We start from the raw sequence: 181,228 nt of genomic DNA, 5'->3' as shown, positions 1-181,228 counted from the left end.
GTGGATGACTCTGGCAAAAAGAATGGCCCCCGGTATCTAACCAAGAAAGGCGATCCAGAGATAAGGCGCTTAGCTCACATCGCTGCGATGACGGCCTCTCGCTCGCCTAGATGGAAACCCTTCTACGAGTCATACCTGGCAAGAGGCTTTTCAAAAACTCAGGCATTGGTGGTGCTTGCCCGTAAGCTCTGCCGAGTTGCATTCGCTCTGATGAAAAATCAGAGCGAATACCAGCCGAAGCCGATGTTGCAGGGTTGCCCTGCAACATAGAATCTCCCACAATTGGAATCGCAGCACAGCCAGCAGAGATGGGGCGGCGATAAGGCCAAATCCCCCCAAACCACTCCAATCTCCCTGTAAACTCCGGCCTTTGCCCCCACACACAGGAAGTTGGCATGCCGGCCTCGATCCTCTACATCCACGGCTTCAACAGCGCCCCCGCCTCGACCAAGGCCCGCCAGCTCATCGACGTGATGACCCGCCTGGGCCTGGCCGACCGACTGCAAGTGCCGGCACTGCATCACCACCCCCGCGAAGCCATGGCCCAACTGGAACAGGCGATTGCACAACTGGGCCGTCCACTGCTGGTCGGCAGCTCGCTCGGCGGCTACTATGCGACTCACTTGGCCGAGCGCCACGGCCTCAAAGCCCTGTTGATCAACCCAGCCGTCAGCCCTCATCGGATGTTCGATGGCTACCTGGGCCCGCAGAAGAATTTGTACACCGACGAAACCTGGGAGTTGACCCATGACCACGTCACGGCCCTGGCCGAGCTGGAAGTGCCGGCGCCCCGGGATCCGCAGCGGTTTCAGGTATGGTTGCAAACCGGTGACGAAACGCTGGATTATCGCCACGCCCAGCAGTACTACCGCGCCTGTGCCCTGCGCATCCAGGCCGGTGGCGATCACAGTTTCCAGGGATTTGCCCAACGATTGCCGGCGTTGTTGAGTTTTGCCGGTATTGGCGCCGATCTGTACCAGGCGATCGACTTCACATCGCTGTGAGCCATCGCCCCTTTTTATTTGAACACTGACGACGAGACCCCATGGCCACTCCCAGCGCTAGCTCCTATAACGCAGACGCCATCGAAGTCCTCTCGGGCCTCGACCCGGTGCGCAAGCGCCCCGGCATGTACACCGACACCAGTCGGCCGAACCACCTCGCCCAGGAAGTCATCGACAACAGCGTCGACGAAGCCTTGGCCGGGCACGCCAAATCGGTGCAGGTCATCCTGCACGCCGATCATTCGCTGGAAGTCAGCGACGACGGTCGTGGCATGCCGGTGGATATCCACCCCGAAGAAGGCGTGTCGGGCGTCGAGCTGATCCTCACCAAGCTCCACGCCGGCGGCAAGTTTTCCAACAAGAATTACCAGTTCTCCGGCGGTCTGCACGGGGTGGGTATTTCCGTGGTCAACGCCCTCTCGACCCAGGTCCGGGTGCGGGTCAAGCGCGATGGCAACGAGTACCAGATGACGTTTGCCGATGGCTACAAGGCCACCGAGCTGGAAGTGGTCGGCACCGTCGGCAAGCGCAACACCGGGACCAGCGTGTATTTCGCGCCGGATCCCAAGTATTTCGATTCGCCCAAGTTCTCCGTCACTCGCCTCAAGCACGTCCTCAAGGCCAAGGCTGTGTTGTGTCCGGGATTGCTGGTCAGCTTCGAGGACAAGGCCACGGGCGAAAAGGTCGAGTGGCATTACGAGGACGGCCTGCGCTCCTATCTGGTGGACGCGGTCAGCGGCTTCGAGCGCCTGCCCAACGAGCCGTTCTGCGGTAGCCTGGCCGGCAACAAGGAAGCCGTGGATTGGGCGCTGCTGTGGTTGCCCGAAGGCGGCGAAAGCGTCCAGGAAAGCTACGTCAACCTGATCCCGACGGCCCAGGGCGGCACTCACGTCAACGGGTTGCGCCAGGGGTTGCTGGATGCCATGCGCGAGTTCTGCGAGTTCCGCAACCTGCTGCCCCGTGGCGTGAAGCTGGCGCCGGAAGACGTCTGGGAACGCATCGCCTTCGTGCTGTCGATGAAGATGCAGGAGCCGCAGTTCTCCGGCCAGACCAAGGAACGTCTGTCGTCCCGTGAGGCGGCGGCGTTCGTGTCCGGCGTGGTCAAGGACGCCTTCAGCCTGTGGCTCAATGCCAACCCGGAAACCGGCCTGGCACTGGCGGAGCTGGCGATCAGCAACGCCGGTCGTCGGCTCAAGGCCAGCAAGAAGGTCGAGCGCAAACGCATCACCCAGGGGCCGGCATTGCCGGGCAAGCTCGCCGATTGCGCCGGGCAGGATCCGATGCGTTCCGAGCTGTTCCTGGTGGAAGGTGATTCCGCCGGTGGCTCGGCCAAGCAGGCACGGGACAAGGAATTCCAGGCAATCCTGCCGCTGCGGGGCAAGATCCTCAATACCTGGGAAGTGGACGGCAGCGAAGTGCTGGCGAGCCAGGAAGTGCACAACATTGCCGTCGCCATTGGCGTCGATCCCGGCGCGGAGGACATGAGCCAGCTGCGTTACGGCAAGATCTGCATCCTCGCCGACGCCGACTCCGACGGCCTGCACATCGCAACCTTGCTGTGCGCCTTGTTCGTCCAGCATTTCCGCCCATTGGTGGATGCCGGTCACGTCTACGTCGCGATGCCACCGCTGTACCGTATCGACCTGGGCAAGGACATCTACTACGCCCTGGACGAAGCCGAGCGTGACGGGATTCTCGACCGCCTGGTGGCCGAGAAGAAACGTGGCAAGCCGCAGGTCACCCGATTCAAAGGCCTGGGCGAGATGAACCCGCCGCAACTGCGCGAAACCACCATGGACCCGAACACCCGCCGGCTGGTGCAGCTGACCCTGGATGATTTCGCTGCCACCACGGAGATCATGGACATGCTGCTGGCGAAAAAACGCGCCGGTGACCGCAAGTCCTGGTTGGAGTCCAAGGGTGATCTGGCCGAGGTGCTGGCCTGATGCGCAAGGGGTTCGCCCTGGCGTTGTGGCTGTGGGCGGGGTGGGTTGTCGCCGCGCCAGCGCCTGAGCTGAAGTTGTTGTCCGAGCATGCCGTCGAAGGCATGCTCGGCGGCAATTTGTCTGGATTGACCTTGTGTGGCGACGAGATGTGGACCGTGTCGGATCGCGACGATGACCGCATTTATCGGCTGGACATATCCGATGCAAAGGTCTGGCAGGCCCAGGCGCTGATTCTCGACGTGCCGCCAGTGCCGGACAGCAGCCTGCCCTGGGGGTTGCGTTCGCGGACTTGGGCGGCGTCGTTCCTGCGCGGTGGCGAGCTGGACTTCGAGGGCATCAGTTGCGACAGCGCCGGCAATCGCTATGTGGTCAGCGAGTCTCATGCCGTGGTGCTGCAAGTGCCACCGTCGGGCGACGTCTCCTGGTTGAAGATCGCACCGGCAATGATCCGAGAGGCACGGGCCAGTGGCATGCTGTTGCATTTCAATGCACTGTTCGAAGGCCTGGCGGTCAATCCCGCCGGCGACCGGCTATGGCTGGCCGCAGAGCGCGAGCGCCGCGGCCTTTTACAGATCAAGCGTCAGCAAACGGTGTGGGACTGTGACGGCAATTGCGTGTTGCTGAGTGAGGCGGGGCAGGAAATGCAGCCAACACAATTCCCTGACGCCAAACCGGTTTCGCGGGATTTTGCCGATCTGTCATTGTTTGAGGGCAAGCTCTTTACCTTGGAGCGCAACGCCTACCAGATCTGCCGGCGTAACCCGCAGACCGCCAATGTGGAGCGCTGCTGGTCGTTCGCCGCCGAGGCGTTGCAGGACCATCGTCGTTACGCTCAAGCCTACGGTCTGGCCGAAGCGCTGGTGGTGGACGCCGAAGGCGCCTGGATCGGCCTGGATAATAACGACGGGGCACGGGCCGACGGCGAAGAACGACCGATCGTCTGGCGTTTTGCCGCACCCGAGGGTGGCTGGAGTGCCTCGCCATGAACCGGCACATCCCCTACACATTTGAATTTACCCTGCGCGGCGGCATTCCCGCCGCGCCAGACAATGAACTGATGAGGCCCGCATGAGCGACATTCTTGCAGACAGCTTGGACGGCGTAGAGCGCCGATCGCTGGCTGACTTCACCGAAAATGCCTACCTCAATTACTCCATGTACGTGATCATGGACCGCGCCCTGCCGCACATCGGCGACGGCTTGAAGCCGGTTCAGCGGCGGATCGTCTATGCTATGAGCGAGTTGGGGCTGGACGCCGACGCCAAGCACAAGAAGTCGGCGCGGACTGTCGGCGACGTGCTCGGCAAGTTTCACCCCCATGGCGACTCGGCGTGCTACGAGGCCATGGTGCTGATGGCCCAGCCGTTCAGCTACCGCTACACACTGGTGGACGGCCAGGGTAACTGGGGTGCGCCGGACGATCCGAAGTCCTTCGCCGCGATGCGTTACACCGAGGCGCGGCTGTCGCGTTATTCCGAAGTGCTGCTCAGCGAACTGGGGCAGGGCACGGCGGACTGGGGGCCGAACTTCGACGGTACCCTCGATGAACCCCTGGTGTTACCGGCGCGTTTGCCGAATATCCTGCTCAATGGCACCACGGGCATTGCCGTGGGCATGGCCACTGACGTGCCGCCCCACAACCTGCGGGAAGTCGCCACCGCCTGCGTGCGCCTGCTGGACGAGCCGAAAGCCACGGTGGAGCAGCTGTGCGAGCATATCCAAGGGCCGGACTACCCGACCGAGGCGGAAATCATCACGCCTCGGGCCGATTTGTTGAAAATCTATGAAACCGGTCGTGGTTCGGTGCGTATGCGCGCCGTGTACCACATCGAGGACGGCGACATCATCGTCACCGCGCTGCCGCATCAGGTGTCCGGGGCCAAGGTTCTGGAACAAATTGCCGCGATGATGCAGGCAAAACCGTCCAAAGCGCCGCAAGTGGCCGACTTGCGCGACGAGTCCGACCATGAAAATCCGTGCCGCATCGTGATCATTCCGGTCAACAGCCGGGTCGATCATGAGGCGTTGATGCAACATCTCTTCGCCAGTACCGATCTGGAGTCCAGCTACCGGGTCAACATCAACATCATTGGCCTGGACGGCAAGCCGCAACTGAAGAATCTGCGGGCGCTGCTGGTGGAGTGGCTGGAGTTTCGCGTTAAAACAGTGCGCCGCCGCCTGCAATTCCGCCTGGACAAGGTCGAGCGCCGTCTGCATCTGTTGGACGGCTTGCTGATCGCCTATCTCAACCTGGACGAAGTGATCCACATCATTCGTACCGAGGATCAGCCCAAGGCCAGGCTCATCGAGCGTTTTGCCCTGAGCGAAGTCCAGGCCGACTACATCCTGGACACCCGCTTGCGGCAATTGGCACGGCTGGAAGAGATGAAGTTGCGCGCCGAGCAGGATGAGTTGCTCAAGGAGCAGGCCAAGCTGCTCGCCCTGCTGGGCAGCGAAGCCAAGCTCAAGAAGCTGGTGCGCAGCGAGTTGCTCAAGGATGCCGAAACCTACGGTGACGACCGTCGCTCGCCTATCGTCGAGCGCGCCGAAGCCAAGGCGTTGAGCGAACATGACCTGTTGCCAAATGAGAAAGTGACCGTCGTACTGTCGGAGAAAGGCTGGGTGCGCTCCGCCAAGGGTCACGATATTGACGCTGCGGGGCTTTCCTATAAGGCCGGGGATGGTTTCAAGGCCCTGGCGCCTGGGCGCTCGAACCAGTTTGCGGTGTTCATCGACTCGACGGGGCGCAGCTATTCGGTCGCCGCCCATACCCTGCCGTCGGCTCGGGGCCAGGGCGAACCGCTGACCGGTCGATTAACTCCGCCAGCGGGTGCAACTTTTGAATGCGTGCTGATGCCTGATGATAACGGGTTGTACGTTATCGCGTCGGACGCCGGCTACGGTTTCGTGGTCAAGGGCGAGGATCTGCAAGCCAAGAACAAGGCGGGCAAGGCCCTGTTGAGCCTGCCGAACAACGCCAGGGTCATTGCACCGCGATCGGTCGCCGACCGGGATAACGACTGGCTGGCTTCGGTGACGACCGAAGGCCGTTTGCTGGTCTTCAAGATCAGCGACCTGCCACAGCTGGGGAAAGGTAAAGGCAACAAAATAATCGGCATTTCCGGCGAACGGGTTGCGAGCCGTGAGGAATTTGTCACGGATATTGCAGTATTACCGGAGGGTGCCACGCTTGTGCTGCAGGCTGGAAAGCGTACGCTTTCATTGAAAGCGGACGATCTTGAGCATTACAAGGGTGAACGCGGTCGCCGGGGCAACAAGCTTCCGAGGGGTTTCCAGCGAGTGGATGCGCTGCTCGTCGAAAACCTGAATCAGGCGTAACAGAGGCCTCGGTCTGCGATTAAAAGCCGCAGATCGGTGCTTTCGCGCTGGAGTCGGAACGCATATTCACGGATGATAGGCCCTTTCAAGCGCCGGCGTGGCCGAGCGTTCTTCATAATGACCGAGTATTTTTTCACTGTGGTAAGCCTTGTGGCCGCCACCTGGACGGAACGATGACTGCTCTGCGCCTCCCTATTCTCTGGCTCGCCGGTCTGCTTGGCCTGGCGGGCTGCAGCGTCAATCAACCGGTGTCGCTGTATCAACTCGACAGTGGGACCCCGGCCCAGCCTGCGCAAAGCACAGGTATGGCTGTGTTGCTGGGTCCTGTGTTGATCGCTGATTACCTGCAACGCGAAACCTTGCTGCAACGCCAACCCGATGGCAGCCTGCAGGCCGCCACCGACGGTCGCTGGGCCGGAAGTCTTTCCTCGGACATCGACCAGTTGCTGCTGCGTCAGGTAGCCGGGCATCTGGACAGTCAGCGCGTCGTTCTGGCACCGGCTACCCAGGGCTTCACCCCGGATGTCCAGGTGCTGCTGTCAATTACCCGCCTGGACTCAGGCAAGTCGCAACCGGCAGTGCTCGACGCTCAATGGCGGTTGATCGACCGTCGCGGCAAGGTCCGCGAGAACCGTATCGTTCATTTGCAGGAGCAGCATGCCGGTACGACCGCTGCCCAGGTCCAGGCTCAAGGCGTTCTGGTACAACGCCTGGCCGAGCAGCTATCGACGGCGCTCAAGCCCTTGGCCAACCAGCCTCCGATCGTCGAAGCGCCAACGCGCAAGCCAGCTCCGACCCAGGCCAAGCCTGTCGAACCGGAGAAGTCCCCGAAGATTCCGATGGCCTTGCCGATTCGTACGGATATGGAAGTGTTCAGGTTCTGAGGATTGGACTGGATACATGACAAAGCCCGTGTTGAAGCGGGCTTTGTTGTTTCTGGGTGGTGGATTTCTGGTGTCTGTGCCGGCTCTTCGCGAGCAAGCCCGCTCCCACAGAGATCTCCAGTGGACGCGGATTCTGTAACCCCCTTGGATCCCTTGTGGGAGCGAGCCTGCTCGCGATTGGGACACCGCAGACAACAAAAAAGCCCGCAGGCAATCACTCATCTGCGGGCTTCGTCGTATCCGCTACTGGATCAGGCCTGGCGCTCGTGCATCCGCGCCAGTTGCCGCTCCAGCAAGGACGGATAGGGTTCCATCAGCCGTTCCACGCAGCAGGCGCCTTCAGGGCTAGCGATAGGACGGATACGGGTGCGCTGGCGGATCAGGGCGTCGTCGTTGATCTTGCGCTCCACCAGCAGCAGGTTGCGGCTGTGCTGTGACAAGGCCAGGGCATCCTGGGCCGTTTCGGTCAGCAACAGATCAATCTGGCTCAGACCGAACAGCCCCTCGCCCAAGGTCAGGCCCAATTGCAGTTGCAGGGTGATACCACTGTCGGCCACTTCGATCTGCAACTGATGACCCAGCGCCCGCAGCAGTTCTCCGCAGCAGATGGCGTTGGTCAGATAGTCGTCGCCGCTGTCTTCGGTGTGGAACAGCATCAGGGTGCTGCCATCGTTCAGGGTGTGCAACTCACCCTGGTAAAGCGAGGCGGCCTGGTCGAGGCAATCGCGATAGCGTTCGAGCAGTTCTTTCAGGCGCGCCTGGGGCAGGCGGCGCAACTGGTCCTGGGCGCCCAATTGCACGGCCAGTACGGCGCTGTGCTGTGGCTGGTTCGAGGCCACGGCCCGGGCGGCCGGTCGCGGTTCCCCGGCAATCGATTCGTCCCGCAAATCGGCGAAGGCGTCGTCGTCCTCGTCGTCCTCAACCGTGCGCACCACGTGGCGTGGGGCAGCCTTGGCCGCAGGCATTGGCGGGCTTTCGTCGAAGCCGGGATCGCGCAGGTTGCGTACTTCGAAACCGGGCTCGTCATCGTCGAGGTCGATCTCTTCAGGCTCCGGTACGGGCTCGGGCTCCGGTGCGAAGCTGGCGTGCAGCTGTCGGGCGAGGTCGCCGATTTCGTCCTGGCGTTGGGTGGCCGGCGTATGTTCGTCGATGTCCCGCAGCCAGAGGCGCAATTGCAATAACGGCGTGGAAAGGTGCCGTCCCAGGCGCAGGCTCAAGGCCAAGGCCAGGGCCAACAGTATCGCGCTGAGAATGCCCATGCTTTGGAGACTGATGGTCATCGGTTGCTGGAACTGGTCCATGTCCAGGCTGATGCGCAGTTGCCCGGCGGTCACGTCCTGGAAGGTGATCTTGCTCTGGTACATGCCACCGGACTCGCCCAGCAGGCCCGGCTTGGGACGCTGGCCGGCTTCGGCGAGGATGCGGTTGTCCACGCTGTAGATGGCGGCGTGGGCCACCAATTTGTTCTTGGTCAGGTTGTTGAGCAGCACATTGAGGCTGAGGATGTCATTGGACACCAGCAACTCGGTAGCGGACGTGGCGGTCTGGGTGGTCAGGCTCTCACCCAGGGCGTCGGCCTGTTCGTGCATCGCCTGCTTGAACTGCAAGCCCATCACGCAGGCATAGATGACCAGGGCCAGGGCGACCAGGATCACGTTATGGCTGGCGATGCGCAATGCGATCGGCACGCGACGGTGGCGCAGTGCACGGAAGATCAGCAGGAAGAAATTGTCGGTCTTGACTGGCGTGGGCCGGTTCACTGAGCTCGGCTCTTTGTCCGTGAAATTGACGCGCAGTATAGCGACAGGCCCATGACCGGCAAAGCACTGGCGGTGCCCGATGGTCACCGAAAGTGGGTAGAATGCGGTTTTTTTCCACCTGCGGGGGTGCGCCTTGCGCGAAATCGTCCTGATAAACATCACTGGCAGCGACCGTCCGGGTCTGACTGCGGCCATTACCGGCGTCCTGGCCCAAGGTGGTGTAAACATTCTCGACATCGGCCAGGCGGTGATTCACGACACGCTATCTTTTGGCATCCTGGTTGAAATCCCGGACGCCGAACAGGGCAAGTCGGTGCTCAAGGACATCCTGTTCACCGCTTACAAACTCGACCAACAGGTGCGTTTCACGCCGGTATCCGAAGCGGATTACCAGCATTGGGTCGCGGGCCAGGGCAAACAGCGTCACATCGTCACCTTGCTGACTCGCAAGGTCACCGCCGAGCAATTGCAACGTGTCAGTGCGATCACCGCCAAATATGGCCTGAACATCGACCACATCGACCGACTGTCCGGGCGTATGCCGCTGGATACCCCGGCCGACAGGGGCAAGGGCTGCATCGAGTTTTCCGTGCGCGGCGAGCCGGCCGATCCCCAGGCGCTGCGTGCCGAGTTCCTCAGCGTTGCTCAGGAGCTGAACGTCGATATCGCCTTCCAGGAAGATTCGCTGTTCCGTCGCAATCGCCGCCTGGCGGTGTTCGACATGGATTCGACCTTGATCGAGGCCGAGGTCATCGATGAACTGGCGAAAGCGGCCGGCGTGGGCGACAAGGTGTCGGCTATCACCGAGCGAGCCATGGCCGGTGAGCTGGATTTCCGTGCCAGCTTCAAGGAGCGCCTGGCGTTGCTGCAAGGTCTGGACGTCAGCGTGTTGGACTCCATCGGTGCGTCACTGCGCTTGACCGAAGGCGCCGAGACCCTGTTCGCCGAGCTCAAGCGCCTGGGCTACAAGACAGCGATTCTGTCCGGTGGCTTCACCTATTTCGCCAGGCAGTTGCAGGCCAAGCTTGGCATCGACTACGTGTTCGCCAACGAGCTTGAAGTGGTGGACGGCAAGGTGACCGGCGTGGCTGTGGAGCCGATCGTCGATGCCCAGCGCAAGGCGGACCTGCTGCGCGAACTGGCTGAGAAAGAAGGTCTGCGCCTTGAGCAGACCATCGCCGTGGGCGACGGTGCCAACGATTTGCCGATGCTGGCGATTGCGGGCCTGGGTGTGGCGTTCCGCGCCAAGCCGCTGGTCAAGCAGTCGGCCCGGCAGGCGATCTCGACCCTGGGGCTGGATGGGGTGTTGTATCTGCTGGGCTTCAGGGATCGCGACGGGCAGCTCTAACCGCCCTGCGCATTCCCGTGGGCGAGGGAACAAACTCCCTCGCCACGGGGTATGTGTTCAAGCCTAAAGCGATTTCCACAACGAATCGAAATCCCCCTCGGAGTCACCCTTCCCGGTGGGCTCCGAATCCTCCTGGTGATAGGCGAACTGGTTGAAGCTATGGGTGCTGGTTACCCGGCGGTCCAGTCCGGCCCGGTGTTCCTGGCCATTGGTATTGATCACCACCTTTTGCCCTTCCTGGAAGGGCAGGCGTGGGGCGATCATGGTGGGTGGCAGGTCGATGGCGCTGATCTCCGGCAGCAGCAGGCCCCGTAAATAATGACCTTGCTCATCCGGCTCCCGAACCAGCTGCAAGCCGCAAGGCTGGGCATAGGGGGCGACCAATTCGATGCCCATTTGCATGGCGCCGTTGCGCACCTGGCGGATCCAGCGCACCACGGCAATGCTCCAGGCCTGATCGTTGGCGTCCCGGATGCCGACCATTTCCCCGGCTTGCAATTGTTCCGGTACTTCCTTCGGCCAACCGAGGCAGTAACCCCCGGGGCTATGGTTGATGATCGGCAGCTCGTAGGTTGGGAAATGGTGCCGGTGGTCCGAGCCGCTGCCATCTTCGTCGGACGGGTTGGCCGGATACTCGATTTCTTCGTAGGGCAACAGGTCGCTGTCCCCGGCGGGCGCGGCGTCGAAGGCCTGTTTCCAGGTGTCGTTGGTCTTGCTTGTGGACGCTTCGAATCGGGCCTTGCGTGTGGTGGGGCTCTTTAGAATTTCGCTGAAAGAGCGTTCGCCGCCGAGGTAGTAATGCAGCGCGCTCATGCCCACGCACAATGTCAGCGTGCCATTGCCCTCGGTACGCTGGAAGCTGCGCTCGACGGCCTCGCCCCAGGCCGCCTGCAGGTGTTGCAAGGTATCGGCACTCATTCCGCCAGGTACCGGCAAGGTGTGGTCGGCAGGTTGCTGCAGATGGAGGGCGATGGCGCGTACCAGCGGTTGAGGATCGAACCCCAGCAGGCCTGGCTGTTGCTCGGCCCTGAATTTGGAGCGGTAGCGAGGCCCGACATCGAGTTCCGGTGCGACGGCAAACAAACTGGAGGCCGAGTTGGCCGGGTCCAGCTTGATCGACTGGCTCCACGTTTCAAGCACTTCGGCCAATCGGGCTATCTGACCCTGGCGCAGCTGATTGCTGCGTGATGCGCCCAAAAGCAGGGCAACAACATAACTTTGCTCCGGACTCAGTTGCTGGACCTGACTGGCCAGCTCGTCGCTGACGCCCTGATGCTGCAACCGATGCTGGCAGGCGATCCGGTACAACTGGTGCAAGTCGAGCCATAACCCTTCAGGCACCGGGCTGTACAGCTCGGTGGCGCGCATCAGCGGGCCGTTAAGGGCATGTATCGCACGTTGCAGTGCGGTGCTCAGCAGGCGGGCGCGGTCCTTGGTGAATTTCGGTGCGATGCGCGCCACGATCTGTTTGTAGCCCATCGCCAGATGACTTTGCAGGGCCTGGCACAGGTTGACGATTTTGCGCGAACGGTCGTCCAGCACGATAGCTTGCTGCAGGAAGTGCCGCTCCAGGTGCTTGCAGACGTAATACACCTCGGGGCGCAGCAATTCGAGCAACTGCAGGCGGTTTTCGCTGGGTGTGAGCATCAGGTTGAGTTCGCCGATGGCCTGGTATAGCAGGCGGGCCGTTTCGCCGATATTGGCCTTGGGCAGGTTGGCGATCCAGCGTTTGAGGTCGCGCGGTGTGGCATCGCAGAACGACAGGCGTGATTGCGTCGGGGTCAAGAGGCGCAATAGCTGGAGAGGGCGGGTCTCATTCATGCCGTGGACGGGCTCCGGCTGAAAACGAAAAGGATGCCTTCAACTCTAGCAGGTGTGGCCGAAAGAGGTGCTCGATCTGTACTGGATAGACCTGTGGGAGCGATCAGGCTCGCCCCCCACAGGGTGGTCGGTGACTCAGGCCTTGGGCAAAGCCAGGCCTTGGCCCATCCGCACCGGCGAACCGGCCACCAGCTCCTCGGCCCATTTCACCTGGCCCGGTCCGAACAGGACGATGGCAGTGGAACCCAGCTTGAAGCGGCCCAGTTCGGCACCTTTTTCCAGATGGATCGGCGCACGGGCGGCTTCGTCGTAGCGGAAGGTCTTGAGCTCGCGCTTGGGGGGCGTGACCAGACCGGCCCAGACGGTTTCGATGGACGCCACGATCATCGCGCCCACCAGCACCACGGCCATGGGGCCGCGCTCGGTGTCGAAGATGCAGGCTACGCGTTCGTTACGGGCGAACAGTTCCGGAACGTTTTCGGCGGTGGTCTGGTTGACCGAAAAGATCCGCCCCGGAATGTAGACCATCTCCCGCAGCGTGCCGGCCAGCGGCATGTGCACGCGGTGATAATCCTTGGGTGACAGGTAGATAGTGGCGAAATCGCCGCCCATGAATGGCGCTGCATTGGCCGAGTCGCCGCCCAGCAGTTCCAGCACGCTGAAGCTGTGGCCCTTGGCCTGGAACACCCGACCGTGCTCGATCGGGCCGAGCTGGCTGACGGCGCCGTCGGCGGGGCTGAGGATCGCGCCAGGCGTTTCGTCCTGCGGGCGGGCGCCGTCCTTCAGGGCGCGGGTGAAGAAGGCGTTGAAATGCTCGTACGCAGTCAGGTCCTCCACCAGGGCTTGGGACATGTCCACTTGATAGCGCTTGGCGAACCACGCGGTGAATGCGTTCTTGAACCAGCGCACGCGGCATTCGGCGATGCAGCCGGCCAGCCGCGACAGCAGGTGGTGAGGCAGCAGGTACTGGGTGAGGATAAACAAGCGGTTTTTCATTAATCGTCCTTTTTGGGAACCTTCAAAGCTCGATAGGGGTATCGGGGTGGTTGCCCCATTCGCCCCAGGAGCCGGCATAGCCTTTGACCCGTGGGTAGCCGAGCGCCTTGGCCACCAGATAGGTGAAGCCGGAGCGGTGGTGAGTCTGGCAATGGGTGATGATTTCTTTGTCCGGTGTGATACCCAGGCGCTCGAGGATCTGGGGCATGTCCCGGCGGATACGCAGGTTGCGTGCCGAGTCCATGCCGGCGGTCCATTCGAAATTGATCGCGCCCGGGATGTGTCCGCCTCTGGCCGCCACGACTTTTTCCCCGGTGTATTCCAGCGGGCCGCGTGCGTCCCAGATCGCCAGGTCGGCGGCGCCGAGACGGCTCTGCAAATATTCGCGGGTGGCGGTGGGCTCGTCGTGCAGCGTGAGCGCCACCGGGCCGCCAGCGCTGGCCGGTACTTCGGTGGTCACCGGCAGGCCTTCGTCCAGCCACGACAGCAGGCCGCCGTCGAGGTAGTGATAGTTCGAGTGGCCGATGACATCCAGCAGCCAGATAAAACGCCCGGCCCAGCCGCCGCCTTCGTCGTCATAGACCACGTAGACCGCATCCGGGTTGTGCCCGAGCTCGCCAAACAGCGTTTCGAGATCGGCCTTTGCCGGCAACAGGCCTGGCGCCGGGGGCTGGCCCAGTTGCGTACGCTTGGGATCGACAAAGCGCGCGCCGGGAATGTGGCCGGTGCTGTAGCGGGCGACGCTGGTCAGGTCCACCAGAATCAGTTCGCGGGCGTCGAGGCGCGCAAGCAGGTCGCTCGGTTCGATCACCAGCGGCAAGCCAGAGAAGTCAGGCATGTGAGGTCTCCTGGGGCGCAAAGGGAAAGGATTGTACCAAGTTCAACGGCCGCGGTTGGTAAAGGTATGCAGGGCCCGCTCGATACATTGCACGGTTTTGCCGAAGGCCTGGACTGTCACGTCCGAAAACGGTCCGCCGCCCTGGTCCACGACCACCAGCATGATGACCCGGCCATTGCAGGTCAGTGAGCGCAACAGCAGGTGCTCGCCCTTGAACAGGCCGCGCAGGACCGGCGGCAACAGTGCCGAAAACTGGGCGTTGTTTTCAGGGTTCAGGCGAACCTGTGCCTGTTGTGCCAGCAGCCGCTGCAAGACCTTGCTCTGGCCGATGGGAAAACTCATGGACGTTGCCTCGCTGGGCAGGCCGGCGGTCTGGTGTACCCGCACATTGGTCTGGCTGCGGTCGGCCATCAGGATCATCACCCGGCGCATGCCGCACGCCGCCAGGGCGTCGCGGGCGGCGGTGGTCAGGTGCATGGCGTTGCTGAAGGGGCTCGGTTCCACCAGCAAGGCGGTGCATTGTTGACGCCACCGGGCCAGGTCGACGGTGCTGGAGGGGGAAGTCGACGATCGTCCGGAGGGGATGCGGCGGCTGCCAGGGGGCCAGATCAGGGCCGCCGCCGGGTGCCAGAGGTCTGGCATGCTGTGCTGACGGGCGCTGATGGCTGCTTGTTGGTGCAGTTGCTGCTGGATCTCCTCAACAGGAATTTGCAGGTACAAGCCTGTGAGGTATTGCCAGCGTGCGCTGTGGGCGTCGTCCCAGGCATGGTGCGCCGAAAGCGCCAGGCCATTAGCCAGCAGCACGGTGTTGGCCGGTTGATTGAGCCAGCGCCGCAGGGTCGGGTCATCGTCCAGGCGATTTTGCTGACGCAGTGGATGTTCGCTGTCCCGGGCGATGCGCAAGACTTTCACCAGCTCGTGACGTTCGTTGAGCAGCAACCGATAACCCTGTGCTACCCAGATTGGCAGGCGCCAGGCTTCTACCATCGCCAGGCAGATGTTCAACAGGCCGACGCCGAACAGCTCGCGCTCTACCTCGCGGGCCTGCTGGCCCTGATGGAGAACCCGCTGCTCCCATTCCCCCAGCAGGCGCGGATGCGTCAGCGCCATGGGCCAGAGTGGCGAGAGGAACAACAGGCTGCCCCAGTGAATGTCCTGCCACAGCCGCGCCAGGCGACTGGCGAAAAAACCATTGGCTTGTTGGGTGGCGTGTTGGCTTATCAATTGCAGTTGGCGCAGCGCGACGGGAATTTCTCTCTCAGGCAGCGAGGGCAGGCGTACCAGCAGCTCCTCGGTGCGCTTGAGGCCGAGACGGTTGATGGCCACTTCCAGATTTTCCGCGGGCTCGGCGAGGTTGCCATGGGTGTGATGGTTGGCTTCGCGGATGACGCTCAGGGCGAGGGCGGGGCTGTCCTGCATCAGCTCGGCGATATCGCGCAACGAGCGGTTGCTGTCGGCGACGGCCTTGCAGACCAGGTCGTGACTGGCCTGCGGCACCGGCAGATGGACGCCCGCGAGCAGCTTTACCCAGCCTTCGAGCGTGGTCGGTCGCGGAGTTGGAACTTTCGTTTCGTTAGCCATGGCTGGACGTGATCATCCCATGCTGCAACAGGGCAAAATTGGCTTTTCGCCAGAACTGGCTATAGTCTGGCGCAGTTTTGCCGATAAGGAGAAGAAGAGATTTTCCAGCTTCCGAATATGACCTTGAACCCGACTTAAATAAGTACTTTCTATCTATGGCTAAAATTATCGGCATCATTGTCGTGTTCGCGAGCGTGCTCGGCGGATACGTGCTCTCCCATGGCAAGATTGCCGCCCTGATCCAGCCCTTCGAGGTGCTGATCATCGGTGGTGCGGCCCTTGGCGCATTTTTGCAGGCCAACCCCGGCTACATGACCATGCACGTGCTCAAGAAATCCCTGAGCATGTTCGGTTCGCGCTTCAGTCACACTTTCTATCTGGAAGTGCTGGGCCTGATCTACGAGATCCTCAACAAGAGCCGCCGCGAAGGCATGATGGCGATCGAAGGCGACATCGAAGACGCCGCCGCCAGCCCGATCTTCGCCAAGTATCCCTCCGTGCTCAAGGACGCCCGGATGACGGCGTTCATCTGTGACTACCTGCGCATCATGTCGTCCGGCAACATGGCTCCCCATGAGCTGGAAGGCCTGTTCGACATGGAACTGTACAGTCTCAAGGAAGACCTGGAGCACCCGTCCCACGCCGTCAACGGTATCGCCGACGGTATGCCCGGCTTCGGTATCGTCGCTGCGGTATTGGGCATCGTGGTGACCATGGCCTCCCTGGGCGATGGCGACCAGAAGTCCATCGGCCTGCACGTGGGTGCGGCGCTGGTCGGTACCTTCTTCGGTATCCTGGCTGCCTACGGGTTCTTCGGCCCGTTGGCTCATTCCCTGGCCCACGATGCCAAGGAAGAGCTCAACGTCTATGAAGCCATCAAGGCGTCCCTGGTGGCCTCGGCCTCGGGCATGCCGCCATCGTTGGCGGTGGAGTTCGGTCGCAAGGTCCTGTATCCGGCGCACCGTCCAAGCTTCGCCGAGCTGGAACAAGCGGTTCGCGGTCGTTAAGTTATGGAAAATAACCAGCCGATCATCGTAAAACGCGTCAAGCGCATCGCCGGGGGGCATCACGGCGGCGCCTGGAAAATCGCGTTCGCCGACTTCGCGACGGCGATGATGGCGTTCTTCCTGGTGCTGTGGCTGCTGTCCACCGCGACTCCGGAACAGAAGATCGCCATCGCCGGCTACTTCAAGGACCCGGTCGGTTTTTCCGAAAGCGGCACGCCGTACATCATTGACCTGGGCGGTTCTCCGGTCCTGGCGCCGGAAAACACCCTCAACCCCGAAGTCAAATCCCAGCCTCAGCCCGACAAGGCAACGGTCGATGCCAATGAGGCCGAAGGCATGGCCGAGCAGGTCGAGCGCGAGCGTTTGGAGCTGCTTCTCCAGGAATTGCAGAACAAGGTCGAGGAGAACCCCCAGCTACAGAAGTTCAAGGACCAGATCCTGTTCGAGATCACGCCGAACGGCTTGCGCATCCAGATCATGGACGCCGAGAACCGGCCGATGTTCGACTCCGGCAGCGCGCGCCTGAAGCCTTATTTCGAGGACATCCTGCTGGCCATGGCCGACACCATCAAGGCGGTGCCGAACAAGATCAGCATCAGCGGCCATACCGATGCCACGCCTTATATCGGCAAGGGCGACTTCGGTAACTGGGAGTTATCTGCCAACCGCGCCAACGCGGCCCGTCGTGCGCTGGTGGCTGGCAGTTATCCGGACGAGCAGGTGGCGCGGGTGGTCGGTTATGCCTCGTCGGCGTTGTTCGACCGCAAGGACCCCTTCAACCCGGTGAACCGGCGTATCGACATCGTGGTGCTCACCAAGAAGGCCCAGCAGGCCATCGAAGGTTCTCAGACCGATGAACCGTCGTCAGATCCTGCCCAGGGGCAGGGCGCACCAGGCGAGGCGCCACCGGCCGCGACGCCGGGTGCGGCGGTTGATCCGAACGCCTTGCCGGCAGATCAGCAGCCGGTGCCGGCCCATGAACTGCGCGAGCGTCTGAACCTGTTCGAGGATGCCGCGCCGAAGCCGGCCGCAGCGCCCGCGCAGTGAACCCAAATAAAAAAACCGCGATTATTCGCGGTTTTTTTATGGGTGCTCGCCACAGAAAAGCATCCTGCCGGGTCAGTAACTGCTTTCAGGCAAACTGGCAATGATCGAGCGATAGCTGTTCATCCGCTGCTGCTGCACCCGACCTTCTTCCAATGCCTTGAGCAGGGCGCAACCCGGCTCGCGGTCGTGTTTGCAGTCGCGGAATCGGCAAGTGCCGATCAGGTCGTTGAACTCTATGAACCCGGCTTCTACGTCAGCCCGGCTGACATGACCCAGGCCGAATTCGCGAATGCCCGGCGAGTCGATCAGCTCACCACCGCCTGGGAAGTGGAACAGGCGCGCGGTGGTGGTGGTGTGGGTGCCCTGGCCGGACAGTTCGGACAACGGCCCGACACGGGTTTCAACATCTGGCAGCAGGCTGTTGACCAATGAAGACTTGCCGACACCCGACTGGCCGACGAACACGCTGATGCGCCCGTCCAGTTGCCGTTGCAATTGTTCCATGCCGTTGCCGTGGTGGGCCGAGACCTCCAGTACCGGGTAGCCCAATTGGCGATAGACCGCCAGCAAGGCGTTCAATGCCGGGGCGTTGTGCTCATCGATCAGGTCGAATTTATTGAGCAGCAACAGCGGGCGGATGCCAGCGTGTTCGGCCGCTACCAGGTAACGGTCGATCAGGTTGGCATGGGGTTCGGGCATTGGGGCGAACACGATCACAATCATGTCGACGTTGGCTGCCACCGGCTTGAGCTGGCCGCGGCTGTCGGGACGGCACAGTTCGGTATGGCGCGGCAATTGGGCGACGATCACACCGATACCCTGGTTGCCGGCCCGCCAGACCACCTGATCGCCCGTCACCAGGGCCGGCAGGTTGGCTCGCAGGTGGCAGCGGAACACTTGTCCGGCCAGTTCGCCTTCCTGGGCCTCGACCTCGACTTGTACACCGAAGTGGGCGATCACCAGCCCGGTCTGTTCCGGGCCCAGATCGCCGCCTTCCAGCGCCTGCACCGCGCTGGATTCACGTTTGGCGGCGCGGGCTGCGCGCTCGCCCTGGATCTTTTCGATGCGCCAGTTCTGGCGGCGATTGAGTTGGCGTTTGGCCATGGGTGTTCCGTATCGAAGAATGCAGCTATTGGATAAAACGGCGGCGAGTTTAGCACGCCCAATGGCCTGCCTAGGCTAAACTGCGCAGCTACGCCGAGGAGCCCCCCATGCAAAATCCGCAAAACCTGATCTGGATCGACCTGGAAATGACGGGTCTGAATCCTGATACCGACGTCATTATCGAAATGGCCACTATTGTCACCGACAGTGATCTCAACACCCTGGCCGAAGGTCCGGTGATCGCGATCCACCACAGCGATGAAGTCCTGGCCCGCATGGATGAATGGAACACTCGCCAGCACGGTGGTTCGGGCCTGACCCAACGGGTGCGCGACAGCAAGATCAGCATGGCCGAGGCTGAAGCCCAGACCATCGCCTTCCTTGAGCAGTGGGTGCCCAGAGGCAAGTCGCCGATCTGCGGCAACAGCATCTGCCAGGACCGTCGCTTCCTCTATACCCATATGAAGTCCCTGGAAAGCTACTTCCATTACCGCAATCTGGACGTTTCCACCCTCAAGGAACTGGCCGCCCGCTGGGCGCCACAGGTGCGCGACAGCTTCCAGAAAGGCGGCAGTCACCTGGCACTGGACGACATCCGTGAGTCCATCGCCGAGTTGCAGCATTACCGCAAGCATTTCATCAAGTTCTAAACAGCACCCCAGTGACTGGCGAGATTGCTTTTGTGGCGAGGGAGCTGTCTGGATCAAGGACAGGGGGTTCAGGTAGAGGCCGTTGCCTTGCCCTCTTTTGGTGCTGGCGCTAAATGGCTAGACTGCGCGCCTTCCTGCCAGGACCGCCGCCATGTTGCTGATGCTTTATCTGATCGCCATCACCGCCGAAGCCATGACCGGCGCCCTGTCCGCCGGGCGGCGTGGCATGGACTGGTTTGGCGTGGTGTTGATCGCTTGTATCACGGCCCTGGGTGGCGGCTCGGTGCGCGACGTTTTGCTGGGCCATTACCCGCTCACCTGGGTCAAGCATCCGGAATACCTGGTGCTGACCACCGCGGCGGCGATGCTGACGGTGTTCCTGGCGCGCTGGATGCGTCATCTGCGCTCGATGTTCCTGGTGCTCGACGCCGCGGGCCTGGTGGCGTTCACACTGATCGGTTGCATGACCGCCCTGGAAATGGGCCATGGCATGCTGGTGGCGTCTGTCAGCGGTGTGATCACTGGTGTATTCGGTGGCATCCTGCGGGACATTTTCTGTAACGATATTCCACTGATCTTTCGTCGCGAACTGTATGCCAGCGTTTCGTTTGCCGCGGCATGGTGCTACTTGCTGTGCGTGTACCTGCAATTGCCGAGCGAGCAGGCAATTCTCATCACGCTGTTCGGCGGGTTCCTGCTGCGGCTCCTGGCGATCCGCTTCCACTGGGAAATGCCGAAGTTCGTCTACAACGACGAGGTTTGATGCCCGTTGTGTTGACGCAGCGCCCATTCCACATGTTCACGTACCAGTGGCGAAGGATGATCGCGCCGCGCTTGCAGCGCCTGCAGTACCGGAATCGTTGAGGGTGCATTGCCCAGGCCCACCGCCAGATTGCGCAGCCAGCGCTCATAGCCTGCCCGGCGCAGCGGCGAGCCTTCGGTGCTCTTGAGGAAGGTGTCCTCGTCCCACAGGAACAGTTCGGCCAGCCCGGCGTTGTCCAGGTTGTGACGGGGCTTGAAGTCGCTCTCCCCGGACGGTCGGGCAAAGCGATTCCATGGACAAACGATCTGGCAGTCATCACAGCCAAACACCCGGTTGCCGATCAACGGACGCAGTTCTTCCGGGATAGCGTTCTTCAACTCGATCGTCAGGTAGGAAATGCAGCGGCGGGCATCCAGCTGGTAGGGGCCGACAAAGGCGTTCGTGGGGCAGATATCCAGACAGGCGGTGCATTTCCCGCAGTGTTCGGTGGCGTGCGGTGGATCGACCGGCAACGGCAGGTCGACGAACAACTCGCTCAGGAAGAAATAACTGCCAGCCTTGCGGTTCAGCACGAGGGTGTTCTTGCCGATCCAGCCGAGGCCGGCCTGTTCGGCGATGGCTTTTTCCAATACAGGGGCGCTGTCGACAAAGGCGCGGTAACCGAAAGGGCCGATGACCGCCTGGATTTTTTCTGCCAATTGTTGCACGCGTTTACGGATCAATTTGTGGTAATCGCGGCCCAACGCATAACGCGAGACGTAGGCTTTTTCCGGTTGGCCGAGCATATGCGCCATTTGCGTATCGCCCGGCAGGTAGTCCATGCGCAGGGATACTACGCGCAACGTGCCCGGCACCAGCTCCTCGGGGTGCGAGCGTTTGCTGCCATGGGCGCCCATATAGTCCATTTCGCCGTGGTAGCCGGCCTCGAGCCAGCGTTGCAAATGTTGCTCGTGCTCGGCGAGGTCCAGGCCGCTGATGCCGACCTGCTGGAAGCCCAGCTCGCGGCCCCAGTCCTTGATGGATTGGGCGAGGACGGAGAGATCTGTGGAAGTGGCAGGCATGTGGCGAGAGAAACCGGAGCTGAGATGCGTATAATTCTGCCAGACATCGGAGCCCGAAGACGCATGCCGCACATTAAAGATGATTTTCCCGACGCGCTGTACAGTGCCGCGCAGATCCGGGCCCTCGACGCACAGTTGATCGCGGCAGGTACCACCGGCTTCGAATTGATGCAGCGCGCCGCCCGTGCCACCTGGCGGGCGATCGTCCGGCGCTGGCCAAAGGCCGCTGAGCTGACCGTGATGACAGGCCATGGCAATAACGCCGGCGATGGATTTCTGGTGGCGACCCTGGCCCGCCGTGCCGGCTGGTCGGTGCGAGTGCTGACGGTAGGCGAGCCCCGTCGCCTGCAGGGCGACGCTGCCATTGCCCATGCCGAGGCCGTGGCGGTGGGCGTGCCGCTTGAGGCATGGACCGACGAATCCGAATTGCGTGGCGTGCTGCTGGACGCCTTGCTCGGCACGGGCTTGAGTGGCGATGTGCGTGAGCCCTATGTGCGAGCAATCGACACGATCAACGTCAGTGGGCTGCCAGTCACCGCGGTCGATATCCCTTCCGGTCTGTGCAGCGACACCGGACGTGTGCTGGGTACGGCGGTCACGGCTGACCTGACGGTAACGTTCATTGGCCTGAAGCAGGGCCTGTTTACCGGCGATGCGGCGGACCGAGTCGGTGAGCTGGTCTTCGACGACCTGCACGCCGATCCGGATCTCGTTGAGTCGGCACCGTTCAGTGCACGATTGCTCTCACAAAAAAATCTCCCCCGTCTGACGCCTCGCGCACCCACTTCCCATAAAGGCTCGTTCGGTCACGTCCTGTTGATCGGCGGCGATCGAGGATTTGGCGGAGCGATCCTGATGAGCGCCGAAAGCGCCCTGCGTTGTGGCGCAGGGATGGTTTCCATGGCAACCCGCAGCGAGCATGTCTCGGCGGCGCTGACGCGTTTGCCGGAGGTCATGGCGCAGGGTACTCATTCGGCGAATCAGTTGATGGGCCTGTTGGAGCAGGCTGACGTGCTGGTGGTCGGACCTGGATTGGGACAAGCCGCCTGGGGGCGCAGTCTGTTGTCGGCGGTGGCCAATGCACCATTGCCGCAAGTGTGGGACGCCGACGCGCTGAACCTGCTGAGCACCGGTGCTGTCCGCTTGCCCGAGCACTGCGTGATCACTCCGCATCCGGGGGAGGCGGCACGGCTGCTGGCGATTTCCACGGCCCAGGTGCAGGCCGACCGGCCGGCAGCGGCCCTGGCGTTGAGCAAGAAATACACCGCCACGGTGATCCTCAAGGGCGCCGGCAGCCTGATTGCCAGCCCGGACGGTCGCCTGGCCGTTTGCAGTCAGGGCCATCCGGCCATGGCCACCGCCGGCCTGGGGGACGTGCTGGCTGGCGTGGTCGGCGCCTTGCTGGCCCAAGGCATGGAAGGCTTCGAGGCCGCGTGCCTGGCGGTCTGGCTGCATGCCAATGCCGGTGCGCAAGCCGGCCGGTCGGGCCGAGGCCTGGCGGCGACCGATCTGATCCCGGCCATTCGTCAGTTGTTGGAGGAGCAATCACCTTGCCTGAAGTAACCCTGTATGTGGCTGACGAGCAAGCCATGGCGCAATTCGGTGCCCGCATTGCGCGTACTACGGCAGGCCACGGCCTGATTTTTCTCGAAGGCGACCTTGGCGCGGGCAAGACCACTCTGTCACGGGGCATCATTCGAGGCCTCGGGCATGTTGGCGCGGTAAAAAGTCCTACGTTCACACTGGTAGAGCCCTACGAAATCGGTGATATCCGCGCCTTCCATTTCGATTTGTATCGGTTGGTGGACCCTGAGGAGCTTGAGTTTCTCGGCATCCGTGATTATTTCGAAGACGATGCCTTGTGCCTGATCGAATGGCCCTGCAAGGGTGCAGGCTTTTTGCCAAAGCCTGACCTGACCATTACCATTGGCGCGCAGAATGGCGGGCGTTCGGTGAAACTGACCCCGCAAGGCTCGCGTGGCGAGTCGTGGTGTGCCGAGTTGGCACTGGAAACTAATTGATGATGGGGTTTGGTATGCGCTTTCGCGCGGTGGTTGCTGTCGTAGGACTGTTGCTTACGGCACTGGCCGTCGATGCTGTGGCTGAGACGAAGGTCAACAGCGTTCGCCTCTGGCGAGCGCCGGACAATACTCGGCTGGTGTTCGACCTGACGGGCCCGGTACAGCACAGCGTATTCACCCTGACCGCCCCGGATCGCCTGGTGATCGACATCAATGGCGCGTCCCTGGGCGCGCCGCTGAACGTGGCCACCGCCAACACACCGATTACCGCGATGCGTTCGGCGCAGCGCACGCCGACCGACCTGCGGGTGGTCATCGACCTGAAAAAAGCCGTGACCCCGAAAAGCTTTACCCTGGCCCCCAATGCCCAGTACGGCAACCGACTGGTGGTGGATCTGTTCGACAACCCGGCCGATGCTGCACCGCCGCCACCGCCCCCCACCAATGTCGCCACGGTTCCAGCGGTACCGGTGACGCCTGCCGAACCGGCTATCAAGCTGCCACCGGCCCCGGCCGGAAAGCGTGACATCATTGTGGTAATCGACGCCGGCCACGGTGGCGAAGACCCGGGAGCCTCGGGCTCGCGTGGGCAGCGGGAAAAAGATGTGGTGCTGTCCATCGCTCGCGAACTGCAACGCCAGGTCAACGGCATGAAAGGCTTCCGCGCCGAATTGACCCGTACCGGCGACTACTTCATTCCATTGCGCGGCCGTACCGAGATCGCCCGCAAGAAGGGGGCCGACCTGTTCGTCTCCATTCATGCCGACGCTGCCCCTTCGGCGGCGGCGTTCGGGGCCTCGGTGTTCGCGCTGTCCGACCGTGGCGCCACCTCCGAGACTGCCCGCTGGCTGGCCGACAGCGAAAACCGTTCCGACCTGATTGGCGGTGCCGGCAACGTCAGCCTCGACGACAAGGACCGGATGCTTGCCGGCGTGTTGCTCGACCTGTCGATGACAGCCTCGCTGACGTCCAGCCTGAACGTCGGCCAGAAGGTCCTGAGCAACATCGGTCGTGTCACGCCGTTGCACAAGCAGCGCGTCGAGCAGGCTGGGTTCATGGTGCTCAAATCGCCGGACATCCCGTCGATCCTGGTGGAAACCGGTTTCATCTCCAACGCCAACGAAGCCTCCAAACTGACGTCTTCCAGTCATCAGCAGGCGCTGGCCCGGTCCATCAGCAGTGGCGTGCGGCAATTCTTCCAGCAGAATCCGCCGCCGGGCACCTACATCGCCTGGTTGCGTGATTCCGGCAAGATCGCCCAGGGCCCACGGGACCACCGGGTCACCCCTGGCGAAACCCTGGCGATGATCGCCGTTCGCTACCAGGTGTCGCCCGCGCTCTTGCGCAGCGCCAACAACCTCAAGAGCGACGAGCTCAAGATCGGCCAGACCCTGACCATCCCCGGCAATGAAGTGGCGGCCCAGCAATGAGTGATGAAGTGATTGGCGGCAACGCCCGCATCGAGCTGCTCAGCCCCCGGCTGGCGAACCAGATCGCCGCTGGCGAGGTCGTCGAGCGCCCGGCGTCGGTCATCAAGGAACTGCTGGAAAACAGCCTCGATTCCGGTGCCCGGCGTATCGATGTGGATGTCGAGCAGGGCGGCGTCAAGCTGCTGCGGGTGCGCGACGACGGCGGCGGTATTCCCGCCGATGACCTGCCGCTGGCACTGGCGCGTCACGCCACCAGCAAGATCCGCGACCTGGAAGACCTCGAACGCGTCATGAGCCTGGGGTTCCGTGGCGAGGCGCTGGCATCCATCAGTTCGGTGTCGCGCCTGACCCTCACCTCGCGCACCCGTGACGCCGACCAGGCATGGCAAGTCGAGACTGAAGGCCGGGACATGGCTTCCCGGGTCCAGCCCGCCGCCCACCCGGTGGGCACCTCTGTGGAAGTGCGCGACCTGTTCTTCAATACCCCGGCCCGACGCAAGTTCCTGAAGGCCGAGAAAACCGAATTCGATCACCTGCAAGAAGTCATCAAGCGCCTGGCCCTGGCGCGTTTCGACGTGGCCTTTCATCTGCGCCACAACGGCAAGACCATCCTCAGTCTGCATGAGGCCCGTGACGATGCAGCCCGCGCCCGGCGCGTGGCGGCGGTGTGCGGCTCGGGTTTCCTGGAGCAGGCATTGCCCATCGAGGTGGAGCGCAATGGCTTGCACCTGTGGGGCTGGGTCGGGTTGCCGACCTTCTCCCGCAGCCAGGCGGATTTGCAGTACTTCTATGTGAACGGCCGGGCCGTGCGCGACAAGCTGGTGGCTCACGCGGTACGCCAGGCTTATCGCGATGTGCTGTTCAATGGTCGGCATCCGACCTTCGTATTGTTCTTCGAGGTCGATCCGTCGGTGGTGGACGTCAACGTGCACCCGACCAAGCATGAAGTGCGCTTTCGCGATGGGCGCATGGTGCACGATTTCCTTTACGGCACCCTGCACCGTGCCTTGGGCGATGTGCGCCCGGAAGACCAGTTGGCTGCGCCGGCTGCGGTGGCGGGCATGGTTCGCCCGACCGGCCTGGAAGCTGGCGAGTTCGGTCCCCAGGGCGAGATGCGCCTGGCAGCCAATACCTTGCTGGAGCAACCTCAATCCCAACCGAACTACAGCTCGGCGGGTAGCGGCGCAGGCAGCGGCTATCAGTATCAATACACCCCGCGTCCCCAATCGAACGTGCCGGTCGCCGAAGCCCAGGCGGCCTATCGGGAGTTTTTCAAACCCCTGCCTGAAACCGGCGCCGCGACGCTGCCCGATGGGCAGGGCGATGTTCCACCGCTGGGCTATGCCCTGGCGCAGCTCAAGGGTATCTATATTCTCTCGGAAAACGCTCAGGGCCTGGTCCTGGTGGACATGCACGCGGCCCACGAGCGGATCATGTATGAGCGGCTGAAGGTCGCCATGGCCAGCGAAGGCCTCAGCGGCCAGCCGTTGCTGGTGCCTGAATCCCTGGCCGTGAGCCAGCGCGAAGCCGATTGCGCCGAAGAGCATGTGAGCTGGTTCCAGCGCCTTGGCTTCGAATTGCAGCGCCTGGGCCCGGAAACCCTGGCGATCAGACAGATCCCTGCGTTGCTCAAGCAGGCCGAGGCCAATCGCCTGGTCAGCGATGTGCTGGCGGACTTGATGGAGTACGGCACCAGCGACCGGATCCAGGCGCACCTGAACGAACTGCTCGGCACCATGGCCTGCCACGGCGCAATTCGCGCCAACCGGCGCCTGGCCCTGCCGGAAATGAACGGCCTGCTGCGGGACATGGAAAACACCGAGCGCAGCGGTCAATGCAACCATGGCCGGCCGACCTGGACCCAACTGGGCCTGGACGACCTGGACAAACTGTTTCTGCGCGGTCGTTGATGAGCCAGTTGCCACCCGCCATATTCCTGATGGGGCCGACCGCCGCCGGCAAGACCGACCTGGCCATCGAACTGACCAAGGTCTTGCCTTGCGAGTTGATCAGTGTCGATTCGGCGCTGGTCTACCGGGGCATGGACATCGGCACCGCCAAGCCATCGAAAGAACTGCTGGCCGAGTTCCCCCATCGGTTGATCGACATCCTCGACCCGGCCGAAGCCTACTCGGCCGCCGATTTCCGTCGCGACGCCCTCCAGGCCATGGCCGAGATCACCGCGCGGGGCAAGATCCCGTTGCTGGTGGGCGGCACGATGCTGTATTACAAAGCGCTGGTCGACGGGCTGGCCGACATGCCAGCGGCGGACCCCGAGGTGCGCGCACAGATCGAAGAAGAGGCTGAACGCCTTGGCTGGCAGGCGTTGCATGAGCAATTGGCGGCCATTGACCCGGTGTCGGCAGCCCGTATTCACCCCAACGATCCGCAGCGGCTCAGCCGGGCCTTGGAAGTTTATCGGGTCAGCGGCCAGAGCATGACCGCCCTGCGCCAGCGACAATCTGCGCAAAGTACTGAAGCAGCCGCTTCGGGACTGCAACAATTGCCCTATACTGTCGCGAGTCTGGCCATCGCTCCGGCGAACCGGCAAGTGCTGCATCGGCGAATTGAACAAAGATTCACATTAATGTTGGAACAGGGATTCATCGACGAGGTCGTAGCCCTGCGTGAGCGAAGTGACCTGCATGCCGGGTTGCCGTCTATACGTGCGGTGGGTTATCGACAAGTCTGGGATTACCTGGACGGCAAGCTGACGTCAGCCGAGATGCGGGAGCGTGGAATCATTGCCACGCGCCAGCTGGCCAAGCGCCAGTTCACCTGGTTGCGCAGTTGGACTGACCTGCATTGGCTCGACAGCCTCGATTGCGACAATCTGCCACGCGCCTTGAAATACCTCGGGACCATCTCCATATTGGGCTGAGTCCTTGCAATTGCCGTCTATCCTTGGGGGTGTGACGGCCCAAGCCATCTGATTCCGTTTTTTATTATTGATCCTTAAAGGAGTGCGGCACATGTCAAAAGGGCATTCGCTACAAGACCCTTACTTGAACACTTTACGTAAAGAGAAAGTTGGGGTGTCCATCTATCTGGTCAACGGGATCAAGCTGCAAGGGACGATCGAGTCTTTCGACCAGTTCGTTATCCTGCTGAAGAACACCGTCAGCCAAATGGTCTACAAACACGCTATCTCGACAGTCGTGCCGGTTCGTGCAATTCGTCTGCCAAGCGCAACCGAATCCGATGGCGGTGACGCTGAGCCGGGTAACGCCTGATAGGAGTCTCCTTTGTTCTTTGAGCGCCACGGTGGTGGTGAGCGGACTATTCTCGTTCACTTGGAAGGACAGGACCCTGAGGCGCGCGAAGATCCGCAGGAGTTTCAGGAATTGGCACTTTCGGCCGGCGCCGAGACCGTCGCGTTTTTCAACGTGCCGCGTCATCGGCCAACCGCCAAGTTCCTGATCGGCAGTGGCAAGGTCGAGGAGTTGCGCGACCTGGTCAAGGCCGAACAGGTCGATCTGGTGATTTTCAATCACATCCTCACGCCCAGTCAGGAACGCAACCTCGAACGTGTCTTCGAGTGCCGCGTGATTGATCGAACCGGGCTGATCCTCGATATTTTCGCCCAACGCGCCCGTACCCATGAAGGCAAGCTCCAGGTCGAACTGGCCCAGCTCGAGCACATGAGCACCCGGCTGGTCCGTGGCTGGACTCACCTTGAGCGGCAAAAGGGCGGTATCGGCCTGCGTGGCCCGGGTGAAACCCAGCTGGAAACCGACCGGCGTCTGCTGCGGGTCCGCCTGCGCCAGATCAAAGGGCGCCTGGAAAAGGTCCGCAGCCAGCGCGAGCAGTCGCGCCGTGGCCGCAAGCGCGCAGACATCCCGACGGTTTCGCTGGTGGGCTATACCAACGCCGGCAAATCCACGTTGTTCAATAATGTGACCGAATCGGACGTCTACGCCGCCGACCAGTTGTTCGCCACCCTCGACCCGACCTTGCGCCGGCTTGACCTGGACGACCTCGGGCCGATCGTGCTGGCCGACACCGTAGGCTTCATCCGGCACCTGCCGCACAAGCTGGTCGAAGCTTTCCGGGCTACGCTCGAAGAGTCGAGCAACTCCGACCTGCTGCTGCATGTGATCGACGCCGCCGAGCCGGATCGTATGTTGCAGATCGAACAGGTCATGGTGGTGCTGGGCGAGATCGGAGCCCAGGACTTGCCGATCCTCGAGGTATACAACAAACTCGATTTGCTCGAAGGCGTGGAGCCGCAGATCCAGCGCGATGCCGATGGCAAGCCGCAGCGGGTCTGGTTGTCGGCCCGGGACGGTACCGGCCTCGATCTGCTCAAACAGGCCGTGGCCGAGCTGCTGGGCGACGACCTGTTTGTCGGCACCTTGAAGCTGTCGCAGCGTTTCGCCCGGCTGCGTGCCCAGTTCTTCGAGTTGGGGGCGGTGCAAAAAGAAGAACACGACGAAGAAGGCACCTGCCTGCTGGCGGTACGCCTGCCTCGATCGGAGCTGAACCGTCTGGTCAGTCGCGAAGGGCTGCAACCGATGGAGTTCATCGAGCAACACACTTTGCAATAAAAGCCTGAGAACGCTGTGTCAGGCATTCTGTAGCATTGGTCGGCGCGCCGTGGGTGCGTCTTTGCTTTATCAGATGGAGAGCGCTATGGCTTGGAATGAGCCGGGTGGCAACTCGAATAATCAGGATCCCTGGGGTGGCAAGCGTCGAAACAATGGCGATCGCAAGGGGCCTCCGGATCTCGACGAGGCCTTCCGCAAGCTGCAGGAAAGCCTGAACGGTTTGTTCGGTGGTGGTAAGAAACGCGGTGACGACGGCGGTCGGCCAGGCAAGGGCGGCGGTTTTGGCCTGCTCGGCATCGGCCTGGTCGTGCTCGCGGCTGTCTGGCTGTACAGTGCGGTCTATGTCGTGGACGAGCAGGAGCAAGCCGTGGTGCTGCGCTTCGGCAAGTACTACGAAACCGTCGGCCCGGGCCTGAACATCTATTTCCCGCCGATCGATCAGAAATACATGGAGAACGTCACGCGTGAGCGTGCCTACACCAAGCAGGGCCAGATGCTGACCGAAGATGAAAACATCGTCGAGGTTCCACTGACCGTGCAGTACAAGATCACCAACCTGCAGGACTTCGTGCTGAACGTCGACCAGCCGGAAGTCAGTCTGCAACATGCGACCGAAAGTGCCTTGCGCCATGTGGTGGGTTCCACCGCCATGGACCAGGTGTTGACCGAGGGTCGTGAGTTGATGGCCAGCGAAATCAAGGAGCGCCTGCAGCGGTTCCTCGACACCTATCGCACCGGCATTACCGTCACCCAGGTCAACGTGCAGAGCGCCGCGGCGCCACGCGAGGTCCAGGAAGCGTTCGACGATGTGATCCGTGCCCGAGAGGACGAACAGCGTTCGCGCAACCAGGCCGAGACCTACGCCAACGGCGTCGTGCCCGAAGCTCGTGGTCAGGCCCAGCGCATCATCGAAGATGCCAACGGCTATCGCGACGAAGTGGTTTCCCGTGCCAAGGGTGAGGCTGACCGCTTCACCAAGTTGGTGGCCGAGTACCGCAAGGCGCCTGAAGTGACCCGCCAGCGTCTGTACCTGGACACCATGCAGGAAGTCTTCAGTAACACCAGCAAAGTCCTCGTGACCGGCAACAAGAACGGCCAAAGCAACCTGCTGTACCTGCCGCTGGACAAGATGATCGAGAGCGGTCGTACCACCAGTGTGCCGCCGGCCGGCATGGCGCCCGCCAACAATGAAGCGAATACCCGCCCGGCGGTTGAGCAACAGCAAGCACGTACCAGGGAGAGTCGCTGATGAGCAATAAATCGCTGATCGCCCTTATTGTCGGCGTCGTCGTGGCGATCGCTGCCTGGAACTGCTTCTACATCGTGTCCCAGACCGAGCGTGCGGTGTTGCTGCAATTCGGTCGCGTGGTGGAGACGGATGTCCAACCAGGTCTGCATGTGAAGGTGCCGTACGTCAACAAGGTGCGCAAGTTCGACGCCCGCCTGATGACACTGGATGCGCCGACGCAACGTTTCCTGACGTTGGAAAAGAAAGCGGTCATGGTCGATGCCTACGCCAAATGGCGCGTGAAGGATGCAGAGCGCTTCTACACTGCGACGTCCGGCCTCAAGCAGATCGCTGACGAACGCCTGTCCCGTCGCCTGGAGTCGGGCCTGCGTGACCAGTTCGGCAAGCGCACGCTGCATGAAGTGGTATCCGGTGAGCGTGATGCGCTCATGGCCGACATCACCCGTTCGCTGAACGCGATGGCGGAGAAGGAGCTGGGTATCGAAGTGGTCGATGTCCGCGTCAAGGCCATCGACCTGCCGAAGGAAGTGAACCGCAGCGTGTTCGAACGGATGAGCACCGAGCGCGAGCGTGAAGCCCGCGAACACCGCGCCAAGGGTAACGAGCTGGCCGAGGGCATCCGTGCCGACGCCGATCGTCAACGTCGCGTGCTGCTGGCTGAAGCCTATCGTGAATCGGAGGAGGTTCGCGGTGATGGTGATGCCCAGGCCGCTGCGATCTACGCCAAGGCCTACGGTCAGGATCAGGAGTTCTACGCGTTCTACCGTAGCCTGAACGCTTACCGTGAAAGCTTCGGACGTAAATCCGATGTGCTGGTTCTGGACCCGAGCAGCGACTTTTTCCGCTACCTGGAAAAGACCAAGCCTTGATGCAGCGTTGACTCGAGACACTCCGCCTGGCGGCTAAAGCGTCGGGCGGGGTGATCCTTTGGGAAAACGAGTGTATGATGCGGCAGCCGGGAAATTCCCGGCTTTTTTGCGTCTGCACGTTCGATTGCGGTTATCGGTGGCAGGCGTCGGGTTGAACGACTCGACAGGTTTTTCGAGGAAAGTGCTGGACGAGGCCGATTCCGGGTCATTCGTCACGTCGCTCTTGCGCGTTGTTTGTGCATGGGCCGAGCATTTTCTGCTTCACTCAAGGCTTGCCCGAAGGCTGGCCGCCCGGACCATAGGGGAATGGCGTAATGGCAACGGTAGACCGCTGGCTGCTGCCAGATGGCATCGAAGAAGTACTGCCACCGGAAGCTGCGCGTATCGAAGTAGCGCGTCGGCAGGTGTTGGATCTGTTCCAGAGCTGGGGTTACGAATTCGTCGTCACCCCTCATATCGAGTACCTGGAATCCCTGCTGACCGGCGCGGGCCAGGACCTGGACTTGCGTACCTTCAAGGTCGTTGACCCGCAGTCGGGCCGGCAGATGGGCTTTCGGGCCGACATCACGCCGCAAGTGGCACGTATCGACGCTCACACCTTGCGCCGGGAAGGGCCGAGTCGCCTGTGCTATGCCGGTAGTGTGTTGCATGCCCAGCCCCGTGCCTTGTCATCTTCCCGTAGCCCGATCCAGTTGGGTGCCGAGTTGTACGGTGATGCCAGCCCGAGCAGTGACGTGGAAGTCATCAGTCTGATGCTGGCCATGCTGCAACTGGCCGACGTACCGGATGTCCATATGGACCTCGGCCATGTTGGTATCTATCGCGGCCTGGCCCGTGCGGCCGGTCTGTCCGGTGAAGTGGAACAGCAGTTGTTCGACGCTTTGCAGCGCAAAGCCATCGACGAAGTCATCAGCCTGACCGAAGGACTCCCCGCTGATCTGTCCGACATGCTGCGAGCACTGGTGGACCTGTGCGGTGGTCGTGAGGTGCTGACCGCTGCCCGCGAGCGCCTGGCCCACGCGTCAGCGGCCGTCCTGGCAGCCCTGGATGACCTGCTGGCGATTGCCGAGCGTCTGTCGGTACGTTTCCCGGAGCTGCCCTTGTACTTCGACCTGGGCGAGTTGCGCGGTTATCACTATCACACCGGCGTGGTGTTCGCAGTATTCGTACCGGGCGTGGGCCAATCCATCGCCCAGGGCGGTCGTTACGACGACATCGGCGCCGACTTCGGCCGCGCCCGTCCGGCGACCGGCTTTTCTACCGATTTGAAAACCCTGGTGACCCTGGGGCGTGCTGAAGTCGAGTTACCGTCCGGCGGTATCTGGATGCCTGACAGTACGGATGCGGCTCTTTGGCAGGCGGTCTGCCAGTTGCGCAGTGAGGGTCAGCGTGTCGTCCAGGCGTTGCCTGGGCAGCCTTTGGCCGCCGCCCGTGAAGCGGACTGCGACCGACAATTGATTCAGCACAACGGGCTTTGGCAGGTACTGCCGCTGGCTTCTTGAGTTTTCCTGCCGGCCGCGGCCGGCACCAAGTTTGCGCGAATGAGGACAAGTGTTATGGGTAAGAATGTCGTAGTCCTGGGCACCCAGTGGGGTGATGAGGGCAAAGGCAAGATCGTCGATCTGCTGACCGAACATGCTGCCGCCGTAGTGCGCTACCAGGGTGGCCACAACGCAGGTCACACCCTGGTGATCGACGGTGAGAAAACCGTCCTGCACCTGATTCCATCGGGCGTGCTGCGTGAAGGCGTACAGTGCCTGATCGGCAACGGTGTCGTAGTGGCTCCCGACGCGTTGCTGCGGGAAATCGTCAAGCTGGAAGAGAAAGGCGTACCGGTGCGCGAGCGTCTGCGTATCAGCCCATCCTGCCCGCTGATCCTGTCCTACCACGTTGCGCTGGACCAGGCCCGTGAAAAGGCCCGTGGCGAGATGAAAATCGGTACTACCGGGCGCGGTATCGGCCCTGCCTACGAAGACAAAGTGGCTCGCCGCGGCCTGCGCATCGGCGACCTGTTCCACCGCGAGCGTTTCGCCGCCAAGCTGGGCGAGTTGCTGGACTACCACAACTTTGTCCTGGTCAATTACTACAAAGAGCCGGCCATCGACTTCCAGAAGACCCTGGACGAGTGCATGGAGTACGCCGAGCTGCTCAAGCCAATGATGCTCGACGTCACGGCCGAGCTGCATGAGCTGCGTCGCGCCGGCAAGGACATCATGTTCGAAGGCGCACAGGGTTCGCTGCTGGACATCGACCACGGTACCTACCCGTACGTCACCAGTTCGAACACCACCGCAGGCGGTATCGCCACCGGTTCGGGCTTCGGTCCGATGTATGTGGATTACATCCTGGGCATCACCAAGGCCTACACCACGCGCGTGGGTTCGGGTCCGTTTCCGACCGAGCTGTTCGATGACGTCGGTGCCTTCCTGGCCAAGCGCGGTCATGAGTTCGGTGCCACCACCGGGCGTGCCCGTCGTTGCGGCTGGTTCGATGCCGTCATCCTGCGCCGCGCCATCGATGTCAACAGCATCTCGGGCCTGTGCCTGACCAAGCTGGACGTATTGGACGGCCTGGAAACCATCAATATCTGCGTGGGCTACAAGAACCAGGACGGCGCTGTCATCGACGCACCGACCGACGCTGACAGCTACATCGGCCTGGAGCCGGTGTACGAACAGATGCCGGGCTGGACCGAGTCCACCGTGGGTGCCAAGACCCTGGACGAGTTGCCAGTGGCGGCTCGCAACTATATCCAGCGTCTCGAAGAGCTGGTCGGCGCGCCGATCGACATTATTTCGACAGGGCCGGATCGCAACGAAACCATCGTTCTGCGTCACCCGTTCGGTTGATAAGTCGTTGATGTAAAAAACAAAGGACCCTTGATTGGGTCCTTTGTCATTTCTGGCTGCCGCGCGGCACGACACTTGCTATGAATCTCCATTATTGGCGCTTCTTTGGACGTGTCATCAATTTAATGGCGTTGGTAGAGGGATTTCACGTGTCGGCCGTTCTCTCACTGTTACAAAGCCGTTTGCTACGGCCTGTGTTCGTTACGCTTGGTATCGCCCTTTTGGTGCAAGTGCTGGTGGCCGTGGCGCTGACCCGGAGCACGGTCACGGCGCTGGAGGCTGACCTGAGTTCGCGCCTGGGGGCCGATAGCCAGAAGCTTTCCAGTGAGCTGGAGCAGGCTGGGCGCGAGGTGACCTCAAGCCTGGACAGCCTGTCCGCCAGTACGCGTCAGCGCCTGAATGCCGGCTTGTCTGTGCGCTTGAAGGAAGAGCAGGCGCAGTTGCGTGGCACTCTGGAAAAAGATCTGCGAGAGTCCGCCAATGATATGGCGCAGCTCCTTGCCTCCGTCGCTCCTCGGGCCATGTGGGACAGCGACATTCCGACGCTCTCCGAATTCGCCCGCCGGGCGCAGCGCAATCCCAACGTATTGTTCGTCATCTATGACGATGCCAATGGCGAGCACCTGACCCGTTATCTGAACCGGGAGAACGCGATCAACAAGGCTTTGCTGGAAAAGGGCAAGGGCGAGCGGGCATTGGACAAAGTGCTGGATGCGGCGAAAAACGATCCCTCTGTCTATTACATCGAGGCGCCGATCAACCCCAATGGCGTGGAAATCGGCAAGGTGTTGATGGGGGTTTCCACTGCATCGGTGGAAACCGACCTGAAGGCGCTGGACCAGCGTTTCTCGGCGTTGATTGCCAGCAGTGATCAGTTGGTCGGCGACAGCCTCAAGGGGGCGGCGGCCGACAGTGCCAGCGCCATGCGTGGCCGGTTGCAGTCGGCGCAGGCCACTGCCACCGAAATGCAGACTAATACCGCCAGCACCGTGCAAGAGGCCGCGAATACCTTGCGCTGGCGCATCGGCCTTGGCCTGGCGCTGGTAGGCTTTGGCGTGCTGGTACTGTTGGCCGTGGTCCTGGGGCGTCGGGTTGTCAATCGCTTGCGGTTGTTGATCGCGGCAATGAACGATCTGGCGGCGGGCGAGGGGGATCTGACCAAGCGCGTGCAAATCAACAGCAAGGACGAGATTGGCGACATGGCCTCGGCGGTCAATCGCTTTGTGGACAAGTTGCAGCCCATCGTACGGGAGGCGGGTGAGGTGGCCCAGCGCACGGGGCTTGAGATCGGCGCGATGACGCTGCGCAATTCCGGCGCCGACGCGGCGGCCGGGATGCAACGCGATGAAGTCGCCGAGAGCCTGCAAGCCTTGTCGCAGATGGCCGACGAGGCTCAATCGGAAAGCCAGGCAATGCAGGCAGCCTTGCAGCAAGTGGTGGAGATTCGCCAGGCCACCGATGAGAACACTCGGACATCGGCCAAGGTCGGCAGCCTGATCGAGGCGCTGGCCGGGCAGGTGGACACCGGAGCCAAAGTCATTGAGCGACTGGCTCAGCAGAGCGAGCAGATTGAAGTGGTGCTGACCGTGATCCACGGCATCGCCGAGCAGACCAACCTGTTGGCCTTGAACGCGGCTATCGAAGCGGCGCGGGCCGGGGAGACCGGGCGGGGGTTTGCGGTGGTGGCGGACGAGGTGCGGGCGCTGGCAAGCAAGACCCAGAGTTCGACTGGCGATATCCAGGCCCATATCGTGGCGTTGCAACAAGGTGCCCGCGAAGCGGTGGCTGCGATTGGCCAGGCCGGGCGCCAGGCCAATGAAGGGTTGTTGGTCTTGCGAGACAGTGCTCGCTTGCAGCAGTCGGTGCAAGCCTCCGTGGAGCAGGTGCACGCGGCCATCGGTCTGGCGACCCAGGCGGCAGCTCATCAGGCCCAGGGTGCACAAGCCGTGCGCGGACGGGTGGAAACCATTCATGCCCAGGCCGAGAAAGCCGCCCAGGCCGTGGTCGAGACAACGGCCAGCGGTAAGGTGCTGGACAGCCTGGCGGCACAGTTGAAGGCGAGCCTGGGGCAGTTCCGGGCCTGATTGCTGGCCGGGCAGACCTCATCGCGAGCTGGCTCGCTCCCACATTGGTCCGATTAACATTGGGGATCAGCTGTGGAAGCGTGCCTGCTCGCGATAGCGGTTCTGACCGTGAATCACAGAACCCTGAAACGCAAAAAACCCGCTTTCGCGGGTTTCTGTCAGGTTCAAGGCTTGGTGCCTTGAAGCTTGAATTGGTGCCCAGAAGAAGACTCGAACTTCCACGACCTTGCGGTCACCAGCACCTGAAGCTGGCGTGTCTACCAATTTCACCATCTGGGCAGCATCTTCAGCGTTGCCGCTGTTGATGTGGCGCACTATACGGAGCGCCTTTTGATCTGTAAACCCCTGTTTTTGTTTTAGTAATTGCGAAATCGGATTTTCAGGAGGGGTAAAACGAAAAAACCCGCTTTCGCGGGTTTTTGGTAGCTGGCAGACCGAGGGTCTGTCGCTGAAAATGGTGCCCAGAAGAAGACTCGAACTTCCACGACCTTGCGGTCACCAGCACCTGAAGCTGGCGTGTCTACCAATTTCACCATCTGGGCAGCATCGGCAACGTGTGTGCGTCGTCGATGGCGCGCACTATACGGAGCGTGTTTTTAACTGTAAACCCCTCTTGATAAAAAAAACGGGAAATTTCGCGAGCGGTGCGATCTCAGGCACCAAAGGCGGGTCAAAAAAATTCTGAAAGGCCGCCGAATGCCTGAAATTTCCCGTTTCATTACGCCTATGCCAAACTAACCCGCATATAGACAAGGTGAAAACTCTCTAATGGCCGATTGGCAATCCCTCGATCCCGAGGCCGCTCGTGAAGCGGAAAAATACGAAAACCCTATTCCCAGCCGCGAACTGATCCTGGCGCATCTCGCCGACAGGGGGTCGCCCGCCAGCCGCGAACAGTTGGTCGAAGAGTTCGGTCTGACCACCGAAGACCAGCTCGAAGCCCTGCGCCGCCGTCTGCGCGCCATGGAGCGCGACGCTCAACTGATCTACACCCGACGTGGCACTTACGCACCGGTGGACAAGCTCGACCTGATCCTGGGGCGTATTGCCGGGCACCGCGACGGTTTCGGCTTCCTGATTCCGGACGATGGCAGCGACGACCTGTTCATGAGCCCGGCTCAGATGCGCCTGGTGTTCGACGGTGACCGTGCGCTGGCCCGTGTGTCCGGCCTGGACCGCCGCGGTCGCCGTGAAGGTGTGATCGTCGAGGTGGTGTCCCGCGCCCATGAGAGCATCGTTGGTCGCTACTTCGAAGAAGGCGGCATCGGCTTCGTCGTCGCCGACAATCCCAAGATTCAGCAGGAAGTGCTGGTCACTCCGGGCCGCAACGCCAACGCCAAGATCGGTCAGTTCGTCGAAGTGAAGATCACCCACTGGCCAACCCCGCGCTTCCAGCCCCAGGGCGATGTGATCGAGGTGGTCGGTAACTACATGGCGCCGGGCATGGAGATCGACGTTGCCCTGCGTACCTATGACATCCCTCACGTCTGGCCTGAAGCGGTCCTGAAGGAAGCCGGCAAGCTCAAGCCGGAAGTCGAAGAGAAAGACAAAGAGAAACGCATCGACCTGCGCCACCTGCCGTTCGTCACCATCGACGGCGAGGACGCGCGGGACTTCGACGATGCGGTCTACTGCGAAGCCCGGCCGGGCAAACTGCGCCTGTTCTCCGGTGGCTGGAAGCTGTACGTCGCCATCGCCGATGTGTCCAGCTACGTGAAGCTCGGTTCGGCGCTGGATGCCGAGGCCCAGGTGCGTGGCAACTCGGTGTACTTCCCTGAGCGCGTCGTACCGATGCTGCCTGAGCAACTGTCCAACGGGCTGTGCTCGCTCAACCCCCACGTTGATCGCCTGGCCATGGTCTGCGAGATGACCATCTCCAAGACCGGCGAAATGACCGACTACTGCTTCTACGAAGCGGTCATCCATTCTCACGCCCGTCTGACCTACAACAAGGTCAGTGCAATGCTGGAAACGCCGAAACTGGCCGAGGCGCGCAAGTTGCGTGGCGAATACACCGACGTGCTGCCGCACCTCAAGCAGCTTTATGCGCTGTACAAGGTGCTGCTGGCGGCTCGGCATGTACGCGGTGCGATTGATTTCGAAACCCAGGAAACCCGGATCATCTTCGGCTCCGAGCGCAAGATTGCCGAGATTCGTCCGACCGTGCGCAATGACGCCCACAAGCTGATCGAGGAATGCATGCTGGCGGCCAACGTGGCTACCGCACAATTTCTGCAAAAGCATGAGATCCCGGCGTTGTATCGGGTCCACGACGGCCCGCCGCCGGAGCGCCTGGAAAAGCTGCGGGCGTTTCTCGGTGAACTCGGTTTGTCCCTGCACAAGGGCAAGGAAGGTCCGACGCCCAAGGATTACCAGGCGTTGCTGGCCGGTATCAAGGATCGCCCGGATTTCCATCTGATCCAGACCGTCATGCTGCGCTCGTTGAGCCAGGCGGTATACACCGCCGACAACCAGGGTCACTTCGGTCTCAATTACGAAGCCTACACCCACTTCACTTCGCCGATCCGCCGTTATCCCGACCTGCTTACGCACCGGGCGATCCGCAGCGTGATCCACTCGAAGATGAATACCCCGCACGTCAAGCGTGCCGGCGCGATGACGATTCCGAAAGCACGTATCTACCCGTACGACGAGGCGGCCCTGGAGCAACTCGGCGAACAGTGCTCGATGAGCGAGCGGCGCGCCGACGAAGCCACTCGCGACGTGGTGAACTGGCTCAAATGCGAATACATGAAGGATCGCGTGGGCGAGTCGTTCCCGGGCGTGATTACCGCCGTGACCGGTTTCGGCTTGTTCGTCGAGCTGACCGATATCTATGTCGAAGGCCTGGTACATGTCACCGCGCTGCCGGCCGATTACTACCACTTCGACCCTGTGCATCACCGTCTGGCGGGGGAACGTACCGGTCGCAGCTTCCGTCTGGGCGATACCGTCGAGGTGCGGGTGATGCGCGTCGATCTCGACGAGCGCAAGATCGATTTCGAGATGGCGGAAAATACCCTCAAGGCGCCGATTGGTCGCAAGAAGCGCGGTGCCGAGACCGTTGCGCCTGCGGGTAAGGCCACGGCTGAACCTGCGTCGTCCAAGCCTGCTCGGCGTGGCGCGAAGGAAAAAGCTGTCGAAGCGTATCGCCCGAGCGATGCCGCGGCGAAAAACGCCGAGGTTCGCAAGAGCCGTGAGATGAAGAAGGCGTTGCTGGCCGAAGCCAAGACCGGTGGCAAGGCGTCGTCTGGAGCGAAATCTGGACGGTCCACTGCGGACAAGGCAGCCAGCAAGCCGAGCAAACACCGTAAGGGCCCGTCGAAAGCGGGCTCGGCCCCAGCCAAAAGTGGCGGGGCGCGTAAACCCAAGGCCAAATCATGAGTCAGTTGGAAAAAATCTACGGCGTGCATGCCGTGGAAGCGTTGCTGCGTCATCATCCCAAGCGGGTCAAGCAGATCTGGCTGGCCGAAGGCCGTAGCGAGCCACGGGTCCAGACCCTGGTTGAACTGGCCAACGAAAATCGCGTGGCGATCGGCCAGGCCGAGCGGCGCGAGATGGATGCCTGGGTCGAAGGCGTGCACCAAGGGGTGGTGGCGGAAGTCAGCCCGAGCCAGGTCTGGGGAGAGGCGATGCTCGACGAGCTGCTCGACCGTACCGAGGGTGCCCCTCTGCTGCTGGTCCTGGATGGCGTGACCGATCCTCACAATCTGGGTGCTTGCCTGCGTTCGGCGGATGCCGCCGGGGCGCTGGCGGTGATTGTGCCCAAGGACAAGTCGGCGACATTGACGCCGGTGGTGCGCAAGGTCGCCTGCGGGGCCGCGGAAGTCATCCCGCTGGTGGCCGTGACCAACCTGGCGCGTACCCTGGAAAAACTCCAGCAGCGCGGCTTGTGGGTGGTAGGCACGGCGGGGGAGGCCGAGGTCAGCCTATATGACCAGGATCTGACCGGCCCGACGATCCTGATCATGGGCGCCGAAGGCAAGGGCATGCGCCGCCTGACCCGTGAACATTGCGACTACCTGGTCAAGCTGCCGATGGCCGGTAGCGTCAGCAGCCTCAACGTTTCGGTCGCGACGGGTGTGTGCCTGTTCGAGGCGATGCGCCAGCGTGGGGCCAAGGCGGCTGCCAAGAAGCCTTGAGGTCAGGCCCAATCAAACTGTGGGAGCGGGCAGATACAGTGACTGTTCAAATAATCACCAATTACCTTGCGCCTCCCTCGCCCCTTCTCTACAATTGCGCCCCTTGCTGTGATGGCAGGCACTTATGTGTCTAGCGTCCACAAGTCCATAAGTGTCATTCACTCCTTGTCTGACCGTTTTTGAGCGGCAGGCTACAACCCGTAAGGAGCATTCATGCGTCATTACGAAATCATCTTTTTGGTCCACCCGGATCAAAGCGAGCAAGTCGGCGGCATGGTTGAGCGTTACACCAAGCTGATCGAAGAAGACGGCGGCAAGATCCACCGTCTGGAAGACTGGGGCCGTCGTCAACTGGCCTACGCAATCAACAATGTTCACAAGGCTCACTACGTGATGCTGAACGTTGAGTGCACCGGCAAGGCCCTGGCCGAGCTGGAAGACAACTTCCGCTACAACGATGCAGTGATCCGTAACCTGGTCATCCGTCGCGAAGAAGCCATCACTGGCCAATCCGAGATGCTCAAGGCTGAAGAAAACCGCAGTGAGCGCCGTGAGCGTCGCGACCGTCCTGAGCATGCTGACAGCGCCGAAGGCGATGACAGCGATAGCGACAGCGACAACAGCGACAACGCTGACGAGTAATCCACGGACCTTCTAAGGAGCCAATCACATGGCACGTTTCTTCCGTCGTCGTAAATTCTGCCGCTTCACCGCTGAAGACGTGAAAGAGATCGACTACAAAGATCTCAACACCCTGAAAGCCTACGTATCCGAGACCGGCAAAATCGTTCCAAGCCGCATCACCGGTACCAAAGCTCGTTATCAGCGTCAGCTGGCCACCGCTATCAAGCGCGCCCGCTTCCTGGCCCTGCTGGCCTACACCGACAGCCACGGCCGCTGAGACCGGGCAGTCGACACGTAGCAAAGGATTGAATGCATGCGCGCCATAGCTGAGTTCATCATGCGCGGCCGTATGCAGGCCACTCTGGTAGTGGCTGGATGTGCGGCATTGCCGTTGTTGTATTGGTTGGGTGCTGCCGCCGGGAGTCTGGTACTCCTGCGGCGCGGACCGAGGGACGCCCTTGGCGTTCTTGCTCTGGGATTGCTGCCGGCCTTGCTCTGGTGGCTGACTTCCGCTGACCCGCGGGCACTGATGGTGCTGCTGGGGTCTTCGGCGCTGGCGTTGGTGTTGCGCGCAAGCGAATCCTGGAACCGCGTGCTGCTGGTCAGCATAGCGCTGGGAGTGGTGTTTTCAGTGGTGCTCGGGGCGGCTTTCGCGCCCCAGATCGAGATGCTGTCGCAGGCTTTGATAAAAATCCTGCCCGAAGCCCTCGGCGAGCTCTACCGACAGATGACGGTAGAGGAGCAAGCGCGCTTTGCGTCCCTGGTTGCCCCGGTCCTGACCGGCCTGATTGCGGCCTTGTTGCAAATCGTCAGTGTGCTGAGCCTGATTATCGGGCGCTACTGGCAGGCGTTGTTGTACAACCCGGGTGGTTTTGGTCGCGAATTTCGCGCCATCCGTTTCCCGCTTGGGCTGGCGATGTTGCTGCTGGCGGGCATGCTTCTGGGGCCGAACTTCGGTCCACAGATGGCCATGCTCACGCCGTTGTGCAGCGTACCGCTGGTCTTCGCTGCCCTGGCCCTGATTCACGGGCTGGTGGCGCAGAAGCGACTGGCCAGGTTCTGGCTGGTGGGGTTGTACGTCACGTTGTTGCTGTTCATGCAGCTGATCTATCCGTTGCTGGTGGTCCTGGCCATCGTCGACAGCCTGATTGATTTTCGCGGTCGTATGGCGCCGAAAGACGCCGACAACGCGAACGGTGAAGGTTAAAAGTTAGAGGATTTTCACATGCAACTGATCCTTCTGGAAAAAATCGCCAACCTGGGCAACCTGGGCGACAAAGTAAACGTTAAGGCCGGTTACGGCCGTAACTACCTGCTGCCTTTCGGCAAGGCCACCGCTGCGACCGCTGCCAACCTGGCTGCGTTCGAAGAGCGTCGCGCCGAGCTGGAAAAAGCCGCTGCAGACCGTAAGGCATCGGCTGAAAGCCGTGCTGCCCAACTGGCCGAGCTGGAAGTGACCATCACTGCCACCGCTGGCGACGAAGGCAAGCTGTTCGGTTCGATCGGTACTCACGACATCGCTGACGCACTGACCGCCTCTGGCGTTGAAGTTGCCAAGAGCGAAGTTCGTCTGCCGAACGGCACCATCCGCAACGTAGGTGAATTCGACGTAGCCGTGCACCTGCACGCCGAAGTTGAAGCCACCGTACGCGTTGTTGTGGTAGCAGCCTAAGCAGCCCTGTCGGCTGGCACCCTCGGGTGCGAGCCGGTAACATCGGGCACGATCCTGTTTACAGGGTCGTGCCCTTTGTCTTTCTGCAACCCCTGCTTTTATCACCAGAATCCCAGTGGCCATGAACGAAATTACCGCCCCAGAGCAATACGATCTGCAAACCGCTGCCCTGAAGGTGCCGCCACATTCCATCGAGGCCGAACAGGCCGTGCTCGGTGGCCTGATGCTGGACAACAACGCCTGGGAACGCGTGCTCGATCAAGTCTCCGACGGCGATTTCTACCGCCATGACCACCGCCTGATTTTCCGCGCCATCGCCCGGTTGGCCGACCAGAACCTGCCAATCGACGTGGTCACCTTGGCCGAGCAACTGGACAAGGAAGGCCAGACGTCCCAGGTCGGTGGCCTCGGTTACCTGGGCGAGCTGGCGAAAAACACGCCGTCCGTCGCCAACATCAAGGCCTATGCGCAGATTGTCCGCCAGCGGGCGACCTTGCGTCAGTTGATCGGCATCAGTAATGAAATTGCCGACAGCGCATTCAACCCCGAAGGGCGGACCGCTGAAGAGATCCTCGACGAAGCCGAACGGCAGATCTTCCAGATCGCCGAGGCGCGGCCAAAGACCGGTGGCCCGGTCGGCGTCAACGACCTGCTGACCAAGGCCATCGATCGCATCGACACCCTGTTCAACACGGCGGACGCGATCACCGGCCTGTCCACCGGCTATACCGATCTCGACGAGAAAACCAGCGGCCTGCAACCGGCCGACCTGATCATCGTGGCCGGTCGTCCCTCGATGGGTAAGACCACTTTTGCGATGAACCTGGTGGAAAACGCCGTGTTGCGCAGCGATAAGGTCGTCTTGGTCTATTCCCTGGAGATGCCAGGTGAATCCCTGATCATGCGTATGCTCTCGTCCCTGGGGCGCATCGACCAGACCAAGGTCCGTTCCGGCCAACTGGAAGACGACGACTGGCCGCGCCTGACCTCGGCGGTCAACCTGCTCAATGACCGCAAGCTGTTCATCGACGACACCGCCGGTATCAGTCCGTCGGAAATGCGCGCCCGAACCCGTCGCGTGGCGCGTGAGCACGGCGAAATCGGCCTGATCATGATCGACTACCTGCAACTGATGCAGATTCCGGGTTCCAGTGGCGATAACCGGACAAACGAGATTTCCGAGATTTCTCGTTCCCTCAAGGCCCTGGCCAAGGAGTTCAACTGCCCGGTGGTGGCACTTTCCCAGTTGAACCGCTCCCTGGAACAGCGTCCGAACAAGCGCCCGGTGAACTCCGACTTGCGGGAATCCGGAGCGATCGAGCAGGACGCCGACGTCATCATGTTCGTGTACCGCGACGAGGTGTATCACCCCGAGACGGAGCACAAGGGCATCGCCGAAATCATCATCGGCAAGCAGCGGAACGGCCCGATCGGCTTTGTCCGCCTGGCGTTCATCGGTAAGTACACGCGCTTTGAGAACCTCGCGCCGGGTAGCTATAACTTCGATGATGACGAATAAGACCTTGTCTTTTTGAAGGGCTGCAATGCTCCTTGTGGGAGCGGGCTTGCTCGCGAAAGCGGTGGATCAGTCGACATCGATGTTGGATGTCCGACCGCTTTCGCGAGCAAGCCGCTCCCACATTTGATTTGCGTCAAGCTCCATCATTTCCGACCATAGTCGTCGGAATTGGTTATTTTTTGTGCTATATTCCGCGCCCGCGATTTTTCATCCTTTATACCGGTCATCGACATGCAAGCAGCCAAGCCGTTATTTGACTATCCCAAGTACTGGGCCGAGTGTTTCGGCCCGGCGCCGTTCCTGCCCATGAGCAGGGAGGAGATGGATCAGCTTGGCTGGGATTCATGCGACATCATCATCGTGACCGGCGATGCCTACGTCGATCACCCGTCGTTCGGCATGGCGATCATCGGTCGGCTGCTGGAGGCCCAGGGTTTCCGGGTGGGAATCATTGCCCAGCCGAACTGGCAGTCCAAGGACGACTTCATGAAGCTTGGCGAGCCCAACCTGTTTTTCGGTGTCGCGGCCGGCAACATGGACTCGATGATCAACCGTTACACCGCCGACAAGAAAATCCGTTCCGATGACGCCTACACCCCCGGTGGCCTGGCGGGCAAGCGGCCGGATCGTGCGAGCCTGGTTTACAGCCAGCGTTGCAAGGAAGCCTACAAGCATGTGCCGATCGTGCTCGGCGGGATCGAGGCGTCCCTGCGTCGCATCGCCCATTACGATTACTGGCAGGACCGGGTGCGCAACTCGATCCTGATCGACGCCAGCGCCGATATCCTGCTTTATGGCAACGCCGAACGGGCCATTGTCGAAGTGGCGCAGCGCTTGTCCTATGGTCAGAAAATCGAAGATATCACCGACGTACGCGGCACGGCTTTCATCCGCCGTGACACGCCCAAGGACTGGTACGAAATCGATTCCACCCGTATCGACCGTCCGGGCAAGATCGACAAGATCATCAACCCGTACGTGAATACCCAGGACACCGCTGCCTGCGCCATCGAGCAGGAAAAGGGCCAGGTCGAAGACCCGAACGAAGCCAAGGTCGTGCAAATCCTGGCGAGCCCGAAGATGACCCGCGACAAGACCGTAATCCGCCTGCCGTCGGTGGAAAAGGTGCGCAACGACCCTGTGCTCTACGCCCATGCCAACCGGGTGCTGCATCTGGAAACCAACCCTGGAAACGCCCGGGCGCTGGTGCAGAAGCATGGCGAGGTCGATGTCTGGTTCAACCCGCCGCCCATTCCCATGACCACCGAGGAAATGGACTACGTCTTCGGCATGCCTTACGCACGTGTTCCGCATCCGGCGTATGGCAAGGAGAAAATTCCAGCCTACGAGATGATCCGTTTCTCGGTGAACATCATGCGCGGCTGCTTTGGCGGCTGCACGTTCTGCTCGATCACCGAGCACGAAGGCCGGATCATCCAGAACCGCTCCGAAGAGTCGATCATCCGCGAGATCGAAGAAATCCGTGACAAGGTGCCGGGTTTCACCGGTGTCATTTCCGACCTCGGCGGCCCGACCGCGAACATGTACCGCATCGCCTGCAAGAGTCCGGAAATCGAATCCGCGTGCCGTAAGCCGTCCTGCGTATTCCCGGGCATTTGCCCGAACCTCAACACCGACCATTCTTCGCTGATCCAGTTGTATCGCAGCGCCCGGGCATTGCCGGGGGTGAAGAAGATCCTTATCGCGTCCGGCCTGCGCTACGACCTGGCGGTCGAGTCGCCGGAATACGTCAAGGAACTGGTGACCCACCACGTCGGTGGCTACTTGAAGATCGCCCCGGAACACACCGAGGAAGGTCCGCTCAACCAGATGATGAAACCGGGTATCGGCACTTATGACCGGTTCAAGCGGATGTTCGAGAAGTTCAGTAAGGAAGCCGGGAAAGAGCAGTACCTGATTCCGTATTTCATCGCCGCCCACCCAGGCACGACCGACGAAGACATGATGAACCTGGCGCTGTGGCTCAAGGGCAATGGGTTCCGTGCCGACCAGGTGCAGGCGTTCTACCCGTCGCCGATGGCCAGCGCCACGGCGATGTACCATTCGGGCAAGAACCCGCTGCGCAAGGTCACTTACAAGAGCGACGGCGTCACCATCGTGAAGAGCGAGGAGCAGCGCCGTCTGCACAAGGCTTTCCTGCGCTATCACGACCCCAAGGGCTGGCCGATGCTGCGTGAGGCACTGACCCGCATGGGCCGCGCCGACCTGATCGGGCCGGGCAAGCATCAGCTGATTCCGCTGCACCAGCCAGCCACCGACAGCTACCAGAGTGCCCGCCGCAAGAACTCGACGCCGGCGGGTAGCCACAAGGTGGGCAAGGAAACCACCCGGATCCTGACCCAGCACACCGGTCAGCCACCACGCGCCAGTGACGGTGGCAATCCGTGGGACAAGCGCGAGCAAGCCAAGGCCGCGGCCTTCGCTCGCAACCAGAAGGCGGCCAAGGAGCGCAAGGATGCCGCGAAGGGCAAGGGACCCAAGCCGGCGCGCAAGCCTGTCGTGCCGCGCTGATCTTTGAGCGAGAAAGTAAAACGCCAGCCTGAGAGCTGGCGTTTTACTTTCTGGCGCGGCGCTAAGCCATTGCCCGGTTCCTATGGCAGGAATACGGGCGTCATGGGTTTTTAGTGCTCTACTGTCCTGTGCAGACGAAAAAAGTGTCCGGCTTGCCCGCATGGCATAAGTCTTGCCCCGCTTTCGATAACGCTCCAGGCCCGCAGGAGGCACGCCGTGTCGATCCATGTCGCTTTGCATCACGTCACGCATTACCGCTACGACCGCTCCGTCGAATTGGGCCCGCAGATCGTTCGCCTGCGCCCGGCGCCCCATAGTCGTACACGCATTCTGTCTTATGCCTTGAAGGTTTCGCCCGATAAGCACTTCATCAACTGGCAACAGGATCCCCAGGGTAATTACCTGGCGCGACTGGTGTTTCCCGAGAAAACCCGGGAACTGCGGATCGAAGTCGATCTGCTGGCGGAAATGGCGGTGTTCAATCCATTCGATTTCTTTCTCGAGCCCTACGCCGAGCAGATTCCGTTTACCTATGCGGCTGATGAAAAGCACGAGCTGATGCCTTACCTGGAGAAGCTGCCGCTGACACCTCGTTTCAAGGCTTATCTGGACAGCATCGAGCGGGCGCCGTTGCCGGCGGTGGATTTCCTGGTGGGGCTCAACCAGCGGCTGAGCAAAGACATCGACTACCTGATTCGCATGGAGCCGGGCGTGCAGACGCCGGAGCACACCCTTGAACGAGGGTCTGGCTCCTGTCGCGATTCGGCCTGGCTGTTGGTGCAGCTCCTGCGCCACCTTGGGCTGGCCGCGCGTTTCGTTTCCGGTTACTTGATCCAGTTGACCGCCGATGTCAAAAGCCTCGATGGCCCTTCCGGCACGGAAGTGGATTTCACGGATCTGCATGCCTGGTGCGAGGTCTACCTGCCGGGCGCCGGCTGGATTGGCCTGGATGCGACGTCCGGGCTGTTTGCCGGCGAAGGACATATCCCATTGGCCTGTAGTCCTGATCCGTCCTCGGCGGCCCCCATCACGGGCCTGGTAGAACCTTGCGAGTGCGAATTCAGCCACGAAATGGCTGTGGAACGGATCTGGGAAGCACCCCGGGTGACCAAGCCTTATACCGACGAGCAGTGGCTGGCGATCCAGGCGTTGGGCCAGCAGATCGATGCCGATCTGCTGGAAGGCGATGTGCGGTTGACCATGGGCGGCGAGCCAACATTTGTTTCCATCGATGACCCGGACGGTGCCGAGTGGAACACCGCCGCGCTCGGACCCGACAAGCGCAGGCTCTCCGCCGAGTTGTTTCAGCGGCTGCGCAAGCACTACGCACCCCGGGGGCTGGTGCATTTTGGTCAAGGCAAATGGTACCCCGGCGAGCCGCTGCCACGCTGGTCGCTCAATTGTTATTGGCGGCGTGACGGGGTGCCGATCTGGCACAACGACGCCTTGATTGCGGATGAGCAGCAGGATTACGGTGCCGATGGTGGGATGGCCGGGCGATTTCTGACGAGCGTCGCTGAGCGTTTGAAAATCCCTACGCGCTTCGTATTCCCTGCCTACGAAGACAACTTCTATTACCTCTGGCGTGAAGGCACCTTGCCCTTGAACGTCACCGCGCAAGGCCCGCGCCTGGAAGATGCCCTGGAGCGGGCACGGCTGCGCAAGGTATTCAGCCAAGGCCTGGATAAAATCATCGGCCAGGTCCTGCCGCTGGCGCGCACCGCCAAGGGTGATCAATGGCAAAGCGGCCGCTGGTATCTGCGGGACGAACATTGCCGGCTGGTGCCGGGAGATTCGCCCCTGGGCTATCGCCTGCCCCTGTCGTCCCAGCCTTGGGTGAAGGCGGCGGAGTATCCCTTTATCCATCCCACCGACCCGAACCAGGATCTGCCCGGGCTGCCGGACGCCGCGCAGTTGGCCGACCATGGCGAGGCGGTTGTCCACCAGGACCGGGCGCCCGCCATCGACGAGTCGGCCGACTGGCTGACCCGCACGGCATTGTGTGCCGAAGCGCGGCAAGGGCGGTTGTATCTGTTTATGCCGCCGCTGGAGCGGGTCGAGGATTATCTGGAACTGGTCGCCGCCATCGAGGCGACGGCCGAGGAACTGCAATGCCCGGTGCTGCTGGAAGGCTACGAGCCGCCGAGCGATCCGCGCCTCGGTAATTTCCGCATCACGCCCGATCCGGGTGTGATCGAGGTGAATGTGCAGCCATCAGCGACCTGGGATGAACTGGTGGAGCGCACCGAGTTCCTCTACGAGCAGGCGCGACTCACCCGGTTGACCACCGAAAAATTCATGATCGATGGCCGGCACACCGGTACCGGTGGCGGTAACCATTTCGTACTGGGCGGTGCGACGCCCGGTGATTCTCCCTTTCTGCGGCGCCCCGACCTGCTGCGCAGCCTGATCAGTTACTGGCATAACCACCCTTCATTGTCCTATCTGTTTTCCGGATTGTTCATCGGCCCGACGTCCCAGGCGCCACGGGTGGACGAAGCGCGCAACGACGCGTTGTATGAGTTGGAAATCGCCTTCGCGCAAATGCCGCGGCCCGGCGAAGAATGCCCACCCTGGTTGGTGGACCGGTTGTTGCGCAATCTGCTGATCGACGTGACCGGCAACACCCACCGTGCTGAATTCTGTATCGACAAGCTTTACTCACCGGACGGTGCTACCGGGCGCCTCGGCCTGTTGGAGTTGCGTGCATTTGAAATGCCGCCTCATGCGCGCATGAGCCTGGCCCAGCAACTGCTGTTGCGCGCGCTGGTGGCACGGTTCTGGCGCGAGCCTTACGCACCGGCAAAGCTGGCGCGCTGGGGCACGGAACTGCACGACCGGTTCCTGTTGCCGCATTTCATCGAGCAGGATTTTGCCGACGTCATTGCTGAGCTGAATGTCGCCGGTTACCCGTTGCGGGCCGAATGGTTCGCTGCGCATCTGGAGTTCCGTTTCCCCAAGGTGGGCGATTACGCGGTGGGCGGTGTCGAGCTGCAACTGCGCCAGGCCCTGGAGCCCTGGCATGTGCTGGGGGAAGAGGGGGGCGGAGGCGGAACCGTACGCTATGTGGATTCATCCCTGGAGCGCTTGCAAGTCAAGCTCAGCGGCATGGCGCCGCAACGCTATCTGTTGACCTGCAATGGCGTGCCGGTGCCGCTGCAACCCACGGGCCGGGTCGGCGAGTTCGTGGCCGGGGTGCGTTTTCGCGCCTGGCAGCCGGCCAGTTGCCTGCAACCGACCATCCCGGTCCATGCGCCGCTGGTCTTCGACTTGCTCGACACCTGGGGGCAACGCTCCATGGGCGGTTGCCAGTACCACGTGGCCCATCCGGGCGGGCGCAATTACGACAGCCTGCCGGTGAATGCCAACGAAGCGGAAAGCCGGCGGATGGCGCGTTTCTTCCGTGTCGGACATACGCCGGGGAAACTGTCGATACCCAGCGTGGTGGTGGATGATGAGTTTCCGCTGACGCTCGATCTGCGGCGTTTTCACGGGGCCACAAAAAGCTAAGCGTACATCCAGTGGCGAGGGAGCTTGCTCCCGCTGAGTGCGTAGCGCTCACAACAAAAGGGCCGCTTCGCAGCCCAGCGGGAGCAAGCTCCCTCGCCACGATAGTTCCAGACAGAAAATGGCTGCCAGACCCGACACAAAACACATCTATCCGGCCGTCATCTGCTTGCGCTAGTCTGATCTTTCATTGCCGTCTGCCGAGCTTTCCATGCCTGACCTGCTTGACCGTTACCCGCTGACCACGGGCACCTACCACGAACTGTTGGACGACAGCGGTGCGGTCCGTCCCCACTGGCGGCGACTGTTGGATCAGTTGCAGCGCAGTACCCCGACCCAATTGGCCCAGCGCCAGGCATTACTGGCGCGGCAAATCCAGGAAAACGGCGTCACCTATAACGTCTATGCGGACCCGAAGGGGGCCGATAGGCCATGGGAGCTGGACCTGCTGCCCCATGTGATCGACGCGCAAGAATGGAAGCATCTGTCGGCGGGCATCGCCCAGCGCGCGCGCTTGCTCAACGCGGTGTTGGCCGACCTGTATGGGCCACAGCGGCTGATCAGTGAAGGGCTGTTGCCGGCGGAACTGGTATTCGGGCACAACAATTTTCTCTGGCCCTGCGAGGGCATCACACCGCCGGACGGGACCTTCCTGCATCTGTACGCGGTGGACCTGGCGCGCACGCCCGACGGTCGCTGGTGGGTAACGGCGGACCGCACCCAGGCACCTTCCGGAGCCGGTTATGCATTGGAAAACCGCATGATCGTCTCCCGGGCCTTCCCCGACCTGTATCGCGACCTGAACGTGCGGCACCTGTCCGGTTTCTTCCGTACATTGCAGGAAACCCTGGCGCGCCAGGCGCCCAGCGATGGCGAGCCGCCGCTGGTGGTGCTGCTGACGCCGGGGCGGTTCAACGAAAGTTATTTCGAGCATCTGTACCTGGCGCGCCAGCTCGGTTACCCGCTGGTGGAAGGCGGTGACCTGACGGTTCGGGACGCCACGGTGTACCTCAAGACCCTCAGCGGGCTGCGTCGGGTCCATGCCATCATGCGTCGGCTCGACGATGATTTTTGCGATCCCCTGGAGTTGCGCACCGACTCGGCCCTTGGGGTGCCGGGATTGCTGGAGGCGGTGCGCCAGGGCCGGGTGCTGGTGGCCAATGCCTTGGGCAGCGGCGTGCTGGAGTCGCCGGGCCTGTTGGGGTTCCTGCCGAAGATCAACCAGTTCCTGTTTGGCGAGCAATTGCTGCTGCCGTCCATTGCCACCTGGTGGTGCGGTGAACCACCGGTCCTGGCCCAGGCCTTGGAAAAACTGCCTCAACTGTTGCTCAAGCCGGCGTTTCCTTCCCAGAGTTTCAAGCCGGTACTGGGGCGTGACCTGACCGAGGCGCAGCGCGCGCAATTGGCCGCGCGCATGCAGGCACGGCCCTACGCCTATGTCGCCCAGGAACTGGCGCAGTTGTCCCAGGCACCGGTGTGGCAGGCTGAAGATGGCCAGATCCAGCCACGGGCCATTGGCATGCGGGTGTATGCGGTGTCCGCAAAGGATGAGTATCGGGTGTTGTCGGGTGGCCTGACCCGCGTGGCCGCCAAGGCCGACGCCGAAGTGGTGTCGATGCAACGCGGCGGCGCCAGCAAGGACACCTGGGTACTGGGGGAGCAGGCGCCCGGTGGCGAGCAATGGAAAGCCCAGCGAACCGTGGGCGTACACGATCTGGTCCGGCGCGATCCCTACCTGCCGTCCCGGGTGGTGGAAAACCTGTTCTGGTTCGGTCGTTATTGCGAACGCTGCGACGGCAGTGCGCGGCTGTTGCGGATCATGCTGGCGCGTTATGTCGATGGCGATGATCCGCAAGCCCTGCAGTCGGCGGTATCCCTGGGGGAGAGCCTGATGCTGCTGCCCGAAGAAGGCGAATTGCCTGAGCGGTTGCTGGCGGCGTTGCTGGGGGAGGATTGGTCGTTCAGCCTGCGTTCCAACCTTCAACGCTTGCAATGGGCGGCGTCGCAGGTACGCGGCAAGCTGTCCCGGGAGAACTGGCAGGCGCTGGTGGAATTGCAGCGCGAAGCCTTGGAGCTGGAAACCGGAGAGCCGGACTTCGGCGAGCTGATGGATTTTCTCAACCGCTTGGTGATGTCCTTGGCGGCGTTGTCCGGCTTCGCCCTCGACGACATGACCCGCGATGAGGGCTGGCGCTTCCTGATGATCGGGCGGCGCCTGGAGCGTCTGCAGTTTCTCAGCAGCAGCCTGTCGGCGTTCCTGCGGGGCGAGGCCGTGTTCGATCAGGCGGGGCTGGAATGGTTGCTGGAATTGGGCAACAGCAGCATCACGTATCGCTCCCGTTATCTGGCGGTGGCCCAGTTGATCCCGGTGCTCGACCTCTTGCTGCTGGATGAGCAGAACCCCCACGCGGTGCTCTTCCAGTTAAAACTGGTGGCCCGAACACTCAAGCGTCTGAACGATGACTTCGGCGCCCCCCGGGACACCGCGTTGCCGGAGCTGGTGATGCGCCTGTCGCGCTTCGACCTGCGCTGCCTCGAAGATCCGCTGTTCGGCGAAGCCAGCCTGCGCGCTGCGCTCGATGGTTTGGCCGACCTGTTGCAGGAGATCGCCGATGTCAGCGGCCAGGTGTCGGATCGCCTGGCCTTGCGCCATTTTGCCCATGTCGACGATGTCAGCCAGCGCACGGTGTCCGTCTGATGAACGCTCGTTACCAGATCTTCCATGACACCCATTACCACTACGACAGCCCGGTGTCCCTGGCCCAGCAACTGGCCCATCTGTGGCCGCGTACCTGTGACTGGCAGCGTTGCACCGAGCAGCAGCTGACGATCAGTCCGGAGCCGACGACCCGGCGCGACGAACGGGATGTCTTCGGCAATCCGCTGACTCGCCTGGCGTTCGAACGGCCCCACGACGAGTTGCTGGTCAACGCACGCTTGAGCGTCGAGGTGCTGGCCCGCCCCGAACCGGATTTCCGCCTGTCGCCGGCCTGGGAAGCGACCTGTAGCGCGCTGACCTACAGCAGCCGACCGCTGTCAGCCGCAGTGCTGGAGGCCTGTCGCTACCGTTTCGAGTCGCCTTATGTGCATCTCAAGCGCAGCTTCGTCGATTTCTCCGAAAGCTGCTTCCCGCCGGGACGCCCGCTGATGGCTTGCGTTCGGGCACTGATGGAAAAGATCTTCGACGAGTTCACCTTTGATGCCGAAGCGACCCAAGTGGCGACCCCATTGGTGGAGGTGCTGGAGCGGCGGCGAGGCGTTTGCCAGGACTTTGCCCACCTCATGCTGGCGTGTGTGCGGTCCCGTGGGCTGGCGGCGCGTTACGTCAGCGGCTACCTGCTGACCCAGCCACCTCCCGGCCAGCCACGGCTGATTGGCGCCGATGCGTCCCACGCCTGGATCTCGGTGTTTTGCCCGGTATTGGGCTGGGTGGACTTCGACCCGACCAACAACGTGCAGCCGGCTTTGGAGCATATCACCCTGGCCTGGGGCCGGGATTTTTCCGATGTATCGCCGTTGCGCGGTGTGATTCTGGGGGGCGGTAGCCATGATCCCGAGGTGCGGGTGACGGTGATGCCAGTTGAATCGTAAGAGAAACGCTTTGTGGGAGCGGGCTTGCTCGCGAAAGCGCACTGTCAGTCAATGATGATGTAGCTGACTCACCGCCTTCACGAGCAAGCCCGCTCCCACAGCGTATGTATTGAATAGGGAGGAAAGCCCCATGTTTCCGGTTTCCATCAAAGGCGTGCTGCAGTCCCCCGAAGGCCTGATCGTGCTCATGCTCAATGAGCGCGATGAGTGGGAGCTGCCCGGCGGGCGAATTGAAGTGGGCGAGACGGCGCCGCAATGCCTGGCGCGGGAAATCGTCGAGGAGTTGGCGGTCGAGGTCAGCGTGGGGGAGCCGCTGGACTCCTATCTGTTCGAAGTCATTCCCGGCAAGCACGTCTTCATTTCCACTTACCGCTGCCAGTTGCTGGGCGGTTTCGTGCCGACGATCAGCCATGAGCACAAAGAGATCGGACTCTTCGAGCCGGGCCGGTTACCGGCCAATCTGCCGGAAGGCTATCGCCAGTCGGTTGCCAAAGCGTTGGGGGGGTGAGGGCCGGTGTCGGCCCCCGGCTTTTCAGTCGGTTTTTTGTTCGACCCATTTGGGTGGTACCGACGGCTGCCATTCATCCAGCGCGTCGAGCAGGTCCCGTGGCGATTCGCTGACTTGCAGCATGTCGCGATGAGCTGCGCGGACGAAGCCTTCCTCGACGATGTGATCGAGAAATCCGGTGAGTTTGCTGTAGAAGCCGTTCACCTCCAGCAACCCCAACGGTTTACCGTGATAGCCGAGTTGGCCCCAGGTCCAGACTTCGAATAATTCTTCCAGTGTGCCGAGGCCGCCGGGCAGCGCGATGAAGGCGTCGCTGAGTTCAGCCATGCGGGCCTTGCGAGCGTGCATACCATCGACCACTTCCAGGCGTGTCAGGCCACTGTGGCCGATCTCTTTATCCTTCAGGCTTTGCGGGATGATACCGATGACTTCACCGCCGGCCGCCAGGGCGGCATCGGCGACAATGCCCATCAGGCCCACGGCACCGCCGCCATAGACCAGGGTCAGCTTTCGCTCCGCCAAGGCCCGGCCCAGGGCTTGGGCCGCTTCGCGATAAGCCGGGTTGGCGCCGGTGCTGGCGCCGCAAAATACACAAACAGACGCTAAGGACATGCTTTACTCCAGGATCGATAACCGCTCCAGAGTAAAGTCTGTATAGAAAATTGCGAAGGCTTAGATCTCGCGACGGGGTTTTTCATAGGTGCCACTGGCGCCACAGGCGTACGCGGCGAGCAGGCTGCAAATCAGGCTGTTGAAGTTCATGGTGATCGCTCCTCTAAGGTGATGAGGCCGATCATAGAGCGGTGCAGTACGTATGGCCGGTTGATTGTATCCATTAGGCTGATAGCCTTAAGTTGTATACAGTTTTTGATTCAGGTCATAGGAACTTGTCTGAAATTCAGGCAGTCTTCCCCCTTGAAGGAATTTTGTTAACCATGCCTTGGAGATTCATGATGTTCGCCAAACTTGTAGCAGTATCCCTGTTGACACTGGCCAGCAGCCAACTGATGGCAGCGGAGTGCAAGACCACCATCGACTCGACTGACCAAATGTCCTTCAGCGCCAAGGACATTGTGATCGACAAGAGTTGCAAGACGTTCACGGTTGAATTGAAGCACACCGGCAAATTGCCAAAGAACGTCATGGGTCATAACTGGGTGCTGAGCAAAGCGACTGACATGCCGCTGATTGCCTCCGATGGTATGAGCGCGGGTGTCGATGGAAACTACCTGAAGGCCGATGATGCCCGCGTCATCGCCCACACCAAGCTCATTGGCGGCGGGGAAACGGATTCCGTAACCTTCGACGTTTCGAAACTCAAGGCAGATGAAACATACGGTTTCTTCTGCTCGTTCCCTGGCCACATCTCCATGATGAAAGGCACCGTTACGCTGAAGTGAGTGCTCCAGATACAAGAAAGCGCCCGAGCAGGGCGCTTTTTTTTTTGCGCAATTTCTGAAGTCGGCACCCATCCAATGTGGGAGCGAGCAGGCTCGCTCCCACAGGAAAGGACGTCGCCCGTTACGGCGCGTACGGCAACACCCGCTTGTGCTCGGTCTTGCGATAGGTTTCGCAAATGATCCTGGCCGCTTCCTCCCGTATCGTCTTACCATGCAGGAAGGCATCGATCTCGCCGTAGGTCACTCCGTGGGCGGCCTCGTCGGGCTTGCCCGGAGACAGGTCTTCGAGGTCGGCGGTAGGGACCTTTTCCACCAGCGACTCCGGCGCACCGAAGTCACGGGCAATCGCCCGGACCTGGTTTTTCACCAGGCCGCTCAACGGCGCCAGGTCACAGGCGCCGTCGCCGAACTTGGTGAAGAAACCCATCACGGCTTCGGCCGCATGGTCGGTGCCGATCACCAGGCCTTGTTCGGCGCCGGCGATAGTGTATTGCGCAACCATGCGCATCCGCGCTTTGGTATTGCCCAGTACGAAGTCCCGCGAGCCCGGTCCCTTGCCTTCGAAGGCCAGGATTTCCTTGGCCAGGGCCTTGACTGCCGGCCCGATGTTGACGGTATGGCGCTCGTCCGGCTCGATGAAGTCCACGCAGGCCTGCGCTTCATGCTCATCGAACTGGGTTTCGTACGGCAGGCGCACGGCGATGAACTTATAGGCCGCGTTGCCGGTTTTCTCCCGCAGTTCGCGTACGGCACGCTGGGCCAGCAGGCCGGCGGTCAACGAGTCGACGCCGCCACTGATCCCCAGCACCAGACTCTTGAGCCCGGAGTTGACGAGGCAATCCTGAATGAAGGCTACCCGGCGAGCGACCTCGGCCTTGAGGGCCGCGTCATCGGCGAACGGTGGCTGAACCTTGAGCTGTTCAGCAATCTCACGCTGTACGGCTTGCATGAATTCACTCCTTGCTTGATCTGTCAGAAAGGGCGGCAGGTACTTGGAAAACATGTCGCATGTAGGCGACGAAATTCGGATCCTTGCAGTGGGTCTTGCCGGGCTCGTCTGAAATCTTGGCCACGGGTTGCCCGTCACAGCTGATCATTTTAAGCACGATACTCATGGGCTCAACGCCTGGAATATCACAGGTCAGATTGGTGCCGATACCGAAGCTCACATTGATGCGACCACGCAATGCCCGAAATATCTCCAGGCATTTGGGCAGCGTCAGACTGTCGGAGAACACCAGGGTTTTGCTCATCGGATCGATACCCAGCTTGTGGTAGTGGGCAATGGCTTTCTCGGCCCAGATCACCGGGTCGCCCGAGTCATGCCGCAGGCCGTCGAACAACTTGGCGAAGAACAGATCGAAGTCGCCGAGGAAGGCGTCCATGGTGATGCAGTCGGTCAACGCGATGCCTAACAGGCCACGGTACTCGCGTACCCAGCAATCGAGAGCAGCGATCTGGCTGTCGATCAGCCGTGGGCCCAGTTGCTGATGGGCCATGATCCATTCATGGGCCATGGTGCCCAAGGGCTTCATGTCCAGCTCACGGGACAGGTGCACGTTGCTGGTGCCGACGAAGCGCCCGGGGAAATCGTGCTTGAGCACGTTCACCACTTCTTCCTGGGTACGGTAGGAGAACCGGCGACGGGTGCCGAAGTCGGCGACCTGCAGTTCGGACAACTCGTCGGCGCTGGCGTTGGCGGTCAGCCAGTCGAACTTGCGGTACAACTGTTCCCGCGCTTGCTCCAGGACGACTTCACGGTAGCGGTAGCGATTGCGCACCTCGCTGACGATGGACAGCAGCGGCACTTCGAACAGGATGACGTGCAGCCACGGCCCACGCAGGCGGATGAACAGCTCGTTGTTTTCGATGCCGGTGTGCACGTAGCGCAGGTTGAAGCGGAACAGCCCGAGAAAACGCAGGAAGTCTGGCTTGAGGAAGGTGATGCGCTCCAGGAAACCCAACTGGTCGGCGCTCAGGTTCAGCTCGGCGAGCCGTTCGATCTGGAAACGGATCTCCGCCAGGTACGGGCGCAGGTCTTCGCTGTTGCGGCAACGAAATTCCCATTCGACTTCGACGTTGGGGTAGTTGTGCAGCACCGCCTGCATCATCGTCAGCTTGTAGAAGTCGGTGTCGAGCAGGTTCTGCACGATGCGATCGGCAAACACACTCTCGCTCATGGTGGGGTCTCCAGACAGGTCGCCGCAATCGGCAGCGGGCGGACAACGGTTATGGATGAAGTGCCTAGTGGCGCATAACCGGGATGGATATTGCCAGTGATTTATCGTCACAGACATCTTCTGTGGCGAGGGTTGTACTGGATGAGGTTAATGCGCCAGATCCGGATTGCCGATCTGCTCCAGCATCCACTCCACGAAGAGTTTTACCTTAGGCACTTCCGCCGAGTGTTCGGGGTACGCCAGGTAGTAGGCGTTGGTGCTGGGCATCGCATGTTGCCACGGGATGACCAGCTTGCCGTCAGCCAATTCTTCTTCCACCAGGAAACGCGGCAGCAGGGCGACACCGCAGCCGACCTGCGCGGCACGAATGCACATGTAGAAGGTTTCGAAACGCGGTCCGTGATAACTGTGTTCGGTGTGATAACCCTGGTCGTCGAACCAGTCATGCCAGGCCTGGGGGCGCGAGGCGTTTTGCAGCAGCACCAGGTCCGTCAGTTGTGTCGGTTCGGTGAAAGGCTTGTCTGGCAGGCTTCCTGGCGCGCAGACCGGTACCAGTTGTTCGCCGAACAGCTTCAGCGATTCGGTACCGGGGCGTGAGCCCTGGCCGAAGTAGAACGCCAGGTCGCTACGGCCTTGTTGCAAGTCATCGGCTTCCTGCTCGCTGCACAGATCCAGGTGAATCGTCGGATGCCGCAGGCGCCAGCCCTTCAGGCGTGGGACCAGCCAGCGTGCTCCGAAGGTTGGGGGCGTCGAGACTCGCAGGACTTCGGTATCGCCGCCGTAAGAGCGCAGGTAATGGGTAGACATTTCCACCTGCGAGAGGATCTTTCGAACCTCCCCCAAGTACAAATTCCCGGCCGGCGTCAGTTGCAGGCGTCGACGCACGCGGCGAAACAGCAGATGCTGCAAGAGCTCTTCAAGCTGTGCGACTTGCTTGCTGACCGCGCTCTGGGTCAAGTGCAGTTCCTCGGCTGCGCGGGTGAAGCTCAGGTGACGAGTCACTGCTTCGAAGCACTGCAACGCCGTGATCGACGGCAAATAGCGTTTGTTGAGCATGATGAGGCCTTGTTTCCTGTCGCTCGGCGTGCCGCATGACGGGCAGCATGAATAAACGGAATGATATCTCGCTTAAAGGTCGTTTGTTGGCAAGTCTCGGGCCAGCTAAAACTACAGGTCTGATCAGCCGTGCAGGTTCGGCTGCCAATCCTTTTTCTTTTGCTTGAGGAATTAACCATGGTTGCTGCATTGCTTGATCGTTTGGGCGTCGCCCCGGCCCTGTACCAGAACGGCACGCAGGCGGTGCATTCGCCCATCGATGGCGGTCGCATCGGCGCCGTGAACTGGGAAGGTGCCGCTGAAGTCGAGCAACAGGTCAGCCGCGCCCAGCATGCCTTCGACCTGTGGCGCAAGGTGCCGGCCCCGCGTCGCGGTGAGCTGGTGCGTCAGTTTGGCGACCTGCTGCGCGAATACAAAGCCGATCTTGGTGAACTGGTGTCCTGGGAGGCCGGCAAGATCACCCAGGAAGGTCTGGGCGAAGTACAGGAAATGATCGACATCTGCGACTTCGCCGTCGGCCTGTCCCGCCAGTTGTACGGCTTGACTATCGCTTCCGAGCGTCCGGGCCATCATATGCGCGAAACCTGGCATCCGCTGGGCGTGGTCGGCGTCATCAGCGCCTTCAACTTCCCGGTGGCGGTGTGGGCCTGGAACACCACGCTGGCGCTGGTCTGTGGCAACGCGGTGATCTGGAAACCGTCGGAGAAGACGCCGCTCACCGCCCTGGCCTGCCAGGCGTTGTTCGAGCGCGTGCTGAAGAACTTCAGCGACGCGCCGCCGTACTTGAGCCAGGTGATCATCGGCGGCCGCGATGCCGGCGAGGCGTTGGTGGACGATCCGCGCGTGGCGTTGATCAGCGCCACCGGCAGCACTCGCATGGGGCGCGAAGTCGCGCCGAAGGTCGCGGCACGCTTCGCGCGCAGCATCCTGGAGCTGGGCGGTAACAATGCCATGATTCTTGCTCCGAGCGCCGATCTGGACATGGCCGTACGTGCCATCCTGTTCAGCGCCGTCGGCACCGCTGGCCAACGCTGCACCACCCTGCGTCGCCTGATTGCCCATGAGTCGGTGAAAGAAGAAATCGTCACCCGTCTCAAGGCCGCTTATTCGAAGGTGCGCATTGGCCATCCATTGGAAGGCAACCTGGTCGGGCCGCTGATCGACAAGCAAAGCTTCGACAACATGCAGGACGCCCTGGAACAAGCCCTGAGCGAAGGCGGTCGGGTGTTTGGCGGCCAGCGCCAACTTGAAGACACGTTCCCGAATGCCTATTACGTGTCGCCCGCTATCGTCGAGATGCCCGAGCAGAGCGACGTGGTCCGCCACGAAACTTTTGCGCCGATCCTGTATGTGATCGGCTACAAGGATTTCGCCGAGGCGTTGCACCTGAACAACTCGGTGCCACAGGGCCTGTCGTCCTGCATTTTCACCACTGACGTGCGTGAAGCCGAGCAGTTCATGTCGGCCGTGGGCAGCGACTGCGGCATCGCCAACGTCAACATCGGCCCGAGCGGCGCGGAAATCGGTGGCGCGTTTGGCGGCGAGAAAGAAACCGGCGGCGGTCGCGAATCCGGCTCCGACGCCTGGCGTGCCTACATGCGCCGCCAGACCAACACCGTGAACTATTCGCTGGAGTTGCCGTTGGCGCAGGGGATTACCTTCGACTGAAGTCCGTCAACGAAAATCCCTGGGAGAGCGAGCCTGCTCGCGATGGCGGCTTGCCATGCAAGATTTGTGTGGCTGATCTACCGCCATCGCGAGCAGGCTCGCTCCCACATTGACCTCTGTGTTTGTTAGGTTTCTGTCTGGAGTCTGGCAATGCCGTTACGCGAAGAATGTCTGTGGGAAGCACTGACGCCGCAACGACCCGAGAATGGGTCGCTCACCGGTGAAATCACCGTCGATGTCTGTGTGATCGGTGCGGGTTTTACGGGGCTGTCGGCGGCGGTGCATTTGTTGGAGCAGGGTAAGCGCGTCGCGGTGCTGGAGGCCCATCGGGCCGGGCATGGCGGCTCGGGGCGCAACGTCGGGCTGGTGAACGCTGGCCTGTGGATCCCGCCGGACGATATAGAAGCCGGATTCGGCGAAGCGGTGGGCAGCCAACTCAACCGTATGTTGGGGGCCGCGCCGGCGCTGGTGTTCAGCCTCATCGACAAATACAGAATCGATTGCCAGTTGCGCCGTGAAGGCACCTTGCACATGGCCCACAATGCCCGGGGCGAGACGGACTTGCGCAGTCGTGAAGAGCAGTGGAAACGCCGTGGCGCCCCCGTGGAATTGCTCACCGGTCAGGCCTGTGTCGAGGCCACCGGCACGACGAAAATTGCTGCGGCGTTGCTCGATCGCCGTGCCGGCACGCTCAACCCGATGGCCTATGCCAGCGGGTTGGCCAAGGCGGCCAAAGACCTGGGGGGGCAACTGTTCGACCATTCGCCGGTTACGCGATTGGAACGCCAGGGCCAGCGCTGGTCGGTGCAGACCGCCCAGGGCTCGGTGTTGGCCGAGCAGGTGGTGATCGCCTCCAATGCCTATACCGAGGGCGATTGGACCGAGCTGCGGCGCAATTTCTTTCCTGGCTATTACTATCAGGTCGCTTCCGTCCCGCTGACCGACGAGGCGGCGCGCCGCATCCTGCCGGGCGGCCAGGGGTCGTGGGATACCCGTCAGGTCCTGAGCAGCATTCGCCGGGACAAGGACGGGCGCTTGTTGCTGGGCAGCCTGGGCAATGGCAACCGCAAGCCCACCTGGTTCCTCAAGGCGTGGGCCGACCGGGTCCAGCAGCATTACTTCCCTTATCTCAAGGCGGTGGAGTGGGAATGCACCTGGACCGGTTGCATCGCGTTCACCCCCGACCATCTGATGCGCCTGTTCGAACCGGCTCCGGGGTTGGTGGCCGTGACCGGTTACAACGGACGGGGCGTGACCACCGGCACGGTGGTTGGCAAGGCCTTCGCCGATTATCTGTGCCATGGTGACGCGAAGTCGCTGCCGATTCCGTTTGCTCCCATGCAGCCCGTGACGGGGGCGGGGCTGCGCAGTTGCCTGTATGAGGCGGGGTTCTCGCTGTATCACGCGGGCCAGTGCCTGCGGATCGTCATTTGAGTGTTGAAAATTGTTGCCGGGGCCGGCGTTTTCCGGCGTAGCGTCTAGCCTGTTATGGTGCGGGTTGTAGCAATCGCGCACCGACAGTGTGCAGTTCGGTGACGCAGGTTGTTACAGGCTGGTTGCACGTCGTCGTTTTAGTGAATGGTTGCAATGATGGCTCAAGGAGGGTTGCGCTCATTTTTATCAATGGTTGCACCTCGTGCGGTTTAGACGGTTGCACGCCCTATGAAAAAGGGCTCAAAACAGTCGAGATAACAATAAAACAGCGACTTTTTTCAGAATAAAAAACCGATGGCACGGCCCTTGCTCTGAGCTTTTCAGTGAAGTCGCAGTGCCAACTAAAAAAAACCTTGGAGCACCACCTCATGTCCCAGACGTTTTACAAGAAAGGCTTTCTGGCCCTCGCAGTCGCTACTGCGATGGGTGTTTCTGCGTTTGCTCAAGCCGACATCAAGTTCGGTGTAGCGGGTCCCATGACTGGCGCCAACGCGGCATTTGGCGAGCAGTACATGAAGGGGGCACAGGCAGCGGCGGACGAGATCAACGCCAAGGGTGGCGTGAACGGCGAGAAGATCGTGCTGGTGGCAGGTGACGACGCCTGTGAACCGAAACAGGCCGTGGCCGTGGCCAACCGTTTCGTCGACCAGGACAAAGTGGCCGGCGTGGTGGGTCACTTCTGTTCCTCGAACACCATTCCGGCCTCTGAGGTATACGACGAAGCCGGCATCATCGCCATCACCCCCGGTTCCACCAACCCGCAGGTTACCGAGCGTGGCCTGAGCGCCATGTTCCGCATGTGCGGTCGTGACGACCAGCAAGGCATCGTGGCCGGCGACTACATCGTCGATGTGATCAAGGGCAAGAAAGTCGTGGTACTGCACGACAAGGACACCTACGGCCAGGGCCTGGCGGACGCGACCAAGGCACAACTGGAAAAACGCGGTGTGAAGCCTGTGCTGTACGAAGGCCTGACCCGTGGCGAAAAAGACTTCAGCGCCGTGGTCACCAAGATCCGTGCGGCTGGCGCCGACGTGGTCTACTTCGGTGGCCTGCATCCAGAGGCCGGTCCGCTGGTCCGCCAGTTGCGTGAGCAAGGCCTCAAGGACGTGAAATTCATGTCCGACGACGGCATCGTGACCGACGAACTGGTTACAACCGCCGGTGGCGCGCAATACGTCGATGGCGTGTACATGACCTTTGGCGCGGACCCGCGCCTGCTGCCTGACAGCAAGGCCGTGGTGGACGCTTTCCGCGCCAAGGGAACGGAGCCGGAAGGCTACACCCTGTATGCCTACGCTTCGGTTCAGGCCCTGGCCGCCGGTTTCATCGGTGCCAAGTCCAACAAGGGCGAAGACGCAGCCAAGTGGCTCAAGGCCAATCCGGTCCAGACCGTGATGGGTAAGAAGGAGTGGGACGCCAAGGGTGACCTGAAAGTCTCCGACTACGTGGTTTATCAGTGGGACAAGGACGGCAAATACCATCAGCTGGAAAAACAGAAGTAATCTGAATGGATGATGGCCCGTGGCGAAGGCGCGAGCCCACGCCACGGAGCCGCTGTTCATCCTTCACGGGTTCCTTGCCACGAGCCCGTCTGTCTTTCTTCCGAGAGCTGCGCGCACATCGTGCAGCGTCGGCGGCTGAACCCCGGTCCGTCGCGGCGGTGTGCGTGCAATCTCTCAAATGCGTGAGATTGCGTTATGGATGGTATTTTCCTGCAGCAACTGATCAATGGCCTGACCCTCGGGTCGGTCTATGGTCTGATCGCCATCGGCTACACAATGGTCTACGGCATCATCGGCATGATCAACTTCGCCCACGGTGAGGTTTACATGATCTCTGCGTACCTCGCGGCGATCAGTCTGGCTCTGCTGGCTTACTTCGGTATCGAATCCTTCCCGCTTATGATCCTTGGCACGCTGGTGTTCACGGTCGTGGTCACCGGAGTATACGGTTGGGTCATCGAACGCGTCGCCTACAAACCCCTGCGCAACTCCACCCGCCTGGCGCCACTGATCAGTGCCATCGGCATCTCGCTGATCCTGCAGAACTATGCACAGCTCAGCCAGGGCGCTCGCCAACAAGGCGTGCCCACTTTGCTCGAAGGCGCCATGCGGGTCGACATCGGCACCGGCTTCGTCCAGTTGACCTACACCAAGATCTTCATCCTGGTCGCGGCATTCGCCGGGATGGCCTTGCTGACCTACATCATCAAGTACACCAAGCTGGGACGCATGTGCCGTGCTACTCAGCAAGACCGCAAGATGGCTTCCATCCTGGGGATCAACACTGACCGGGTGATTTCCTACGTGTTCATCATCGGTGCGGCCATGGCGGCCCTGGCCGGTGTGCTGATCACCATGAACTACGGCACGTTCGACTTCTATGCCGGCTTCATCATCGGCATCAAGGCGTTCACCGCGGCGGTACTCGGCGGCATCGGCTCCCTGCCTGGGGCGATGCTCGGCGGGATCATCCTCGGGATCTCCGAGTCGCTGTTCTCCGGTCTGATCAACTCCGACTACAAAGACGTGTTCAGTTTCTCGCTGCTGGTGCTGATTCTGATTTTCCGTCCCCAAGGCCTGTTGGGTCGCCCACTCGTGGCGAAGGTATAAGTATGTCTGCTGCCAATAAACCGCTTGATATCAAACAAAGCGTCATCGACGCGATCCTGGCCGGCCTGATCTCGCTGATCGTGTTCGGGCCGATCGTCGGCGTGGTGCTCGACGGCTACAGCTTCAATCTGCAACCGGCCCGCGTCGGCTGGCTGGTGGCGATCGTAATGATCGGGCGTTTCGCCTTGAGTCTGTTCCTGCAAACACCCAAGGGCCTGAAGGTACTCCAGGGGTTCGAAAGCACCGGCTCTGGCGTGCATGTATTGCCACCGGACTACAAGTCGCGCCTGCGCTGGATCATCCCGGCGTTGATCGTGATCGCCATCGTGTTCCCGTTCTTCGCCAACAAATACGTGCTCACCGTGGTCATCCTCGGGTTGATCTACGTGCTGCTGGGCCTGGGCCTGAACATTGTGGTCGGCCTGGCGGGGCTGCTGGACCTGGGCTACGTGGCGTTCTATGCCATCGGTGCCTATGGCCTGGCGCTGGGTTATCAATACCTGGGGCTGGGGTTCTGGACGGTGCTGCCGTTGGCCGCCATTGCGGCGGCGATGGCCGGGTGCATATTGGGCTTCCCGGTCTTGCGAATGCACGGTGATTACCTGGCCATCGTGACCCTGGGGTTCGGCGAGATCATCCGTCTGGTGCTCAATAACTGGCTGTCGTTCACGGGTGGACCAAATGGCATGCCGGTGCCGTCGCCAACGATTTTCGGACTGGAGTTCAGTCGCAGGGCAAAGGATGGCGGGGTGCCTTTCCATGAGTTCTTCGGCATCGATTACAACCCCAACTTCAAGTTTCTGTTCATCTACATCGTGCTGTTTATCGTCGTGCTGCTGGTGCTCTACATCAAGCATCGCCTGACCCGCATGCCGGTCGGGCGTGCCTGGGAGGCCCTGCGCGAAGATGAGATCGCCTGCCGCTCCATGGGCCTGAACCATGTGTTGGTCAAGCTCTCGGCGTTCACCATCGGTGCTTCCACTGCGGGCCTGGCCGGTGTGTTCTTCGCCAGTTACCAGGGGTTCGTCAACCCGTCGTCGTTCACCTTCTTCGAATCGGCGCTGATCCTGGCGATTGTGGTATTGGGCGGCATGGGCTCGACGGTGGGGGTGGTCATTGCGGCATTCGTGCTCACGATTACACCGGAATTGTTACGCAGCTTCTCCGAATACCGAGTGCTGTTGTTCGGCTTCCTGATGGTGTTGATGATGATCTGGCGCCCCCGTGGCCTGATCCGGATCAGTCGCGCCGGGGTGGCGCCGCGTAAAGGTGCCATAGCGCATGACGGAGGGCAGCGCCATGAGTGAAGTCGTACTCCACGTTGAAAACCTGATGATGCAATTCGGGGGCATCAAGGCCCTCAGCGACGTCAGTCTGCAAGTCAAACGCAACTCCATCTTCGCCCTGATCGGCCCCAACGGTGCGGGCAAGACCACGGTGTTCAACTGCCTGACCGGTTTCTACAAGGCGACAGGCGGCAAGATCGAGCTTAACGTGCGCGGCGAGCGGACCAACGTGATCCAGCTGTTGGGCGAAGCGTTTCGCCCGACGGACTTCGTGTCGCCGAAATCCTTTGCCAGTCGGCTGTATTACAAAATGTTCGGCGGCACTCACCTGGTGAACCGTGCCGGCCTGGCGCGTACGTTCCAGAACATTCGTCTGTTCAAGGAAATGTCGGTGGTTGAAAACCTGCTGGTGGCCCAGCACATGTGGGTCAATCGCAGTCTGGTGGCCGGCATCCTCAACACCAAGGGCTACCGCAAGGCTGAAAGCGATGCCCTGGACCACGCCTTCTACTGGCTGGAAGTGGTGGACCTGGTGGATTGCGCGAACCGTTTGGCCGGGGAGCTTTCCTACGGCCAGCAGCGGCGCCTGGAAATCGCCCGGGCGATGTGCACCCGTCCGCAGATCATCTGCCTCGACGAACCGGCCGCCGGCCTCAACCCTCAGGAAACCGAAGCGCTGAGCGCGATGATCCGGCTGCTGCGCGACGAGCACGATCTGACCGTGGTGCTGATCGAACATGACATGGGCATGGTAATGAGCATTTCCGACCACATCGTGGTGCTGGACCACGGCAACGTAATCGCCGAAGGCGGTCCCGAGGCAATTCGCAACGATCCGAAGGTGATTGCGGCCTACCTGGGTGCCGATGAAGAGGAGCTGGTATGAGTGGGCCAATCCTCGAACTCAAGGAACTGGATGTGTTCTACGGGCCGATCCAGGCCCTGAAGAAAGTCTCGATGCACATCGAGGCGGGCGAAACCGTGAGCCTGATCGGCTCCAACGGCGCCGGCAAGTCGACCCTGCTGATGTCGATCTTCGGCCAGCCGCGGGCGGCGGGTGGGCAGATCATCTACCAGGGTGTGGACATCACCCACAAATCGTCCCACTACATCGCTTCCAACGGCATCGCCCAGTCGCCGGAAGGGCGGCGGGTATTCCCCGACATGACGGTCGAGGAAAACCTGCTGATGGGCACCATCCCCATCGGTGACAAGTACGCCGGCGAAGACCTGCAACGCATGTTCGAGCTGTTCCCGCGGCTCAAGGAGCGGCGCAACCAGCGTGCAATGACCATGTCCGGTGGAGAGCAGCAAATGCTCGCCATTGCTCGGGCGTTGATGAGCCGGCCGAAGCTGTTGCTGCTCGATGAGCCGAGCCTGGGGTTGGCGCCAATCGTGGTCAAGCAGATCTTCGCGACTCTGCGTGAACTGGCGGCCACCGGCATGACCATCTTCCTGGTGGAACAGAACGCCAACCATGCACTCAGGCTCTCCGATCGGGCCTATGTGATGGTCAACGGCGAAATCCGACTGACCGGGACGGGCAAGGAGCTGCTCGCCAATGAGGAGGTTCGCAACGCGTACCTGGGCGGTCATTGAGGTCGATGCGGTCATGAAAAACCGGCGAGTGATCGCCGGTTTTTTCTTCTTCAGAACACCATCGCCCCCACAGAGTTTTTCTTGGTGCCGGGCAATTGTGGACAACAATCCCAACCCCCCTGCGAAACCGCGACATAAAGTCACTGCAAACAGTTGTTTTGTCACGGTTTTGACTTGTCCCCGTTTGTTGTGGAACCGGCTGTGGGTAACGTGGGAGTAGCTGGCTGGAAGCCTTTGAATCCGTGGCTTACAGCGTGGTGGTTGTTTTTTGATCAGGTGTTTTCAGCCAAGCTGAAGTGACTGTTGTCAACTTTTTTTCAGGCTCGAGGATCGCTGTCCATTTCTGTGCGCAAGCCTGTGGATAACTCTGTGATTAAACTCTGGAAAGACCGCTCGGAGGGCCGTAGTTGCTGGCTTGGAGCCATCTCTCTATCAGCCAACGGCTTATAGCAGATAACTGGAACTGCACAACCTGACTTGTGCGGTCAAGAGAAAATATTTTCCAAATACCTCTCAAAGCCTTATGCACAGCGGCCTGCAGGGTTTTGACTTGCCCCCGATTACTGTGGATCCGCCTGTGGATAAGATGCGGGCAAAGTGCTGCGGCCCTTGTGCAGCAAGGCCAAGCGCGATTTGCTCGTTTAATGATCAGTTTTCTCCAGGGATCACATGAACGGTGTTCAGTTGCCGCTTACCAGCGGGCCGGGCATCCTATGGGCCGATTCCATTCAATGGCTCAAGCAAGGAGAACACGATGTCCAACACCCTGTTTATCACCGGCGCGACGTCCGGATTTGGTGAAGCCTGCGCCCGTCGTTTTGCCGAGGCCGGCTGGAAACTGGTGCTGACAGGCCGTCGTGAAGAGCGTCTCAAGGCCCTGTGTGCCGAGTTGTCGAAACAGACCGAAGTCCATGGCCTGGTATTGGATGTGCGCGACCGCAAGGCCATGGAGGATGCAATCGCCAACCTTCCGCCGTCCTTTACGACGTTGCGGGGCTTGATCAATAACGCCGGGTTGGCCTTGGGCGTGGATCCGGCGCCCAAGTGCGACCTCGATGATTGGGACACGATGGTCGACACCAACGTCAAGGGATTGATCTACAGCACGCGCCTGCTGTTGCCGCGCCTGATCGCCCACGGCCGTGGTGCCGGAATCATCAACCTGGGTTCCATCGCCGGTAACTATCCGTATCCGGGCAGCCATGTCTATGGCGCGAGCAAGGCGTTCGTCAAACAGTTCTCGCTGAACCTGCGCTGCGACCTGCAGGGCACCGGGGTGCGGGTGAGCAATATCGAGCCGGGCCTGTGTGAAAGCGAGTTTTCCCTGGTGCGCTTCGGCGGCGATCAGGAGCGGTACAACGCGACTTATGCCGGAGCCGAGCCGATCCAGCCGCAGGACATCGCAGAGACGATTTTCTGGGTCCTCAACACCCCGGCGCATATCAACATCAACAGCCTGGAGCTGATGCCGGTCAGCCAGACCTGGGCCGGGTTTGCCATTGAGCGGCATAACAAGGCCTGAAGAACGCGTGTTGTTCATCGCGGGCAAGCCTTGCTCCCACAGGAATCCAGCGCTCAGCATGTGGGAGCAAGGCTTGCAGCGGTAGCGATCTACCGGTCAGTCAGGTAGTCGGCCAATCCGCGATAACAGGTCATCAAGTGATAGGGCGTGGTCGATGGCATGTCCTGGCGGCTGACGAGGCCAGCGCCGTCCAGGCATTCATGCCAGCCTCGCGGATGCAGGAAATGTTGCTGCAAGGCTCGTAGCTGACGCTGTAGCGATGGCTGGCTCTCCGGCCGCAGCGTCAATGCCCGAAGGTATTCGGCCTGGGCCCAGATGCGCTGGGTGGCGTCGCGTGGGGCAGCTTGCGGGTGGGGGGCGAGCATCGCGCACACCGCACCGGATTGCGGGTCCACGCCTTGTTGCTCGGTTTGTTCGAAGCTGTGTTCCAGCGCTGTGTGCAATGTGCCGCCGCTCAGCAAGGGCGACGAGGCCAGCAGGTAATACCACTCGAACTGGTGCCCCGGCTCGTACCAGTTATCCACAGCCCCGAGGGGCTTTTCCATCATGACGCGCTGCTGCGGGTCGGTGAAACGCTTGAACATGCCATCACACAACGCCAGCAATGCTTGCCGGACGCTGGCGTCTTCGCGAATCGCAAGGACCGCAAGAAATGCTTCGGCCAGGTGCATCAATGGGTTCTGCAAGGGGCCCGAACCGATTGATGACCAGTCGCGGCCAAGACTGGCTTCGTAGAGACCGTCCGGGCTGGCAAAGCGCTGCTCGACCACTTGCAGGGCGGCATTGAGCACCGACTCCACCAGGGGGTCGTGAACCTTGGACCAATAATGGGCACAGGCGAACAGGATAAAGGCGTGGGTATAGAGATCCTTGCCCGAGTCCAGCGGCGCGCCCTGTGGGTCGATGCTGTAGAACCAGCCGCCATGCTCGGCATCATGGAAATGCCGTTGCAGCGAGCGGAACAGCGCCGCAGCCCGCTCTTCGGCCCGGGGTACTTCGCCGATCAGGCTGGCGAACACATACAACTGCCGTGCGCAGGCCATCGCCCGATAACGCTGGGGCGGCAAGGGCGAATGCCCTGCGTCCAGCGATTCATAGGGCAATGCCAGCTCGGCGTTCCAGCCGGGCCCTTGCCACATCGGTACGATCACCTCATGAAAGTGCTGGTGCACCGCGGCGAACAGGCGGGTCAATTCGGGTGAGGGCACAGGGCGGGAGGCATCAGGCATGGGTCGACATCGTCACGACGGAGGGGCGGTTGCGCGACATGGTAGCAGAGTGACCGGCTTCAGAGAGATGGCGCCCTCAAGTCCGTCATCGCGAGCAGGCTCGCTCCCACAGGGACGGTATACGCCCATCAAATGTTGGAGCGAGCCTGCTCGCGATGAGGCTCGGGCAAACGGTAAATTCAACCCGCCAGCAACCAGACCCCGGTCGCCGCCGAGGCCGCCCCGGCCAGTCGTACCAGCGGAGCCGCTGCCCGTGGCAACACGCGAACCACGGCGAAACCAGCGCCATGCAGTGCCGCCGTGGCCGCGACGAAACCTGCCGCATAAGCCCAGGGGTTCGACATTTCCGGCAGTTCCAGGCCATGGGCCACACCGTGGAACAACGCAAATAGCGCCGTGGCCACGATTGCCAGGCTCAACGGTGGGCGCACAGCCAAGGCCACTGCCAGGCCCAAGGCCAGCACCGAAGCGGCAATCCCGCTTTCCAGTGCTGGCAGATCCAGGCCTTCGAAACCCAGCAGGCCGCCGATTAGCAGGGTCCCGACGAACGTACACGGCAGCGCCCAGCGCGCCGCCCCCTTTTGTTGCGCAGCCCACAGGCCGACGGCCAGCATGGCGAGCAGGTGATCCAGGCCCCCGATGGGGTGACCGAGGCCGGCCATCAGGCCATTGTCGCCATGACCGGGATGGGCGAAGGCCATGGCCGGGGCCAGCAGCAAGGCGAGGGCGCCGAAGAGGCGTTTGAATGTCATGGAAATGCTTCCTTGTCGATCATTGAAAAACGGATATGAAAATCAGGCCGCGGTCAGCAGGCCCTGACGCTCGATGAAGGCGATGATGTCATCCAGGCCCTGGCCGGTTTTCTGGTTGCTGAATACGAATGGCTTGCCGTTGCGCATCCGCCTGGTGTCGCTGTCCATCATTTCCAGGGAGGCGCCTACCAGGGGCGCCAGATCGATTTTGTTGATCACCAGCAGGTCGGATTTACAGATGCCCGGTCCACCCTTGCGCGGCAGCTTGTCACCCGCCGATACGTCGATCACGTAGAGAGTCAGGTCCGACAGCTCAGGGCTGAAGGTCGCCGACAGGTTGTCGCCGCCCGATTCCACCAGGATCAGGTCCAGCCCCGGGAAACGCCGGTTCAACTGGTCCACCGCTTCCAGGTTGATCGAGGCATCCTCGCGAATGGCAGTGTGCGGACAGCCACCGGTCTCCACGCCGATGATCCGCTCCGGCGCCAGGGCTTCATTGCGCACCAGAAAGTCGGCGTCTTCGCGGGTGTAGATGTCGTTGGTGACCACCGCCAGGTTGTAGCGCTCACGCAAGGCCAGGCACAGGGCCAGGGTCAGGGCGGTTTTACCGGAGCCGACCGGACCGCCGATACCGACGCGCAAAGGTTGTGTATTCATGTGGGTCTCCTAGGAACGGAACAGGCGGCTGTACTGGCGCTCGTGGGCCATGCAAGCCAGGGACAGGCCAAACGCGGCGCTGCCGTAATGCTCGGGGTCGATGTTCGAAGCGTTGTGCTGGGCCTGTTGCAGCAGTGGCAGCAGTTCGCTGGTCAGGCGCTGGGCGGCTTGCTGGCCCAGGGGCAGGGTTTTCATCAGCACCGCCAATTGGTTTTCCAGCCAGCTCCACAGCCAGGCGGCGAGGGCGTCGTGGGGGCTGATCCGCCAGGCCCTTGCGGCCAAGGCCCAGCCCAGGGCCAGGTGCGGTTCGGTGCGTTGCTCGAGAAAATGCCGTGCGGCGGCGTCGAGCTCCGGCAGGCCGCTGAGCAGTTGCTGCAGCGAATAGCCCATCTGCCGGCTCTCCTGATAGAGCTCGCGGGTTTCCCGGCTGGCGCGATGGGCGTCGCAGTGCTGCGCCAGGGCCGCCCAATCAGCCGCCGCAGCGGCGGTGCAATGGGCGAGCAACAAGGGCGCCTCGAAGCGAGCCAGGTTCAGCAGCAGTTGATCGCCGATCCATCGGCGTGCCTCGTCGGGTGACGTGATCTGGCCGTTATCCACCGCCATCTCCAATCCTTGGGAATAGCTGTAACCGCCTATCGGCAGTTGCGGGCTGGCCAGACGCAGCAGCGCCCAGGCGGGATTCATGGGCGCACGCCGAACTGATGCAAGCGTGGTGCGTAGTTGAAGTCTTCATCGCCGTGCCGCGAGTGGTGATGGCCGCCTCCATAGGCGCCGTGTTCCGGCTGGAACGGCGCTTCGATGGCTTCGGCACTGGCGCCCAATTGTTCGAGCATCGCCTTGAGCACGTAATCGTCCAGCAGGCGCAGCCAGCCGTCGCCCACTTGCAAGGCGACGTGGCGGTTGCCCAGATGATAGGCCGCGCGAGTCAGCTCGAAGGCGTTGGCGCAGGTCACGTGCAGCAACTGTTCGGGGCGGGCGCAGACCCGCACGATGCGTCCATCCTCGGCCTGCAGGCATTCGCCGTCATGCAACGGTGGCTGCCCTCGCTCCAGGAACAACCCGACATCCTCCCCCTCGGCACTGAAACAGCGCAGGCGGCTTTTGCTGCGGGCATCGAACGTCAGGTGCAGCTCCGCGTCCCAGCGGGCTTGAGTGTCGATTCTGCGATGAATCACCAGCATCGGAGAGCTTCCAGCAATGAACAGTGCTGTGTTTAGAGCAAGGGGCTTGCCAACCGAAGGGGGCGTAGGAAATAGCCGAGAGATACCCAAGGCGCTGGTTTCAGCGGGGGTTATATTTCGTTCCGAACTGGTGCGCTCGACGAGCCTTGTGCACTGTTTTGTGGCGCGTTACGAGCCTGTGGGAGCGAGCAGGCTTGCTCCCAAGGGGCATCCGGATTACTCGATGCTTCCCAACCCTTGCCAATGCTTGAGGCCGATGAAGATGAACCGCAATTGCTGCGTGATCTTCGCCTGGGGCGTGAGGTGATCGGGCAAGGCTTCGTCGGGTGGGTCGATGATGTCGGGCAGGGTGGCGAATACGCTCTTGACGATGAGGTCGGCGATCACGCTCAACCCGGCCGGGTTCAGGTGCTGCAACTTGGGCATCAACGCCAGGTCGGCGGCCAGGTCCGAACTGATGCCTTCGCGCAATTTTGCAATGGCGTGGCGCACGGGTAGGGAACCGCCGTACTGCTCGCGGGCAAGGAACAGGAACTGGGACCGGTTGGCTTGTACCACGTCAAGGAAGATCCGCACCGACGCATCGATGATGCCGCCCATGACAAACTCGTTATGACGTACCAACCGGATGGTTTCACGGAAGGTCTGGCCCACTTCGCTGACCAGCGCCAGGCCCAGTTGGTCCATGTCGTCGAAATGCCGGTAGAACCCGGTAGGCACGATGCCCGCCGTCCTGGCGACTTCCCGCAGGCTCAGGCTGCCGAATCCACGGCCGCACTCCATCAAATGACGGGCCGCATCCATCAGGGCGTTTCGGGTCTGTTGTTTCTGTTCGGCGCGAGGCAGCATCGCAAGGCTGGCTTCTGATTCTCATGAGCGACGCACTCTAGCAAATCGGCTTTGCCGACGTCGAACGGTAGAAGGGGGAGCGGGAAAACGTGCGCTGCAGAAAGTCAAAAGCCCGATTGCTGGAATCGGGCTTTTTTTCCGGCCACCATGGGCTCAGCTCGCTGTGCCGTTGCGTTGGATCACGCGGTCACCGCCGTCTGAGGCAAGCAGTTGACCTTGTGGGGTGTGCTCGTAGCCGCCTTCTACCAGGCCTTTTTCTTCCAGGCGATCACGACCACGACTGCCTTCGGCGAGGGTCTCACCCAGTTTGGTGCGGTCGGAGCCACCTTCGGCCAGCGACTCACCCAGTTTGGTCCGGTCGGAACCACCTTCAGCGAGTTTTTCGCGCTGGGTGGTACGGTCGGAGCCGTCCGCGGCAACAGTCTGGCTGTAGACCGAGTGGCTATCCTTGACCTGTGGTGTGGCTTGTTCGGAAGCTGGCAGGGCGAAAGCAGTGGAGGCCAGCAGTGAAAGGGACAGACTCATCAGTAATTGGCGTTTCATGATCGTTGCTCCTCGGGAGGGCTGAAAAGTGGGTACGAAGGCAATGCTACTCTCGATAAGTCGATATAAAAGTTCATAAACGCAATGGTAATAATCAACGGAATTGATTGTTCCAGGGGGAGGCTCTAGAACGGGCCTTTCGGAGGTGCGGTTTTGCACTGCGGTGGGTATTTTGTACTCACTGGTGCCGCATAAATGTGCGGGAGCGGTAACAGCTGTTGGCGGTTCGGTCAGGATTTTCACCCAGGGTGCTAAACCTGTCGGCCGTTTCGCCAGTCTCATCATTAACGAGCCGACTACAGGTTCGATTTTCCAAGCGTCGCGGTTCGGGCGCTGATTTGTCAGGAGCCTTGTGCATGACGCGCACTTCAAAAATCCTCGCCTGGACCTTTGCCAGTCTTCTCGCTCTGTTGGCGGTACTGGTACTGATCATCGCGTTCTTCGATTGGAACCGGATTAAGCCGCCCCTCAACGCCAAGGTTTCCGAGGAGCTGCATCGTCCCTTCGCCATCAACGGCAACCTGGCGGTGATCTGGCAGCGCGAGTCGCAAGAAGAAGGCTGGCGAGCGTGGGTGCCGTGGCCCCATGTGGTGGCCGAGGACTTGAGCCTGGGTAACCCCGACTGGTCGAAAACGCCGCAGATGGTCACCCTCAAACGCGTTGAGCTGCGTATCTCGCCCCTGGCCTTACTGGCGCGTCGAGTATCGATTCCCCGTATCGACCTGACCGGCCCCGACGCCAATCTGCAACGCCTGGCCGACGGGCGCGCCAACTGGACGTTCCAGTTCGATCCCAAGGATCCGGAGGCCGAGCCCTCCAACTGGGTCGTTGACATTGGCGCCATTGGCTTCGACAAGGGCCATGTCACGCTGGATGACCAGACCTTGAAAACCCGGCTCGACCTGCTGATCGATCCGCTGGGCAAGCCGATTCCCTTCAGCGATATCGTCGGTGACAAGACCGCCAAAAAAGCCCGGGACCAAGGTGCGACTCCGCAGGATTATGCGTTCGCCTTCAAGGTGGACGGGCAGTATCACGGCCAGGGGCTTACCGGCTCCGGCAAGGTCGGCGGCCTGCTGGCCCTGCAGGATGCATCGCGGCCCTTCCCCCTGCAGGCCCAGGCGAAGATCGCCGACACCCGCGTCGAACTGGCCGGCACCCTGACCGATCCGATGAACCTCGGCGCTCTGGATTTGCGCCTGAAGCTGGCCGGCAACAGCCTGGCCCACTTGTACCCGTTGACCGGCGTGACCCTGCCGGACTCGCCACCTTATTCCACCGACGGGCACCTGATCGCCAAGCTCCACGAACCCGGCGGTGCGCTGTTTCGCTATCAAGCGTTCAACGGCAGGATCGGCGACAGCGATATCCATGGTGACCTGGCGTATGTCGCCAGCGACCCCCGACCGAAACTCAGTGGCACGTTGGTGTCCGACCAGTTGCTGTTCAGCGATCTGGCGCCCCTGATCGGCGCCGATTCCAACAGTGAGCAAAAGGCCCGTGGCGGTGCCAGCAAACAACCATCAGACAAGGTCTTGCCCGTCGAAGAGTTTCGCACCGAGCGCTGGAGCGCGATGGATGCCGACGTGGAGTTTACCGGTAAGCGCATCGTCCATAGCGCGCAGTTGCCATTCACTGATCTTTACACGCACTTGGTGCTCAACGACGGTCAATTGAGCCTCGAACCGTTGCGGTTCGGCGTGGCGGGCGGCCGGCTTGATGCGCAGATCCGTCTCAACGGCCACACCCAGCCTCTTGAGGGACGGGCAAAGCTGACGGCCAGGGGCTTCAAGCTCAAGCAACTGTTCCCCGGTTTCGAGCCGATGAAAACCAGCTTTGGCGAACTGAACGGCGATGCCGATATCGCCGGGCGCGGCAATTCGGTGGCGGCGCTGCTGGGCACTTCCAATGGCACGTTGAAGATGCTCATCAACGACGGTGCGATCAGCCGGGAGCTGATGGAGCTGGCGGGGTTGAACGTCGGCAATTACGTAATAGGAAAAATCTTCGGCGACAAGGAAGTGAAGATCAATTGCGCCGCGGCGGACTTCGACATCAAGACCGGTCTGGCGACGACTCGCCTGTTCGTGTTCGACACGGAAAACGCGATCATCTACATCGACGGCACGGCGAACATGGCCACCGAGCAACTGGACCTGACCATCACGCCGGAGTCCAAGGGCTGGCGGCTGATTTCCCTGCGCTCACCGTTGTATGTCCGGGGCAAATTCGCCAAGCCTTCCGCCGGCGTCAAGGCCGTGCCGCTGATGCTGCGCGGCGCCGGGATGGTCGCGCTGGGTGTCATTGCGGCGCCGGCGGCAGGGCTGCTGGCATTGGTTGCGCCAAGCGGAGGCGAACCGAACCAGTGCGCACCGTTGCTGGAGCAGATGAAGGCCGGCAAGGCACCGGTGACGGTGAAGCCGACGCGTTGACCCTGGGATTGTGGTGATACGGATGACCTCTTCGCGAGCAAGCCCGCTCCCACATTGGAACGCGGATACATGTGGAAGCGGGCTTGTTCGCAAAAGGACCCGCACTGAGCTCAGAGATCGGCCAGGATATCGGCCATATCATCGGCGTGCTCTTCTTCCTGGGCGAGGATGTCTTCGAAGATGCGCCGGGTGGTGGGATCCTTTTCACCGATGTACTGAATAATTTCCCGATAGCTGTCGATGGCGATCCGCTCGGCCACCAGGTCTTCGTAGACCATTTCCTTGAGGGTGTTGCCCGCCACGTACTGGGCATGGGAGTACCGGGTCAACAGGTCGGGGTTGAACTCCGGCTCGCCGCCCAGTTGCACGATGCGTTCGGCCAGTTTGTCGGCGTGTTCGGCTTCCTGGTTGGCGTGTTCGAGGAATTCGCTGGCCGCCATGCTGGCTTTCAGGCCGGTGGCCATGAAGTAGTGGCGCTTGTAGCGCAGTACGCACACCAGCTCGGTGGCCAGTGCCTCGTTGAGCAGGCGCACGACTTCCTGTCGATCGGCGTTGTAGCCCTCGGTCACCGCGCCGTTCTGGACATTCTGCCGTGCCCGTTCGCGCAGGGTTGTCACATCGGATAGGTGCATGTCGCTCATCTCGTTCTCCTGGTGGCTGATCCGGTGGGAATGTCGCGCTCTGTGGCGCGATCTCTTGACGTGGGAGTCACGAGCGAGACAAAAAGTTTTATGAAAATGCCCGCATGGCCCTGGAGGGTTGTGCGCCGGACAGGCGGGCCTCTTCCTCCAGCCATTGAAAAAACGCCCGTACGGGCGGATGGCGTTCTCGGCCTGGCACGCATAACGCGCTGTAGCCGGCACCATCGACTTGGACATCGGGGCGATAACCCACCAGCAAGCCGCTGGCGACGCTTTCGGACACCAGGATGTTGCTGGCCAGTACCAGGCCCTGCCCGGCAATCGCCGCTTGCAGGGCATAGTGTTCCTCGTCGTATTCACGCATGCAGGGCTGTCGGGTGAGCCAGGTTTCCCCGGCCTGGGCGCACCAGGCATCCCAGCCGTGGGCGTACAGCTTGGAATTGTGCCAGCGCACGCTGATCAGTGTCGGGATTTGTCGGGCCGTCAATGCCACCTGCGCGGGGGCGCCATACACGCCGAAGCTTTCGTCGAACAGGCACAGACCGTACAGGTTCGGGTAGTCATCGAGGCTATAGCGCACCACCAGGTCGACGCTGGCGTCCTGATGCAGGTCGATCACTTCGCAATGGGTGTCCAGGCGCACATTGATGTTCGGATGACGCGCATAGAACCGGCCCAGGCGCGGCACCAGCCAGAGGGCGGCAAACGCCGCGGTGGTGGAGAGCGTCAGGTGAGTGTTGCTGCGTTGCGGGCGCAAGGTTTCGACGCTTTGCGCCACCTCCAGCAGTGCGCCATGCAGACTGTGAAACAGCCGCTGTCCGCCATCGGTCAGCCGCACCTGTCGCGGCAGGCGTTCGAACAGTTGCACGCCGAGCCAGGTTTCCAGGGAACGGATCTGGTGGGAAATGGCCGTGGGCGTCACCGACAGCTCCTCCGCCGCAGCCTTGAAGCTGAGCAGGCGCGCGGCCGATTCGAAGCTGCGCAGGGCGTTGAGGGGCAAGTTGGCGAACATGGGTAATCTCCGCGTGAGCGTTGAGATGAGTTCAATTCATCCAGGTGAACTAACCCTCATTTGAGTGCGCGTGGCGATGAGCTTCAAGCTGCAAGCCACAAGCAGTCCCAGTGTAGTCTCAAACAAGGAGATTCAGATGAGTAAAGTTCTTGTGGTACACGGCAGTCCCCGTGGTGAACGCTCCCATTCCCGGCGTCTGGCCGAAACCTTCGTGTCGGCGTGGCAGACCGCCCATCCACACTGCCAGGTGACCCGCCGCGAGGTCGGACGCACGCTGATTCCCCCCGTCAACGAAGCTTTCATCGCGGCGGCGTTCTACCCCGAACCCCAGGCCCGACCATTGAGCATGCAGGCGGATCTGGCCCTGAGCGACGCGCTTGTCGCCGAATTGCAGGCCCACGACCGACTGGTGATCTCCGCCCCCATGCATAACTTCAGCGTGCCCAGCGGGGTGAAAGCGTGGATCGACCAGATCGTGCGGATCGGTCTGACGTTCAACCACAGCCTGGACAATGGCGTGTCGCATTACGAACCGCTGGTACGGGACAAGAAAGCCTTGATCGTGACCAGCCGTGGGGATTTCGGCTTCGGTCCCGGAGGGCCACTGGAGGCGATGAACCACGCCGACACGTTGCTGCGCACCGTCCTGGGCTTTATCGGCATCACTGATGTGACGGTGGTGGCCGCCGAAGGCGAAGAGGCGGCCGAGCGCAGCTTCGCTCAATCCTGCACCGAGGCCGAGCAGCGCCTGCTGGCGCTGGCGCGGACTTTCTGATGGCCTGGGTCTTCCTGCTGGTTGCCGCTGGGTTCGAAGTAGCCTTCGCCATGGGCATGAAGTACGCCGAAGGCTTCACCCGATTCTGGCCGTCGCTGATCACTGTGGTGGCAGCGGTGGGTGGGATCGGGTTCCTCACCCTGTCCATGCGCGAGCTGCCGGTGAGTGTCGCCTACCCGATCTGGACTGCCATCGGTTCGCTGGGTACGGTGTTCCTGGGGTTCATGTTGCTGGGAGAGAGCCTGACGCTGGTGAAAATCGTCTCGGTGGGGCTGATCGTTGCGGGGGTGAGCGGGCTGAAGTGAGGCGGGTGTCATAGACTGGTCATCATCGACGCCGATGCTGGCTCACCCCATCACAAGGATGTCCGCTCTATGCCGCAACAGTGCGCCACTCGCTACCCGCTGGTGCTGGTCCCGGGAATGCTCGGGTTCATTCGCCTGGTGTTGTACCCGTACTGGTACGGGATCGTCACGGCACTGCGCCAACGGGGGGCCGTGGTGGTGGCGGTGAAGGTTTCGCCGCTGCATTCTTCCGAGGTGCGCGGCGAACAGTTGCTTGAGCAGATCGAGCAAATCCTGCGTCAGACCGGCGCGCAAAAAGTCAACCTGATCGGTCATAGCCAGGGCGCCCTTACGGCCCGGTACGCGGCGGCCCGGCGTCCGGACCTGGTGGCGTCGGTCACCTCGGTGGCCGGTCCCAATCATGGCTCGGAGCTGGCCGATTACCTGCAGATCCATTACCCACCCGAGCGTGCCAGCGGCCGGCTGCTCAGGGCCTTGCTGCGCTTGATCAATGCGCTGATGAGCCTGTTGGACACCGGTTATCGCGGGCCGAAGCTGCCGGTCGATGTCCGGGCCTCCCATGAATCCCTCACCACCGCCGGGGTAGCGCTGTTCAACCAGCGTTATCCACAGGGGCTGCCCGACACTTGGGGCGGGCAGGGGCCGGAAGAGGTCGATGGCGTGCGTTATTACTCGTGGTCCGGGACCCTTCAGCCTGGCAAGACCGACAAGGGGCGCAACCTGTTCGACGGCACGAATCGCAGCTGCCGGCTGTTCGCCCGCACCTTTGTGCGCGAGGCGGGGCAGTGCGATGGCATGGTCGGGCGATTCAGTTCGCATTTGGGGACGGTGATTGGCGACGATTACCCGATGGACCACTTCGACATCGTCAACCAATCGCTGGGGTTGGTGGGCAAGGGGGCTGAGCCGATCCGCTTGTTTGTCGAGCATGCAGAGCGGTTGAAGGCGGCGGGGGTGTAGGCAGTCAGGACGAACCGATCTAAAGGAAGGTGTAAAAAGCTTTGTCTACACTGCAAAACATCGCCGTACCCTTCGGGCGACAATCAGGAGAAGCCCCATGAAACTTCCGCGTGTCCCTTTGCTGACGATCGGTTTGTTGCTGTGTTCCCAGGGCTTCGCCGCAACGGAGCAACAAACCAGGATGACCACCTGCAACGCCGACGCCACCGCCAAGGCGCTCAAGGGTGACGAGCGCAAGGCGTTCATGAGCAATTGCCTCAAGGCCAAGCCGCCAGAGGTGCAGGGAACACCTCAGGAGCGCATGAAGACCTGCAATGTCGACGCCACCGCCAAAGCACTCAAGGGCGATGAGCGCAAGGCGTTCATGAGCACTTGCCTCAGGACCAAACCGCCTGAAGTGCATGGCGGGACGGTTCATCAGCCCGAACAATAAGTAGCGCTTGAGCCTGCAAGGGGCTCATCGTGAGCAGGCTCCCACATTGGATTGGTGTGAACCGGTCCCTGTGCGAGCCCGCTCGCGCGGGACCGCACAGACGCTGTAAAAACATCTGAACCGCGCCAAGGATCGGCCGATACAATCTCTAGTGCTGTCCGCTGAAGGCTGGCAGACTGCCGATCCTTTCACACCGTTTTATCCCGAGGCTGTATGCCAACGTTTTCTCAGCGTCATGTGTTGTTGGTGATCAGTTGGGTGATCATTTTTGGTGGGTTGCTGCTGGTGTTGCCGTTGCGGCTGTTACCGAGTTTGCTGGCGGGATTGCTGGTGTTCGAGCTGGTCAACATGCTCACACCGCAGCTGCAGCGGTTGATCGAAGGCCGGCGTGCCCGCTGGCTCGCGGTGGCGTTGCTGGGCACGCTGGTGGTCAGTGTCCTGACGTTGATTTTTGCTGGTGCGATCAGCTTCCTGTTGCATGAAGCGGAAAATCCCGGTGCATCCCTGGACAAATTCATGGCGGTGGTCGACCGCGCCCGGGGGCAACTGCCGCCGTTCATCGACGCCTACCTGCCGGCCAGTGCCGCCGAGTTCCGGGTGGCGATTGGCGACTGGATGAGCAAGCACCTGAGCGACCTGCAACTGGTGGGCAAGGACGCAGCCCACATGTTCGTGACGTTGCTTATCGGCATGGTGCTGGGCGCCATCGTCGCCTTGCAGCGTGTTCCCGACCTGACCAAGCGCAAGCCCCTGGCGGCCGCGCTGTTCGATCGCCTGAACCTGCTGGTCAAGGCGTTTCGCAACATCGTCTTCGCCCAGATCAAGATTTCCCTGCTCAATACGTTCTTCACCGGGATTTTCCTGGCGGTGGTGCTGCCGCTGTTCGGGATCAAGCTGCCGCTGACCAAGACGCTGATCGTGATGACGTTCCTGCTGGGGCTGCTTCCGGTCATCGGCAACCTGATGTCCAACACCCTGATCACCATCGTTGGCCTGTCGCTGTCGATCTGGGTCGCGGTGGCGGCGCTGGGTTACCTGATCGTGATCCACAAGGTCGAGTACTTCCTCAACGCACGCATCGTTGGCGGGCAGATCAGCGCCAAATCCTGGGAACTGCTTATGGCGATGCTGGTGTTCGAGGCGGCGTTCGGCCTGCCGGGAGTAGTGGCGGGACCGATCTACTATGCGTACCTCAAGAGTGAGTTGAAGCAGATCGAGATGGTCTGATCCAAGGGATGTGTTGTCAGATCCGGCGCTATCGCGAGCAGGCTCGCTCCCACAGTTGACCAGGTTCCTTCAGATGGAATGCGGTTCAATGTGGGAGCGAGCCTGCTCGCGATAGCGGCACCGCTGAACTCGGATCAGGCCTCGGTCCCGTACCGCTTCATCGCCTCCCACAGTTGACCAGGTTCCTTCAGATGGAATGCGGTTCAATGTGGGAGCGAGCCTGCTCGCGATAGCGGCACCGCTGAACTCGGATCAGGCCTCGGTCCCGTACCGCTTCATCGCCTCGATGGCCAGCCCGCTGCCGATGCTGCCGAAAATATTGCCTTCCACATGCCGCGCCCGGGGCAGCATCGCCGCGACGCTGTTGCGCAGCGCCGGGATGCCGCTGGAACCACCGGTGAAGAATACGGTGTCGACCTGATCGATACCGACGTTGGCATCGCTCAACATTTGCGTGGCGCTCTCGCGTACCCGCTCCAGCAGGCCTTCGATGGCCGTCTCGAACAAGGCCCGGCTCAGGTCCACGCTCAGGCCCGGTTCGATCCGATCCAGTGATACGTGTCGCTGGTCGGCGTGGGTCAGCTGAATCTTGGTTTCTTCCACTTCCATCGCCAGCCAGTGTCCGGCGCGCTGCTCGATCAGCTTGAACAACCGGTCGATGCCGCCGGTATCCTCGATGTCATAGCGCATGCTGCCCAGGGCCAGGGTGGACTTCTGCGAATACACCGCGTTGATGGTGTGCCAGGTCGCCAGGTTCATGTGGTGGCTGGTGGGCATGTAAGCGCCGCTTTTCATGCGGCTGCCATAGCCGAACAACGGCATCAGACCGGCCAGGGACAACTGCTTGTCGAAATCGGTCCCGCCAATATGCACGCCGCCGGTGGCCAGGATGTCATCGTGACGGTTGTCGCGAGTACGACGCTCGGGCGACAGGCGCACCAGCGAGAAGTCCGACGTACCGCCGCCGATGTCGACGATCAGCACCAGCTCTTCTTTGTCGATGGTCGATTCATAGTCGAACGCTGCCGCGATGGGTTCGTACTGGAACGAGACTTCCTTGAAACCGATGGCGCGGGCAACGTCTGCCAGGGTGTTTTGCGCTTCCTGGTCGGCCAACTCGTCGTCGTCGACAAAGAACACCGGACGCCCCAGCACGACTTCATCGAACGCGCGACCGGCAGTGGCTTCGGCGCGCTTTTTCAATTGGCCGATGAACAGCCCCAGCAGATCCTTGAACGGCATCGCCGTGCCCAGCACGCTGGTGTCGTGCTTGATCAGCTTGGAGCCCAGCAGGCTCTTGAGCGAACGCATCAGCCGGCCTTCGTAACCTTCCAGGTATTCGTGCAGGGCCAGGCGGCCGTAAACCGGACGGCGTTCCTCCTGATTGAAAAAAACCACCGAAGGCAGGGTGATCTTGTCGTCCTCCAGCGCAATCAGCGTTTCCACGCCGGGGCGCAGCCAGCCGACGGTGGAGTTGGACGTGCCGAAGTCGATGCCGCAGGCACGGGCCGGGGATGCGTTTTTCATGTCTTTCAGGTTCCGGTCGAAAAAACGGCCGCGCAGTGTATGCCAGTACCGCCAGGATTCGAAGGCCGGTTGTCCGCTAATTCATGGGCCGCGACCTTGAAAGCCACGGTTTTGCCCCCACACTTGCAGGCATCAACCTGGCGGGCCACAGGGCGGATGCAAGAACCGCCGCCGGCTGCCGATAAACTTCTGATGCGCCGTCCGGTCACAACCTTGAGATCGGTCAAACCCGGTGTCCGGTCATCCGGGCATGCTGTGCGTGGCGGTGCGACATCGATAACGGATGGTGATGCTTAGATGGACTTCAAAGACTATTACAAGATTCTGGGTGTGGAGCCGACGGCTGACGACAGCACGATCAAGGCCGCCTATCGCAAACTGGCGCGCAAATACCACCCGGATGTCAGCAAGGAAAAGGACGCCGAGACCAAGTTCAAGGACGTTTCCGAAGCCTATGAAGCGCTGAAAAGCGCCGACAAGCGTGCCGAATACGACGACCTGCGCCGCTACGGCCAGCACGGCCAGCCGTTCCAGGGACCGCCGGGCTGGCAAAGCCGTGGCGGTTTCGGAGGCCAGGACGGCGGGGATTTTTCGGATTTTTTCAGTTCGATCTTCGGCAACCGCGGGTCGGGTTTCGGTGGCGGACAATCAGGTCGCAACGCCGGCCGTCGGGGGCAGGACGTGGAACTGGAATTACCGATTTTCCTGGAAGAGACCCTGTCCAACGAGTCGAAGAAGGTCAGCTACCACGTGCCCCAGCACAATGCGGCGGGGCAGCACGTCAGCAATACCAGTAAAAGTCTGAACGTGAAGATCCCCCTGGGGGTGACTGACGGCGAACGCATCCGCCTCAAGGGCCAGGGCGCGCCGGGTGTCGGTGGCGGCGCCAATGGCGACCTGTACCTGACCATTCGCTTCGCACCACACCCCAAGTTCGACGTCGAAGGCCAGGATCTGATCATCACGTTGCCGCTGGCGCCCTGGGAGTTGGCCCTGGGCACCGAAGTGGCCGTCCCGACCCTCACCGGCAAGATCAACCTCAAGGTGCCGGCCGGCAGCCAGAACGGCCAGCGCATGCGCGCCAAGGGCCACGGCTTGCGCAACAAGGCGGGCGAGCGGGGCTACCTGTTCGTGCAGCTCAAGGCTGTGATGCCCAAGACCAATGACGATTCGGTCAAGGCATTGTGGGCGGAGCTGGCGAAAAAAGCCGCGTTCGATCCGCGGGCGAATTTCTGATTGTTTGAAGGCTAGACTCGACAGTCAAGGCATTGGGAGAAGCAGACCATGAACAACCCGATCGTTGAACTGAACCTGACGGAATTCTGCGAGGCCGCCGCGCTGGCGGATGTCCATGTGATCGAGATCGTCGAGCACGGCATCCTCGAGCCCCACGGCAATGCCCCGGCGGAATGGCGTTTCACCGACTACGAACTGGTCCTGGCGCGGCGTGCGGCCAAGCTGCGGCAGGACCTGGACCTTGAATGGGAAGGCGTCGCCCTGGCGCTGGATCTGTTGGAAGAGGTGCAGCAGCTGCGTACCGAGAACCGCATGCTCAAGCAGCGGTTGGGGCGGTTGGTGGGCTGAATCAGGAGCAAAGCAGCTGCGGGATACCCGTGGGAGCAAAGCTTGCTCGCGATACCGGCGCCTCAAGGCTTGAAAACGGAGTTGAGCCCATCGCGGGCAAGCCATGCTCCCACAGGCCTTGCTCCCACAGGTATCGCACCCACAAGGCCTTCCCAGCAGGGCTGCACGTCAGTCAGAACAGAAAATACCGCTGCGCCATCGGCAGCACATCGGCCGGTTCACACCATAGCAGCACGCCGTCGGCCTTGACCTGATAGGTCTGCGGGTCGACGTCGATGGTCGGCAGGTAGTCGTTATGGATCAGATCGGTCTTCTGTACGTCGCGGCAGCCTTTGGCCACGGCGATTTTCTTTTTCAAACCCAGTTGTTCCGGCAGCCCCGCTTCGGCGGCGGCCTGGCTGATGAACGTCAGACTGGTGGCGTGGCGTGAACCGCCGAAGCTGGCGAACATCGGTCGGTAGTGCACCGGCTGCGGCGTCGGAATCGAGGCGTTGGCGTCGCCCATCAGGCTGGCGGCAATCGCGCCACCCTTGAGGATCAGGGTCGGCTTGACGCCAAAAAACGCCGGGCGCCACAGCACCAGGTCGGCCCACTTGCCCACTTCGATGGAGCCCACTTCATGGCTGATGCCGTGGGTGATCGCCGGGTTGATGGTGTACTTGGCGATGTAGCGTTTGATGCGGAAATTGTCGTTGCCTTCGCCGTCACCGGGCAGGGCGCCGCGCTGTCTTTTCATTTTGTCGGCGGTCTGCCAGGTGCGGGTGATGACTTCGCCGACCCGGCCCATGGCCTGGCTGTCGGAGCTGATCATCGAAAACGCCCCGAGATCGTGGAGGATGTCCTCGGCGGCGATGGTTTCGCGGCGGATGCGGCTTTCGGCGAACGCCACGTCTTCGGCAATGCTGGGATCCAGGTGGTGGCAGACCATCAACATGTCCAGGTGCTCGTCGATGGTGTTGCGGGTGAACGGGCGGGTCGGGTTGGTGGAGCTGGGCAGCACGTTGGCGAAGCCGCAGGCCTTGATGATATCCGGCGCGTGACCGCCGCCGGCGCCTTCGGTGTGGTAGGTATGGATGGTGCGGCCCTTGAATGCCCCCAGGGTGGTTTCCACGAAGCCGGATTCGTTGAGGGTGTCGGTATGGATCGCCACTTGCACATCGTACTGGTCGGCGACGCTCAGGCAGTTATCGATGGCCGCCGGGGTGGTGCCCCAGTCTTCGTGTAACTTCAGGCCAATGGCGCCGGCCTTGACCTGCTCGATCAACGGCTCTGGCAGGCTGGCATTGCCCTTGCCAGTGAGGCCGATGTTCATCGGGAAAGCATCGGCAGCCTGGAGCATGCGCGCCAGGTGCCAGGGACCCGAGGTACAGGTGGTTGCATTGGTCCCGGTGGCCGGGCCGGTGCCGCCGCCGATCATGGTAGTGACGCCGCTCATCAGAGCTTCTTCGATCTGCTGGGGGCAGATGAAATGGATGTGGGTGTCGATACCGCCGGCGGTGAGGATCATGCCTTCGCCGGCGATCACTTCGGTGCTGGCGCCGATGGCGATGGTCACGTGGGGCTGGATGTCCGGGTTGCCGGCCTTGCCGATGGCCGCGATGCGCCCGTCCTTGAGGCCGACATCAGCCTTGACGATGCCCCAATGGTCGATGATCAGTGCGTTGGTGATCAGGGTGTCGACGACTTCGGCGGCGAGCAACTGCCCCTGGCCCATGCCATCGCGAATCACCTTGCCGCCGCCGAACTTCACTTCTTCGCCATAGGTGGTGAAGTCCTTTTCCACTTCGATCCACAGCTCGGTGTCGGCCAGACGGACCTTGTCACCGACGGTGGGGCCGAACATATCGGCGTAGGCTTGTCTTGAGATCTTCATGTGCTTGCCTTGGAATTCAATGTCAATTTGTGAAGCTAAATCTGTGGGAGCACAGCTTGCTGGCGATGAACGATGACGCGGCCTGACAAGAGAGGGCGTCTCTTGTATCGCGATGGCAGCATCATTGCCCCAGGTCGAACCGCGCCAGCTTCATCGCGGGCAAGCCTTGCTCCCACAGGCCTTGCTCCTACAGGTTAAAGGTCACCCATCACCCGCCCGGCAAACCCGAACACCCGCCGCAACCCGGCCAGTTCGACCAGCTCGACTTCCCGGCTCTGGCCCGGTTCGAAGCGCACGGCTGTGCCAGCCGGGATGTTCAGGCGCATGCCGCGGCTGGCGGCGCGCTCGAAGGTGAGGGCGTCGTTGGTTTCGAAAAAGTGATAGTGCGAGCCGACCTGGATCGGCCGGTCGCCGCTGTTGGCAACGGTCAGTGTCAGGGTGCGGCGGCCAGCGTTCAGTTCGATGTCGCCGGGCTGGACCTGGTATTGGCCTGGAATCATTGTGGTTGCCCCAAGAGCTTGTAATAGATAGCGGTCGGGGTGTACGTCCCGTCCGGGCTTTGGCAGTAGTCGGGCAGTTCACCGACGCGGGTGTAGCCCATGGCGCGGTAGAACGCCTCGGCGTCGGAGCCGGCCTGGGTGTCGAGGTACAGCAGGCCGCGCTTGTGCTGGCGCGCGCCGAGTTCCAGGGCGCTCAGCAGTTGCTGGCCCAGGCCACGGCGTCGGGCATCGCCGCGCACCAGCAGCTTCTGCACTTCGGCGCGGTTGAGGCCATTGGGTTTCTGGCACAGGGCCAGTTGGACGCTGGCCTGCACTTGCTCATCCTTGACCACCACCCACAGCAACAGGCTGCCCTGGTTGAGGCCGGCCTGTACCTCATCGAAATGGGCGCGGGCCTGGGTCGCATCCAGGTTAGCCATGAAGCCGACGCTGGCGCCGTTGCCCACGGCGTCGAGCAACAGATCGATCAGGCCCTGGCGATAATGCGCAAAGCTTTCAGCGTGGACTCGGCGCAACTGGGCGGCGTTCATCGGGGTTCACTCCTTGTCGACGGCAGGCGCGGGCGCCCCTGGGTTGAGCATCAACTGCATGAAGGTCAGGTCGAGCCAGCGACCGAACTTGGTGCCCACCTGGGGCATCTGCCCGGTGGTGACGAAACCGGTCCGCTCGTGCAGGCGAATCGAGGCCGTGTTGCCACTTTCGATGGCGGCCACCATGACATGCTTGCCGCAAGCCCTGGCGCGCTCGATCAGCGTCGCCATCAACAAGGGTCCGAGGCCATTGCCTCGTTGGTCGCTGCGCACGTACACGGAGTGTTCGACGGTGTGGCGAAAGCCATCGAAGGGGCGCCAGTCGCCGAATGAAGCGTAGCCGAGTGTGTTTTCATCGGTATCGACCACCACCAGCACCGGATAGCCCTGGGATTGTCGGGCGTCGAACCAGGCCTGGCGATTCCCCAGGTCCACCGCCTGTTCGTTCCAGATGGCGGTGGTATTGAGCACCGCGTCGTTGTAGATGTCGCGGATGGCCGGCAGATCGGCGAGGCGGGCGTCACGGACGAAGTAAGTCATGGCGTGGCCTCAGGCAATGGGCTGGTGGACGGTGACCAGTTTGGTGCCGTCGGGAAACGTCGCTTCGACCTGGATCTCCGGAATCATCTCCGGGATGCCTTCCATCACTTGCTCACGGGTCAGCAGTGTCGTGCCGTAATGCATCAGCTCGGCCACGGTCTGGCCGTCGCGGGCGCCTTCGAGCAAGGCTGCGGAAATGAAGGCCATGGCCTCCGGGTAATTGAGCTTCAGGCCACGGGCCAGCCGTCGTTCGGCCACGAGGCCGGCGGTGAAGATCAACAACTTGTCTTTTTCGCGTGGGGTCAGGTCCATGTGCAATCCATCAAAGGCAGATAAACATTTCGGGCTATGTACGGTTTCTTGTGGGAGCGGGCTTGCCCGCGAAGACGATGTGTCAATCGAATTAAATAGTGAACGTGAGTCCGCATTCGCGAGCAAGCCCGCTCCCACAAGGGATTCATGTGCTCCAGATTCTTGGGGGCAACGCCTCCCTACCGAGTAAGGCCGGGCGCAGATGCCGCCACAGTTCAATCAGCCATCCCCGCGCCAGCAACGCCTCGCTCGCCAGGCACCGAGCTACCACCAGCCCTGGCAACTGAGTCAAGTCGCCGCGTACGGCATGGCCCAGGCTACGACACCGTTCCAGCAATTCGTTGTCGATCTCGCCGGTTGCCAACAATGTGGCGAACACTGGATCACCGCCCAGCCCGATAGGCGAGTCGAGCAGGCCGTCGCCGCCGACAATGCGCTGGCGTTCGTGCCAGAGCAACTGTCCGTCGCGGCGAATGTCCAGCCGCGATTGGAAGTGCCCACGATCAAAGCGCTCGCCGCTGGCGGGGCGACCCAAGGCAACCATGTCCCAGTAGAACAAGCGCCCATCACCGTGCAGGTCGATGCTGGTGCTGAGTTCGGCCTGGGCCGCGCTGAACACGATGGTTTCCTGGGGCAGCCATTCCAGGGTCGCGCCGGGAGCTACGTTCAAGGTCAATTGCTGATAGGCAGGGCCGGCGGCGCGGTACCACTTGGCAGCGCCGGGACTGGTCAACTGCGCCCAGGCGCCAGGGCCTACGTTGGCGGAAATATCCAGGCGGTCACCGCCGGCGATCCCGCCCGGTGGATGGACAATGATGTGCTGGCAAACCTCGGGGCCTTCGGCGTACAAATGCTTCTGCACCCGCAACGGACCTTGGTGGCGGCGTTGTACCGGGCGCGTGCAATCGCCGAACCGGGCGTAGCCAAGTTCCAGCTCGGCGTGCCAGCTCGGCGTAAACAGGGGCGGCGAAGATAAAGGTAGATTCATGATTTCTGATGATTATCGGGACGCTCAAGACTAGATCGTAACCAGTCCGCGCACACCCTCGGCTTCCATATTTTCGCCACGTCCCTGCTGCACGATCTCGCCCCGGGACATCACCAGGTATTGATCGGCCAGCTCGGCGGCGAAATCGTAGAACTGCTCCACCAGCAAAATCGCCATGTCGCCCCGGGCTGCCAGTTTTTTGATGACGGCACCGATTTCCTTGATCACCGACGGCTGGATGCCTTCGGTGGGTTCGTCGAGGATCAGCAACCGTGGCCGGCTCGCCAGCGCCCGGCCAATCGCCAGTTGCTGTTGCTGGCCGCCGGACAGGTCACCGCCACGACGCTGTTTCATTTGCAGCAGCACCGGGAACAGCTCGTAGATGAACGCCGGCACTTCTTTGGCCTCGGAGCCGGGGAAGCGCGACAGGCCCATCAGCAGGTTTTCTTCCACCGTCAGCCGGCCGAAAATCTCCCGGCCCTGGGGCACGTAGGCGATGCCGGCGTGAACCCGCTGGTGGGGTTTGAAGGTGGTGATCGGCTTGCCCTCCCAGCTCACCGCACCTTCCCTGGCCGGCAACAGGCCCATCAGGCACTTGAGCAGGGTGGTCTTGCCCACGCCATTGCGCCCCAGCAGGCAAGTGACTTCACCGATCTTCGCGTCGAACGACAGGCCCCGCAGGATGTGGCTGCCGCCGTAGTATTGGTGCAGCTTGTCGACTTGCAGCATCTTCCAGATTCTCCTCAAACTCCTGTGGGAGCGATCAGCGACCGAGGTACACCTCGATCACTCGCTCATCGGCCTGCACCTGCGCCAGTGACCCCTCGGCCAGCACGCTGCCCTGGTGTAGCACGGTAACGTGATCGGCAATCGCGCCGACAAAACCCATGTCGTGTTCCACCACCATCAGCGAATGCTTGCCCGCCAGGGACTTGAACAGCTCGGCGGTGAAGTCGGTCTCGGCGTCGGTCATGCCCGCCACGGGTTCGTCGAGCAGCAACAGTTGCGGGTCCTGGACCAGCAGCATGCCGATCTCCAGGAATTGCTTCTGCCCGTGGGACAACAACCCGGCGGTTCGATTGGCCGATGGGGTGAGGCGGATGGTTTCCAGCACTTCATTGATGCGGTCGTGTTGCTCGCCCGTCAGTTTCGCCCGCAGGCTGGCCCACACCGACTTGTCGGTTTTCAGCGCCAACTCCAGATTCTCGAACACGCTCAGGGCTTCGAATACCGTGGGTTTCTGGAACTTGCGACCGATGCCGGCCTGGGCGATCTGCACTTCGCTCATGGCGGTCAGGTCCAGGGTTTCGCCGAACCAGGCCTTGCCGTGACTGGGTCGGGTCTTGCCGGTGATCACGTCCATCAGCGTGGTCTTGCCCGCGCCGTTGGGGCCGATGATGCAGCGCAGTTCGCCGACGCCAATGTACAGGTTCAGATTGTTCAGGGCCTTGAAGCCATCGAAGCTGACGCTGATGTCTTCCAGGGTCAGGATGGTGCCGTGGCGGGTGTTCAGGCCTTCGCCGGCAGCCTGACCAAGGCCGATGGCGTCGCGGCTGCTGCCGGCGTCCTTGTTGGGTTCCGGCGGATAGAAAGCCGGTTCGAGCATGAACTGAGCCGTGGGTGTGATCCTCATGATTCGCCCCTTTTCTTCAGCAATCCGATTACGCCCCTGGGCAGGTACAGCGTTACGACGATGAACAGCGCACCGAGGAAAAACAGCCAGTATTCAGGAAACGCCACGGTGAACCAGCTCTTCATGCCGTTCACCACCCCGGCGCCCAGCAGCGGGCCGATCAAGGTGCCGCGACCGCCAAGGGCCACCCACACGGCGGCTTCGATGGAGTTGGTCGGCGACATCTCACTGGGGTTGATGATGCCTACTTGCGGCACATACAGCGCGCCAGCCAGGCCACACAACACAGCGCTCAACACCCAGACGAACAGCTTGAACCCTCGCGGATCGTAGCCGCAGAACATCAGGCGGTTTTCCGCGTCGCGCAGGGCGGTCAGCACTCGGCCGAACTTGCTGCGGGCCAGGCGCCAGCCGATGAACAGGCTGGCCGCCAACAACAGCACGGTCAGCAGGAACAGCACGGCGCGAGTACCTGGCTCGGTGATACCGAAGCCCAGGATCGTGCGGAAGTTGGTGAAGCCGTTGTTGCCGCCGAAGCCGGTTTCGTTGCGGAAAAACAGCAGCATCCCGGCGAAGGTCAGGGCCTGGGTCATGATCGAGAAATACACGCCCTTGATCCGTGAACGAAAGGCGAAGAAGCCGAACACCAGCGCCAGCAAACCGGGGGCCAGCACCACCAGGCCCAGGGCCCAGAGGAAGCTGTCGGTGCCGGTCCAGTACCAGGGCAACTCGGTCCATGACAGAAAGGTCATGAATGCCGGCAATCCGTCGCCCGCGGCCTGGCGCATCAGGTACATGCCCATGGCGTAGCCGCCGAGGGCGAAGAACAGGCCATGCCCCAGGGAAAGCAGACCGGCATAGCCCCAGACCAGGTCCAGCGCCAGGGCGACGATGGCGTAGCAGAGAATCTTGCCCACCAGCGTCAGCGTGTAGGCCGAGACATGCAGGACGCTGTCTGGCGGCAGCAGCGACAGCAGCGGCAGGCTCAGCAGCAAGACCAGGATCAGCGCACCGACGACGACGGTGACTTTGGGGCCGGCTTTTTGCGCGGCGGTGAGCATCAGGGGCTGGTTCATCAGTCGATTACCCGTCCTTTGAGGGCGAAGAGGCCTTGCGGACGCTTCTGGATGAACAGAATGATCAGCGCCAAGATCAGGATCTTGCCCAGCACCGCGCCGATCTGAGGTTCGAGGATTTTATTGGCGATGCCCAGGCCGAACGCGGCGGACACGCTACCGGCCAACTGACCGACGCCCCCCAGGACCACTACCAGGAACGAGTCGATGATGTAGCTCTGGCCCAGGTCCGGGCCGACGTTGCCGATCTGACTCAGGGCCACGCCGCCGAGCCCGGCGATGCCCGAGCCGAGGCCGAAGGCGAGCATGTCCACGCGACCGGTGGGCACGCCGCAGCAGGCGGCCATGTTGCGGTTCTGGGTCACGGCGCGGACGTTCAGGCCCAGGCGGGTCTTGTTCAGCAACAGCCAGGTCAGCCCTACGACGAACAGCGCGAAGGCGATGATGACGATGCGGTTGTACGGCAGCACCAGGTTTGGCAACACCTGGATCCCGCCCGACAACCAGGCCGGGTTGGCGACTTCGACGTTCTGCGCACCGAACACCAGACGCACCAATTGGATCAGCATCAGACTGATGCCCCAGGTGGCGAGCAGGGTTTCCAGCGGACGCCCATAGAGGTGACGAATCACCGTGCGCTCCAGAGCCATGCCAATGGCGGCGGTGATGAAAAACGCCACCGGCAGGGCGATCAGCGGGTAAAACTCGATGACGTTCGGGGCGAAGCGCTGGAACAGCATCTGCACGACATAAGCGCAGTAGGCGCCGAGCATCAGCATCTCGCCGTGAGCCATGTTGATCACCCCCAGCAAGCCGAAGGTGATCGCCAGGCCCAACGCCGCCAACAGCAGGATCGAACCCAGGGACATGCCACTGAAGGCTTGACCCAGCAGTTCGCCCACCAGGAGCTTGCGCTTGACCTGGCTGAGGCTGGTTTCGGCGGCGGTGCGCACGCCGGCATCGGTTTCGACGCCGGGTTCGAGCAGGCCTTCGAGGCGGGTACGAGCCAGCGGGTCGCCGGTTTCACCCAGCAGCCGGACGGCGTTCAGGCGCACGCTCGGGTTGGTATCCACCAGTTGCAGATTCGCCAGGGCCAGGCTCAGGGCGGCGTGCACATCTTCGTCCTGTTCACCGGCCAGTTGCCGGTCGAGGAAAGCCAGCTGTGCCGGACGGGCGCTTTTCTGCAACTGCTGCGCGGCGCCCAGGCGTACACGGGCATCGGCAGCCAGCAATTGATGGCTGGCCAGGGCGGTTTCGATCAGCCCTCGCAAGCGGTTGTTCAGGCGCAGGGTCTTGGGTTGGCCGTCGACGGTCAACTGGCCTTGTTGCAAGGCATTGACCAGCTCGACGCGCTCAGGCTCGGGCTGCGCCGCCCAGGTTTCCAGTAGTCTGGCCTGCTGGGTCGGGTTGGCGGCGACGAAATCCTCGGCGTCGCCGGCATAGGCGACCGCGGGTAATAGCAGCACCAGGGCGAGGATGATGCGGTACAGGGCAGTGGGCATATGTCAGGCCTTGCGCAGGGCTTTTTTGTGGGAAGTGGGCTTGCTCGCGATGCGGTGTGTCAGGCGACTCAAATGTTGAACATGAGTCCGCATTCGCGAGCAAGCCCGCCCCCACAAGGATTGTGTGTCGGCCCGGGGATTGGGGCCGACACCCATGGGCTCAGTTGCTCTTCACCGCATAGTCAGGCTTCTTGTCGTTGCCGGCGATGAAGGGGCTCCACGGCTGGGCGCGGATCGGGCCTTCGGTCTGCCAGACCACGTTGAACTGACCGTCGGCCTGGATCTCGCCGATCATCACCGGCTTGTGCAGGTGGTGGTTGGTCTTGTCCATGGTCAGGGTGTAGCCCGACGGTGCGGCGAAGGTCTGGCCGGCCAGGGCTTCGCGCACCTTGTCGACGTCGGTGGACTTGGCTTTTTCCACCGCTTGCGCCCACATGTGGATACCGACGTAGGTGGCTTCCATCGGGTCGTTGGTGACGGCCTTGTCGGCGCCGGGCAGGTTCTTGGCCTTGGCGTAGGCTTTCCATGCCTCGACGAATTTCTTGTTCGCCGGGTTATCCACCGACTCGAAGTAGTTCCACGCCGCCAGGTTGCCGATCAACGGCTTGGTGTCGATACCGCGCAGTTCTTCTTCGCCCACGGAGAACGCCACCACCGGAACGTCGGTGGCTTTCAGGCCCTGGTTCGCCAGCTCCTTGTAGAACGGCACGTTGGAGTCGCCGTTGACCGTGGAAATCACCGCCGTCTTGCCGCCGGCCGAGAATTTCTTGATGTTGGCGACGATGGTCTGGTAATCGCTGTGACCGAACGGGGTGTAGACCTCTTCGATGTCCTTGTCCGCCACGCCTTTGGAGTGCAGGAACGCACGCAGGATCTTGTTGGTGGTACGTGGATAAACGTAATCGGTGCCCAGCAGGAAGTAGCGCTTGGCACTGCCGCCTTCTTCGCTCATCAGATATTCCACCGCCGGAATCGCCTGTTGGTTCGGTGCTGCGCCGGTGTAGAACACGTTCGGCGACATCTCTTCGCCTTCGTATTGCACCGGGTAGAACAGCAGGCCGTTGAGTTCTTCGAACACCGGCAACACGGATTTACGCGATACCGAGGTCCAGCAACCAAACACCACGGCAACCTTGTCCTGGGTCAGCAACTGCCGGCCCTTCTCGGCGAACAGCGGCCAGTTCGACGCCGGGTCCACGACCACCGCTTCCAGTTTCTTGCCGTTCACACCGCCGTTGGCGTTGATCTCGTCGATGGTCATCAGCGCCATGTCCTTGAGAGACGTCTCGGAAATCGCCATGGTCCCAGACAACGAATGCAGGATACCGACCTTGATGGTTTCGGCGGCCTGGACGGTCCAGGCCATGCCCATCGCGGCAATACTGGCCGAGAGTGTGAAAGCCTTGATCAAGCTACGACGTTTCATTGTGCGATCTCCGTGACTTTATGAGTGTTCTTGGTGGGCAGATGCGGACGCTGAACGGGGCTTTTGCAAGGGGTGTGCCCGGTTGGGGGGAGGCTTTGAAACAAGGGGATGGCGCAGGGAATGGACAGGGTGGTGCACCAGGAGTGCTCGTCATGCGAGGGCTGGTGCGACCTGACGCGCCACATTGGGGCGTGTTGATTGCGGTCATTGACGATTCCATGTGGGAGCGGGCTTGCTCGCGAAAACGGTGTGTCATTCAACACATGCATCGGATGACATACCGCATTCGCGAGCAAGCCCGCTCCCACAATGGGGGTGTGTGCAAGCCTTGAAAGTCAGCGCCGCCGCATCAAACCGATGAAGAACAACCCGCCGATGGCCGCGGTGGCGACACCAATCGGCAGGTCCTCGGGGGCGATCAGGGTGCGGGCGGCGACATCCACCCAGATCAAGAACAGGCTGCCCAGCAGCACGCACGCTGGAAGTAGCCGACGATGCTCGGCACCCACCAGGCGCCGGGCAATGTGCGGCACCATCAGCCCGACAAAACCGATCGAGCCGCTGATGGACACCAGCACGCCGGTCATCAGCGAGGCAATCAGAAAAATCCACAAGCGCACTCGCGCTGCGTTCAGCCCCAGGGTCACGGCGGTCTGCTCGCCGGCCATCAATGCATTCAGCGGCCGGGCCATGCCCAGCAGCAACACCAGCCCCAGTGATACGCTGACGGCCGGCACCGCCAGCAGCTCCCACCGCGCCAGGCCCAGGCCGCCGAGCATCCAGAACATCACGGCAGAGCTGGCGCGATGGTCCCCCAGGAACAGCAGTAAATTGGCCGCCGCCATCATCACGAACGACACCGCCACCCCGCATAGCAACAGGCGGTCGCTTTCCAGGCGACCCTGGCGGCTGGCAACGGCCAGCACCAAAAACATGCTCAGCAACGCGCCGACGAACGCGGCCAGGGGCAGGGTCAGCAGACCGACGATTTCGCCGACATGCAGCACCACGATCACTGCCCCCAGGGTTGCGCCAGACGTGACGCCCAATAGGTGTGGATCAGCCAGCGGATTGCGCGTCACCGCTTGCAGCACCGCGCCGATCAACGCCAGCCCCGCACCCACCAAGGCCCCGAGCAACAGGCGCGGCACACGGATCAGCCAGACGATGTTTTCCTGGCCGGGCGGCCAGTAGGCGTCGCCGATACCGAAAGCCTTGTTCAACAGAATGTCCCAGACCACGGCCACCGGTACCCGCGCCGGGCCGAAGCCCAGGGACACCACGCAGGACACCAGCATCAACACGCCGAGCAGCACCAGCAATGCGCCATAGCGACGAGCGCTCATAGGGCGTGAAAACCCTTCGCCAGGGTCTGCACCGCCAGAACGTTATCGATCCCCGGCGTGGCCTGGACGTAGGGAATCACAATGAAACGGCGATGCTTGATCGCGTCCACCGATTGCAAGGCCGGGTTGTCCAGCAGGAACTGTTGCTTTTGCTCGGCGCTGATTTCGCCGTAGTCGACGATCACGATGACCTGGGGATTGCGCTCCACCACGTTTTCCCAATTAACCCGGGTCCAGCTGGTTTCCAGATCATCCAGGATGTTGCGCCCACCGGCCGCGTCGATCAGTGCCTGGGGCATGCCGAGCCGGCCGGAGGTCATGGCGCGGTCTTCACCGCTGTCGTACAGGAACACCCGAGGTCGATCAGGCGGCAACTGCTTGCGGACCTCGGCCACTTGGGCCTGCATCGTCGCAATCAGTGCTTCGGCGCGATCCTGCACATCGAAGATCTTCCCCAGGTTGCGCAGGTCGTTATAGGTGTCTTCCAGCGAAGCCGCCGGACGCTTCATGACGAAGGCGCAGGATTCGGTCAGCTCGTATACGTTGATGCCCAGCGGTTGCAGGGTCTGTGGCGTCAGGTCGCCGCCCACCCGCATGCCGTAGTCCCAACCGGCGAAGAAAAAATCCACGTTGGCACTGAGCAGGGTTTCCACCGAGGGGTACTTGGCCGCCAGTTCCGGCAGGCCATCGAGGATCTTCGCCATCTCGGGCGTCACGGCCTTCCAGCCACTGATGCCGCTATAGCCCACCATGCGCGGTTTGAGCCCGAGGGCGAGCATCATCTGAGTCATGTTGATGTCATGGCTGACGGCATGCCGGGGTGCTTCGTTGAACACCACCTGACGGTTGCAGCTCTGGATCGTCAATGGATAGCGGGTGGCTTCGGCCAGGGACTGAGCGCTGCACAGCAGCAGTGGCAACAGTAGCAGGGAACGCAGGGTCATGGTTGGGTTATCCAGGTGATTCGTGGGTGGCCGGCCAGGGGATGTGCGTCCACCAGGGCGACGATGCCGAACACGTCGCGCAACAGCGCGGCGGTCAGGACGTCCCGCGGTGTACCGCTGGCGACGATGTGGCCGTGGTCGATGACGTACAGCCGGTCACAGAAGGCGGCTGCCAGGTTCAAGTCGTGAAGGCTGGCGAGGGTGCCGATGCCGAGGCCTTTGATCAGTTGCAGCAAGTGCAGTTGATAGCGGGGGTCGAGGTGATTGGTCGGCTCATCGAGGATCAACAGTTGCGGCTGCTGGGCCAGGGCACGGGCCAGGATGACACGTTGCTTTTCGCCGCCCGACAGGGTGGCGAAGCCATGGTCGCCGAAGCCTTGCAGCCCGACGGCTGCCAGGGCCTGGAGTACCAGGCGCCGGTCTTCATGGTTATTGCCATCGAACAGGCCCTTGTGGGGTGTACGACCCATGGCGACCACTTCTTCCACCGTCAGGCCAAAGGCGTCGGGAAATTCCTGCAACACCACGGCGATACGCTGCGCGCACCAGCGCGATGACTGTCGCCAGATATTGCGATGGTCGAGCGTCACCTCACCGCTTTCCAGCCGATTGAAGCGATAAGCGCAGCGCAACAGGCTGGTCTTGCCGCTGCCGTTGGGACCGATCAAACCGACGAACTCCCCGGCCGCCACTTGCAGCGTCACGTCACGCAGCTGGAATTGGTGATGGCAGTGGCCCTGGCCCAGGGGTGTCCAGGCGAGGTGGGAGAGGGTGAGCGAGGTCATGCATGTACTCGAAGTCTTTTGGGTCGACACAGTTCCCATTGTGGGAGCGGGCTTGCTCGCGAAAGCGGTGTGTCTGTCACATCAATGTTGGATGTGCCGACGCCTTCGCGAGCAAGCCCGCTCCCACCGTTGGAACTGCGCGCAGCTGGACAGTGGACGCGATTGTAGAGGCTTCGCGCCGCTTGTCGTTAACGCGCTGTCTTCAGTTTGAAGATGAAGCCACCTCAGGCTGGCGAGTGCGTCGGCTGACGAGCCGGTCCAGCAGCCACACCACCACCAGCGAAGCCCCCACCAGCGGGAACATCACCGCCAGAGCCAGCATGATGAACACCCCGGTCTTCCAGGTCGGCAAGTCATGACGCAACGGCGGCACGCCGAATCTTCCCTCGGGCCGACGCTTCCACCAGATCACCAGGCCGCTCACGGCGCTGAACAGGATCATCAGGCAGATCAGCAGCACGATGATCTGGTTCAGCGGGCCGAACATCTTGCCCTCGTGGAGCATCACGCCGGTTTCGGTGGCGCGGGCAACCACGCTGTAGTGCTCCCAGCGTACGTCCGCCAGGACTTTGCCGGTGTACTGATCCACGTGCAGGGTCGCATCGTTGCGCGGGTCGTCGGCGAAGACGGAAATCGTGAACACCCCGGTGGAAGTCTTTGGCAGCGTAATGCTGTAGCCGGGCGTCACGTTGCGTTCGCGGGCGATGTCCTGCACCGCTTGCAGGCTGACGGTCGGGGCGGCGGGACCTGCGTGCATGTCGCCATGGTTCATGTGCTCGGCATGGTCGCCGGACATCGGCATCGGGGTGTTTTCCACGGCCCAGGGCACGGTCTGGCGATGAGCATTGTTGAGGCTGCGCGCCTCGACGTCGGACTTGGGCACGTCGTTCCACATGGCCGCTGGGAAGCGGTTCCAGAGGTCGGCGTATTGCTTGCCCCAGAAGCCGGTCCAGGTCATGCCGCTGAGCAGCATCACCAGCAGGAATGCGGCGCCCCAGAAGCCTGCGACGACATGCAGGTCGCGCCAGAACACCCGACCACGCGCCGCCCAACGGGGCCACAACACCCCTGCCGACGACTGGCCGCGAGGCCACCACAGGTAGAGCCCGGATACCAATAGCACCACGCCCCAGCCGGCGGCCATTTCGACCAGCCGGTCACCGACGGTGCCGATCAGCAACTCGCCATGGATTGCCCGGGCCATGGCTTGAAGGTTGTTCTTTGCATCCTGCTCGCCCAGCACGTCGCCATGGTAGGGGTCGATGAACACGTTCAGTTCCCGGCCCTTGTCAATGACGACGAACTGCGCGCTGCGCTCGGCGTTGATCGGCGGCAGGTACTGTTTGACCTGGCCTTCGGGGTAGGCCTGGCGGACCTGCTTGAGCAGGTCGTCGGCGGTCATCGCGTGATGCCCGGCCGGGACGTTCAGCAGGTCGCCGTACATCAACGGATCGAGTTGTGGCTTGAACAGATAGATGATGCCGGTAAGGGCCAGCATCACCATGAAGGGCGCCACGAATAGCCCGGCATAGAAATGCCAGCGCCAGGCCAGGTTGTAGAAATTCGTTTTCGGTTGGCTCATCGAAAAGCGCTCCGCAGGGCTAATTGGGTTGTTATGTTTTTTGCGATTGCCAGGCAACCGATCGCGGGCAAGCCTTGCTCCCACAGGTTTTGTTGACACAGGAATGAAGTAATCCCTGTGGGAGCAAGGCTTGCCCGCGATGCTGTTAGAAACTCATGTCCACCTTGGTCCAGAAGGTGCGCCCCGGTTCGTTGATGGCTTGCGGGTCGCTCGCCGGGTAGCCGAACCCGGCGTTGCCGGCCAGGTTCAGGTGTTCGGCGTAGGCCTTGCCGAACAGGTTGTCGACGCCGCTGCTGACCTTCCAATGCGAGTTGATGCGGTACGCGCCGTTGAGAGAGAACACGCCGAAGCCCGAGCTCTTGCCATAGTCCTTGCCCACCACGTTGCCCTTGTTCTCGTCGACACGGTTCTGCGCCGCCACCACGCGCCACAGGGCGCCGGCGCTCCAGCGCTCTTCGCTGTAGGTCAGGCCCAGGCGCGCATCCAGCGGCGGCATTTGCGCTAGGGCGCTGCCGTCGCTGCTGTTCTTGCCCCAGGCATAGGCCAGGGTGGCGTCGGCTTTCCAGTGCTCGGTCAGCTTGTAGGCCGCGCCCAGCTCACCGCCCATGATCCGGGCATCGATGTTCTCGGCCCGGGAAGTCGTCCCCATCATGCCGGGGGTGTAATCGAACAGGATGTAGTCGCGTACCTGCCCGACATAACCCGACGCCCAGGCCTCCAGGGTTTCGCTCCTGTACTGCAGGCCGAAATCCAGCTGGGTGGTTTTCTCCGGCTTGATCGAGTCGAAAGCATTCACCGAGCCACTGGGGCCGGCGTTTGGCGAGAACAGCTCCCAGTAATCCGGAAAACGTTGTGCGTGGCCCAGGCCGGCATAAAGGGTAGTAGGGCTGTCGGCCAGATCATGTTCGTAACGTACGAAACCGCTGGGCAGTGTGTCGGCGCGGGTTTCGTCGGCGGTGGGGTTGGGGCGGGACGACATGCCGGAGCCGATACTTTGCCGGTAATCCCTGGCCGAGGCGCGGTCGAGGCGGGCGCCGGTGATCAGCCTGTCGCGGTCGGCGGCGTACCACGTCAGTTCGCTGAACACGCCGTAGTTGTGGAAATCGGCGTCCTTGGTGCGGGGCAGGTCCTTGTAGGTATCGATGCCCATGCTGCTGCGCTGGCGATGTTCGTTGGTCTGGGCGTCCAGGCCGCTGATCAACTGCACGTCGGCCCAGCGCCAGGTGGCCTTGATCCGTGTACCGAGGGTCCGGCGATCAACGTTAGAGGCCATTGGCCCAGCCATCATTCCGGTGCCGGATGGTGTGCGCAGCGTGTAGTTGTCCATCACATGGTCGGCGTAGTTGTAGTAGACCTGTGCCTCGATCTTATCCAGCACCTCGCCCAGGTTTGAACGTTCGAAGCGCAGCCCCAGACTTTCGCGTTTGAACTGCGAACCATCCATGCCGCGCCCCGCATAGCGCGCTTCGCCGTCGCCCTTGCCGGCGGTCAGTTCCAGCAGGGTATCGGCATCCGGCGTCCAGCCGAGGGTGACGTCGCCGTTCCATTTGTCGTAGCGCGACGGCACCGTGTCGTTATTGCCGTCGCGGTAATCGTCCGAGTGGGCGGTGTTGCCGATCACCCGGACATAACCCAGCGGACCACCGGCGGCAGCATCCAGCACTTTGTCGAAGCGGCCGTTGGAGCCAGCCAGCACGCTGGCGTTGACCCGGCTGCCGAGCTCGCCGAACTGCTCCGGCTCGCGGTCGAACAGGATGGTCCCGGCGGATGAGCCAGGGCCCCAAAGTACGGTTTGCGGGCCTTTGATGACGGTGAGCCTGTCGTAGGTTTCCGGTGATATGTAGGACGTCGGCGCGTCCATCCGCCCGGGACAGGCGCCCAGCAACATGCTGCCGTTGGTGAGGATATTCAGTCGCGAGCCGAACATGCCCCGCAGCACCGGGTCGCCATTGGTACCGCCATTGCGCACCAGGGCGAAGCCGGGAATGGTCTTGAGGTAGTCACCGCCATCGCTGGCCGGTACCGGCTGGCGCGGGTCCTTGGGGTTGGTGACGACCGTCAGGGGCGAACTGGGGGCGATGGCGGTAATGACCGTCGGACTCAATTCTTCGACCAGGCCCTCGTGATGGTCGTGTTCCTCGGCCAGTGTGTGGGGGGCGAGCAGAAGGCCGCATAACGCGGCGAGCGCGGAGCGTAAAGGGTGGCATCGAACCTGGGCGGTGCCCAATGCGATGCCGGCGGAAAACCTGGACATGATGATTCCATCGAACAGACGTAAACGACACGGTCGGGCAACCTGGGGCTGTCTTGTGCGACCGGGTGAAAGTAAGTGTCGGATCTACGCGTCGAAGGGTGGTGCGCGGGTGCGGGCACCCGGGAAGAACGACGTCCGGGCATGGCCCAGGCGGGGGGAGGGGCTGGTGTAGGTAGTGGTCGTTGGGGTATCGAAAGCGGTGAAGGATTGTCCACCCGGCAGGGCGGGGCAATTGAACAGCAAACTGCAATAGCCGCACTTCTCCCACAGCGCATGGTGTTCGCTCCGGGGCTGGCAGTGTTCGGCCGCCGGGGCTTCATGGGTCGCATGGGCACTCGGTGACATGTCCATCGGCATGGACATATCCATGGACACGGCCATGGGTTGACCCATCGGCATCGACTGAGAAATCAGCGGACCGATGAAGATCATCAACATGGCAAACAGGCTGATCCAGCTGCCGCGTGCCAGGCTCATCGACTGGCGGCGGGGTTTGGCTGGCCTGGTGCGGGGAAGACCCATGGGCAGGTATCAGTGCGTGTGGGTTTCGACCTGGGTGCCGTCGGAGGCTTTTTTCTGCACCGCAACCTCAACGGTGATGTCCCCGGCTTTCTCGAAATGCAGGGTCATGGGGAAACGCTTGCCGTCGCTCAGCGGGCTGCGGTCCTTCAGTTCAAGCAACATCACGTGATAGGCCATCGGCGCGAAGGTGACGGTGGCGCCCGGAGCGATCTCGACGACAGGCACGGGTTGCATCTTCATCAGGTCGTCCTGCTTCACATGCTCGTGAAGCTCGGCCTTGCCGGCGATGGGAGCGTCGACGCTGAGCAGTTTATCGGCGGTGGTACCGGTGTTGTGGATCACGAAATATGCGGCCACGGTCGGCGCGTTCGGCGGCAGTTCCTGGGACCAGGGATGGCCGATTTCGAGCTGGCCCACCTTGTATTGGTGAGCTTGGGCGAAGCCAACGGGAAGCAGCAGGGCGGCGAGCAGAATAAGTTTGTTCAACATGGCAATTCTCCGGAACGATTCAAGGCGCAGATGTTTGCGAAAGGAATCAGGCCAGAGGTGAAGCACGGGGATTGAGGCTCGGCCATTGCTGGCGTGGCGTAGGACTGTCCAGCGCCGGGGGGATGACACCGCCCTGGACCGGCCGGGCATCGAGATACAACTGCGGGGCTTGACCGGCGAGCGCCACCGACGCTGGCGAACCCGAGCAGCACCAGCAATGCTGCATCGTCGAGTGGTCGTCCTTCGACGGCGTGCCCTGCTCGAACTTGCCCAGGGAGATCGCCACCATCTTCGTGCCGCTGGACGAACAGAAGCTGCCCCACAACAGCTGCTCGGTCGGCGCATTCATGCTCGCCCCGGCGGCGCCGGACAGCGGCATGGCAAGCATGTTGAACAGCACTGCGAAGCAGGCGATCCAGGCAAATGCAAGCCGTTGTCGGGACATGGGGCAATCCGCTCGGTTGGGCGATCAGGTGGCGGTATTTAGCCTGATCGGGGGGCAGAAGTAAAAAAGGCGTGTGCGGTGTAGGGTCGCAGGGTTTGGGTTAACAGTAGCAATAGATTTTGAAATGGGCGTCACATGGGTCTCATAAAACTGTCAGACGGAATCTCCGAGGGCCAGCAGTAACGCCCCTGAAGTATCGAACTCTCGATCCACCCTGGGCAACACCGGCCGCTTCAATACCAACACCGGCACCCCACGCTCCCGCGCCACCTCCAGCTTCGGCTCAGTAGCCGTGCTTCCGCTGTTCTTGCTGACCAGCACATCGATCTGTCGCCGCTCGAACAATGCGCGCTCGTCTTCGAGGTGAAAGGGTCCGCGTGCGCCGATGACTTCGCATCGTTCGTTACCGGGGTAGACGTCCAGGGCGCGCAAGGTCCAGAACTGCTCTGGCGGGATTTCGTGCAGGTGTTGCAGCGGTTCGCGGCCCAGGGTGAACAGGGGGCGGCGAAAGGGTTTCAGGGCCTGGATCAGTTCGGCCCAGTCGGCCACGTCGCGCCAGTCGTCGCCGGCCTGGGGCTGCCAGGCCGGACGGCGCAGGGCCCAGCAGGGAATGCCGCAGACGCGGGCTGCGTGGGCGGCGTTGTGGCTGATCTGCGCGGCGTAGGGGTGGGTGGCGTCAAGCAGCAGGTCGATGCCTTGTCCGCGGATGAACTGCGCCAGCCCTTCGGCTCCGCCGAAGCCGCCGACGCGCACCTGGCAAGTCAGGTCCGTCGGGACGCGGCCGATGCCCGCCAGGCTGTAGATGTGTTGCGGTCCTAGCGTTCGGGCGATGGCCAGGGCTTCGGTGATGCCGCCCAACAGTAGGATACGTTTCATTTCAGTGATCCTGCATGGCCGACGATGCCGCCCTGGCGGTCGATGGCGAAGACTTCCACCTGGACCTCGGCCGGTACGATGCTGCGGACGAAGGCCAGGGCGTGCTCGCATACCACGTCGCCGAGGACGATGCCGGCGGCGCTGGCCATCGCCAGGGCTTGCTGGCTGGTGTTGGCGTCGCGGATACCTTGTTGCAATGCTTCATCGGCGCCGATACTGGCTGCCCAGTCAGCCAGTTGGGGCAGGTCAATGCTTGAGTGACGGCTATGCAAATCCATGTGGCCGGCGGCAAGCTTGCTGATCTTGCCAAAGCCACCGCACAGGCTGAGTTTTTCCACCGGGACCTTGCGCACATGCTTGAGCACGGCACCGACGAAATCGCCCATCTCGATCAGGGCGATTTCCGGCAGGTTGTAGACCCGGCGCATGGTGTCTTCGCTGGCGTTGCCAGTGCAGGCGGCGATGTGCAGGTAGCCGTTGGTCTTCGCCACGTCGATGCCCTGGTGGATCGAGGCAATATAGGCCGCGCAGGAAAAAGGCCGGACGATGCCGCTGGTGCCGAGGATCGACAAACCGCCGAGAATCCCCAGCCGAGGGTTCATGGTTTTCAGCGCCAGGGCTTCGCCGCCCTCGACATTGACCGTGACCTCGAAGCCGCCGGTGTAGCCGGTTTCCGCCGCCAGTCGCGCCAGATGATCGCTGATCATCTGGCGCGGCACCGGGTTGATCGCCGGCTCACCGACCGCCAGCACCAGGCCGGGGCGTGTCACGGTACCGACGCCGCGCCCGGCCAGGAAACGTACCCCCGGCTCGGTCAACAGGCGCACCTGGGAAAACAGCAATGCGCCGTGGGTAACGTCCGGATCGTCACCGGCATCCTTGATTGTGCCGGCCTCGGCGCCCTGTTCGGTCAGCCGACAGAACTCCAGGCGCATCTGCACCTGTCTGCCCTTGGGCAGCACGATTTCCACGGCATCGGCACAACTGCCGCCCAGCAACAGGCGCGCCGCCGCGAGGCTGGTGGCCGTGGCGCAACTGCCGGTGGTCAGGCCACTGCGCAGGGGGGCAGGTTGTTCGGCGGTTTCGTCACGCATCGAGAGGTTTTACCAGCTCCAGCAGGGTGATCGGCAGCGCCTGGCGCCACGTGTCGAACTCGCCCAGTGGTTGGGCCTGGGCGACGTGAATGCGGGTCAGTTCGCCGCCGTGACGTTCGCGCCAGTCCATCAGCGTCATCTCGCTTTGCAGGGTCACGGCGTTCGCCACCAGTCGTCCGCCGGGCTTGAGCCGTTCCCAGCAGGCGTCAAGCACGCCTTCGCGGGTCACTCCGCCACCGATGAAGATGGCGTCCGGCGGCTCCAGCCCGTCGAGGGCCTGGGGCGCTCGCCCACGAATCAATTGCAGGCCCGGCACGCCGAGGGTGTCGCGATTCCGCTCGATCAACCCTTGGCGCCCTTCGTCGGCTTCAATCGCCAGGGCCCGGCAACTGGGGTGGGTGCGCATCCATTCAATGCCGATGGAGCCGCTGCCAGCGCCCACGTCCCACAGCAATTCGCCTGGTAGCGGGGCGAGGCGGGCCAGGGTGATGGCGCGCACGTCGCGCTTGGTCAATTGGCCGTCGTGTTCGAACGCGCTGTCCGGCAGACCGGCCAGACGAGACAGGCGCGATGTGTGGAGCTCGGCCCGGCATTCGACGGCGACCAGGTTCAGGTCGGCGATGGTCGGGTCGGACCATTGCGCGGCGCAGTTTTCGATGCGTCGTTCCGCCGGGCCGCCGAGGTGTTCAAGCACGGTCATCGAGCTGGGGCCGAAGCCGCGTTCGCGTAGCAGCGCTGCCACCGCGGCCGGGCTGTGCCGGTCATTGCTCAATATCACCAACCTGACGCCTGTGGACAAATGGGCGTTGAGCACGGCCAGGGGACGCGCAACCAACGACAGGGTGACCACGTCCTGCAATGGCCAACCCATGCGTGCCGCCGCCAGCGAACAGGAGGATGGGGCAGGGATGACTTGCATCTGGTCAGTCGGGAGCTGTCTGGCCAGGCTGGCGCCCACGCCGTAGAACATCGGGTCGCCGCTGGCCAGCACGCACACCGGCTCTCCCCGCCGCGTCAGCAGCGTTTCGAGGGAAAACGGGCTGGGCCATGGCTCCCGTTCGCCGCGGATGCATGCAGGCAATAGCGCCAGCTGACGGGCGCTGCCGACGATGCGCGAGGCTTGCAGCAAGGCGTGGCGGGCCGCGCGGCCCAGACCTTTGAAGCCGTCTTCACCGATGCCCACGATCGTCAGCCAGGGGGTCATCTTTGTTCCTCGTGTGGATGGGGTTGTCCTGCGTGCCTGTCAGGCTGCGAACCGGGCCGCCATCATACCGCGAACCTGTGGGAGCGAGCTCTGCTCGCGATAGCGGCCTGTCATTCGACATCTGCATCGACTTATTCACTGCCATCGCGAGCAGGCTCGCTCCCACAGGATTTGCGCGGCGATCCCAAGGCGCGGCGGCGCATTCGACACTACTGTTCCTGGCTCATCGATAGACATACCTGAGGATATAAGCGTACAGGTCATTGAAAACAGACTCGGGCACATGGTCAGCGTGAATCTGCGCCTTGGACAACGCCAGGTGGCATTCCTTGACCATTTCCTCCCGATCACCAATGAGGTGGAGGCGATTATTGACGATGGGCTCGAAAACACTTGTGTAGGCTACCTTGGAACCGCTGATGACCACGGCGCCGCCTGACCTTTGGCTATAGAGGCTCTGGACGCGCAGGACACGTTCTTTCAAGGGGCCGAACCCGCGTTCATACAGGAAAATCTGCGAGCCGCTGACCGCCTTGGCGGCCGTCTCGAAGGCGTGGATGGTCGCCTGGGCGTTACCGAGGCTGGCGTTCAGCGCCGAGAGCGGGACAAACCGTTCCATTTCCTGCTTTTCCAGGCTCTTGAGTGCGCGCTGGATGCTCGACAGGTGGGCGAAGGCTTTCTTGCAGGCGATGATGTGGGTTTCGAACTGATACCCGGCAGCCGTCGCCGCCGGGGGGAAGGCGGCGAAATCAAGGCTGTCGAACGCACACTCCATGATGATGTTGTATTTGCATTGGAAAGCTTTCTCGAAGATTTTCGTGCCGATGTCCCGGACGAATGCTTCCGTATGTTCATAAGCGTGCAGTACGCCGTGCTTGATCATCCGGGCGTACTGCGGATGTTTCTCACGGTACTCGGGCAGGTACAGGCGTACGTAGTTGTCGTAGCGTCCGGTGGGCAGTAGGCTTTTTTCCAGCAGGTAGGTTTTACCCGAGCCTTGGGACCCGGCGGTAATCAGCATTTTGGGAACCGTTTCGGCCGTGATGCCCTTCAACAGCGTGGCAATGATCTCGTCATACGCCGCGGTGACCTGCGCGGGGGTGTAGGCGTAATTCAGGGTAGATGACATTCCTTGATTTCCTTATCGAGGATCGGTGTTAAGTGAGGCCTTGCTCCTTGAATGAAGCGGGTCTGCCGGTTTTGTTCAAACAGGCCTTGATTGCAAGATATGTAGACCGCCGCAGAACCTTTGCGGGACGGGTCTGCCTATTTGTCACTGCGCATGACTGAAACCGACCGGCAGGCTTTTCATGACGCCCGTCAAAGCAGGCATAATGGCGGTCCTTCGCCGATGCGGCGCGCTGATCGACCGGTTTTCCCTTGAACGAACATCCATCCTCCTGCGTCATACGCCCCACGGGTTGTCCGGGGTTGTTGCGTGTCGTCCAGGCGCTGGACGGTGGGATTTGCCGGATCAAGCTCGACGGTGGGTCCATTCAATCGGTTCAGGCCGACACCGTGGCGTCGGCGGCCGAGCGGTTCGCCGGTGGGGTCATCGAGGCGACCAATCGCGCCAACCTGCAGATCCGTGGGATTGGCGCCGCGCAGGATGCGCTGATCGAACAGTTGCTGGCCGCTGGATTGGGGCCCCATACCCCGGCTGGCGACGATGTCCGAAACCTGATGCTCAGTCCCTCGGCCGGGATCGATCGGCAGATGCTGTTCGATACCCGACCGTTGGCCGCGCAGATCCTGCTCACCTTGCAAATCCACGAACGCTTCAATGAGCTGTCGGCGAAATTCGCCGTGCAACTGGATGGCGGTGAAGCCATGGCGATGCTCGAACATCACCATGACCTGTGGTTATCAGCGCTTGTCCACCGCGGTGAGCCCTGGCTGGCTTTCGGGCTGGCTGGCTCGCCGCTGGATAAACCGGCCGGGAAGGTGCCCCTGGCCCAAGGGCATGCCCTGGTGGTGATGGTGCTGGAGTCGTTCCTCGACCTGGCCCGCCCGGATCAGACACGCATGCGGCATTTGCTGGCCGAAATCCCAGAGGATGAATTTATCGTCCGGTTGGCCCGTCGCGTGGCGCTGCAACCTTGCCTCGACTGGCAGCGGGGCGCATCCGTCGATGGATTGCACATCGGCATTCATCCCCAGCATGACGACCGGGTCTACGTTGGCGCCCAGGCTCCTCTCGGCCGGCTCGATACCGCCATGTTGCGGGGAGCGGCGCAGTTGGCTCTGGAGAAGGGGGACGGCAGTCTTCGCTTCACGCCCTGGCAAAGCCTGCTACTGCCCAACGTCGGCGCCCATGACGCGAAGCAGGTGCTGGCGCGGCTGGGTGAGCTGGGCCTGGTGTGCTCGCCCGATGAACCCCTGGCGAACCTGATCGCCTGCACCGGCTCCAGCGGCTGCGGCAAGGCCCTGGCCGATACCAAGGCCGATGCCCGGCAACTGGCTGAACGGCTGCAACGCCACGGGCAGGCCTTGAAAATCCATCTGACCGGCTGCCCTCGTTCCTGCGCGGCGGCTCATGTCGCGCCCGCCACCTTGCTGGCAGTCGGACCCGGTCGCTACGACCTCTATTTTCGCGATGCCACGCTGCCGGGGTTCGGCGCGTTGCAGGCGCACAACCTGACGATTGAAGCGCTCGGCCACTGGTTCGATGCTCACCCCCGGAGTCCCCTTGATGCTTGATTACATCCGCGACGGTCAGGAGATCTATCGCAACTCCTTCGCGATCATTCGCGCCGAGGCCAACCTGTCGCGTATCCCGCCCGACCTGGAAAAACTCGCCGTGCGGGTGATCCATGCCTGTGGCATGGTCGAGGCCGTCGACGGCCTGCAGTTTTCCGACGGCGCGGGTACGGCCGGGCGTCAGGCACTGGCTGCTGGCGCACCGATCCTGTGTGACGCGCGCATGGTATCCGAGGGCGTGACCCGCGCTCGCCTGCCGGCCAATAACCCGGTGATCTGCACCCTGCGCGACGAGCGTGTGCCGCAACTGGCCAATGAACTGGGCAATACCCGTTCGGCAGCTGCCCTGGAGCTGTGGCGCCCGTATCTGGAAGGCAGCGTCGTGGTGATCGGCAACGCGCCGACCGCGCTGTTTTATTTGTTGGAAATGCTCGATGCCGGCGCGCCGAAACCGGCGTTGATCCTCGGTTTTCCGGTGGGCTTTGTCGGTGCCGCCGAGTCCAAGGCGATGCTGGCGGCCAACAGCCGCGGCGTGCCGTTCGTGATCATGCAGGGCCGGCTGGGTGGCAGCGCCATGGCCGCCGCCGCCGTCAACGCCCTCGCTACGGAGATTGAATGATGCAGCAGCCTGGACGTCTGATCGGCCTCGGCGTAGGTCCCGGTGACCCGGAGCTGATTACCCTCAAGGCCCTGCGCCTGCTACGCGAATCTCCCGTGGTGGCATACTTCGTCGCCAAGGGCAAGAAGGGCAACGCCTTTGGCATCATCGAGGGCCATTTGCAGACAGAGCAAACGTTGTTGCCGCTGGTCTACCCGGTGACTACCGAAGCGCTGCCGGCGCCGCTGTCGTACGAACAGGTGATCGCCGATTTCTACGACACCGCCGCCGAACACCTGGCCATGCACCTGGATGCCGGTCGCGACGTCGCGGTGATTTGCGAGGGCGATCCTTTCTTCTACGGCTCCTACATGTATCTGCACGATCGTCTGGCCGAGCGCTACGAGGCCGAAGTCGTTCCCGGCGTGTGCTCGATGCTCGGCGGCGCCTCGGTGCTGGGCGCGCCGCTGGTGTATCGCAACCAGAGCCTGTCGGTGCTGTCCGGCGTGCTGCCCCATGACGAGCTCAAGCGCCGCCTGGCCGATGCCGATGCGGCGGTGATCATGAAGCTGGGGCGCAATTTTCCCAAGGTCCGCCAGGTACTCGGCGAGCTGGGTCTGGACGGGCGGGCGCTGTACGTCGAACGGGCAACCATGGCCAATCAGAAAATCGTGCCGCTGGATGAAGTGGAGCCGATGTCCTCGCCGTATTTCTCGCTGATCATCGTGCCGGGTGAACGGTGGCAGGGATGACGTTCAAGGCTGCGGCAATCGTTATCCTTGGGCCGGGCAGTCTTGCAACGGCCCGGCGGATTCAACAGCGTTATCCCGACGCCTTGATCCACGGCCTGGCCGGGCGGGTCGAGGGGACGGACCGGCAATACCAGGAGTTCGGCGCGACGTTGCGCGAACTCTATCGCCAGGACTCGCCGATCATTGCTCTGTGCGCGGCGGGCATCGTCATTCGCACCCTGGCGCCGTTGCTGTTGGAAAAGGGCGTCGAGCCACCTGTGCTGGCAGTGGCGGAAGACGGCAGCGCCGTAGTGCCGCTGTTGGGCGGCTTGGGCGGCGTCAATGTCATGGCCCGGGAGATTGCGGCCTGCCTGCAAGTCGCCCCGGCGATCACCACCAGCGGTGAATTGCGCTTTGGCACGTGCCTGCTCAATCCGCCGAGCGGTTACCGCCTCGACGACCTGGAGCAAGGCAAGCGTTTCGTGTCCGACTTGCTGGCCGGCGAGCCGGTACGCATCGAAGGCGCCGCCCCCTGGCTGGACCAGGCGCAGTTGCCCCAGGACGAGCGGGCGCGCCTGGCGATTCGCATCGATTGCAGCGCGACCGTTCCGGTGGTCGACGAGCTGCGTATCTATCCTCGCCAGGTAGTGGTGGCGCTGAAGGCCGGCGTGGTGAATGTTGCCACTACCATCGACGACGCTTTGCGTCAGGCTGGCCTCGCGGTGCAATCGCTGGCGTGCCTGTTGGCAGTGGACACTGAGATGGCAAGTGCGGAGTTGCATCAGGTGGCCTCGGCTCTGGGCGTGCCGCTGCGTTTTGCGGCGGCCGGGGACGATATCGCGCAATGGTTGAGCGAGGCTCTGGGCCAACCGGCTTCGCTGCAAATCGTCAATGACGTCGCCATTGCCGTGGCCGAACAGCCCCTCGATCCGCAACGGATCGGACGCGGGCGCGGACGCCTGGCGGTGATCGGCCTCGGCCCGGGGGCGGCTGATCTGATGGTGCCGGCCGTGCGGGCCGAACTGGATCGCGCTACCGATGTGCTGGGCTACGAAACCTACGTCCGCATGGCGGGGCCGTTCCGGGACGATCAGGTGCAGCATTGCACCGACAACCGTGAAGAAATGCAGCGGGCGCGACATGCCTTTGAACTGGCGGCCCGGGGACGCTCCGTGGTGGTGGTATCGTCGGGCGATCCGGGCGTGTTCGCCATGGCCGCAGCGGTGCTGGAAGCCTTGCATGAGTCGACGGATGTCCATTGGCACAACGTCGACCTGCAAATCCTGCCCGGCGTCTCGGCCTCTCTTGCCACGGCGGCCCAGGCCGGTGCGCCTTTGGGTCATGATTTCTGCGTGATGTCGCTGTCGGACAATCTCAAGCCCTGGTCGATCATCGAGAAGCGCCTGGACCTGGCGGCGCAGGCCGACCTGGCCCTGGCGTTCTACAACCCGATCTCCCGGTCGCGGCCATGGCAATTGGGGCGGGCGCTGGACATCGTCGCGCAGCATCGCACGCCTGATACTCCGGTGGTCCTGGGGCGCGACATCGGTCGTCCGGGCCAGACCCTGAGGGTCACCACCCTGGGACAACTGGCCCCGGACCAGGTGGACATGCGCACCATGGTGCTGGTGGGGTCCTCCACCACGTGTGTGTTCCCCCGCGCTGAAGGGGGCGACTGGGTGTATACGCCGCGCTGGTACGGCAGCAAACCTCGTTGATTCGATTCGGCAGCCCGTTCGGGCTGCCATAACCGCTGCATTCGTCTGTGTCCTGTTTAGAGTCGCTCGATAAGTGTTGTCACTTGTGGATGGCGTGCGCTTGCCACTTTGAGTTTGTTTTTTATTTGGAAATTTATTGGGTTTGAGTGGCGCCTTGATCGTGAGTTACTTTTATTCAAGGTCATCGAGAAATTTATTTTCCGAACGTTAACGTGCAGGTGCCGGGATGCACTTGTGGATGACTGTTTTCCGATGCAGGCTCCGGCCTGTTTACATGCAATAAATGGAAGTATTGTTCATGAGTGAAACCAGGTTTACATCGCTGCGTGGTTACGTCGATTTTGTCGGCTTGTTGAAGTTGAAGGATATTGAACAGGCTTTGGTCCCGTATAAAGGCACCGATCGGTACGATGCAGTGCTGCGTTATTACTTTGGCTGTATAGCCGCGCTGGATGCGCCTGGCATGCTGGAACCGTTGGGGCTGCTCAAGCATGCGCTGGGGGCGCTGCAACGGGGCGGCAGACGTCGCCGCACGGCGGAACTGGAGCCGTCGGGTGGCACCACGGCGGTTGATCTGACGTACATCCACGACACTGTGGAAGATTATGAAGAACGTTTGCATCACAGCGTCGAGCAACTGAAGATACCGGCCACTGAAGTGCCGAAGAAATTGCACTTCGTCTGGCTGGGGGGCGGCATCGGTGCCATTCAGCGCGACTATATAACTGTCTGGAAAAAGGTGATGGCCGGCGAGGGCTATCAACTTAATCTCTGGTATGACAGCGATGCGTTATTGGCGTATGAAACCAACCGGATCATTATTGAGGCCGCCAAGGCCGATGCAATGGTCAATGGCGCACAAGATATTATCGATCCCTCCGAGTTGGGCGACCGCTATGAAGAGCGGGTCATCGTCTTGAAACAACAAATGTTCGCGCACATTAAAAAGTTCGTGGAAAACGGCGGCAGCGCCGATGACGCGAGGATCGACCTGCTGGTCCGGGCCTATGGTGAGGACAAGGCGCGGCTGACTGCTCTGAAGGCCGCTAACCGGCTCAGTCTATCGGCTGTGTCCGAAGGAAATCTGGCGTTGCGCGACCTTGCCCGCGGTGATGTGCCGCTGCACCTGAACGATATTTACGAGCGCGAGATCAGCCTGCGTTGCAATCTGGCTTCGGGTTCCGATGTGGTGCGTCTCGAAGCGTTGTTCAACGAAGGCGGCAGCTATGCCGATGTCGACAACTTGCCGCCGTTGCAGGAAAAACTGGGCGGGGTGGACATCCGCGGGTTCAAGACCGATGCACGCCTGGGCGTGCTGCAATTGTTGCTCGACCGCAATCCCGAATGGATGCCCGGCCGTCAGACGTTGCGTCACCAATACACCGACTATCTGGGGCAGATCCCGTCGGAGAATATCGAGGCGCTCACGCGTTTTGCCGACGGCAAGCCGGAGCTCAATCAGGTTTTTCGCACCCCGGTGGAGCGTCTTGCGCGCCCCTATGAACTGCGTGCCGTCGCTGAGCAGAACTCCCTGAGCAACGCTTTCCTGATGGCCCACCCGGGAGCGGCGATGATCGAGACGGTGCTCGAACGTTTCCGGCTCAATTATGAGGTCGTCGACGCCACCGCTCGCCTGGCCGACGAGCAAAACGTCGCGCTTATCGATGTCGACACCATGGCCGGTCTGGCGCAGCAAGCCGCGACCGAGGTGTTTGGTCCGCTGCATGAGCTGCCTTCGGAAGCGGAGATGGCGGTGTCCTTCCTCGTGCAGGCCGCCGCGACGTATTACAGCGACGGCATTCGTCCCCAGAGCGAAGTAACGATCTACCTGACCGGGCCTGGCGCTATGCGCGAGGGTATGGCCGATTATCAGCGGGCGAACTTCACGCCTCGCAGTGCCGAGAACTGGCGGGCCGAAATCGCCATTCCAGCCGTTGCCACAGTCAACCGCGCTACCGAAGAAGAACAGGATCATTCCTGGAAAGAGAACGAAAGCGACACCCGACATTGGCTCGATAGCGAGAAGAAACGCTGGCAGGAAGGCCGGTTCAAGGCCCGTTACGCCGGTGAGCTGGAGGAGCTGCTCAAATACCGCACGCTCCAGTTCGATGAAGGCTGGCCGTTGATGGAAGGACGCCATGTGCTGTCCACCGACCTGCTGCAGCATCTGGCCGATCAGTTGGGTGCACCTTTCATGGCAATGATGGGGCGCAGCCATACCGGTGTGGTGGCCTTCGACCAGCCAATACCGCTGAGTTTCGAGGCGCGCCAGTCGATCCGCACTCAAAGCGCCAGCCTGCTGCCCCCAGCGTCATTGGGTGATCCACAGACGCAACGGCTTTCTGTCGCCGAACTCTTGGACCGATTCGCCAAGGGCAGTTTTGAAGCGGCACAGTTGAGTCCGCTGCAGCGTCTGCTCCTGGGGACCTTGATCGGTGCACAGTCGCTGGATAACCGCAGCTTCGACGCCGTTCGCCCGCAGCTCGATAACCTGGCCAATAACCTGGGTGAACGAGGTACCGCCGGCAGTTATGCGGTGATCGAGCAGGCGTTGTACCAACAGCGCGCACCGGCATTCCTGGCCGGGCTGGCCTACCCTGTCGACTACCCGGCCGTGCATGCTGAAACCGCTTTGGGATTGAAGAAAAACGCCTTGGAGCAGCCGTTGACGTTGCGCCAATGGGGGCAGCGAGTGACTCGGATCCAGCGGCTGGCGAAGCTTGAATACCGTGTGCGGGTCATTGAGCGCCTCGGTGTCGTCCTGGATGGCTTTGAAGCCGACGCGATCAAGCTGGTGCCGCAGGACCTGCTGCTCCAGGGCGAAGGCGACAGGGTGGGCGGGCGCTGTTATCCACTGAGCCTGGTCATGGCGGCCGCGTTGTCGACGGACAAGGCCGCGGTGAACACCCTGCGCGAGCGATTCTACCTGGGGGTCATCGAGCCCGAGGCCAGCGATTGCGTGACCTTCCTGCAAGGGGTGGAAGCCTTGCGTGATGTTCAAGCGAGCGAGGTCGGTGTGGCACTTGCGCGCTCGGACCTGAAGGCGGTGGTGGAAGTCCTGCAAGCCAGGGCGACCACCAGTACGCTGATGCTCAACTCGGATAACCACGCCATGCTGGTGGGCAGGACCTTCGAGGGCGAACGCAGCACCTATCATTTCTACGATCCGAATTTCGGTCTTTTCGAGTTCACCCATGCCACGCGGTTCAGGCAGGCACTGGAGCGATTTTTCCTCGAGCAGGGAATGGCCGCTCACTACGCCGCCTACGGAGAGGCGACACGGCCGACCTTCGATCTGTTCGAGTTGGACGGTGCGAAAATCTCGAAGATCGCATTGCCTGACGCCATCAAGGTTTCGCAATTGCTACAACCCGGTGCCTTGCCCGGGCAGAGGCTACGCCCTGTGCAACAACGCTTGGCCAGTGCCCGTGGACAATCGCTGATCAACAATCCCCGGCTCGGCAGTTGCCTGCTGGCACTGGACGGCCACTGGTGGGGCCAACAGATCGCGCAGGTGACGACGCGGCTCTGGCAGCAGAATCCGGCGGCCTCCCTACGGGTTCCTCTGTTCGAAACCCTGGAGATTGCGCCGGACGGTACGTACCGGGTGAGCCTGATCGATCCGCAAAACCCCGAAAAGTTGGTTCGAGTCATCTCGGATGATCATCGGCTCCTGCGTATCAAGAATTACCTTTCGGAGCGTTTCCTGGCATTGGCCAATAAACCCGCCTTTGCGAGCGATCCTGCCGAAGTGGGCAGCGTTCATACCCTCAACGCTGGCTTCACCATCCAGGCACTGATGATTGCGCTCAAAGAGCATGAGGGGCCTGATCGGCCGCTGTCCCTGGCGGTACGGTTGCATGCCTACGTCAATTACGCGCAGTTGGTGCACGGCAATGTGGTCGATGTCGCGGGCCTGGTCGGTCTGGTCCGACAGGCGCTGGCCGAAGAGAAGTTGATCGCGCGCACCGTCGCTCCGGTGGTCAAGGCTGCCGTGGGGCCCAGTGTGAGCGAAGCCACCGGCGGCGTGCTGCAACTGGCGAATGTCGGTTTCGACATCTATCAACTGGCGACAGCAACCGACGAGGTCGCCCGGGCCCAATTCGGCACTCAACTGGCGTTCGACTCGGCCGGCCTGGTGCTGTCGGCGGGAGCGCTCGCCGCCGGCGCCACGACCGCCGGAGCGGTTCTCGGGGGCGCGGCGGTGATCCTCGGCGGGCTGGCGGTGGGACTGGCAGCCTTGGCCCAGGGATTTGCAAGCATTGCCGAGGAGGCCAGGCAGGTGGGGCTGTTTTTCGATGAGGTGACCAAGGCGCATCTGCAGGCCTATCGGTTTGATGCCCACAGCAAAACCTGGTTGCCGCGTCCCTCGTTGATCATCCAGACCTTGGATCTGGCCCGTGGCCGACTTCAGCTGGACAGTCCCAGGCTGTATCCGTTACGGGATCATTTCGGTGTGCCGACCTTCGATCCTGACTACGAACGAGCGATCGACATCCGGCGAGAGCTGGGGCTGACGGATCGAGTCAGGTATATGCCGCCCGCCTCCGAGGCAATTGTGCTGCCTTGCGTGCCGCAAACCTGCTACCGCTATGAATACAAGGCGTTGCCATTCGCCGGGTTGCGCCATGACACCGGATTCGACACGGCACGGCGCCTGGAGAAGAGGAAGGCCGATGGTGGATGGCTGTTCCTGTTTTCGTTCTATTCGTTCCCGAGCGATTACATCCTCTACCGGATGGTCCCGGACTATCGGCCGACCGTGATCGACGTCATGCTCGACGCTCAAGAGCGCTCACTGGTGGTGCCTGCTCTTCCCGCCATCTGGCACGGAAAAATCAACTACCGGGTCCGTGGTGCCGGCGGACGTTGCAACTTATTGCTCAGTCCCGGCGCGAACCTGACGTTCGAGGCGTTGAGGTTGCAGAAGTCGACCTGGGTGCTGGATGCTCCTTGGGCTCGCGAGAGTGAAGTCCGCTTGGAGGAACAGGCCAAGTTGTTCATTGGCGACATCGAGGTGACGCTCACAGGGGACGGCCATCACGAAGTGCTGCTCCGGCTTACCGACAATCGGATACTCAGGGTTGAGCCGGTGACCGGCAGGCTCACCCTCATCGAGCAGGACATGCCATCGGGCGTGGATCGACAGGCCCTGCAAGCGCACCTGAAGGCTCTGGTTCAAGAACACCGCCTGGCGTTGCCTTACACACCGATCCATCGCTACCTGATTCCGTTCGAGAAGCCGGATGAACCCCGGTACATCACCGCCTGGTACGACGCCAGGGAAGACCGCTTCCTGTATATCCGCAACGACCTGCCGGGCGCCGAGGATGCCTCGCTGGGCGCGGTGGCCGGCGGCTATGCCTACTTCTTCGAGCCGCAGAGCCTGCTGATCTGGCAAGTCGACGCGCTCACCGGGTTGTTGAGCCATCGCTATTGGCTTTGGGCCGCGAGCGAGACGGCGACTGTCATCAAGGTCGTCGAGGCGGACGCGCAGGGTGTGATTCATGTGGTGCAGGAGATCACCCGCAATGACCAGACAACCGAGCAACTGATCTATGTGATCCATGAGGGACAGTTGCTGCTGAGTTCGGTAACGCGAGATCTGGACCCGACGCTGGAATCCATTTTCAGCGCCAGTGAGACGCTGGCCGACTGGACGCAGGTGCTGGGCAACGCTTATCCGGTTACGCCCTATGCCGGTCATGACGATACCTTCGTCACGGTCAACTGGCGCCCGGCACCGTTTGTTTCCGTTTGCTGGAAGATTGAAGAGTCACTACGGGACATGGCCTGGGTTCGCGGCAGCGACCAGTTGATCATCCGTCCCTCACCGGGACGCAATCGTTATCGTGGATGGTCGGACTCGATCAAGAACATGACGGACCTGACACTGCTTGCGCCAGCTGACGGCAGCGACGTATTTGTCATCTATGACAGGCTCAAACAAGAACTCTGTCGCAGGCAGCGCTCTCTGGTGGAGGGCAAAGGACAGTGGTCCAGCCGGTTCCATCGACCGGACAAGCTGGAAAATGTCATTGCTGTCGAGGCTGGGTATCTGGCGCTGACAACTGATGGTTTGTTCTACAACCTGACGGATCGGGGAGACCTGGAGTTGGGAGGCGTGACTGAGTCCTGGTTCAAAGACCGGCCGCAGTGGTGGTCCGAACTGGCTTCACTGGCCCGGCGCAGCCCAGACGAGCGCCTGGCCCTTATCGGCTTGAGCAACTTCAATGGCGACGCGAAGCTGTGCGCCTGGTGCGTCGGGAGCCGGGTGTTGTTGGCCGAACCGGGTCATGGCAAGGAAGTGCGCTTGCTGGGAGTAACCCCGGATGGAGAGGCGGCCTGGTTGTTCGATATTTCGAGTGGAGAGGTCTATCGCCAGGGTTTTATCGACCCGCAGCGGCTGGCATCGGCCTTCGGAACAGGTTCACGATTATTGCAGGCTGATGCGCTACCCGTTGCGCAACGCGAATGGGCACCCTGGCAATTTGTCGAACTGACGGTCGAAGGGGCGGGGCTGCGTGGCGTGACATTCGAAGGCGTGGTGGTCTCGCTGCGGGATCGGGAGCCGGCGTTGATGACCGGTGTCACGCTTGAGTGGGTCGCCGCTCAGGGAGGACGCGAGCGCGAGGCGCTCAAGCGCCTGATGGACTATCCATCCCATAGTTCACTGCTGTCGGTGGAGGATCCTGAAAACCTGAAATGGTTCGTCACTCAGAGCAAACGCATGATTCGTATCCCACGGACCGCGATTCCGGGATCCTTCGAGGTGCTTGGAACCCAGCGCGAAAGTAACGTATTGATCCATCAGAACAGCAATGGACAACTGCTGACTTACCCGGGCATGGAGCTCGCGGGTTCCCTCAGCTACGTGCAGCGCGATGGCGAAGTCATGGTCGTCGAGGGGCAGATCGATGACTTCCTGCCCCTGATGCCGGATGGTGTCACGACGCTGGTCCTGCGCATGGGACGGGGGGTGAAGAGCTTTCGGCTGTCGAAGGCGGCCTGGCTGAGGCTCGAGGCGGTCGTGCTCAACTGTCGGCATACCCTTGAAAGCACGGCGACAGGGCCCGGTAAGATGATCTGGGAGCTGGATGAGCCAGACAGGTTGCTGTTGAGTATTGTTGACGAGCATCTGGTGGTCATAGACCCGGACAATGGTCACAGCATCATCTTCCGAGAGGCGTATGCCAGGGACATCAGCTTGCGGGGTGACGTCGTGCTCAGCTTCAAGGGCCATGGAGATTATGCCGTTTCGAGGTTGATACAGCGGATGGACACCCGGCAGAACGCCCAGGGTGGCTTAACGCTGAAAGCGTTGCTGGGCGTTGCGGAAGTTGTGGAAAACAGCCTCGCGGATTAAGAGCAGCGAGCGGCTGACTCATTCACTGGGTTCATGAGGCGATTCTTCTCAGGTTGAATCGCCTCATGAACTGCTCGTTCAGTTTGTTTTTTATAAGTGCTCTTTTCCGGTCCAGTTCATTTCTGTCCAGTCGCAGAAAGGCTCGCTGTTGGACGACTGTGGCCGAACGTCTTTCCCAGTCCCAGAACAGAAATCGGTGCCTCTTTATAGCGACACTCAATTCTAATTTGTAGACGGCAATATTCAGGTTGTTCTGTGCATCGTAGCGGGCAGGGATAATCTGAAAAATCTCGCCTTCGCTGGTTTCTCTGTCGAAAGACAGCATTGCGGGGGGATCGGTTCTTAATGCGTCGAGGGTATCGATCATCGCATTCGCTTGCCGTGAATCTCTCATGGCTTGGGCGCTCTGGACCAGGAAATCGGCCACGGAGCCCGACACGATGTGTTGTGTACGGGTAAGGATGGAGTCGCCATATATCGACCAGCCGAGGAAATTCAAGGTGCGGGCGTATTCTTCGAACCAGCCTCTGGAGTCGGTGTAGCGGTTATGACCCAGATCAGCCGATCGAGTGGCGATGTTGTGGCAGTCGGCGATGTCGTTATGGTCTTGCAGGGCAAGGGTTCCGATATAAGAGAACAGATTGGGGCCTGTGATCAGTCCGGTCAGTGCTTCGTTGTTCAAGGGTAAGTCTCCGTCGTGGTTGTTATGCATAAATACAACGGTGAGCGGAGAGTGTGTATGTGGGTGATCGTCTAAATTAAAACCGGATATTTTATCGAGGGGATAAAGCAAAGTTTACATATGCTGTAATGGGGTTTTGTTGTGGTTTCTCCGAATAATAAATTAGATTGTTGTTGTCCGCGGGAGCGGTCATTAATTAACAAAGGAAGTTATATGAAAGCGTTTGAAAGTGAAGTTAGTGTTGCCCAGAGTATCGAGTTGATCGGCGCCCGTATCAACAGGCGCAAGGCTCTGACCTCCACCATGACCACCACCACCAGTCGGCGCGTGCGTCGATCCGCCGAACTGACTGACAGCCCGACCAGGGACCTGGATGCACTGATGCTGGGGGATGCCTTGTTGGGCTATGGCAACAACATGTCGCTCACCAACATGGCGATTATGGAAAACCTCATGACCATGGCAATCATGGAGGCCAACTTCGAGGTGCCTGGCGGCAAGAACACCCTGGCGTGGTACGACTCGTTTATCCGCTGCCTCCATGACCTGGGCTGTTTTGTGGCCGATGACGGCTATACCCGTTACTCCGAGAGTTCCCAGCGCGTGAACATGGACTTCGTGATCAGCGATATCGTCAAAGGAATCATCGATGGGGTGAAGGCCAGCGTTCCGGCGGCAGCGGTGCTGGGCGCCGTGGTGAATACCACGATCGACGGTCTGAAGCAGGATCAGCCCACCCTCAATTTGTTCAACAGCCAGGTCAAGACGCCCGAGGGAGCGCGTCTGTCAGTTATTCCCTGCGAACAATTGGCCAACGGTATCCTGATTGCGTCGTCCGCTTCGATCAGGCAGACCGGATCTTCGAATAACGGCGGCGTTCTGTTTGTGAACTGGCAATCTTCGGCACGGGAAATTTTCCGTGGCAAATCCTACGTGACCTTCAATCCGGCGCGTTATGAAGACTTCCGCCAGGACATCGAAGAGTACCTGGGAGAGCACCGTAGGGAAGTCCTGAAAAAACGATTCAATCGTCGCCGGCAGGCCTGAAGGGAATCGTCGCGCTAAGGCACCAGGTAGCCTCTCACCCCGGTGAAGATAATCTGCGCGGCCAACGCACAGACGAACAACCCCATCAGGCGACTGACGATCTGCAAGCCCTGGTCCCCGAGGATCCGCTCGATGCGGCTGGACAGGTAGAGCACCACGCCGACCGTGAAGCTGGCCAGGGCGATGCTGATGATAGCCATGAGTTTGTCGTCCCAGTGCGGCTGGCTCACGCCCATTACCAGCAAGGCGCCGATGGTGCCGGGGCCGACGGTCAAGGGAATGGTCAGCGGGACGATAGTCACGTCCTGCTGAACATTATCGGTCTGTACGGCCGACTTGCCTTGGGCCATGCCCAGCGCCGAAATGAACAGCACGCTGCCGGCACCGATGCGGAACGCATCCACGGTGATACCGAACACACTGAAAATCACCCGCCCGAACAAATACAGCAAGACGCTGGAAACCAGCGTCGCGATCGCGACCTTCCAGGCCAGGCGCCGTTGTTCCTTGCGTGAATAACCGCGGGTCAGGCCGATAAAACAAGACAACACGAAGAACGGGCTATAGAGCACCAGCATCTTCAGATAAACGCTGAACAGCACATGGAGCATGGTCGAGGCTCAAGGCGGAGGAGGACGACGGGAGTCTATCAGGCGATGTGACGTCTGTCGGCTCAGGACGTTTGCGCGGTGCGGTTCTGCTGCTCGCGTTGGGCGACCCAATGTTCGATCAACTCCCGCAACTGCGACAGCTCTACCGGCTTGGCCATATGACCATCCATTCCCGCCTGGCGTGCCCGCTCCTTGTGCTCGGCCAGGATATGCGCGGTCAAGGCGACCACGGGCGTGCGGGTCCGCTGGTTGCCCATTTCCCAGGCACGCAGTTGCTGGGTTGCGGAGAAGCCGTCGAGGATCGGCATCTCGCAGTCCATCAGGACCAGGTCGTAGCGACGTTCCTTCATGGCCTTGAGAGCTTCTTCGCCGTTGCTGGCGGTGTCGGGTTGCAGGTTGAGCTTGCCGAGCATGCCACGGATAACCTTGGTGGAAATGCTGTTGTCCTCGGCCACCAGGATGCGAAAGTCGCTGGGGACTTTAACCGGTGCGGTAGGGCCTGCATTCGATGGCAAGCTGGGGCCATGCCCCCTGTTGCGCTGGTTAAGCTCGTCGGCCAGGGTGGTCTTGAGGGTATAGCCGGCGACCGGTTTGGCGAGAATGCGCTTGATCCCGCTGTTGCGCGCCACGATCTTGCTCGGTGCGTTACTGATGCCGGTGAGCATGATCAACAGGATGTCGTGGTTCAGGCTGGGGTCTTCCTTGATCTTGGCCGCCAGTTGCATGCCGGTCATGCCGGGCATGTTCTGGTCCAGCAGGACCACGTCGAAATAATCGCGCAAGTGCGCCTTGGTGCGCAGCAGCGCCAGCGCCTCCTTGCCCGAAGGCACCGCGCTGACGTTCAGGCCCCATGCGCTGCACTGCTGCACCAAAACCTTGCGGCAGGTTTCGTTGTCATCGACGACCAGCACTCGTGCTCCTTGCAGCGGGCTATCGAGGTCGGAGGTCGGATGCTCGAGGCGATCAGGATCCAGCGGCAGGGTCAGCCATAAGGTGCTGCCCTGCTGGCCGCTTTTGATGCCGAATTCGCCGTGCATCAGCATGATCAGCTGACGGGCGATGACCAGGCCCAGATTGCCGCCCAGGCGCGTGGCCGAGAGGAAGTTCTTGCTGTGTAACTCGGCGTGCATCAGCGTATCGCGTTCCTCGGCGTCCATGGGCGACCCGTTGTCCTGCACAGCGATGCGCAGGCGCGGCTGGTTGCTGCGCTCGTCGAGGGCCACGACGATCAGGACTTCGCCTTCGTCGGTTTTCTTCAGGGCATTTTCCAGCAGGCTCAGCAACGCCTGGCGCAGCCGCGTCGGGTCGCCGCTGATGACCCGCGGCACCTGAGGCTGGATGAAGCTGATCAGTTCCACGTTCTGCTGTTCGGCCTTGGCGCGGAAGATGCTCAGGCAATCCTCGATCAAAGCGTTGAGGTCGAACTGTACGTCGTCCAGTTCGATCTGGCCGGACTCTAGCCGAGAGATATCGAGGATCTCGTTGATGAGGGTCAGCAATTCGTTGCCGGCGCTGTGAATGGTCTGCACGTAGTCGCGCTGCTTGACCGACAGGGGTGTGCCCAACAGCAGTTCGGTCATGCCCAGTACGCCGTTCATCGGGGTACGGATCTCATGACTGATCTTGGCCAGGAATTCCGCCTTGGCATTGATCTCGGCATTGCTCGCCGCCAGGTCGCGGCTGATGCTGAAGCGGCTCTCGTTGATCGAACGCTGGCGTTCGCCCAAGGCTACGCTCATCAGCAGGCCGCTGATGCAGATGAAAACCATCAACGTGACGATCAGGCCTTGGGGGGCAACTTCCGTAAGGCCTTGCAAGGCCGGCAGGATAATCAGCGTGCCCAGGTTGAAAACCACCATGGCCGCGACGAACAGCCGGGCCGGGCGATAGCCCTTCTGCCAGTGCCAGGCACTGACGAACAACATGCTCAGGCCGGCCAGGGCCACCAGCGCATAGGTCATGATGTTGAGCGGCAGCGTGTTGACGAACAGCAGCAACAGGCAGCACAGCATGATGAACACGATGTCCCCCAGCAGCAACCGGTTCAGCGGGTGCGGCCCCAGGGGGGCGAAAAAACGGTAGGCGAACATCAGGCCGCAGGGCGCGGTCAACAGCAGGGCCAGGTAAGCGCCCGGTGTCTGCACCGCTGGCCAGTCCGGCAGCCAGCCCCCGGCCAGGTTCAGCAGCAGTACCAGGCTCAACATCAACAGCCCCTCGCACGCTGCCAGCCACAGGCAACTGCGCGAGCGGGTGTAGGCGTAGCGGGTGAGGTTGTGCAGGATCAGCATGGCGATGCAGCCGAACAACAGCCCGTAGATCAGGGTCTGGTTCTGATCGGCGGCGGCCATGATCGCGGGTTGCAGGGTGATGTACGGGCGCAGTTCGTGTCGGGACGCCAGCCTCAGGTAGACGTCCAGCGGCTTGTCGCTACGAGGCAGGGCCAGCATGAAATCGCTGCTGGGCACGGAAGATTCGGTGCGAGGCTGGGCATTGCCGCCGATCTGTTGGTCGATCAGTGCGTCGCCGTCCAGCACATAGAGGTTGAGGCGCGACAGGTCGGGGGCGAAGATGCGCAGGATCTGTTCATGATTGTCGGGTGCCAGCCGGAAACGCACCCATAGCGCGCCCCCCGGTTCGGCCGCCCTGAGGCGGTCCAGATCGATGGGGCTGAATTGATTGGTGTAGCGGGCGGAGCGGATGTCGCTCAGCTTCAGGTCGCCCTGTTCGTCGAGCAATGCCGCCCAGCCACTGCCTGGCGCGGCCTGGGCCGGGAGCATGCAGAGCAGTGTCAGCAGGGTGACGGTAAAGCCTATGGCAATCCTGAGCCAGCGCACGGCGAAATCCCTTCAAAGGTTGAGGCCAGATTATAACTATGCGCGGTGCCCCGGCAGACAGGCAAGGGCCACACGCCCCTGCCTGGCTGAAAGGCCGGGTTATTGCAGATCTTCGCCACGCTCGCGGGCAATGGCACGATAGCCTATGTCCTTGCGGTAGAAACAGCCTTCCCAATCGATTCCGGCAGCCAGCCTGTACGCCTGCTGCTGAGCGGCGCCGACGCTGGCGCCCATGGCGGTGGCGCACAGTACGCGACCGCCGGCGGTGACGATCTGGCCGTCCTTCAACGCGGTACCCGCGTGGAAAACCTTGCCTTCCAGCTGGGCAACGGCATTCAGACCACTGATCGCGCTGCCCTTGGCATAATCGCCTGGATAACCACCAGCGGCCAGAACGACGCCGACGCTTGGACGTGGATCCCACTGGGCCTCGACCTTGTCCAGCGCCTGGGCCAGGGCGGCTTCGACCAGCAGCACCAGGCTCGATTGCAGGCGCAGCATCACCGGCTGGGTTTCAGGATCGCCGAAACGGCAGTTGAATTCGATGACTTTTGGGTTACCAGCCTTGTCGATCATCAAACCTGCATAGAGAAAACCAGTATAGACGTTGCCTTCTTCGGCCATGCCACGCACGGTCGGCCAGATCACCTGGTCCATCACTCGCTGGTGCACCTCGGCGGTAACCACCGGCGCTGGGGAGTAGGCGCCCATGCCGCCGGTGTTCGGGCCGCTGTCGCCGTCGCCGACGCGCTTGTGGTCCTGGCTGGTGGCCATTGGCAGGACGTTCTTGCCATCCACCATGACGATGAAACTGGCTTCTTCGCCGTCGAGGAATTCCTCGATCACCACGCGAGAACCGGCGTCACCGAAGGCATTGCCGGCGAGCATGTCGCGCACGGCTTCTTCGGCCTCGGCCAGGGTCATGGCGACGATCACGCCTTTGCCCGCGGCCAGGCCGTCGGCCTTGATCACGATCGGAGCGCCCTTTTCCTGCAAGTAGGCCAGGGCGGGCTCGATTTCAGTGAAGTTCTGGTAATCGGCGGTCGGGATCTTGTGGCGCGCCAGGAAATCCTTGGTGAACGCCTTCGAGCCTTCCAACTGCGCGGCGCCGGCTGTCGGGCCGAAGCAGTCCAGGCCGCGGGCGCGGAACAGATCGACAACCCCGGCGACCAGCGGCACTTCGGGACCGACGATGGTCAGTGACACGTTCTTTTCAGCGAAATCGGCCAGTTGTTCCAGGGCCAGCACATCGATGGCGACGTTCTCGCACTTGGCTTCGATGGCCGTACCGGCATTGCCCGGCGCCACGAAGACCTTCTGTACACGCGGATCCTGGGCCACTTTCCAGGCCAGGGCGTGTTCACGGCCGCCGCTGCCAATGATCAAAACATTCATTTCAAAAACCTCGGATGACGCTGACTCTGTTTTGGAGCCTAAAGCGTTTAACGCCGTAGAAGGTCGCAATGAAGCCGGTAGATGCAAGGCGGAATCGGCCTCGATGAGCGGAGTTGCCTCTTGGCAATGAGCATCATCGAGGTCGGTTCCAACGCAGCAGATGCCGGCTTCAGTGCGGCCGTTGTCATGTTAGTGGCGGAAATGGCGCATGCCAGTGAACACCATCGCAATGCCGGCCTCATCGGCGGCTGCGATGACTTCTGCATCACGCATCGAACCACCCGGCTGGATCACAGCGGTGATCCCCACCTTGGCCGCATTGTCGATGCCGTCACGGAACGGGAAGAACGCATCGGAAGCCATGACCGCGCCCTTGACCTGCAAGCCGGCATGTTCAGCCTTGATCGCGGCGATACGGGCCGAGTTCACACGGCTCATCTGGCCGGCGCCGACGCCGATGGTCTGACGGTTCTTGGCGTAGACGATGGCGTTGGACTTGACGTATTTGGCGACTTTCCAGGCGAAGATCAGGTCGTTGATTTCCTGCTCGCTCGGCGCACGCTGGGTCACGACTTTCAAGTCTTCGCTGCCGATCATTCCGATGTCACGGCTCTGTACCAGCAGGCCCCCGTTGACACGCTTGTAGTCCCAGGCCGGTGCACGGTCGGCCGACCACTGGCCGCAAGCCAACAGGCGCACGTTGGCCTTGGCAGCGACGATGGCGCGGGCTTCTTCGCTGACCGAAGGGGCGATGATCACTTCGACGAACTGACGCTCGACGATGGCCTTGGCGGTCTCGGCGTCCAGTTCACGGTTGAAGGCGATGATGCCGCCGAAGGCCGACTCGGTGTCGGTGGCGTAGGCCAGTTCGTAGGCCTGGCGGATGCCGCCTTCGGCGTCCGGGCTCACGGCCACGCCGCACGGGTTGGCGTGCTTGACGATCACGCAGGCAGGCTTGACGAAGCTCTTGACGCATTCCAGCGCAGCGTCGGTGTCGGCCACGTTGTTGAACGACAGCTCCTTGCCTTGCAGCTGGGTGGCGGTGGCAATGCCGACCTCGGCCGGTTTGGCCTCCACGTAGAACGCCGCGCTTTGGTGCGGGTTCTCGCCGTAGCGCATTTCCTGGGCCTTGATGAACTGGGTGTTGAAGGTGCGCGGGAATTCGCTGCGGCCTTCGGTGCTCAGGGTTTCTGCAGCCTGGTTCACGGTACCCATGTAGTTGGCGATCATGCCGTCATAGGCGGCGGTGTGTTCGAAGGCCTTGAGCATCAGGTCGAAACGCTGTGCGTAGGTCAGGCCACCGGCCTTGAGGTTTTCCAGGACGTTGGCGTAGTCGCTGGCGTTGACCACGATGGCCACGTCCTTATGGTTCTTGGCTGCCGAGCGGACCATGGTCGGGCCGCCGATATCGATATTCTCGATGGCGGTCGGCAGGTCGCAGCCAGGCTTGCTGATGGTGGCTTCGAACGGGTAGAGATTGACCGCCACCAGATCGATCGGCTTGATGCCGTGTTCGTTCATGATGGCATCGTCAATGCCGCGACGGCCCAGGATTCCGCCATGGATCTTTGGATGCAGGGTCTTGACCCGACCGTCCATCATTTCCGCAAAACCGGTGTAGTCCGCGACTTCCACTGCGGCGACGCCATTGTCCTGCAGCAACTTGAAGGTCCCGCCGGTGGAAAGAATCTCGACGCCCAGCTGTTGCAGCTCGCGGGCGAATTCGAGGATCCCGGTCTTGTCGGAGACGCTGATCAAGGCGCGGCGGATCGGCAGGCGGGTGGTCTGGTCGGTCATTTCAATTTCCATCAAAAGCAAGGGAAGTCAGCAAAAAAGGCGACCGTTTTTTACGCGGGCGCCTTTCTGGTTTGATTGAATGCTTACAGCAGATCGTACTGCTTGAGTTTCTTGCGCAGGGTACCGCGGTTCAGACCCAGCAGCTCACTGGCCTTGGTCTGGTTGCCCTTGACGTAATTCATCACGCTTTCGAGCAGGGGTGCCTCGACTTCGGAAAGCACCAGGTTGTACACATCCGTGACGGCAGCGCCCTCAAGGTGGGCGAAATAATTGTGCAGCGCCTTTTCGACGCTCCCGCGAAGGGTCTGACCCTCTTCGCTGGGCGTATTGAGGTGCTGTTTCAAATTCACGTTGTCGCTCACGGGTGTTATTCCACTCACTAAAGTCTCGGTCATCATCGTCATGCGGCCACCCCTTCGTCCCCTGTCAGGCTCTTGTAACGTTCAGCGAAGAAGGCCTGAACGTCGGCGCATTGTGCTTGCGTACCATCCAAACGATTGAAGCGGGCGCGAAACTCCCTGGCGCCCGGCAGGGTTGCGAGATACCAGCCCACATGCTTGCGAGCGATGCGTACGCCCATGACTTCTCCATAGAAGGCATGCAGCGCGGCCAGATGCTCCAGCAGAATTCGTTCCACCTCGGACAATTGCGGCGCAGCGAGCTTTTCACCGGTGCGCAGGAAATGTTCGATCTCACGGAAAATCCATGGCCGCCCCTGGGCAGCCCGGCCGATCAACAGGCCGTCGGCACCGGTCGCGTCCAATACATACCGGGCCTTCTCGGGTGAATCGATGTCGCCATTGGCGAAGACCGGAATCGACACCGCCTGCTTGATCGCGGCAATGGTGTCGTACTCGGCCTCGCCGGTGTACAGGTCTGCACGGGTGCGGCCATGGACCGCCAGCGCCGTGATCCCTTCCTGTTCGGCGATCTTCGCCACCGTCAGGCCATTCCTGTTGTCCCGGTCCCACCCGGTGCGGATCTTCAGGGTCACCGGTACATCGACCGCGGCAACGACCGCTCGCAGGATCTCGGTAACCAGGGTTTCATCTTTCAACAACGCGGAACCGGCGGCCTTGTTACAGACCTTTTTGGCCGGACAGCCCATGTTGATGTCGATGATCTGCGCGCCCAACGCCACATTGGCCCGGGCCGCCTCCGCCAGCATCCGCGCATCGCCACCGGCAATCTGTACCGAGCGGGGCTCGGGATCGCCTGTGTGGATCATGCGCAGACGCGATTTGCGGGTGTTCCACAGCGTCATGTCGCTGGTGACCATCTCCGAAACCACAAGACCGGCGCCCAATCGTTTGCACATCTGACGAAAGGGCTGATCAGTGACGCCCGCCATGGGGGCGAGAACCAGACCGTTCTGCAATGTATATGGGCCGATGCGTACCGCCGACATAGGACTTCCCTGAAGTGGGGCCGGATCATGAGACTTCGAAAAAGGGTTGGCATGATACCCGCTCTCGATGACTGGATAAAGATGGAATTGGATAAAATCTGAACAGCTGGTTTGTTATCGCCAGCGGTTTGGTCTGGCTGGGCCAGGTCAGAAAGCTGCCGTCAAACGACTGACCCTGGCCGCGTCACTCGGGCGAGTGGAAGCTCAGGCTGTAGTTCACTGCTTTAGGCCCGGGGTCCAGGATGTCCAGCGCGATATGGATGGGCGTCTGGGGCGGCATTTCGCCGCGGCCTTCGAGATCGCCGCCCAAGTATTCCGCTGGCTTGAAGCGGCGGCTGGCGATCAAGTGCCCGTTGAGGTCGGCGAACCGTAGCTCCAACAGCGGGAACGGTTGGGAGAAGGGCGCACGATTGTAGATGATCGCGTCCACGACCAGGGCACCGCTGAATTCCGGATGGCTGCGCACCACCAGATTGCTGCTTTTGATTTTCGCGATGTCGACCTTGGAGGGCACATCACAGCCGATGACCGGGCAGATTTGCAGGAACCAGGGGCGATACTGGTCCTGGCGGGCCATTTCCTCGAAGTGATAGGCAATGTACTGGCCGGCCAGGGCCGCCGCAGCCAACAGTATCAGCAGGCTCCATAGCAGGCGCCGCCCCCAGGGCGAGCGGCGTTTGCGCCAGTCCAGTTGCAGCGGATCGTCGTCCAGGTCTTGCAGGACCTCGGCACGTATCCCGGGCTCCTGGCGCTCGCGCTTCTTGCGCGACGGCAGCGCTTGCTCCGGCTCCTCGTCGAGATCATCCGTGGCGGACAGGCGCTCAAGGTGTTCGCCTGGTTCGTCCACGGGTTCGAGGCGTAGCGGGGCGACAGGTTCGTCGTCTGGCTCCAGGGGTTCAAGGGCCAGCGTCAGAGAAGGTTCGGTGCGCGGCGGCCGGGCCGGCTCGTGGGGCGAGAACGGCTCGACGGGTGCCTGGATGGCAGTTTCGAAGCGTTCGGCGGGGGACTCGCTGTACAGACTGTCCGGCCAGGACTCCTGCCCATCGGAGAGGGAGTCGCGTTGCGCGCTCAGACTGTCTTCGCGGCGCCGACCGGTATTGCCCGGTGTCCGTTTGTCGCGCCGTTCCAGGCGAGCCAGTTCCTTGTCCAGGTCATCGAGGTCCAGTTCCGCGGCGGTCCACTGTTTCTGGCTGATTGCACGGTGTGGCGTTTCGGCGGCGGCAGGCTTGGTCGGCGGAGCAATGGGGGCAGCGGCTTCCTTGGCGGCTCGTTGCTCCAGCAGCTGTCGTGCGGCATTGAACACCTGCAGGCACGAGCCGCAGCGAACCACCCCGCGCGCCACGCTCAATTGAGTATGGCTGACGCGAAAACTGGTATGGCAATGCGGGCACTGGGTGACGAAACTGTCGGTCATGCGGCAATCCGGTGAATACAGGCGGCCATTCTAGCGCCGACGTCCGGTGATGCGCACCCAGCCATCACGATTGGCTATCGGGTCCAGATCGAAGTCCGCGGCATAAGCAGCGGCAACCTCTTCGCCCTGTTCGGCGAGAATGCCTGACAGTGCAAGGCGTCCGCCCGGCTTGACCAGGCTCGACAGTTGCGGCGCCAGGGATACCAACGGTCCGGCCAGGATATTGGCCACCAGCACGTCAGCCTGGACGGGCGGCAAATCCTGCGGCAGATAAAGCGGGAGTAATTCAGGGGCGATGTTGTTGCGTCCGGCGTTGTCGCGAGACGCCTCCAGGGCCTGGACGTCAATGTCCGTGCCGACCGCTTCCCTGGCGCCCAGCAGAAGCGCGGCAATCGCCAGGATTCCCGAGCCACAGCCGAAATCGAGTACGTTGCAGCCTTTCAGGTCCTGGCCATCGAGCCATTCCAGGCACAACGCGGTGGTCGGATGGGTGCCGGTACCGAACGCCAGGCCCGGATCCAGCAGCAGGTTGACCGCGTCTGGCTCGGGTGCGGCATGCCAGCTCGGCACGATCCACAGGCGCCGGCCAAAGCGCATCGGCAGGAAATTATCCATCCAACTGCGTTCCCAATCCTGGTCTTCGATCACTTCGCTGTGATGTTCCGGAAGAGGGCTGCCGGTCAGCAGTTCGAGATGGGCCAGTACGGTGGCCGCCTCGGTGCCGCCTTCGAACAGCGCCAGCAAGTGGGTATGGGCCCACAGCGGGGTGGTATTGAGTTCCGGTTCGAAGATCGGCTGGTCTTCGGCATCCATGAAGGTTACCGACACGGCGCCTGTTTCAAGGAACGCATCTTCGTAGGTTTCGGCTTGTTCCGGGCTGATGGCCAGGCGTACTTGCAGCCAAGGCATGGCGGGCACCTTTGGAAATAAATCTACTGGGGCAGCCCCAGGGCTGCGAAAGCTGCGCAGTGTACGCCAGCTTGCCGTCAAAGTGGATAAGCGCGTCTCGTCGTCTGCCGGCGGTTGGCGCACCGATATACATATGTATGGCCAGGGCGTGTTGGCCGATGGATAAGGTGGCTGTCCACACAACAGGGAGGAATGTGATGGACAACACTGCCGAACAGCAAGGGAAGGCGAACGGCACGGGGCCGATACCTTTCCCCCAAGCGCAAACAGCACAAGCGATCCTGCACAGACTGACGCGATGGCAAGCCGAGATCGACGGGCGATTGAATACCCAGATGACCTTTCTGGAAATATTGCAGGAGCATCTGCTGGTCGAACTGCGTACGCACTTCTACCAGGGCAACATCGACCCACGCTTCATCGACAATCTGGTCGACACAGTGCTGCAACGGATGATCGACCAGCAGCCGTTGGTCGTCGATGAAGAGCTGAACACACCCTATCGCTGGCCCGAAGGGGCCGATCGCGGATTTGCGGTCGAGCGTCAGGAAGTCATTGTGCAGACTGTGGAAGGGATCGCCTCGGGCTGCCTTCATCACTACAAGGATTATCTGCGACGTCACTGGCGAGCGAGCGGAGGCGATGCTTCGCTCGAGGAAGTGATCCGGCAGAAGCTCGATGACCACATCGTGCAGGTCGACGTGACCTTTCAGCCAGGCCAGTTGGTGGGAGTGGACGTCGATGAGCTTCGGGAAAAGCTCGACGTATTGCACGACTCATGGCGCCGAAGCTGTGGCTTGGTCGAGCTGGCGACACCTGAGGAGCGCCGCAATCTCGAGGCACTCGCTCGCTTGCAATTGCCTGGTTGGTTGCGAGCGCTGGACGAAAGCGAGCGCAAGGAACTCGAAACCCTTCAGGACCGCACTGCCCAGGCGACGGCGATGGTGGATGAGCTGCTTGAGGGGCTGGCTTCGCGACGGGCTTTCGCCCGGCATTTGGCCAAGGACTACGTCAGGAATGAATTGGATATGGAGATTGAGCCGGACCGTATCCGGGTGCAGTTGCAATGGCGAACCGTCATTGATCAGCCTGTGCAGGCCTACAGTTTGAGCGAGCTGCTGGCGGCGGGGCCGTTGAGGCAGGACAGCGTATCGGTGCTCTTGGTGGAAAATGGCGCCATGCTGCGCAACCAGCCTCTTTCACCGGCATTTATCACTCAATTGTTGGCGCAAGTGGATGTCCCGGCCGAATACCTGCGAGCCCTGGCCAGCCGCTATGGCCGTGAAGACTTGAGAGACGCCCTGTTCGACTGGCTCGCGGCACGGCTTGTGCAAAGTGCCTTCATTGCGCGGTGCGCGGGTCATTTGAAGGCGGTTCACCATGATGCGGTGCGAGCCCTGTGGGAAAACGACGATTCGGTACGGTCCTCAAGCGCCCTGAAGGTGAGCGGTCTGGTCCTTCCGAATGGGCTCAAGTGTGTCGATCTGCTCCTGTTCCATCGCCAGGACCTCCAGGGTGATCTGCTGCTGTATGCCCCTGACAAGCCGGATGGCCAGGAGTGGGTCGAGTTGCCCTCACTTTGGGCGGTGAGCGTGGAAATCGGCGCCTGGACCCGAACCGAGGCGGGGCGCGAATATCTGATCCAGCGAATCTCCCCGTCCGGTCGTGATGAGGCGCGGGAGTACTTCGCCAAAGTGGTGGACAGACCGGCGTCATGGGACTCGACCAAGGACCCCAGAGGCGCGGTGAGCGGCTTGAAGGCCTGCCTGCAAGATAACGTTGCAACTGGCCTGGACAATCACCTCGCGCAAGTGGCGCTGGACGAATCACCCCCCTGGTACAGCGCATTATCTGCTGACTCGCGGCGCACCCTCAGCAGTCTGAACCAGGCGCTTATGGTCCACCAACAGCGCTTCGACAAACTGCTGGCCGGCTACGAAGTCTTCGCGGACTTTGCCAAACGCATCGTCACGCAGGCGATTGCACCGTACATGCGGAGCAAGGGGCTGCACGATCCGGTCGATCCGACGACGGTTCTCATCGATTACAACCCGGGCCTGGCCGATGGCAGGACGCAGGTCGCCAGCCTGCTGGATCTTGTCATTCACGGGTATGACGACAATTCGGGTATCGATAATCCCCGCAAGGGCGTGCGCTCCTCGGTCGGGCAGGACCTGAGCCGGGTGCGCAGTGCGGAACTCGCCTCCTATATCCGGCGTGCATACGTGGGCGAGCAGTATGTACGGGAGATCCGCGCCAGGTTCCTCGATGCCGGTGCCCCTGAATATGCCCAGCGTCGCAATGCCTGCCGCAACCTATTGCTGACCAGGATGGACCGCGACCTGCGCCTCGCAGCGGGAAAATCCCAGATCAACGCAGATGAATTCTGGTGGCTCACTCGACAGGTCACCCTGTTGAGCGAGCCGGTACTCGGATCAGGCCCGGTGTATTCGGGGGCCGTGGTGCAGCGCGAAGGCGTCATCAGGTTTTCCATTGGCGGCCATATCGTCATGGGCGTCTATGTCTTTACCTACTTCGATCCGAAGGGTTACGCCTGGTTGTATACCCCCGACGCACCGGATGGTGTCCTTTTCCGCCAATACCGGGACTTTTCCGGCAAGGTCGCTGCGCGCCTGCATGACTACGTATTGCAGCGCACGGCGCTGGGTGCCCGCACGGCCGTCAGACGCTCGCTGGCGGCATTGGCTGCCTCGGGTGTGGGCGTCGATACATTGCGCGAATTCAATCGAGTGGTGGATGTCCGGGCCGAGTTCGATGGCTACATCGAGCGGGCTGTCTCCGATGTGGAGGACATTACCAAGAGCCGCGCCGAGGTGATCAGGGCGCAGGTCGTCAAGGGGCTGCTGTTTGCCTCCGCACCAGTGTGTCTGGTTTATCCTCCCTTTGCGTTGCTGCTGGACGTTGCCTTTATTGCCGTCAGCGTCAAAGAGGCCACCCACGCTCACGTGCAGGGCGACACGGACCGTGCGCTGGGGCGCTGGCTGATGGCCTCGTGGGGCGTCTTGTTCGCTGCGTTGGGGGTGGGCGCCATCGCCACCTTGCTGGGACGTACCGCCGGGGGCTTGAAGTCTGTCTTGAATCCGATGGCGTTGTCCGCCCGGCGCTTGAGAGACGCGGCGTCGGCGATCGCCAGGGAAACCGGGCCGGTCAACCAGGCCATCCGCTTCAAGCCGAAACAGGCGGTTGGCAGGACACCTGAGAATTTGCAGTGGGTGAACGAGGGTATTTTCCAGGGGACCTATCGCAGCCCGCCCAGTGCATCGCAACCGCGCAGCCGCTATTTCATACGCCATAAAGGCAGGTATTACCAAGTACAGGAAAGCGTTCACTTCGGTGGTCTGTGCCTGGTGGATGCCAGTCGTCCCGGCGCCTTTTACAAGCTGCCCATGCGCAGGATGGCGGATGGAAAGTGGGTTCACAACAAAGTCGGCCTGAGAGGTGGCAATGACGAGGTGCGCAATCTCGGAAAGGTGGGGGATCTGCGGGAGGCGTTTCCCGGGCATGTTTTTCCGGACGTCTCAAGGGGCGCCTTGCAGGGCGAGGCCGTGGTGGCGAAGTTCAGCGAGGCGGTGGCCGACAATTATCTGTTCTCGCTGAATGCGCAGACCTGCGTAATCGCTTCGTTGTACAACCCGGCCACCAGGGTGGGCGCGGTCATTCATTTCGATCACAACATCCGCGCACTGATCGAACGCAGTATCAAGGACGTGATATCGCGCCTGGGTGGAAGTGCCAGGGAGATCCGGGTGACCCTGGCGGGCGGGGATTGGTTGACGGGGGCCGATATTGGCGGGCGGGTCAGGTCCATCATGAGGCGCCAGGGATTGAAGCCGACCTGGGATCACTGGTCGTATTCTTCCTGCCTGGGGAGTAACTATGGCGTGTCGCTGGATTTGCGCAGCGGTATGGCGTCGGTGTTCAAGACATCGCGCAGCCAGGTCGAGCGCTATTACATTCCGGTGCTGGCGAGGGCGAAGAAGAGCTCCGACCCGGTATCGGTGCGCGCGCGTGGGTTCATGACACGCATGCGCAGCGAACCGCTGGTCGCCAATGCCAATGGCGTTGTCCAGACCTCGCAGGGCAGGCCGGCGACCGCGTCGCAGATTCAAGCGCACGCATTCCCGACGGTGGTGTTGAGCTGACCGGCACGTAAAAAAAGACCCCGGCCACTGGCCGGGGTCTTTTCACATCGCTTGGAACATCATTCCTGGTGGGCCAGCTTGTGTTCCAGGTAATGGATGTTGATGCCGCCTTCGCAGAAGCCTTTATCGCGGGTCAGGTCGCGGTGCAGCGGGATGTTGGTTTTGATTCCGTCTACCACGATCTCGTCCAGCGCATTGCGCATGCGCGCCATGGCTTCGTCACGGGTTGCCCCGTAGGTGATCAGCTTGCCGATCAGCGAGTCGTAGTTCGGTGGAACCGCATAACCGCTGTACAGGTGCGAGTCGACACGAACGCCGTTGCCGCCCGGAGCATGGAAATGCTTGACCGTGCCTGGGCTTGGCATGAAGGTTTTCGGGTCTTCGGCGTTGATCCGGCATTCCAGCGCGTGACCGCGGATGACCACGTCATCCTGGGTGAACGACAGCTTGTTGCCGGCGGCGATGCTGAGCATCTCCTTGACGATGTCGATACCGGTGACCATTTCCGAAACCGGGTGCTCCACCTGAACACGGGTGTTCATTTCGATGAAGTAGAAGCGACCGTTCTCGTACAGGAACTCGAAGGTACCGGCGCCACGGTAGCCGATGTCGATACACGCCTTGACGCAGCGTGCCAGGACTTCCTGGCGAGCTTTTTCGTCGATGCCCGGAGCCGGCGCTTCTTCGAGGACCTTCTGGTGACGACGTTGCAGCGAGCAGTCACGGTCGCCCAGATGGATGGCGTTGCCCTGGCCGTCGGACAGTACCTGCACTTCGACGTGGCGTGGGTTGGTCAGGAATTTTTCCAGATAGACCATCGGGTTGCCGAACGCCGCGCCTGCTTCGGAGCGGGTCAGTTTCGCCGAGGAAATCAGGTCTTCTTCCTTGTGCACCACGCGCATGCCACGACCACCGCCGCCGCCAGCGGCCTTGATGATCACCGGATAACCGACTTCACGACCGATGCGCAGGGCGGTTTCCTCGTCTTCAGGCAGCGGGCCGTCGGAGCCCGGAACAGTCGGTACGCCGGCGGCGATCATGGCGTGCTTGGCCGAAACCTTGTCGCCCATCAGGCGGATGGTTTCGGCTTTCGGGCCGATGAAGGCAAAACCGGAGTTCTCGACCTGTTCGGCGAAGTCGGCGTTTTCCGCCAGGAAGCCGTAGCCCGGGTGAATGGCGGTGGCGCCGGTCACTTCGGCAGCGGCGATGATCGCCGGGATGTGCAGGTAGGAATGCGCAGCCGACGCCGGACCGATGCAGACGGATTCGTCTGCCAGGCCAAGGTGCATCAATTCCTTGTCGGCCTTGGAATAAACGGCGACGGTCTTGATGCCCATCTCTTTGCAGGCGCGCAGGATTCGCAGGGCGATTTCACCGCGGTTCGCGATCAGGACTTTTTCCAGCTTCGCAGTCATCAAAGGCTCTCCGCGGTTCAAACGATGGTGAACAGCGGTTGGTCGTACTCAACCGGCTGGCCGTCTTCAACGAGGATGGATTCGATCACACCGCTGGTTTCAGCTTCGATGTGGTTCATCATCTTCATGGCTTCGACGATGCACAGGGTGTCGCCTTTCTTCACAGTCTGGCCGACTTCAACGAAGGACGGCGAGGTCGGGGAAGACTTGCGATAGAACGTGCCCACCATTGGCGAGCGGGCAACGGTGCCGTTGAGCGCAGGCGCGGCGGCAGCGGCAGGAGCAGCGGCGGCGGCAACAGGCGCGGCCGGAGCCGGAGCAGCTGCCGGAGCCTGCATGGGGGCCGGAGCGTAATACTGCTGGGCTGGAGTCTTGCTGTGACGGCTGATGCGTACGGACTCTTCGCCTTCCTTGATCTCGAGCTCGTCGATGCCGGACTCTTCCAGCAATTCGATCAGTTTCTTAACTTTACGGATATCCATGAATCATCAACTCCCAAGGGTCGGTCAGGGGCGTTTAACGCTTGTTGTTCAAGCTTTTGCCTGTCTTTCAAGCTGCTCTAGGGCGGCCTCCAGGGCCAGTCGGTAACCGCTGGCGCCAAGGCCGCAGATCACTCCTACCGCTACATCGGAGAAATAGGAGTGATGGCGGAAAGGTTCGCGTTTGTGCACGTTGGACAAATGCACTTCGATGAATGGGATGCTCACCGCCAGCAGCGCGTCACGTAATGCGACGCTTGTATGTGTAAAAGCTGCGGGATTGATCAGAATGAAGTCCACGCCTTCGTCACGGGCGGCATGGATGCGGTCGATCAATTCGTATTCGGCGTTGCTTTGCAGATAGAGCAAGTGATGGCCGGCGGCGCGGGCCCGTTGTTCCAGATCCTGATTGATCTGAGCCAGCGTGAGGGAACCATAGATACCCGGTTCGCGGGTGCCAAGCAGGTTCAGGTTGGGTCCGTGCAGGACCAATAGGGTCGCCATCTGCTGTTCCTTGTTATCCGTGAGCAGGTGTCAGAACCCGGCGACTATGCCGCAAAGCCTTTATGACTGTCCAGTTCTCGGCAATAGCCGGCACGATGAGCGATGTTTACGCAAAACTTGTGACCGTGCTGCAGGAGCCGGTCATCCGAGGCGCAAAAGCCTGAATTGTCAGCCCTTGCCGCGAATCAGACGCGGAAGGCTTGCACGGCGGTGTGCAGGCGTCCACCCAGGACCAACAGGTTGTCACCCTGTTCCCGGCCCTGGCCGATGCGCAACAGGTTTTCACCGCCCAGTTGGTGGATCCGTTCGCTGTGATCGCGGATTTCGCTGACGGCGCCGCTCTGTTGGGCGGTGACGTCGGCGATGCGTACCGCAGTGTCGGCAATGGTCTGGATGGCCTCGACGATTTTATCCAGCGCACCGTCGGCCGCCTGGGCCTGATTGGCGGTGGCTTCGGCATGCTCGACCTGGGCGCGCATGCCGTCCACCGACTGGCGCGCGGCCAATTGCAGGCGGGCGATCAAGGCCTGGATTTCGGCCGTGGCCCCCGCGGTCCGTTGCGCCAGCGAACGCACCTCCTCGGCCACCACCGCAAAACCCCGGCCCATTTCACCGGCGCGGGCGGCTTCGATGGCGGCATTGAGGGCCAACAGGTTGGTCTGGTCGGCAATCGAGCGAATCACCGTCAGCACGCCGCCGATGGTGGCGGACTCCTCGGCCAGTTGCTCGATCATCTGCGCGTTGCCTTGCACTTCGCCCACCAGCGCATGCAGGCCCGTAAGGCTCAGGCCGATGACTTTCTGCCCCTGTTCGACGGCGTTTCCGGCGCTGCGGCTGGCCTGCGCGGCCTGGCTGGCGTCACCGGCCACTTGTTGGATGGTTGCCTCCAATTCACCGAGAGAGTCACGGATCAGGGCTGTGTCGCTGGCCTGGTGCTCCGCACCGCTGTGCATTTCTGCACTCAACTCGGCCAGGGTCCGGCTGCTGCCGGCGACCTGTTCGGCATTCAGGTGTATGGTCCCCACCAGGTCCGTCAGGAAAGCGCGGAGCCGATTGAGCGATGCTTCGATATCCTGCAACTCGCGATTGCTGGCGCCGACATGGATATCATGGCTGAAGTCGCCTTCGGCCCAGGTCGAGAGCGCTGGCGCCAGGTGTGTCAGGGTTCGGGCGAGACGTCGTTGCAACGTATCGATGAGCAATGCGATCAGCAGTATCAAGCCGATCATCACACCCTGGATCAGTCGGACCTCACCCTGGATCTGCCCGTGCTGGGCGCGCACGGCGGGCTCCATGACATTGATTGCCTCCTGCACTTGGGCGGTTTTCAGGTGCGTGGCATTACTCAACTCGGTGCGTTTCTGAACCAGCGCCCGCGTACGTCCCAGTTCTGCCGGGTATCGGCCAAGCAGGCCGTTGAGTTCGCGCTTGAGAGCAATGCCGGCGTCTTCGGCGACCGACTTCTCCTGGGTTTCCAGCCCCATCAGCGCGGCGAAGTCGTCGCTGCCGGATTCGTTGCTGGCCGTAACACCGAGCAGTGGCAGGTTGTCGAGCAGTTCGGCCTGGGTGCGGATATTGGCCAGCTCCCGTTCGACATCGGCGGCCAGTTCACTGCGGCCGCTGCTGACCATTTTTTCCCGCGTGAGTGACAACCGGCCCAGGTATTGCGAGGCGGCGAACAAAGGCGTCAGGTACGCCGGGGCGCCGTTGGCGTATTGGGCGAGACGGTCCAGGTTGGCGCTCAGCTCGCGTTCGGCCTGCAACAACAACGCCTGGGGATCGCCGGCCAGCTTGCCGGCGGCCAGCAGGTCGGTCTTGCTGAACTCATCGAGACCCGAAAGGCTCGGGCGTAATGCCTGGGCCAGTTCCGGTGGAAACTGATCCAAATCCTTTTGCAGTGTTTCCAGGGCCTGGGTGGCGGCACTCAAGCGCAAGGCGTCGCCGCTGGCGAGGTAATCATCGATGTTGCCCGCCACTTCACCCTGGAATTGCCGCGACAGTCCCAGATAACGCTCCATTAATAAGTACGGGCGTTCCAGGGCGGTTTGCGACCACCAGAGCGTGGCGCCCAGGCCCAGGCACACGGTTACCAAAAGGAGAGTGTTGAGGTTTGTCAGCAGCTTCAAGCGCATCGGGGTCTACCGGGGGCAGAATCGTAAGTGCCTGAATTTATTGCGCTTGAGTTACAGGTTTATGACTGAATCAGTGGATTCGGATGAAAAGATGGCACTTTGCTTTGATTGGCGAGCGCTCTGTACCCGGTTACGACCGGCATGCTTGGCGCGATATAGCGCTTCATCCGCCTGACTGGCCATCATCAGGCTGTCGGACATTTCGCTCATCTCCACCACCCCGGCACTGAATGTGCACCACAGGTCCTGAGGCTGGGCAGGGTAGTGGATTTCGGCAAAGCGCTGGCGGATTTCATCCAGCACCGTGCAAGCAGCGTCGATGTCGGTGTCTGGCATGACAATGGCAAATTCTTCGCCGCCATAACGGCCAATGAAATCGGTCTTGCGCAGGCGCTGCTTGAGGAACAGCGCGAGGCTTTTGATCACCCGGTCGCCCATGGGGTGGCCGTGGCTGTCGTTGACCCGTTTGAAATGGTCGATGTCCAGCATGGCGAAGCTCAGCGGCTTGCCTTCGCGACGCGCACGGAAGCAGCAGTCTTCGAGCAGTTGCAGGATATGGGTGTGGTTGTACAGGCCGGTGAGGCTGTCGCGCACCATCCGCGCCTTGAGGTTGCGGGCCCGGGCCGCGCGATTGCGCACCGTGGTGATCAAGTGCCGGGGCTTGATCGGTTTGGTCAGGAAGTCGTCGCCACCCTCGCTCATGGCGTCGAGCTGTTTGTCCAGGTCGTCTTCGGCGGACAGGTAAATGATCGGCACGCTCACGTAGCGGTCATTGTGGCGGATCACCTTCGCCAGTTCAGTGCCGGTGCAGGAGGGCATGTACATGTCCAGGATGATCAGGTCGGGTTGGAAGTCCGCCAGTTCCGCCATGGCCTGGATCGGCTCGGTCAGCGTGCGGGTCACGATGCCGGCGCTGTTGAGCAGGCGCTCGGTGTGCAGGGCCTGGGCGCGGGAGTCGTCAATGATCAGCACTTTATAGGGCTCGTACTGGGCGACACAGGTCAGCACTTCGATCTTTTCCAGCAGGCTCGAGGCTTCCAGGGTGCCGGTCAGGAATTCCTGTCCACCGGCCCGAACCGCCGCCAGGCGTGTCGGTGTGTCGGTTTCCAACAGGCTGAAGAACAACAATGGCAATGGCTGCTCCAGGCCTTGCTGGGCTTCGGCGGCCAGTTTCAGGCCAACCCCAGGGCCACTGAAGTCCACATCCATGACGATCGCCGCCGGCAAGCGCTCGACCATCGAGGCGCGAAATGCCGCGACACTGTCCAGCGCCTGGGCGCTGAGGCCGAAGAATTCCAGCTGCTTGGCCAGTCGCTCGGCGCGGTCATGATCCTGCAGCAACACATAGATGGGCTTGCGCAGCGGCGGCAGGAAGGTTTGTTCGAGCTGGTCGCCGTGGCGCAGGCCTGTGCGGGACAGCCGTTGCATCAGCCGGTTGATTTCGGTGATCAGATGACTGCTCAGCCGCCCGCGATTGGCATCCACCGCTTGCAACGACTGGCTGATGCCTTGGGCAAGCTGGGAGTGCTCCGGCTGTTCGAAACGCTCGGCGAAGCGCAGCAGGCGCAGATTGGCTTCGCTGAGCTCCGACAGGTCGGTGCTTGACCATTCGCTGCGTTGCAGGCGTTGCCATATCTCCAGGATCTGGCGAGCCTGGTGAATTACCCGCTGGGCAAAGTGGTGCTTGAGGCGCTCACGGCTGGGGTCTTCTGGCTCGGTCATATCCTGACTACTAGTTAGGGTGCATGCTGAGGTCGACTGGTGGCTCTATGCTAGCACCTCTTTTCCCTCGCATGAGTGTCATACGTCAATAATCTGCCTCAAGACTCAATTCAGTTTCTGACCGATCGGTCGCATAGGCCGACGGCTGCGCTTCCTTTATAGTGACGGTCCGATTGCCTCGCCGTGTCAGCCTGTTTACGTGCCTCAGATCAGGCACGATGGCGTAGGGTTGTGGTCGAACCGTGAACTCAAGTGATTGAAGGGACATCGCCATGCTGGACTGGAAAAACCGCGCGGGCAGCGCACCTGAACGGGCCGCCGAGCCAAAATCGGACACCCGCAGCTACCTGGGCGGGCTATTCTTCAGCCGTGCGCTGGGCACGCTGGTGGGCCTGTACCTGTTGGTGACCATCGCCATCGGCTGGTACTGGAGCCAGGAGCCCGCCCTGTTTCCCGTGCAGCAGAGTGCCCAGGCGGCGGCCGAGAAGGACGGTCGGCAAATGGTGGTGGGCTACACCACCGTCGAGACCCTCAAGAGCGTGGCCGGTACCTTGCTGACCAAGCCGGGCGGCTACATCTCCAATGACCGTTTCCCTCCAGGCCTGTGGATGGACAACATGCCGAGCTGGGAATATGGCGTGCTGGTGCAGGTTCGCGACTTGAGCCGCGCCTTGCGCAAGGACTTCGCCCGCTCCCAGTCCCAGTCTGCCGAAGACGCCGATCTCGCCAAGGCAGAGCCGCGTTTCAACTTCGATAACCGCAGCTGGGTGCTGCCTTCCAGTGAGTCGGAATATCAGGAAGGTATCAACTCGCTGAGCCGCTATCAGGCACGCCTGTCCGATCCCTCCCAGAAGAGCGCGCTGTTCTATGCTCGCGCCGATAACCTGAACAACTGGCTGGGCGACGTCGGCACTCGCCTGGGGTCGCTGTCCCAGCGCCTGTCGGCCAGCGTCGGCCGGGTCAAGCTCAATACCGCGTTGAAAACCGAAGTCCCGGCGCCGGGCCAGGTGCCGCAGGTCGACGAAGAAGTGGTCGAGACTCCGTGGTTGCAGATCGACAACGTGTTCTATGAAGCGCGTGGACAGGCCTGGGCCTTGTCTCACCTGCTGCGCGCCATCGAAGTGGACTTCGCCGATGTATTGGCGAAGAAAAACGCCACTGTCAGCGTGCGGCAGATCATCCGGGAGCTGGAAGCGTCCCAGGAACCGGTCTGGAGCCCGATGATCCTCAATGGCAGCGGCTTCGGTGTGCTGGCGAACCATTCGTTGGTCATGGCCAACTACATCTCCCGGGCCAACGCGGCGGTGATCGACTTGCGGCAATTGCTGAACCAGGGCTGATCCATGAACGAAAGCACCCGGGAGGCCGCCCATCGAGAGGCTTCGGATGCCGAGCTGATCGCTTGGGTCGATGAGCATGACAACCTGCTCGGCAGCCTGGTGCGCTCGGAGCTGCGCGAGCGCGGTCTGATCGGACGTGGCACCTACATCATGTTGTTCAACTCGGCCGGTGAACTGTGCGTTCACCGGCGAACCCTGAGCAAGGCCATCTACCCCGGTTTCTGGGATGTGGCGGCGGGCGGAATGGTGCAGGCGAACGAGAGCTATGCCGAATCGGCCGCCCGTGAGCTGGAAGAGGAATTGGGCGTGAGCGGCGTGCTACTGACCGCCCACGACCATTTCTATTTCGAAGACCCCGGCAGTCGCCTATGGTGTTCGGCGTTCTCTGCGGTGTGGGACGGCCCGCTGATTCTGCAGCCGGAAGAGGTCCTCGAAGCGTGTTTCATGCCAGTCGAGCAGGTGCTCGAAGACATCCGGAACAAGCCCTATTGCCCGGACTCCCTGGCAGCCCTGGAGCGCTATTTGCGGGCCCATGGCAACGGCGTCGCAAAGAAGCAGTAAATTGGCGCCGATTGGCCCTTAGCAATTGGAGTTTTTGCCGTTACACTGCGCGACTTTTCAAGCTGGACCGGCGTCTGCGGGTCCAGTAGCGCTGCCCCTGCCTGAGTGGGGCTTCGCGGTCGGGGCACTGTTTGTCCTGGCCAGTCTTTGTCCTCCCGAGAGGATTGCCGGTGGCCAAAAAAGCCGCATCCTTCGCCGCCCTGGGCGGCCTGGTATTTTCTACCGACGCCGGTCGTCATTGCCCTGAATGCCGCCAGCCGGTGGACGCCTGCACCTGCAAACAGAACGTCATTCCCGCCGGTGACGGTATCGCTCGCGTGCGCCGTGAAAGCAAGGGGCGCGGCGGCAAGACGGTGACTACGATCACCGGCGTGCCGTTGGCCGAAGACGCGCTCAAGGAACTGGCCACCACGTTGAAGAAACGCTGTGGCACCGGGGGCGCGTTGAAGGACGGCGTCATCGAGATCCAGGGCGATCACGTCGAGCTGTTGCTGGCCGAACTGGCACGGCACGGTTTCAAGGCGAAAAAATCCGGCGGCTGAACGGCTTTCTAAACTCAGCTCGGTGAGCAAGGTCTACCCTGCTGACAGGCAATTCGTCATCTTCACTCTCCAGACTGCGCCGGCCTCTGACCGGATGGCGCATTTTTGACTTCTTTCATAGGGGACTTCGATGTCCGTACGACGCACACGCAAAGACGATGGCAGCCAATGGACAGTTGCGGACAGCCGCAGTGTTTACGGGATTCGCCATTGGGGGGCCGGGTATTTCGCGATCAATGACGCCGGTCGCGTAGAAGTCCGTCCGAACGGTCCCGGCAGTTCGCCCATCGACCTGTTCGAGCAGGTCGACCAACTTCGCCGGAGCGGCCTCTCGCTGCCTCTGCTGGTGCGCTTCCCCGACATCTTGCAAGACCGCGTGCGCCAGCTCACCGGCGCCTTCGACAGCAACATCGCGCGCCTGGAATACCAGAGCAAGTACACCGCACTCTATCCGATCAAGGTCAACCAACAGGAAGCGGTGATCGAGAACATCATCGCCACCCAGAACGTGTCCATTGGCCTTGAGGCCGGCTCCAAGCCCGAGCTGCTGGCGGTGCTGGCTCTGGCGCCCAAGGGTGGGACTATCGTCTGCAACGGCTACAAGGACCGCGAGTTCATCCGCCTGGCGCTGATGGGCCAGAAGCTGGGTCACAATGTGTTCATCGTCATCGAGAAAGAGTCCGAAGTCGGCCTGGTGATCGAAGAAGCGGCGTCGCTCAAGGTCAAGCCACAGGTGGGCCTGCGGGTGCGCCTGTCGTCCCTGGCTTCGAGCAAGTGGGCCGACACCGGTGGCGAGAAATCCAAGTTCGGTTTGTCGGCGGCGCAACTGCTGTCGGTGGTCGAGCGCTTCCGCGCCGCCGGCCTGGACCAGGGCATTCGCCTGTTGCACTTCCACATGGGTTCGCAGATCGCCAACCTGGCGGACTACCAGCACGGCTTCAAGGAAGCGATCCGTTACTACGGTGAGCTGCGCAATCTTGGCCTGCCGGTGGATCACATCGACGTCGGCGGTGGCCTGGGTGTGGACTACGACGGTACGCATTCGCGCAACGCCAGTTCGATCAACTACGACATGGACGACTATGCCGGCGTCGTGGTCGGTATGCTCAAGGAGTTCTGCGACGCCCAGAGCCTGCCGCATCCGCACATTTTCTCCGAGAGCGGCCGTTCCCTGACCGCCCACCACGCCATGCTGGTGGTGCAGGTGACCGACGTCGAGAAACATCACGATGACGTGCCGGTCATTGAAAACAAGGAAGCGTTGCCGGAAACCGTGCAATGGCTGGTGGACCTGCTGGGGCCGACCGATATCGAAATGGTCACCGAAACCTACTGGCGCGCTACTCACTACATGAGCGACGTGGCCGCCCAGTACGCAGATGGCAAGCTGACCCTGGCGGAAAAAGCCTTGGCCGAGCAGTGCTACTTCGCCGTATGCCGTCGCCTGCACAACTCGTTGAAGGCCCGCCAGCGTTCCCATCGCCAGGTGCTGGACGAACTCAACGACAAGCTCGCCGACAAATACATTTGCAACTTCTCGGTGTTCCAGAGCCTGCCGGACACCTGGGCCATCGGCCAGGTGCTACCGATCCTGCCGCTGCATCGTCTCGACGAAGAACCGCTGCGCCGCGCCGTGCTGCAAGACTTGACCTGCGACTCCGATGGCAAGATCAAGCAGTACGTTGATGAGCAGAGCATCGAGACCAGCCTGCCGGTCCATTCCCTCAACCCCGGTGAGGACTATTTGCTGGGTATCTTCCTGGTGGGCGCCTACCAGGAAATCCTCGGCGACATGCACAACCTGTTCGGTGACACCGACTCGGTGAACATCTACCAGAACGCCGACGGCAGCGTGTACCACGCCGGTATCGAAACCCACGACACCATCGAAGACATGTTGCGCTACGTGCACTTGTCGCCGGAGGAGTTGATGACTCACTACCGCGACAAGTGCGCCAGCGCCCGCATCAGCGCCACCGAGCGTACGCAGTTCCTCGACGCGTTGCGCCTGGGGCTCACGCGTTCGTCCTATCTGTCTTCTTGAGGTTGTTTGATCAATAATTGAGCGCCCTCCGGGCTGTCAGAAAAATACGCTGCACAGTGCAGGTTTTTTCGGATAGTCCTGAAGGGCGTTCTTATTTGTGCCGCTGTTATTTCGGCTGATCGGCTCATTTAACCGCTGCTGTCCTCATTTCATGTAGTCCCTTTCCTAACTTGTACTTCGGCTCTCTACTCCGCCATGGCTCTCAGCGAGAATCCCCGGCCGCCCCTCCTGTAGAGATACGCCGATGTCCGATCCAGCCAACGAACCGTTATTTCGTCTGGAGATAGCCGGTTTGCCCGAATCCCTTGTCGTTTCGGCCTTCCAGGGTAGCGAAGCCATCAGCGAAGCGTTCGCCTATGAGGTCGAACTGCGGCCCGTTGACATGCCCCTGGATCTTGCTGGCCTGTTGTACCGTAGCGCCTGGTTGAGCTTCGGAGGCTCGGGCCGGGGCATACACGGTCAGATTCACGAGCTTGTGCAGCACCGCCTCGACGCCGGTTGCCGGGTGCGCATCGGGCCGAAGCTGGCGTGCCTGGCGCAGCGTTTCAGTCAGCGGGTATTCAATGCCTGCACGGCCCCGCAGATCATCCGCCAGGTACTCAAGGGCCACGGTATCGGAGGCCGCGGCCTGTGCCTGGATCTGCAGCGGGATTACCCACCGCTGGACTTCTGTACCCAATATCGGGAATCGGACCTGCAATTTCTCCAACGTGTATGCGCCCAGGCTGGTATTCACTTTCATTTCGAACACATGCGTGACACGCATTGCCTGGTATTCGCGGACAGTCCCGGCAGTTTTGCCCCAGCCAAGGAGATGGCCTATGGCATCGAGCCCCGGGTACCCGGAGTTCGGGAGTTCAGCGTGCAAACCGTCGCTTCGGGGGAGCAGGTTGCCGAGGGCCGTAGCGATCTGATGGGCCTGCACTGTGGTCAGGGCCTGTCGTTGACGGCGCATCCTTTTGACGACTGGAATCAGCGTTGGCTTTTGACGAAGGTCGAGCATCGCGGCGATGCCAATGGCTACGGCAATCATTTCCGCGCCATTGCCGGTGGACAATCGTTTGTGGCGGACAGCCCTCCCACACCGCGAATGCCGGCCCTGCAGCGCGGCTGGGTGGTGGCGGTGGACGCACCGGCATCGCGGCGCCTAGGGCGAGTGGCGGTGCAATTCGACTGGGTCTATCAGGGCGAAGGGGCCAGCCCAAGTCATTGCTGGCTGCCCTTGGCGCCTGATCTGGCCGCTGGTGGCGTGAGCAGCCTCGGCGAGGGGACGGAAGTGTTGGTGAGTTTTATCGAAGGCGACCCGGATCGCCCCATGATCAGCGCCTTTCTCGACGATTCGGGTTGCCCACAAACGGCGGGCGAGACCGCCGGGGCAGCCCCTTTGCGCGAACCTGACTGGCCGTCGGAAGCCGACCCGGTGTTGCTGGCTGCGATCCGGGCGGCCGAGCCGCTGGTGCTGCTGTGCCTGTTGCCTGGGGGTGGCAGCTTCAGTCCTTGTGGTCGGCCGGTATGTACTTGTCGGCTGATCACCCAAGGCGCCGTCCCATGAGTGTTGTCGCCATGTCCGGATCAACGCCTCAATGGCTGTTGCTCGATCTTGCGGGCGCACCGATGGCGGCGCGGCTTCTACAAGAGCAGTTCGCCGATGTCCGGCGCTTTGCCTTGTTCGAAGACACCGAATGGCATGGGCTCAGGGAGCACGGCCCGCTGCTGGTGGATCTGCAGCAATCAACGGCGCTGACCGGCCTGTGTCAACTGGATGCGGGGTCCTGGCCGGGATTGTTGTTGGTAAGCGCATCGCCCGTTACACAGCTGCTGGCGCATCTGCGACGGATGCTGACGGTGACCCTGGGCATGCATCACAAAGCGCTGCTGAGTTATTACAACCCTCACACCGCCAGCTATTTCTTCGACGGGTGCGACCCGGCTGAGCTCAGCTGCTGGCTGGGGCCTATCGACCTGCTGCGCTGGTTCGGCGGCACCTGGGCCGACCGGGCCATCGGCAGTCAGGGCTGGCAACAGCTCTCCAATCCCGGGCTCTTGGTCGACGTGCTGGAAAATGAGCACAGCCTCAGCGCCCGTCAACAGAACCAATTGCAACGATGCCTGTTGGAGCGTCATGCCTGGCAATGGTCGCGTGATACCGGGCGCGATTACCGGACGCTCTGGGATTATCTGGAGCATGGATTGGCGCTGGGGTTTACCGAGCGCGAGGTGTTGGATGGCTGGTTGTGGCTGCGTCTGCAAAATCCCGATGCCCGGTCGGTGCCGGAACTCAAGGGCGACTCGCAGCACGAACGTCTCGACTATCTGCGTCGGCTGTGGCAGGGCGATGAAGGTTGATGCGTCAATCGACTCGGGCGCCAAGCCAGAGCTCGCGCCGATGTAAACGCCACGCGAAACCGCCGAGGGTCAGGCTGCGCACCGCCATGAACAGCAGGAAGGTAATCCACAGCCCATGGTTGCCCAGACCTTGCAGTGTCCAGGCGAAGGGCAAGACCAGCAACAGGGTCAGCAACATGCCGTTGCGCATTTCCCGGGCCCGGGTGGCACCGATAAACAAGCCGTCGAGCACATAGCTCCACACGGCGATCAGCGGCAAGGCCGCCAGATAAGGCAGGTAGCGATAGGCGGTATCGCGCACATCGGGGATGTCGGTCTGCATATCGATAAACAGATGACCGGCGTACAGGAACAGCAGCGCAAAGCCGACGCTTGCAATCAATGACCAACCGCAGGCCACCACTAATGAGCGGCGCAGGGCCAGGCGGTCGCGAGCACCAATGGCATGGCCGCACAACGCTTCGACGGCGTGGGCGAGTCCGTCCAACGCGTGGGCAGTCAGCAGCAGCCCGTTGAGCAGCAGGGCATTGGCCGCTACCGTCGCATCCCCCAGGCGGGCGCCCTGCACAGTGATCAGGAAAAACACTGACTGCAACGCGAGACTACGAATGAAGATGTCGCGGTTTACCGCCAGCAACGGGCGCCAGTTCCGCCACAGGCCCAGGGCTGCCCAGGCCACCTGCCCCGGCCAGGCCCGCAGTGTCTTGCGGGCCAGTGCCAGGCCCAGCAGCGCTCCGGTCCATTCGGCAATCACCGAAGCACGGGCGGAACCGGCAACACCCCATTCCAGGCCGAGCACGAACCACAGGTTCAGGGCGATATTCACCAGGTTCGTGGTCAACAGGATCGCCAACGGCGCCCGTGCATTCTGCGCACCGAGGAACCAGCCCACCAGCGCATAGCCGGCCAGCGCGGCCGGGAGGCCGAAGAGTCGTGTATAGAAGAAGTCCCGGGTCAACTGATCGAGCTCGGTCGACGGCTGCATGAAGTGCAGGGCCACGCCGCTCAATGGCACGCCGAGCGCACCCAGCAACACCGCCAGCCCCATTGCCAGCAACAAGCCCTGCAACAACACCTGCCGCAACGCTGCTCCATCTGCGCGCCCGGCCGCCTGCGCCGCGAACCCGGTGGTGCCCATGCGCAGAAATCCCATGGCCCACGCCAGCACCGTATACAAACTGCTCCCGACCGCCACCGCGCCCAACTGATGGGCATGGGGCAGATGGCCGATGACAGTGCTGTCCACCAACGCCACCAGCGGTACGGAAATGTTCGACAGAATCATCGGCGCGGCCAACGCCCAGACCCGTCGATGGGTCAGGCGATCGCGCCAATCGGTAATCAGCTTGGACATGCAGGCTCCTCGATGGAGCGCGATTGTAGCCGCTCTCGCCACAATGCTGTCCGACTCTCAAGCCAAGGCTGTGTACGAAATTGTTTGAAACGCAGGTTAGGCAAGGCAAAAACCGGCGAGGAACGGCCGGGGTCGCGCTCGACTTGACTGGTTGTCAATGAGCATTCCGAGCCGGTTTTTAACGCCGCATAACCAAGTTTCAAACGATTTCGTACATAGCCTAGTGAATGATCCAACTCAACACCCACAGCCCCAGCACCAGCCAGATAATCCCCAGCACGATCGAGGCCCGCATGAAGGCGCGGATGGCCGAGTAGAGCATCAGCAACCCCAGGATCAGCGCGATGATGCTGATGATCGAGGTGTCCATGCCCAGCGCGCGGGACAGGCCGTCGACGAAGTTGCTGCCGGCATTGGCCAGGGTGTTGAACAGGCCGCTGAGCAGATCGACGATAAAACGGATCACCGAACCGAGTGCCTGGCCGAGCCATTCGAAAAAGCTTTCTACCTGCATGTGTGCGTCCTGATGAAAGAAGTTTGAGTCGAGCCCTTTTGGCGCGTGATTGTAGGAGTTGTCCAGGGCCTCGATCGTTCGATTATGGAGTAAATTCCCGCTTCGTATCGAGACGCTTGCCTTCCCTTGTCTTCCCCCCGAAGCTATGGGCATTCAGGAGAGCCCGATGAACCTTGTTGAACTGACCGAACGCCTGCACGCCATTCGTGACCGTAACGACTGGCGGCAATTTCACAGCCCGAAGAACCTCGCCATGGCCGCCAGCGTGGAAATGGCCGAGCTGGTGGAGATCTTCCAATGGTTGACCGAGGACCAGTCGCGCCAGTTGCCGGCGGACAAACTGGCCCACGCCGGGCAGGAGGTCGGGGATATCGTGCTGTACCTGTTGCTGTTGTGCAGCGAACTGGGCTTGGACATGGACGCCGTCGTGCGCAACAAGCTGGCCGACAGCGAGCGGCGGTTCGGCCAATGAGCGACCGTCATTTCGACCAGCTCGCTACGCGTTTTGCCGAAAAGATCTACGGCGGGGCCAAGGGTGCGATTCGTCTGGCGGTGCTTCAGGCCGACCTGATCGAGACGTTGCCGGAGCGTCCGCTGCGGGTGCTGGATATCGGGGCCGGGCTGGGGCATATGTCGTTGTGGCTGGCCGAGCGCGGTCATCAGGTGACCCTGGCCGAGCCGGCCGAACCCATGCTCGAAGGCGCGCGCCAACGGTTTGCCGATGCCGGCCAGGGCGCTACGTTCATTCAGGCGCCATGGCAGGATCTGCCGGGGCGGCTCACCGAGCGTTACGACCTGGTGCTGTGCCACGCGGTGCTGGAATGGCTGGCCGAGCCCCACGCGATCCTGCCGGTGCTGCACCAGTTGACCGTGCCGGGTGGTTGGCTGTCCCTGGCCTTCTACAACCGCGACGCGCTGGTGTACCGCAACCTGCTCAAGGGGCATTTCCGCAAGTTGCGCAAGAATGACATGGCTGGTGAAAAGCAGAGCCTGACGCCGCAACAACCCCTTGATCCACGGGAATTGGCGGCGCAACTTGAGGGCCTGTGGCAGGTCGAAAGTCAGAGTGGCGTACGGGTTTTCCATGACTACATGCCTGTGGAGTTCCAGGGCCGCGTCGAGCTGGCACAATTGCTGGAAATGGAGCTGGCCCACCGTCGCCATCCGGCGTTTGCCGGGCTGGGGCGTTATCTGCACTGGATCTGCCGTCCGCTCTGATCGCAGAGAAATCGGAGAGCAAAATGAAAGGTCGTTCAGGGGTATTGGTGTTGTGCCTGGGGTTGGCCGCCTGTCAGGGCAGCAACCCGTATGTCGCCACTTCCAGACCGCTGCCCCCGGCACCGCCCGAAGCCGCCACGGTGTTCGACCGCAGCGCCTACCCCGCGCCGCCGCGTGACTATGGACGCTATCGCAGTTGGGCCTGGCTCAACGGCCGGCTACCGCCGGGCACCGCGTGGGCGGATTCGGCCCAGGTGGCCGAGGCGGTGAGCAACGCCCTGGATCAGCGAGGCCTGCGTCCGCTGCATGACAACCGGCCGGCCGACCTGTTCGTCAGCGCCGACCTGCGCCTGGAAACCCGGCTGCGCCAGGTTCGCGATGACTACGACTCGGGTTACTACGGCGGCTACGACCGTTACAACCGCTATGGTCCGGGTTATGGCATGTACCACTCGGTCCCGGTGGTGCGTACGTATCAGGAGCAGGTCGTGGTAGTCCGTGTGGAACTGTTCGACGCCCGTACGGGGCAGCCGGTATGGAGCTCCAGTGCCGAGACCAGCCAGCGTGGCAGTCAGAGCGAACGCACCGATGCCATTCGCGACGCGGTGGAAAAAGCCCTGTCGGCTTATCCGCCCAGTTGATTACGTAACGGAGAAGAATCATGTTCCGCCGTCTCGCTTTACTGGTCTTTGCCGTCTTGCTCAGCGCCTGTGCGGGTAAGCAGGTCAATCACGACTTCGACACCAGCCGCGATTTCGCGGCCTACCGCAGTTGGAGCTGGAAAGATCCGGCGTTGCAATATCGCCCCGATGATCCACGGATCAAAAGTGACCTGACGGAACAGCGGATCCGCCAGGCGGTTGCCGATCAACTCGACCAGCGTGGCTTGCGTCCGGCGCCGTCGGGCGGGCGAGGCGATGTGCTGGTCCAGGCCTACCTGATCGTCGAAGACCGCCAGCAACAAGTCACCACGAACTACGGCGGTGGCTGGGGCGGTCCCTGGAATGGTTATTGGGGCGGGCCGATGTACAACGAAACCCGCAACATCAGCTACAAGGTGGCCACGGTGCAGATCGATTTGCTCGATGGCAAGGACGGCAAGCTGGTGTGGCGCGGCAGTGACGAGCAACTGCTCAGCGATTCCCCCAATCCGGCTGATCGCAGTGCCGCAGTACGTGAAACGGTCGGGCGGATCCTCTCCAACTACCCACCGCGATAATGGACTGAACCTGTAGGAGCAAAACTTTCGCGATGAACGATAAAACGGTTCGTTCCTATCGCGGGCAAGCCTTGCTCCCACAGTTTCCCACACAGGATTGGCCCGACTCAGGCAACCGGCCGCCAGCTACCCACCATGTGCTCCAACTCTCCGGTCCCCACCAACCGCAAGTGACCACTGGACCCCGCCGCGCTCGCCAGCAATGTCACTTCGCTGGGCAGGCGAACAGGCTTCTTGAAGGTCACGTCGATCTCAAGGTTGGCTTCGGGCAGGTGATCATCCAGCGCTGCCAGGGTTCGGGCCTTGTTCCACAAGCCATGGGCGATGGCCGTGGGAAAGCCGAACAAGCGGGCGCTGATGCCGCTCAGGTGGATCGGGTTGTAGTCGCCTGACACTTTGGCGTACTGCCGGCCGATATCGGCGGGTGCGCTCCAGTGCGCCACCTCGGTCAGTGCCGGACGCTCCTGCTCCTCGGGTTCGATCAATGCACCGTCCAGTTGCACGCCTTTGCAGAGCATCTCGCTCTCGGCTTCCCACAACGGCCCCAACTGATCATCGAGGCGGGTGAGGAGGCTGAACACCGCCCCTTTTGGGTGGGCGTTGAGGTTTTCGACATTGACGCTGGCCCGCACCTGGCCGACGCCGCCCATGGGGCGCAAGACGCGGATGCGGTTGCTCAAGTGCACCAGTCCCAACAGCGGGAACGGAAAGTCCCGGTCGGTGAGCAGTTGCATTTGCAGGGCGAACGCCATGACGTGGGGGTAGGTCGGGGGCAGCAACCCGTTATCGACGAAACCGCAGACCTTGCGGTAGGCCGCCAGGCGTTGCTGATCGACCTGGAGCGACTGGCGCAGTCCCACCGTCGGCAGCGTCGTGCCGGTGACCTTGCGGCGCGTCGCGGCTTTTGTGTAGAGCCCGGACATGTTCGGCGCGCCACTGACCTCGTGCCATTGTGTCGTCATGGTCATGCTCCCAGCAGGCTTTGCCCGCACACCCGCAGCGCCTGTCCGGTGACGGCACCCGTGCCCGGTTGCGCAAGCCATGCGACAGCTTCGGCGACGTCCTGGGGCAAGCCGCCCTGGCCCAGGGAACTCATGCGTCGCCCGGCTTCGCGCAAGGCGAAGGGGACCTCGGCAGTCATTCGGGTCTCGATGAAACCCGGAGCCACCGCGTTGATGCTGATCCCCCGTGCCTGCAGGGTCGGTGCCCAGGCCTGGGCCAGGCCGATCAGGCCGGCTTTGCTCGCCGCATAGTTGGTCTGGCCGCGATTGCCGGCGATACCACTGATGGACGCCAACAGAATCACCCGACCATTGTCCCGCAGGGTGCCGCTGTCCAGCAGCGCCTTGGTCAGCACTTGCGGCGCATTGAGATTGACCGCCAGCACCGCGTCCCAGAATTCCGGCGTCATGTTCGCCAGGGTCTTGTCCCGGGTGATGCCGGCGTTGTGCACCACGATGTCGACGCCGTCGGGCAGGTGTTCGATCAACCGGGCAGCGGCGTCTTCGGCGCAAATATCCAGTGTGACGCCGCGCCCGCCCAGGCGAGCGGCCAGGGCTTCGAGGTCGGTCTTGGCCGGCGGGACGTCCAGCAGGATCACATCGGCGCCGTCACGGGCGAGGGTTTCGGCGATGGACGCGCCAATCCCGCGGGCGGCGCCAGTGACCAGCGCCCTGAGCCCGGTAAGCGGCCGTGTCCAGTCCTGGACCTGAGCATCACAGGCCTTGAGGCGAATGACCTGTCCGGAAACGTAGGCGCTTTTAGGCGAGAGGAAAAACCGCAGCGCGCCTTCCAGTTGAGCTTCGGCGCCGTCACCGACATACAGCAACTGCAAGGTGCCGCCGTGACGCAGTTCCTTGGCCAGTGACCGGCTGAACCCCTCCAGCGCCCGCTGGGCACTGGCGGCGAACGGATCGTCAAGGGTTTCCGGGGCCCGTCCGAGGATGACGACGTGGGCGCTGCGGTCGAGGTTCTTCATCAACGGCTGGAAAAACTCCCGCAACTGCTTGAGCTGATCGACCTGAATCAAATGACTGGCGTCGTACACCACGGCCTTGATTTTCGGGCCGTGGCCGGGGATCCACTCGGTGGCCAGCGTCGGTTCGCCGCCGTAGACGAAAATGGCATCGGTCAGGCGCTTGGCGAACGTGCCGACCTGTGCGGTCAACGGCCCACCGCCCAGCAGCAGCGCGCCTTCGATCGGGCGCAGCCGACCGGCCTGCCAGCGTTCAAGACGTACCGGCGATGGCAAGCCGAGCGCCCCGACCAGGCGCAGGCCGATGGCCGAGTTGGCGAAGTCGATATAACGGTCAGACATGGAACACTCTCCGGCTGATGAGCTTCCAAGTGTGGACCATGATTGGTATTCGGTCGTTCGATCCACCAAATAAAGCCTACGCTAGGCAGATGTGGGAGCGAGCCTGCTCGCGATAGAGACGCAATGTACTTATATCCAGACGCATTCGAACACACGGGGATTTCTTCATGACACAGCCACGCCGCGTCGCGATCATCGGTGGAAACCGCATTCCCTTCGCCCGTTCCAACGGGTCCTACGCCATCGCCAGCAACCAGGCAATGCTGACAGCGGCCCTCGAGGGGCTGATCGAGCGCTACAACCTGCATGGGCTGCACATTGGCGAGGTCGCTGCCGGGGCGGTGCTCAAGCATTCCCGGGACATGAACCTGACCCGTGAATGCGTGCTCGGCTCGCGATTGTCGCCCAGTACCCCGGCCTACGACGTGCAGCAGGCCTGTGGTACGGGATTGGAAACGGTACTGCTGGTTGCCAACAAGATCGCCCTGGGGCAGATCGACAGCGCTATTGCCGGTGGCGTGGACACCACTTCGGATGCACCGATAGGCGTCAATGAAGGGTTGCGCAGGATTCTGCTGCAAGCCAATCGTGCGAAGACCACCGCCGACAAAATCAAAGTGTTCCTACAGTTGCGCCCTCAGCACCTGGTCCCCGATCTGCCCCGCATCAACGAGCCACGCACCGGCCTGAACATGGGGCAACACTGCGAATTGATGGCCCAGACCTGGCAGATCTCAAGGGAGGAACAGGATCAGTTGGCCCTGGAAAGCCATCAGAAAATGGCGGCGTCCTACGCCGAAGGCTGGCAGAACGACCTGATGACGCCGTTTCTCGGCCTGACCCGGGACAACAACCTGCGCCCGGACCTGACCCTGGAAAAACTCGCATCCCTCAAGCCGGCCTTTGAAAAAAGTGCCAAGGGCACGATGACGGCGGGTAACTCGACGCCGCTGACCGATGGCGCTTCGTTGGTGTTGCTGGGCAGTGAAGAGTGGGCCAGGGCCCAGGGGCTGCCGATCCTGGCGTACCTGCGTGATGGCCAGACCGCCGCGGTGGATTTTGTCCACGGCGCCGAAGGATTGCTGATGGCGCCTGCCTACGCAGTGCCGAAATTGTTGGCGCGCAATGGCCTGGCGTTGCAGGACTTCGATTACTACGAAATCCACGAGGCCTTCGCCGCTCAGGTACTGTGCACACTGAAAGCCTGGGAGGATCCGGACTATTGCAAGACACGTCTGGGCTTGGACGCCCCGCTGGGCGCCATAGACCGTAGTCGCCTGAATGTGAAGGGCAGCTCGCTGGCCGCCGGGCATCCGTTTGCCGCCACGGGCGGGCGAATCGTCGCCAACCTGGCCAAGTTGCTCGATGCGGCGGGAAAAGGCCGGGGGCTGATCTCCATCTGCGCGGCCGCCGGTCAGGGCGTGACGGCGATTATCGAGCGCTGAGCACCGCTTCGTTCTGTCGGTTGACCAGGGCCCGCTGACGGCTGGCGTAGCGTTCGGCCAGAATCGAACAGACGATCAGTTGCAGCGGGTGGTAAATCATGATCGGCAACAGAATCAGGCCAAGGCCGGGATGGTTGCCAAAGATCAGTGCCGCCATTGGCACGCCAGCGGCCAGGGATTTCTTGCTGGCGCAGAACACTGCGGCAATTTCGTCGGCATTGTTGAACCGTAGGGCCCGGGCGGTGCGAGTGGTTGTCCAGAGAATGATTGCCAGCAACACGGCACTTCCCAGTACGGCGCTGAACAGCACGCCGTTGCCTTGTTGCCGCCAGATCCCGGACACCATGGAATTGCAGAACGCCGCGTAGACCAGCAGCAGGATCACCAGCTTGTCGATGACGCTGGTGTAGCGTTTGTAGCGGCCAAAAAAACCGGCCAGCCAGCGCCGCAGAAACTGTCCGAGCACCAGCGGTAACAGCAACATCATGCACAGGTCCAGCAGAGTCGAGCCCAGGTCGATGCCGTCGGCGCCGCGCCCGACCACCAGACTGACCAGCAGCGGTGTGAGGAAAATCCCCAACACGCTGGACAGGCTCGCGTTGAGAATCGCCGCCGGTACGTTGCCGCCCGCACTGCCCGTCAAGGCCACCGAGGACGAAATGGTCGAGGGCAGGGCACACAGGTAGAAGAACCCCAGCATCAGCAGTGACGGTACATGACTGCCCAGTAGCACGTTGCTCACCCACCAGATCAACGGGAACACCCCAAAAGTGAAGCCCTGCACCATCAGGTGCAGCCGGATGTTTTTCAGGCCGTGGCGGATCTGTTCGCCCGACAGGTTGACCCCGTGCAGGAAGAACACCACGAAGATGCCGACGTTGACCACCCACTCGGCATGCATTGCACCGCCGGTGGCGCCAAAGGTCGGGAAAAAGTACGCCAGCAGCGTGGCGAGCAGCATGCCGCAGAGGAACCAGTCGGTCACCAGGCGCTTGAGGTGTCTGAACATGTGCATAAGGCACCGAAGTTGTAAGTAAAGGTGACTTAGCCTAACGTCGGCACTGACAGCCGTCTTGCGACATAAGGCCAATCAATGCCGACTAACGGACACCAGCGGCTCGAACGTCGTATTCCCGATCTGACGCAACTGCCCAGGCCGGTCTACGCCCGTGTCGAAAGCCTGAGCGCCGGTTCCTGGACCCAAGCCCATCGCCATGACTGGGTGCAGTTTTCCTACGCCATCAGCGGCGTACTTGGCGTGCACACAGCCGCAGGCAGTTTCTTCGCGCCGCCTCAATGGGGCATCTGGATTCCGGCGGACCTGGAACATCACGTCGTGACGTCCACCCGGGCGGAAATGCGCAGCCTGTATGTCCGTCGCCAAGCCTGCCCGTGGGATGACGGACGCTGCCGGGTCCTGGAGGTCACGCCGCTGGCCCGCGAGCTGATCAAGGGGTTCTGTCAGTTGCCGGTCGAGTACCCGCAGGGCGATACGCCCGAGTCGCGACTGGTGCAGGTGTTGCTGGACCAATTGGCGACACTTCCAGAAGTGGGTTTTTCCCTGCCGTTGCCCCGGCATTCGCGCTTGCTGGGATTGTGCAACGAGTTGATCGAGCAACCTGAACAGAACGTTACCCTGCAAGCCTGGGCCGAACGCCTGGGAACCTCGGAAAAAACTCTGATGCGAATGTTCCAGCGTGAAACAGGTCTGAGTTTTCGGGCCTGGCGCCAGCGCATGCGGTTGTTGTCGTCCCTCGGTTCGCTGGAAGAGGGGGACAGCGTGACCGGCGCGGCGCTGTCGTGCGGGTATGACTCTACATCCGCTTTCATTGCGGCGTTCAAGTCAATGTTCGGATTTACACCGGGCGAGTTGTTCAAGCGCTGAGTCCAGCGCCGGGATTGTCAGTTCTTGTCGCAAATAACCTCGGCGTCAGATTGGCAGTGCCGGCGCTGCTCTCGGCTATGATTCGACTCGGTCGATATCCGGCACAGTGTGTGCATCGCCGGTTCACAGGTCGGCAACCCCTCCCCGTGGAGGAAGGATTGCCGTATAACGGCTGTCATTCGCGTGTTTGGTCACAAAGGACCCAGAATAAAAGCTGATGAAGACTCCAAAACGCATTGAACCCCTGATCGAGGACGGTCTGGTCGACGAAGTGCTGCGCCCACTCATGAGTGGTAAAGAAGCAGCTGTCTATGTGGTGCGCAGCGGCAATGAGCTACGTTGCGCCAAGGTCTACAAGGAGGCGAACAAGCGCAGTTTCCGTCAAGCGGCCGAGTATCAGGAGGGTCGCAAGGTCCGTAACAGCCGGCAGGCCCGTGCCATGGCGAAAGGCTCCAAGTTCGGGCGCAAGGAGGCCGAAGACGCCTGGCAGAATGCTGAAGTCGCGGCGCTGTTTCGCCTGGCCAATGCCGGGGTACGTGTGCCCAAACCGTATGATTTCCTCGAGGGCGTGCTGTTGATGGAGTTGGTGGCCGACGAGTACGGCGACGCGGCTCCGCGACTGAACGATGTGGTCCTTGAGCCGGATCAGGCCCGTGAATACCACGCCTTCCTGATCTCGCAGATCGTGTTGATGTTGTGTGCCGGCCTGGTGCACGGTGACCTGTCGGAGTTCAACGTACTGCTCGCGCCGACAGGCCCGGTGATCATCGACCTGCCGCAGGCGGTGGATGCCGCCGGTAACAACCATGCCTTCAGCATGCTTGAGCGCGATGTGGGCAACATGGCGTCCTACTTCGGTCGTTTCGCGCCGGAGCTCAAGCGCACCCGCTATGCCAAGGAGATGTGGGCGCTTTACGAGGCCGGGACCTTGCATCCGGGTAGCGTGTTGACGGGTGAGTTCGACGAGCCGGAGGCGTTGGCGGATGTCGGTGGAGTCATGCGCGAGATCGAGGCCGCCCGCCGGGACGAAGAGCGTCGCCAGGCCATGCGCGCCGCCGAAGATGCGCCGCCGGGCAAGACCGAAGAACCGCCTCCGCCCTGGATGCAATGATCGGTCAGCGCAAAGCTTATCCTTCTGACGCAAGACCCACCCTGTAGGCGCCGAGCTTGCTCGCGATGACGGTGGGTCAGTTTGCATGGATGTTGCGCGGGTCATCCCGAGCAAGCTTTGCTCCCGCCTTCAGAACTGCACCCGGACGCCAGTTCCTTGAGGATCGGACAGTCCGGGCGGTGGTCGCCATTGCAGTGTTCCACCAAGTCCTGGAGGGTGTCGCGCAGTCCGGCCAGTTCGCGGATTTTCTGGTTCAGGTCGTCGATGTGCTGGCGGGCGAGAGCCTTGACGTCGGCGCTGGCCCTTTGACGGTCCTGCCAGAGCGTCAACAGCTTGCCGACTTCTTCCAGGGAAAACCCCAGGTCCCTGGAGCGCTTGATGAACGCCAGTGTGTGCAGGTCGTCAACACCGTAGATCCGGTAGCCGCTGTCGGTGCGATGGGCTGCCTTGAGCAGGCCGATGGATTCGTAATATCGGATCATCTTCGCGCTCAGGCCGCTCTGGCGGGCCGCTTGGCCGATATTCATCGCTTGTCCTCCTGGTCCTCGGGTGTCCAGAATTTCAACAGTAACGCATTGCTCACCACGCTGACGCTCGACAACGCCATGGCCGCACCGGCCAGCACCGGGTTGAGCAGGCCGAATGCCGCCAGCGGAATGCCAATCAGGTTATAGACGAACGCCCAGAACAGGTTCTGGCGGATCTTTGCGTAGGTCTTGCGGCTGATCTCCAGCGCTGCCGGTACGAGTCGCGGATCGCCGCGCATGAGGGTGATGCCGGCGGCATGCATTGCCACGTCGGTGCCGCCGCCCATGGCAATGCCGATGTCAGCGGCAGCCAGCGCTGGTGCGTCGTTGATACCGTCGCCGACCATTGCCACCACGGCGTTTTTCTTCAGCTCGATGACGATGGCCGATTTGTCCCCCGGCAACACTTCGGCATGCACATTGGCAATGCCCAGCGCCTGGGAAACCACCTTGGCGCTGCCTCGGTTGTCGCCGGTCAGCAAGTGGCTGGTGATATGACGTTCATCCAGGGCCCGCACCGCAGCGAGTGCGCCCGGCTTGAGGGTGTCGCCAAAGGCGAACAGACCCAGCACCCGTGGCGTTGTGCTTTGCTCGATCAGCCAAGACAAGGTCCGACCTTCCGTTTCCCAGGCTTGGGCCGACTCGGCCAGGGCCCCGGGTTCAAGGCCCGACTCTTCCAACAAGCGCCGATTGCCCAACGCCAGGCGCCGGCCCTCCAGGCTACCGGCAATGCCACGTCCGGCCAGGGCCTGACTGTCGCGTATAGCCGGCACGTCCAGGCCACGCTCGGCGCAGGCGTCCAGCACTGCTTTGGCGAGGGGGTGTTCGCTGCCGCGCTGCAGGGCGCCTGCCCATTGCAGCAGCGTGGTTTCGTCACCGTCGAGGGCGGCCAGGTGGGCGATGCGCGGCGTGCCGGATGTGAGCGTCCCGGTCTTGTCGAACACCACCGAACTGACGTCATGGGCACGCTCCAACGCCTCGGCGTCCTTGATCAGGATCCCGTGGCGCGCGGCTACGCCGGTGCCAGCCATGATCGCCGCGGGTGTCGCCAGGCCCAGGGCACAGGGGCAGGCGATCACCAATACGGCGACGGCATTGATCAGCGCGGTTTCCAGTGGGGCGCCGTACAGCCACCAGCCAATCAGCGTTGCCAGGGCCAGCAACAGCACCACCGGCACGAACACCTGACTGACTTTATCCACCAGTTTCTGAATCGGTGCCTTGGCCGCCTGGGCGTCTTCCACCAGGCGGATGATGCGCGCCAGGACGGTTTCCGTGCCCAGTGCCAGGGTACGCACCAGCAGTCGGCCTTCGCCGTTGATGGCGCCGCCGGTGACCTTGTCGCCGGGGCCCTTGGGCACCGGCAGGCTCTCACCACTGATCAGTGCTTCATCGGCGTGGCTTTGGCCTTCCAGGACTTCACCGTCAACGGGAATGCGTTCACCGGGTTTGACCAATACCACGTCGTCCAGGCGCAAGGCACTGATCGCAACGTCGCGTTCCTGGCCTTCGACCACCTGTGTCGCACGTTCCGGCCGCAGGGCTTCGAGGGCCCGGATGGCGCTGGCAGTCTGCCGCTTGGCGCGGCTCTCCAGGTATTTGCCCAGCAATACCAGGGCAATCACCACCGCCGAAGCTTCGAAATACAGATGTGACGAACCGACGAACGCCCATTCGTAGACGCTCAAGCCATAGCCGGCGCTGGTACCCAATGCCACCAGCAGGTCCATGTTCCCGGCCCCGGCGCGTACCGCCTTGAACGCCGCGACATAAAACCGCGCACCGAAGATGAATTGAACCGGCGTCGCCAGGGCGAACTGCACCCAACCCGGAAGCATCCAGTGCACGCCCAATGGCTGCAGCAGCATTGGCAGTACAAGTGGCAGCGACAGCAGGATCGCCAATATGAGCACCAGACGCTCATGGTTCAGGTGAAGGGGCTGGGTGTCATGGGGTTGTTCGTCCTGCCAGACGCTGGCGTCGTAGCCGGCGCGCCTGACTGCGTCGATCAGGATTTGCGGATCGAGCCGTTCGAGCAATTCAACGTGGGCCCGCTCATTGGCCAGGTTGACGCTGACCCGGTTCACGCCGGCCACTTTGCCCAGGGCGCGCTCCACACGCCCGGCGCAGCTGGCGCAGGTCATGCCGGTGATGGGCAGGTCGACGGTGGTGGATTCGGACATCGGTCGGGCTCCCTGTAGTGAATGGCTACAGGATCAACCTTGCCATGCGGGCAAGGTCAAGCGCCAATCCGAAGACTTGCACAGGCCCGCTCCCACATGGATAGGGTTGTGTCAGTAACCGAGCCCGGTCTTCCTGAGGTACATCCCTTGCTCGTTCATGGCGATACGGTACTTCAGGATGTCGCCGGCCTTGAGGGTAATTTCCTGCGAACCCGGTGCGAGCATGCCCGGACCGCAACCTGGCGTCTGCCCTGGCAACAACTTCAGGCGCAAAGAGAACCGGCCGGCCGGCAAATTGAAGGAGGTACTGCCCTCCTGAAACAGCCTGGCAGTGAGTTGATCATTGATATAAATACCAATCTCGCAAGAGCTGGAAACTTCCAGGCGCTCGCGGGAGACGATCACCACGCCGAAATCCTCGTCGGCTGATGCCGAGGGGGCCACCGCTGAAAAAACCAACATGCAAAACAGGCTGAACGTTGACCAGCGCATGGCTGAACCTCCGGTGTTGAATCCTTGATGTGTGCAGCTTGGCTGAGCACGTTGCCGATTGCCAGCCCGGCAGATTTCGTCAGAACTTGACCTTGCCATGATGGCAAGCTTGAAACTGCCGCCAACGTCAATTGCCAGGAGTCATTTTCATGCAAACATTCAATGTCCAGGGCATGTCCTGCGGTCACTGTGTCAAGGCTATCACCCAGGCTGTGCAGGCCAGGGATCCAGCGGCCGATGTGCAAGTCGATCTCGGCGCCAAGACTGTGCGGGTCCAGAGTTCGTTGCCGGCCGATACGTTGGCCGAGGTCATCAAGGAGGAAGGGTACGAAGTCCGTCCTGCCTGAATTATTTTAATCGTTAGCGACCTATCGGAATGTTCAAGGGCGCCCGGCATGGATAGACTGTCGGGCTGCTGACTGACGCCTGAACGGGACGCCCGATGAACCTTCGTATCATTCTGATTCTTGGCGCCTTGAGCGCCTTCGGTCCTTTGGCGATCGATTTCTATCTGCCCGCCTTCCCGGCCATGGCAACCGCCTTCGGCACCGATGAGAAACACATCCAGCTGACATTGGCGGCCTATTTCCTCGGGCTGTCCATCGGGCAATTGGCCTACGGGCCGGTGGCCGATCGCTTCGGACGGCGCATTCCGCTGTTGACGGGCGTCGGATTGTTCACGCTGGCGTCCGTGGCTTGCGCCTATGCACCAAGCCTTGAATGGCTGATTGGCGCCCGTTTCATCCAGGCCCTGGGCGGATGTGCCGGCATGGTGATTTCCCGCGCGGTGGTCAGCGACAAATGCGATGCGGTCGGCTCGGCCAAGGTGTTTTCCCAGTTGATGCTAGTGATGGGGCTGGCGCCGATCCTCGCGCCGATGCTCGGCGGATTGCTGGTGAACCTTTACGGCTGGCAATCGATCTTTATCGGCCTGACCCTGTTCAGTGCGCTGGCGGCCACGGCCGTGGCCTTGTGGTTACCCGAGAGCCTGCCGGCACACGTGCCCCGGCAACCGTTATCCGGGGCTTTGCGCCAATACGGTCGACTGCTGACCGACTCGGTCTTCCTGGGGCATGCCCTGACGGGCGGGATCGCGATGGCAGGGATGTTTGCTTACATCGCCGGTTCGCCATTCGTATTCATCAAGCTTTACGGGGTGCCGGCCGAACACTTCGGCTGGTTGTTCGGCACCAATGCGGCGGGTTTCATCCTGGTGGCGCAGGTCAACGCCCGATTATTGTCCAGGCGTGGCCCGGCCTTTCTGCTGACCCGTGTGGTGTGGGTTTACCTGGCGGCTGGGCTGAGCCTGCTGGTTGTCAGTGCATTACAGCCTGCGCGGCTGTGGCCGCTGTTGATTCCACTGTTCATCTGCATCGCCAGCCTGGGTTGTATCATTCCCAATGCATCGGCTTGCGCCATGAGCGGGCAGGGTGCTCGGGCCGGCAGCGCTTCGGCGATGCTGGGGTGTCTGCAATTTTCCGTAGCTGCCGGGGCGGCCGCGTTGGTGGCGGCATTGCATGACGGCACCGCCGTACCGATGGCGATGGTCATCAGTCTTTGCGGACTGTTGGTGGTGGGCGCGGCGATGCTGACCCGGCGCCTGCAAAAAGCCCGGGTCGTCGATCGCCAGGGCTGATTCAGCCAGCCGCGCGCTGCTGTTCGGGGAAGTGGTGTGGCGCGTGAATCCGCGCTTGCAGGGTGCTGGCAAAAGCTTTGGCTTCGGCCTCGGTACGGAAGGTGACGGCGTGCTGGTCAAGACGCACTTGCCATTGGGATTTTGCCACTTCTTTTATCAGGATCTTCATTGCTGACCTCCTCACGTAAAAGATTGCGTTGCAAAGGCCTCGAGTGTAGACCGGAATGCGATCGCAATTGTGACAAGGGTCAATTCTCGGACTGACGGTGCAATTGCCTGTGGGAGCAAAGCTGCTCCCACAGGCCCTGGTTCTGCTGGATCAAAACCCTTCGAGCACGATCTTGCCCTTGGCCTTGCCGCTTTCCAGCAATGCGTGGGCTCGGCGCAGGTTTGCGGCGTTGATGATGCCGAAGTGCTCGCCAACCGTGGTCTTCAGCGTGCCGGCGTCGATCAGTGTGGCGACGCGGTTAAGCAGATGATGTTGCTCAATCATGTCTGGCGTTTCGAAGAGCGAGCGGGTGTACATGAACTCCCAGTGCAACGACAGGCTTTTGCGCTTGAGTTTGGACACATCCAGCGCCTTGGGGTCGTCGATCAGCGCCAGTTTGCCCTGGGGCGCCAGCGCTTCGACCAACTGGTCCAGATGCTGGTCGGTCTGGGTCAGGCTGGCAACGTGGGTCACCTGCGCCTGGCCGGCTTCCTTCAGCACCGCGCTCAATGGTTGGCTGTGGTCGACCACCAGGTCCGCTCCCAGGCTGCGTACCCAATCTTGTGTCTGAGGGCGGGAGGCGGTGCCGATGACCTTCAATCCGGTGAGTTGGCGGGCCAACTGCGTCAGGATCGATCCGACGCCGCCCGCAGCGCCGACAATCAGCAGGCTCTGGTTCTTGTCATCCGCGCCTTCCTGGATCTGTAGCCGCTCGAACAGCAACTCCCAGGCGGTAATGGCCGTCAACGGCAATGCGGCCGATTCGGCGAAACCAAGGCTTTCGGGCATGTGGCCGACAATACGTTCATCCACCACGTGCAGTTCGCTATTGCCACCCGCCCGGGCGATGGAACCGGCGTAAAAGACCCGGTCGCCGGCCTTGAACAACGTGACGTCGCTGCCCACGGCCTTGACCACGCCGGCCACGTCCCAGCCCAGCACCTTGGCGGCATCGCCTTCAGGCTGGACGTTCTGGCGCACTTTGGTATCCACTGGGTTGACCGAGATGGCTTTGACTTCCACCAGCAGATCCCGTGGGCCGGCGACGGGTTCCGGCAGTTCGATATCTTGCAGCGATTTCACGTCGCTGATGGGCAACGAATGATAGTAGGCAATGGCTTTCATGCAGTGGCTCCGTGAGTGAGTGGGATGCTGCCATGGTTAGCTATTTATCGCCACGATAAAACCGGCTAAAAAGACAGGCTCTTTCAATATTTTTTTGATAATGGAGTCGCCATGCTTCGATTCGATGACCTGCAGCTGTTTGTCCGGGCGGCGGATCTGGGCAGTCTTTCCGCAGCGGCCAGGGTGATGGATCTGTCGGCGGCGGTGGCCAGTGCCGCGTTGAAGCGGATCGAGCAACATCTGGGCGCCCGGCTGTTGGCCCGTTCGACCCGCAGCTTGCGCTTGACCGCCGAGGGGGAGGGATTTCTCGAATATGCCAGGGCCGCGTTGAGCAGCCTCGACGAGGGGCGGCGGCTTTTGACCAGCAGCCAGGACCGGGTCAGTGGCGTGCTGCAGTTATCCGCACCCTCTGACCTGGGACGCAACCTTTTGTTACCCTGGCTGGACGAATTCCAGCGCGAACACCCGGGGTTGACGGTGCGGCTGTTGCTGGGCGATCGCATCGCCGACCTTTTCAAGCAACCCGTCGACATCGCGCTACGCTATGGCGAGCCGGAGGATTCGAGCCTGGTGGCCCTGCCGGTCGCGGCGGATAACCGCAGGGTGCTGTGTGCCTCACCGGATTACCTGGCTCGCCACGGCGAACCTCGCCAGTTGGAGCAACTGGCCCAGCACAATTGCCTGTTATACATGCTCGGCACCCGGGTTCATGACCATTGGTGCTTTCAAGACGGTAAACGGGAAGTGAGCCTCACCGTCACTGGTGATCGTTTCAGCGATGACGCCGACGTGGTCAGGCGCTGGGCGGTGGCTGGCGCGGGCATCGCTTATAAGTCCTGGCTGGATGTTTCAACCGATGTGCTGGCCGGACGCCTGAAGATCCTGCTGCCGAGCCTGCTCTGCGAGCGTGCACCGCTGAATCTGCTGTGCGCTCATCGGGCTCAACTGAGCAAGCCCATCAACCTGCTGCGGGAAATGCTCCAGGCCCGTTGTGGTCAGTTGACCGCGCAATTTCCGCGTTTGGCGGCGGACGACCAATAGTCGCGGGCAAATAGAGAATTTTCCCTCACGAACAATCGCCTCCAAAGGTTTCCGGAGGACAGGAAAGCTTGGGCGCCACGCTTATACTAGCGGCCGCCTGAATCGGCGCGGCACCGGGGAAGTACTGTCCCGTCGACGCATCGATACCACCGGTTCCGGTGGTCGAGCCGCTTTGGGCGGCGCCTTATGACGGGTCATCCGGCCCCAGAGCAGTAGACGAATGATTCAACAGGGAGTGAATACATGGAACATGCACCTTGCATCAGCCAGATCGCCACGCTGCTGGCCGACCCAAAGCGCAGCGCAATGATGTGGGCGTTGATGGACGGTACGGCCCGGCAGGCTGAAGAGCTGGCGTTACTGGCCGGGTTATCGCCGTCCTCGGCCAGTGCTCATCTGGGACGCCTGTCGGCCGGTGGTCTGTTGAAAGTCGAAGCACGGGGGCGCAAGCGGTTTTTCCGCCTCGCGGCGCCGGAGGTCGGCGCGGCAGTCGAGGCATTGGCCAGCGCCACCCTGGCCAGTACGCCGCGACAGATCCCGGAGGTCTTCAAGCGTGGCGTGATGTCGACCAGAACGCCGTCGGCCCCCGCGTCGCTGTTGCGAGCCAGGCTCTGTGACGATCATCTGGGGGGAACCCTGGCGGCCGACCTGTATCAGCGCCTGCTGGATGCCGGCTGGATTGAGCAGTGTGACCAACGGGTGATGGTCACTCACAAGGGGGCCAGTCTGTTGGCCGGGCACGGCCTGTTCATTCAGGCCCTGGCCCATCGCAACGCCCGCACCGCCTGCGCGTGTCCGGACTGGAGCGAACGCCGTCCGCACCTGGGGGGCGCCCTGGGGGCGGCATTGCTGCAGTTGTTCATGCAGTCCGGCTGGCTGAGCCTGCCCAACGATTCGCGAGCCTTGCAGGTAACAGCGCTCGGCCAGCAGGAAATTCACCGATTCGCCAGGCAGGATACGTTGGAAATGGCGCTCTAGGGCCATCGACAGGTCGTATTCAGCATCAGGCACCCGCGAGGTTCGCGCACACTCGGCCCGGTGATCATCGGACTGGGGAAAACCATATGAACACTCACGGCTACAGCGCGGCCGAACGCCTGGAACGGCTGCCCATCAGCGGCTATCACCGGATTATCTTCATCATTATCGCCCTGGCGTTTTTCTTCGACTCCATGGACCTGGCGATGATGACGTTCCTGCTGGGTTCGATCAAAGCCGAGTTCGGCCTGAGTACAGCCCAGGCGGGGCTGCTGGCCAGTTCCAGCTTCTTCGGCATGGTAGTGGGAGCGTCTCTGTCGGGCATGCTGGCTGACCGGTTCGGGCGCAAGCCGGTGTTCCAATGGAGCATCGTGCTGTGGGGCCTCGCCAGCTACCTGTGCTCCACCGCTCAGGATATCGAGACACTGACGCTGTTTCGCATCCTCCTGGGAATCGGCATGGGTATGGAGTTTCCGATTGCCCAGTCGATGCTCTCGGAGCTGATCCCGGCCAGGCAACGGGGACGTTATATTGCCTTGATGGATGGCTTCTGGCCCCTGGGCTTCGTGGCGGCGGGAGCGCTGTCGTATTTCCTGCTGCCGGTGATTGGCTGGCGTGACATTTTCCTGGTACTGGCGGTGCCGGCGATATTTGTCCTGGTGATTCGCTTCTTCATCCCCGAGTCGCCGCGTTGGCTGGAGCAAGCCGGGCGGGACGACGAGGCGGATGTCGTGTTGCAACGGATCGAGGACAAGGTCCGGGCATCGCTGGGACGCCAGGCGCTGCCGGAGCCTGTCCGGCTCCCGAGGCTGGCGGATACGCCTGGCACGTTCTTTTCGGCTCTGGCGCGGATCTGGTCGCCGTTGTATCGCCAGCGCACGATGATGATCTGGAGCGTCTGGTTCTTTGCCCTGCTCGGTTTCTATGGGTTGACCTCGTGGCTCAGTGCTCTCTTGCAGCAGTCGGGGTTCGCCGTAACCCAGTCGGTGTATTACACCGTGCTGATTTCCCTGGGCGGTATTCCGGGGTTTCTGATGGCGGCCTGGCTGGTGGAGCGTTGGGGGCGTAAACCGGTGTGTGTCATCACCTTGTTGGGCGGTGGTGTGATGGCCTTTCTCTATGGGCAGAGCGCGGTGTTTGGCGGCAACGTCGGTCTGCTGATCGGCTCCGGATTGCTCATGCAATTCTTCCTGTTTGGCATGTGGGCAGTGCTCTACACCTACACCCCGGAACTGTATCCCACCTCGGCACGGGCTACGGGGTCGGGATTTGCCTCGGCGGTCGGTCGCATCGGTTCGTTGCTGGGGCCATTGGTGACCGGGTTGCTGTTTCCCATCACCGGGCAGGGCGGTGTGTTCGCCTTGGGGGCGTTGTGCTTTGCCGTGGCGGCAGGGGTGGTCTGGTTGTTCGGGATGGAGACGCGGGGCAAGACGTTGGAGGAGTTGAGCGAGGGCTCGGCCGGGTAAGCACCAGTCTCCTGTAGGAGCGGGCTTGCTCGCGAAAGCGGTGGGTCAGCTGCATCAATGTTGAATGTGCTGGCGCATTCGCGAGCAAGCCCGCTCCCACAGGATGGCGCGTGAGGCTTAAGGTTTCACCAACCGCGCATCCAGGCTGTTCTGCGCCAGGCGTCTGGCCTGGTCCTGGGTCATGCCCAGGTGTGTATGCAGGGCGTGGAAGTTTTCGGTGACGTAACCGCCGAAGTACGCCGGGTCATCGGAATTGACGGTCACCTTCACGCCGCGCTCGAGCATGTCGAGGATGTTGTGTTGGGACATGTCGTCGAACACACACAGCTTGGTGTTGGACAATGGGCACACCGTCAGCGGAATCTGCTCGTCGATGATCCGCTGCATCAGCCGCTCGTCTTCGATGGCCCGGACACCATGGTCGATGCGCTGGATCTTCAGCAGGTCGAGGGCTTCCCAGATGTACTCGGGTGGTCCTTCTTCGCCCGCATGGGCCACGGTCAGGAAGCCTTCATGGCGAGCCCGGTCGAACACCCGCTGGAACTTGCTCGGCGGATGCCCCATCTCCGAACTGTCCAGGCCCACGGCCACGAAGGCATCGCGGAACGGCAGCGCCTGGTCGAGGGTCTTCTCGGCCTGCTCTTCGCTCAGGTGGCGCAGGAAGCTCAGGATCAGGCCACTGGTGATGCCCAGTTGCTGCTCACCGTCCTTGAGGGCGGCGGCGATGCCGTTGAGCACCACTTCGAAGGGGATGCCTCGGTCGGTGTGGGTCTGCGGGTCGAAGAACGGTTCGGTGTGGATAACATTCTGCGCTTTGCAACGCAGCAGGTAGGCCCAGGTCAGGTCGTAGAAATCCTGGGAGGTGCGCAGCACATCGGCGCCCTGGTAATACAGGTCGAGAAACTCCTGCAGGTTGTTGAAGGCATAGGCCTTGCGCAGGGTGTCGACATCGCTCCAGGGCAGGGCGATCTTGTTGCGTTCGGCCAGGGCGAACAGCAGCTCGGGCTCCAGCGAACCCTCCAGGTGCAGGTGCAATTCAGCCTTGGGCAGGGCGTTCAGCCATTCGTACATGTTCGTTTCTCATCAGTGAATCAATGGCGGCATTCTACAGAGGCTGACGGTAATGTCTGGTAAAACCTGACCGGCTGATCCACTTGAGAGCCGGACCTGCCTGCGACGAGTTTTTCGCAGCCCGACAAGGGCACCTCACACCGGACGAAACGTTCACGGCCCCCCACAGTCTAGTAGGTCATGACCCACCGACGGTGACTGGCTCGCGATGTTCATGTTGATCAAGCAAGAAACGCTGCTGTTGCTGGCGCTGCTCGCGGCGTTGGTCGCCTACCCGTTGGAGCACTGGCTGTTGGGCAGCGGGCGGATCGTAGCGTTGGCGGGCGGGTTGATACTGATCGGCTTCATCGTCGCCGCCTCGATGCGCGTGGCCCATCATGCCGAATTGCTGGCGGAAAAGGTCGGCGATCCTTACGGCACGATGATCCTGACCCTCTCGGCGGTGCTGGTCGAGGTGGTGATCCTGGCGATCATGATGAGCAACGAAGCGTCGCCGACCCTGGTGCGGGACACGATCTATTCGGCGGTGATGCTCGATATCAACGGCATCCTCGGGCTGGCCGCGCTGATGGGCGGGCTCAAGCATGGCGAGCAGGCCTATAACGACGATTCGGCGCGCACCTACAGCGTGATGATCCTCACCGCCATGGGCGTGTCGATGGTGGTGCCAGAATTCATTCCTCAGGAAAACTGGAAGCACTATTCCGCCTTCACCATCGGCGCGATGATCGTGCTGTACACCCTGTTCCTGCGCATGCAGGTGGGGCCCCACAGTTATTTCTTCAGCTATAGCTACCCGGAAAAACGCCGCAGGAAAGAGCCGCTGGAAACCGAGCCCGAGCCCATCAGCCTGACGTTTTCCATCGCCGCGCTGGTGTTTGGCGTGGTGGTGATCGGCGCGCTGGCCGAAGTGATGTCCAAGGCCATCGACCTGGGATTGGAGGGTTCCGGCGCACCACCGGTGGTCACGGCCATTCTGGTGGCGGCCATTTCCGCCGCGCCGGAAATCCTCACTGCCCTGCGCGCCGCACTCGCCAATCGCATGCAATCGGTAGTGAACATCGCCCTGGGGGCTTCGTTGTCGACGGTGATCCTGACGGTACCCGTGATGGAGGCCATGGCGCTCTATACCGGCCAGCCGTTCCAGATGGCAATGACGCCGGTGCAGACGGTGATGATTTTCATCACCCTGATCGTCAGCGCCATCAACCTCAACGATGGCGAGACCAATGCCATAGAAGGCATGACTCACTTCGTGTTGTTTGCGACGTTCATCATGTTGTCCTTGCTGGGGCTTTAGAAGCATCGCGGGCAAGCCTTGCTCCCACAGGTATGTCTGGAGGGAATCTCCATCCTTGTGGGAGCAAGGCTTGCCCGCGATGGCGTCCGATCAGGTCCCTGCAATCAACGCCCGCGCCGCCTGGCTGTGATCGGCAATCAATCCTTTCAAGTCCAGCCCTTCGACCTGACCGTCTATAATCCGCCATTGGCCGCCAATCATCACCCGGTCCGCACGGTCCGCGCCGCACAGCAGCAGTGCTGAAATCGGGTCGTGGCTGCCGGAAAATCGCAGCTCATCGAGCTTGAACAACGCCAGGTCCGCATGTTTGCCCACCGCCAATTCGCCGATGTCGCTGCGTCCGAGCAACTGTGCCGAACCTCGGGTTGCCCAACCTAGCACCCGCTCCGGTGTGATGGCCTGCGCGCCATAGCGCAGGCGCTGGATGTACAACGCCTGGCGGGCTTCGAGGATCATGTTCGAGGCATCGTTGGATGCGGAGCCATCCACCCCGAGGCCAAGCGGGGCGCCAGCGGCGGTCAGGTCGATGGTGGGACAAATGCCCGAGGCCAGGCGCATGTTGGAACTGGGGCAATGACAGATGCCGGTGCCGGCGGCGCCGAGGCGGATAATTTCATCGGCATTGAAATGAATACCGTGGGCCAGCCAGGTACGTGGGCCGAGCCAGCCGACACTGTCCAGATAATCCACGGTTCGCAGTCCGAAGCGTTGCAGGCAGAAGTCTTCTTCGTCGAGGGTTTCGGCCAAGTGCGTGTGCAGGCGGACATCGAGGCTGTTCGCCAGCTCGGCGCTGGCGCTCATGATCTCGGGGGTGACTGAAAAGGGCGAGCAGGGCGCCAGGGCAATCTGAATCTGCGCACCGTCTCCACGCTCATGGTAACGATCGATCAACCGTCGACTGTCGTCGAGAATCACCTGGCCTTGTTGCACGGTCTGCTGTGGCGGCAAGCCCCCGTCGGCTTCGCCCAGGCTCATGGAACCGCGGGTCAGCATCGCGCGCATGCCCAGCTCACGGACGCTTTGTACCTGTACGTCGATGGCGTCTTCCAGGCCTTCGGGGAACAGATAATGGTGATCGGCCGCCGTCGTACAGCCCGATAGCAGCAACTCGGCCAGTGCCACTTTGGTTGCCAGGGCAAGTTTTTCCGGCGTCAGCCGCGCCCAGACCGGATAGAGGGTTTTCAACCATGGAAACAAGGGCTGATTCACCACCGGTGCCCAGGCACGGGTCAGCGTCTGGTAGAAGTGATGATGGGTATTGATCAACCCCGGCAGGATCACATGTTCACGTGCGTCGAAAACGCTGTCGCAGGGGTGGGTTGGGTGCTGGCCGGCGCTCAGGAGTTCCACGATGACACCGTCCTGCAGGACGAGGCCGCCACGGGCATCGAGCTCGTTGGCCGTGAAGATGGAGAGGGGATTTTTTAACCAGGTGCGGGTCGCAGGCATGATGGCCGGCTCCTCTGAAAATGGGTTCAGGTTAGCCAGCTCAGTGATGCCCTGTCTGCTGATCCAGGGTCGCCGTTGGGGGCGAGGTGCCGAGTTTACTCAGGTTGTCGGACAGGTTTCCAGTGCCGGGCCAAATGCTTTTGTGGGAGCGGGCTTGCTCGCGAAGGCGTCAGTGCATTCGACATGGGTGCAAGCTGACCCACTGCTTTCGCGAGCAAGCCCGCTCCCACAAGGGATATGCGGCGTGTTTACCAGGGAATGGTTTCGCCTCTGTAGTTGACGAAGTGATGGCCGCCCTTACCGGCAAACGCGTTGACCTGATCGACCAGACCGCGGGTGCTGGTTTCGACATCGATGTCCGCTCCTTCGCCACCCATGTCGGTTTTCACCCAGCCCGGATGCAGCGACAGGACGGTCAATGCCTGGTCGCCCAGTTGAGTGACGAAACTGTTGGTCATTGAGTTGAGGGCGGCCTTGCTCGCCTTGTACAGCGCCAGCTCCGGTGCGTCGGGCATGGTCACGCTGCCGAGCACCGAACTCATGAACGCCAACACGCCGCTGCCATCGCGGATCTGGCCAACGAAGCGCTGGGCCAGGTTGATCGGCGCCACCGCGTTGGTGAAGAACAATTGGCCGACTTCGGCCAGCGTTGCGCCGCCGGGGGCCTGATTATCAGGGCCTTTGACGCCAGCGTTGACGAACAGCAGGTCGAAGGTTTCATCCTTGAGCTGTTGGCTCAGGGCGATGACGGCATGCTGGTCGTCCATGTCGAGCTTTTCAATGCGCACCGGGCCCAAGGCCTTCAGGGCTTCTGCCTTTTGCGGATTGCGAACGGTGGCGGTCACGTTCCAGCCATCGTCCAGTAGCGTTTTCACCAGGCCGAGGCCCAGACCACGGGAAGCGCCAATGATCAATGCATGTTTTGCCGAATTCATGGGTAGCGTCCTTGGAAGAAAAGACATCGTGGATTCAAGGACCCGGAGCATACCCCAGGCTTGCGGTTCTATGCTCCCCAAACGAGCGGTTAAAAAATGAGCAACTCCCTGGGAAGCCTGTCTTTACTGGCGCAGCGGCAGGCATGAACGGGTTATCCACAGCTTGCTCCACAGTTATTGTGCGCAAGCCGAGCGCTTGGGCATAAGCGCTGGGCGGCTTTCTTCTAAAGGCGATAAACCGCTGCAACCAGTTGTTTTATTGACTGATTTGTGAATAGGCGAGAGCCCTGGATAAAAAATGAGCATCCTTCTAGAACCCGCATGACAGCAGGGTTACAGGCGGGTGTGCTCAGGTTATCCACAGCCGGGTGCACAGAGGATGTGGGCAATTAAGGATGTGTTCGCCGTGCTTCTGACTGCATCATCGCGCCAATAGAATGCGTCCACGGCTCAAATCAGCCAGCTGTTTTTGCAACGTGTCGATTTGGCTTTCGCCTACCGCCAGCTGCAACTCCACGCCGTTGGCGGTAAACCCTTCTGTGTTCACTAGTCCGCCACATTCGGCCACGCGCAGTTTCACCAAGGCCAGTTCGGAGAACCCGCAAGTACAGTGCAGCGTCACACGGCTGATCAGCTCGACTTTCACGGCGCCTTGCAGGCATTTGTTCGCGCCGCCGCCGTACGCCCGGGCCAGTCCGCCCGTGCCCAACTGGATTCCGCCATACCAGCGAATCACCAACACCACGACCTGATCGCAATCCTGGGCTTCGATGGCGGCCAGGATCGGCCGTCCGGCGGTGCCGCCCGGTTCTCCATCGTCGTTGCTGCGGTACTGGGCGCCCAGTTTCCAGGCCCAGCAATTGTGCGTCGCGTTCAGGTCGCTGTGCTGATCAATAAAGGCCTGGGCCTCTGCCGGGCTGCTGATGGGGGCGGCGAAGGTGATGAAACGGCTTTTGCGAATTTCTTCGCGGTACTCGCAAAGGCCGGCAAGCGTAAAAGGCATGGGAATCTTAAAGAGTGGGTGTCAGGCCGCAGCCCTTGAGGATGATGCGGATCAGGTTATCGCCGGCATCGATCATGTCTTGTTTGGTCAACTTGCTACGGCCGGTCACGCGGCAGATCTGGGTAGCGAAGTCGGCGTAGTGCTGGGTGCTGCCCCACAACAGGAAGATCAGGTGCACCGGGTCGACCGGGTCCATCTTGCCCGCATCGATCCAGGCCTGGAACACGGCCGCGCGGCCCTTGAACCAGGTGCGGTAGTCCTGGTTGAAATACTCGGTCAGGCACTCACCGCCGCTGATCACTTCCATGGCGAAGATCCGTGAGGCCTGAGGCCGGCGGCGGGAGAACTCCATCTTCGCACGGATGTAGCGGGTCAATGCTTCGGCCGGGTCGTCCTCGGCGGTGAGGGTGTTGAAGGTGCTGTCCCACAGTTCAATGATGTTGCTCAGTACGGCCACGTACAGCCCGAGCTTGTTGGTGAAGTAATAATGCAGGTTCGCCTTGGGTAATCCGGCATTCAAGGCGATGGTGTTCATGCTGGTGCCCTTGAAACCGTGGCGGGCGAACTCATCTTCAGCCGCCTTGAGGATGGTCTCTTCGTTCTTCTGACGAATGCGGCCGGTGGGCTTGCCACCGTGGGCTGGGACTTCGAAGGTCATGGACGTTTCCGGGCTGGGTCTGTGGGGCAAGCAAAAGCGTTGATAGCGCACCGGCAATGATCCGACAAGTGCCGTTGTGACAAAAGCCTTGCAACGATAATTGAGCAATGTCCCTTATCGCATTTGCGGGCGTCAGCGAGTCGCCGCAAGACTCTCAAGAAAACTCTCGAGCACCAAGTGAGGGCGACGGCCCTTGCGCGTCACCGAGGCCAGGCTCAGGTCATAGAACCGCTCCCTGGGTTTCAGGGCGCGCAATCGGCCTTGTTGGACCCAGAGGTTGGCGTAGTGATCCGGCAGATAGCCGATGTAGCGTCCGGTGAGAATCAGGAAGGCCATCCCTTCGCGGTCCGATGCGCTGGCGGTGCAGTTGAGTGCCTGGTAATGGGCCTGGATTTCGGCCGGCAGGCGGAACGTCGGCGCAATCGCATCCTGGTCGTTCAGGCGCGCTTCGTCGAGTTGCAGGTCGTCCACGTAAAACAGTGGATGTCCGACGGCGCAATACAGCAATGAGCGTTCACTGTAGAGCGGCTGATACTCCAGCCCGGAGAGCGCACTGGCCTGGGGCACCACACCGACATGCAAGCGGCCGTCGAGGACTCCCTGCTCGACTTCGTTGGGGGGGATCATGCGAATCTGGATCTGCACGTCGGGCCCACGCTCCTTCAACTGAGCCAGAGCATGAGTGATGCGCATGTGGGGCAGGGTGACGAGATTGTCGGTCAGGCCGATGGTCAGTTCGCCACGCAAATGCTGATGCAGGCCGTTGACCTCGGTGCGAAAGCTTTCCAGTGCACTCAATAATTGCAGCGCCGATTGATACACCTCCCGACCTTCCTCCGTCAGCGAAAAACCGGCTCGCCCACGTTGGCACAGGCGCAGCCCGAGCCGTTGCTCAAGATCGTTCATCTGCTGGCTGATGGCCGATCGGCCAATGCCAAGTACGGTTTCCGCCGCAGAAAACCCACCGGATTCCACTACGCTACGAAAGAGGCGCAGCAAGCGAATGTCGAAATCGCTGACTTGGGCCAGCGGGTCGGGGCGGCGAACGCTCATAGTTTAGTGAACCGCTGACTGAAGGTTAGAAAAGTTGAATTTCACCGACTTTATCCCCGTGGCAACGTAGCTGCAATGCACTCTGACTCCATGCTGTCTATACCTTGCGAGGTTTTGTCGATGAACATGCCCGAACACGCTGGTGCTTCCCTGGCCAGCCAGCTCAAGCTCGATGCCCACTGGATGCCTTACACCGCCAACCGAAATTTTCTGCGCGATCCTCGTCTGATCGTCGCGGCCGAAGGCAGCTGGCTGGTCGATGACAAGGGGCGCAAGGTGTACGACTCGCTGTCCGGGTTGTGGACTTGTGGCGCCGGGCACACCCGCAAGGAAATCCAGGAAGCGGTGGCCAAGCAGCTGGGCACTCTGGATTATTCGCCGGGCTTTCAATATGGCCACCCACTGTCGTTCCAGCTGGCGGAAAAAATCACCGCTCTGACGCCGGGCAACCTCAATCATGTGTTCTTCACCGACTCGGGCTCCGAATGCGCCGATACCGCGGTGAAAATGGTCCGCGCTTATTGGCGCCTCAAGGGCCAGGCGACCAAGACCAAGATGATCGGCCGCGCCCGCGGTTATCACGGTGTCAACATTGCTGGCACCAGCCTGGGGGGTGTGAACGGCAACCGCAAGCTGTTCGGCCAGCCCATGCAGGACGTCGACCACCTGCCCCACACGTTGCTGGCGAGCAATGCTTATTCCCGTGGCATGCCGAAGGAGGGCGGCATTGCCCTGGCCGATGAGCTGCTCAAGCTGATCGAGCTGCATGATGCGTCCAATATTGCCGCCGTATTCGTCGAGCCATTGGCCGGATCTGCCGGTGTGCTGGTGCCGCCTGAAGGTTATCTCAAGCGTCTGCGGGACATCTGCGACCAGCACAATATCCTGCTGGTATTCGATGAGGTGATTACCGGTTTCGGCCGGACCGGTTCGATGTTCGGCGCGGATAGCTTTGGCGTCACCCCCGACCTGATGTGTATCGCCAAGCAAGTCACCAACGGTGCGATTCCCATGGGCGCGGTCATCGCCAGCACCGAGATCTACCAGACTTTCATGAACCAGCCGACCCCCGAGTACGCGGTGGAATTTCCTCACGGCTATACCTATTCGGCACACCCGGTGGCGTGCGCGGCAGGGCTGGCGGCGCTGGACCTGCTACAAAAGGAAAACCTGGTACAGAGCGTGGCCGAAGTTGCGCCGCATTTCGAGAATGCGCTGCATGGCATCAAGGGGGCGAAGAACGTCATCGACATCCGCAATTTTGGCCTGGCGGGCGCGATTCAGATTGCTCCTCGGGACGGCGATGCAATCGTGCGTCCGTTCGAAGCGGGCATGGCGCTGTGGAAGGCGGGGTTCTACGTCCGATTCGGCGGCGACACCCTGCAGTTCGGGCCGACGTTCAACAGCAAGCCACAGGACCTGGATCGGTTGTTCGATGCGGTCGGTGAAGTGCTAAACAAGCTGGACTGACGTTTTCTTCCTTATAACCATTCAATAATGGGTGTCCAGGCATGGACGCCCGTGGATAAATTCCGGAGTCCCCATGAGCCTCATCCCGCATCTGATCAATGGCGAGCTGTTGAGTGACAGCCCTCGTACGGCTGACGTGTTCAACCCGTCCACCGGCCAGGCGATCCATAAAGTGCCATTGGCCGACCGAGCCACCATCCAGCAGGCCATCGACGCTGCACATGCGGCTTTCCCGGACTGGCGCAAAACGCCGGCGGCCAAGCGTGCCCAGGTGATGTTTCGTTTCAAGCAACTACTGGAGCAGAACGAGTCGCGTATTGCGCAACTGATCAGCGAGGAGCATGGCAAGACGTTGGAAGATGCGGCCGGTGAGCTCAAGCGTGGTATCGAAAACGTCGAGTTCGCCTGTGCCGCCCCGGAGATTCTGAAGGGCGAATACAGCCGCAACGTAGGACCGAACATCGACGCGTGGTCGGATTTTCAACCGCTGGGCGTGGTGGCGGGTATCACTCCGTTCAACTTCCCGGCGATGGTCCCGCTATGGATGTACCCGCTGGCGATCGTTTGCGGCAACTGTTTCATCCTCAAACCCTCCGAGCGCGATCCGAGCTCGACCTTGCTGATTGCGCAACTGCTTCTGGAAGCCGGGCTGCCCAAGGGCGTATTGAGCGTGGTGCATGGCGACAAGGTTGCGGTGGATGCGCTGATCGAAGCGCCGGAAGTGAAGGCGCTGAGTTTTGTCGGTTCGACGCCGATTGCCGAATACATCTATGCCGAGGGCACTCGGCGTGGCAAGCGCGTCCAAGCGCTGGGCGGAGCGAAGAACCACGCGGTGCTGATGCCGGATGCGGACCTGGACAATGCGGTCAGTGCCTTGATGGGGGCTGCCTATGGTTCCTGCGGCGAACGTTGCATGGCTATTTCGGTGGCTGTCTGTGTCGGGGACCAGGTGGCGGATGCGCTCGTGAGCAAGCTGGTTCCGCAGATCCAAGCGCTGAAGATTGGCGCCGGCACCTCGTGCGGTCTGGACATGGGGCCGTTGGTGACTGGACAGCATCGCGACAAGGTCAGCGGTTATATCGAGGACGGTGTGGCATCGGGTGCGACGCTGGTGGTCGATGGTCGTGGCTTGAGTGTGGCCGGGCACGAAGAAGGTTTCTTCCTCGGAGGTTGCCTGTTCGATCGCGTGACGCCCGAGATGCGCATCTATAAGGAAGAGATCTTCGGGCCGGTGCTGTGCATTGTTCGGGTCAATAGCCTGGAAGAGGCCATGCAACTGATCAATGATCACGAATACGGCAACGGCACTTGCATCTTCACCCGTGATGGTGAGGCGGCGCGGCTGTTCTGCGATGAGATCGAGGTCGGCATGGTGGGCGTCAACGTACCGTTGCCTGTGCCAGTGGCCTACCATAGCTTCGGCGGTTGGAAGCGTTCGCTGTTTGGCGATCTGCACGCCTACGGCCCGGATGGCGTGCGTTTCTATACTCGACGCAAGGCCATCACTCAGCGCTGGCCGCAGCGCGCCAGTCATGAGGCTTCGCAGTTCGCGTTTCCCAGCTTGTAATTGAAAACACAGAGGCCGGCGCCATAGGGCGCTGGCCTCTGTGTTTTCAAGGCTTTTAACCGATATGACAGAATTATGAAAATAGCTGTTGACGGCAGATTCTGAGTCTCTATAATTCGCCCCACTTCCGGCGCAGTCGAAACGGAAAACTCCTTGATATTCAATGAGTTAAGTAGGTTTCGGCGATGCAGGGCTTCAGGTCATCGAAGCACGGAAGGAGTCAGCGGAGCAGGTTTTTGGCTCAGTCGACGGTTCGATCTTCTCGGTCGAAAGCGGTAAAAAAGAGGTGTTGACAGCAGCGACTAACGCTGTAGAATTCGCCTCCCGCTAACGAGAGATCGAAAGCGCAAGTGGTTGAAGTTGAAAAAGAAATTTTGAAAACTTCGAAAATAACCGCTTGACAGATACACGGGGCGCTGTAGAATGCGCGCCTCGGTTGAGACGAAAGCCTCAGCCCACCGCTC

153 protein-coding genes, 2 tRNA genes and 2 pseudogenes are annotated in these 181,228 nt (G+C 61.7%); 81 read left to right on the top strand and 76 right to left on the bottom strand.

The features are described 5' to 3' along the window. The 6 genes from AD666_RS26195 to AD666_RS20040 form a co-directional block, all read left to right on the top strand. Positions 1–270 (top strand): transposase (locus tag AD666_RS26195; protein WP_156315966.1); only part of this gene is annotated, 270 nt, incomplete at its 5' end. Positions 271–395: 125 nt separating this feature from the next. Next, positions 396–1,004: a YqiA/YcfP family alpha/beta fold hydrolase gene (locus tag AD666_RS20060; RefSeq protein WP_053155685.1), complete on the top strand. Its 609-nt coding sequence runs from the start codon at positions 396–398 to the stop codon at positions 1,002–1,004. 41 nt (positions 1,005–1,045) lie between these two features. Next, the gene (gene parE / locus AD666_RS20055; protein WP_053155683.1) at positions 1,046–2,950 is read left to right on the top strand and encodes a DNA topoisomerase IV subunit B; all 1,905 of its coding nucleotides are present in this window, start codon (positions 1,046–1,048) and stop codon (positions 2,948–2,950) included. Then, on the top strand, positions 2,950–3,936 hold the full coding sequence (locus tag AD666_RS20050; protein ID WP_053155681.1) for an esterase-like activity of phytase family protein: 987 nt from the start codon (positions 2,950–2,952) through the stop codon (positions 3,934–3,936). The genes parE and AD666_RS20050 overlap by 1 nt, the downstream gene beginning before the upstream one ends. An 82-nt stretch (positions 3,937–4,018) precedes the next feature. Continuing rightward, positions 4,019–6,289, top strand: a complete 2,271-nt coding sequence (parC, locus tag AD666_RS20045) for a DNA topoisomerase IV subunit A (RefSeq protein ID WP_053155679.1) — start codon at positions 4,019–4,021, stop codon at positions 6,287–6,289. A 173-nt stretch (positions 6,290–6,462) separates the two neighbouring features. Further along, complete coding sequence (locus AD666_RS20040) at positions 6,463–7,173, top strand: membrane integrity-associated transporter subunit PqiC (protein ID WP_053155677.1); 711 nt, start codon at positions 6,463–6,465, stop codon at positions 7,171–7,173. A 251-nt stretch (positions 7,174–7,424) separates the two neighbouring features. Here AD666_RS20040 and AD666_RS20035 read toward each other — a convergent pair whose 3' ends face one another. After that, positions 7,425–8,933, bottom strand: coding sequence for an AhpA/YtjB family protein (locus AD666_RS20035; RefSeq protein WP_053155675.1), 1,509 nt, complete (start codon positions 8,931–8,933; stop codon positions 7,425–7,427). A 133-nt stretch (positions 8,934–9,066) separates the two neighbouring features. On the opposite strand from AD666_RS20035, the gene serB reads away from it, so the two are divergent. Beyond that, the gene (serB, locus tag AD666_RS20030; protein ID WP_053155674.1) at positions 9,067–10,281 is read left to right on the top strand and encodes a phosphoserine phosphatase SerB; all 1,215 of its coding nucleotides are present in this window, start codon (positions 9,067–9,069) and stop codon (positions 10,279–10,281) included. Positions 10,282–10,344: 63 nt separating this feature from the next. Here the strand turns inward: serB and AD666_RS20025 are convergent, their stop codons facing one another. The 4 genes from AD666_RS20025 to AD666_RS20010 all read right to left on the bottom strand — a co-directional run bounded on the left by AD666_RS20025 (position 10,345) and on the right by AD666_RS20010 (position 15,517). Then, complete coding sequence (locus AD666_RS20025; RefSeq protein ID WP_053155672.1) at positions 10,345–12,102, bottom strand: hypothetical protein; 1,758 nt, start codon at positions 12,100–12,102, stop codon at positions 10,345–10,347. Between the two features lie 135 nt (positions 12,103–12,237). Further along, positions 12,238–13,098: an archaetidylserine decarboxylase gene (asd, locus tag AD666_RS20020; protein WP_053155670.1), complete on the bottom strand. Its 861-nt coding sequence runs from the start codon at positions 13,096–13,098 to the stop codon at positions 12,238–12,240. Positions 13,099–13,120: 22 nt separating this feature from the next. Beyond that, positions 13,121–13,936, bottom strand: coding sequence for a rhodanese-like domain-containing protein (locus AD666_RS20015; RefSeq protein ID WP_053155667.1), 816 nt, complete (start codon positions 13,934–13,936; stop codon positions 13,121–13,123). A 42-nt stretch (positions 13,937–13,978) separates the two neighbouring features. Beyond that, positions 13,979–15,517, bottom strand: coding sequence for an HDOD domain-containing protein (locus tag AD666_RS20010; protein WP_053155665.1), 1,539 nt, complete (start codon positions 15,515–15,517; stop codon positions 13,979–13,981). Between the two features lie 155 nt (positions 15,518–15,672). On the opposite strand from AD666_RS20010, the gene motA reads away from it, so the two are divergent. Then, positions 15,673–16,524 (top strand): flagellar motor stator protein MotA, encoded by an 852-nt coding sequence (motA, locus tag AD666_RS20005; RefSeq protein ID WP_014336292.1) that lies wholly within the window; start codon positions 15,673–15,675, stop codon positions 16,522–16,524. A gap of 3 nt (positions 16,525–16,527) precedes the next feature. Further along, the gene (gene motB / locus AD666_RS20000; protein WP_053155663.1) at positions 16,528–17,571 is read left to right on the top strand and encodes a flagellar motor protein MotB; all 1,044 of its coding nucleotides are present in this window, start codon (positions 16,528–16,530) and stop codon (positions 17,569–17,571) included. Positions 17,572–17,643: 72 nt separating this feature from the next. Here the strand turns inward: motB and rsgA are convergent, their stop codons facing one another. Beyond that, positions 17,644–18,675, bottom strand: coding sequence for a small ribosomal subunit biogenesis GTPase RsgA (gene rsgA, locus AD666_RS19995; RefSeq protein ID WP_053155661.1), 1,032 nt, complete (start codon positions 18,673–18,675; stop codon positions 17,644–17,646). Positions 18,676–18,782: 107 nt separating this feature from the next. Between rsgA and orn the strand changes: the two genes are divergently transcribed. Both orn and AD666_RS19985 read left to right on the top strand, forming a co-directional pair. After that, positions 18,783–19,325 carry an oligoribonuclease gene (gene orn, locus AD666_RS19990; protein WP_053155659.1) on the top strand — a complete coding sequence of 181 codons (543 nt, stop codon included), beginning with the start codon at positions 18,783–18,785 and terminating at the stop codon, positions 19,323–19,325. Between the two features lie 151 nt (positions 19,326–19,476). Beyond that, the gene (locus AD666_RS19985) at positions 19,477–20,088 is read left to right on the top strand and encodes a trimeric intracellular cation channel family protein (RefSeq protein WP_053155657.1); all 612 of its coding nucleotides are present in this window, start codon (positions 19,477–19,479) and stop codon (positions 20,086–20,088) included. On the opposite strand, the gene queG is transcribed toward AD666_RS19985, so the two are convergent. Continuing rightward, complete coding sequence (queG, locus tag AD666_RS19980) at positions 20,070–21,149, bottom strand: tRNA epoxyqueuosine(34) reductase QueG (RefSeq protein ID WP_053155655.1); 1,080 nt, start codon at positions 21,147–21,149, stop codon at positions 20,070–20,072. The two genes, AD666_RS19985 and queG, sit on opposite strands and share 19 nt — an antisense overlap. A gap of 63 nt (positions 21,150–21,212) precedes the next feature. Between queG and AD666_RS19975 the strand changes: the two genes are divergently transcribed. The 13 genes and pseudogenes from AD666_RS19975 (at position 21,213) to AD666_RS27040 (ending at position 36,198) form a co-directional block, all read left to right on the top strand. Then, the gene (locus AD666_RS19975; RefSeq protein ID WP_053155653.1) at positions 21,213–22,712 is read left to right on the top strand and encodes an NAD(P)H-hydrate dehydratase; all 1,500 of its coding nucleotides are present in this window, start codon (positions 21,213–21,215) and stop codon (positions 22,710–22,712) included. Then, positions 22,700–23,170 carry a tRNA (adenosine(37)-N6)-threonylcarbamoyltransferase complex ATPase subunit type 1 TsaE gene (gene tsaE, locus AD666_RS19970; RefSeq protein ID WP_053155651.1) on the top strand — a complete coding sequence of 157 codons (471 nt, stop codon included), beginning with the start codon at positions 22,700–22,702 and terminating at the stop codon, positions 23,168–23,170. The genes AD666_RS19975 and tsaE overlap by 13 nt, the downstream gene beginning before the upstream one ends. Further along, on the top strand, positions 23,170–24,600 hold the full coding sequence (locus AD666_RS19965) for an N-acetylmuramoyl-L-alanine amidase (RefSeq protein ID WP_053155649.1): 1,431 nt from the start codon (positions 23,170–23,172) through the stop codon (positions 24,598–24,600). The genes tsaE and AD666_RS19965 overlap by 1 nt, the downstream gene beginning before the upstream one ends. Next, positions 24,597–26,510 carry a DNA mismatch repair endonuclease MutL gene (mutL, locus tag AD666_RS19960; protein WP_053155647.1) on the top strand — a complete coding sequence of 638 codons (1,914 nt, stop codon included), beginning with the start codon at positions 24,597–24,599 and terminating at the stop codon, positions 26,508–26,510. Before AD666_RS19965 ends, mutL begins: the two co-directional genes overlap by 4 nt. Then, positions 26,510–27,481, top strand: a complete 972-nt coding sequence (gene miaA, locus AD666_RS19955) for a tRNA (adenosine(37)-N6)-dimethylallyltransferase MiaA (protein ID WP_053155645.1) — start codon at positions 26,510–26,512, stop codon at positions 27,479–27,481. The genes mutL and miaA overlap by 1 nt, the downstream gene beginning before the upstream one ends. A 91-nt stretch (positions 27,482–27,572) precedes the next feature. Beyond that, positions 27,573–27,833 carry an RNA chaperone Hfq gene (gene hfq, locus AD666_RS19950; RefSeq protein ID WP_053155644.1) on the top strand — a complete coding sequence of 87 codons (261 nt, stop codon included), beginning with the start codon at positions 27,573–27,575 and terminating at the stop codon, positions 27,831–27,833. Between the two features lie 12 nt (positions 27,834–27,845). Further along, the gene (hflX, locus tag AD666_RS19945; RefSeq protein WP_053155642.1) at positions 27,846–29,147 is read left to right on the top strand and encodes a ribosome rescue GTPase HflX; all 1,302 of its coding nucleotides are present in this window, start codon (positions 27,846–27,848) and stop codon (positions 29,145–29,147) included. An 85-nt stretch (positions 29,148–29,232) separates the two neighbouring features. Beyond that, the gene (gene hflK / locus AD666_RS19940; RefSeq protein WP_053155640.1) at positions 29,233–30,396 is read left to right on the top strand and encodes an FtsH protease activity modulator HflK; all 1,164 of its coding nucleotides are present in this window, start codon (positions 29,233–29,235) and stop codon (positions 30,394–30,396) included. Continuing rightward, entirely contained in the window at positions 30,396–31,265 is an 870-nt protein-coding gene (gene hflC, locus AD666_RS19935) for a protease modulator HflC (RefSeq protein ID WP_053155638.1), read from the top strand. The genes hflK and hflC overlap by 1 nt, the downstream gene beginning before the upstream one ends. A 314-nt stretch (positions 31,266–31,579) precedes the next feature. Continuing rightward, positions 31,580–32,767: an ATP phosphoribosyltransferase regulatory subunit gene (locus AD666_RS19930; protein WP_053155636.1), complete on the top strand. Its 1,188-nt coding sequence runs from the start codon at positions 31,580–31,582 to the stop codon at positions 32,765–32,767. Between the two features lie 54 nt (positions 32,768–32,821). Beyond that, on the top strand, positions 32,822–34,114 hold the full coding sequence (locus AD666_RS19925) for an adenylosuccinate synthase (protein ID WP_053155634.1): 1,293 nt from the start codon (positions 32,822–32,824) through the stop codon (positions 34,112–34,114). Positions 34,115–34,194: 80 nt separating this feature from the next. Next, positions 34,195–35,292: pseudogene (locus AD666_RS27045) on the top strand (methyl-accepting chemotaxis protein); the annotation flags it as partial. A gap of 21 nt (positions 35,293–35,313) precedes the next feature. Next, positions 35,314–36,198, top strand: a complete 885-nt coding sequence (locus AD666_RS27040) for a methyl-accepting chemotaxis protein (RefSeq protein ID WP_371259611.1) — start codon at positions 35,314–35,316, stop codon at positions 36,196–36,198. A 192-nt stretch (positions 36,199–36,390) separates the two neighbouring features. Here AD666_RS27040 and AD666_RS19915 read toward each other — a convergent pair. Next, positions 36,391–36,477: transfer RNA gene (locus AD666_RS19915), tRNA-Leu, on the bottom strand. Between the two features lie 176 nt (positions 36,478–36,653). Then, positions 36,654–36,740, bottom strand: a tRNA-Leu gene (locus AD666_RS19910). Between the two features lie 226 nt (positions 36,741–36,966). Here AD666_RS19910 and rnr point away from each other — a divergent pair. From rnr to AD666_RS19850, 12 genes are all read left to right on the top strand, one after another. Further along, complete coding sequence (gene rnr, locus AD666_RS19905) at positions 36,967–39,582, top strand: ribonuclease R (protein ID WP_053155632.1); 2,616 nt, start codon at positions 36,967–36,969, stop codon at positions 39,580–39,582. Then, entirely contained in the window at positions 39,579–40,340 is a 762-nt protein-coding gene (gene rlmB, locus AD666_RS19900; RefSeq protein ID WP_053155630.1) for a 23S rRNA (guanosine(2251)-2'-O)-methyltransferase RlmB, read from the top strand. Before rnr ends, rlmB begins: the two co-directional genes overlap by 4 nt. 213 nt (positions 40,341–40,553) lie before the next feature. Continuing rightward, positions 40,554–40,982 carry a 30S ribosomal protein S6 gene (rpsF, locus tag AD666_RS19895; protein WP_053155628.1) on the top strand — a complete coding sequence of 143 codons (429 nt, stop codon included), beginning with the start codon at positions 40,554–40,556 and terminating at the stop codon, positions 40,980–40,982. A gap of 28 nt (positions 40,983–41,010) precedes the next feature. Beyond that, the gene (rpsR, locus tag AD666_RS19890) at positions 41,011–41,241 is read left to right on the top strand and encodes a 30S ribosomal protein S18 (RefSeq protein WP_002551829.1); all 231 of its coding nucleotides are present in this window, start codon (positions 41,011–41,013) and stop codon (positions 41,239–41,241) included. Between the two features lie 36 nt (positions 41,242–41,277). Next, entirely contained in the window at positions 41,278–42,171 is an 894-nt protein-coding gene (locus AD666_RS19885; protein WP_053155626.1) for a hypothetical protein, read from the top strand. 18 nt (positions 42,172–42,189) lie between these two features. Beyond that, the gene (gene rplI / locus AD666_RS19880) at positions 42,190–42,636 is read left to right on the top strand and encodes a 50S ribosomal protein L9 (protein ID WP_003186385.1); all 447 of its coding nucleotides are present in this window, start codon (positions 42,190–42,192) and stop codon (positions 42,634–42,636) included. 121 nt (positions 42,637–42,757) lie between these two features. After that, positions 42,758–44,155: a replicative DNA helicase gene (gene dnaB, locus AD666_RS19875; RefSeq protein ID WP_053155624.1), complete on the top strand. Its 1,398-nt coding sequence runs from the start codon at positions 42,758–42,760 to the stop codon at positions 44,153–44,155. Positions 44,156–44,386: 231 nt separating this feature from the next. After that, positions 44,387–46,687 (top strand): YgiQ family radical SAM protein, encoded by a 2,301-nt coding sequence (locus tag AD666_RS19870; protein WP_053155622.1) that lies wholly within the window; start codon positions 44,387–44,389, stop codon positions 46,685–46,687. A gap of 216 nt (positions 46,688–46,903) precedes the next feature. Next, positions 46,904–50,197: a DUF2126 domain-containing protein gene (locus tag AD666_RS19865; protein ID WP_053155620.1), complete on the top strand. Its 3,294-nt coding sequence runs from the start codon at positions 46,904–46,906 to the stop codon at positions 50,195–50,197. A 208-nt stretch (positions 50,198–50,405) separates the two neighbouring features. After that, positions 50,406–52,892, top strand: coding sequence for a circularly permuted type 2 ATP-grasp protein (locus AD666_RS19860; protein WP_053155618.1), 2,487 nt, complete (start codon positions 50,406–50,408; stop codon positions 52,890–52,892). Continuing rightward, on the top strand, positions 52,892–53,785 hold the full coding sequence (locus AD666_RS19855) for a transglutaminase family protein (protein ID WP_053155616.1): 894 nt from the start codon (positions 52,892–52,894) through the stop codon (positions 53,783–53,785). Before AD666_RS19860 ends, AD666_RS19855 begins: the two co-directional genes overlap by 1 nt. 130 nt (positions 53,786–53,915) lie before the next feature. Then, on the top strand, positions 53,916–54,293 hold the full coding sequence (locus tag AD666_RS19850; RefSeq protein ID WP_053155614.1) for an NUDIX domain-containing protein: 378 nt from the start codon (positions 53,916–53,918) through the stop codon (positions 54,291–54,293). A gap of 24 nt (positions 54,294–54,317) precedes the next feature. On the opposite strand, the gene AD666_RS19845 is transcribed toward AD666_RS19850, so the two are convergent. Beyond that, positions 54,318–54,905, bottom strand: a complete 588-nt coding sequence (locus AD666_RS19845) for a TIGR00730 family Rossman fold protein (RefSeq protein ID WP_053155612.1) — start codon at positions 54,903–54,905, stop codon at positions 54,318–54,320. Between the two features lie 341 nt (positions 54,906–55,246). Between AD666_RS19845 and azu the strand changes: the two genes are divergently transcribed. Beyond that, on the top strand, positions 55,247–55,693 hold the full coding sequence (gene azu, locus AD666_RS19840) for an azurin (RefSeq protein ID WP_053155691.1): 447 nt from the start codon (positions 55,247–55,249) through the stop codon (positions 55,691–55,693). A 121-nt stretch (positions 55,694–55,814) separates the two neighbouring features. Here azu and nadE read toward each other — a convergent pair whose 3' ends face one another. The 3 genes from nadE to AD666_RS19825 form a co-directional block, all read right to left on the bottom strand. Then, a complete protein-coding gene (nadE, locus tag AD666_RS19835; RefSeq protein ID WP_053155610.1) occupies positions 55,815–56,642 on the bottom strand; it encodes an ammonia-dependent NAD(+) synthetase in 828 nt (275 codons plus the stop codon). A 4-nt stretch (positions 56,643–56,646) separates the two neighbouring features. Beyond that, positions 56,647–57,873 carry a nicotinate phosphoribosyltransferase gene (gene pncB, locus AD666_RS19830; RefSeq protein WP_053155609.1) on the bottom strand — a complete coding sequence of 409 codons (1,227 nt, stop codon included), beginning with the start codon at positions 57,871–57,873 and terminating at the stop codon, positions 56,647–56,649. A gap of 147 nt (positions 57,874–58,020) precedes the next feature. Beyond that, positions 58,021–58,929 (bottom strand): LysR family transcriptional regulator, encoded by a 909-nt coding sequence (locus AD666_RS19825; RefSeq protein ID WP_053155607.1) that lies wholly within the window; start codon positions 58,927–58,929, stop codon positions 58,021–58,023. Between the two features lie 177 nt (positions 58,930–59,106). Here AD666_RS19825 and AD666_RS19820 point away from each other — a divergent pair, with 177 nt between their 5' ends. From AD666_RS19820 to AD666_RS19785, 8 genes are all read left to right on the top strand, one after another. Then, complete coding sequence (locus AD666_RS19820) at positions 59,107–60,597, top strand: aldehyde dehydrogenase family protein (RefSeq protein WP_053155604.1); 1,491 nt, start codon at positions 59,107–59,109, stop codon at positions 60,595–60,597. 150 nt (positions 60,598–60,747) lie between these two features. After that, positions 60,748–62,031, top strand: coding sequence for an FAD-binding oxidoreductase (locus AD666_RS19815; protein WP_053155602.1), 1,284 nt, complete (start codon positions 60,748–60,750; stop codon positions 62,029–62,031). Between the two features lie 368 nt (positions 62,032–62,399). Then, entirely contained in the window at positions 62,400–63,536 is a 1,137-nt protein-coding gene (locus AD666_RS19810; protein WP_053155601.1) for an ABC transporter substrate-binding protein, read from the top strand. A 195-nt stretch (positions 63,537–63,731) separates the two neighbouring features. Further along, complete coding sequence (locus AD666_RS19805; RefSeq protein ID WP_053155599.1) at positions 63,732–64,646, top strand: branched-chain amino acid ABC transporter permease; 915 nt, start codon at positions 63,732–63,734, stop codon at positions 64,644–64,646. A gap of 2 nt (positions 64,647–64,648) precedes the next feature. Next, a complete protein-coding gene (livM, locus tag AD666_RS19800) occupies positions 64,649–65,953 on the top strand; it encodes a high-affinity branched-chain amino acid ABC transporter permease LivM (RefSeq protein ID WP_053155597.1) in 1,305 nt (434 codons plus the stop codon). Further along, positions 65,946–66,818, top strand: coding sequence for an ATP-binding cassette domain-containing protein (locus tag AD666_RS19795; protein ID WP_053155689.1), 873 nt, complete (start codon positions 65,946–65,948; stop codon positions 66,816–66,818). Before livM ends, AD666_RS19795 begins: the two co-directional genes overlap by 8 nt. After that, entirely contained in the window at positions 66,815–67,531 is a 717-nt protein-coding gene (locus AD666_RS19790) for an ABC transporter ATP-binding protein (RefSeq protein ID WP_053155595.1), read from the top strand. Before AD666_RS19795 ends, AD666_RS19790 begins: the two co-directional genes overlap by 4 nt. A 754-nt stretch (positions 67,532–68,285) precedes the next feature. Further along, positions 68,286–69,053 (top strand): SDR family oxidoreductase, encoded by a 768-nt coding sequence (locus AD666_RS19785; RefSeq protein ID WP_053155593.1) that lies wholly within the window; start codon positions 68,286–68,288, stop codon positions 69,051–69,053. A gap of 89 nt (positions 69,054–69,142) precedes the next feature. Here AD666_RS19785 and AD666_RS19780 read toward each other — a convergent pair whose 3' ends face one another. The 7 genes from AD666_RS19780 to AD666_RS19750 form a co-directional block, all read right to left on the bottom strand. Next, complete coding sequence (locus tag AD666_RS19780) at positions 69,143–70,282, bottom strand: AGE family epimerase/isomerase (RefSeq protein WP_053155591.1); 1,140 nt, start codon at positions 70,280–70,282, stop codon at positions 69,143–69,145. Positions 70,283–70,461: 179 nt separating this feature from the next. Next, positions 70,462–71,034 (bottom strand): HupE/UreJ family protein, encoded by a 573-nt coding sequence (locus AD666_RS19775; RefSeq protein WP_053155589.1) that lies wholly within the window; start codon positions 71,032–71,034, stop codon positions 70,462–70,464. Between the two features lie 42 nt (positions 71,035–71,076). Next, positions 71,077–71,691 carry an urease accessory protein UreG gene (gene ureG / locus AD666_RS19770; protein WP_053155587.1) on the bottom strand — a complete coding sequence of 205 codons (615 nt, stop codon included), beginning with the start codon at positions 71,689–71,691 and terminating at the stop codon, positions 71,077–71,079. Positions 71,692–71,700: 9 nt separating this feature from the next. Beyond that, positions 71,701–72,375 (bottom strand): urease accessory protein UreF, encoded by a 675-nt coding sequence (locus AD666_RS19765; RefSeq protein ID WP_053155586.1) that lies wholly within the window; start codon positions 72,373–72,375, stop codon positions 71,701–71,703. Further along, positions 72,372–72,872: an urease accessory protein UreE gene (gene ureE, locus AD666_RS19760; protein WP_053155584.1), complete on the bottom strand. Its 501-nt coding sequence runs from the start codon at positions 72,870–72,872 to the stop codon at positions 72,372–72,374. Before ureE ends, AD666_RS19765 begins: the two co-directional genes overlap by 4 nt. Before the next feature lie 216 nt (positions 72,873–73,088). Beyond that, the gene (locus AD666_RS19755) at positions 73,089–73,721 is read right to left on the bottom strand and encodes a TetR family transcriptional regulator (protein WP_053155582.1); all 633 of its coding nucleotides are present in this window, start codon (positions 73,719–73,721) and stop codon (positions 73,089–73,091) included. 153 nt (positions 73,722–73,874) lie between these two features. After that, the gene (locus AD666_RS19750) at positions 73,875–74,264 is read right to left on the bottom strand and encodes a hypothetical protein (RefSeq protein ID WP_053155580.1); all 390 of its coding nucleotides are present in this window, start codon (positions 74,262–74,264) and stop codon (positions 73,875–73,877) included. Positions 74,265–74,620: 356 nt separating this feature from the next. On the opposite strand from AD666_RS19750, the gene AD666_RS19745 reads away from it, so the two are divergent. Then, a complete protein-coding gene (locus tag AD666_RS19745) occupies positions 74,621–76,696 on the top strand; it encodes an AsmA family protein (protein ID WP_053155578.1) in 2,076 nt (691 codons plus the stop codon). A 110-nt stretch (positions 76,697–76,806) separates the two neighbouring features. On the opposite strand, the gene AD666_RS19740 is transcribed toward AD666_RS19745, so the two are convergent. Further along, positions 76,807–77,337 carry a bacterioferritin gene (locus AD666_RS19740; protein WP_053155577.1) on the bottom strand — a complete coding sequence of 177 codons (531 nt, stop codon included), beginning with the start codon at positions 77,335–77,337 and terminating at the stop codon, positions 76,807–76,809. A gap of 88 nt (positions 77,338–77,425) precedes the next feature. After that, complete coding sequence (locus tag AD666_RS19735) at positions 77,426–78,349, bottom strand: LysR substrate-binding domain-containing protein (protein ID WP_053155575.1); 924 nt, start codon at positions 78,347–78,349, stop codon at positions 77,426–77,428. A 136-nt stretch (positions 78,350–78,485) separates the two neighbouring features. Between AD666_RS19735 and AD666_RS19730 the strand changes: the two genes are divergently transcribed. The 5 genes from AD666_RS19730 to AD666_RS19710 all read left to right on the top strand — a co-directional run bounded on the left by AD666_RS19730 (position 78,486) and on the right by AD666_RS19710 (position 82,049). Then, complete coding sequence (locus AD666_RS19730; protein WP_053155573.1) at positions 78,486–79,124, top strand: FMN-dependent NADH-azoreductase; 639 nt, start codon at positions 78,486–78,488, stop codon at positions 79,122–79,124. Beyond that, entirely contained in the window at positions 79,124–79,429 is a 306-nt protein-coding gene (locus AD666_RS19725) for a multidrug efflux SMR transporter (RefSeq protein ID WP_053155571.1), read from the top strand. Before AD666_RS19730 ends, AD666_RS19725 begins: the two co-directional genes overlap by 1 nt. A gap of 69 nt (positions 79,430–79,498) precedes the next feature. Continuing rightward, complete coding sequence (locus AD666_RS19720; protein WP_053155570.1) at positions 79,499–80,389, top strand: triacylglycerol lipase; 891 nt, start codon at positions 79,499–79,501, stop codon at positions 80,387–80,389. A 97-nt stretch (positions 80,390–80,486) separates the two neighbouring features. Continuing rightward, positions 80,487–80,822: a PsiF family protein gene (locus tag AD666_RS19715; protein WP_053155568.1), complete on the top strand. Its 336-nt coding sequence runs from the start codon at positions 80,487–80,489 to the stop codon at positions 80,820–80,822. 213 nt (positions 80,823–81,035) lie between these two features. Continuing rightward, positions 81,036–82,049 (top strand): AI-2E family transporter, encoded by a 1,014-nt coding sequence (locus AD666_RS19710; protein ID WP_053155566.1) that lies wholly within the window; start codon positions 81,036–81,038, stop codon positions 82,047–82,049. A gap of 252 nt (positions 82,050–82,301) precedes the next feature. On the opposite strand, the gene AD666_RS19705 is transcribed toward AD666_RS19710, so the two are convergent. Beyond that, positions 82,302–83,576 carry an Hsp70 family protein gene (locus tag AD666_RS19705; protein WP_053155564.1) on the bottom strand — a complete coding sequence of 425 codons (1,275 nt, stop codon included), beginning with the start codon at positions 83,574–83,576 and terminating at the stop codon, positions 82,302–82,304. A gap of 297 nt (positions 83,577–83,873) precedes the next feature. Here AD666_RS19705 and AD666_RS19700 point away from each other — a divergent pair, with 297 nt between their 5' ends. Both AD666_RS19700 and AD666_RS19695 read left to right on the top strand, forming a co-directional pair. Beyond that, positions 83,874–84,812: a DnaJ C-terminal domain-containing protein gene (locus AD666_RS19700; protein ID WP_053155562.1), complete on the top strand. Its 939-nt coding sequence runs from the start codon at positions 83,874–83,876 to the stop codon at positions 84,810–84,812. Between the two features lie 48 nt (positions 84,813–84,860). Continuing rightward, a complete protein-coding gene (locus AD666_RS19695) occupies positions 84,861–85,160 on the top strand; it encodes a chaperone modulator CbpM (protein ID WP_053155560.1) in 300 nt (99 codons plus the stop codon). A 172-nt stretch (positions 85,161–85,332) separates the two neighbouring features. On the opposite strand, the gene ureC is transcribed toward AD666_RS19695, so the two are convergent. The 23 genes from ureC to AD666_RS19580 all read right to left on the bottom strand — a co-directional run bounded on the left by ureC (position 85,333) and on the right by AD666_RS19580 (position 108,210). Next, positions 85,333–87,033, bottom strand: a complete 1,701-nt coding sequence (gene ureC / locus AD666_RS19690) for an urease subunit alpha (protein ID WP_053155558.1) — start codon at positions 87,031–87,033, stop codon at positions 85,333–85,335. 194 nt (positions 87,034–87,227) lie between these two features. Further along, the gene (locus tag AD666_RS19685) at positions 87,228–87,533 is read right to left on the bottom strand and encodes an urease subunit beta (RefSeq protein WP_053155556.1); all 306 of its coding nucleotides are present in this window, start codon (positions 87,531–87,533) and stop codon (positions 87,228–87,230) included. Then, on the bottom strand, positions 87,530–88,063 hold the full coding sequence (locus AD666_RS19680; protein ID WP_053155553.1) for an N-acetyltransferase: 534 nt from the start codon (positions 88,061–88,063) through the stop codon (positions 87,530–87,532). The genes AD666_RS19685 and AD666_RS19680 overlap by 4 nt, the downstream gene beginning before the upstream one ends. 6 nt (positions 88,064–88,069) lie before the next feature. Next, complete coding sequence (locus tag AD666_RS19675) at positions 88,070–88,603, bottom strand: GNAT family N-acetyltransferase (protein ID WP_053155551.1); 534 nt, start codon at positions 88,601–88,603, stop codon at positions 88,070–88,072. A 9-nt stretch (positions 88,604–88,612) separates the two neighbouring features. After that, positions 88,613–88,915 (bottom strand): urease subunit gamma, encoded by a 303-nt coding sequence (locus AD666_RS19670; RefSeq protein ID WP_053155549.1) that lies wholly within the window; start codon positions 88,913–88,915, stop codon positions 88,613–88,615. A 145-nt stretch (positions 88,916–89,060) separates the two neighbouring features. Continuing rightward, positions 89,061–89,903 carry an urease accessory protein UreD gene (locus tag AD666_RS19665; protein ID WP_053155547.1) on the bottom strand — a complete coding sequence of 281 codons (843 nt, stop codon included), beginning with the start codon at positions 89,901–89,903 and terminating at the stop codon, positions 89,061–89,063. Between the two features lie 30 nt (positions 89,904–89,933). After that, positions 89,934–90,632: an urea ABC transporter ATP-binding subunit UrtE gene (gene urtE, locus AD666_RS19660; protein WP_053155544.1), complete on the bottom strand. Its 699-nt coding sequence runs from the start codon at positions 90,630–90,632 to the stop codon at positions 89,934–89,936. A 34-nt stretch (positions 90,633–90,666) separates the two neighbouring features. Further along, positions 90,667–91,536, bottom strand: a complete 870-nt coding sequence (gene urtD / locus AD666_RS19655) for an urea ABC transporter ATP-binding protein UrtD (RefSeq protein WP_053155542.1) — start codon at positions 91,534–91,536, stop codon at positions 90,667–90,669. Next, on the bottom strand, positions 91,533–92,612 hold the full coding sequence (urtC, locus tag AD666_RS19650; protein WP_053155540.1) for an urea ABC transporter permease subunit UrtC: 1,080 nt from the start codon (positions 92,610–92,612) through the stop codon (positions 91,533–91,535). Before urtC ends, urtD begins: the two co-directional genes overlap by 4 nt. Next, positions 92,612–94,114, bottom strand: a complete 1,503-nt coding sequence (gene urtB, locus AD666_RS19645) for an urea ABC transporter permease subunit UrtB (protein WP_053155538.1) — start codon at positions 94,112–94,114, stop codon at positions 92,612–92,614. The genes urtC and urtB overlap by 1 nt, the downstream gene beginning before the upstream one ends. A 160-nt stretch (positions 94,115–94,274) precedes the next feature. Then, positions 94,275–95,540: an urea ABC transporter substrate-binding protein gene (gene urtA / locus AD666_RS19640; protein ID WP_053155536.1), complete on the bottom strand. Its 1,266-nt coding sequence runs from the start codon at positions 95,538–95,540 to the stop codon at positions 94,275–94,277. 335 nt (positions 95,541–95,875) lie between these two features. Further along, positions 95,876–96,886: an iron ABC transporter permease gene (locus tag AD666_RS19635; protein ID WP_053155535.1), complete on the bottom strand. Its 1,011-nt coding sequence runs from the start codon at positions 96,884–96,886 to the stop codon at positions 95,876–95,878. Continuing rightward, complete coding sequence (locus tag AD666_RS19630; protein WP_053155533.1) at positions 96,883–97,830, bottom strand: ABC transporter substrate-binding protein; 948 nt, start codon at positions 97,828–97,830, stop codon at positions 96,883–96,885. Before AD666_RS19630 ends, AD666_RS19635 begins: the two co-directional genes overlap by 4 nt. Next, a complete protein-coding gene (locus AD666_RS19625; protein ID WP_053155531.1) occupies positions 97,827–98,615 on the bottom strand; it encodes an ABC transporter ATP-binding protein in 789 nt (262 codons plus the stop codon). The genes AD666_RS19630 and AD666_RS19625 overlap by 4 nt, the downstream gene beginning before the upstream one ends. 202 nt (positions 98,616–98,817) lie before the next feature. Beyond that, positions 98,818–100,197 (bottom strand): PepSY domain-containing protein, encoded by a 1,380-nt coding sequence (locus tag AD666_RS19620; RefSeq protein ID WP_053155529.1) that lies wholly within the window; start codon positions 100,195–100,197, stop codon positions 98,818–98,820. Between the two features lie 145 nt (positions 100,198–100,342). Next, positions 100,343–102,451, bottom strand: coding sequence for a TonB-dependent copper receptor (locus AD666_RS19615; RefSeq protein WP_053155527.1), 2,109 nt, complete (start codon positions 102,449–102,451; stop codon positions 100,343–100,345). 84 nt (positions 102,452–102,535) lie between these two features. Further along, positions 102,536–102,928: a DUF2946 domain-containing protein gene (locus tag AD666_RS19610; RefSeq protein WP_053155687.1), complete on the bottom strand. Its 393-nt coding sequence runs from the start codon at positions 102,926–102,928 to the stop codon at positions 102,536–102,538. Between the two features lie 54 nt (positions 102,929–102,982). Beyond that, on the bottom strand, positions 102,983–103,462 hold the full coding sequence (locus AD666_RS19605) for a copper chaperone PCu(A)C (protein ID WP_053155525.1): 480 nt from the start codon (positions 103,460–103,462) through the stop codon (positions 102,983–102,985). 46 nt (positions 103,463–103,508) lie between these two features. Then, positions 103,509–103,907, bottom strand: a complete 399-nt coding sequence (locus tag AD666_RS19600; RefSeq protein ID WP_053155523.1) for a DUF2946 domain-containing protein — start codon at positions 103,905–103,907, stop codon at positions 103,509–103,511. 153 nt (positions 103,908–104,060) lie between these two features. Continuing rightward, positions 104,061–104,783 carry a cobalt-precorrin-6A reductase gene (locus AD666_RS19595; protein WP_053155521.1) on the bottom strand — a complete coding sequence of 241 codons (723 nt, stop codon included), beginning with the start codon at positions 104,781–104,783 and terminating at the stop codon, positions 104,061–104,063. After that, positions 104,780–105,877, bottom strand: coding sequence for a cobalt-precorrin-5B (C(1))-methyltransferase (locus AD666_RS19590; RefSeq protein ID WP_053155519.1), 1,098 nt, complete (start codon positions 105,875–105,877; stop codon positions 104,780–104,782). Before AD666_RS19590 ends, AD666_RS19595 begins: the two co-directional genes overlap by 4 nt. Next, on the bottom strand, positions 105,870–107,081 hold the full coding sequence (locus AD666_RS19585) for a bifunctional cobalt-precorrin-7 (C(5))-methyltransferase/cobalt-precorrin-6B (C(15))-methyltransferase (protein ID WP_053155517.1): 1,212 nt from the start codon (positions 107,079–107,081) through the stop codon (positions 105,870–105,872). The genes AD666_RS19590 and AD666_RS19585 overlap by 8 nt, the downstream gene beginning before the upstream one ends. A gap of 223 nt (positions 107,082–107,304) precedes the next feature. Then, entirely contained in the window at positions 107,305–108,210 is a 906-nt protein-coding gene (locus AD666_RS19580) for a zeta toxin family protein (RefSeq protein WP_053155515.1), read from the bottom strand. A 251-nt stretch (positions 108,211–108,461) separates the two neighbouring features. Here AD666_RS19580 and cobG point away from each other — a divergent pair, with 251 nt between their 5' ends. The 5 genes from cobG (at position 108,462) to AD666_RS19555 (ending at position 120,194) form a co-directional block, all read left to right on the top strand. Further along, positions 108,462–109,781 carry a precorrin-3B synthase gene (gene cobG / locus AD666_RS19575; RefSeq protein WP_053155513.1) on the top strand — a complete coding sequence of 440 codons (1,320 nt, stop codon included), beginning with the start codon at positions 108,462–108,464 and terminating at the stop codon, positions 109,779–109,781. After that, the gene (locus tag AD666_RS19570) at positions 109,774–110,400 is read left to right on the top strand and encodes a precorrin-8X methylmutase (RefSeq protein WP_053155511.1); all 627 of its coding nucleotides are present in this window, start codon (positions 109,774–109,776) and stop codon (positions 110,398–110,400) included. Before cobG ends, AD666_RS19570 begins: the two co-directional genes overlap by 8 nt. Continuing rightward, the gene (locus AD666_RS19565) at positions 110,400–111,131 is read left to right on the top strand and encodes a precorrin-2 C(20)-methyltransferase (RefSeq protein WP_053155508.1); all 732 of its coding nucleotides are present in this window, start codon (positions 110,400–110,402) and stop codon (positions 111,129–111,131) included. The genes AD666_RS19570 and AD666_RS19565 overlap by 1 nt, the downstream gene beginning before the upstream one ends. Continuing rightward, positions 111,128–112,828 carry a precorrin-3B C(17)-methyltransferase gene (cobJ, locus tag AD666_RS19560; protein ID WP_053155506.1) on the top strand — a complete coding sequence of 567 codons (1,701 nt, stop codon included), beginning with the start codon at positions 111,128–111,130 and terminating at the stop codon, positions 112,826–112,828. Before AD666_RS19565 ends, cobJ begins: the two co-directional genes overlap by 4 nt. 298 nt (positions 112,829–113,126) lie before the next feature. Beyond that, on the top strand, positions 113,127–120,194 hold the full coding sequence (locus AD666_RS19555) for a TcdA/TcdB pore-forming domain-containing protein (protein ID WP_053155504.1): 7,068 nt from the start codon (positions 113,127–113,129) through the stop codon (positions 120,192–120,194). Between the two features lie 31 nt (positions 120,195–120,225). On the opposite strand, the gene AD666_RS19550 is transcribed toward AD666_RS19555, so the two are convergent. Further along, the gene (locus AD666_RS19550; RefSeq protein WP_053155502.1) at positions 120,226–120,876 is read right to left on the bottom strand and encodes a hypothetical protein; all 651 of its coding nucleotides are present in this window, start codon (positions 120,874–120,876) and stop codon (positions 120,226–120,228) included. A 213-nt stretch (positions 120,877–121,089) separates the two neighbouring features. Between AD666_RS19550 and AD666_RS19545 the strand changes: the two genes are divergently transcribed. Next, positions 121,090–121,923: a hypothetical protein gene (locus AD666_RS19545; protein WP_053155500.1), complete on the top strand. Its 834-nt coding sequence runs from the start codon at positions 121,090–121,092 to the stop codon at positions 121,921–121,923. A gap of 14 nt (positions 121,924–121,937) precedes the next feature. On the opposite strand, the gene AD666_RS19540 is transcribed toward AD666_RS19545, so the two are convergent. From AD666_RS19540 to prmA, 8 genes are all read right to left on the bottom strand, one after another. Further along, the gene (locus tag AD666_RS19540; RefSeq protein ID WP_047227382.1) at positions 121,938–122,534 is read right to left on the bottom strand and encodes a MarC family protein; all 597 of its coding nucleotides are present in this window, start codon (positions 122,532–122,534) and stop codon (positions 121,938–121,940) included. 62 nt (positions 122,535–122,596) lie between these two features. Continuing rightward, complete coding sequence (locus AD666_RS19535; protein WP_053155498.1) at positions 122,597–125,368, bottom strand: hybrid sensor histidine kinase/response regulator; 2,772 nt, start codon at positions 125,366–125,368, stop codon at positions 122,597–122,599. Positions 125,369–125,467: 99 nt separating this feature from the next. Beyond that, positions 125,468–126,763, bottom strand: a complete 1,296-nt coding sequence (gene purD, locus AD666_RS19530) for a phosphoribosylamine--glycine ligase (RefSeq protein ID WP_053155496.1) — start codon at positions 126,761–126,763, stop codon at positions 125,468–125,470. A gap of 189 nt (positions 126,764–126,952) precedes the next feature. Beyond that, entirely contained in the window at positions 126,953–128,560 is a 1,608-nt protein-coding gene (purH, locus tag AD666_RS19525) for a bifunctional phosphoribosylaminoimidazolecarboxamide formyltransferase/IMP cyclohydrolase (RefSeq protein WP_053155494.1), read from the bottom strand. An 83-nt stretch (positions 128,561–128,643) separates the two neighbouring features. Further along, on the bottom strand, positions 128,644–128,964 hold the full coding sequence (gene fis / locus AD666_RS19520; RefSeq protein WP_025211617.1) for a DNA-binding transcriptional regulator Fis: 321 nt from the start codon (positions 128,962–128,964) through the stop codon (positions 128,644–128,646). Beyond that, positions 128,961–129,968 (bottom strand): tRNA dihydrouridine synthase DusB, encoded by a 1,008-nt coding sequence (dusB, locus tag AD666_RS19515; protein WP_053155491.1) that lies wholly within the window; start codon positions 129,966–129,968, stop codon positions 128,961–128,963. The genes fis and dusB overlap by 4 nt, the downstream gene beginning before the upstream one ends. A gap of 184 nt (positions 129,969–130,152) precedes the next feature. Continuing rightward, positions 130,153–131,382, bottom strand: a complete 1,230-nt coding sequence (locus AD666_RS19510) for a DUF3426 domain-containing protein (protein ID WP_053155489.1) — start codon at positions 131,380–131,382, stop codon at positions 130,153–130,155. 30 nt (positions 131,383–131,412) lie between these two features. Then, complete coding sequence (gene prmA / locus AD666_RS19505) at positions 131,413–132,291, bottom strand: 50S ribosomal protein L11 methyltransferase (protein ID WP_053155487.1); 879 nt, start codon at positions 132,289–132,291, stop codon at positions 131,413–131,415. 197 nt (positions 132,292–132,488) lie between these two features. Between prmA and AD666_RS19500 the strand changes: the two genes are divergently transcribed. Then, the gene (locus AD666_RS19500) at positions 132,489–136,454 is read left to right on the top strand and encodes a dermonecrotic toxin domain-containing protein (protein WP_053155485.1); all 3,966 of its coding nucleotides are present in this window, start codon (positions 132,489–132,491) and stop codon (positions 136,452–136,454) included. Positions 136,455–136,513: 59 nt separating this feature from the next. Here the strand turns inward: AD666_RS19500 and accC are convergent, their stop codons facing one another. From accC to AD666_RS19475, 5 genes are all read right to left on the bottom strand, one after another. Beyond that, positions 136,514–137,869 carry an acetyl-CoA carboxylase biotin carboxylase subunit gene (gene accC / locus AD666_RS19495; protein ID WP_053155482.1) on the bottom strand — a complete coding sequence of 452 codons (1,356 nt, stop codon included), beginning with the start codon at positions 137,867–137,869 and terminating at the stop codon, positions 136,514–136,516. Between the two features lie 17 nt (positions 137,870–137,886). After that, positions 137,887–138,351, bottom strand: a complete 465-nt coding sequence (accB, locus tag AD666_RS19490) for an acetyl-CoA carboxylase biotin carboxyl carrier protein (RefSeq protein ID WP_053155480.1) — start codon at positions 138,349–138,351, stop codon at positions 137,887–137,889. A gap of 48 nt (positions 138,352–138,399) precedes the next feature. Next, positions 138,400–138,852 (bottom strand): type II 3-dehydroquinate dehydratase, encoded by a 453-nt coding sequence (aroQ, locus tag AD666_RS19485; protein ID WP_053155478.1) that lies wholly within the window; start codon positions 138,850–138,852, stop codon positions 138,400–138,402. A 185-nt stretch (positions 138,853–139,037) separates the two neighbouring features. Continuing rightward, positions 139,038–139,805 (bottom strand): methyl-accepting chemotaxis protein, encoded by a 768-nt coding sequence (locus tag AD666_RS27035; protein WP_371259610.1) that lies wholly within the window; start codon positions 139,803–139,805, stop codon positions 139,038–139,040. A 1,230-nt stretch (positions 139,806–141,035) separates the two neighbouring features. Next, positions 141,036–142,706, bottom strand: coding sequence for a diguanylate cyclase (locus AD666_RS19475; protein ID WP_053155474.1), 1,671 nt, complete (start codon positions 142,704–142,706; stop codon positions 141,036–141,038). A gap of 272 nt (positions 142,707–142,978) precedes the next feature. On the opposite strand from AD666_RS19475, the gene AD666_RS19470 reads away from it, so the two are divergent. The 6 genes from AD666_RS19470 (at position 142,979) to AD666_RS19445 (ending at position 149,539) form a co-directional block, all read left to right on the top strand. Next, positions 142,979–144,046, top strand: coding sequence for a DUF2333 family protein (locus AD666_RS19470; RefSeq protein ID WP_053155472.1), 1,068 nt, complete (start codon positions 142,979–142,981; stop codon positions 144,044–144,046). 3 nt (positions 144,047–144,049) lie between these two features. Then, on the top strand, positions 144,050–144,607 hold the full coding sequence (locus tag AD666_RS19465; protein ID WP_053155470.1) for an NUDIX hydrolase: 558 nt from the start codon (positions 144,050–144,052) through the stop codon (positions 144,605–144,607). A 170-nt stretch (positions 144,608–144,777) separates the two neighbouring features. Continuing rightward, positions 144,778–145,149 carry a translation initiation factor Sui1 gene (locus tag AD666_RS19460; RefSeq protein WP_053155468.1) on the top strand — a complete coding sequence of 124 codons (372 nt, stop codon included), beginning with the start codon at positions 144,778–144,780 and terminating at the stop codon, positions 145,147–145,149. 130 nt (positions 145,150–145,279) lie between these two features. Then, positions 145,280–147,193: an arginine decarboxylase gene (gene speA, locus AD666_RS19455; protein WP_053155466.1), complete on the top strand. Its 1,914-nt coding sequence runs from the start codon at positions 145,280–145,282 to the stop codon at positions 147,191–147,193. Between the two features lie 244 nt (positions 147,194–147,437). After that, positions 147,438–148,745, top strand: a complete 1,308-nt coding sequence (locus tag AD666_RS19450; protein WP_053155464.1) for a type VI secretion system Vgr family protein — start codon at positions 147,438–147,440, stop codon at positions 148,743–148,745. Next, positions 148,742–149,539, top strand: coding sequence for a DUF4123 domain-containing protein (locus AD666_RS19445; RefSeq protein WP_053155462.1), 798 nt, complete (start codon positions 148,742–148,744; stop codon positions 149,537–149,539). The genes AD666_RS19450 and AD666_RS19445 overlap by 4 nt, the downstream gene beginning before the upstream one ends. 4 nt (positions 149,540–149,543) lie before the next feature. On the opposite strand, the gene AD666_RS19440 is transcribed toward AD666_RS19445, so the two are convergent. Then, the gene (locus tag AD666_RS19440) at positions 149,544–150,893 is read right to left on the bottom strand and encodes an MATE family efflux transporter (protein ID WP_053155460.1); all 1,350 of its coding nucleotides are present in this window, start codon (positions 150,891–150,893) and stop codon (positions 149,544–149,546) included. Between the two features lie 220 nt (positions 150,894–151,113). Beyond that, positions 151,114–151,407, bottom strand: a complete 294-nt coding sequence (locus AD666_RS19435) for a hypothetical protein (protein ID WP_053155457.1) — start codon at positions 151,405–151,407, stop codon at positions 151,114–151,116. Between the two features lie 166 nt (positions 151,408–151,573). Between AD666_RS19435 and AD666_RS19430 the strand changes: the two genes are divergently transcribed. The 4 genes from AD666_RS19430 to AD666_RS19415 are packed head-to-tail and all read left to right on the top strand — an operon-like array spanning position 151,574 to position 153,844. Further along, positions 151,574–151,879 carry a MazG-like family protein gene (locus tag AD666_RS19430; RefSeq protein WP_053155455.1) on the top strand — a complete coding sequence of 102 codons (306 nt, stop codon included), beginning with the start codon at positions 151,574–151,576 and terminating at the stop codon, positions 151,877–151,879. Continuing rightward, on the top strand, positions 151,876–152,625 hold the full coding sequence (locus AD666_RS19425; protein WP_053155453.1) for a methyltransferase domain-containing protein: 750 nt from the start codon (positions 151,876–151,878) through the stop codon (positions 152,623–152,625). The genes AD666_RS19430 and AD666_RS19425 overlap by 4 nt, the downstream gene beginning before the upstream one ends. 23 nt (positions 152,626–152,648) lie before the next feature. After that, on the top strand, positions 152,649–153,266 hold the full coding sequence (locus AD666_RS19420; RefSeq protein ID WP_053155452.1) for a DUF4136 domain-containing protein: 618 nt from the start codon (positions 152,649–152,651) through the stop codon (positions 153,264–153,266). A gap of 20 nt (positions 153,267–153,286) precedes the next feature. Continuing rightward, the gene (locus AD666_RS19415) at positions 153,287–153,844 is read left to right on the top strand and encodes a DUF4136 domain-containing protein (RefSeq protein WP_053155450.1); all 558 of its coding nucleotides are present in this window, start codon (positions 153,287–153,289) and stop codon (positions 153,842–153,844) included. Between the two features lie 107 nt (positions 153,845–153,951). On the opposite strand, the gene AD666_RS19410 is transcribed toward AD666_RS19415, so the two are convergent. Both AD666_RS19410 and AD666_RS19405 read right to left on the bottom strand, forming a co-directional pair. After that, positions 153,952–154,806, bottom strand: a complete 855-nt coding sequence (locus tag AD666_RS19410) for a MaoC family dehydratase (RefSeq protein WP_053155448.1) — start codon at positions 154,804–154,806, stop codon at positions 153,952–153,954. 2 nt (positions 154,807–154,808) lie between these two features. Beyond that, positions 154,809–156,161, bottom strand: coding sequence for a 3-oxoacyl-ACP reductase (locus tag AD666_RS19405; RefSeq protein WP_053155446.1), 1,353 nt, complete (start codon positions 156,159–156,161; stop codon positions 154,809–154,811). A gap of 167 nt (positions 156,162–156,328) precedes the next feature. On the opposite strand from AD666_RS19405, the gene AD666_RS19400 reads away from it, so the two are divergent. Further along, on the top strand, positions 156,329–157,606 hold the full coding sequence (locus AD666_RS19400) for an acetyl-CoA C-acetyltransferase (RefSeq protein WP_053155444.1): 1,278 nt from the start codon (positions 156,329–156,331) through the stop codon (positions 157,604–157,606). On the opposite strand, the gene AD666_RS19395 is transcribed toward AD666_RS19400, so the two are convergent. Continuing rightward, the gene (locus AD666_RS19395; RefSeq protein ID WP_053155442.1) at positions 157,593–158,621 is read right to left on the bottom strand and encodes a bile acid:sodium symporter family protein; all 1,029 of its coding nucleotides are present in this window, start codon (positions 158,619–158,621) and stop codon (positions 157,593–157,595) included. The two genes, AD666_RS19400 and AD666_RS19395, sit on opposite strands and share 14 nt — an antisense overlap. Positions 158,622–158,699: 78 nt before the next feature. Between AD666_RS19395 and AD666_RS19390 the strand changes: the two genes are divergently transcribed. Together AD666_RS19390 and AD666_RS19385 are read left to right on the top strand one after the other, a co-directional pair. Then, a complete protein-coding gene (locus AD666_RS19390; protein ID WP_053155440.1) occupies positions 158,700–159,491 on the top strand; it encodes a helix-turn-helix transcriptional regulator in 792 nt (263 codons plus the stop codon). Positions 159,492–159,708: 217 nt separating this feature from the next. Continuing rightward, positions 159,709–160,602, top strand: a complete 894-nt coding sequence (locus AD666_RS19385) for a PA4780 family RIO1-like protein kinase (protein WP_053155438.1) — start codon at positions 159,709–159,711, stop codon at positions 160,600–160,602. A gap of 101 nt (positions 160,603–160,703) precedes the next feature. On the opposite strand, the gene cueR is transcribed toward AD666_RS19385, so the two are convergent. From cueR to AD666_RS19370, 3 genes and pseudogenes are all read right to left on the bottom strand, one after another. Further along, positions 160,704–161,129: a Cu(I)-responsive transcriptional regulator gene (cueR, locus tag AD666_RS19380; RefSeq protein ID WP_053155437.1), complete on the bottom strand. Its 426-nt coding sequence runs from the start codon at positions 161,127–161,129 to the stop codon at positions 160,704–160,706. Next, positions 161,126–163,288 (bottom strand): annotated as a pseudogene (locus tag AD666_RS19375) (heavy metal translocating P-type ATPase); the annotation flags it as partial. The gene cueR and the pseudogene AD666_RS19375, both read right to left, overlap by 4 nt. A 135-nt stretch (positions 163,289–163,423) precedes the next feature. Next, complete coding sequence (locus AD666_RS19370; protein ID WP_053155435.1) at positions 163,424–163,804, bottom strand: hypothetical protein; 381 nt, start codon at positions 163,802–163,804, stop codon at positions 163,424–163,426. 149 nt (positions 163,805–163,953) lie between these two features. Here AD666_RS19370 and AD666_RS19365 point away from each other — a divergent pair, with 149 nt between their 5' ends. Continuing rightward, positions 163,954–164,151, top strand: coding sequence for a heavy-metal-associated domain-containing protein (locus tag AD666_RS19365; RefSeq protein WP_053155433.1), 198 nt, complete (start codon positions 163,954–163,956; stop codon positions 164,149–164,151). 95 nt (positions 164,152–164,246) lie between these two features. Further along, complete coding sequence (locus tag AD666_RS19360; RefSeq protein WP_053155431.1) at positions 164,247–165,440, top strand: multidrug effflux MFS transporter; 1,194 nt, start codon at positions 164,247–164,249, stop codon at positions 165,438–165,440. A gap of 1 nt (position 165,441) precedes the next feature. Here the strand turns inward: AD666_RS19360 and AD666_RS26650 are convergent, their stop codons facing one another. Both AD666_RS26650 and AD666_RS19355 read right to left on the bottom strand, forming a co-directional pair. Then, entirely contained in the window at positions 165,442–165,609 is a 168-nt protein-coding gene (locus AD666_RS26650) for a hypothetical protein (RefSeq protein WP_172679656.1), read from the bottom strand. 150 nt (positions 165,610–165,759) lie between these two features. Then, positions 165,760–166,773 carry a zinc-binding alcohol dehydrogenase family protein gene (locus AD666_RS19355; protein WP_053155430.1) on the bottom strand — a complete coding sequence of 338 codons (1,014 nt, stop codon included), beginning with the start codon at positions 166,771–166,773 and terminating at the stop codon, positions 165,760–165,762. A gap of 111 nt (positions 166,774–166,884) precedes the next feature. On the opposite strand from AD666_RS19355, the gene AD666_RS19350 reads away from it, so the two are divergent. From AD666_RS19350 to AD666_RS19340, 3 genes are all read left to right on the top strand, one after another. After that, positions 166,885–167,814: a LysR family transcriptional regulator gene (locus tag AD666_RS19350; RefSeq protein ID WP_053155428.1), complete on the top strand. Its 930-nt coding sequence runs from the start codon at positions 166,885–166,887 to the stop codon at positions 167,812–167,814. Positions 167,815–168,057: 243 nt separating this feature from the next. After that, positions 168,058–168,792, top strand: a complete 735-nt coding sequence (locus AD666_RS19345; RefSeq protein ID WP_053155427.1) for a helix-turn-helix transcriptional regulator — start codon at positions 168,058–168,060, stop codon at positions 168,790–168,792. Positions 168,793–168,878: 86 nt separating this feature from the next. Further along, positions 168,879–170,258, top strand: coding sequence for an MFS transporter (locus AD666_RS19340; RefSeq protein WP_053155424.1), 1,380 nt, complete (start codon positions 168,879–168,881; stop codon positions 170,256–170,258). Positions 170,259–170,375: 117 nt separating this feature from the next. Here AD666_RS19340 and AD666_RS19335 read toward each other — a convergent pair whose 3' ends face one another. Next, positions 170,376–171,329, bottom strand: coding sequence for an adenosine deaminase (locus tag AD666_RS19335; RefSeq protein WP_053155423.1), 954 nt, complete (start codon positions 171,327–171,329; stop codon positions 170,376–170,378). A gap of 208 nt (positions 171,330–171,537) precedes the next feature. Here AD666_RS19335 and AD666_RS19330 point away from each other — a divergent pair, with 208 nt between their 5' ends. Beyond that, positions 171,538–172,629 (top strand): calcium:proton antiporter, encoded by a 1,092-nt coding sequence (locus AD666_RS19330; RefSeq protein ID WP_053155421.1) that lies wholly within the window; start codon positions 171,538–171,540, stop codon positions 172,627–172,629. Positions 172,630–172,719: 90 nt separating this feature from the next. Here AD666_RS19330 and AD666_RS19325 read toward each other — a convergent pair whose 3' ends face one another. The 5 genes from AD666_RS19325 to AD666_RS19305 all read right to left on the bottom strand — a co-directional run bounded on the left by AD666_RS19325 (position 172,720) and on the right by AD666_RS19305 (position 177,727). Further along, positions 172,720–174,078, bottom strand: coding sequence for an 8-oxoguanine deaminase (locus AD666_RS19325; RefSeq protein ID WP_053155419.1), 1,359 nt, complete (start codon positions 174,076–174,078; stop codon positions 172,720–172,722). Positions 174,079–174,326: 248 nt separating this feature from the next. After that, complete coding sequence (locus tag AD666_RS19320) at positions 174,327–175,013, bottom strand: SDR family oxidoreductase (protein ID WP_053155418.1); 687 nt, start codon at positions 175,011–175,013, stop codon at positions 174,327–174,329. Positions 175,014–175,434: 421 nt separating this feature from the next. Then, positions 175,435–176,016, bottom strand: coding sequence for a YigZ family protein (locus tag AD666_RS19315; protein WP_053155417.1), 582 nt, complete (start codon positions 176,014–176,016; stop codon positions 175,435–175,437). 7 nt (positions 176,017–176,023) lie between these two features. Next, complete coding sequence (locus tag AD666_RS19310) at positions 176,024–176,674, bottom strand: TetR/AcrR family transcriptional regulator (protein ID WP_053155414.1); 651 nt, start codon at positions 176,672–176,674, stop codon at positions 176,024–176,026. A 132-nt stretch (positions 176,675–176,806) separates the two neighbouring features. Then, positions 176,807–177,727 carry a LysR family transcriptional regulator gene (locus AD666_RS19305; RefSeq protein WP_053155413.1) on the bottom strand — a complete coding sequence of 307 codons (921 nt, stop codon included), beginning with the start codon at positions 177,725–177,727 and terminating at the stop codon, positions 176,807–176,809. A 120-nt stretch (positions 177,728–177,847) separates the two neighbouring features. Here AD666_RS19305 and AD666_RS19300 point away from each other — a divergent pair, with 120 nt between their 5' ends. Beyond that, entirely contained in the window at positions 177,848–179,197 is a 1,350-nt protein-coding gene (locus AD666_RS19300) for an aspartate aminotransferase family protein (RefSeq protein WP_053155411.1), read from the top strand. Between the two features lie 73 nt (positions 179,198–179,270). Beyond that, positions 179,271–180,764, top strand: a complete 1,494-nt coding sequence (locus tag AD666_RS19295; RefSeq protein ID WP_053155409.1) for a CoA-acylating methylmalonate-semialdehyde dehydrogenase — start codon at positions 179,271–179,273, stop codon at positions 180,762–180,764. Positions 180,765–181,228: the final 464 nt, after the last annotated feature.

The sequence above is a fragment of the Pseudomonas sp. Pf153 genome (genome assembly GCF_001269775.1).
Lineage (GTDB): Bacteria > Pseudomonadota > Gammaproteobacteria > Pseudomonadales > Pseudomonadaceae > Aquipseudomonas > Aquipseudomonas uvaldensis.
The sequence above is the reverse complement of the archived record's forward strand: the minus strand, read 5'-3'. Positions and strand labels throughout refer to the sequence as shown.

What these genes read in the sequence shown, in the direction of transcription:
- AD666_RS20060 (WP_053155685.1), top strand. Translation starts at nt 396, where the DNA reads ATGCCGGCCTCGATCCTCTACATCCACGGCTTCAACAGCGCCCCCGCC.
- parE (WP_053155683.1), top strand. Translation starts at nt 1,046, where the DNA reads ATGGCCACTCCCAGCGCTAGCTCCTATAACGCAGACGCCATCGAAGTC.
- AD666_RS20050 (WP_053155681.1), top strand. Translation starts at nt 2,950, where the DNA reads ATGCGCAAGGGGTTCGCCCTGGCGTTGTGGCTGTGGGCGGGGTGGGTT.
- parC (WP_053155679.1), top strand. Translation starts at nt 4,019, where the DNA reads ATGAGCGACATTCTTGCAGACAGCTTGGACGGCGTAGAGCGCCGATCG.
- AD666_RS20040 (WP_053155677.1), top strand. Translation starts at nt 6,463, where the DNA reads ATGACTGCTCTGCGCCTCCCTATTCTCTGGCTCGCCGGTCTGCTTGGC.
- AD666_RS20025 (WP_053155672.1), bottom strand. Translation starts at nt 12,102, where the DNA reads ATGAATGAGACCCGCCCTCTCCAGCTATTGCGCCTCTTGACCCCGACG.
- asd (WP_053155670.1), bottom strand. Translation starts at nt 13,098, where the DNA reads ATGAAAAACCGCTTGTTTATCCTCACCCAGTACCTGCTGCCTCACCAC.
- AD666_RS20015 (WP_053155667.1), bottom strand. Translation starts at nt 13,936, where the DNA reads ATGCCTGACTTCTCTGGCTTGCCGCTGGTGATCGAACCGAGCGACCTG.
- AD666_RS20010 (WP_053155665.1), bottom strand. Translation starts at nt 15,517, where the DNA reads ATGGCTAACGAAACGAAAGTTCCAACTCCGCGACCGACCACGCTCGAA.
- motA (WP_014336292.1), top strand. Translation starts at nt 15,673, where the DNA reads ATGGCTAAAATTATCGGCATCATTGTCGTGTTCGCGAGCGTGCTCGGC.
- motB (WP_053155663.1), top strand. Translation starts at nt 16,528, where the DNA reads ATGGAAAATAACCAGCCGATCATCGTAAAACGCGTCAAGCGCATCGCC.
- rsgA (WP_053155661.1), bottom strand. Translation starts at nt 18,675, where the DNA reads ATGGCCAAACGCCAACTCAATCGCCGCCAGAACTGGCGCATCGAAAAG.
- orn (WP_053155659.1), top strand. Translation starts at nt 18,783, where the DNA reads ATGCAAAATCCGCAAAACCTGATCTGGATCGACCTGGAAATGACGGGT.
- AD666_RS19985 (WP_053155657.1), top strand. Translation starts at nt 19,477, where the DNA reads ATGTTGCTGATGCTTTATCTGATCGCCATCACCGCCGAAGCCATGACC.
- queG (WP_053155655.1), bottom strand. Translation starts at nt 21,149, where the DNA reads ATGCCTGCCACTTCCACAGATCTCTCCGTCCTCGCCCAATCCATCAAG.
- AD666_RS19975 (WP_053155653.1), top strand. Translation starts at nt 21,213, where the DNA reads ATGCCGCACATTAAAGATGATTTTCCCGACGCGCTGTACAGTGCCGCG.
- AD666_RS19965 (WP_053155649.1), top strand. Translation starts at nt 23,170, where the DNA reads ATGATGGGGTTTGGTATGCGCTTTCGCGCGGTGGTTGCTGTCGTAGGA.
- mutL (WP_053155647.1), top strand. Translation starts at nt 24,597, where the DNA reads ATGAGTGATGAAGTGATTGGCGGCAACGCCCGCATCGAGCTGCTCAGC.
- miaA (WP_053155645.1), top strand. Translation starts at nt 26,510, where the DNA reads ATGAGCCAGTTGCCACCCGCCATATTCCTGATGGGGCCGACCGCCGCC.
- hfq (WP_053155644.1), top strand. Translation starts at nt 27,573, where the DNA reads ATGTCAAAAGGGCATTCGCTACAAGACCCTTACTTGAACACTTTACGT.
- hflK (WP_053155640.1), top strand. Translation starts at nt 29,233, where the DNA reads ATGGCTTGGAATGAGCCGGGTGGCAACTCGAATAATCAGGATCCCTGG.
- hflC (WP_053155638.1), top strand. Translation starts at nt 30,396, where the DNA reads ATGAGCAATAAATCGCTGATCGCCCTTATTGTCGGCGTCGTCGTGGCG.
- AD666_RS19930 (WP_053155636.1), top strand. Translation starts at nt 31,580, where the DNA reads ATGGCAACGGTAGACCGCTGGCTGCTGCCAGATGGCATCGAAGAAGTA.
- AD666_RS19925 (WP_053155634.1), top strand. Translation starts at nt 32,822, where the DNA reads ATGGGTAAGAATGTCGTAGTCCTGGGCACCCAGTGGGGTGATGAGGGC.
- AD666_RS27040 (WP_371259611.1), top strand. Translation starts at nt 35,314, where the DNA reads ATGGCCTCGGCGGTCAATCGCTTTGTGGACAAGTTGCAGCCCATCGTA.
- rnr (WP_053155632.1), top strand. Translation starts at nt 36,967, where the DNA reads ATGGCCGATTGGCAATCCCTCGATCCCGAGGCCGCTCGTGAAGCGGAA.
- rlmB (WP_053155630.1), top strand. Translation starts at nt 39,579, where the DNA reads ATGAGTCAGTTGGAAAAAATCTACGGCGTGCATGCCGTGGAAGCGTTG.
- rpsF (WP_053155628.1), top strand. Translation starts at nt 40,554, where the DNA reads ATGCGTCATTACGAAATCATCTTTTTGGTCCACCCGGATCAAAGCGAG.
- rpsR (WP_002551829.1), top strand. Translation starts at nt 41,011, where the DNA reads ATGGCACGTTTCTTCCGTCGTCGTAAATTCTGCCGCTTCACCGCTGAA.
- AD666_RS19885 (WP_053155626.1), top strand. Translation starts at nt 41,278, where the DNA reads ATGCGCGCCATAGCTGAGTTCATCATGCGCGGCCGTATGCAGGCCACT.
- rplI (WP_003186385.1), top strand. Translation starts at nt 42,190, where the DNA reads ATGCAACTGATCCTTCTGGAAAAAATCGCCAACCTGGGCAACCTGGGC.
- dnaB (WP_053155624.1), top strand. Translation starts at nt 42,758, where the DNA reads ATGAACGAAATTACCGCCCCAGAGCAATACGATCTGCAAACCGCTGCC.
- AD666_RS19870 (WP_053155622.1), top strand. Translation starts at nt 44,387, where the DNA reads ATGCAAGCAGCCAAGCCGTTATTTGACTATCCCAAGTACTGGGCCGAG.
- AD666_RS19860 (WP_053155618.1), top strand. Translation starts at nt 50,406, where the DNA reads ATGCCTGACCTGCTTGACCGTTACCCGCTGACCACGGGCACCTACCAC.
- AD666_RS19855 (WP_053155616.1), top strand. Translation starts at nt 52,892, where the DNA reads ATGAACGCTCGTTACCAGATCTTCCATGACACCCATTACCACTACGAC.
- AD666_RS19850 (WP_053155614.1), top strand. Translation starts at nt 53,916, where the DNA reads ATGTTTCCGGTTTCCATCAAAGGCGTGCTGCAGTCCCCCGAAGGCCTG.
- AD666_RS19845 (WP_053155612.1), bottom strand. Translation starts at nt 54,905, where the DNA reads ATGTCCTTAGCGTCTGTTTGTGTATTTTGCGGCGCCAGCACCGGCGCC.
- azu (WP_053155691.1), top strand. Translation starts at nt 55,247, where the DNA reads ATGTTCGCCAAACTTGTAGCAGTATCCCTGTTGACACTGGCCAGCAGC.
- nadE (WP_053155610.1), bottom strand. Translation starts at nt 56,642, where the DNA reads ATGCAAGCCGTACAGCGTGAGATTGCTGAACAGCTCAAGGTTCAGCCA.
- pncB (WP_053155609.1), bottom strand. Translation starts at nt 57,873, where the DNA reads ATGAGCGAGAGTGTGTTTGCCGATCGCATCGTGCAGAACCTGCTCGAC.
- AD666_RS19825 (WP_053155607.1), bottom strand. Translation starts at nt 58,929, where the DNA reads ATGCTCAACAAACGCTATTTGCCGTCGATCACGGCGTTGCAGTGCTTC.
- AD666_RS19820 (WP_053155604.1), top strand. Translation starts at nt 59,107, where the DNA reads ATGGTTGCTGCATTGCTTGATCGTTTGGGCGTCGCCCCGGCCCTGTAC.
- AD666_RS19815 (WP_053155602.1), top strand. Translation starts at nt 60,748, where the DNA reads ATGCCGTTACGCGAAGAATGTCTGTGGGAAGCACTGACGCCGCAACGA.
- AD666_RS19810 (WP_053155601.1), top strand. Translation starts at nt 62,400, where the DNA reads ATGTCCCAGACGTTTTACAAGAAAGGCTTTCTGGCCCTCGCAGTCGCT.
- AD666_RS19805 (WP_053155599.1), top strand. Translation starts at nt 63,732, where the DNA reads ATGGATGGTATTTTCCTGCAGCAACTGATCAATGGCCTGACCCTCGGG.
- livM (WP_053155597.1), top strand. Translation starts at nt 64,649, where the DNA reads ATGTCTGCTGCCAATAAACCGCTTGATATCAAACAAAGCGTCATCGAC.
- AD666_RS19795 (WP_053155689.1), top strand. Translation starts at nt 65,946, where the DNA reads ATGAGTGAAGTCGTACTCCACGTTGAAAACCTGATGATGCAATTCGGG.
- AD666_RS19790 (WP_053155595.1), top strand. Translation starts at nt 66,815, where the DNA reads ATGAGTGGGCCAATCCTCGAACTCAAGGAACTGGATGTGTTCTACGGG.
- AD666_RS19785 (WP_053155593.1), top strand. Translation starts at nt 68,286, where the DNA reads ATGTCCAACACCCTGTTTATCACCGGCGCGACGTCCGGATTTGGTGAA.
- AD666_RS19780 (WP_053155591.1), bottom strand. Translation starts at nt 70,282, where the DNA reads ATGCCTGATGCCTCCCGCCCTGTGCCCTCACCCGAATTGACCCGCCTG.
- AD666_RS19775 (WP_053155589.1), bottom strand. Translation starts at nt 71,034, where the DNA reads ATGACATTCAAACGCCTCTTCGGCGCCCTCGCCTTGCTGCTGGCCCCG.
- ureG (WP_053155587.1), bottom strand. Translation starts at nt 71,691, where the DNA reads ATGAATACACAACCTTTGCGCGTCGGTATCGGCGGTCCGGTCGGCTCC.
- AD666_RS19765 (WP_053155586.1), bottom strand. Translation starts at nt 72,375, where the DNA reads ATGAATCCCGCCTGGGCGCTGCTGCGTCTGGCCAGCCCGCAACTGCCG.
- ureE (WP_053155584.1), bottom strand. Translation starts at nt 72,872, where the DNA reads ATGCTGGTGATTCATCGCAGAATCGACACTCAAGCCCGCTGGGACGCG.
- AD666_RS19755 (WP_053155582.1), bottom strand. Translation starts at nt 73,721, where the DNA reads ATGCTGCCTCGCGCCGAACAGAAACAACAGACCCGAAACGCCCTGATG.
- AD666_RS19750 (WP_053155580.1), bottom strand. Translation starts at nt 74,264, where the DNA reads ATGAAACGCCAATTACTGATGAGTCTGTCCCTTTCACTGCTGGCCTCC.
- AD666_RS19745 (WP_053155578.1), top strand. Translation starts at nt 74,621, where the DNA reads ATGACGCGCACTTCAAAAATCCTCGCCTGGACCTTTGCCAGTCTTCTC.
- AD666_RS19740 (WP_053155577.1), bottom strand. Translation starts at nt 77,337, where the DNA reads ATGAGCGACATGCACCTATCCGATGTGACAACCCTGCGCGAACGGGCA.
- AD666_RS19735 (WP_053155575.1), bottom strand. Translation starts at nt 78,349, where the DNA reads ATGTTCGCCAACTTGCCCCTCAACGCCCTGCGCAGCTTCGAATCGGCC.
- AD666_RS19730 (WP_053155573.1), top strand. Translation starts at nt 78,486, where the DNA reads ATGAGTAAAGTTCTTGTGGTACACGGCAGTCCCCGTGGTGAACGCTCC.
- AD666_RS19725 (WP_053155571.1), top strand. Translation starts at nt 79,124, where the DNA reads ATGGCCTGGGTCTTCCTGCTGGTTGCCGCTGGGTTCGAAGTAGCCTTC.
- AD666_RS19720 (WP_053155570.1), top strand. Translation starts at nt 79,499, where the DNA reads ATGCCGCAACAGTGCGCCACTCGCTACCCGCTGGTGCTGGTCCCGGGA.
- AD666_RS19715 (WP_053155568.1), top strand. Translation starts at nt 80,487, where the DNA reads ATGAAACTTCCGCGTGTCCCTTTGCTGACGATCGGTTTGTTGCTGTGT.
- AD666_RS19710 (WP_053155566.1), top strand. Translation starts at nt 81,036, where the DNA reads ATGCCAACGTTTTCTCAGCGTCATGTGTTGTTGGTGATCAGTTGGGTG.
- AD666_RS19705 (WP_053155564.1), bottom strand. Translation starts at nt 83,576, where the DNA reads ATGAAAAACGCATCCCCGGCCCGTGCCTGCGGCATCGACTTCGGCACG.
- AD666_RS19700 (WP_053155562.1), top strand. Translation starts at nt 83,874, where the DNA reads ATGGACTTCAAAGACTATTACAAGATTCTGGGTGTGGAGCCGACGGCT.
- AD666_RS19695 (WP_053155560.1), top strand. Translation starts at nt 84,861, where the DNA reads ATGAACAACCCGATCGTTGAACTGAACCTGACGGAATTCTGCGAGGCC.
- ureC (WP_053155558.1), bottom strand. Translation starts at nt 87,033, where the DNA reads ATGAAGATCTCAAGACAAGCCTACGCCGATATGTTCGGCCCCACCGTC.
- AD666_RS19685 (WP_053155556.1), bottom strand. Translation starts at nt 87,533, where the DNA reads ATGATTCCAGGCCAATACCAGGTCCAGCCCGGCGACATCGAACTGAAC.
- AD666_RS19680 (WP_053155553.1), bottom strand. Translation starts at nt 88,063, where the DNA reads ATGAACGCCGCCCAGTTGCGCCGAGTCCACGCTGAAAGCTTTGCGCAT.
- AD666_RS19675 (WP_053155551.1), bottom strand. Translation starts at nt 88,603, where the DNA reads ATGACTTACTTCGTCCGTGACGCCCGCCTCGCCGATCTGCCGGCCATC.
- AD666_RS19670 (WP_053155549.1), bottom strand. Translation starts at nt 88,915, where the DNA reads ATGGACCTGACCCCACGCGAAAAAGACAAGTTGTTGATCTTCACCGCC.
- AD666_RS19665 (WP_053155547.1), bottom strand. Translation starts at nt 89,903, where the DNA reads ATGAATCTACCTTTATCTTCGCCGCCCCTGTTTACGCCGAGCTGGCAC.
- urtE (WP_053155544.1), bottom strand. Translation starts at nt 90,632, where the DNA reads ATGCTGCAAGTCGACAAGCTGCACCAATACTACGGCGGCAGCCACATC.
- urtD (WP_053155542.1), bottom strand. Translation starts at nt 91,536, where the DNA reads ATGAGGATCACACCCACGGCTCAGTTCATGCTCGAACCGGCTTTCTAT.
- urtC (WP_053155540.1), bottom strand. Translation starts at nt 92,612, where the DNA reads ATGAACCAGCCCCTGATGCTCACCGCCGCGCAAAAAGCCGGCCCCAAA.
- urtB (WP_053155538.1), bottom strand. Translation starts at nt 94,114, where the DNA reads ATGCCCACTGCCCTGTACCGCATCATCCTCGCCCTGGTGCTGCTATTA.
- urtA (WP_053155536.1), bottom strand. Translation starts at nt 95,540, where the DNA reads ATGAAACGTCGTAGCTTGATCAAGGCTTTCACACTCTCGGCCAGTATT.
- AD666_RS19635 (WP_053155535.1), bottom strand. Translation starts at nt 96,886, where the DNA reads ATGAGCGCTCGTCGCTATGGCGCATTGCTGGTGCTGCTCGGCGTGTTG.
- AD666_RS19630 (WP_053155533.1), bottom strand. Translation starts at nt 97,830, where the DNA reads ATGACCCTGCGTTCCCTGCTACTGTTGCCACTGCTGCTGTGCAGCGCT.
- AD666_RS19625 (WP_053155531.1), bottom strand. Translation starts at nt 98,615, where the DNA reads ATGACCTCGCTCACCCTCTCCCACCTCGCCTGGACACCCCTGGGCCAG.
- AD666_RS19620 (WP_053155529.1), bottom strand. Translation starts at nt 100,197, where the DNA reads ATGAGCCAACCGAAAACGAATTTCTACAACCTGGCCTGGCGCTGGCAT.
- AD666_RS19615 (WP_053155527.1), bottom strand. Translation starts at nt 102,451, where the DNA reads ATGTCCAGGTTTTCCGCCGGCATCGCATTGGGCACCGCCCAGGTTCGA.
- AD666_RS19610 (WP_053155687.1), bottom strand. Translation starts at nt 102,928, where the DNA reads ATGAGCCTGGCACGCGGCAGCTGGATCAGCCTGTTTGCCATGTTGATG.
- AD666_RS19605 (WP_053155525.1), bottom strand. Translation starts at nt 103,462, where the DNA reads ATGTTGAACAAACTTATTCTGCTCGCCGCCCTGCTGCTTCCCGTTGGC.
- AD666_RS19600 (WP_053155523.1), bottom strand. Translation starts at nt 103,907, where the DNA reads ATGTCCCGACAACGGCTTGCATTTGCCTGGATCGCCTGCTTCGCAGTG.
- AD666_RS19595 (WP_053155521.1), bottom strand. Translation starts at nt 104,783, where the DNA reads ATGAAACGTATCCTACTGTTGGGCGGCATCACCGAAGCCCTGGCCATC.
- AD666_RS19590 (WP_053155519.1), bottom strand. Translation starts at nt 105,877, where the DNA reads ATGCGTGACGAAACCGCCGAACAACCTGCCCCCCTGCGCAGTGGCCTG.
- AD666_RS19585 (WP_053155517.1), bottom strand. Translation starts at nt 107,081, where the DNA reads ATGACCCCCTGGCTGACGATCGTGGGCATCGGTGAAGACGGCTTCAAA.
- AD666_RS19580 (WP_053155515.1), bottom strand. Translation starts at nt 108,210, where the DNA reads ATGTCATCTACCCTGAATTACGCCTACACCCCCGCGCAGGTCACCGCG.
- AD666_RS19570 (WP_053155511.1), top strand. Translation starts at nt 109,774, where the DNA reads ATGCTTGATTACATCCGCGACGGTCAGGAGATCTATCGCAACTCCTTC.
- AD666_RS19565 (WP_053155508.1), top strand. Translation starts at nt 110,400, where the DNA reads ATGCAGCAGCCTGGACGTCTGATCGGCCTCGGCGTAGGTCCCGGTGAC.
- cobJ (WP_053155506.1), top strand. Translation starts at nt 111,128, where the DNA reads ATGACGTTCAAGGCTGCGGCAATCGTTATCCTTGGGCCGGGCAGTCTT.
- AD666_RS19555 (WP_053155504.1), top strand. Translation starts at nt 113,127, where the DNA reads ATGAGTGAAACCAGGTTTACATCGCTGCGTGGTTACGTCGATTTTGTC.
- AD666_RS19545 (WP_053155500.1), top strand. Translation starts at nt 121,090, where the DNA reads ATGAAAGCGTTTGAAAGTGAAGTTAGTGTTGCCCAGAGTATCGAGTTG.
- AD666_RS19540 (WP_047227382.1), bottom strand. Translation starts at nt 122,534, where the DNA reads ATGCTCCATGTGCTGTTCAGCGTTTATCTGAAGATGCTGGTGCTCTAT.
- purD (WP_053155496.1), bottom strand. Translation starts at nt 126,763, where the DNA reads ATGAATGTTTTGATCATTGGCAGCGGCGGCCGTGAACACGCCCTGGCC.
- purH (WP_053155494.1), bottom strand. Translation starts at nt 128,560, where the DNA reads ATGACCGACCAGACCACCCGCCTGCCGATCCGCCGCGCCTTGATCAGC.
- fis (WP_025211617.1), bottom strand. Translation starts at nt 128,964, where the DNA reads ATGACGATGATGACCGAGACTTTAGTGAGTGGAATAACACCCGTGAGC.
- dusB (WP_053155491.1), bottom strand. Translation starts at nt 129,968, where the DNA reads ATGTCGGCGGTACGCATCGGCCCATATACATTGCAGAACGGTCTGGTT.
- AD666_RS19510 (WP_053155489.1), bottom strand. Translation starts at nt 131,382, where the DNA reads ATGACCGACAGTTTCGTCACCCAGTGCCCGCATTGCCATACCAGTTTT.
- prmA (WP_053155487.1), bottom strand. Translation starts at nt 132,291, where the DNA reads ATGCCTTGGCTGCAAGTACGCCTGGCCATCAGCCCGGAACAAGCCGAA.
- AD666_RS19500 (WP_053155485.1), top strand. Translation starts at nt 132,489, where the DNA reads ATGGACAACACTGCCGAACAGCAAGGGAAGGCGAACGGCACGGGGCCG.
- accC (WP_053155482.1), bottom strand. Translation starts at nt 137,869, where the DNA reads ATGACTGCGAAGCTGGAAAAAGTCCTGATCGCGAACCGCGGTGAAATC.
- accB (WP_053155480.1), bottom strand. Translation starts at nt 138,351, where the DNA reads ATGGATATCCGTAAAGTTAAGAAACTGATCGAATTGCTGGAAGAGTCC.
- aroQ (WP_053155478.1), bottom strand. Translation starts at nt 138,852, where the DNA reads ATGGCGACCCTATTGGTCCTGCACGGACCCAACCTGAACCTGCTTGGC.
- AD666_RS27035 (WP_371259610.1), bottom strand. Translation starts at nt 139,805, where the DNA reads ATGCACAGCGGTGCGGAGCACCAGGCCAGCGACACAGCCCTGATCCGT.
- AD666_RS19475 (WP_053155474.1), bottom strand. Translation starts at nt 142,706, where the DNA reads ATGACCGAGCCAGAAGACCCCAGCCGTGAGCGCCTCAAGCACCACTTT.
- AD666_RS19470 (WP_053155472.1), top strand. Translation starts at nt 142,979, where the DNA reads ATGCTGGACTGGAAAAACCGCGCGGGCAGCGCACCTGAACGGGCCGCC.
- AD666_RS19465 (WP_053155470.1), top strand. Translation starts at nt 144,050, where the DNA reads ATGAACGAAAGCACCCGGGAGGCCGCCCATCGAGAGGCTTCGGATGCC.
- speA (WP_053155466.1), top strand. Translation starts at nt 145,280, where the DNA reads ATGTCCGTACGACGCACACGCAAAGACGATGGCAGCCAATGGACAGTT.
- AD666_RS19450 (WP_053155464.1), top strand. Translation starts at nt 147,438, where the DNA reads ATGTCCGATCCAGCCAACGAACCGTTATTTCGTCTGGAGATAGCCGGT.
- AD666_RS19445 (WP_053155462.1), top strand. Translation starts at nt 148,742, where the DNA reads ATGAGTGTTGTCGCCATGTCCGGATCAACGCCTCAATGGCTGTTGCTC.
- AD666_RS19440 (WP_053155460.1), bottom strand. Translation starts at nt 150,893, where the DNA reads ATGTCCAAGCTGATTACCGATTGGCGCGATCGCCTGACCCATCGACGG.
- AD666_RS19435 (WP_053155457.1), bottom strand. Translation starts at nt 151,407, where the DNA reads ATGCAGGTAGAAAGCTTTTTCGAATGGCTCGGCCAGGCACTCGGTTCG.
- AD666_RS19430 (WP_053155455.1), top strand. Translation starts at nt 151,574, where the DNA reads ATGAACCTTGTTGAACTGACCGAACGCCTGCACGCCATTCGTGACCGT.
- AD666_RS19425 (WP_053155453.1), top strand. Translation starts at nt 151,876, where the DNA reads ATGAGCGACCGTCATTTCGACCAGCTCGCTACGCGTTTTGCCGAAAAG.
- AD666_RS19420 (WP_053155452.1), top strand. Translation starts at nt 152,649, where the DNA reads ATGAAAGGTCGTTCAGGGGTATTGGTGTTGTGCCTGGGGTTGGCCGCC.
- AD666_RS19415 (WP_053155450.1), top strand. Translation starts at nt 153,287, where the DNA reads ATGTTCCGCCGTCTCGCTTTACTGGTCTTTGCCGTCTTGCTCAGCGCC.
- AD666_RS19410 (WP_053155448.1), bottom strand. Translation starts at nt 154,806, where the DNA reads ATGACGACACAATGGCACGAGGTCAGTGGCGCGCCGAACATGTCCGGG.
- AD666_RS19405 (WP_053155446.1), bottom strand. Translation starts at nt 156,161, where the DNA reads ATGTCTGACCGTTATATCGACTTCGCCAACTCGGCCATCGGCCTGCGC.
- AD666_RS19400 (WP_053155444.1), top strand. Translation starts at nt 156,329, where the DNA reads ATGACACAGCCACGCCGCGTCGCGATCATCGGTGGAAACCGCATTCCC.
- AD666_RS19395 (WP_053155442.1), bottom strand. Translation starts at nt 158,621, where the DNA reads ATGCACATGTTCAGACACCTCAAGCGCCTGGTGACCGACTGGTTCCTC.
- AD666_RS19390 (WP_053155440.1), top strand. Translation starts at nt 158,700, where the DNA reads ATGCCGACTAACGGACACCAGCGGCTCGAACGTCGTATTCCCGATCTG.
- AD666_RS19385 (WP_053155438.1), top strand. Translation starts at nt 159,709, where the DNA reads ATGAAGACTCCAAAACGCATTGAACCCCTGATCGAGGACGGTCTGGTC.
- cueR (WP_053155437.1), bottom strand. Translation starts at nt 161,129, where the DNA reads ATGAATATCGGCCAAGCGGCCCGCCAGAGCGGCCTGAGCGCGAAGATG.
- AD666_RS19370 (WP_053155435.1), bottom strand. Translation starts at nt 163,804, where the DNA reads ATGCGCTGGTCAACGTTCAGCCTGTTTTGCATGTTGGTTTTTTCAGCG.
- AD666_RS19365 (WP_053155433.1), top strand. Translation starts at nt 163,954, where the DNA reads ATGCAAACATTCAATGTCCAGGGCATGTCCTGCGGTCACTGTGTCAAG.
- AD666_RS19360 (WP_053155431.1), top strand. Translation starts at nt 164,247, where the DNA reads ATGAACCTTCGTATCATTCTGATTCTTGGCGCCTTGAGCGCCTTCGGT.
- AD666_RS26650 (WP_172679656.1), bottom strand. Translation starts at nt 165,609, where the DNA reads ATGAAGATCCTGATAAAAGAAGTGGCAAAATCCCAATGGCAAGTGCGT.
- AD666_RS19355 (WP_053155430.1), bottom strand. Translation starts at nt 166,773, where the DNA reads ATGAAAGCCATTGCCTACTATCATTCGTTGCCCATCAGCGACGTGAAA.
- AD666_RS19350 (WP_053155428.1), top strand. Translation starts at nt 166,885, where the DNA reads ATGCTTCGATTCGATGACCTGCAGCTGTTTGTCCGGGCGGCGGATCTG.
- AD666_RS19345 (WP_053155427.1), top strand. Translation starts at nt 168,058, where the DNA reads ATGGAACATGCACCTTGCATCAGCCAGATCGCCACGCTGCTGGCCGAC.
- AD666_RS19340 (WP_053155424.1), top strand. Translation starts at nt 168,879, where the DNA reads ATGAACACTCACGGCTACAGCGCGGCCGAACGCCTGGAACGGCTGCCC.
- AD666_RS19335 (WP_053155423.1), bottom strand. Translation starts at nt 171,329, where the DNA reads ATGTACGAATGGCTGAACGCCCTGCCCAAGGCTGAATTGCACCTGCAC.
- AD666_RS19330 (WP_053155421.1), top strand. Translation starts at nt 171,538, where the DNA reads ATGTTCATGTTGATCAAGCAAGAAACGCTGCTGTTGCTGGCGCTGCTC.
- AD666_RS19325 (WP_053155419.1), bottom strand. Translation starts at nt 174,078, where the DNA reads ATGCCTGCGACCCGCACCTGGTTAAAAAATCCCCTCTCCATCTTCACG.
- AD666_RS19320 (WP_053155418.1), bottom strand. Translation starts at nt 175,013, where the DNA reads ATGAATTCGGCAAAACATGCATTGATCATTGGCGCTTCCCGTGGTCTG.
- AD666_RS19315 (WP_053155417.1), bottom strand. Translation starts at nt 176,016, where the DNA reads ATGCCTTTTACGCTTGCCGGCCTTTGCGAGTACCGCGAAGAAATTCGC.
- AD666_RS19310 (WP_053155414.1), bottom strand. Translation starts at nt 176,674, where the DNA reads ATGACCTTCGAAGTCCCAGCCCACGGTGGCAAGCCCACCGGCCGCATT.
- AD666_RS19305 (WP_053155413.1), bottom strand. Translation starts at nt 177,727, where the DNA reads ATGAGCGTTCGCCGCCCCGACCCGCTGGCCCAAGTCAGCGATTTCGAC.
- AD666_RS19300 (WP_053155411.1), top strand. Translation starts at nt 177,848, where the DNA reads ATGAACATGCCCGAACACGCTGGTGCTTCCCTGGCCAGCCAGCTCAAG.
- AD666_RS19295 (WP_053155409.1), top strand. Translation starts at nt 179,271, where the DNA reads ATGAGCCTCATCCCGCATCTGATCAATGGCGAGCTGTTGAGTGACAGC.